The organism is Actinoplanes regularis, from assembly GCF_900188005.1.
Taxonomy (GTDB): Bacteria; Actinomycetota; Actinomycetes; order Mycobacteriales; family Micromonosporaceae; genus Actinoplanes; species Actinoplanes regularis.
Genome location: NZ_FZNR01000002.1, coordinates 230,687 through 461,372 on the forward strand (window position 1 = coordinate 230,687; position 230,686 = coordinate 461,372).

Sequence of the window (230,686 nt, forward strand, 5' to 3'; positions counted from 1 at the left end):
GACTACGAGCCGGAGTTCGGCACACCGTACGGGATCGCCCGCACCACCGAGCTGACGTTCTGGGCCCTGGCCGCCACCCCGCCGGCCGCCACGCTGGCCGCCCTGGCCCGGACCGTCGCCACTCCCCCGCAGCTCGTCGCCCCGCCCGAGCACCTGGCCTCCAGCGGCGCGTTCGGCGGCCTGTTCGCGCCGGTCGACCGCTCCACGCCGGCCCGCGCGAAGATCGAGGACCGTCTCGACTTCCTCTTCAAGTACTACCGGGACCAGCGCGAACAGCGGCACTGGTACGGCTTCTGGAACTACGGCGACGTCATGCACACCCCGGACGTCGACCGGCACGTCTGGCGCTACGACGTCGGCGGCTACGCCTGGGACAACTCGGAACTCTCCCCGGACCTGTGGCTGTGGCTCGCCTACCTGCGCTCCGGCCGCGCCGACATCTTCCGCTTCGCCGAAGCGATGACCCGGCACACCGGCGAGGTCGACGTCTACCACCTGGGCAAGTGGGCCGGGCTCGGCACCCGGCACGGCGTGCTGCACTGGGCGGACAGCGCCAAGCAGCAGCGGATCAGCACGGCCGCCTACCGCCGGATCTACTACTTCCTGACCGCCGACGAGCGGTGCGGCGACCTGATGCGTGAGCTGGTCGACTCGGACCGGACGTTCCTGGCGCTCGACCCGCTGCGGAAGATCCGGACCGAGCCGTACACGCCGGATCCGCACGCGCTCTCGATCGGGCTGGGCACCGACTGGAGCGGGCTGGCCGCGGCCTGGCTGACCGAGTGGGAGCGGCAGGGCCCCAAGGCCGGGCTCGCACAGCAGAAGCTGCTCGCGACGATGCGGACGATCGCCCGGATGCCGAACGGCTTCGTCACCGGCAGCGGGCTCTACGACATCGACACCGGGGAGTTCGCCGAGGCCGCCAAGACGGTCAGCGTGTCGCACCTGAGTGCGATGTTCGGCCAGGTGGAGATCTGTGCCGAGCTGATCGGGCTGGTCGACGTGCCCGGCTTCGAGCAGGCCTGGCTGCAGTACTGCCGGCTGTTCAACGCGACCAAGGCCGAGCAGGCGGCCGAGTGCGGGGCGAACTTCGGCAACCTGATCCTCAAGCAGGGGCACTCCCGGCTCACCGCGTACGCCGCGGTCCGGCTGGGCGACGCGGCACTGGCGGCCCGGGCGTGGCAGGAGTTCACCGGCACCGACGGCTACACCGACGCGTCGCCGTGGCAGACCACCCGCCGGGAGGGGCCCGAGGTGCTGAACCCGGTCGACGAGGCGTCCTGGGTGGACACCAACACCACCGCGCTGTACGGCCTGGCGGCGATCCAGAATTTGGCCCTGATCGGGGATCGACTGGGTTCTTGACATCGACAGACACCCATGTCGACACTGTTTCGATCACCGATGTTTACGTAAACACGAGGGGTCACGCATGAGGATCCTGCTCTCCGGGCTGGCCACGGCCCTGCTCACCGTCGTACCGATGGCAATTCCCTCATCCGCGGCCGCCGCGGCCGCAACCGACACCGCGACCGCGACCATCACCCCCGACCCCTCCTATCAGGGGGCCGAGTGGCAGGGCTGGGGCACCAGCCTGGCCTGGATGTCCGAGGCCACCGGCGGCTACCCCGACGAGATCCGCCGGAAGCTGGTCGACCTGGTCTTCGGGGCGGACGGACTGAACCTCAACATCGCCCGCTTCAACATCGGCGGCGGCAACGCGCCGTCGGTGCGCCCCTACCTGCGGCCGGGCGGCGCGGTGCCGGGCTTCTGGAAGGCCGATCAGCCCTACACCCCGGCCGACAAGGACTGGTGGAACCCGGACGACGAGGCGGACTGGGACTGGGACGCCGACCCGAACCAGCGCTGGTGGGTCGACCAGATCAGGGACAGGGTGACGCACTGGGAGGCGTTCAGCAACTCGCCGCCGTACTTCCAGACCGTCAGCGGCTACGTCAGCGGTGGGTTCAGCTCGACCACGGAGCAGATCCGCGCGGACCGGGTGGACGAGTTCGCGCGCTACCTCACCCGGGTCGCCGAGCGGCTGGAACAGGCGCACGGGATCACCTTCGACAGCATCGAACCCCTCAACGAACCCAACACCAACTACTGGAGTACGACGCTGGGCGCGGACGGGCAGCCGACCGGCGGCCGCCAGGAGGGCGCCCACGCCGGACCGGCGCTGCAGGCCCAGGTGATCTCGGCGCTGGCCCGCGTCTACGACGGCGACATCGCGGCGCCGGACGAGACCAACCCGGGAACCATGGTCACCGACTACAACGGATGGACGGCGGCGGCCCGGGACGCCGTGGACCGGCTCAACGTGCACACCTACGGGACCGGGCAGCGGACCAGTGTGCGGGACATCGCGAAGGCCGCGCAGAAGCCGCTCTGGATGAGCGAGGTCGAGGGCAGCTGGGGCACCGACTACACCGGCATGAGCTCGGGACTCGGGATCGCCCAGCGGATCGTCGACGACCTCCGTGAGCTGGAGCCGTCCGCGTGGGTCCTGTGGCAACCGATCGAGGACGCGAAGAACATGCAGGCCGAGGGGAATCTGCAGTGGGGTGAGATCCACGTGCCGTTCGACTGCACGGCCACGGACACCCTCGCGACCTGCCCGATCCGGACCAACACGAAGTACGACACGATCCGGAACTTCACCCACTACGTGCGGCCCGGCGACCACATCGTCAAGGTCGCCGACACGCGCAGCCTGGCCGCGGTGAACGGCACCGGGGTGACCGTCGTGCACGTCAACCCGGCGGCCACGGCCGAGACGGTCACCCTAAACCTGTCGAAGTTCCGCACCGTCAGCCGTGACGCCACGGTCACCCCCGTCGTGACCAGTGCGGACGGAAAGCTGGTCCAGGGCGCGCCGGTGAAGGTCAGCGGCGAACGGGCGGTGCTCTCCGTGCCCGCCCAGTCGGTGACGACGCTCCTGGTCAGCGGCGTCTCCGGGGTCGCGGAGCAACACATCGTCGCCGGGCATCCCTACCGGTTGCGGGGCGTGGCCAGCGGCAGATCCCTCGCCCCGGGGATCACCATCCGGACCGGCGACCCGGCGGCGGCGGATCAGCTCTGGACGTTCGAGCCGGTCGACGGCGGTTACCGGGTGACCAACGCGGGCACCGGGCAGCCGCTGGGGGTCCGGGACGGCAAGCCCGTCCTGGACGCCTCGGCGACGGCCACCCTGTGGCGGGTCTCGACCACCGGGGACGGGACGTACACGCTGATCAACGCGGAGACGCGACAGCTGCTGGACGTGAACGGCGGGTCGACCGCGGACGGCACGGCGGTCGGGCTCTACCAGCCGACCTCCGGCGGAAACCAGCGATGGGCGTTCGTCGACGAGAACGTGGACGCCCTCGAGAACGCCCGGACCTACACGGTGCCGGGGCGGACGCCGACGCTACCGGCGACGGTCACCGACGGCCGGCACTCGCTTCCGGTGGTCTGGAACGTGCCGCCGGAGCGGGCCTGGCGCAGGCCCGGGCTGGTCAAGGTGACCGGCACGGCCACCGACGTGCTCGGCCGGACCCACCGCGCGATCGCGGAGGTCACCGTCGACATCTTCACCTCGACCCGGCCCGCGCGGGCCAAGACCTACCTCGGTGGCCGGCCGGAGCTGCCCGCGACGGTGGTGGCGGTCGGGCGGCACGGCGGCCGCGCGGACGTGCCGGTGACCTGGGACTCCGCGGAATACCCGGACGCCGGGGTGCGCACTGTGGGCGGCTCCGCCCAGGTCGTCCCGGGTCTTTCCCTGCCCGCGACGGTACGGGTACAGGTCACCGCCCCGGTCGACGCCGCGCTGGCGGGCGGCGTCTCGGTCGCCGCGACCTACACCGAGCCGGGTTACTCCACGGCCGGGCTGACCAACGGCGACACCGGCGACAAGGCCTGGTCGAACTGGAAGTCCTCGGGTCGCGACGCGACGGAGACGCTCACCGCGACACTGCCGGCCGGCGCCCAGCCGAGCCGCCTGACCCTCCACTTCTACCGGGACAACTCGTCCGGTGGCGGGCTCGCGCAGAGCGTGCAAGCCGGGGTGCCGGACGCGAACGGCGCCTGCGTGGTGGCGGGGCCGGTCGTCCCGGTCGGTGCCGGCAGTCCCCTCGCGGTGGACGTGCCGGTGCCCGCCGGGGTGGGCGGGACGGTGTGCCTGGTGCTGACCGCCGTACCCAATGGGTATCTGACCGTGGCTGAGCTGCAAGTCTTCGCCAAGGCGCCGGGGGTCGGTAGCGACGCCTCGGTCACCGGGATCCGGGTCGGCGGCGTGCCGGTGCGGGGGTTCGACCCGGCGGTCACGTCGTACCGGGTGATCTCCGCCCATCCGGACCGGGCCGTGATCACCGCGACCACCGCGGATCCCTATGCGACCGTGACCGTCACCCGGGCCGGGAACACCCGGATCGTCACCGCCACCGCCGAGGACGGTGCCACCCGGACCACCTACCGCATCACCCTCGTCCGGCACTGAGCGAGCTGGGACGGGCCCGCGCCGCCGGGCCCGTCCCGGCCGTGTCAAGACCGCAGTCAGGCCATCGAATTAGGCCGATCTACGGCGACTGCTGAACGGGGCAACCATCCGCAGTGGACGTTCGATGAAACCCGAGAGACGAACGGTCAGTCACCGAGATGATCTAAATCCGTGACGGACTCAGCCTCGTGACAGCTGAAGGTGGGCAGGGGGCTCACCCGAAGACGCAGGGGGATTCATGTTCCGTACCAGACGTTCCCGGATCCGGGCGCTCGCTCTGACCGGAAGCCTGGCGGTCGCCGCCGGCACCGTCGGCACCGTCACGTACAACGCCTCGGCCGCCGAGACGACCGCCTCCGCCACGAACGCCGTGGCGCCGGCCGCCCCGGCCATCCCGAAGGAGATCCGGCCGCCTGCCGGATCTCGCCCGGTGGGCGCCTACGTGGTCGTCACCGGCACCCAGAACTACACGTGCGTGGTCCCGGCCGGCGCCACCCAGGGCGGATACACCGGCGCCTCGGTGCCCGAGGCGCAGCTGCTCGGCACCGGTGGCCGCCTCCACCACTTCGCCGGCCCGAGCTGGCAGTCACTGCGGGACGGCTCCCTGGTGACCGCGACGAAGGTGGCGGCCACACCCCGCACCGGGACGATCCCCGAGCTGCTGCTCAAGGTGGCCAGCCATACCGGCGAGGGCATCCTGGGCCGGGCCGACTACATCAACCGCCTCTACACCTCGGGCGGGGTCGCCCCGGCCACCGCCTGCACCACCGGCCAGACCGTCGATGTTCCCTACCAGGCCCTCTACGTCTTCTGGGACGCACCCGCCTGATCCGCTCGCGACCGGCTCGGCGGGACACCGCCGAGCCGGCATCTTGTGATCTGCGACACTCACGCACTAACATCCAGAATCGTCAATTAGAACCCTGCGGAGTTTGAAATTGCGCTCACCCACCCGTCCACCCGCTTCGGAGCAGTCGTCCCTGCTCAACCCCGGGGAGAAGCACCCATGCGCGCTACCACCACCGCCCGATTCCGGCGCCTACTGGGCGTCACCGCGACCGTCGTCCTGACCGCCACCACCGTCCCGGCCGCCGTAGCGAGCGCCGCGTCGGCCGCCGCCCTGCGCGAGGTCATGTTCGTCGGCAACAACTGGGAGGGCACCGCCGACGTCATCGAGTCGAGCGGCACCTTCACCAAGCTCGGCCGGATCAACGTCGTGCCCGACAAGTCCCAGCGACTGACCGAGATCTACCTCAACCCGATCAAGCTGGCCTACTTCCTCGGCATCCGGCAGGGCCCCGGCGAGGGCCACGACCAACTCGTCGACGATCTGTACTCGACCCCGGACGGCACCGCCCTGGTCGCCTCCCGGCCCAGCTTCGCCGACGTCGTCTCGATCGACCTGACCACCGGGCAGGTCAAGTGGCGGTTCGCGGTCTCCGGCTACCGCGCCGACCACATGGCCGTCTCCCCCGACGGCACCAGGGTCGCGATCTCGGCGTCCACCTCCAACACCGTCCACGTCCTGAACATCAACACCGGCGCTCAGCTCGGCTCGTTCAGCACCGGCGACAAGCCGCACGAGAACGTCTTCACCGACGGCGGCCGGTACCTGTGGAACATGTCGATCGGCAACGTGGAGACCGACCTCGACAGCCCGCTGCTGGACTGGACGAAAGGCGACCGGCACATCACCGTCGTCGACACCGCCACGTACCAGACCGTCAAAACGATCGACATGCGCTCGCGGCTCAACGCGTTCGGCCGCAACGACCTGTCCAACGCGGTCCGGCCCGCGGTCTTCACCCCCGACTCCGCGAAGCTGTACTTCCAGGTGTCGTTCTTCAACGGCTTCGCCGAGTACGACGTCGCCACCGACCGGATCACCCGGGTCAAGACCCTGCCGAAGAATCCGGCCACCAGCAATGACCGGACCACCTACGTCAACGACTCGCGGCACCACGGCCTGTCCATGAGCCCCGACGGCACGAAACTCTGCGTCGCCGGGACGATGGACGACTACGCCACCGTCGTCGACCGCGCCACGCTCCAGGAGGGCACCCTCGTCCCGGCGGCCAAGCCGTACTGGGCCACCGTCAGCGGCGACGGCCGCGCCTGCGTCATCTCCGAGAGCGGCGCCGACCAGGTCACCGCGATCGACTTCGCCACCGGGCAGAAGATCGTCTCGGTGCCGGTGGGCGACCACCCGCAGCGCGTCCGCCTCGCCCACGTGCCGGCCGGCTGGACCAGCCCGGCCCGCTGACTCCGCCGAGGGACGCGGGGTGACCTCCGGTGCCCCGCGTCCCCCTGGGTTCACCCCACTAACCCAAGGGAATGAATTGGATTATCCGAAGGATGAAGCCGGCGCCGGAGGCACCGCTTCTGATCTCTTTCCGCACACGCGAATCCCGGCGATTACCTGGGGCGATGCCGTAGCGGGCGGATAGCGGACCGGCGTGGAGATCGCTGACCGGTCAAGATACTGGTCGCCTATCGAAGGAGTTTCGAATGGCACCAGCTGACCAGGCTCCTGGGCGGCCTTCTCGCAGACGGGACCAGCCGGCCAAGTCAGCGCCCCCTGGGGGGATGACTTTCGGCGACCACGCGACCTTCATCGTCAGCGGCGCCGGGAACGGCATCGGCGGAATGGGCGGTCAAGGATCCCAGGGCGCGAGCCCGGTCACCGTGGGCGCGCCACCCACATCCGAAGGCCCGGCCACCGGGCCGGGTACGTCGTCTCGCCAGGGGCGGCGCATGAGCATGATCGTGGCAGTCTCCACTGTGCTCGGCACCGTCTTCACGGCCGGCGCGTTCGTCGTCGGCCTTCCCGGTTTCAAGGCCGACGACGACAAACCTGTTCAGCACGGGGCCGCCCCACTGAACGCGACGTCGACACCGCCTGCCGAAGCCGGCGCCGCGACACCCGGCACGGGATCGTCGCCGGCCGGCTCCGCGAACACCAGCGGCGCGAAGCCGGTCCCGATCTTCGACGACGTGGTCACGATCGACCAGAACGCCGGCGTGGACCTCGACACCGGACGCAGCAAGAAGCATTATCAACAGAACGCGGACACCGATCTCTACCTGGGCATTTACCACGACCTCTACACCAGTGCCCGCAATTGGACAGCCTACGACGACACCAACGCCGGAACGGAGGAGGGCGCCTACGCCCGCTGCCGTGACTACCGCCTGACCGGCCGGCCGACGGTGCGCGAGCGCTACGTCTCGGTCGGGGGTAACAGTCAGTACTGCTTCACCACCTCGGCAGGACATCCCGCCTGGGTGGCCTCGATCAATCAGGTCGGCGACCAGAGCCAACTGGTCAAGGTCGCGGTCTGGGACGAATAGCCCGCGGGCCCGATCCAGGGCCCGCGATGATCTTGCGCGCGATCGGCCGGGCTGCTTACCGTCGGCGGCATGAGCCGAGTGGTGGTGGTCGGAGCGGGCGTGCTCGGGTTGACCGTGGCGCACGAGTCGGCGGTGGCCGGCCACCGTGTGCACGTGGTCGCTGATCGGGCCGCACGGGACAGCGTCTCGGCGGTGGCCGCCGCGATCTGGTTCCCGCATGCCGTGGCACTGGAACCGGACGTGCTGGAGTCGGGCCGGGCGACCTACGAGCGGTTGACGAGGCTCGCGGACGATCCGGCGACCGGCGTGTTCCTGCGGGCCGGGCTGGTCCGGGTGCGGCGTGCGGAGACGGACCTGTCCTGGACCTCCGCGGTGCCGCGGCACGAGCGTGTCGCGGAGGGTGTGCGCTGCGTCGTGCCGGTCGTCGAGACGAGTCGCTATCTCGCCTGGCTCGGTGCCCGGGTGGCGGCTCTGGGCGTTACGACGACGTGGGGCACGGTGCAGGTGCCCGGCGGGCAGGGCGCGGAGGCGCTGACGGCCGAGGTGGCGTCGATCATCGGCGAGCAGCCGGATGCGGTGGTCGTGGCGGCCGGGCTCGGGTCCGGTGCGCTGCTCGGCGGGGACGCCGAGAGCTATCCGATTCGGGGACAGGTGGTACGGCTGGCGAACCCGGGCCTGACCGAGTGGGTCACCGACGAGGACAACCCCGGCGGGCTGACGTACGTGGTGCCGCGCACCGGCGATGTGGTCTGCGGCGGCACCGGACAGGTGGGCGACTGGGACGAGACGATCGACCCGGCGACCGAGGAGGCGATCCTGCGGCGGGTGCGGAAGCTCGTACCCGCCCTCGCCGATCAGCTGGTTCTCTCCCGCGCCGTCGGTCTGCGCCCGGCCCGCACCAACCGCCGCCTCGAGAGGATCGGCGATGTGATCGCCTGCTATGGGCACGGCGGCTCCGGCTTCACCCTCTCCTGGGGCGACGCCGCCCGCGTGACCCAACTACTGGGCTGACTGGAACAGAATGAGCCGACGAGGGACCGGTCAGCGGAAGATGGATCGGAACTCGGGCTCCTGCTCCCAGAAGACCGCAATCTCCGTGATGATCGCTTGCAGGTTGTCCGCGATCTCGGGCGGCAGCAACTCACCATCGTCATCCCACCGGGGCTCGGTGGGGATGAAGAAGCGCAACTGGCGATAACCCCGATCGACCGGCAGCGTCAGGACATGTTCACCCAGCCGCAAGGCCATCGCTTCACGGCCGGCTCCGCCGAGCGTCACCCCGGACTCCACATGGAGCGCCTGCTGCGGATGCAACTCACGGACCGTCATGCCGGACTCTCCTTCGGGCGGACGGAAACGATCACGAGAACGGATCAATGATATTGACCATCGCGACATCCGGATTCCTTTCGAGGGTGCCTTTCTCCACTCTGAGCCAGGCACTCCTGGACGAGGGGTCGTGGATCCACGCGGTCGCCACGCCCTTCGCCGATTGGGCATACCGCTCGGACAACCGATCCCAGATCCCGTTCGCCTGGTCGACATTGACCGGAGACGTGGCCTCGTCATAAAGCCGCATGGCGTCGAACCTTCGACCGCCCGGCGTTCCTTCGATTGTGACCGATGTAATGCCGTCCACCTGCTTCTCCGCGTACTGGCCCATCCGCTCGCCGTTCGGTTGCTTGCCGGAATAGAAGTTGGCGCCGTTGACCGGACTCCGCAGATCAGCGGTCTCGACATCGTGCATCAGACCTTTGAAGGCGGTGCGCTTGCTACGGGCCACGGTCGCCTCCGCCAGATTCTTGGCGCCTGCTTTCTCGAGCATTGCGGCGGCCTTGCGGAGCAGGACGGCGATCTCGCGCTCGATCAGCGCCATCGCCTCGTGGATCAGCTTCCGGACCGCGACCCGGGTCAGCGCGATCCAGACCGGGATCTCGGCGAGGGTCGCCCCCGCGGTGACCGTCGCCGTCGCGACCGCCTGACCGATCTCGATCGCCAGGGCGGTGAGCTGGGCGATGAACGCGGCCTTCAGGCCGATCGTCACCCCGGCCATCGCGATCAGCGCGCCGCCGATGATCTCCGCCGCGACGGCCGAGTCCCGCAGGTGGCGCCCGGGTCCGTCCTCGCCGTTCCACCAGGCCTCGAACGCCTCGACGCCGGCGCCCTCGTTGTCCAGCCAGACCTGGCGGGCGGTCGCGGTGGCCTGCTCCGCGTGCGCCCGCATCCGGGTGCCGTGGTCGATCCACGCGCGGCCGTCGGCCTGGAGTTGATCCTCGTCGGCCTCCGGCCACTCCAGGCCGATCCAGCTCAGCGGCTCGGTCAGTTCGGGCGGGAGGGTGATGGTCATGGCGGCTACACCCCGCCGCCCGCTGACGCGGAACCGGAGCCGGTCGCCGGCGCATAGCCGAAGCCTGCCGCTGTCGTAGTACCGGAGCTGGTCGCTGTCGTAGAGCCGGAGCCGGTCGCCGGCGCATAGCCGAAGCCTGCCGCTGTCGTAGAACCGGAGCTGGTCGCTGCCGTGGAGCCGGAGCCGGTCGCCGGCGCATAGCCGAAGCCTGCCGCTGTCGTGGAACCGGAGCTGGTCGCTGCCGTGGAGCCGGGTCCGGTCGCGATGCTGGGGGCGGTGCCGCTCGCGGCGTACAGGGAAACCGCGTTCTCGGCGTCCTCAGCCGCGACCGTCCGCGCCTGCAGGAGCAGCGTCGCCGCGGCGAAACCGACCTGCTCGGTGTACGACCCCAGCGCCTCCAGCGCGACGTCGACGACCGCCCGGTACGCGAGAGCGAACACGCTCCCGGCCTCGTCCCCGCCCCACGGGCCGGACGCGCCGCCGACCACGGTCTCCAGCTCGGCCACGTCGTCCGCCATCCGCTGCGCGACCCCGGCCAGGTCCCGCCCGGCGGCGGCGACGCTCTCCGGATCGATCCGCAGCAGCGGCCCGGTCACCACGGCCGCGCCGCCCTTCGGCTCAGGTCGTACAGCGCGATGGAGACCTCGGCGAACCGGCGCTCCGCGGTGTCCGAGGCCTCGGCCAGGGTGGCTTGCAGCCGCTCCGGGGCCACCCCGGCGCCGTACCGGGACGCCGCCGCCTCGACCCGCTCCGCCCGCCGGTCCTGCGCCGTGGAGAACGCCTCGATCAGCGCGTCCCGCAGCTCCTCCAGCGGCAGGTACGACACCCGCGGGTCGAGGTAGAGATCGGCCAGCCGGCCGTCGTCGTCGAGCTCGACCCGGACGCGGCCGTCCGCGGCCTCGCCGACCGCCGGCTGCCCGGCGGCGAATTCAGCAGCGTAGTCCCCCATAACGCCCTCCACATCGGCCGTTGACGGGAACGCCGTGTGAAGCGGCGCTCACCCCCTGTGCCGCCGAATACAGCGCCGAGATGGAGAGGGTTCAATGAAAAAGCCCCGCGGACCGGAAAAGGTCCGCGGGGCTTTTCGCGCCGGCTGGGGTCACTCGGTGGAATCGGGGCCGCTCGTCAGGTCCATGAGCTGCTGGGTCACGTGGTTCGTGAGGGCCTGCTGGTAGCCCGAGGCGAGCTGCCCGAGCTTGTCGATCTCGTCGATCAGCGTCGCGCGCTTCTCCACCAGGCTGTCCATCGCCTCGGCGTGGTTGCGGCGCGCGTCGCTCTCGATCGTGCTGGCCTTCATCTGGGCCTCGACGGTGAGCTGCTCGGCCTTGTTGCGGGCGGCGTCCATCAGCGTGTCCGACTCGCGCTGCGCGTCGCGCATGTGCTCGTCGGCGGTGCGCTGGGCCATCATCAGCACCCGGGCGTTGCGGTCGTCGTCGCCGACGGTCGGCATCGCGCCGGACGGTGCGGCGCTGCGCGCCCGCTCCAGCTGGGACTGCATGTTGCGAGCGTTCTGCTCGGCCCGGGCCCGGGCCTCCTGGAGACGCTCCAGCTGACCCTGGAGGTCGGCGAACTCATTGGTGATCACCATGGTCGCCGCAGGGTTGGAGCCCATGCCGCCACCGCCACCGCGCTGCGCCTGACCGCGGAGGGAGTTGTTCTCCTCGAGGAGGCGGATCAGCTCCTGCTCGACCTCGTCGAGGAACGCGTCGACCTCTTCCTCGTCGTACCCCCGCTTGCCGATCGGCGGCTTCTTGAAGGCCACGTTGTGGATATCAGCTGGGGTGAGCGGCATCGCATTCCTCGGTTCCCGTCGGTGGACGTGCTGCGGCCCGAAATCCTACGCAACGGCGGCACGTTACCGCCCGTGGGCATGATCACGCGGCCCAAAGCCGCTGACCAGGCTTGATGTGAGCAGGAGCACGTCCGGGTCACTACGTGCAGGTCACGGATAGTACCGGGCGCCGACCGACCGCGCACGGGTGGATCATGACAATCGGAAGACGGCGACGAATACGCAGTGGGTCACGAAGCCGAGCACGGTACCCAGACACATCGATCGGCCGACCGACACCCGCCGAGGCTCACTGGCCTGCCAGAACCCGATGCCGACGACGGCGGAGACGACCAGTACGCAGAGGGCGCCGGCGAGGCCGGTCGGCGTCGTATCGGCGACGCAGAGCAACTGCGGGATGAACCCGGCGTCGAAGCCGATCATGCGCGGCCATCGCTTCCGCCACCAGTCACCCACCCGCCCCACCCCCTACGCGCATTGTCGGCAGTAAATGTAAATGCTCGACACCCGCGACTTCGGGCATGCGGGTCACACCTTGGCGACCCGAACCTCCCCCGCCCGGTGCTGGGTCACGCCGGTGATCACTCCGCCCACCAGGATCATCGCGTACAGCGCGATCAGCGCGACCGGGGACAGGCCCGGCAGCAGGGTGGCCAGCAGCACCAGCGGTACGCCGAGACCGGGCCAGATCAGGGCGACCCGCCATCGCCGGGACAGCACCGCCTGGACGACCGCCGCGCTGAGCAGATATCCGGCCAGGCCGGTGCCGAGCACCGCTCGGGTGCCGGGCGACAGGTGTTCCTCCGCGCCGTGCAGGATCGCGTGTTCCAGCCCGACCGCGACGGCCGCGAGGCTCACGGCGATCGGCAGGTGGGCGTACACGTAGAAGTCGTGCACGCCGCGCTGGACGCGCTCGCCGCCCTCCTGGACCAGGCGGCGTTTCGCCGCCCCACCGGAGAGATCGAAGTAGGACCACCACAGCGCGGCCGTGGCCAGGAAGCCGAAGGCCGCGGTGATCAGCACCTCGGCCGCCCAGTGACCGTCGCGCAGGCCGACCACGGCGGCCGCCACCGATTCGCCGAGCACCAGGATGACCAGGAGCCCGAAGCGTTCCGGTAGGTGCTCCAGGTGCAGCGGCGGGCTCTCCCGAGCCCGGGCCGCGAGGGCAGGACCGAACAGGTCGAGCAGGACACCGATCGCCCAGAGGACATACCGGGCGGGGCCGGGGACGGCGAGCGATACCGCCCAGCAGGCGGCGCCGGCGGCATGACCCCAGAGATACGGCCGGATCCCCACCCGGGTCTCCGGCAGGTTCCACCACACCCGCAGGTAGCCGGCGACCAGCACCACGCGCAGCAGGACATAGCCGATGGCGAACCACGGCGCATGGGCTCCGATCGCCTGCTCCGCCGACGCGGCCATGATGATCACTCCGGCCATCCCGGAGAGGGTCAGCAGCCGGAAGATCGCGTCGTCGGTGTCGAACCGGTTGGCGTAGAGGGTGGCGCTCGCCCACGCCCACCAGCCGGCGACCAGGACGGCCACGAACCGGAACCCGCCACTCAGCGTCTCGTCCCCGGCCAGCACGTCCGCGCAGCGCCCGACGAACAGCACGAAGGCCAGATCGAAGAAGAGCTCCAGCCGGGTCGCCGAGCGGTTCGAGTCACGGTTGACGTCAGGCGGCCGGACCAGTTCACGCTCCTCCTCGTCCTCACGGTCCAGCCGGGCCTGTTCGGCCTCCGAGTCGGCCATCCCACCTCCCTTGTCGCGGCTCCCGATACCCCGTTCGGACATCGACCGAACCCAGGGAGTGACACCCGTGGATAGAGTCGGTCGCATGTCCACATCGGTCACCCGGCGTACCGTCCTAGCCACCGCGGCCGCTACCGGCGCCGCGATCCTCGCCCCGGCACCCGCCGAGGCCACGACCAGATCGGCCCTGGCCGATCTGGAAGCGAAGATCAAGGAAGGGATGGCCAGGTACGGCATCCCCGGTGTCGCGGTCGGCCTGCACCACCGCGGCCGCGACCACCTCCTCGGGTACGGCGTGACCGACCTCGCCGACCCCCATCCGGTGGACGGCGACACCGTCTTCCGGGTCGGCTCCACCTCCAAGACGTTCACCGGCACCGCGATCATGCGGCTGGTCGAACGCGGAAAACTCGACCTGAACCGCACCGTCCGTAGCTACCTGCCCGATTTCCGGACCACGGACGCCGCCGCCTCGGCCCGGGTGACCGTCCGGCAGGTGCTGCAGCACAGCGCGGGCTGGCTGGGCGATTTCTTCCTGGACACCGGCGCCGACGAGGGGGCCCTCGCCCGGTACGTGTCCGGGATGTCCCGGCTGCCGCAGCTGACCGCCCCGGGGACCACGTTCGCCTACAACAACGCGGCGCTGTCGCTGGCCGGGCGGCTGATCGAGGTGGCGACCGGCCGGCCGTACGAGCACGCGGTCCGCACCCTGCTGACCGATCCGCTGGGCCTGGACTCCAGCGCGTTCTTCCTGGCGGATCTGCCCGGGGCCCGGGTGGCCACCCCGCACACGCTGACCCCGGCGGGCGAGCTGATCGTCGACCCCGCGGCGTTCGCGATGCCGCGCAGCCTCCACCCGGCCGGGGGCCTGATCTCCAGCGCCCGGGATCAGCTGCGCTGGGCCCGGTTCCACCTCGGCACCGGCGGGCGCCTGCTCAGCTCCCGGTCGATGCGCCTGATGCAGTCGCATCCGGGGCCGGGTGGGACGCTCTTCGTGGAGCTCGACGGGGTCGGCGTCACGTGGATGCTGCGGCCGACGGCGGAGGGACCCCGGGTGGTGCAGCACGGCGGGGACTGGGCCGGGCAGCACTCCGGGTTCCTGATGGTGCCGGAGCGGGACTTCGCGATCACCGTGCTGACCAACTCGGACACCGGGCCGGTCCTGCTGGGCGAGCTGTTCGCCGACGACTGGGTGCTGAGCCGGTTCGCCGGGGTGCACAACCTGCCGGCCGAGCCCCGGCTGCTGCCCGGCGACGAGCTGGCCGGGTACGCCGGGCGCTACGTCATCGAGCAGATCGACTTCGACGGCCAGCCCGTCTCCGCGTCGTTCGAGCTGGTCCCGGACGCCGGGCGGCTGCTCATCCGGCTGGACGACGGCACCGCGGGCGGGTGGCTGGTCTTCTACCGCCGGGACTATGTGCTGGAGATGGCGCCGGACGGCTCGTACGGGCCCACTCGGGACAACTTTGTCCGTAATGCCGACGGGTCGGTCGGCTGGCTCCGGCTCAGCGGGCGGCTGCTCCGTCGTACCCCCCTCGGATCCACGCCTCCGGCAGCGGCCCGCAGCGCTCGGCCGATGAGGTTCCCAGTCTCCACCCTGCCCTACCCGCTCTAACCGCTCACCATAGGGAAAGCGCTTGCCTGCATCGAATCTCACTGATTTGATGCAGGCATGACGATCGATCGAAGGGGCGTCCTGCGCGCCGCCGCCGCCGGAATCCTGGGCATCCCCGCCGCCTCCCGGGCCACGGCCCATCGCAAGACCACCGTCTACGTCGCCGGCGACTCGACCGCCGCGACCTACGCCACCGCCGACGTCCCCCGGGCCGGCTGGGGCCAGGCCCTGCCCGTCTTCCTGCGCCGGGAGATCGCCGTGGTCAACGCCGCGCTCTCCGGCGCCAGCTCGAAGAGCTTCGTCGACCTGGGGCGGCTCGACCTGATCCTGGCCGCCATCCGCCCGGGCGACACGCTGCTGGTCTCGTTCGGCCACAACGACGAGAAGTCCGAGGACCCGGCGCGGTACACCGAACCGTGGAGCACCTTCCAGGACCACCTGAGGCTCCATCTGGACGGGGCGCGGGCGGCCGGGGCCCATCCGATCCTGGTCACCCCGGTGGAGCGGCGCCGGTTCACCGCCGCGGGCGTTCCCTACCTCTCGCACGGGGAGTACCCGGACGCCATGCGCGCCCTCGCCGAGGAGACCCGGACCCCGCTGATCGACCTGACCGCCCTCTCCTTCGCGCTGTGGGGCGAACTCGGCCCGGAGGCCACGAAGGGATACTTCCTCTGGCTCGACGCGGGAGTCTCACCGAACTATCCGACCGGCGTCGCCGACAACACGCACTTCCAGGCGCACGGCGCGATCGAGGTGGCGCGTCTGGTCGTGAGCGCGGGCTGCGCGATCCCCGGCCGTGACGTCCGCGCACTGCGCGACCCGGCCATCCCCGACACCGTGCTGAGCTGGCCCGCGACCAGGCCCGCCGAGAGCTGAAACAGCACGTCAGAGGGGGCCTTCCGCCCCGATGTCCGATCCCATCGGGCGAACTCGCACCGACCCGGGGCGCCCCCACCCTCCTCGTTACGGAAGAATTCCTTCTCGGATCTTGAAGTGGCACCCGGCCGCGCTACCGTGCAGCCCACACCCGGTGCCGCAACGACGCGAGCCGCCGGAACACGCGGCAGCACGACCGCCGCGCCGGCGACAGAGAGGAGGACCCGACGTGACGCTGACCCAGAACGCGACCGCGGTCCGCACACAGCCCGGGCCGACCGACAACCAGGCCGTCCTGATCGTGCACGGCCGGGACCGCACCGGGATCGTCGCCGCGATCAGCGCGGTGCTCGGCAAGCACGACGCCAACATCGTGTCGCTGGACCAGTACTCCGACAACCCGCACGGTGGCCTGTTCTTCCAGCGGACCGTCTTCGCGCTCGACCACCTCAAGGCCCGGCTGCCCGAGGTCGAACTGGACCTGCGGGACCGGCTCGCCGACGGGTTCGACCTGGAGTACACGCTGCGTGACCTCTCGGTGCCGAAGCGGGTGGCGATCTTCGCCTCGAAGGACGATCACTGCCTGCTCGACCTGCTCTGGCGCCACCGCCGCGGGGAACTCCCGATCAACGTCTCGATGGTGATCTCCAACCACGCGAACACCGCCGACGAGGTGCGCTTCTTCGGCGTCCCGTTCTTCCACGTGCCGTCCGCCGGGCCGGACAAGTCCGCCGCCGAGGCGCAGCACCTGCAGCTGCTCCAGGGCAACGTCGACTTCATCGTCCTCGCCCGCTACATGCAGATCCTCTCCGGGAACTTCATCGAGCGGGTCGGCGTCCCGATCATCAACATCCACCACAGCTTCCTGCCCGCCTTCATCGGTGCCGGCCCCTACGCGAAGGCCAAGGACCGCGGGGTGAAGCTGGTCGGCGCGACCGCCCACTACGTCACCGAGAACCTGGACGAGGGCCCGATCATCGAGCAGGACGTCGTCCGGGTCTCCCACGCGGACACCGTCGCCGACCTCCAGCGGCGTGGTGCGGACGTCGAGCGGGCGGTGCTCTCCCGGGCGGTCCGCTGGCACAGCGAGGACCGGGTAATCCGCCACGAGAACCACACCATCGTCTTCCCCTGACCCCGGGGACCCGGGGTGACGGGCTGCTCACCCCGCTCGCATCGAAGCCTCCGACACCCACCACCTGAACCAGCCGGGCTGGGCGGGTGGCGGGTTCGGCGGGTCAAGCCGGCTGAGCGGATCAGGCGGGCTGGGCGGATCAGGCGGGCTGGGCGGATCAGGCGGGCTGGGCGGTGGGGACGGAGATCCAGCTGGTGTATTTGCCGGTGCGGTTGTCGCCGGAGGACTGCCCCCGCAAGCGGCGCTGCACCCACGGCAGCACGTGCTCGCGGTAGTAACGCGCCTCAGCGAGCAGCCCGCCACGCGCCGCCGGGCCGGGATCGATCACGTGGGCCGGGGTCGGGTGGCCGAGGGCGGTCAGCACCAGGCTCGCCACCCGGCGGTGCCCGGCGGCGTTCAGGTGCAGCCGGTCCGCCGACCAGTAGCCGGCGCGCTGGATCTCACGGTCGCGGAAGACGTCCACGAAGGTCAGGTCGTACCGCTCGGCGAGCGGGGCGCACGCGGCGGTCAGCGCTTCGCCCTTGCGCCGGAACGAGCCGCCGAGGGGCAGGTGCCTGGACGGGTCCGCGCCGGAGAGCAGCAGCACCCGTACGCCGCTGTCCAGGCACCGCTGGATGGCCTGCTCGGTCAGGCCCACCAGGGTTTCCAGGTCGCCGCCGGGGCGCAGCATGTCGTTGCCGCCGCCGTTGAGCGAGAGCAGCGTGGGTTTCGGGTCGAGCGCGAGCGCGGCGTCGAGCTGCTCGGTGACGATCGGTCGCAGCAGGCGCCCGCGGATCGCCATGTTGGCGTACTGGATCGGCTCGCCGAGGCCGGTGGCCAGGCCCGCGGCGACGAGGTCGGCCCAACCTCGTTCGCTGCCGTCGGGCTGAGTGTCACCCATCCCCTCGGTGAAACTGTCCCCGATCGCGACGTACCGCATTCCCGAACTCCCGCCGGTCGCACCTGGTGTTGATCCGCCCAAGACTAATCAGCGGTCGTCCCCTCCGGCCGTCTCGCGCCGAGCCGGTGATCAACGACTCCCTTGACCAGCCGGCGGGAATTTTCCGGGCAGGACGTATCGGGCCGGCGCCCATCACCGCATCCGAGATCGGGACAGCGCCAAGGGCACCAGCCGGGGCGGCGGGGGCGGTCAGCTCATCGGGAGGACTCGGGCGATCTTGATAGCCGACGTGGTGCCGCCGGCGGCGGGATACGCGACGCTTCCGTCGGCGTACGCCTTGAACGCCGTGTAGTTGTGGTCCTTCGCGCTGATCGTGAACCTGGCACCGACCGTCCGGCCCGTGCCCGAGTCGTACGTTTGCGCGGCGATCGCCGCCCCCGACTGCCAGGTCAGCAGCATCCGCCCGGTGCCGTAGCCGACCAGGTGCGGATGGCTGGTCCCGGCCGAGGTGGTGATCGTGGTGTCGGACCTGGCGGTGGTGAAGTGCTCCAGGCGCGCCTTGCCACCCTGGCTCCACGCCGTCCAGTAGCCCTTGGACCTGGCCAGCACCAGATCACCGCCGAAGAGCGTGCCGTCACAGGTACCGGCGGCGACGGTCCGATACGGGCTGGGCCGGGCGATCCGGCAACTGTTGTCGGTCGCGCAGACCGTCACGTAGTGGCCGGTGCGCGGATCCCAGACGACCCGGGACGTCCAGGCATGGCTGCAACCCACCTCGAACGCGTCCCTGTGCCCGGTGACCAGCGATCCACTGGAGCTGACGACCTGCATCCGGTCGCCCTCGTGGATGTCCACGCAGCTGCCGTTCCTGACGGTGATGGCGACTCCGAAGTACGCCGCATACGTCTTGCCGTCCGACGCCAGCCGCCCGTGGTGCTGGTACCACCAGGTGAACCGGGCGCCGTCGTCGTATCCGGCGCGGCCGCCGGTCAGGTTGGTGACCTGGCGCTCCCAGACCAGCTTGCCGGCGGTGTTGAAGCGGATCATGTGCATGGTGTTGCACGGGCTGGCGGCGCCACCGCAGAGCGGGGTGTCGCCGCAGGCGCCTTTGCGGGTGAGCAGCAGCACGCCGCCGTTCCTGTCGGCCTGCACGTCCTGCAGGTCGATGCCGGTGAAGCTGGTGGGCGTGCCGGTCAGCTTGTCGTCGCAGCCGAGGCTGCCCAGGTAGATCTTGCCACCGGCGCCGAGCCAGGCGAGCCAGGAGCCACCGTCGGGGCGGGCCGCGATCGCCATCGGCAGCTTCTCGGTGTCGCCCTCGGAACCGTACCCGGTGACCTTGGCGGGCAGCTTGACCTCGGTGATCCGGGTGACGGGCCTGGCCGACCCGACCCGGCCGCAGGCACCGGTGGCCGCCGTCGTGCCGGCCGGCGCTTTGACCGACGGGGACGCGCTGGGCGCGGCCGGGCCGCTGGGTGCGGCGGGGGCCGGGGCGGAGTCGTCCGTGGCGACGGGGGTGGCCGTCTCCGACGACGAGGAGCACGCACCCGCGGCGAGGACGACGGTGACGGCGAGCACCACCGCGATCCATCGCCGTTTTTCCACTGCCCGCATGTCGGTTTCCCTCATTGTTTTAAGTTTTTCTCAAGGGGTGTTTAAATTGCGCTTACGTGATGACCTCGATTATCGCGGAGGCGAACTTTACCGGTTCACCAGCAGACAGAAAAAGGGGCCGCCGAAGCGGCCCCAATTCAACAAGCGGTGCCCGGTCAGAAGACCGTCGAACCTGCCGGCACGCTCACCGGACCCCGGCGTGCGGGACGGTCAGGAGCGCATCGCCAGCGAGCACGTTCACCGAGCCCTGGCGCACGGGACGGTTGGGACGGCTCGTCCGGGTCCGGTACCCGTACCGGTGCAGCAGCGGAAGCGCCAACGCCGTCGCCGTCAGGCGCGGCCCCGCGGTCTGCTCCTCGCGCCACCGGTCGTCCAGCCGCAGCGCGACCTCACCGGTGCGGAATCGCCCGGGGTTTCCGGCGATCGTGTGGTTCGCCTCGAGACACACCGTGCTCTCGTCGACGAACGGCCCGCCGGCGACCTGCATCCCGGCGAAGTCCAGCAAGCTCTCGACGGCCCGCCGCGGCGCGGCTACGAAGTCCTCGTAGCGCAGCAGCCGGTACCGGCCTCCGTACGCGCCGGCCAGCCGCTCGACGAGGGTGTTGCGGACCAGCCAGTGCATGGTGCTGGCGACCGGCGCCTCCTGGTGCATCATCGCCGTCATCTTCCGGTCCACCCGCGGGTTCGCGCGCATCCAGGAATGCGTGACGGCGCGCGGGTCGCGGATCATGTGCAGCAGGTACGGCTCGACCCCGGACATCCCGGGAAGCAGCGCGGCCGCCGAGGGCACCTTCGACGAGTCGACGATCAGGCGGGCGCCGGTGACCTCGGCGATCGCGTGGTAGAGCCGGTTGGTGAGCGCCCGGTACTCCTCCGCCTCCGGGGTGGCGACCGCGCCGGTGAGCGCGGGGGTGTGGCGGACCCGGATCGCGTCGCGCTGCAGGCGGGAGATCCGCTCCGGGTCGGGCCGGTCGGCACCGAACGCGGTGTCGAGAATGTCCGCCCACAGACGACACCTGGGAAAGACCAGGCCACATCCGCATTTACGACCTTCGATCAGGCCGCGACTCCACAGATAGAAGAGCTCTCCGGTGGAGAAGACATCGTCGTACGAATTCAGGATGTTGTCGACGATGGTGGTTCCGCTGCGACCCCACCCGGCGATATACACGACCTTTAACGACATGTTGCAGAATCGTTCATATTTGTGGTTAACAGGAGGTGAACAGCAGATGGCCGGACGGTTGTCACGGCCTCGTAGGTGTCTATGCCTTCCTGTGCTTCCTGAGAGCGGGCCGACGTCGGCGGGCAGCCGGCGCCGGGCGGGCGACGAGGCATCGATCTTCCTCCAGGTCTGGGCAACATCGCGGCAAGTATCACGTGTTGCAAAAGTTTAAACGGACATTTCCGTTTTGCCGGGAGTGTCACAGACCTGAAGCATCTTTCCGGTACACCACCGCCTTCGACCCTTGCCGCCGCCGGCATTTCTGGTACGAGGTGAGATCGTGACCGCCGATATGCCTCCTGCAACGTGCAACGACCCGACCACCCCTCCCGTCACCGAAGGTGATCGATTGTGCTGGCGGAACGTCTCGATCGCGGAGCTCCCCGACCGCCGGCCGCTGACTTTGGATCTGTTCCGCCCGGCCGGTCCCGCCCACCCCTGCCCGCTGATCATCTGGATCCACGGCGGCGAGCGGTCACCCGGCGACGAGGAGCCCTCGGCCGCCGGCCGGATCACCGAGCGCACCCTGGCCGCCGGTTTCGCGGTGGCCCGGGTGGCCTACCGGCTCAGCGGAGAGGCCCGCTTCCCCGCCCAGTTGCACGACGTCAAGACGGCGGTCCGCTGGCTCCGCGAGCACGCCGCCCGGCTGGGCCTGGACCCGTCCCGCTTCGGCGTCTGGGGCGAGCACACGGGCGGCCGCCTCGCCGCCCTCACCGCCCTGACCGGCGACGACCCCGACCCGGCCCTCTCCGGCCGCAACGGGATCCCGGAGATCTCGGACGCCGTGCAGGCGGCGGTGGTCTGGTCCGGCCCGGTGCGGGATCTGCCCGGCGAGGTGGTGCCGGCGAGCCCGGTCGGCTACGTCTCCCCCGAGGCGCCGCCGATGCTGCTGGTCCACGGCGCCGAGGACCGGGTGGTCGCGGCCGCGCAGAGCCAGGAACTGCACGACCACCTGGCCGTCCAGGGAGCCCCGGTGACCCTGCGGATCGTGCCCGGTGCGGACCACCGCCTCGTGGGCGTCGGCCTGGCTCCCCCGGTCACCGAATCCCTGGCGCACTTCACCAGCGCTCTGCGCAGGTGAGGGGGAACCGGCGGTACCGACCCCGAGAACACGGACAGCGACGACTACGGAACGCCGGACGGTGACGGCGCTACGACGAGAGGGGAAGTCAGCGACTGGCAGTGAAACGCACAACTCCCGCATCACTTCTCGTAACATTGCTGCCTCCCAATACGTCGTGGCCGGGTCTACCCTGACCCCGTGACCGCGAGCGACTACATCGCAACGCTCTCGCGAAAGCGGATGGGCGCCGGCGCTCTGCTCTCCGACCAGTTCGGGCGCGTCCTGCTGGTCGAGCCGACCAACCATCCACACTGGGCGATGCCCGGTGGCGCGGTGGAGACCGGCGAGTCGCCGCACGCGGCGACGATCCGCAAGCTCCGGGAAGAACTCGGAGTCCTGGTTCCGGTGGGCCGGCTCCTGGTCACCGACTGGGTTCCGCCCATGGGCGACTTCACCGAGAGCCTGATGATGATCTACGACGCTGGCGTGCCGACCCCCGAGCAGACATCGCGGATCCGGTTGCCCGCCACCGAGCTGCGCAGCTGGGCCTGGTGCACGCAGCAGGACGTGATCGCCCTGCTGCCGGAGACGCTGGCCCGCCGGGTCATCGCCGCGGTCCGCGCCCGGGCCGACGGCGCCGCCTACTACCTGGAGAACGGCTACTTCGTGGCGTGACCCGGTGGGATCACTGCTTTCCCGACCCCGCGGCGGTGGCCGAGGCGATCAGCTCGGGGACGGTGACCATCCGGAAACCGCGTTTGCGCAGGCCGTCGAACATCGCGGCCAGGCCCCGGATCGTCACCAGCCGCCGGTCGTCACCCTCGTCGTGGGCCAGGATGATCGAGCCGGGCCGGACCGACTCGACGATGTCGAGCGCCTGCCCGGCCGGGTCGTTGTGGTACATCTTCTCGCGCATCGCCTTTGACCAGAGCACCACGTCGTAGCCCATCCGATCGGCGGCCAGCAGGGTGGAGCCACCGATGTGCCCGAAGGGCGGCCGCAGCAGGCTGACCGGCCGCCCGAACTGCCGCTTGATCTCGTCCTCGGTGCGCTGCAACGACCGCAGGACGCCGTTGAGGTCGAGCGTGGCGAGGTCGTCGTGCGCCCAGGTGTGGTTGCCGATCGCGTGCCGGTCCATCCGCCCGCGGACCAGGTCGGCGTTGCGCTCCAACTGGCTGCCGACCATGAAGAAGGTGGCGGGAACACCGGCCGCGTCCAGCGCGTCGAGGACCATCGGCGTCCAGTGCGGTGCCGGCCCGTCGTCGAAGGTGAACGCCACCAGCGGCTCGGTGGTCTCCACGTAGTACCGGACCGCCACGCTCGCGTGGCGCACCGAGTCGAGCACGTCGGCCGCGGCGGCGTACCCACCGGCGACCGGGGGCCGGTCCAGCCCCAGCCGGTGCGGAATCTCCCGGGCGCCGACCGCTCCGGCCAGCACACCGACGGCGCCGGCCGCGGCGGTGCGCAGGACCGCCCGGCGGCTCAGCACGGGCCCGATTCCGACGGCCGGATACGGTTCGGTACGCCTGCCATGGTCAAACCCCCGTATGCATGGCATTGAAGTCCTCGGATTCTGTCGCGTGCTGTCAAGCCGACGCGCCCAGTCCCCGGCCACATAATCCCTGAAAAAGGGCAGAGCGGGCATCCGAAGTCATCAAGATCACGTAATCACCCGAGCGGTGGAGGTTTCGGGCGGGTTCGCACCGGTAGCCTTTCGGGCATGTATCCCTCGCCGCATGTCCGAGTCTCGGACGCCGACCGGGAGGCGATCGTCGCGCGGCTCAGCACGGCGACCGCCGAGGGCCGTCTGACGATCGAGGAATTCAGCGAACGGTCCCGGCAGGCCTACGAGTCGCGCACCTGGGGCGACCTCTCCGCCGTGGTGCACGACCTGCCGTCATCCGCGCTCACCCAGCCGGACTCCGCCGCCCCACCCGCGGCCGCTCCGGGCAGCCGGCTGCCGCTGTTCTCGATGATCGCCGGTCTCGCGTCCCTGCCGCTGCTCATCCTCTTGGGCATGCCGGCCCTGTTCAGCGCGATCGCCGCCGTGATACTCGGCGCCAAGTCCCTGCGCGCCCCGGCCCGTCACGGCCGCGCACAGGCGATCACGGGCCTGATCTGCGGTGCACTCAGCCTGATCTTGATGACCATGCTGGTGACCATCGAGTTCTAGCCAGGGTGGCGCCGGCTCAGGCCGGTCGGGCGGCGCGGGTGAGTCCGAGCCGGTCCAGCAGGGGCGTTTCCGAGCCGGCCCGCACCCGGGCCACGTTCCGTTCCATGCCGTCGAGGATCTCCCGGGCAGCCCGGTACGCCCCCTTCACGACGCCCGCCTCGTCGACGAGGAAAGCGGCGGTGACATGCACGTTCGTCCCGGCGCACTCGGCGCGCAGACCCTCGGCGAACTGTTCGACCGCGGCCTTGGCAGCCCCGTGGACGGCCTGCCGGTAGGCCGGCACGACGCCGACCAGGTGCGCCTGCGGCCGCAGCCGCAGCAGCGGCAGGAAGGTCCTGGCGAGGTGCAGCGTCCCGGGCCGGTGGTCGATGCCGGGGACGGCTCCGGCACAGTGGATCAGCCCGTCCAGCAACTGCCAGCGCTCGATCACCACGGGGGGCAGCCCCGCGGCCCCGGCCGGGTCGGCCACGTCGGCCACGTGGGTGGAGAGCAGCGGCGGCGCCACGACCTGACGGGCGGTCTCCCGCAGCGCGTCCGGGTCGGCGTCGACGGCGGCCACCCGGGCCCCGCGTCGCACCGCTTCCAGCGTGATCGCGCGGCCGATCTCGCCGCCCGCACCGGTCACCACCAGGGTCTTGCCCGCAACCCGCATGCCATGCCTCCTAGATCATGCCATGCCCCCTCGATGGTGACGGTGATCACGTTACTGTGGCCCGGCCGGGAAAGGCAACGACCGGGCCACCGGGTTACGGACCAATGTGCTCAGCGGCGGAGGTGCACCCGCGACGGACCCGCCGAGAGCGTCCCGGCCACGGAGGCCGTGGGCGCCTTGACCGTCCAGTCCGGGTGGCCGGGCATGGGCGGGGTGGCGGTGCCGTAGAGCCAGTCGTTCAGGAAGCCGCGCAGATCCTTGTGTGCGACCTTCGAGGCGAGCGCGATGAAGTCCTGCGTCGAGGCCGACTTACCGCGGTACTTGGCGACCCAGGTGCGCTCCAGGGTGTCGAACGCCTTCGCACCGATCTTCTGCCGCAGGGCGTAGAGGACGAGCGCGCCACCGTCGTACACATTGGGGTTGAAGACGTCCCAGATCGAGTCGGACTTCAGCGGCCGGGCGACCGGCCCGAACCGCGCCCGGTACACGTCGCCGGCGGAGTAGACGGCCTTGAAGTAGGTCTCCAGGTCCGGCTGCCCGGTGTAGTCCTCGAACTGGCCGTGCTCGGCGGCGTAGTTCAGCTCGTACCAGGTGGCGTGACCTTCGCTCTGCCAGACGTCGCTCCACTGCCAGGGCGCGACGCTGTCGCCGAACCACATGTGGGCCAGCTCGTGCGCCATGATCGGGTCGAGGACGAACTTCGGGTAGCCGAACAGGCCGGTGTCGTAGAGCGACAGGGTCTGCGTCTCCAGCGCGAAGCCGAGATCGGTGTCGATCACCAGCGAGCCGTACTGCTCGAACGGGTACCGCCCGACCTTGCCCACCATCCAGGCCAGCTGGGACCGCTCGACGTCGGCCTTGGGCAGCAGGTCCGCGGCGAGCCGGGTGGGCACCACGTCGCGGATCGGCACGCCGCCGACCGGCCGCCGCCGCTGCACGGTGAAGTCGCCGACCGCGAGCTGGATCAGCTCACCCGCCATCGGCTTCGACTCGCGGTAGACAGAGGTGACCCTGCCGCCACGGCTGCGCTCGCCGACGTGCACCCCGTTGGCGACCGCGGTCCAGCCGGCCGGGCGGGTCATCGAGATGGTGTACGTGGCCATGTCGCGCGGGTGGTCGTTGCTCGGGAACAGCGCGTGCGACTGGTCCGGCTGACCGGCCATGATCGTGCCGTCCGGAGTGGTGACGAAGCCGGCCGGCGAGTCGGCGTTGGCCGGGATCGGCGTGGTCGTGAAGCCGCTGACCGTGACCCAGAAGCGCTTGCCCTTGGACAGGTGACGGCTGGGCGTGATGACCAGTTCGTCGCCGGAGCGGCTGAACTTCGCCGGGCGGCCGTTGACGGACACCTTGCCGACCGAGTCACCGCCGAAGTCGAGGTCGAAGCGGGACAGGTTCTGCGTGGCGATCGCGGTGATCGTCACGTCGCCGCTGACCGTCTGCTTCGGATCCTTCTTGGGATAGCGGATCCGGAGGTCGTAGTACTGCACGTCATATCCGCCGTTGCCGAGCAGCGGGTACAGCCGGTCGCCGATTCCGGCCGCACCGGGACTCGCCGCACCGCCGCCCGCGTAGGCGGGAGCCGACAGGCCGGCCACCGCGAGCAGCGCGGTGGCACCGGCCGCGAGCAGCCCCGAGAGACGTCTTTCGATTAGGTCACTCATGGCCGCCGACGTTACGCCGACCACTGTGGACTCGCAGCCCCTGCCCGAGGGGCGTGAACCACAGTGGACTCACAGCCGCCGCACAGGATGCAAGCCACCCCTTGGCACATTGACGGGAAGCTCTTTCAAGAGATGAAAGAACTTGCTACCTTCCGTTCACACGTGAACGCTGGGTTTCCGGCTTGTCACGCCCCGCGCAGCGCCGTCCCCCATGGCTCTGGAGGATCCCCATGTCCGCATTCATTCGAAGAGCACTCGCCGTGCTCTGCGTGCTTCCCCTGCTGGTGCTGAACGCACCCGCGGCACGCGCGGCGAACTCGGTGACCGTCTACTACAAACCGTCGGCGTCCTGGACCACCGTGAACCTCCACTACGCGCCGACCGGCGGCTCGTGGACCACGGTTCCCGGCGTCGCGATGACCGCAAGTTCTTGCAGCGGCTGGTACCAGAAGGACGTCGACCTCGGCACCGCCGCCGGGATGCAGGTCGTCTTCAACAACGGCTCCGGCACCTGGGACAACAACTCCGGCGCCAACTACAGCGTCGGCACCGGCACGGTCACCATCACCGGCGGCGCGGTCAGCTCGACCGCCCCGTGCTCGACCTCGGCGACCAACACCGCGACCGTCTACTACAAGACCGGCTGGACCACGACGTACCTGCACTGGGCGCCGACCGGTGGTTCCTGGACCACGGTGCCGGGTGTGGTGATGGACGAGCAGGCGTGCACCGGCTGGGTCCGGGAGACGGTCAGCCTCGGCACCGCCACCACCTGGCAGGCCACGTTCAACAACGGGGCCGGCACCTGGGACAACAACTCCGGCAAGAACTACTCGCTGGCGACCGGGGTCTCCACAGTGAACGCCGGGGTGGTGACCGCGAACGCGGCCAGCCCGTGCGTCACCGCGCCGGCCGACACGACCGCGCCGAGCGCGCCGGCCGGGCTCACCGCGACGGCGGTGAACACCACGGTCACGCTCTCCTGGACCGCCTCGACCGACGACGTCGGGGTGGTCGGCTACCAGATCAGCCGGGGCTCGACCACGCTCTCCAGCTCGACGAACGGATACTCCGACCGCGGGCTCACGGCGAACACCTCGTACACGTACACGGTCAAGGCTCTCGACGCCGCGGGCAACGTCTCGGCGGCGAGCGCGGCGGCGACCGTGACCACCGGCGACGCCGCGCCGGTCACGCAGGGCGAGATGCTCGGCGGGGACCCGCGCAAGGACAGCATCTACTTCGTGCTGACCGCGCGCTTCTACGACGGCGACACCGGTAACGACCGCGGTGGCAGCCAGAACGTGGCCTCCGGGAACGCGGCGAACAGCGACCCGATGTTCCGCGGCGACTTCAAGGGGCTCGTCGACAAGCTGGACTACATCAAGGGGCTGGGCTTCTCCGCCATCTGGATCACGCCGGTGGTGCTGAACCGGTCCGACTACGACTACCACGGCTACCACGGCTGGGACTTCTACCGGGTCGACCCGCGGCTGGAGTCGACCGGTGCGTCGTACCAGGATCTGATCAACTCCGCGCACGCCAAGGGCCTGAAGATCTACCAGGACGTGGTCTACAACCACAGCTCCCGGTGGGGCGCGAACGGGCTGTTCACGCCGACCGTCTACGGCGTCCGGGACAGCCAGTGGAGCTGGTACTACAGCGAGAAGGTGGCCGGTAAGCAGTACAACCCGCTCGAGGAGAACAGCGCGGGTTACCCGTACAACGGCGACCTGTGGAGCAGCACCGCGCCGGCGGGCAACACCTGCCCGAACTACGGCACGCCCACCGGCGCGAAGAGCAAGGAGGGCTACACGCTCTACAACTGCCAGTGGCCGTCACCGACCGCGAAGATGTTCCCGTCGACGCTGTACCACCAGTGCTGGATCGGGAACTGGGAGGGTGAGGACGCCCGGTCCTGCTGGCTGCACGAGGACCTGGCGGACTTCAACACCGAGAACGCGACGGTGCAGAAGTACCTGATCGACGCGTACAACAAGTACATCGACATGGGCGTGGACGGGTTCCGGATCGACACCGCCGTGCACATCCCCCGGGTCACCTGGAACCGGCGCTTCCTGCCCGCGCTCCACGACCACCTGGTGCAGAAGTACGGCGCGACCAAGGCGAACGACTTCTACGTCTTCGGCGAGGTCGCGGCGTTCGTCAACGACAAGTGGAACCGCGGCTCGGTCAACCACTCCGCGCAGTTCTACACCTGGAAGGAGCGCACGACCTACTCCGACGACGACGTGGCCGCGGCGCTCGAGCAGTTCAACTACGAGAACAACCTCGGCACCGGGAACCAGCCGACCAGCACGAACGCGTTCCTGAACGGGAACGCCTACCACGCGCCGGACCACAGCCAGTTCTCCGGCATGAACATCATCGACATGCGCATGCACATGAACTTCAGTGACGCGCAGAACGCGTTCAGCAACGGCAAGGACTCCGACGACTCGGTCAACGACGCCACGTACAACACGGTCTACGTCGACTCGCACGACTACGGCCCGAACAAGTCCTCGACCCGCTACTCCGGCGGCACCGACGCCTGGGCCGAGAACCTGTCGCTGATGTGGACGTTCCGCGGGATCCCGACGCTCTACTACGGGTCGGAGATCGAGTTCCAGGCCGGCAAGCAGATCGACTGCGGCCCGACCTGCCCGCTGGCGACGACCGGCCGCGCCTACTACGGCGACAACGTCAGCGGCACGGTCACCGCGAGCGACTTCGGGGTGGTCTCGTCAGCGACCGGCAACGTGGCGACCACGCTGTCCAAGCCGCTGGTCAAGCACCTGCAGCGGCTCAACCAGATCCGCCGTGCGGTGCCGGCGCTGCAGATGGGGCAGTACTCGACCGAGGGCGTCTCGGGCAACATGGCCTACAAGCGCCGCTACACCTCGGGCAGCGTCGACAGCTTCGCGCTGATCACGGTCTCCGGGAGCGCGACGTTCAGCGGAATCCCGAACGGCACCTACGTCGACACGGTCACCGGCGACCGGAAGGTGGTCACCGGCGGCTCGCTGACCATCTCCCTGAGCGCCAAGGGCAACCTCCGCGTCTACGTCCTCGACCAGACGGGCAACCCCGCCCCCGGCAAGATCGGCACGGACACCACCTACCTCAAGTGACCCAATAGAAAGACCACAGAGCTCAACCCCATTCCCCGGTACGACCGGTGGAGTCCCGTCCGCGGGCCTCTCGGCCCGAGCGCTGTGCGAGCGTGGCGTCGAACCCGCTCGCACAGCGCTCGGCCGAGAGGCCTGACCACGGGAGTCCATGGTCGTACCGGGGAAAGGGTCTTGGGGTTTGCGGCGCGGGATCACCCGGCGGTGGCGTCTTTCAGGACCTCCTGGACCGCTTCCTCCTCCGCCGGATCGTCGACGACGGGCGGTGGGTCGCTGAGCTGCTCCCGCAGGTAGTTCCAGACGACCGCGACCAGAGCCGCGACCGGGACGGCGAGCAGGCTCCCGACGATCCCGGCCAGGTTGCCGCCGAGGGTCACCGAGAGCAGCACCACGCCGGCGTGCAGGCCGAGCCCGCGACTCTGGATCATCGGCTGGAAGATGTTGCCCTCCAACTGCTGCACCAGCAGGACGATGCCGAGCACGATCAGCGCCTTCACCCAGCCGTTGAAGACCAGCGCGATCAGCACCGCGACGAGGCCGGCGAAGACCGCGCCGACGATCGGGACGAACGCGGTGACGAACGTCAGCACGGCCAGCGGCAGCACCAGCGGAACCCCGGTGATCCACAGGCCGAGGCCGATGAAGACCGCGTCGAGCAGGCCGACGAACGCCTGCGAGCGGACGAACGAGCCGAGCGTGTTCCAGCCGCGGGTCGCGATCTCCGGCAGGTCGACGCTGAGCCGGCCCGGCAGCTGGCGGCTCAGCCAGGGCAGGAACCGCGGCCCGTCCTTGAGGAAGAAGAACATCAGGAACAGCGCGAGGATCGTCGTGACCAGGCCGTTCACCACGGTGCCCACCCCGGTCAGGGTGGCGTTCGCGATGCTGCCCACGCTGTGCTGCAGCTTGTCCGCCGCGGTGTTCAGGCCGCTGTTGACGTCGGCGTCGCTGATCTTCAGGGGCGGACCGGAAGCCCAGTCCCGGACCGTCTGAATGCCCTCCATCACGCCCTGGGCCAGCTTGCCGCCCTGCGCCGAGACCGGCACCGCGATCAACACGATGACGCCTCCGACCAGGATCAGGAAGAGCACCGTGACCGTGGAGGCGGCCAGCGCGGGCGACCATCCCCGGTTACGCAGCAAGCGCATCGGCGGCCAGGTGAGCGTGGTCAGCAGGAGCGCCACGACCACCGGCCAGAGCACCGACCAGACGAGCCCCAGCAGCCGGAGCAGCACGTAGGCCAGCAGCAGGATCAGCAGGGTCTGCAGGGAGATCCGGGCTGCGTTGCGCGTCGCTTCCCGGGTCTTCGCGGCGTTCAAGGTGGTCCCCACCCGGATCACCTTACGTAACCGGCGAGCACCGTGCTGGTGACGCGCGAGGTCGGTGGGTCAGGGGCGCCAGGGGCTGAGGCAGTGGTCGATCATGGCGAGCCGGCGGCCGGCGTCGACCATCGGGTCGGCCATCACCGCACTGACCTGTTGCCCGATGCAGATCATCAGGACCACCTCGACGACCTCGGGGATCGGGATGGTCGCGGTCAACACGCCGTCCTCGATCGCCTCGGCCAGGCGGCCCGCGATCTGGCCGCCCCAGTTGTCGCCCACGTCGGCCCGGGACTGGTCGATCTTGGAGTTGGCGGCGAGCCGGCCCCAGAAGGCGACCACCACGAACGCCTCGTCCCGGGTCTCCTTGGTCAGCGGCAGGATCTCGCGGATCATCGCGTAGAACGCGTCGAGACCGCGCAGGCCGGCGGTGGCGGCGGCGATCCGGTCGTTGGTCCGCTCGGTGATCCGCATGTACGCCCCGGCCGCCACCTCGTCGAACCCGTCGAAGTAGTGCCACAGCGCGCCGGTGCCGATCCCGAGCTCGGCGGCGATCGCGCGACTGGTCGCGGCGGACAGGCCATCGCGCGCGACAACCGCCAGAAACGCCTCCACGATCTCGGAACGCCGCTGGTCGTGATCGACGATCTTCGGCACGTTGTCCCCTTCCCGCACGTCAGGCTACCGGGCTCGCAATACCGTGCGAATCTCCGCGTTCCCTTGTGCCGCCTGTTACCACCTCGTAAATTCCGTAGCACGCCGGTTGTCACCGCCACCGTTGGTGACGACCGCACGATCCTGGACCACCACGGCGCGATCCGCCGAGGTGGTCCGCGGGAAACCTCGGAGGTCATACGCGTGACGTTCTACCGGCAGGTGGGCAGTATCCCGCCGAAGCGGCACACCCAGCACCGCCGCCCCGACGGCGGGCTGTACGCGGAGGAGTTGGTCGGTGAGGAGGGCTTCTCCTCCGATTCGTCGCTGCTGTACCACCGCGGCATCCCGTCGGCGATCGTCGACGCCCGGCCGTGGCAGCTGCCCGACCAGACCCTGACCCCGAACATCCCGCTCGTCCCTCGGCACCTGAAGCTGCACGACCTGGAGTACAAGGAGGCCGACCCGGTCACCGGGCGGCGCCTGGTCCTGGGGAACGCCGACGTCCGGATCTCGTACGCGGTCTCCACCGAGACGTCCCCGTACTACCGCAACGCCGTCGGCGACGAATGCGTCTTCGTGGAGCGGGGCAGCGCGACCGTCGAGACGGTGTTCGGCGCGCTCACCGTCGGCCGGGGCGACTACGTGATCATCCCGCGGACCACCACGCACCGGTGGATTCCGGACGGTCCTGAGCCGCTGCGGACCTACGCGATCGAGGCGAGCTCGCACATCGCCCCGCCGGCGCGCTACCTCAGCCGGTACGGGCAGTTCCTGGAGCACTCGCCGTACTGCGAGCGGGACCTGCGCGCGCCGTCGGAGCCGCTGCTGGCCGAGGGGACGGATGTCGAGATCTACGTGAAGCACCGTGGCGGCGGGACCGTCCACGTCGTGCCGGAGCATCCGTTCGACGTGGTCGGCTGGGACGGCTGCCTGTATCCGTACGTCTTCAACATCGCCGACTTCGAGCCGATCACCGGGCGGGTGCACCAGCCGCCGCCGGTGCACCAGGTCTTCGCCGGGCAGAACTTCGTGATCTGCAACTTCGTACCCCGCAAGGTCGACTACCACCCGCTCGCGGTGCCGGTGCCGTACTACCACTCGAACGTCGACTCGGACGAGGTGATGTTCTACGTCGACGGCGACTACGAGGCGCGCAAGGGGTCCGGGATCGGGAAGGGGTCGATCTCGCTGCACCCGGGCGGGCATTCGCACGGGCCGCAGCCCGGGGCGGTGGAGGGCTCACTCGGGGTGGACTTCTTCGACGAGACCGCGGTCATGGTGGACACGTTCCGGCCGCTCGATCTCGGCGAGGCCGGGCTGGTCGCGGATGACGGGCGCTATGCCTGGTCCTGGTCCGGCCGCGGCCCGTCCGCATGACCGGGACCGGCTTCGGCGACTTGTTCACGCGACTCTTCGACGACGCGGCGCTCTTCCCGCCCGGGAACGCGCCGATGGCCGTCGCGGTGCCGGCCTGGCTGCGGCGGCAGGGCGACCTGGTGGGGCCGTTCGTGCTGCCCGCGGCGCGGTTGGCCGAGGTGGGCGCACACCTCGGGACTGACGGTCCGCCGCTGGAGATCGCGCTGACCACCGCGCCGGCGGACCTGCCGGCCGCGGTCGACGCGATCCGGAGGAATCCGGCGCTGCGGCTGGTCGCGGTCGAGACGACGGTCGCGGTCGACGCCGCACAAGCGCGATCGGCGGTACGGACGATGGCGGACTCGTTGCCGCCGGAGCTGCCCACGGCGATCGAGGTGCCGCGTACGGACAGCCGGGACGAGGTGCTCGACGTGCTCGCGGGCACCGGATGCCGGGCCAAGCTCCGCACCGGTGGACTCCGTGTCGACCTGTTCCCGTCCCCCGCCGAGCTGGCCGGGACGATCCGCGCCTGCGCCGAGCGGGGCGTCGCGTTCAAATGCACTGCCGGGCTGCACCACGCGATCCGGCACACCGACCCGGCGACCGGTTTCGACCATCACGGGTTCCTCAACGTGCTGCTCGCCGCCGACGACCCCGACTCCGCCGAGGTTCAGCTGCGGCGTACCGACGCCGTCGCCGTCTCGGCCGAGCTGCGCGACTGGTCACCGTCGCGGGCCGCCCGGGCGCGGTCCGTCTTCACCTCCTTCGGTACGTGCGATGTCGCGGACCCTGTGCACGATCTCGTCCAACTCGGCCTGCTCCCGGAGAGAATCACCGTATGACCTGGCTCGACCTGCCCGCATCCACCGGATTCGGGATCACGAACCTGCCCTACGGGGTGTTCACCTCGCCGTCGTCGGAGCACGCGCGCACCGGCGTGGCGATCGGCGACCACGTGCTCGATCTGGCCGGGCTGACCGGAGACCCCGTGCACGCGACCGGATCACTCAACGCCTTCATGGCGCAGGGACCGGAGTCATGGGCCTCCCTGCGCTCGATGATCACCGCGTGGCTGACCGATCCGGTTCATCAGGACCGGATCACGCCGCACCTGCTGCCCCGCGCGTCGGTGACCCTGCGCCTGCCCTTCGAGGTCGCGGATTACGTGGACTTCTACAGCTCACGGGACCACGCGGAGAACCTCGGGCGAATGTTCCGGCCCGGCTCGCCGGCGCTCACCCCGAACTGGAAGCACCTGCCGATCGGTTACCACGGGCGGGCCGGGACGGTGCAGCTCTCCGGCACGCCGGTGGTGCGGCCGCAGGGCCAGGCCCAGTCCCCGGAAGGCCCGGTCTTCGTGGCGTCGCGGCGGCTGGACATCGAGGCGGAGATCGGGTTCGTCGTCGGGGCACCGTCGGCGCTCGGGACGCCGGTCCCGGTGCGGGACTTCGCGTCGCACGTCTTCGGGGTCTGCGTGGTCAACGACTGGTCCGCGCGGGACCTGCAGGCCTGGGAGTACGTGCCGCTCGGGCCGTTCCTGGGCAAGTCGTTCCTGACCTCGGTGTCGCCGTGGGTGGTGCCGTTGGCGGCACTGTCGGCGGCACGGGTGAAGCCGCCGGTGCGGGACGAGGCGCTGCTGCCCTACCTCGAGGACGGCGACGAGCCGTGGGGGCTGGATCTGACGCTGGAGGTCCGGTTGAACGGGGCCGTCGTGAGCCGGCCGCCGTTCCGGGGGATGTACTGGACCGCAGCTCAGCAGCTGGCGCACATGACGGTGAACGGGGCTTCACTGCGCACCGGGGATCTGTACGCGTCGGGGACGGTGAGCGGACCCACCCGCGAGGAGCGGGGCTCGCTGATCGAGCTGTCCTGGAACGGCACGGAGCCGCTGGCACTGCCGGACGGTTCGACGCGATCGTTCCTGGAGGACGGTGACGAGATCACGATCAGCGCGAGCGCTCCCGCCGCGGACGGCTCGCGGCTGTCGTTCGGTGAGGTCACCGGGCGGGTCCAGGCGGCCCACTGACCCTTCGGCGAGCGGTGACGACCGGCCACCCGCTGGTCGTCACCGTGGCATCCATCGGGTCCCGCTCGGCCACCTGCCAACCGAAAGCGACCCGTCCGGGCGTAATCCCACCCGCTCACCGCAAATATCCGGGCCACGAGAACACGGCCGGGAGAACACAATGTGCCCCTGGCGGACCGAGCGTCCGGGGTCGTACCGGACGAACGTTGTTTGGCATTTTCGGGCGACCTGCGAAAACAAGCCTGGCCCGGTTTCCGCCGCCGGGTGACGACGGAAACCGGGCTCCCCCCAGGAAGGTCAAAAGATAAGAATTTTTATTCTCGACCGCGGCCCGCCGAAAACCTCGCAGGAATTCAGCAAGGCGCGGAAAGGTCGGTCAACGGCCGACCCGGTCGAAACGGTGACCGAGATCGGCATCAGGGCGGAACGCGCTGCTTTCCACCCGCTCCGATTTCGGGATTCTTTCGGCCGTCGGCGGATCATCCGCACCGGATGACGACCGGGAGGTCAGCGGCTCATCGGGAGTCCACGGCTCGGCGACACCCGACCGCGGCCGGGGAGCCCACTGATCGTCGGCGCCCGGATGCGGCTGCGGACTCACCGGACCAGCAGGGTGTAGCTCGGGGCGATACCGCTGCGGCAGCGGTAGGAGACCCAGACGTGCTTGGCGACGCCGTCGGCGCCGACCCGCTCGCACTCCGCCTGCGGGTATGTGACCTCGTTGTACCGGGCGGTGTAGACCGTGCGCTCGGTGGCGGCGGGGCTGAAGGACGGGGTGTAGGTGATCACCAGATCCTCTCCACCGAAGCCGGTGTGGGTGGTCGGCGCGGACCAGACACCGGCCGCCTCGCCGGCCGCGCCGATGGTGGCGGCGCGACCGAACCCGTAGGTACCGAGGATGTCGGTCATGCTGAACGAGGCGACGCCGGCGACGGGCGCCGAAGCGATGCCGGAGACCGGCGCGGCCTGGGCGACGCCGACCGGAGGCACCGCCGCGGAAATGCCGGAAACCGGCTCGGCATGGGCGACGCCGGGAACGAACACAGCCGGGACGAGGGCGGCCAGCAGCACACTACGCATTTTCGAATCCTTTTCCACCAATCGCCGCGAGGATCTCCCGCAGGCGCAGGGATGGGCAACCGGACGGATCTTCATCCGGACGTGCCCGAATCAGCTCGGAATTGAACCTACACCGAATGCGGCGACGAATATCGCTTCTCACCGAGAACAATATGTTAAGTATTTACAACCGTTAATCATGGCTACTTCACACCGGCATCGTAGGTCGAGGTCATTTCGGTTCCGGAACACATCGCGACCGGCGCGATGCCACGTAATCCAAGTTGATCTCGGGCGAGGTCACGGCCCCTCGGGGGTTGCCTGCGGGTGTGCGGATGGCCGAGGTTGGTCGCCATGCGGTGTGCCGGTGGGTTGCGGCCGGTGGCGCGGCTCGTTGTCATGGTCGTATCGCTGCCGCTGTTGGGGCGCTGTGGCCCAGCCGGAGTGGCTCGGCTGAGCCTGGCGGTCGTATCCCGGGCCGGGACACGACCATCAGCACAGCTGAACCGCAAGTTTCCGCAATCCCGCCGTACCTCCGGCAAGCAAACGCCCCCACCCCGAACCGCAAGCGGCAGCCGGGAGAGTGACCAGAAGCGGGCGGTGGCCGGCGAGCATCAGCGCCCACCCGCAGACCGCAGGCGGCGGCCGGAGCGGTGACCAGAAGCGCGCGGTGGCCGGCGAGCACCCGGCAGCGCCGTTGTGGGTACCACGCACGAGATCGACTTACGCCTGGGCGGCATCGGGCCACAGCTGGTCGTCGCATGGTGAAGGCCGGTCACACTCGACGGCCCGGGAACGCGGAAGCCCCGCCGGCGCCAACACCGACGGGGCCTCTCAACACGCTTCAGCCGGCGCGGACCGCCGACCACTTACCAGGGATTACTTGACGACGACCGTGCTGACGATCTTGTCGGCGAGGGTCTGCTTCTTCTGGTCCCAGAGCGGGAACAGGAAGCCGATGTAGCAGATGATGGCGTCGACGATGTGGCAGATGTCGCGGCCGAATGCCTTGAAGCCACCGATGGCCTGGCCGGTGTTCGCGTCCACCAGGCGGATGCCGAGCGCCTTCTTGCCCCAGCTCTGGCCGGTGGTGCCGGCCAGGTACCACCGGTTGTAGCCGGAGACGACGAAGCCCAGCAGGAGGAAGACGTAGTACATCGCGTTCGGGGTCTTCAGACCGGTCACGTCGTCGGTGCTCATGCCGAAGATCGAGGCCAGGATGCCGAACGGCGCGGAGACCAGGCCGTCGATGAGGTACGCGCCGACCCGCTGGAGCCAGCTCGCATAACCGGTGACCGGGGCCGGGCCGTAGCCGGGCGCGCCGTACGGAGGCTGTCCGCCGTACGGCGGCTGCCCCTGGGCGTACGGGTCGTTGGGCGGGGGGTATGTCATTCGTCAAGTCCTTCTACTGGGCCCAGCCCACGCCGAGCCGGTGCAATTGAAAGAGCCAGCTCGCCATGGCCAGGAGACCGGCCAGCCATCCCATCCGTCGCCGCCCGGCGGGCGACCACGGTTTCGGCGGGGTCAGCACACCCGCGGCACGCAACGCCACGAGCGGGCCGGCGGCGACCACGAGAGCCGCCAGACCGAAGATCACGGGGTTGGCCAGGAACGCCGTCACGACCTGCCCGCGCACGAGCGCGACGGCGGCGGTGGTGAGACCACAGCCGGGGCAGGGCACACCGGTCATCGTCCGTAACGGACAGGGCAGGCCCAGTCCGGCGCGGGCGACCCCGGTGGGCCACGCTAGGGCGGCCCCGGCCACGAGCACGCCGAAGCCACCGATCCGCTCAGGGACGGAGAAACTTCGCACGGCGCACCTCGTGATCACGGGAAAGGCGCACAGATAATAAGGGCCCGGATCGACGCGGGGCGACCCCGTTTACCAGCGCATCTCCAGATCAGTCGGACATCACTCGGTTGCGGCCCGCCTGCTTTGCCCGGTACAGAGCGTGATCGGCTCGAGCGAGAAGATCGTCGAGCGTGGTATCGCCTTCACCCAATCGAGTCAGGCCGATGCTTATCGTGATCGGGAGGGGACCGGCCTGGGTGGGGATCGGCTCGCCGCCGACCGCCATCCGCACCCGTTCGGCGAGTTCGAACGCCTCGCCCTCGTGATCGGGGAGCACGATCGCGAACTCCTCGCCGCCGTACCGGCCGAGCACGTCGGAGTGCCGCAGCACGGCCCGGATCCGGCCGGCCACGGTGCGGATCACCTCGTCGCCCACGCCATGCCCGTACGTGTCGTTCACGCTCTTGAACTTGTCGATGTCGAGCATCCCCGCCGCGAGCGGCCGGCCGTTGCGGGCCGCGGCCTGCACCAGCGCGCCCGCCACCGCGTAGAAGTGCCGCCGGTTGTGCTGCCCGGTCAGCTCGTCGGTGGTGGCCAGCTCCTGCACCCGGGTGAACAGCCGCGCGTTGTCGTACGCGGTCATCCCCTGGGTGGCCAGCGCCGCCGCCACCTGCCGGCTGGTGTCGTCCAGCCCACCACCGAGCAGGACCACCCCGGCCGGCCCGTCCCGGCCGGCCAGCGGCACGGCCAGGGCCACCGGGTCGCCGGCCAGCAGCCGCTCGCGCAGCCCACCGGTTCCGGCCGGGTCCAGCAGGGCCGGCTCGGTCAAGCCGTCGAGCAGGGCGTTCTCCTCCGGGGTCAGCCGCAGTCCGGCCACCTCGGCGGGTTCCAGGACCTCGCCGCCGGGGGCGACCAGGCAGCTCGAGGCGGCTCCGAGCGTGCTCTGCAGGGTGCCGCTGAGCCGGCGCAGCAGCCGGTCCGGCTCCAGGATCGCGGTCAGCTCGGCCAGGCTGGCGCGCAGCATCTCGGCGAGCGCCTGCTGCTGTTGCGCGGCCCGTACGGCCAGGTGCAGCTGGGCGGCCCGGGCGGTCTCCAGGGAGACCGCGATGTGGCTGCTCATCGCGGTGAGCACGTCGACGTCGTCGTCGGTGAAGATGCCCCGGGCGAGGCGGCTGTCCAGGTAGACGACACCGATCAGGCGGGCCTTGAACTGCACCGGGACGACCAGGATGCTGCGCAGGCCGTGCACGACGGCGCTGCGCGAGCCGAGCGCGGCACCCTGCTCGGTTCCGGTGACCACGACCGCCTCACCGGACTCGGCGACCCGGCCGACCAGGGTCGCGCCGTACTCGATGGTGTCGGTGAGATCCCCCTGCACGTCCCGGCCGGCGAACCGGACCGGCTGGCCGGCCTCGTCGAGCAGGAAGAACAGCGCCCGTTCGGCGCCCAGGATGCGCAGCATCTCGTCGAGCGCGACCTGGGCCAGTTGCCGCGGGTCGAGGACGGTGGCGGCAGCCGCGCTGATCTGCTGCAACGCCTCCAGGTGACGGTTGTGCGCGGGAACGACGCCACGGCGGTCGGCGACCGTACGCCGGTGGGTGTTCGCCCCCTCCTCCACGCCGAACTCGGTGCGGACCTGCCGCCGTCGCGGCTCCCAGCCGTAGTAGGTGGCCAGGGCCATGGCGGAACGGGCCTGCCGTTCGGCCTCGTGGATCTGGCCGAGCGCCCGCAGCGCGCGGGCCCGGACCCGGGCCAGCTCGAACTGCGCCAGCGGCGCGTCCACGGCGCGGGACCGCTTCTCGGTCTCGTCGGCGAGCTTGATGCTGCGCTCGTGCTCGCCGACGAGCTGGCAGTACGACGCCTGGATCGCCGCGTGGGCGAACTTGATCAGCGGCGAGCCACCGGCCCGGCGGAGTTCGCGGATCGCCGCTTCGGCTTCGGCGCGCCGGGCCGGGCGGTCCTCCTCGGCGGCGGACCGCAGCCGGAACAGCCGGGCGTGCGCCTGGAAGACGAAGATCCACTTGTGCTGGACCATCAGGTCCTTGCGGCGTAGCCCGAGCCCGCGGAACTCGGCCAGCGCCGCCTCGAACGGCTCGCCGACCTCGCCCTGTTCGAGCAGCACGCACACGGTCGCGGTGAGATTGTTGGCGCGCTGCACGCGGGTGCCGGTGCCGGGCGGGAACGCCTCGCGCAGCCGCTGCAGGGCGCTGGCCGCCTCGCCGAACCGGCCCTGATAGGCGGGGATCATCGCGCTCAGCATGCCGAGCGAGGTGCCGTAGGTCAGCGCCGGATCGGCCACGCCCCGCAGGCCCCGCTCGTACTCGCGCCCGGCGTCCCCGGGGTAGCCGCGCAGCAGCAGGCGCAGGCCCTGGGAGGCGTGACCGACCAGCAGCTGGGCGGGCTCGTACCAGCGGGCGTTCTGGGTGACCGCCTTCTCCCAGGCGGTGCCGTCGTCGTAACCGCCGAGCAGCATCGAGGACCCGTGCACCCATTCGACGTAGGCGATCAGCGCGGGATCGCCGAGCTCGGCGGCGACCGCGGCGGCGCGGCGCAGGCAGCGTTCGCCGACACCGCGCAACTTGATCACCATCAGGACATAGCCGGCCAGGGCGTACACCCGGGCGTACTCGCGGCTGGGGCCGAGCCGGTTCACCGCGTACATCGCCCGGAGCGCGAGGATGCCCGCCTCACGCAGCCGGAGCCCGATCGCGGCCGCGTAGCCGCCCGCGTCCAGCACTGCGGTCAACACGGCGAGCGCTTCGCGCCGCCGGCCTTCGGCCTTTCCAAATCCGATTCCGGTACGACGTACGACCCCGCCCGCGAACGCGTAGGCCAGCGTCGACAGGATCAGCAGCAGCTTGTTCCCGGGCAACGGCCGGCCCAGCTCGGTGAGCGCGTCCTGGACCGTCTCCAGGGCCCGGGTGTCGTCCCAGGCCGTATGGCTCAGCTCGATCCGGGTGATGTACAGCCGGGCCCGCCGCAACCGGTCCGGCTCGGCGGCCAGCGCCCGGTCCAGGGTCTTGTCGGCCTCGGCGAACCGGCCCGCCCGCTGATAGGCCTGGGCCAGCGGGTGCAGCAGCTCGGTTCCCGGCGCCGGGTCCCCGTCGATCGCCTCGATGAGGTACCCGATGGCGTCGGCGGGCGCCTGGTCGGCGAGGGCCCGCAGGCCGGCCACGGCCATGCTGCGCCGCCGCCCCTGCTCCGGAGCGGCCTCGCCGGCGCCCTGGTAGTGGCGGGCGACGGTGTACGCGTGCGCCTCGTCGCGCAGCTCCACGGGCAGGTCTTCCAACGCCGCGGCCAGATCCGCGTGGCGGCGGCGCAGACCTCCGGCGTCGAGCCGGGCGAGCAGGTTGTCGCGTAACTGCGGGTGGACGAACGCGTACCAGCCGCCGGGACGCGCCTCGAGCACGTGCCGTTCGAGGCCGGCCTCGATCGCTTGCAGAAGCTCTGTGTCGCCGGCACCGCGCAGACCTTCCGGCCGGAACCGGACGCCGGCCACGGCGGCGGTGGTGAGCACGTCGAGGACCGGCTCGGACAGGCCGCCCAGGCGGGCGGCGAGCAGGGCTCGGACCCCGGCCCCGGACGGCAGCGCGTCGGCGCCCGCGGTGTCCAGCCGCCAGATGCCCCAGAGCGGGCCGAGCAGGCCCGCGTCGAGCAGCCGCATCAGGTAGCTGACCACGGCGAGCGGGGTGCCGTCGGTGCGGACCGTGACGTGTCGCGCCAGTTCGGCCGGTACCGTGGCGCCGGGCAGCCGGGAGGCGACCACCTCGGCCACCACTGGCGGGGGCAGGGGCGTACAGGTCAGCTCCAGCGTGCCGGGGACGCCGAGGTCCAGGGCGCTCTCGTCGTCACCGGTTCCGGTCAGCACCACCAGCAGGGGGAGTTCCGGCAGGTCCGGGGCGAGCGCGGCGACCAGCTTGCGGGTCGCCGCGTCCAGCAGGTACGCGTCGTCGACGACCAGGATCATGCCGCCGACGCGGCGGGCCACCTCGCCGAGGAAGGTCGCGCCGGCCGCGAAGACGTGCTCGTCGCCGGCGACGGCCGGCCCGGTCGCCTCGAGCAGGCCGAGGTCACCGAAGAGCTTGATCACCTGAGCGACGCCGGCGGCCGCCGCGGCTTCGACGATGTTGCGCTCGAGGTACGCGCGGGCCTTCTCGGGCAGCCGGCGGATCCGGGCCATCGACGCGTGGACCGCCTCGCGAACGGCGGCGAGCGGGGCCGGCTCGTCCGGCCGGCCGGTGACCCAGATGACCGGGCACCCGTCCGCGACGGCCAGCCCCGTGGCGTGCTCGGCGAGCCGGGTCCGGCCCGAGCCGGGACCACCGTTGATCATCACGACGCCGCCGACGCCGGCGCGGGCCCGCTCCCAGCGGCGGGCCAGGCGGTCCGCCTCGGCGTCCCGCCCGCACAGCGGCCATTTGCTGACCGCGGGCACCTCGGCGGCCGCACCGCCGGGGCACTCCCGCAGGGCGACGAGCAGTCCGGCGGCGTCCGGGTAGCGGTCGTCGGGGTCCTTCGCGAGCAGGCGATTGATCACGGCGGCGAGCGCGGGGTCGACCTCCGGGCGCCGCTCGCGTACGTCCGGAACCGGAGCCGCCAGGTGCAGCCGCAGCAGCTCACCGACGTCGTCGGCCTCGAACGGCAGCCGACCGGTCAGGCATTCGTAGAGCACGACGCCGAGCGAGTACAGGTCGGAGCGGCCGTCGACCGGACGGCGCAGCATGCCGGACTGCTCCGGCGAGGTGTAGAGGAAAGTGCCGACCGCCTGGTCGGAATCCGCGCCGTCGTCCCGGCCGAGCTGCGCCAGACCGAAGTCGATCAGCTTGGCCCGGCCGTCCTTGCTGATCATCACGTTTTCCGGCTTGATGTCCCGGTGCACCAGGCCGACCCGGTGCGCGGCGGCCAGCCCGCGGGTCAGCTCGGCGGCCAGCGCGACCGTCCGCTCCTCGCTCAGCCCGCCGGAGAGCAGCAGGTCGGAGAGGGAGCCGCCGGACAGGTGCTCGAGCACCAGGGCGGGCACACCGTCCACCTCGCCGACCGCGTGCACGCCGACCACGCCCGGGTCGTCGATGCAGGCCAGCATGGCGGCCTCGCGCTGGAAGACGGTCCGCAGCTCGGAGTGTCCGCCGGAGCCCGTCAGCGGGCGCTTCAGCGCGTAGTCACGGCCGTCACGCCGGACCCGGTGCACCATGGTGAACGCGCCGCGGCCGAGCTCGTCGACCACCTCGAGGCCGACCAGCTCAGCGGTGTGCGGCGCGCCAGGGCGCACCTGGGGGGATTCCATCACCGAACGCACTCACTCCGTATCTGTCTGTACGTCTGCTCTTCGACCGGAGTTCCGAGAACCTGAATGTTCTTGATTCGCCGCACGGCCTCCCCCAGGCCCGCCGAGGACGGAGACCACCCGGGCACGGGCCGCCTCGCCGGGATGCCGGCGGCGACTCCTTCCGGGTTCACCTGCCGGCGTTCGCCTGCGCCGCCGGGCCCGGGGCCGGACCCTTTGTCTCGTGCTGAAACGCCTGCTCGCCGCCCTGCTGCTGTGCATGCCCGTGGTTCCCGCCCACGCCGCGACACCGGCCGCGCACATCATCGAGCCCGGAGACACGCTGTGGGCGATCGCCCGCCGCTATCACCTCGAGGTCGACGAGTTGCAGCAGTGGAACGGGTTCACATCGGACACGGTGCTGCGGCCGGACGGCGCGGTGCGCCTCTCCCCCGCCGAGCAGACCTGGCCGGACTGGAGCACCTGGTCGGAGACGATCACCGCGGCCGAGGCGAACGGCGACCCCACCAAGGCGTGCCCGGTCCCGGTCTTGTCACTGCGCCGGGTCTGGGTGAAATACCTGGACTTCAACGGCGTCGTCCACGACGGCAGCCTGATCGTGAACCGCTCGATCGTGCCGGCCACGAAGAGGGCCTTCGCCCTGCTCTACCAGTGGCGTTTCCCGATCATGGTGATGGAGCCGGTATCGAGGAACATGCCCGAACTGACCGACCGCACGGTCCTGACCAGCGGCTACGAGTGCCGCACCGTCGCCGGGACGACGAAGTGGTCCCAGCACGCCTACGGCCTGGCCATCGACGTCAACCCGCGGCAGAACCCGATGATCAAGGGCGACTACCTGGATCCCCCGCACAGCGAGCCCTGGATCCCCCGCGCCCCCTACCGCACCGGCATGATCCACGGCTCCGGCGCCGAGCTGGCCTTCACCACGAACGGCTTCTCCTGGGGTGGCCGCTGGCAGTCCCTCAAGGACTACATGCACTTCAGCCCTAACAACCTCTGACGACGTTTCCGCGAAGGCGACCGGCGGCCTGTCCGGCGGAGCACGCCGCGGTCGGCATGCTCCGCGGGACAGGCCCGGTGGGCACGGTCCATCTATTCCTTGGACTTGATCTTCTGTACGGCGGCTTCCGCGATCGCCACGAGTTCCTTCTGGTCCGGGTCCTCCAGGTTGGCGAGCAGCACCGTGACGGCCACTCCCCCGACGGAGACCGCGACCATCTTGCCGTGCACCGTGGCTCGCGGGTTGGTGAGTTCGACCTCGAAGCGCACGCCCGCGGACTTGTCGCCGAACTTCGGCACGTCGAGCGGGAGCGTGGCCATGTGCAGCGCGCCGGACGATCCGGGTTTGCCCTCTTCGTAGATGGGGCAGCGGCGCGGAGCCTCGGCCACCGCGTCGACGATGGCGGCGGACCGGTCCCCGGCCGGGTTGATCACTTCGAGCAGGATCGGCCCGGGGTCGCCTTTCATGAAGGCGGCTCGCACCGAGCCGCTGCCACCCTTGTCCTCGCCGGGCCCGCTGCGATCAGCGATGGCCATCCGGGGGTTCGGGTGCACCGGGAGGCCGGGGCCGGTCGGCTCGCCGGGCGCGACCGGCCGCTCCGGGACCGCGGCGCCGGTCGCCGTCTTGCAGACGCCGGCCCTGGTGCCGGCGGTGACGTCCACGTCGGAGAAGGCTTTCAACGCGTCCGGCATCGACGCATAGCCCTTGGGCAGGTCACCGACGGCGAGCAGGGCGTCCTTCAGGTGCTCGGGGGCGATCGCCGCGGCGGCGACCCCCGGAGTCAGAGCGAGGTCGACGGTCAGCGCCGCTACGCCCGTCCCCGCGGAGACCGCCAAGGCGAGCGAGCAGCTGAACGCGGCCTTGCCTAATTTGTGGTTGATTGTCTGCATTTCTTCACTTTAGCCACGCCAGCCACTCGCGACGCGGCCTTCGCGGTAATCCGCCGGAACCGTCTGGCGGCCCGCCGTGCCGGACGCGGAGCTGAACGACTGTCGATGGCCGGCGCGGGACGCCCGGCGCGGGTCCGCCGCTGCCACGCCTGCGCGTGATTGACTCGTGTCAAACGGCGCTGGTAGGCACGGAAGTGTGACCTTCCTGTGGTCCTACACCGAGGCGCTGGCCGCCGGGGACGAGGGCTGGTGGCGGGCGGCGACCCGGCACGCCGCCGCGCTGCTCGAGGCGGACCACTGGTGGCTGGAACCGCCCGGGCCGGTCCCGGTGCAGCATCTGCTGGTGGAGACGACCGCGTTGCTGTCGTACGCCCTGGCCCGCAGCGAGGGCGCCGACCCGGGCACGGTGAGCGGGACGCGGCTGGCGGCGTGGGTGGCGGCACGCCCCCTGCCGCTGCTGGACGAGACGGTGCCGGACACCGTCGAGGGGTCGATCTCGCTGCTCCAGTGGAGCCGGATCTTCGAGGAACAGCGGCTGCGCCAGGAGAACGACCTGGCCCTGCTGCTGCGGGCGGCCGGTCACAAGCTGCCGGCCGGCCACGATCCGGTCGACGACGATCCGGTCGCGCGGCTCTGGCAGGACCTGGTCGACCGGGAGAGTCCGGGACGCCGGTACGGGCTGGGCTCCCGGCTGCCCGGGCCGGCACTCACCCTCGGGCTGGGGGCCGTCGCGCAGCACTTCGACCGCGCCTGAGCAGCCGCGGCCTGAGCAGCCGCGGCCTGAGCCGCTGGTCGCGCCATCACGACCAGCGGTCACGCTCCGGTCAGCCCAGCGCCTCGTCGTAGAGGAGTTCCAGTCGCCGGGTCTGCTCGACGAGGTCGAAGTTCGCCATGACGTGCTTGCGGGCCTGCGCGCCGAGCCGCCGCTGGAGGTCCTCGTCGCCGAGCAGGCGCTCGATCGAGACGGCCAGCGCGGCCGGGTCCGCCTCCGGGCTCAGCAGGCCGGTCTCGCCGTCGACGACCGCTTCCGGGATGCCGCTGTGCCGGGTGGCGACGACCGGCAGGCCCAGCGCGGCCGCCTCCAGGATCGTGGTCGGCAGGCCCTCGGTGTCACCGTCCGGCGCGGTCTTCGACGGACAGGCCAGGATCCGGGACTCGAGCAGGTGGCGGCGTACCTCGTCGGGGGACTGACTGCCCGTGAACGTGACCTCCAGGCCCAGTTCCTCGGCGCGGGCCCGCATCGCCGGCATCAGCTCGCCGTCGCCGACGATCAGCGCGCGGGGCCGTGGCTCGATCGCGGCGAGCGCGGTGAGCAGGTCGTCGATGCCCTTCTTGGCCACGAACCGGCCGATGAACAGCACGTCCCACTTCTTCGGGAGCTCCGCCACCGCCTCCGGCACCTCGATGCCGATGTGGTGCACCTTGACCTTCGACGGGTCGGCACCCCAGCGGATCGCCTGCTTGCGGATCTCGCCGGAGACCGCGATGACCAGCGACGCCCGCCGGAACACGGTCTGCAGGTTGCGCCGGTAGCGCACCCCCTTGGCGCCGGAGCTGGCCGGCTGACGGGTCACGTCGTGCCCGTGCAAGGTGACCACCAGGGGCACGCCGAGCTGCCCGGCGGAGTGACTGACGAGCCAGCCGTCGCCGCCGAAGTGGGCGTGCACGAGCGCCGGTCGTACGGCGGAAAGGGTCTTCTGCAGTAGCGGCGAGGTGCCGGTGAGGCGCAGCCGCAGGAAGCCCTTGCCCTCCGGGAAGGCGATCACGTCGTCGGGGCGGGAGAGCACCGAGTCGATCCGGGTGGCGCCGACATACGTCGGGGTCCAGCGGGTCAGCGCGTCGCCCTGATTGCGGATGAACGTCTCGGATCCGGGCAGCATGGCGCTGCGCCAGATCGCGACCCGGCGCTCAGTCGGCATCGGGCCGCGGCTGCTGGTTCTTGCTCCCGCGACCGATCACGACATCGCGCAGGCGGTGGCGGACGCTCGGCGGCAGGGCCCAGATCTGCATGTGCGTAAGGTAGTCGACGGTGCCCGGGCGGCCGTGCTCGCGGGCCTCCGCGAGCAGCTCACGGAAGAGCTTGCCGTCGCGGGTCGACGCGGCCATCGAGCTGAGCACGCTGAGCGTGAAGGCCGCGTAGGCGCGGGGCGTGAACAGGTCACGGCTGCTCCGCAGCCACGCCAGCTGCTCCTCCCACGGGTTCTCCAGGCTGATCCGCTCACGGTTCTCGTCCTGGTGCCAGAGGACCAGCGGCTCGTCCGCGTAGATCAGCTGGGTGCCCGGCTCGCGCAGCGCCCGCAGCGTCCAGTCCAGCTCCTGCTGGCGGCGCAGGCCGACGGTGAACGGCACCTTCAGCCACAGCGCGGTGGGCGCCATGATGCAGGAGGTCTGCACGAATCCGTCGCCATAGAAGAGGCCGCGCCGGACCACGAGATACTCACTGATCGGCTCACCCGGCTCGGGCAGCCGGCGCGGCATGATGTTGTCGGCGCGCGGCGTCCGGCTGATCATGCGGCAGGCCACCACCGGCGACTCCACCTCCGCGGCCTCGGCCAGCTCCAGCTGCCGGGCCACCTTGGTGGGCAGCCACTCGTCGTCGTCGTCGAGCATCGCGGTCCAGCGGCCGCGGGCGTTGCGGGCACCGGTGTTACGGGCGTTCGGGGCCTTGCCGCGCTCAGGCAACACGATTACGTTGAGCCGCGGATCACCGACCTCGTCGAGCGCCGCCGTGGTGGCCTCGTCGGGACCGTCGACGACGACGATGACCTCAAGGTTCTGATGCGTCTGCCCGAGGGCGCTACGGACGGCCCGGACGGCCAGGTCCGGCCGGTTACACGTCGGGATAACGACACTGACATCCGGCTTTGCGGACATGGCGACTCACTTACGGCGGGAAAGGATTTGTCGGATACCGCGGGTCCTCGGCTGCCTGGACGGTAGGTCGCCTCGGCGGCGCGAAGGTTAACGGAAGGTGTCTAGTTGGGGGGCAACAGGCAAGCGGCGTTCGGCGACGAAGGCTACCAAAACGCGGACGTTCACCTTCCCGTAACCTGTCGCTCAGAAAAAATCCACCTGCCGCAGGCAATCTTTCCGCCTGCCGCACCCGTCTTCATGGGTGGAAGGACCGTCCTAGATTTCAAGGGACGCAAAGCCCGCCCCCCAGATGAGGAGACCCCCTTGCGTACGACCAGCAAGCGCCGACGCCGCACCCCCCGCTGGGCCCTCTGGACCGTGGTCTTCGGGTCGGTGCTGCTGGTGGCCGGCGGCGGCGGAGCGATCGGCCTGAAGGCCACGCTGGCCGCGGCCACCGACGAGGTCGGCAAGGGAGACCTGCTCGGCTCCGCGAAACCGGTCGAGGAGAAGAAGAACGCCAGTCTCGACGGCGCAAAGAACCTCCTCCTTGTCGGTATCGATCAGCGGCCCGACGAGCTCAACGGCGAACCGCTCCGCTCCGACTCGATCATCCTGCTGCACATCAACAAGGACCACACCAGCGGCTACATGATCTCCCTCCCCCGGGACAGCTACGTCAGCATCCCGGCGTTCGACAACGGCGCCCAGTCGTACGGCGGCGGCAAGTCGAAGATCAACGCCGCGTTCGCCTTCGGCTCCCGCGGCCTGAAGGGGGACAAAGCGCTCGAGGGCGGCTTCAAGCTGCTCACCATGACCGTGAAGGAGCTGACCGGCATCACGCCGGACGCCGGCGCGATCATCGACTTCCAGGGCTTCCGCAAGGTCGTGACCGACCTGGGCCGGGTCTGCATGTACGTGGACACCACGACCACGTCGATCCACCTCGGTAAGGACAAGGACGGCAATACGGCCAAGCCGTTCAAAATCAACCCGGACGGTACGCTCCGCGGCAAGATCTCGGGCGTGACGCCGAACATCTACAAAAAGGGCAACCGCTGCTTCAACCCGTCCCAGGCCCTCGACTTCGTCCGCCAGCGTGACCTGCTCGAGGACAACTCCCTGGACTACGGCCGCCAGCGGCACCAGCAGCAGTTCTTCAAGGCGATCATCAACCAGGCCCTGAAGGACGTGAAGGCCGATCCGGGCAAGCTGCCGAAGCTGCTCAGCGCGTTCGGCAAGGCGATGACGGTCGACGCCGGTGGCATCAACCTGGCCGACTGGGCGCTGGCGATGCGCGGCATGAACCCGGACACCCTGGTCACCATCAAGACCAACGAGGGCAAGCTGAACTCGCAGAGCGTGCCCGGCGTCGGCAGCGTCGAGCTACTGAGCGACGACAGCATGGACATGCTCAAGGCGATCAAGAAGGACACCGTCAAGACCTTCCTGCTGACCCACCCCGGATTCATCGCCACCGCCTGACCCACCAGCCGTTTCGCCGGTGCCCCCAACGGATCACGGTCCGTTGGGGGCACCGGCATTTCGGCGAGAGCACGCCCCCTGAACAAGGAGACCCTTTGCCCACGACGAGCAAGCGCCGACGCCGCACCCCACGCTGGGCCCTCTGGACCGCAATCTTCGGGTCGGTGCTGCTGGTCGCCGGCGGCGGCGGGGTGATCGGCCTGAAGGCGACGCTGGCCGCGGCCACTTCCAAGATCGATCAGGAGAGCCTGATCCCCACGACCGGGCCCAACGAGCCGGAGAAGACGAACCTCAGCCTGGAGGGTGCCAAGAACATTCTCCTGGTCGGCATCGACCAGCGGCCCGACGAACTCAACGGCGAGCCGGTCCGGTCCGACTCGATCATCCTGCTGCACATCAACAAGGACCACCGCAGCGGCTACATGATCTCCCTCCCGCGCGACAGCTACGTCAGCATCCCGGCGTACGACAACGGGGTCCAGTCGTACGCCGGCGGCCACGACAAGATCAACGCCGCGTTCGCCTTCGGTTCCCGCGGGCTCAAGAAGAAGGAAGCTCTCGCGGGCGGCTTCGAGCTGCTCACCAAGACCGTGAAGGAACTCACCGGGATCACCCCGGACGCCGGCGCGATCATCGACTTCAAGGGCTTCCGCGAGGTCGTGAACATCCTGGGCCGGATCTGCATGTACGTGGACACCACGACCACGTCGATCCACCTCGGCAAGGACGGCAACGGCAACACGGCCAAGCCGTTCCGCATCAATTCGGACGGCACGATCAACAGCAGGATCTCGGGCGTGACGCCGAACATCTACAAGAAGGGCAACCGCTGCTTCAACCCGTCCCAGGCCCTCGACTTCGTCCGCCAGCGTGACCTGCTCGAGGACAAGTCCCTGGACTACGGCCGCCAGCGGCACCAGCAGCAGTTCTTCAAGGCGATCATCAACCAGGCGCTGAAGGACGGCATGAACTCGCCGACCAAGCTGCCGAAGATCCTCGGCGCGTTCGGCAAGGCGATGACGGTCGACACCCGCAAGATCCCCCTGGTCGACTGGGCGATGGCGATGCGCGGCATGAACCCGGACACCCTGATCACCATCAAGACCAACGCCGGCAAGCTGAACTCGGACACCATCAACGGCAGAAGTGTCGAGTTGCTGAGCGAGGACAGCATGGACATGCTCAAGGCGGTCAAGAAGGACACCATCAAGAGCTTCCTGATCACCCACCCCGGATTCATCGCCACCTCCTGACCCCGTTTAGCCGTTCCCTGGATGCCCCGCGGACCGTGATCCGTGGGGCATCCGTGTTTCCGCAGTTTGCCGACCTGTTCGGAGGGACACGGGCAGCGACCGCGCTTGCCGGGGCGGAGGCTTCTCCAAAGGCAGATGCGCCTTCAGAGGCGGAGGCGCTTCTCCGCCCACAAAGGCTTCCCCCAACAGCGGAGGCTGCTCCAAGCGCGGAGGCTGCTCCAAGCGCGGAGGCTGCTCCAAGCGCGGAGGCTGCTCCAAGCGCGGAGGCTGCTCCAAGCGCGGAGGCTGCTCCAAGCGCGGAGGCTGCTCCAAGCGCGGAGGCTGCTCCAAGCGCGGAGGCTGCTCCAAGCGCGGAGGCTTTATCAACGCGGGCGGCGGCGAGTCGTCTGCGCGGGAGGGCCCGGCGGATAGGGTCGGCGGGTGCGGAGCAAGCAGCAGCTCACCGAGGACATCCGGCGGGAACGCCGGGCGGCACTCGTCGTCAACACCCGGTCGCGGCGTGGGCGGGAGTTCTATGAGGACGCCCGCCGGCGGCTGCTCACGGCCGGTTTCCAGCTGCTCGCGGACCATGCCCTGGAGCAGTCCGGGGAGCTGGAGCCGCTGCTCGCCGACGCACTGGACAAGGGGCCGGACCTGCTGATCGCGGGCGGCGGTGACGGGACGATCAGCACCGCCGGCCGGATGCTCGCGCACCGGGACGTGGCGCTGGGCCTGCTGCCGCTCGGGACCACGAACAACTTCGCCCGCACCGTACGCGTCGAACCGGATCTGGACGCCGCGCTCACCACCCTGATCGACGGCAAGGTGATCGATGTGGACCTGGGGCTGGCCGGTGACACACCGTTCACCAACCACGTCGGCGTCGGCCTCTCCGCCGCGGTGATGACCAGCGCCCCGCCCCGGCTGAAACGGCTGGCCGGACGGCTGGCCTATCCGATCACCGCGCTCGGTCTGCTCGCCCGGCACCGCCCCCTCCGTGCCATGATCCGGGCCGAGGGCCACGAACTGGAATTCCACACCCATCAGCTGTACGTCGCGAACGGCGGTTTCCACGCCGGCCGCCCGATCACCGCGGACGCGCACGCCGACGACCGGCTGCTGGTGGCGCGTACCCCGTGGGTGGCCCGGCCCGGCGTGAGCTGCTGCGCGAGACAGCCCGCAACGCCACCACGGGTCACCGCCGCACGCTGCGTGAACGCCCGTTCCTCGCGGTCCGCGAACTCTGGCTGGAGACCGACCGGCCGGCCCCGGTCGAGGTCGACGGCGAACCCCGCGGCACCACCCCGATGCGGATCGCCGTCGACGCCAACGCCCTGCGCGTGATGGCTCCGGCGGACAGCCCCGACCTCTGAACAGCGGGAGCCGCCGCATCCCCTCCGTCCAGGCAGCCGGGGACCGGGCGCCAAAGCAGGCCGCGGGCCGAAACCCCGGCCGGAAGGAACGGGAGGACCGTCCGATCCGGATCACCGAGACCGGAGTCGATCGGCGGCGGTCGGGGAGTCCCCACCGCCGGAATGACCGCAGTCAGCCGGCGACGAGCGGAGAGTCCCCACAGCCGAAGCGACCACAGTCAGCCGGCGACAAGCGGAGAGTCCCCGCAGCCGAAGCAACCACAGTCAGTCAGTGACGGGCGGAGAGTCCTTGCGGTCGGAGTGACCGAGGTCGCGGTCGGGGGCCACCCGGTCCCGGACCATGCGCTTGAGCTGCGGAAGGTCCGGAAAGCCGTCAGGTTTGCGGTTCCACAGGACCTCGTCGTCCAGGCGGACCTCGAAGACGCCGCCGATGCCCGGCACCAACGCCACCTCGCCGAGATCCCGTGGGAACGTGGTGAGCAGTTCCTGCGCCAGCCACGCGGCCCGCAGCAGCCAGCGGCACTGTGTGCAGTATTCGATCTCGAGGCGAGGCGTCCGGTTCGTCACAACGACCGAGTATGCCCGGCGCCCGGCAGCTCAGGCGCGGGCCGGACGAAACAGCCAGGACAGGACGGCGAACGCGGCCACACCGGCCACCAGCAACGACGTGAAGCCGGACCAGTCCGCCAGCCCGTAGGCCGCGCCGAGCGGGACAGCGAAGCCGACCGCCAGGACCGGGACGAAACGCCAGTCCCGCTCACGGCCCCTGCCGCCCTGATCGCCGATCCGGAGGAACACCACGCCCGATACCGCCCAGACGCCAAGAACGAACACCAGCGCACCCACGGTCCGATCATCCTCGAATCCGCCGGCTTTCGGGATCCGACTTGCGCGCCACCACCCGCCGGAGGACAACCCGGCACGAACCGCGTTTGCGTCTTCAGTTGTCGCGACAAACCTGGTGTGCAGGAAACGACTCGTTTCCGACCCAGCCTTGGGCCCCGCCGCGAGCGGGGCCGTCGTGTGTTCAGGGCCCGGCCATGGAATGCGCTTGGCCGCCTTGACCACGACGGCGTCCAGCGCGGAGGCGATGGCCTTGACTCCCGGGCCGTCGCGGAGCATCGCCGCCACGCAGTACCAGTCGAGGCTGTACGACTCGTCGAGGTAGGCCAGCAACGGGGACTTCGTTTGCTGTCCGATAGGGATTCCTCAACGACTCGAGGCCCCACCCCCGGTGGGGGTGGGGCCTCGAAAAGACCAGTCGGTCAGTTCATCGCGGGAGCGGTGGTCGCCGTGACGCCCTTCCAGGCGATGGTCTCGTACGGGGCGAGGACCAGCACGCAGGTCGGCTCGCCGTCGCAGACGGCACCGTGGACCACGAAGTCCGGGCCGTCGAACTCGTCCTCGTGACCCTTGACCAGTTCCCGGAGGCTGGCCTTGATCTGCTCGGTGACGAACGCCTCGCTGGTGCCCTCGTGCTCGACGAACAGGCCACCCTGCCCGTCACGCCGCTGCACCCAGCCGATCCCGGCCCACGCCTCTTCGCCGATCTGGGTGGCGTGCTGCTCGGCGTAGACGCAGAACAGCCGGTCGCCCCACGCGCCGGTCGGAACGGGCGCCTTGCCGCTCGCGTCGACGCTGGTGCCGGGCGGGATGACGCTGGAGAGGCGGACCAGGTTGTAGAAACCGCATTCCATCGCCACCAACGCGTCATGGAACGCGGCCAGCGAGGTCGTGCCCTTGCCGATGGCGCGAACGACGGGAATCTGGTCGTAGACGACGGAGTCAGTCATGGGTCTCCTAGGAGGCGGCGGGAGGAAGGAACTCACCAAGTGTGCGGAGTTCTCCACCCAGCGCCGATCCTCCGGAGAGGCCGGAGAAAATGACCGACAGTTACCTAAAGTAACGGCTCCCGCTGGTTCGAGACCCGGGTCACGTGCTCCAGCCAGCGTTGGATCACCGCCACCTCGGCGTCGTCGAAGCCGGCGGTGAGCTGCACGTTCAGGTCGTCGACCAGGTCCCGGGCACGACCGACGGCGGCGTGCCCGCGCGGGGTCAGGGCGAGCCGCGCGGCCCGGGCGTCGGCCGGGTCCGGGGAGCGGGTCACGCAGCCGCCCCGTTCCAGGCGGGCGACCAGGCCGCTCATCCCGGAGGGCGACGCGCCGAGGGCGGCGGTCACGTCTCCGATCAGCGCGTTCTCGTGACCGGCGAGGTAGAAGAGCACGCCGGCACCGGCCGCGCCGATCCCGGTGTCCCCGGAACGGGCGTCGATCCAGCGCCGGACCGCGCGGTCGGCGTTGAAGAGCAGAAAGATCAGGCGAGGCAGGCGCACGCGGTCATCTTGTCGCCTTCGCCGCGTGGGCGTGCAACCAGGCCAGCAGTTCCGGCCAGACGGCGTCCCGCATCGAGCGGCGCAGCAGGCCGTGGTGCCCGATCGCCGGCACGCCCGCGCCGGCCGGTGTGTACGTCCGTCGCTCCACTTCGGCCCCGGTCAGGTGCCGGGTGAGCGCGTCCATCTGCGGCGGGGTGGACCACGGATCGTCGGAGGTGCCGACGGCCAGGACCGGTCCCGTCACGGCGGCGCTCCGCTCCCGGGCCCGCATCGACGGGTCGTCGAAGAAGTAGTTCTCGAGCCGGGCCCAGGCACCCCACTGCTTCATCGCGGCGGCCGGCAGGTCCTCACCGAGCCCCATCTTGCTGGCCGGGACGTATCCGAGGAGGCGGCCGAAGGCCGGGCCGAGCACGTGCAGCAGCAGCCGCACGCGGGCCCGCTCCAGGCGGCTGGGGATGGTGCGCAGGTTCGCCAGGTGGGAGGCGACGATCACCGACGCGGCCAGGCCGGTGCCGGCGGCGCCGAGGGCGATGACGTGCCCGCCCAGGCTGTGCCCGAGGGCGAGCCGCGGCAGGCCGGGGAACCGCTCGGCGGTCCACGCCGCGACGGCCGGCGCGTCGGCGCTGATCCAGTCACGCATGCCCAGGTCACGGTGGTCGCGTGGGGCACCGGACAGGCCGGTGCCTCGATAGTCGTAGGTGACCGTGGCGATCCCGTTCCCGGCGAGGTATTCCGCGAACGAGGCGTAGAAGCCCTGCGGGGTCGCGGTCGCCGAGTGCACGACCAGGACGGCTTCGGGGGACGCGGGCGAGAAGATGGTGGCCGTGATCGCACCCCCGGTCGCGACCGGGATCCGTACCGTCTCGTTAGTTCGCATGCGAACTAAGATAACATCTCCCGATGCCGGTCCTGATCGTCGCTTTCCTGGCCGCCGCCGTCCTGGTCCTCCACCGGCTGATCCCGAACGCGATCGGCAACCTGGGCAGCCTCGTCGAGGCGTTCCTGCCGTGGCTGGGTCTGGCCGTCCCGGCGCTGCTCGCCCTCGCGGCGCTGCGGCGCTCGCTGATCGGCGTCGCGGCCGTCCTGCTGCCGCTCACCGCCTGGCTGGCGCTCTTCGGCGGTCACCTGCTCCCCCGTGACACCCCGGCGCCGGACCTGATCGCGGTGCAGCACAACGTCAGCGACGAGAACCCGGATCCGGCCGCGACCGCCCGCGCGCTGCTCGAGGCGCACCCGGACCTGGTCGCGCTGGAGGAGGTGCTACCCGCGGCGGAGCCGGCCTACGCCGCCGTGCTCGACGCGGAGTTGCCCTTCCACACCATGTGGGGCACCGTCGCGCTCTGGTCCCGATTCCCGCTCGCCGAGGCCGCGCCGGTCGACATCCGGCCGCACGACCTGGGCACGGACTGGAATCGCGGGCTGCGGGCCGTCGCCCGCACCCCGTCCGGGGACCTCGCGGTCTACGTCGCCCACCTACCGTCCGTACGGGTCGGCGCCGCCGGACTCACGTCCGACCGGCGTGACGAGAGCGCCCGCAGACTCGGCGCGCTGGTGGCGGCGGACCCGGTCGCACGGCTGCTCGTCCTCGGCGACCTGAACACCACTGTGGACGATCGGGGCCTGCTCCCGATCAGCCGCGGCCTGACCGCCCCACCGGCCGACTTCGCCCTCACCTGGCCCGCGTCGGCGCCCGTGGCCCGCATCGATCAGGTGCTGGCCCGCTCGATGACGGTGACCCGGCTGCGGGCCCTGCCCCGGACGGCGAGCGACCATCGGCCGCTCGCCGCCGAGGTACGGTTCGCTACGCCCAGCCGGTGACCACATTCCAGCTGGAGTCGGCGGAGAGCTGCTGCGGCCGGTTCCGATCGGCGCCGGTGCCGGCCGAGATCCACGCCTGCGCGTCGAAGTGCCGCAGGTAGCTGCCCGGGAAGTTGATCGACTCGAAGGTCACGCCGGGGCCACCGAGCCCGGGGCGGGCGCAGAAGGTGGCGTCCGAGGCGAACAGTGCCGAGCCGTCGTTGCCCGCCAGCCGGATCCGGCTGTCGGCGTGCCGCAGGTACTGACCCGGGTAGTTGACCGATTCGAACGAGTAGCAGGACGAGTCGGCCAGACCGTGCCGCAGGGTGAAGCTGGCGTCCTGTTTGAGCAGGGCGCTGCTGCCCGCGTCGACGTGCTCGGTCCAGCCCAGGCTGCTCGCGTGCCGCAGGTAGCGGTCGGTGTAACCCCAGGTGGTGACCTGCAGGGAGCGCCGCACGTCGAACGGCAGCAGCACCGAGCTACGCCACTGCGCCGGGTTGGCGACGTTCCACGTGGCGTCGGCGGCGAACAGCGCCGAGCCGTCGTTCGCGGCGAGGTACACCAGCTCCGACTGGTGCCGCAGGAACGAGCCGGGATAGTTGTACGACTCGAACGAGATTCCCCCGGCTGCCAGCCCGGTACGCGAGCACCAGGTGGCGTCGGCCCGGAACGTACCGCCGGTGTCCGCGTCGATCCGCACCCGCCCGGAGGCGTGGCGCAGGAACTTCCCGGGGTTGTTCACCGACTCGAACGAGTAGCAGCGCGGGTCGGCGAGGCCGGCCACGGTACGGAACGACGCGTCCTGCCGCGCGGTGTCCCCGGAGATCACGTCGGTGCGCGCGAGCGAGTCCGAGTGCCGCAGGTACCGGTTGGTGTAGCCGGTCGTGGTCACCTGGAACGACCGGGTGTGCCCGAGGGTGAGCGGGACCGCCGCGTTCTGGTTCTTCGACGCGTTGATCAGGTTGGTCAGCGCGGTCCGCACCTGGTTGGTGTCCACCTTCTGGACCTGCCGGTCGTACGTGTAGAGGCCGTTGTACTCGCCCTCCACGTCGGTGATCTCGGTGTAGACGGACCCGGAGAGGCCCTTCGAGGTCATCAGCCGCTCGGAGTCCCGGATCATCCCGGTGAACCGGTCGTTGAGGTGCGCGTTCGAGGCCATCTGCTCGTACGCGAAGTACTGCCCGTTGGGGCTGTACTCGTGACCCGGCGTGCGCAGCCCGAGCCCGCCGAACTCGCCCAGGATCGACACCCGGGTCGACGACGGCACGGGCGCGTCCGGCCCGGTGTACATGTGCCAGTCGATGATGTCGCCGGTGCCCGGGTCACCCTTGGAGTTGCAGCAGTTGAAGCCGCTGTGCGGGTTCATCAGCCTGGTCGGGTCGTACGCCTCGAGGTCCCGGGTGACCCGCTGGGTGTCGGCCAGGTTCCACTCGCCCCAGCCCTCGTTGAACGGCACGTACGTGATCACCGCCGGGCTGAACCGGTGCTCGTCGATGATCTCGCGAGCCTCCTTCTCGAACTCGGCGATCTGCGCGGCCGTCTTGGTGGCGTCCCCGCCGGACGGGATGTCCTGCCAGACCAGCAGCCCGAGCCGGTCCGCCCAGTAGTACCAGCGGGCGGGCTCCACCTTGATGTGCTTGCGGACCATGTTGAAGCCCAGGTCCTTGTGCTTCTGGATGTCCGAGGCGAGCGCCGCGTCGGTGGGCGCCGTGTACAGGCCGTCCGGCCAGAAGCCCTGGTCGAGGGTGCCGGCCTGGAAGACGAACTCGCCGTTCAGGGTGGGCCGCAGCACGCCGTTGACCAGCTTCGTGCCGACCTCGCGCATGCCGAAGTAGTTGACCACCTGGTCGACGGTCGCCCCGCTCGCGTCCCGCAGCGAGACCCGCAGGTTGTAGAGGTAGGGGTCGTCGGGTGACCAGAGCCGGGCGTTCGGCACCGGGACGGTGAACTCGGTGGCGGCGCCGGTGGTGCTGCCGACCACCGTGCTTCCGGAGAGCGCCTCCGCGACGATGCTCGAGGCGGTTCCCCGGGTGAAGACCTTCACCCGGACCGTCCTGGCCGCGATGTTCGGATAGATGTCGACCGAGTAGATCGACGTCGTGGCGGTCGGCTCCAGCCACACCGTCTGCCAGATGCCCGAGGTGGGCGTGTAGAAGATGCCGCTGGGGTTGTTCGTCTGCTTGCCGACCGGCTGCTCCTCGCCACGCCCGTCGGTCGGGTCGTACACCCGCACGACGATCTCGTTGTTCCCGCTGATCAGCTGCGGGGTGATGTCGACTTCGAAGCGGTCGTAGCCGCCCTTGTGCGTGGTCACCTGGGTGCCGTTGACCCAGACCGTGGCCTCGTAGTCGACCGCGCCGAAGTGCAACTGCACCCGGCGGCCGCTCCACGCCGCGGGGACGGTGAACGTGCGGCGGTAGAACATCAGGTCACGGCTGTCGTTGCGCATGATCCCGGAGAGCGCGGACTCGACCGGGTACGGCACCAGGATCCGTTCCGGCAGCGTCTGCCCGATCGGCGGGGCGGCGTTGCGGTCGACCGTGTCCGGGTTCAGGAACTGCCATTCGCCGTTGAGCGACTGCCAGTCCGGCCGGGTCATCTGCGGGCGGGGGTACTCGGGAAGCGGGTTGGTGGTGGAGACCTGGCTGGTCCAGGGAGTGGTGAGCGGCGGGGTCTTGGGGGTGACGGCCGCGGCCGGTGAGCTGGTGGCGACGATGCCACCGGCTGCCAGCGCTAGTGCGGCCACCGCTCGGAGGACGAGGGCGCGCATGCTGCTTGCTCCTTAAGGAGAATGGGTTCGGCGGGCCCGTACCAGATAGGTCTGGGCCACAACCACGACGGCGAGGAAACCGCCGCTGATCACCTGTTGCCAGTTGCTGTTGACGTTCCCGACCTGGTTGATCAGGTTCTGGATGACGCCGAGCAGCAGCACACCCGCGACCGTTCCGGCGATGGAACCGGAGCCGCCGGTGAGCAGGGTGCCGCCGATCACCACGGCGGCGATGGCGTCGAGCTCCATGCCGCTGCCGAGCACGGTGACGCCGGAGCCGAGCTTGGCAGCGTTGATCGCCCCGGCCAGCCCGGCGAGGAGGCCGGAGAGCAGGTACACCCAGACCTTGACGCGGCGCACCGGCAGGCCCATCAGGGCGGCGGCGTCCTCGCTGCCGCCGATGGCGTGCACGGCGTGCCCGAACCGGGTTCGGTTCAGCGTCAGGATGCCCAGTCCGACCAGGACGGCGGCGAGCCAGACCGGGTACCCGACGCCGAACAGCGAGCCGGTGCCCAGCTCGTGGAACGCGTCGCTGCGGACCAGGTAGGTGGTCGATCCCTGATCGCTGATGCTGCGCATCAGCCCGCGGGCACCGAGCAGGGCGGCGAGGGTGACGATGAAGGGCGCCATCGCGGTACGGGCGATCAGCACCCCGTTGAGCACGCCGATCGCCCCGCACAGCAGCAGCGGCGCGGCCAGGGCGGCGAGCATCCCGTACTGCGACGCCCAAGCGGCGACCACCCCGCCGAGCACGTAGAGCGAGCCGACCGAGAGGTCGATCCCGCCCGTGATGATCACGAAGGTCATGCCGAGCGCGATCAGCATCGGCGGGGCCGCGGCGACCAGGATCGTCCCGGCGTTGTCCGCGCTGCGGAAGCCCGGGAACGTGGCCAGACTGATCACCACCACGGTGACCAGCACCGCGAGCGCGCCCTGACGCTGCACCACCCCGGCGAGACGGCCGGGGCCGGCGGGGAGTGTGACGGACATCGTCACCGGGTCCTCCTCTCCCGGGCCACGTAGACCGCGAGCAGAATGATCACGGCCTGCACCATCTCGGTGGTGGACGGCGGGAGGTCGTGTTTGATCATGGTTGCCACCACCAGTTGCATGAGCAGGGCGCCGGCCACCGTGCCGAGCACCCGGACCCGGCCGCCGGTGAGCGGGGTCCCGCCGACCACCACGGCGGTGATCGCGGAGAGCTCGATCAGCAGGCCGACCGCCGACGCGTCGCTGGACTGGATCCGGGCCACCGAGAGCAGGCCGGCGATCGAGGCGAGCACGGCGCAGAACACGTAGACGCCGATCAGCACCCGCTTGACCGGGAGGCCGGCCAGTTCGGCGGCGGGCCGGTTGCCGCCGACGGCCAGCAGGCGGCGGCCGAAGACGGTACGCCGGATCACGAACGCGACCACCAGCACCACCAGCGCGGCGATCCAGACCAGCACCGGCACGCCCAGCAGGTCACCGGAGCCGAGGTAGAGCAGGTCCTCGTTGCGGATGTCCCGCAGGCGGCCGCCGGAGATCACCACGGCCAGGCCGCGACCGCCGACGAAGAGCGCCAGGGTCGCCACGATCGGTTGCAGGCCGACCCGCGCCACCAGGAGACCGTTGATCAGCCCGACCGCCACGCCGGCGAGCAACGAGACGACGATCGCGGCGATCACCCCGTACCCCAGGTAAAGGGGTATGAAGGCGGCGGCGAGCGCCATCACCGAACCGACCGAGAGGTCGATGCCCTCGGTGCCGATCACCAGCGCCATGCCGAGCGCGACGATCACCACCGGGGCCGCCTGGATCAGCTGGATCCGCAGGTTGCTCAGGGTCAGGAAGTACGGCGTGAACGCGATGTTGAATACGATCAGCAACAGGATGGCGGCGTAGACGCCGTAGCGCGGCAGCCAGCTCGCGCTGAACGCCCGCGGGCGGGTGAGGGCTTCAGTGGTCATCCGCGGCCTCCGCGATCGTGGCCATCAGGGCCTCGGTGGTCACCCGGTCGCCGGTGAGGGTGCCGATCACCGCACCGTCGCGCAGCACCACCACCCGGTCCGCGCCCTCGACCAACTCCTCGGCGTCGGAGGAGACCAGCACGACGCCGAGCCCCTCGGCGGCCAGCTCGTCGATCAGCGCCTGCACCTCGGCCTTGGCGCCGACGTCGATGCCCCGGGTCGGCTCGTCCAGCAGCAGCACCTTGGGGTCCGTCGCGAGCAGCCGGGCCAGCAGCACCTTCTGCTGATTACCGCCGGAGAGGTCACCGACCGCCTGGTCCGGGCCGGCCGCCTTGATCCGCAGCCGGCTCATGTAGGTGGCCACCACCTCGTCGATCTTCTTGTCGCTGACCAGGCCCATCCTGGTCAGCCGGGGCAGGATCGCGAGGGCGATGTTGTCCCGGATGGAGAGCCCGGGGACGATGCCCTCGGCCTTGCGGTCCTCCGGCTGGGTGGCCACGCCGGCCCGGACCGCGCGGACCGTGCCGGACCGGCCAAGTTTGACGCCGTCGACCTCGATCTCGCCCGAGTCGATCGGGTACGCCCCGCCGATCGCCTTGATCGTCTCGCTGCGGCCGGCGCCGAGCAGGCCACCGAGCCCGACCACCTCGCCCGGGCGTACCTCGAAGCTGATGTCGTGCAGCCGGGGCCGGCTGGTCAGGCCGGTCACCCGGAGCACCGGCCGTTCGCCTGCGGGGGCCGGGCCGTCGTCGGCGGACTTGAAGCCGGTGAACTCCGCGCCGAACTCGCGGCCGAGCATCAGGGAGACCAGCTTGCGGCGGTCCAGGTCGGCCATCCGGCCGGTGTGCACGAGCCTGCCGTCGCGCAGGATCGTGACCGCGTCGCACACCTGGTAGAGCTCGTCCAGCCGGTGCGAGACGTAGATGATGCCGATCCCCCGGGCGTGCAGGTCGCGGATCACCCCGAAGAGCGTCTCCACCTCGCGCGGCTCCAGTGACGAGGTGGGCTCGTCCATCACCACGACCTTGGCGTCGATCATCACGGCCCGGGCCAGCGCGACCATCTGCTGCGCGCCCAGGGCCAGGGTGCCGAGCCGGCGGCGCACGTCGGCGCGCACCCCGTAGCCGGCCAGGATCTCGGTGGCCTCGCGGACCATCCGGGTCTCGTCCAGCAGCCCGAACCGGTTGCGCGGTTCGCGGCCGAGGAACAGGTTGTGCGCGACGCTCATCAGCGGGACGAGGTTGACCTCCTGGTAGATGGTCGAGATCCCGGCACGCTGGGCGTCCAGCGGGGTGCCGAACCGGGCCGGTTCGCCCTGGTAGCGCAGCTCGCCCCCGTCCGGCTGATAGACGCCGGTGAGCACTTTGATCAACGTCGACTTGCCGGCGCCGTTCTCCCCCACCAGCGCGTGCACCTCGCCCGGGCGCAGGGTGAAGGACACCCCGTCCAGAGCACGTACACCAGGGAAGATCTTGGAAACGCCGGCGACTTCCAGCAGCGTCATACGCCGCCCTCCTCGGTGCCGGGCGGGCACCCGGCCGGACGGCCCGGGTGCCCGCAGGAAAGCGCTCTCTAGTACGCGCTGCCGATGTCGCTCTTGGCGTTGGACTCGTCGTAGGCGCGGTCCTGGATGACGATGTCCTGGCCGACCGGCGTACCACCGAAGAACTTCGTCGCGGTCTCGAAGGCGAGCGGGCCGAAGCGCGGGTTGGACTCGATGACGGCGGAGATCCAGCCGTCCACGATCCCCTGCACCGCGCCCTTGGTGCCGTCGATCGAGACGATCTTGACGTCGCCGGGCTTCTTGCCGGCGCCCTTCAGCGCGGTGATCGCGCCCAGGGCCATCTCGTCGTTCTCGCCGTAGATGCCGTTGATGTTCGGCTTCGACTGCAGCAACTGCTCGGCGACCTTCTGGCCGTCCTCGCGGGAGAAGTTGCCGGTCTGCTCGAACGTGACCTTGATGTCCGGCGCGACCTTGGCGATCTCGTCCTTGAAGCCGCTGGTCCGCAGCGTGGTCACGTTGTTGCCGGGCGCGCCCAGCAGGATCGCCACCTCACCCTTGTTGCCGAGCGCCTTGGCCATCGCGTCGGCCGCCCGCTTGCCCTGCTCGGCGAAGTCGGAGCCGATGAAGGTCAGGTAGTCCTTGCAGGCGGACGCGTTGATCTTCCGGTCGATCGTGACGATCGGGATGTGCTTCGCGGACGCCTTGGCGAAGACCGAGTCCCAGCCGTCCGAGTTGAGCGGCGCGATGACCAGCAGCTGCACTCCGGAGTCGATCATCTGCTCGACGTCGGCGATCTGCTTGTTGAACTGTGAGTTCGCGTTCGAGGTCTTGAGGTTGGTGATGCCCAGCTTGGCGGCCTCGTCCTTGATCGACTGGGTCTCGGCGATCCGGAACGGGTTCGCCTCCTTCTCCGACTGGGAGAAGCCGACGGAGGCGGTCTTCAGGTCGATCTTGCTGGCGCCGTACTGGTCCGCGGTGCAGGTGGCGGCGCCCGGCGCGGCGGACTGCACCACCTGCGACGCGACCGGCGCGGCACCGGTGCCGGTCGTGGCGCCGGAGTCCTCGCTCTTGGCACAGGCGCCCGCGCCGAGCAGGAGGGCGGCCGCGGCGAGGCTGGCGGCGATCTTAGGGCGCGCGAAACTTACGTTATTGAACATGGAGCCCCCTCAAAGCCAAACGGCTTCACACGCAAACGTTAGTTGATCATTCACTTGTCCGATCAGGAACCAACACATTCACCCATCGACGTTCGTTATCTGTCAAGACCCCGAACTGTAACGGAGGTGAAATGGGAGGTTCGCGCAGCGTGACGGGTGGCGCGGCGGACGTACGCCCTCCAGGGGTTGATCTTGGTCTTAACAACCGAACCGCAACCGTCGGCGCTACCCGGTTGCACCCGACCACTTGCACCTTGGCTTCCACGCACCGGTCGCCCAGGAGACATCCAGGCCGGCGGGTCACCGGTTGAAAGGACCTTCGATGTCAGTGACGGCCTTCGAGACATGCTCTCTGGACGTGCTCGTGGACACGCGGACCGCCGCTGTGACCGACCTGTTCACGGCCGGGCTGCTGGTCCGGAACCGGTTGCGGATGATCCTCGACGACGTCGCCGAGCGGCTCCGCACGCCGTTCGCCGGGGTCAACCTGGTCCGGGAGGACGCCGTACTGTTCGTGGCCGCCACCGGGGCGCCGGCCGGGCTCGACGAGCCCGGCGGCATGCCGGCCGAGTGGTCGCCCTGCCGGCGGGTCACCAGCCGGGACAGCCCGCTGGTGATCGGCGACCTGCACGCCGACAGCTGGGGACACTTCCCGCCTTCGGTGCTGTTCGGGCGGATCCGGTCCTATGTCGGGGTGCCGCTGCGCACCGACGGCCTGGTGGTCGGGGCGCTCTGCGCGCTGTCGGAGACCCCGGACGCCTTCGACGGGACGACAGTGGCCTGGCTCGAGGGCCGCGCCGACGAGGTGCTCCGCATCTTCGACCTGGGTCGCTGCCAGGCCGCGACCCCCGGCCTGCTTCCGACCTCCGGCTGATTCGACCTGAATCACTGCCAGGCCGCGACCCCGGAACGCAGCCGGCAACGACCGGCAACAAGTTCAAGATCCATTTCGCGGTACGACCGATGGGGCACCGTGGCCAGGCTCGAGCCGAGTCCCGTGCCGCACGGGTCGGGCCCCGCCGCACGTACCCGGACATCCTGATCTTGCCGGCACACACGAGCGGGCGCCCGGTCCGGCCGGATGGCGGACCGGACGCCCGGCACCTCGTGCGGACCGTCAGGCGCGAGCCTGACGCCGCCGCGTCGCCACCACCGCGATCGCGGCCAGGACGACACCGGCGACCAGGGACGGCAGGCCCACGGACGGGTAGAACGACAGCAGCGACTGGGGATCGGTCATGCCCCGGTAGAGCGTCTCCAGGGCGAAGGTCGGCGCCGCCGCGAGCAGCATCCGCTGGTCCGCCGAGGCGACCCACAGGAAGGCGCCCATTGCCAGGACGACCACGCCCGCGGCGAGGACCTGCCGCACCGGGTCGACGAGCATCAGCCGGTCGACCGGTAGCAGGTGGAGCACCAGCACACCGAGCGTGACCAGGACGGCGTTGCCGCGCTCGGCCGGTGGCACATCGGCGGGACGACGCAGGCCGGCGATCACCAGCGGAGCCGCCACGACCGGCGCCCACCACTGCGGCATGCTGTTGGCGAACAGGTACTGCGAGATCGCGGTCGGCACGACGATCGCGGCGACCACCAGGCCGGCGGCGAGCCGCCGACGGTCGAGGAGCACGGCCAGGAAGGCCGCCGAGGTGAGCACCAGCAGCGGGCCATGCGCGCGCAGCGGGGTGCCGAGGCCGCCGAACTGGACGGCCTCGGCGAGGTCGTCCAGTCCGATCAGGGCGCCGAGGGCGAGCACCGCCAGCGCCGCCAGCTGCATGCCCTGCCAGAGCAGGACAGCGGTCGGGCGCGCCGCCGCGCCGCCGGCCCGCACGCGCAGGCCGCCGCGGATCAGGGCGACCGCCTGCCGCCACTCCGGCCAGCGCCGGGCGGGCGAGACGTCGCTGACCAGGATCTCCAGCAGCTCGTCGCGGCGGTCGTGGCGGTAGTCGGCCGGATAGGACCGCAGCAGCGTGCGATAGCGGCGCTCAAGGATGTCGTTGCTCATGCCGGCAGGGCCCTCCAGGTGGGTAGCAGACCGGTTTCCGGCCCGGGGGAAGTCGGGTTCGACAGCCGCTCGTGCACGACCCGGGCCGCCTTGGCCAGCCGGTCCGCCTCCTCGGCGAGCACCGCCTGACCGTTCTCGGTGAGGCGGTAGTAGCGCCGGGCCCGGCCGTTGACGATCTCCTCGCCGTCCGCGATGACGAAGCCCTCGCCGAGCAGGCGGTCGAGCACCGAGTACAGCGAGCCGGCGGCGAGCTTCACCCGCCCGCCGGAAAGCTCCTCCACGCGCTTGACCACGGCATATCCATGCAGTCGTCCATCGAGAAGCGCGGCAAGAACGAAGTACGAGGGCTCCCGCAGGGAGGCGCGCGAACTTGATCTCATAGTCGCCGAATATACAAGTAACTTGTATATGTAGCAACACCGTTGATCCGGTCCGTCGATCCGTGCCCGCTCGGCGACTCGCGGACCCCGATCGACCTGCGGCAATAGAACCGCGGCGGAACCCGGCCCCCGAGCGACCGGCCCGGGCCCGACGCTGGTCGCTCTAGAGCTGGTTGATCCGGATCAGGTTGCCGGCCGGGTCGCGGAAGGCGCAGTCCCGGATGCCGTACGGCTGGTCGGCCGGCTCCTGGACCACGTCCGCGCCGCCGGCCACCAGCCGCTCGAAGACGCCCTCGAGGTCTTCGGTCGCCAGGGTCACCGCCGCGTAGCTGCCCTTCGCCATCATCTCGGCGATGACCCGGCGCTCGTCCTCGGTGATGCTGGGGTCGGCGGCCGGCGGGTGCAGCACGATCGAGACCGGCTGCCCCTTCGGGCCGACCGTGATCCAGCGCATGTCCTTGAAGCCGACGTCGTTGCGCACCTCGAAGCCGAGGACATCGCGGTAGAAGGCGAGCGCCGCCTCGGCGTCGTCGTGCGGGAGGAAGCTCGCGTGAATTCTGATATCCATACGACCAGGCTAGGAACGCGGCGCGCGCCGGGCTTCTCGATTCCTGATCGGTCTGGTCACCTGTTTCGCGACGCAGGACGGGATGCCCTCGGTCGCGTCGGCGGCGCTCTTGCGGTAGGCGCTCGGCGAGATCCCGACCAGCTCGGTGAACCGGGTGCTGAACGTGCCCAGCGAGGAACAGCCGACCGCGAAACAGACCTCGGTCACGCTCAGATCGCCGCGGCGCAGCAACGACATGGCACGCTCGATGCGGCGGGTCATCAGGTAGCCGTACGGCGACTCGCCGAAGGCGATCTTGAACTCCCGGCTGAGGTGGCCGGCGGACATGTGCGCTCCGGCGGCCAACGCCTCGACGTCCAAGGGCTGGGCGTAGTCACGGTCGATCCGGTCCCGCACCTGTCGCAACCGCTTGAGGTCACGCAAGCGCTGTTCGTGACTGGTCACCCGGCCATCGTGCCACGCCGCCGGAGGAATCAGCCATGTCGGGTGCGGGTCGCCGCGGATCGTCGAGTGAGGATGAGAACGGCCGCTGCCGCGGCCCCGACCAGGGCCGTCAGCAGCACGGTGGGATGTGTGCCGACGCTGTCCGCGACGGACGCCACCGGGTTCGGCCGGCCCAGCCGCGCGATCAGCCAACCGGCCGCCGCGACACCGGTCAGGGCGGCGGCGGTCAGGCGGAACCGGTGGCCGAAGCGGGTGCGGGCGACCGCCACCAGCACCGGCAGGGCCAGCGCGACCAGCGCCAGCTGAACCAGCTCGATGCCCAGGTTGAAGCCGAACAGGCTGAGCGCCAGGCGGCCGGTGGAGAGTCGCAGCTCGGCGAGCGTGAACGAGAAGGCCAGCCCGTGGCCGAGACCGAAGAACGCGGCGACGGCCGCCTCTCGGCCGGGGAAGATCGGGCGTACGGCGTGCGCCGCCCCGACCAGGATGCTGGCCGCGATGAACGACTCCACCGGCCACGCCGGGAGGTCCAGGTGCGTCGACGCGCTGACCGCCAGGGCCGCGGAGTGGCCGATCGTGAAGGCCAGCGTCGTACGCGCGATCCTGGCGACCGTCGAGCGCGGGCCGCCGGATCCGGACCAACGCCCGCCGGCCGCCAGCAGCGGCGCCGGAAGGAGCAGGATCAGCAGGAAGAGCAGGTGGTCCGCGCCTTGCAGGATGTGCTCGGCGCCCAGTTCGACCATCGCCAGGAGACCGGACCACCGGCTGCCGTCACCCAGGTCCACTCGGAGCGCCGGCACGGTCATGGTCCGGTTGTCGATCTGGATCGTGCCGACCTGCGTCGAGGACGACGACAGCCGGCCACCGGCCCAGTCCCGCCGGACCGAGACGAGCACGGTGTGGGTGACGACCCGGTGGACGATCACGTCGTACCCGAGGGTGAAGTGCCGGAGGTCGCCACCGGCCGGCGGTGTCAGCGTCGCCGTCGCGGTGATCTCCTGGTAGGGGCCGGTCGACGTCTGTTCCGCCGAGCCGACCGCGACCTCGCCGACGGTGACCGTCCAGGCCCGGCCGTCGGTCGAGAGTGGCCGGATGTGGGCGGCCAGGTACGTCCGCACCGGCTCGCCCCCGCGGGCGAGGTCCAGGTCCGCGGACGGCAGCTCCAGACGCGCGGTCACCGACGTCTCGTGCACGTCGAGCAGGACCACCGAGTGCGGCATCGGGTGGGCGGCGGCGGGCGGCGCCCCGAGCAGGAGCGCCGCCGTCACCACCAGTGCGGTGATGAGTGCCCGTCGCATCAGAACGAGAACTCTCCGCCGTAGTCGCGAGTGTGGTCACGGTAGACGGTGTGGTAGTGGATCTGGTCCCGGTAGACCACGCCGTTCTGGCAGACGAACTCGATCCACACGCTCGGCCCGTCGATCCGCAGGTAGTCGCCCTGGGTCTCGTAGCCGGTGCCGCCAGAGATCCCGACGACGGTCCGGTCCAGCTCCGACTCGTAGATCTTCAGGAGCTGCCGCGCCGAGGCGTCGTCGCTGTTCGAGACCCACGCCTTGATCGCGTCGAGGACGAGCCGCTTCTGCCCGGGCGAGAACGTCTTGACCGGGACGCCCTCCTTGGTCGCCGGGAACTGGCCGTCCTTCTGCGGGCCGACCAGCACGTCCCCGAAGGACTCGGCCATCGTGGCCGCGGTCATCTGCTTGGTGGTGAGGCTCGCGGCGAGGGCGGCGACAGAGTTCTTCTGGGCCGCCATCGCCTCGACGGTGGCGCCGCTCGAGTCGGTGTAGCTGATCGGTTCGACGCCGAGGAAGAACGGGCTGGCGCCGGTCACCCGGCCCTTCTCGTAGGTGAGATGGACGGCGAGGTGGTGACCGCCGAAGTTGAGCTGCCAGGTGCCGGTGACCGAGGGGGTGCCGAGGAACGCCAGGTAGTAGAAGCCGCTGCCGTACGAGAAGGCGCCGCCACCGCCGCCGGCGGGCGGCCCGCCCGAGCCGGAGGGCGCGGGGGCCGGCTCTCCGGAGGCGGACGGGGCCGAGCCGTCACCCGGGCCGGCCGAGCCGCCGCTGTCCGCGGCCAGCAGGTCGTCCGCCGCCATGATCTTCCTGATCTGGTCGAAGCCGGTGCCCTGCCCGGTCCCGGCCGCCACCCGCAGCACCGTCTCGGCCGCGGTGAGCTGCTCGGCGGTGAGGGTGCCGAGCTCGATCCCGGGCCGGCAGGTGCCGGCGCACGGCAGGTTGGACCAGGCGGTCGCGTTCTCCTCGGTGAGATCGAGCAGCACCTCGGACTTCTGGCCGTCGCTGAGCGTGCCGAGGAACGCGTCGGCGGCGTTCACCAGCCCGGCGACGCCCTTGGCGCCCCGGGTCGGGTCCTGGGGCGCGGCCAAGGGGCGGGGGTCGGGGGCGGTGGCGGCGTTCGCGGTGGCGATGCCGGCGCCGAGGACCGCGAGTGCGGTCGCGGCCAGGGCGACACCACGCCAGCGCCGGGGGCCCGGCTGGGCGTGACGGGCCGTTTCGTCCTTCACGGGATACTCCTCACAGAGGACTGGAGAATGGGTCACAAGATTGTTGACAACCGCATCCCCGGCGCACAACCCAGCAATCTGGAATTGCGCCTGTGAGTTCTCCGTCAAGAACCTGTCAAACTGGCCCACCTGCGGAAACGTTGAAACAAATGTTCACAGGCAATAGATAGGCGTTTCTTATCCCATTCCTAGGAAAGGGTGAGGATGTGGAAACCCCAAGGCGGCAGATCGACAAAGAGTCCGTCGGTCGCCAATTCACTGCCGGACCGTTCGAAGACCCGGCCGTCCAGCCGGTCGACCAGCCGCCAGGCCCGCCCGGCCAGTGCCGGCCCGGGCAGCTCGACCCGCCCCTGCGCCGGATGCGCCGCGTAGTTGACCACCACGACAGTGGCGTCCCAGGACCAGGCCAGCAGGTCCTGATGCGACGGGTTGTCCGGCCAGCCGGAAGTCCCGAGCAGCCGCCACTCCCCCCGCCGGACGTCGCCGGCGACCTCGATGAGTCGCCGGTAGAAGTCGCGCAGCCCGAGGTCGGCCGGCTCGTCCGGGTAACGGGCCAGGAAGACCGGCAGCCGGGTACGCCGCCCCTCGAACTGCCCGTCGTGCCAGAGCGTCGCCCCCGGCAGGGTCGCCACCGCCACCGCGGCCGCCCGGCCCCGCCCGTCCGGCATGGCCGCCGCGGCCCGCGGCTCGTCATGGTTCTCCAGGAAGCGGACCAGTCTGTCCTGATAGTCCCGGCCGGCCGCGAGGTGCGCGCGGACCGAAGCGGCATCCTCGTGCGCGAGCCGGTCGTAGAGCCGCTTGTCGTAACAGAAGTCGAAGCCCTGCTGCTGCAACAGCCACTCGGTGTCCCAGTACACCTCGGCGATCAACGCGACGTCCGGATGCCGCTCCCGCAGCTCGCCGATCAGGCCGGGCCAGAACTCGGTGGCCGGGACCGGGCCGGCGTGCCGCCCCCAGGTACCCGCGAAGATCTCGTTGGTCAGCAGCATCGCCATGTCGCAGCGCATCCCGTCGCACTGCTCGGCGATCCGCGACATCACGTCCAGGGTCGCCGCCCGCAGCCCGGCGGAGAACGCGTTCAGCTGGACCACATCGGGCCACGGCGGAAAGAACGGGTCCCGCCCGTTCGCGATCGAACCGTCCTCCAGGCGCACGAACCAGTCCGGATGCCCGAGCACCGCCGGATGGTCCGGGGCGACGTGGTTGGGGACATAGTCGAGGATCAGCTTCAACCCACGTTCGCGCAGCTCAGCACGGGCTTTCGCGAGCCCGGACGGTCCGCCCAGCCGGTCGTCGACCCGGTAGCGGCGCACGCAGTACGGCGAGCCGACCACGTCGTCCGGCGCCAGGTCGGGCAGCGCGCGCCGGAACGCCCGCTGCAACCCGTCGTCGGCGCGGGCCACCGCCAGACCGGCCGGACTGCGCTCCCAGACACCCATCAGCCAGACCGCGTCCAGGCCGGGCGTGGCCACCTCGTCCCAGACCCCGGCGGGCACGTCCGCCAGGGTCACCGGGCGGCCGAGCCGGCGGGACAGGCCGGTCAGCCACGGCCAGGTATCGATCTCGTAGATCGCCGGGGAGGCCGGCCAGCCGGTCTGCACGGTCTCACGTTAGCGCCTCAGCAACCGGGATCAGGAACGTCCAGGCTGATCGGTTTTCCGTGCGGCGTCGCATAGACGACGTCCAGGATCAACGGCCCGCTCCCCTCGTTCCGGCCGACATGGGACCGCGGCTCGTCCGGGTCCTCCATCAGGCTCTCCCCGGCGGTGTACCGGTGCCGGGTCGTGCAGTCGGACAGCTGGTGGGTGAGGGTCCCCTCGCGGACGTTGCCGAACACCAGGCCCGGGTGCCGGTGCCAACCCGTGCTGCCGCCGGGCGCGATGGTGATCTCCCGCAGCAGGTAATCGGTGTCGTCCACCGTCCACCGCCAGACGGTCCGGGCTGTCACGGCGGTGCCGGGCGTGGCCTGCGCCTCGTCGGCGACGCTCACCGAGCCCAGCACCACGCAGCCGATCAATGCCATCCGAAGGATTCCCCGCATGTTGTTCCTTTCCTCCGCCTTAAGCCTCCAAGGGGATCAACGAAGTTGTGAACGATCTGGCTGCGACCTCCGTACTCGTCGGCGGCATCGTCACCGAGGACCAGCGGGAGGACACCGTGGCACGGACCGGAATCGACACTTCGATCCTGCACAAGGGAGCGCACAGCGCCTCCTACTTCGACCTCGCCCGGGCGGCCGGTGAAGGTGCGGAGATCGTCGACTTCTGCATCCCGTGCAACCCGTACTTCCCCACCCCGGAGATGTTCGACGAGCTCACCAGGGAGCTGAAGAGCATCCTGAAGTACTACCCCAGCGACTCCGCCACCATCACCAAGAAGCTGGCCAGCGTGCTCGGCCTGCACCCGCAGACGGTGGCGATGGCGAACGGCTCCACCGAGCTGATCACCTGGATCGACCACCTGCTGGTCAAGGAGAGCCTGGCCGTCCCGATCCCGACCTTCGGCCGCTGGACCGACCAGCCCCTGGAGACCGGCAAGCGGGTGGACATGTTCCCGCTGCAGGAGCGCGACGGCTTCCGGCTCGACCTGGAGGAGTACGTCGAGTTCATCCGCGAGCGCCGGTCCCGCGTCGCGGTCGTCTGCAACGTGAACAACCCGGACGGCAACTACCTGCCGCGCCGCGACATCATCCGGTTCATGGACCAGCTCAGCGACCTGGACCTGGTGATCATCGACGAGTCGTTCATCGACTTCTCGGACGCCGAGCGCTACCCGTCGGTCGGCCCGGACGCGGTGATCCGCCCGAACGCGGTGGTGCTCAAGTCCCTGGGCAAGAACTTCGGCCTGCACGGCATCCGGTTCGGGTACATGCTGAGCAACCCGGCGATCGCCGGCAAGATCGCGAAGATGCTGCCGAAGTGGAACCTGAACTCCCTCGCGGAGAAGGTGGTCCACATGATCCAGGACCACGAGATGGAGTACGAGGAGAGCCTGCGCCTGCTCAGCCGCGACCGCCGGTCGATGGGCCGGGAGCTGCAGCGCATCCCGGGCCTCACGGTCTTCCCCTCGCAGGGCAACTTCTACCTGGTCAAGCTGCCGACCGAGTGGTCCGGCGTGGCGCTGCGCGACTTCCTGGTCGCCAACCACGGCATCATGACCCGCGAGTGCGGCAACAAGCTGGGCATGACCAGCCAGTTCATGCGCCTGGTGGTCCGCCCGGCCGGCGACGTGGACCGGCTCGTCGACGGCATGCTCGACTACTCGCAGCGCTTCCACGGCCGCTCGGTCTACGAGTCCGACACGCTCGAGAGCACCAGCCGCCGCTGGGCCGAGTCGTACGACGAGAAGCCGGACAACCTGGTCCCGTACCCGCAGCGCGGTGGCGGCGAGTACACCGCCCGCCGAGCCGCCGTCAGCTGACCGCCGGGTCCGGCTCGGAGAGAGCCCGCATCAGGGCGCCCACGGCGGCCACGTCGCGGGCGCGGGTCGCGTCGCCGCCCCCGTCCCGGTGACGCGGCCCCCGCGGGCGCAGTGCGAGCACCTCGTCGACGGCGCGCGGCCCGACCTTGAACGTGTCGTAGCCGGCCGGGCCGGTCAGGAACGCCAGTGCGGCGGCCGACAGCACCGCGCGCACGTCGGTCAGCCCGCTGCCCAGCCCGCGCAGCAGCCCCGCCGCGCCCGACGGGGCCCTCGCGACATCCGGGTGGGTGAGCACGTCGCGGAGGCTGCGGCCGCCCAGTCCGGCGTACGCGAAGGTCGCCAGGGCCCGGCCCACCCGCGCCGCCTCGCCGTCGCCCTGATCCTCCGTCGCACCGTGGCAGAGCTCGATCCGCGCCGCCGGCGGCGGATAGTCCGCCGCGCCCGCGCCGTCCCCCGCGCCGATCGCGCCGGCCAGCACCTGCCTGTAGGCGGCTCCGCACGCCACGCTCGCCACCACGTCCGCGAACGCCTCCCCCAGCCACGGCTCCCACCGTGCCACCGCGGCCGGGTCCAGCCCGGCGAGCGCCCCCGGCAGCTCCGCGGTGAGCCCGCAGTCGTCCTCCACATGGTGTCCCGCCTCGTGCGCCACCAGCAGCACCCCGGGCAGGTGACCGGTCAGGAACCAGGGCATGCCGATCACCGGGACCGGCAGTCCCCGCACCGCCTCCACGCCCGACCTCGTCCGCACCCCGCGCGGCAGCAGGTCCCGGTAGCTCACCCCACGGGCGGCCGCGAACGGCACCGCACCCCGATCCAGGAAGACCAGCGGCGGCTCCTTCAACCGCCCGTCGACGGCCCGGTGGTAGACGGCCCAGGCCAGCTCGTCGGCGACGTCGAGGATCCGGCGCAGCGGTTCCACCTGCCGCAACAGCAGCTTGGCCCGGAAGAAATCCCAGACGTGGTGCAGGTCGAGCACCCGCTCGAACGGGTCGGCCAGCTCCGGCACCTCGGCCAGGGCGGCGCCGAGCAGGCTCGTGATCGCCTCGATCTGACTGGTGTGCTTCTCCATCGCCTCGGCGGTGGCCAGCTCCCGCCAGTACGCCCACTCGTCGCACAACCCACGCACCGCGTGCGCCAACTCCAAGTCCCGCAGCTCGCTCATGCCGCCACCCGAGCTAGCTGATTCGCTTGCCAGCTCGCTCATGCCGCCACCTCCGCTACGCTCCGGCGTCGCCATGAGCCACCGACTGAGCTGGCTGATTCGCTCGCCAGCTCACTCATTCGAGGCTCAGCAAAGCGGTCTCGGCGGCGAACACCGTGGTCGACTGTGCGGCCAGCAGCGCGTCGTCCAGCTTCCAGTCCAGCGTCCGGCCCGCCGGAAGCCCCGCCGGCCGGATCGCCCGGACCGCGTCGAGCGGGGAGGCGCCCCGCGCGATCCCGGCCGCGATGGTCTCGACGTAGCCGCCGCCGGTGCGGATCAGCCCGGTGGCGAAGACCGCCGGCACGCAGGCCTCGGCGAAGACGTGCGCGGCGAACAGGTTGCGCAGCATGATCTGCCAGGGCATGTCGTACGACGAACCGGGGTACGGCGGGTCGAGCACCAGCACCGGCTCCCGGCCCGGCCGGCCCGCCCGCAGCCACCGCACCACGTCCGACGGCTCCAGGGTGTCGTCCGCACCGCCGCCGAAGGCGAAGTACGGGCCCGAGTCCCGATAGTCCAGCCGGGCGCAGACGTGCAGGACCGTCGGCGAGTCGGCGAGCGCGGCCGGCGCCTGCCGCAGGTCGTAGGAGTGCCGCACCTGATAGCCGCTCCGGTGGTAGAGGTCCGCCACGTGATATCCGTAGTCCTCGTGTGAGCTGGGCGCGATCGGCCCGGTGGACTCCGCCCGCAGCACCACCGCGACCGGGCGCCGGGCGGCCCGGTCCGCGGCCAGCCGCCCGCGCAGCTCGGCGAGTTGCTTCCCGCGCAGCGGGAGGCCGAGCGCCTCGATCCGGAGCGCGTGGCCCGTCTCCGGCCCCATGATCCCGTCCACCTCGATGCCGGCCTCGTCGAGGTTCAGCGCGTACTGCAACCAGCGCACGTCGACCGGACGGGACCGGCCCGGCATCCCCCGGTACAGGGCGGCGGCCGCCCCGGGCGACGGGGCCAGCTCCCACGGCAGCCCGTGGACGAGCACGTCGTCGGAGTCCAGCCGCACCGCCTCCGAGCCGGTCAGGGCCCGGCCGAGGTCGCCGGCCAGATCCGCCCAGTCCCGCACGAGCCGGACCTGGATCTCGTAGAAGCTGCGGGGCAGGTCCGGCGGCCAGGAGAGCGGGCTCGTCACGGGTTCCGGGCCGTCGGCGACCAGCCGCTCCGGCTCGGGGCCGCCGAACATCCGGCCGAGCCGCCAGTCCAGGTCGATCGCGGCCGCACGCAGCCGGGGATCGCCGAGCTGCACCGCGGCCCAGCGATAGATGTCGGCGGACCACCGGGACGGCCAGCTGACCCCACGGCACAGGCTGACCGCCTCCTCGGCCAGCTCCGGAGCGGCCTCCGTGGCCAGGCCGACCGCTCGGAGCAGCGGATAGCGGGAGTCCGCGAGCAGGACCGCGCGGTTCGGCAACGCCCCGCCGCCGACGGCGAGCAGCGGCCGGCCCAGCAGCGGATCGGGGTGCGCGGCCGGGAGGCCGGCCAGCACGCGCGCGGCCCGCTCCCGGTTCCCGGCCAGCCGTTCCAGGATGGCCAGCCACGGCAGCTGGGCGGGCGCGTCGTCCGGCCGGTCCGGCGGCCAGGTCAGCAGCGGGCGCAGCCGCTCGACGTCGGAGGCCGGCACCGGGTCGGCGCACCGGGCCAGCTCGGCCAGGACACCGAGCCGCGCCGACGGCGGACTGATCCGCTCCATCGCTTCGAGCAGCGGGTCGATCAGGTGCCGGTGCGCGGCCCAGGACCGGGCCAGCCGGGCCGCGATCACCGCCGCGACGAACCGGGGCGGCCCCTCGACCGGTTGCGGCCGGTCCGCATCGAGCCGCTCCGCGGTCAGCTCGTCCCAGAGCATCCCGATCCGGTCGCCCTCGGCAACCGCCGGCCTCAGCAGCGCGGCCGCGGCCCGCAGGTCGCCCACCTGCCGGACCAGGAACCGGTGGTGCAGGTACGCGCACTCCGGATGGCCCTCGGTGAACCCGGCCGCGGTCCACGAGGCGGCGGCCTTCTTCAGCTCGTACTCCGCCTCGTCCAGTTGGAGCAGGTCGCCGAGGAGCACGCCGCGGTCCTGGCGTACCTCCGCGACCAGCGCCGCGCCGCCGCCACCCGGCACCTCGTCCGCGGCCTTGCGGGCGGCGGCCAGGGCGTCCAGCGCGGCCGTGCTGTCGCCGAGCCGGGCGTGCGCCCGGGCCTGGACGCGGCACGCCGCGGACCGTTCGGCCGGCCCGGCCGGCTGGATCCCGGTCAGCACCTCCAGCGCGACGCCCGGCTGGTACGCCGCGATCAGCAGCTCGGCCTCCCGCAGCCGGGCGCGGAAGCTGCCCCGCGCACCGGCCCGGCGGCACCAGCCGAGCGCCCGGTCGAACCGGCCGGCCGCCTCGGCGTCCCGGGCCAGCGCGAGCGCCAGCGGCTCCACCTGGTCCGGTCGGCGCCGCTCGGCCAGGGCGAGCGCCTCGGCGAAGATCGCGCCGGAGGCGGAGCCGACCGCGTCGGCGCGGACCCGCAGCAGGTCGATCCGGTCGTCCTCGGACGCGTCCGGCAGCGCGTTCTCGACCAGGGCCGCGGCCTCGGCGGAGCGGCCCCGGATGTGCAGCGTGGCGGCGTGCATCGCCGTCGCCAGCCCGCCGGTCGCCGCGGCCGCCCCGCCCCGGACCGCGGCGGCCCTGGACAGGAAGCCCTCGGCCGCCGCCCAGAGCGGGTCGGCGCGGGTCGCACCGGCCTGCCGGGCCTGCTCCACCGTGGCGTACGCGAGCCAGACGAACGCCCGCTCCACCGTCTCGTGCGAGACCAGCGGGCTCCCGTCAGCACGCCGCAGCGGCACGCCGTCGGCGTCCACGTAGTCGTCGGAGAGCACGTCGCGGGCCAGCTCCGCCAGCCCGTCCAGGTCCCCGGCCGCCCGCCGATTCCGGATCCGCGCGTCCCAGTACCCCGCCGCGTCCGCCTCGCCGAGCTGAACCCGGTGGTAGAACGACTCGCGCTGGAACGGCGCCGGTGCCTGCGGATGCTCCCCGGCCAGCCGGTCGAACCGGTCCCGGAACGCCAGGTGCAGCCGGCGGGCGACCGGCTGCCGGGCGATCAGCTCGCGCATCGGCGCCCGTACCTTCTGGTGGAAGGTGACCAGCCGGCCGTCCCGGGCCGGCTCGGAGACCCAGGACCGCTGCGCCGCGTAGTCGAGCAGCCGGCGCCAGGCCCGTTCCAGGCGGGCCGGGTCCACCTCGGACGAGCGGAACGGGAAGATGTCGTCCCGGCCGCTCAGGTGGTGCTCGTCCTGGCGTGGATCGTCCAGGTCGTTCGGGCCCTGCCGATTGCGCTCCAGGAACGGCCGCATCACCTCGATCAGGTCGTTGCGGTGCAGGCGGCGCGGGACCACGCCGTAGCGGACCAGCCAGCGCACGTCGTGGTCCGGGATCCGGCGGATCACCCGGTCGATCAGCAGCCGCAGCGCCGGGTCGCGGTAGTTGCGCAGATCCTCCGGGGAGGTGCCGGGCTCCTCCTCGATCAGGTCGGCGAACATGGCAACCAGGAACGGGTGGCCGCCGGTCCGCTCGACCACCGCGGTGCACAGCCGCTCGTCCGTGATGTGCCGGAGCTCCCGCAGGTAGCGCCCGGTCTGCTCGGGGCTGAAGTCGCCGAGGGCGATCGACTGGACCGGGCCGAACCCGGCCAGCCCGGCGGCGGCGCGTTCGCGCAGGTCGTACCGGCCGGCCAGGACCAGCCGCAGCGACGGGCAGCGCGCGACGATCCGGGCCAGCATCCGCAGCAGCTCGTCCGGGTCGGCGCCGAGCAGCACCTCCTCCAGGGTGTCGACCACCAGCAGCACCGGGCGGGCGCCGGCCGCGTCGTTGAACCGCCGTACGAAGATCTCCGACACCGTCCGGTCGATGGCGTGCTGCTCCTGGGCGGCGAGTCCCCGCATGGCGGCCCGGCCCGGCTCGGCGTCCTGCCGGTCGAGCATCCCCCGGTACGACGAGAACCGGTCCAGCCGCTCGAACACCCGCCGCGCCCACCGGCGCTCCAGCTGCTCGGCGATCTCCAGGAGCAGCAGCCACGGGTAGCGGGCCGCCACCACCGGATCGACCAGGTCGAAGTCGACGCGGGCGCAGGGGATGTCGTACCGGGCCGGCACACATCTACGGGCGACCAGCCACTGCAACTGGACGGTCTTGCCGGTGCCGGTCGGGGCGAAGATCTGCCAGACCCGCTCCGCGGCCCCGCCCAGCAGGGCGTCCGCCCGCTCGGCGAGCCCGTCCGGCTCCAGGAACTGCGCCGATCGGCTCCACGCCCCCGACCAGAAGAGCCGCGCCCGCAGGTAGCCGGCCCGCTCCAGGCGCAGCTCCGCCACCTCCGGCCCGGCATACGTGATCCGCTGCGGATCGCCCAGCACATCGATCAGGTCCTGGCATCGGGCGAAGTCCCGGTCCCGGTCCGCGACGCGGAACTCGGCGTCGAACAGCTCCATCGCCGCGGCCGGGTCGGCCACCAGCAGGTGTCGCAGCCGTTCGGCGGGCGAGACGTGCCAGGCGGCGATCTCCGCCTCCACCTCGGCGAGCACCCGCGGTTCGGCCTGCCACTCGGCCATCCAGGAGGCGGCGTCGGCCCGGGCGACCTGCCACGTCGGGGGGTCACCGCCGACCGCCTCGATCAGGTTCCGACCGGCCAGGTCGTCCAGCGCGGGAGCATCCGGCGCGATGTGCCGGGTCCGCAACCGCTCGTACAGGTCCCGGTCGAAGGTTCCGGCGGCCGCGCACACCCGCAGCGCCAGCCGCCACGACTCCGGCAGCCCGGCCCGCTGGATCTCCTCCAGGCTCTGCCCGGAGCGCAGCAGCCGGACGACCTCGTCCAGCCGCCGCGCCTCGGCGCTCACGACTCCACCGCCCGGATCAGCCCGAGCGCGACCAGCACCTCGTTGAACCGGGTCACCCAGGTCTGCGGCTCCACCTCGGACATCACCTGGAACACCCGCTCCAGCTGGTGGAAGTCGAACCCGCGGCGGCGGCAGTAGTCCCGGGCCAGCCGCATCATCTGCGCCGCCTGGAAGTCACCGATCGTCACCAGCGGGCCCCAGTACGCCTCGTCCCGCACCGGCAGCCGCTCGGCGAGCCAGTCCGCCTTGCCGACCAGCATCACCCGCACCCCGCCCCGACCGGCCCCGACCGGGCGCAGCAGACCCGGGTAGATCGCCCCGTCGAACGACTCGGGCAGGATCTGCTCCGCGTTGTCCAGGGCGATCACGTGCGGCCGCTCGGCCGCCGCCGCGGCGAGCGCGGTCCGGAACGCGTCCAGGATCCGGTCACGGTGCTCGGCGGCGCGCGGCCGGTTCTCGTCGAACCGCCACCACTGGCCGGCCGCCCCGTCCGGAGTACCGGCCAGCCGGTCGAAGACCTCCTCGAAGCCGGCGAACGCGCTCGCCGGCAGCGGCTCGGCCTGCTCCGGCGCGGTGCACGCCTCGCGGATCATGCGCAGCACGTGCAGCCAGGTCTTGGTCCGGGCCGGCTCGCCGTCCGGCCGGGCCAGCGGCACCCCCACGTCCACATAGGTGACCCGATAACCGCGCAGGAAGTAGGTGAGCAGGCAGCAGCGGGTGAACCAGGTCTTCCCGGTGGGCTTGTGCGGGTTGCTGGACCGGCCGCCGACCACCAGCAGCGACCGGGGCTCCCCCTCCGGCGGGTCGAGCGCCCACCACGCGTCGCGCCGCCCGGACGCGTGGTCCAGGAAGTTGCGCATCATCGCGTACTCGGGCCGGCCGACCAGCCCGGCGATCTCGTCCGGCAGCCGCCGGAAACTGGTCCGCAGCACATCGGCCGGGTCGAGGCGGCAGGTGAGCACCGGCATCGCCCACTCACCGGTGTCCCCGGACGTCCTGGCCATCTCGGTGCGGGCCGCGGCGACCGCCCGGTCCAGGCCGGCACCGGCGAAGACGCCCCGGTAGAAGTGGGCGGCGAAGTCGGCGGCGGCGGGCGACTCGACGTCCGCCTGCATGGCCACCACCGCGCCGGCACCGGCCCGCAGGAACGCCTCGCCGACGCCACCGACCTGGTCCAGCGGGTCGGCGGCGGTCCGGCACGCGTTGAGCACCACGAGCCGGGGCACCCACTGCTCCGAGACGAGCAGGCCGATCTCGGTGCTGGGCAGCTCCCAGACCGTGCCACGCGACTCGCCGGCGGTCACCCAGTTGAACGCCAGGGCGGCGGCCCGGCCCGGCACCCGTGGCATGCCGTGCCCGATGAAGTGCAGCACGTGCGGGCGCAGCCGGTCGATCTCCTTGGTCAACCGGTCCCGGTCGGGGCCGTCCACGATCTCCACGTGCGCGTACGCCGGGTGCTCGGCGGCGGCACCGGTCAGGCCGGCCAGTTCCTCGTCGCCGAGCACCTGCCGGTCGGTCGGGTTGCAGACCACGACCAGCACCCGCAGCGGGCCGTCGATCGGGTCGCCGGGCCGCGGCGGCACACCCCGCCACAGCGTGGAGGCCCGGCGCAGCGCCAGCCGGTCCGTCCCCGAGGCGAGCAACTCCCACGGCAGGGCGCGCAGCGGCGGCGGGAGGTGCAGGCGCAGCCGCAGCGGCGAGCCGTCCTCCTCCAGCTCCGCCCAGAGCCGCGCGGTCTCGTCCCGGATCACCGCGTCGAACAGGGTCCGCCCGAGCCCCGCCCGGGTGTCGGCGGGCATGCGGCGGTCCAGCGCCCCGGCGAAGTGCGCCACGTCCAGGTCGCCGGCGACCTTCGCGGTGGCGGCCGGGCGGCCGGTCACGGTCAGCGTGACGGTCGTCCCGTCGGCGGAGACGGCCAGCTCGGCGTCGAGAGCGGTCACAGCGCTTCCAGCACCGAGTCCGGGTCGTCGCGCGCCTCCTCGACCAGCAGTGGTGGCACCACGCCCGGCGCGGCGCCCCGCCCCGGCTGCTTCGGGCCGTAATCCGTCTCGACCCGGTTCAGCCAGTCCCGCCGCAGCCGGAACACCCGGTAGAACGGGGTGACCTCGGTGCCGGTCCACTGCAGACCGACGGCGCTGGAGCGGGCCACCGCCACCTTCCCGGACAGGTCGGCGAGCTTGATCGGTCCCACGCCGGCATGCGCGTCGACCCGCAGCTCGGCGGAGGCGTCCCGCTCGGCGGCGGCGAGCACGGTGCCGCCCGCGGCCGCGATCACGTCGGTGACCCCGGCCAGCTCCTTCGCCCAGTCGCCGCTCCAGTAGCGGCGGACCAGGCCGGCGGCGACCGCCCGGGTGTCCGCGAACCGGTCCTGGGTGAGGCCGGTGAACAGGGCCAGCACACTGGACGATCCGTCGAACGAGACCAGCGCGCCGGCATCGGCCGCGGCGAGCGCCGAGAAGCCCTGCGGGGTGGCGCCGGCCAGCTTGAACGTGACCTTGACGGAGCCGTTCGCGTCGTACAGGAAGTCGGCCGGCGGCGCGGCCGCCCCGGTCTCGAAGGTGATGCCGTATTTGGCCAGGTCACCGGCGGGGCGAATGGTGTCGCCCGTGGTGTCGAGCACATCGCCGACCCGGATCCGTTGAGACAGCGGCCAGTTGATCCACCAGCCGCGCCAGGCGTCCCGCATCGCCGACCGGTAGCTCCCGAGAGAATCGCCCATGATCGCCCCCTTTGGACACTCCGGCATTCATAGTCCTCCATGTATCACGGAGCGGGAATTGCCGATTCACCCGAGATGGAGCCGCCGATCATGCGACGTGATACACCCACCCACTACGACCTCCAGGCCCACCGCCGCCGCAAGACCGACATTCACCCCAAACCCACGACGCCGTACGACCGAAGGCGGCGGCCGGGACAGGAAACCGCCGCCGGGACGGCGCCCCGGCGGCGGTTCGGTGGTCGAGCGGGTCAGACGCGGTCGGCGGCGATCAGGAGGTAGTGGAAACTGCCCTCCTTGTACGCCGTCAGGAACGCCTCCTCGATCCCGGTGGCCACCTCCGACCTGGCCCGCATCTCCCAGTACGGGATGGTCGCCGCGGTCAGGTCGACCACGTTGATCGGGACGAGGCCGTGGGCGGCGAGCGCCTTGAAGTATTCGCTGCGTGGGTGGATGTCGCAGGTGTAGTGCTCGTTGATCCTGCTGACCGGCTTGGAGCGGCGGCCGGTCACGTCGTTCGCGCAGCCGGTGACGCAGACGTAGCGGCCACCGAAGCGCAGCATCCGGGCGAACTCGGCGTACAGGTCGTACAGGTCGACGTACATCGTCGTCTCGTTCGTCCAGATCGCCTGCCGGGAGCCGTCGCCGAACCCGGAGTGCAGCATGTTCCGGAAGTGGAACCGCACCTTGTCGCCGACCCCGCGGAGCGCGGCCTGCTCGTTCGCGAAGCCGACCTGGTAATCCGAGATCGACACGCCGTCGATCTGGCAGCCGAACCGGGCGTTGGCCATGATGCTGGTGCCGCCGCGGCCGGAGCCCGCGTCCAGCAGGACGTCGGTGGACTTGATCGGGCCGAGGTGGTCGAGCAGCAGGTCGGCCTGCGCGTTCTCGAGGCGGTGCAGCTCGGTGATGATCCGCTGTTCACGGGTCTCCGCCGGACCGTCGAGAACGCTCCAGTCGGGCTCGCCGACGCCGTAGTGATGGTGGTAGAGGCCGTCCACCTCACCCAGACGCAGGTTCACCGGGTCGATCCGATGGGTGTTCCAGTAGTCCGCCACGGATCGCTCGAAGTCGGTGCGCAAAGGGGAAGCAGCGGTGGTGATCATGATTTCTCCTCCTTGGTGTCGTGATAGCGGCCGCTGGTCGCATGCCACTCGCGGCTTCCGCCCAACCACGCCCACGTGTCGACGAGGAAGCGGCGCAGGGTGGGCGAGCCGGTCGCGCTCAGCGACGCGGCCAGGGTCACGAAGGTCTCCATCAGCTCGTTGTGGATCTCGACGGTGCGCAACACCGCTTCGCGCTGCGTGAGCCGTTCGTTGGCCACCAGAACACTGGGCAGGTTGTGATCGTTCTCGGACTCGTTCGGGCCGGAGTACAGGTCGTTGACCAGCACGGCGGCGTCGCCCGCGGCGGTGAACGCCTCGCGTACCCGTGGGTGGTAGAACTCCTCCGGTGGCAGTTCGTAGCCGCCCAGCACGTCGATCAGGATCATCGGCGGCAGGTAGTCGTTGAGGTGCCGCTGCACCAGGTACTCCCAGACCGGCGGGGTACGCCGGTTGGCGTGCCAGTCCGCCTCCTGGGCCCAGGCGACGAAGAGGATCGCCATCTGGTGCTGGAAGCGGGCCATCTGCGTCACGGTCGTGTACCTGGCCAGGTGCTCCAGGGCGCTGCGGAACGCCACGGAGATCGGCTGGAGCCGGTGGTACCCCTCGAGATCAGCCAGGTAGCGGCCCGGCAGTGCCGCCGGGTCGATCACCGCGTGCAGGTTCGCGAGCCGGGAGCCGACCACCATCGGATCGGCGCCCAGGGACACCTCATCCACGTAGTAATCATCCGCCGCCCACTCCGCGACCAGGCACTTCGTCGCGGCGAGCAGCCGGTCCGGATCACTGGTGGCGGGGTGGGCGAGCATCATGAACCGGCCGAAGTTCGCCGCCCGCAGCTTGTCGAGGCGGCCCGGGTAGATCCCGACCTGCTCGGCCCAGCTCACCACGGCCTCGTTGACCTGCTCCCCGAGCGCCCGGTCGTCGCGCAGCGGCCCGGGGCAGAAGAGCCGCGGCTCGGCCGGCTTCTCCGGCCGGGGCGAGAAGGCGCGGGCCGCCGAGGTGCCGAGCCCACTTGGGGCAAGATCGATCTTCGGTACGAACAGTGCGCTCAGATGGCCGGACGGCGCACTGGTGAAATCGGTCAGGATCTCGCGGCCGAGATCGACTGTCCGCAACATCAGTGCGAGAGCTCGACGTGGTCCAGGATGCCCAGGGCATCCGGCACCAGCACCGCCGCCGAGTAGTACGCGCTGACCAGGTACGACATGATCGCCTGCTCGTTGATCCCCATGAACCGCACCGACAGGCTGGGCTGGTACTCGTCCGGGATGCCGGTCTGGTGCAGCCCGACCACGCCCTGCTCCGCCTCCCCGGTCCGCATCGCCAGGATGGAGGTGGTGTGCGTCTCGGTGACCGGGATCTTGCCGCAGGGCAGGATCGGCACGCCGCGCCACGCCATCACGGTGTGCCCGTCCATCTCGACCATCGGCGGGTAGATGCCGCGCTTGGTGCACTCCCGGCCGAACGCGGCGATGGCCTGCGGGTGGGCCAGGAACATCCGGGTGCTGCGCCGCATGCTGAGCAGCTCGTCCAGGTCGTCCGGGGTGGGCGGGCCGCTGCGGGTGTGGATGCGCTGCCGCAGGTCGGCGTTGTGCAGCAGGCCGAACTCGCGGTTGTTGATCATTTCGTACTCCTGGCGCTCGCGCAGCGCCTCCACGGTCAGCCGAAGCTGCTGCTCCACCTGGTTCATCGGGTCGTTGTAGAGGTCGGCGACCCGGGTGTGCACGCGCAGGACGGTCTGGGCGACGCTCAGCTCGTACTCGCGCGGGCACTGCTCGTAGTCGACGTACGTCCCGTCCAGGACCGGTTCGCCCTTGTGGCCGGCGGTGACCACGATCGCCGCCTCGCCGTGCTTGTTCTGCGGTCGCCGGTTCTTGGCACGGAACCGCTCGACGTGCGCGCGCAACTGGTCGTTCTGGCGCATCAGGTCGACGAACGCGGAGCGCGGCATGCTCAACAGGGTCACCGCGGTCATCGCCTTCGCGGTGTAGTCCCAGATCCGCTGGTCCTCGGTGAGCGCCTGCATGCCGAACGCCTCACCGTCGGCGAGGACGCCCAGGTTGACCGGGTCGCCGTAGTTGCCGACGCCGACCTTGTCCACCTTGCCGTGCGCGATCAGGTAGACCCGGTCGGCGACCGAGCCGAACTCCACGATCACCTGGCCCGGCTCGAACTCCTGCTGGGTGAACTTGTCCGCCATGGTCGCCAGCACGTCGGCGTCGTCGAACTCGCTGAGCACCGGCAGCTCGCGCAGTTCGCCGGGGATGACCCGGATCTGCGAGCCCACGTTGGTGAAGCTGAGCCGGCCGTCGCCGATCCGATAGGTCATCCGCCGATTCACCCGATAGGCGCCTCCCGAGACCTGCACCCAGGGCAGCTTGCGCAGCAGCCACCGGGAGGTGATCTCCTGCATCTGCGGAACCGTCTTGGTGGTGGTCGTCAGGTTCCGGGCGGCGGCCGTGCTGAGGCTCTGCCGCCGCTGCTCTTGCTCTTCCTTACGGATCTCGGACTGCATTGGAGTAGCCACCGCTCGTACCCCGTTCGTCGGTTTTCCATCGGGCTGACTAACGGTCGTTCTATCGCATATCGGACCCTTCTGTCGGGTTTCACCGAACATATACAGCGGTTCTGACCTGCACTTACATCGACGCTGAACGGGAGGCCCCCGCGCCGCCACGACACGGCCCGAGCCTCGATACGGTAGGTGGATGGAGCGGCCGATGACCCTCGACGACATCGTCGCGGCGATCATGCGACGGCTCGACGAGCAGCACCGGGTGGTGCCGGGTTACGTGATCCGGGACGCCGTCGAGGACGTGCTGCACCGGCGGTTCCCCGACATCCCCCTCGCCGAGCTGCGCGTCCCACCCGAGGTCGCGACCGAGCTGGTGACCGGGCTCGGCGACGGCACGGGGGCCACCGAGGACGACTCGGCCACCATGCCGGCCGTGCTCAGCGGCGACGAGACCGGGCGCCTGCTGGCCGGGCTGGGCCTGGCGGTCCACGTGGCCGCCTTCAACCTGGACCACGACCGCCCGCACATCGCGCAGATCCTGAACGGGTCGGCGGCCGCGCTGGTCGCGCTCGGCGCCGCGTCCCGGGCGGCCCACGCCGACGGCACCTCGGCGGTGCTGCTCTCGCCCGCCACCCTGCGGACCGTGCGGACCACCATGATCGCCGTGCTGCAGGGCCTCCGGTCCCGCGGCTGGCAGGCCCGGCACCTCGACCCGGTCGCCACCACCGCCATGTTCACCGACGTCCTGACCCTGCTCGACGCCGTACCGTGAGGCGTTCGTCGCTGACGTCGTGACACCGCCCGACGCGGTGCCGCGAGGCGTTCGTCGCTGTCGTCCTGACACTGCCCGACCCGGGGCCGTGAAGCGTTTGTCGCTGACGTCCTGACGCTGCCCGACGCGGTGCCGTGAGGCGTTCGTCGCTGCCCTCCTGACGCTGCCCGACCCGGGGCCGTGAGGCGTTTGTCGCTGACGTCCTGACACTGCCCGACGCGGCGCCGCGAGGCGTTTGTCGCTGACGCTGCCCGACTCGGGGCCGTGAAGCGTTTGTCGCTGACGAACATGTTCGCTACGATCGCGTTATGAGTCCTCGACGCGTCCCCGTCAGCCGCCGCGACCGACCGGCGAAGCCACCGCTGAGCCGCGACGGCGCGGTCGCCGTGGCGCTGCGGATCATGCACGAGGAGGGCCTGGAGCGGGTGACCATGCGCCGGCTCGCGACCGAGCTCGACACCGGCCCCGCCTCCCTCTACGTCTATGTGCAGAACATGGCCGAGCTGCACGGCGCGATCCTCGACGAGCTGCTCGCCCGGCTGCACCTCCCTCCGGCCGACGCCGATCGGTGGCACGACGAGCTGGTCGGGCTCCTGTGCGCCTACACGCACCTGCTGCTCGACCACCCGAGCCTGGCCCGGTCGGTGCTGACCCTGCGCCCGTCCGGGCGGCACTACCTGCGGCTGGTCGACACGATCCTCGGGCTGCTGCGCGCGGGTGGCGTGCCGATCGGGCAGGCCGCCTGGGGCGTGGACGTGCTGCTGCAACTCGGCACCGCGACGGCGGCCGAGCACGGCACCCGGGGCGAGCTGGCCGGGGCCGACGACGAGCGGCAGCTGTTCGTGATGGCGTTGCGGGAGGCTCCGGAGCAGGAGCACCCGAACATCGCCGAGGCTCGGGACGATCTCTTCTCCGGGGCCGGGATGCAGCGCCTCACCTGGGCTTTCACCGCACTGGTCGCGGGGGTCCGGAGCACGGCCACCCCCGTACCGGAAATCGCCGAAGGCTAGGAGACGACAACCTCGCGCCCGCCCGCGGTCCTGCCCCGGGCGGGAAAGCACGGCCTTGAAGAACATGTTCGTCAGGAACCTGTTCGTCCACTGAAGGAGAAGACGATGACCACACCGATCACGATCGTGGGCGCCGGACTCGGCGGCCTGACCCTCGCCCGGGTGCTCCACGTGCACGGCATCCCCGCGACCGTCTACGAGCTCGACGCCTCACCCACCGCCCGCGCCCAGGGCGGCATGCTCGACATCCACGACTACAACGGTCAGGTGGCGATCCGGGCGGCCGGCCTGTTCGACGAGTTCCAGAAGATCATCCACCCCGGCGGCGAGGCGACCCGGATCCTCGACCGGCACGGCATGGTGCGCCACGAGGAGGAGGACGACGGCACCCGCGGCCGCCCCGAGGTCGACCGCGACCAGCTGCGGCGGATGCTGCTGGACTCGCTGCCCGGTGACACCGTCCGCTGGGGCGCCAAGCTCACCGGAGTCGGCAGCCTGGGCGACGGCCGGCACGAGCTCGCCTTCGCCGACGGGACCACCGTCACCACCGGACTGCTGGTCGGCGCGGACGGGGCCTGGTCCCGGGTGCGGCCGCTGCTCTCCGACGCCAGGCCCACCTACACCGGGATGTCCTTCGTCGAAGTGGACCTCTTCGACGCGGACACCCGCCACCCCGGCCCGGCCCGCACCGTCGGTGCCGGCATGCTCTTCGCCCTCGGACCCGGCCGGGGATTCCTCGCCCACCGGGAGACCGACGGCAGCCTGCACGTCTACATCGCCGTCGGCAAGCCGGCCGGCTGGACCGCGAGCATCGACTGGACCGACACCGAACGGGCGAAGGCACTGATGGTGACCGAGTTCCGCGACTGGGCGCCGGAGTTCCACGCGCTGATCACCGAGGCGGACGGCGCGCTGGTGCCGCGGACCATCAACGCGCTGCCGATCGAGCATCGGTGGGCGCGCGTGCCCGGGGTGACCCTGGTCGGGGACGCCGCGCACGTGATGTCGCCGTTCGCCGGCGAGGGGGCGAACCTCGCGATGCTCGACGGATCCGCGCTGGGCGAGGCCATCGCCGCGCATCCGGGAGACGTCGAGAAGGCGCTTGCCGCGTACGAGGCGGAGCTCTTCCCGCGCAGCGCCGAGGCCGCCGCGGAGGCCGCTCGGAATCTGATGCTCTGCTTCGACGAGACCGCACCGCAGAGTCTGCTCGACCAGTTCGCCGCGTACTCCTGACCCGGCTCCCGCCCGATGCCACTCACCTAAGTTGATCTTGGATGCGGCGACGGGCGGGGCACGCCCTCTCCGGGGGTTGGTCGCGAGAAGGTCGCATCAGGCTCCCGCGGGCTGGGGATAGCGGGCGCCGTTGACCGTGACCCGCAGCGAATACACGCTAATCCCGGCGGTGATGAAGAGGTGATTGCGCTTCGGACCCCCGAAGGTGAGGTTGGCGACCGACTCCGGCAGCAGCAGCTTGCCGATCAGGGTGCCGTCGGTGTCGAAGCAGTGCACACCGTCCCAGGCCGCGGCCCAGACCCGGCCGGCGCCGTCCAGCCGCAGGCCGTCGAAGCGCCCGTTGTCGCACTCGGCGAAGATCTTCCCGCCCGCCAGCTCGCCGTCGGCGGTGACGTCGAAGACCCGGATGTGGCTGGGCTCCTGCCGGGTGTCCGCGATGTACAGCTGCCGCTCGTCCGGGGAGAAGGCCAGGCCGTTGGGGCGGCAGAAGTCGTCGGCGACCACTCGCAGCTCACCGGTGGCCGGGTCGAGCCGGAAGACGTAGCAGTCGTCGCCGAACTCGCTGTCGGCCTGGTTGCCCTCGTAGTCGCTGAAAATCCCGTAGATCGGGTCGGTGAACCAGATCGTGCCGTCGGCGCGCACGACCACATCGTTCGGGCTGTTGAGCCGCCTGCCCTCGTACCGATCGGCGAGCACGGTGACGAAGCCGTCGTGTTCGGTGCGGGTGACGCGCCGGTTGCCCTGCTCGCAGGTGATGAGCCGGCCCTGCCGGTCGACGGTGTTGCCGTTGGCGTATCCGGAGAAATGGCGGAAGACGCCGACAGCGCCGGTGGTCTCGTCCCAGCGCAGGAGCCGGTCGTTGGGGATGTCGCTCCACACCAGGTAGCGCCCGGCCGGGAAGTAGGCCGGGCCCTCGGTCTTGCGCGAGCCGGCGTGCAGCCGCTCGAGGACGAAGTCTCCGTTGATGTACTTGAAGCGTTCGTCGAGGACCTGGAACTGGGCGGGGATGGTCTCGGTCATCGCGGGCTCCTCATCGCAAGCTGATCCTCATTCGGATCGAAGCTATCATCTCCGAACACAGTATGGTCATTGACGGATTCACCTGATTCAGGTTCTACGAAATGAGGAAACGGTGGACGGCACGGATCGTGCGCTGCTGGCGGCGTTGCAGGCCGACGCCACGCAGGCGTATGCGGATCTCGGCAAGGCGGTGGGGCTGTCGGCGGGGTCGGCCCACGAGCGGGTACGCAAGCTGCGCGAGCGGAAGGTCATCCGGCGTACCACCGTCGACGTCGACCCGGCCGCGGTCCAGCGTGGCGTGCTCGCGTTCGTGCTGCTCCAGGCCAATTCGTGGATGGGAGACCCGCCGACCCGGGACGCGCTGGCGGCCATCCCGGAGATTCAGGAGGCCCACATCGTCGCCGGGTCGGCGTCGCTGCTGGTGAAGGTCCGCACCGCGACCACGGAGCAGCTACAGGCCGTGCTGCGGCGGGCCTTCGACATCGACGGCGTCACCGGGACCGAGACGATCGTCGTGCTGGAGACGTTCTTCGAGCGGCCGCTGAACGTCCTCGACCAGGACCCACCCGGGTAAACCGCTCAACGCCCCCGACCAGGACCCGCCCGGGCAAACCGCTCAACGCCCCCGACCAGAACCCGGCCGGCAAACCGCTCAACGTCCCCGGCCAGAACCCGGCCGGGTAAACCGCTCAGCGTGCCGGCGAGCCCGCGACCCGGGACGTGAACGCGGACAGCTTGAGCAGCGCGCGGTCGATCTTCTCCGTCGCCGTCAGCGTCTCCTCGAAGCGGACCAGGCGCATCTTCGGCTGCCGCTTTCCCCGCAGGTAGAGCGAGCAGGCCAGGTCCGAGCAGAGATAGTCCCCGACCGAGTTCCCGTTGCGCCCCGCCGCCCCGGCGAGCGGTGCCGTGAACAGGCTGACCCCGCCGGCGTTGTGGTCGGTCAGGCAGACCTGGCACATGCTGGACCGGGCGGCGCTCACCTTGCCGCCGCCCTCCGCCTTGCGCAGCAGGATCCCGACCCGGGGACGCGCGCCGGCCGGGGTGGGCACCACGATCGCCGCCCGCTGCGGCGCTGCCGGGTCGATCCAGCCGAAGAAGTCCAGATCGTCCCAGGGGGTCTCGCGGAAGTCGGTAGGCAGCTTGATCCGCGCCGCCTCGCCCTTGCTGCAGTTGACGAACGAGGCCCGGATCTCCGCCTCGCTGATCGGTTCCATGAGGTCGGACCCTTGCACAGCCCGAACCGCCCGTCACCCGATTTAGCGGCGATCACATTCAAAATCCATTTTTCCGGTACGACCGACGGAGCCCCGTGGGCAGGCATTTCGGCCACGTTGCCGTGCCGGTCTCGCGCGAGGCCCGCACCGCCCCGCCCGGCCGCGGCCGCGCGTCCCGGTCTACCAGGTCAGGCCACCAGGCAAGGCGGCGGTTGCCCACGGCCGCGCGTCGCGATCTACCGACTCAGCCCACCAAGCAAGGCAGCGGTTACCCACAGCCGCACCTCGCGATCTACCGACTCAGCCCACCAAGCAAGGCAGCGGCTGGCCACGGCCGCGCGTCGCGATCTACCGACTCAGCCCACCAGGCAAGGCAGCGGTTGCCCACGGCCGCGCCTCGCGATCTACCGACTCAGCCCGCCAAGCAAGGCGGCGGCTGGCCACGGCGGTTGGCGCCGGTCGTGGTTGATCGGTGGGCGCGGGCTGTTGCCGGGTCGCCCTTGGACCGGAGGTCAGCGGGGTAACCGGTCGAAGCCGTCGAGCAGGAGGTTCAGGGCGAACTCGAACTCGAACTGGTCGTCGCAACCGGAGCCGACCACCGAGGACTCGTCGTGGGCGGCCGCCGCCGCCATGGTGGCCAGGCTCGGATAGCGGTCGGCCATCGCGCGAGCCATCGCCAACTGGACCTCCGGCGGGGCCGGCTGCGAGTCGTTGAAGAGGTCCTGGGTGTAGCCGAGCATCCGGGTGCCCAGGGCGTGGACGATGTGGTGGGTCTGGTCCGGGGAGAAACCGCCGGCCAGGAAGAGGCCGATCACCGAGTCGAGGTAGGCGAGCATCGCCGGGCTCGGGTCGGTGCGGGAGTGGATCACGCGCCAGGCCCATGGGTGGCGCAGCAGAGCCTGGCGAGCGCCGAGAATCCGCTGCCGGACCGCGCCTTTCCAGCCCTCACCCGCTGCCGGCTCCCCCTTCGCGAGCACCGGATCCACCGAGGACGCAACGATCGTTGCCGGCGCTGGGCTGACCGAGACCTGCGCCGAGGTGACCGGGACCGGCGCCGAGCCGACCGAGACCGGCGCCGGGGTGATCGGGACCGGCACTGAGGTGATCGAGACCGGCGCCGAGGTGATCGAGACCGGCGCCGAGGTGATCGAGGCGATCACCGTGTCGACCATGCCGTCCAGCAGCTCGTCCTTGTTGGCGACGTGCTTGTACAGCGCCATCGGCACCACGCCCAGCTCCTGAGCGAGGTTGCGCATGCTCAGCGTGTCGAGGCCGGTCCGGTCGGCCAGTTCGACCGCGGCACGCAACACCCGCTCCCGGTTGAGCGGAACTCGCCGCTCGGCAACATCCACGTGCCAACCCTAATCCCCCCGATTGACAGGTGTACGACGTACACCTAGTCTCGAAATCAGGTGTACGGCGTACACCTTCTACTGAGGAGGCAGGGATGAAGGCGATCACCCAGGACAGGTACGGCGGACCGGAGCGGCTGCGCTGGACCGAGGTGGAAACCCCGGTGCCGGGCGACGGCGAGGTGCTGGTGCGCGTGCGAGCGGCGTCGCTCAACGCCTACGACTGGCACTTCATGCGCGGCGATCCGTACCTGATGAGGTCTCAGATGGGTCTCACCCGGCCGGCCCGGAGCATCCGCGGCCGCGATGTCGCCGGCGAGGTCGCGGCCACCTTCACGAACGGCACGACCACCTTCGACGCCGGGGACGCCGTCTTCGCCGACCTGGGCCACCTCCAGGGCACCTTCGCGGAGTACGTCTGCGTCCCGCACCACCTGCTCGCCCCGATGCCGGCCGGCCTGAGCTTCGCCGAGGCGGCCGCGCTCCCACTGGCCGGTAACGCGGCCCTGTCCTGCCTGCGCGACGGCGGGCTGAAGGCCGGCCAGACGATCCTGATCAACGGCGCGTCCGGCGGGGTCGGCACGTTCGCGGTGCAGATCGCCAAGGCCCGGGAGGCGCGGGTGACCGCCGTCTGCAGCACCCGCAACGTCGAGTTGGTCACCAAGCTCGGCGCGGACCGGGTGATCGACTACACCGTGACGGACTTCGCGACGGCCCCGGAACGGTACGACGTGGTCCTCGACCTGGTCGGCAACCGCTCCCTGCGTGACCTGCGCCGGGTGCTGACCCCGGACGGCACGCTGGTCCTCTCCGGCGGCGGCGTCTCCACCGGAGGAAGCCTGATCGGCCCGATGCCGCTCTTCGTCCGCGGCCAGTTGCTCGCCCGCCTCCAGCGCCGGCAGCGGGTGGTCGTCCCGGGCTCGGACCCGAGCCGGGCCACCCTCGACGAGCTGTGCACCCTGATCGAATCCGGTCGGGTGACCCCGGCGATCGACCGCACCTTCCCGCTGGCCGAGGCCGCCGCGGCGATCCGCTACCTGGAGACCGAACACGCCCGCGCCAAAGTGGTGCTGACCGTCGGCCCACGGGAATAGACCCCCGGACCGCGGGATCAGACGTGCCAGGATGCCGGGCATGACGACAGAGACGCGGGACCGATTCCGGGAGCTGCACCAGACCGGCACGTTCATCATGCCGAACCCGTGGGACGCCGGCTCGGCCCGGCTGCTGGCGGCCATGGGCTTCGCCGCCCTGGCCACCACCTCGTCCGGCTTCGCGGCCACGCTCGGCCGGCAGGACCAGCACGTCACCCGGGACGAACTGGTGGCGCACGTCGCCGCGCTGACCGCCGCGATCGAGATCCCGCTCAACGTCGACGCCGAGCGCTGCTTCGCGGACACCCCGGCCGGCCTCCGCGAGACGGTCGACCTGCTGGCCGCGGCCGGCGCGGCGGGCATCTCGATCGAGGACTTCGACCCGGCCACCGGCCGGATCGAGACCGTGACGGCGGGCGCCGAGCGGGTGGCCGTGGTCGCCGGGGCCTGCGCCCGGCACGGGATCGTCCTCACCGCCCGCGCCGAGAACCACCTCTACGGCCACGACGATCTCGATGACACCGTCGCGCGGCTGAGGGCCTACCGGGCGGCGGGCGCCGACGTGGTCTACGCGCCCGGGTTGCGGACCTCGGAGGCGATCGCGCGCGTGGTCGCCGAGGTGCCCGCGCCGGTGAACGTGCTGGCCGTCGGCGGCGCCCCGGCCGTTCCGGAGCTGGCCGCGCTCGGCGTGCGCCGCGTCTCCATCGGCGGGGCGCTCGCCTGGGCCGCCTACGGCGCGATGCGTGACGCGGCCCGGGAGCTGCTGACCACGGGGACCACGACGTTCCGCGAGGGTGCCCTGCGCGGCGAGGAGATCGAGGCGGCGTTCAAGGACTGAACCAAGATATCGACTGATTTGGATAGAATCAGCCCTTGTCTGTTCACGTGCACATGTCCTAGATCACCTTGTTGATCTATAGGATATCTGCCAATATCTCGGCCATGCTCGTGCTCGCCTATCAAGGAGTCCTCGCATGACGATGAGCCGCCGCAACCTCCTCGGACTCGCCGCCGGCACCGGTGCGGCCTCGCTGCTGGCCGCCTGCGCCGGCCCCGGCGGTGAGTCCACAAAGCCCGGTGAGACGGGCGGGGAGATCTCCTTCGCCCACTGGCGGGCCGAGGACAAGGACGTCTTCGAACAGATCATCAAGGACTCCAAGCTCGCCGTACGCCAGGACATCTCCCCGTCGAACGACTACCAGAGCACGGCGCTGCAGAAGCTCCGGGGCGGCACGGTCGGCGACGCGTTCACCGCGTTCCGGGGCGCGCAGTTCCTGGACATCGCCAAGGCCGGCGTCTGGACCGACCTGACCGGCAAGCCGCTCACGCAGAGGTACGAGCCCGCCCTGATCACCGCGGGCGCGCAGGACGGCAAGCAGCTCGGAGTGCCGTACCAGCTGGTCTTCAACACCCCGCTCGCCAACCGGGACCTGGTGACCGAGACCCCGAAGGACTGGGACGGCTTCCTCGCGCTGCTCGACACGCTCAAGGGCAAGGGCGTCACGCCGATCGCCTGGCCGGGCGGCGACGCGGCCAATGCCGGCCAGCTGCTCAACGTCATGGTGGTCAACAACGCCCCCACCGACGACGCGCTCGGCCGGATCGAGACCGGTGAGGCCAAGGTGACCGACGACTGGTTCCTCACCGTGTTGAAGCAGTATCAGCAGCTCACGCCGTACTTCCAGAAGGGTGCGACCGGGACGGGCAGCGACGCGGCGCTGGCCCTCTTCGCGCAGGGCAAGGCGGGCCTGCTCGCCACCGGGTCGTTCCAGGTCTCCGGTGTCCGCAAGCTCGGCGCGAAGTTCCCGATCGACCTGCTCGCGCCGATCACCACCACCGCCGACAAGGCGAGGTACGAAGGCGTGTTCAACGCGACGTTCATCCTCGGCGTGAACGCCAAGTCGGCCAAGCAGGACGCCGCGCTGGCCTGGCTCGACCGCCTCTCCGACCCCGTGGTGGCCGGCGTCTACGCCAACGGCACGGCGCAGCACGTCACGGTCAAGGGCGTCGAGTACACCAACGCCGACCTCAAGGCGCTCGCGCCGTGGCTGTCCAGGAAGACCGCGCTGGCGCCGCGCTTCCAGTTCAGCAACCTGGACGTCCGCGGTGCGGTGGAGAACGCGGCGGTGCAGGTCGTCGGCGGCAAGAGCCCGGAGCAGGCCGCCGAGGCCGCCCAGAGGGTCGTCGACCAGAAGCGATGAGCCGTCGCGCCCTCTACCTCTTCGCGGCGCCGGCCCTGGCCCTGTACGGCGGGTTCTTCCTGCTCCCCGCCGTACAGGGCCTGCGGTACGCGACCACCGACTGGGACGGCTACAGCCCGGCCTTCCACGACGTCGGTGCGGCGAACCTGACCGCCGTGGTCTCGAACGACGACCTGTTCCGCAACGCGCTCACCAACAACCTGAAGTTCCTGCTGGTCGTGGTGCTCGGGCAGACCGCGCTGGCGCTGCTGCTCGCGGTGCTCCTGGCCGCCCGCGGTCGCGGCTCGACCTGGTTGCGGGCGCTGTTCTTCCTGCCGACCGTGCTCTCCTCGGTGTCGGTCGCCTTCATCTGGAAGTTCGTCTACGACCCGAACTTCGGGCTGGCCAACGCCGTGCTGGACGCGGCCGGGCTGGACCGGTTCGAGTCGTCCTACCTCGGTGACGAGAGCACCGCGATCCTCTGGGTGGCGGTGGCGCAGATCTGGTTCCACGCGGGGCAGATGATGATCGTCTACATCGCCGGCATCAACCAGATCCCGGAGGAGCTCTACGACGCGGCGCGGACCGACGGCGCCGGGCGCTGGCAGCAGTTCCGGCACGTGACCTGGCCGATGGTCGCGCCGGCCACGGCGCTCGTGGTGGCGTACACGACGTTGCAGTCGTTCAAGGCGTTCGACCTGATCCTGGGCCTGGCCGGGAATCCGCCGCGGTCCGGTCTGGACGTGCTGGCGACCCGGATCTACTCGACGTTCGCCAACTCGCAACTGGGGTACGCGGCCGCCGAGTCGATCGTCTTCATGGCCGCGATCGCCGTGGTCACTTTCCTGCAGAACCGAGCCGCGAGGATGGCACACGGATGAGGCGCCTGCTGCTGGCCGGATACGCGCTGCTGATCGTGGTGCCGCTGGTGGTGATCGTCGGTGGCAGCTTCAAGACCACCCCCGATCTGTTCGCCTCGCCGTTCGGCCCGCCCACCCGGCCCACGCTGGACAACTACGTCACCGTGCTGGAGAAGCAGGACCTGCTGCGCGTGCTCGGCAACAGCGTCCTGGTGGTCGCGGTCTCGGTGCCGGTGACCCTGCTGCTGGGCAGCCTGGTCGCGTTCGCGGTGGCGCGCCTGCCCCGGCTGCCGTCCCGGGTCCTCTTCGGGATCTTCGCGCTCGGCCTGGCGGTGCCCGCGCAGGCCGTGATGATCCCGCAGTACGTCCAGTTCGACCGGCTCGGGCTGCGCAACAGCCTGACCGGACTGATGCTGGTCGACGTGGTGGTCACGCTGCCGGTGGCGGTCTTCATCCTGGCCGGGTTCATGCGTACCCTGCCGGCGGAGCTCTTCGAGGCGGCGGAGATCGACGGGGCCGGGCCGTGGGCGGCGTACCGCCGGATCGCCGTGCCGGTCTCGGCGCCGTCGCTGGCCGCGACCGCGATCTTCCTGGTCGTCATGCACTGGAACGACCTGCTCCATCCGCTGCTGTTCATCGACGACCCGGCGAAGCGCACGCTGCCGCTGGCCCTCCTCGACTTCCAGGGCGAGTACCTGACCGAGTACCCGCTGCTGTTCACCGGGGTGGTGGTCGCCTCGCTGCCGATGGTGCTGGCCTACGCGTTCCTGCAACGCCACTTCGTCGCCGGGATCACCGCCGGCGCGGTCAAGGGGTGACCGCCGATCTCAACCGTTCTCGATGATCAGATCGGCGTTCGCGGAGACGTTCTCGGCCGCGTAGAACACCTCCTCGTGCGCTGCCCAGCGTTCCCAGTGCGGGGCATAGGTCTGCCCATCCCGGGCGAGGGCGCGCCGCTTGCGCAGCGCGGTGGGGCTGTTCAACCAGACAACCCCGCAGGTGTACGGCCTGAGCACGCCCGCACCGGTCCCGACCCCCTCGACGACCAGCCAGTCCGCCTCCGGCACCCGGTGCTCCTCGGCGTACTCGTGCGCCACCCAGTCCCAGCGTCGCCAGACGGCGGGCCGCTCCCGCGCCAGCGGTTCCAGCACCCACTCCCGCAGCGCGGTCACCGCCTGCTCGAGGCCGTCCCACCCGGCGTACAGGTCGTCCATGTGGACCAGCGGCGCGCCGAGCCGTTCCGCGACCTCGGCCGCGAGCGTGGTCTTTCCCGAGCCGGAGCGGCCCTCGACGGCGAGCACCCGCCGCTTACCCGCCGACGGCTCGCGGTCGCGCGCCCACGCCACCACCCGGTCCACCGCATTCTCCAGCCACTCCCCCCGGCTGGGCTCCACGTTCGTATCGGGCGCGCTGACACCACCACCAGACCCGGCCGCGGCGGCTCGGCCGGCGGTCATCGTGGGGCCGCCGGGGTGCCGGTCAGCAGGTCGGTGAGGTGACGGCGCAATTTGATGAACTCCGGGTCGTCGGTCACCTCGGCACGGCGGGGCCGCCCGAACGGCACGGAGATTCTCTCGAGGACCGTGGCCGGGCGGTGGGAGAAGGCGTAGACGGTGTCGGAGAGCAGCAGCGCCTCCTCGATGTTGTGGGTGACGAAGAGGACGGCGCGCCGGTTCGCCTCCCAGAGGTCCAGAAGCCAGCGGTGCATGTCGGCGCGGGTCATCGCGTCCAGGGCGCTGAACGGCTCGTCCAGGCAGAGCAGTTCCTGGTCGGAGATGAGCGCGCGGAGGAAGGCGACACGCTGCCGCATACCGCCGGAGAGCTGATGGGGGTACGAGCGGGCGAACCCCTCCAGCCCGACGCGGGCCAGCCACTCTCGGGCTCTCGCCAGGGAGTCGCGCTTCGAGCCCCCGGCGATCTCGCGGGCCAGGACGACGTTGGCCTCGACGGTCCGCCAGGGCATCAGGGCCGGCTGCTGGGGCATGTAACCGATCAGGCCCCGGCGGCCGATCGCGTCCGCACCGTTGATCTCGATGCCGCCCGCCGTGGGCTCGAGCAGGCCGCCGATGAGCTGGAGCAGAGTGCTCTTCCCGCTGCCCGACGGGCCGACGATGGAGACGAACTCGCCCCGCCCGACCGAGATCTCCAGCTCCTTCAGGACCTGGAGGTCGCCGAAGTGATGGTCCAGGCCGGTGACCCGCAGTGTCTCAGGCATTCCTGCGCCCCCGCACGGTGAGCTTCTCCAACAACGCGACCAACCCGAAGATGCCCAGTGCGAGCACGACCACGACGGCGATCGCCACGAACATCCGATCGGCCCGGAACGCCGACTTCTGGAGGATCATGTAGCGGCCGATCCCCTTCTCGCTGCCGAGCCACTCCGAGATGATCGCCCCGAAGACACTGTAGGTAGCCGCGATCCTCAGGCCGGAGAACATCGCCGGCAGCGCGTTCGGCCACTGCAGTTTGGTGAAGAGCTGCCACCGGCTCGCGCCGCTCATCAGCAGGTAGTCGGCGATCGACGGGTCGCTGCGGCCCAGCCCGTCCAGGGTGGCGACGGCCACTGGGAAGAAGCAGACCAGCACGATCACCACGATCTTCGGAGCGAGCCCGAAGCCGAGCCAGATCACCAGCAGCGGGGCGAGCGCGATGATCGGCACGTTCTGGCTGATCACCAGCAGCGGGTATAGCGCCGCCCGCAGGACCGGGACCAGGTGGAGCACGACCGCGATCAGCACCCCGGCCGCCACCCCGGCGGCCAGGCCGTAGAGGGTCAGCTCGAGGGTGGCCAGGGTGTGGGTGCCGAGCACGTCGCGCTGCTCGACGGCGGCGTCCCAGATGCCCTTCGGGCTGGGCAGCAGCCAGGCGTCGATCCCGGACACCCCGGTGTACACCTGCCAGCCGGCGATCAGCAGGAACAGCGTGATCGCCGGCGGCAGGACCTTCCGGAACGTCATGCCGGGGGCAGGAAGTCGTTCGTGTACGCCTTGGTCGCGTCGACCTGGGTGCCGAGCACCTTCTGGTCGTAGAGCCACGCGGTGAAGCCGGTCCACACCGCCGCCTTCTGCTCGCCCCAGCGGGCCGCGTCGTCCTGGTACTTCGGGCTGAGCCACTCCTGGCTCTTGCGCACCAGCTCGGCGTCCAGGTCCGGGGCGGCCTTGAGCAGGAGGTCCGCGCTCTCCGACGGGTTCTTCGCGGCGAAGGTGTACCCCTCGGAGACGGCCGCCGTGAACTCCTTGACCAGCGCCGGGTCGCCGGCGATCCGCTTCTCGTTGGTGATCAGGATCGGGGTGTAGAAGTCGAGCGCCTTGTCATAGTCCTTGACGTACTGGATGTTCAGCGGCGCGCCCTTGAGCTCGGCGTTGACGCCGTCCCAGCCGTAGAAGATCCACTGGAAGTCGATCCCCTTCTTGGTGGCGGTGAGGAAGTCGGCCTCACCCACGTTCACCACCTTGACCTTGGTGGCGTCCCCGCCGTCCGCCTTGACCAGGGTCTTGAGCAGCGGCTCCTCGATCGCGCCGCCCCAACCGCCGTAGGTCCGGCCGGCGTACTGGGCGGGCCGGGTCAGGTTGCGGTCCTTCGGCGAGGCGAAGCCGGACGTGTTGTGCTGCAGGATCGCGGCGATCGAGACGAGCGGTGCCTTCTCGGCGCGGGCCTGGGTGAGCGCCTCCTGGGCGCTGATCGCGAACGGGATCCGGTCGGCGGCGACCAGGGCGGCCGGGTCCGCGTCGCCGGGCTGGACGATCTCCACGTCCAGCCCGTGCGCCTTGAAGAAGCCCTTCGCCTGGGCGACGTACAGGCCGGTGTGGTTGGTGTTCGGGGTCCAGTCGAGAGCGACCTGGACCTTGCGGAGCGCCTCGCCGCCGCCGGCGGCGGACTTGTCGTCGCTGCCGCCGCAGGCGGCGAGTGCGAGAGTGAGGGACGTGCCCGCGAGAGCGGCGAGAAGGCGACGACGCATGATCATGCTGGCAAGGTACGTACCCGATTGCCGGTTCACCAGCCGGAAGTGGCCCGCGTTACGGGCCCTTGCGGGAGTCGAACGGATTTACCGGGACATCGCGGGCTCCAGTCGCACGATCACCCATTTCGAGGTGGGCGTGCCGCTCTCCTCGGCCTGCGAGTCGAGCGGAACCAGCGGGTTCGTCTCCGGGTAGTAGGCGGCCACGCAGCCCTTGGGGGTGTCGTACTCGACCAGCCGGAAGCGGTCGGCACGCCGCTCCTCGCCCTCCCACTCGGAGACCAGGTCCACCAGGTCGCCGTCGGCGAAGCCGAGGTCGGCCAGGTCGGCCGCGCTGATGAAGACCACCCGGCGCCCCGAACGGATCCCCCGATAACGGTCGTCGAGGCCGTAGATCGTGGTGTTGAACTGGTCATGGCTGCGCAGCGTCTGCAGCACCAGCCGGCCCTCCGGCACGGTCATCACCTCGAGCGGGCTGACCGTGAAGACGGCCCGGCCCTCACGCGTCGGGAAGGTGCGCGAGTCCCGGGGTGGGTGCGGCATGGTGAACCCGCCGTTGTCGACCCGGTGGGCGTAGTCGTCGCAGCCCGGCACGACCCGGCCGATCCGCTCCCGGATCGTCCCGTAGTCCTCGGCGAAGTCGGCCCACGGGAGGTCGTGCCGGTCGCCGAGGGTCGCCGCGGCGATCCGGCAGATGATGTCGACCTCGGAGCGCAGCAGCGGCCCGGCCGGCTCGGAGCGGCCGCGGGAGGCGTGCACCGCGGACATCGAGTCCTCCACGGTGATCCGCTGCACCCGGCCACCGGTCCGGTCCTGCTCGGAGCGGCCCAGCGTGGGCAGGATCAGCGCGGTCCGGCCGGCGTCGAGATGACTGCGGTTGAGTTTGGTGGAGATCTGCACGGTCAACTCGGCGCCGCGCATCGCGGCCGCGGTCACCTCGGTGTCCGACATCGCGGCCACGAAGTTGCCGCCCAGCGCGATGAAGACCCGGGCCCGGCCGTCGCGGAAGACCCGGACCGCGTCGGCGGCGTCCACCCCGTGCTCCCGGGGCGGCTCGAAGCCGAACTCGTCGCGCAGCCGGTCCAGGAAGAGCGCGGGCGGCTTCTCCCAGATGCCCATGCTCCGGTCGCCCTGCACGTTGCTGTGCCCGCGCACCGGACAGAGCCCGGCGCCCGGCTTTCCGATCATGCCCTGGAGCAGGGCGACGTTGACGAACTCCTTGATCGTGGCGACGGCGTTGCGGTGCTGGGTGATGCCCATCGCCCAGCAGTGCACGATCCGTTTCGAGGTGGCCAGCATGTCGACCGCCGCCTCGATCTCGGCCCAGGTGAGGCCGGTGGCGGCCAGCACCGCCTCCCGGTCGACGTCGGCGACGTGCTTCGCCCAGGCGTCGAAACCGACCGTGGACGACTCGATGAACTCCCGGTCGGCGACGCCGCGCTCCAGCAGCAGGGCGCCGATCGCCTGCCAGAGCGCCAGGTCGCCGTTGGACCGGATGCGCAGCAGCCGATCGGCCAGGCCGGTGCCGGCGCCGACCAGGCCGCGCGCCTTCTGCGGGTTGTCGAAGCGCAGCAGGCCGGCCTCGGGCAGCGGGTTGATCGCCAGGATCTTCGCGCCGTCGCGCTTGGCGACCTCCAGCGCGGTCAGCATCCGCGGGTGGTTGGTGCCCGGGTTCTGCCCCGAGACGACGATCAGGTCGGCCTGGTGCAGGTCCTCCAGGGTGACCGAGCCCTTGCCGATGCCGATGGTGCGCGTCAGGGCGGTGCCGGTGGACTCGTGGCACATGTTGGAGCAGTCCGGCAGGTTGTTGGTGCCGAGGGCGCGGGCGAAGAGCTGATAGACGAACGCGGCCTCGTTGCTGGCCCGGCCGGAGGTGTAGAAGACCGCCTGGTCCGGGCTGTCCAGCGCGTTCAGATGGGTGCCGACCAGGGCGAACGCGTCACCCCAGGAGATCGGCTCGTAGTGCGTGGCGCCGTCGCGGCGGACCATCGGGTGGGTGAGCCGGCCCTGCTTCTCCAGCCAGTGGTCGGTCTGCCCGGCCAGCTCGGCGATCGAATGCGCGGCGAAGAACTCCGGGCCGACGGTGTCCCGGGTGCCCTCCCAGGAGACCGCCTTCGCCCCGTTCTCACAGAACTCGGCGGCGTGCCGGTGGCCCTGCGGGTCGGGCCAGGCACAGCTCATGCAGTCGAAACCGTCGTGCTGGTTGAGGGTGCGCAGGTTGCGGACCGTCTTGCGGACGCCCATCTGCCGCACGGCGTTCGCCACGCTCAGCCGGACGGCCTCGAGCCCGGCCGCGTGATCGGCCGGCGGGCCCACCCGCAGTCGGGCCTCTTCCTCATCGATCGGCACCATGCGGCAAGTCTGCCCCCTGCCCCAGGGGCGGTGTCCAGTGGGACCGGCGACCTAAGCATTCACCCGATCGCCTGGCGCAGCTCCGCGAGCACCGCCGGGGACGGCCAGTCGTCGACCCGGTAACGGGCCGGGGCGAGCAGCGGCTCGGCCCGCAGCCCCACCCGCTCGGCGACCGCGTCCCAGGGCGCGCTGAACTGTGGCCCGGTGTCCGGGTGCACGAAGGCGATGGTGTCCGCCTTCGGCAGCAGTGTGCTGACCCCCGCGGTCCACACCGCGATGGTCTCCGGGGCGCTGCCCGCCGGCTCGGCCGCGAGCAGGCCGCCGACGTGCACGTCGACGCCGGCCTGGGCGTACTGCTCGGCGAGCCAGTTGGTCTGGCCGTGGTACTCGGTGAGGGCCAGGAGGGTCTCGGCGCGGCGGGCGGAGAGGTGGTGCGGGTGGCCGGGCGGTGGTGTGTAGGCGACCGCCCGGCCCTGCGGCCCGGCCACGTAACCGACCGGTGACAGGCTCCGCGGCGCCTCCTTGAAGTGCTGGTCGACCAGCGCGTAGAACGGCTCGGCGGTGGTCTCCGGGAGGGGGCAGAGCAGCAGCGTGTTGTTGTCCGGCGCGAACGCCAGGACCGGGCCGCCGAGTCGCTCGCCGACCTCCTCCAGCCAGCCCGGGGCGAGCAGCAGCGAGGTGAAGTACGCGTCGCCGTCGTCGAGCATGCTGATCAGCGGCTGCCCGCTGGGCCACGGGTGCTCCAGCGAGCCCCGGGCCATCTCGGCCAGGTTGGCCCGAGCGGTGGCGAACACCTCGTCGGCGGAGACGCCCCACTCGTCGACCCGGTCCGGCACGACGTAGGCCATCGCGTCCGGCTGGTCGACCACGACCAGTTCCTTCAGGTACGGCAGTGCCGCCCGGGAGATCGGCGGCCGCATCCCGGGCGGACCGGCCGACCCGAAGGTGACCGGGCGCACCACCGGGCGCAGCTTGGGTCGTACCGTCTCCCAATCGTCCTGGGGCGGCGGAGCCGCCATGATCCGCACCAGCTTCGCCAGCCGCTCCCGGCGCTCGGCCGGGGAGATCCCGGCCGTCTCCCGGAAGATGTTGGCGAGGTAGAGGTGCGCCGGCCCGGGCGCCCCGGTGCGGTAGATCGCGATGGCGAACTCCCCCGGCCGGTTCACCGCGCGCTCCACGCCCGGGGTCCGCCGGGCGACGCGGAGGGCCAGCGCCGCGAATCGGCGCCGCGGAGAGAAGAACCGCTCCAGCAATCCCACGGCGGAACCCTAGCCGACCCGGGGCGCCGGAATCAGGCTCGGTCGTGGAAACCAGCCAGGGTGGGTTCGTCGACCAGCGTCGTGGCGATGTCGGTGAGCGTCCGGTCGAGCAGGGCGAGGTCGCCGGGACCGGTCATCGCGAAATCCTCCAGCCGGACGTCGAGCCACTCCCGCCAGGCGTGCCGGACCCGGTCGAACTGCTCCTCGCCGGCCGCGGTGAGCTGCACCGTGTCACCGTCGAGGCGGGCGTATCCGGCCTGGCAGAGGTCGGTGAACACCGGTTGCAGGACCTCCGCCGGCAGCCGGTGGTTACGCGCGATCGCGGCCAGGTCGGCGCTCCCCCGCGCCCGGGCATACCGGTGCGCCTGGCCCATCGCCCAGGCCCGCGAGGGGTTCAACCGGCCACCCGCGCTGGCCAGGATCTCGTTCAGCACGGTCCGGGCATGTCCGGCTTTGCGGATGGCGTCACCGATCACCCGCTCGAGCTGGGCGGCCCGGTCGCACGGGGCCGGCGCGGAGAATCCCTCGCCCACGTCGGTGGCGTGCGAGCGGGCGCCGTCACGCAGCGGCAGCTCCTTGAGGAATCCCGCGACCAGGAACCCGAGCAGGGCGACCGGGGCGACCCAGCCGAAGACGTACGCGATGGTCTCCGCGTACGCCTCGATGATCGGGGTGGCCTCGGCCGCGGGCAGTCCGTGCACCTGCGCGGGGGTGACCGCGGCCGAGTTCTGCACCACGTCGTAGGAGAAGAGCTTGTCCCGGTACAGCGTGCCGAAGACCGCGGCGCCGAACGAGCCGCCCAGCGCGCGGAAGAAGGTCACGCCCGAGGTCGCGGTGCCCAGGTCGGCGTAGGCCACGGTGTTCTGCACGACGATCGTCAGCACCTGCATGCTCAGGCCGATCCCCAGGCCGAGCACGAACAGGTACGCCGACATCTGCCCGGCGCCGACGCGCGGGCTCAGGCTGGACATCAGCCACAGCCCCAGGGTCATCACCGCGGTGCCGGCGATCGGGAACACCCGGTACCGGCCGGTGCGGCTGACCAGGTTGCCGGCGAGGATCGAGCCGCTGAAGGTGCCGGCCACCATGGGCAGCAGCCGCACGCCGGAACCGGTGGCCGACATGCCGTCCACATACTGCAGGTAGGTGGGGATGACGGTCATCGCGCCGAGCATGGCGAAGCCGACGATGAAGCTGAGCGTGGAGCAGATCGCCACGACCGAGTTGCGGGCCAGTCGCATCGGCAGCATCGGCTCCTCGGCCTTGCGCTCGACCAGCACGAACACGGCGAGCAAAACGATCGAGGCGGCGGACAGGCCGATGACGGTGGCGGAGTCCCAGTCGTACTCGTCGCCGGCCCAGGAGATCGCCAGGGTCAGGCCTGCGCAACCGAGAGCGGCCAGGGCGATACCGGCGTAGTCGACGATCGGGCGGGTCTCGATCCGCGCCGACGGGATCACCCGGACCGCGATCACCAGCACCACGACCGCCACCGGCAGGTTGATGTAGAACGCCCAGCGCCAGCTCAACTGGTCGGTGAGCAGCCCGCCCAGGGTCGGCCCGACCATCGTGGTGACGCCGAAGACCGCGCCGAGCACGCCCTGGTACCGGCCCCGCTCGCGGAGCGGGACGACATCGGCGATCAGGGCCGTCGCGGTGACGATCAGCCCGCCGCCGCCGATCCCCTGGATCCCTCGCGCCCAGACCAGCGTGGTCATGTCCTGGGCGAAGCCGCAGAGCATCGAGCCACCGGCGAAGACCAGCATGCTGACCACGAAGATCACCTTGCGGCCGGCCAGGTCGCCGAACTTACCGGCCAGCACCGTGGACACCGCCTCGGCCAGCAGATAGGCCGTCACGACCCAGGACATGTATCCGGCGCCGCCGAGATCGGAGACGATCGTCGCCAGCGCGGTGGAGACGATCGTCTGGTCCAGCGCGGCGACCAGCGTGCCGAGCACGATTGCCACGAAGATGACGTTCGCCTGACGCCGGCTCACCCTCGTCGCGGCGCTCCCGGTGGCCATGTCGCCAGTCTTACGGCTCGCGCCGGGCCGGGAGGCCGCTATCCGCAAACTGCCGCCGCCGCTCACGGCCCCTCGCCGATCTTCCCGGTACGACCGTCGTCTATCCCTTCGACCCGAAGTAAACTAAGTTGACTTCCGCGTTGTCGCACAGTGAAGGGACACGAGATGGCGAACACGGTGACCGCGTCCAGCACGATCGGTGACTGGCTGGCCCACCCGGAGGGCGGCCCGGCGCTGCGCGAGCTGCTCGGCCGGGGTGGCGCCTTCGACGAGTCCCAGCTCGCCCCGGTGCGTGGCCTCCCGCTGCGGCAGCTCGTCGAGCTGAGTCAGGGACAGCTGCCCCAGGCCGCGGTCGACGCGCTGGTGCTGCGGGTCAACGGCGGCGTCGTCCCGGACGAGGAGCCGGACTCCGGCGCCTGGCGGGAGCGGATCACGCCGGGCCGGTTCGACGGCAAGACCGTGATCGTCACCGGCGCGGCCTCCGGCATCGGCCGGGCCACCGCCTCCCGGATCGTCCGGGAGGGTGGCCGGGTGATCGCCGTCGACATCACCGCCGACAAGCTCGCCGAGGCCTTCGGCGCGGAGGAGTCGGTGGTCACGGTGACCGCCGACATCAGCAGCGACGCGGGCATCGCCGCGATCATGGCCGCGGCCGGCGACCGGATCGACGGCCTCGCCAACATCGCCGGCGTGGTGGACGACTTCACCCCGGTCCACGAGACCTCCGACAAGGTGTGGGAGCGGGTCTTCGCGGTCAACGTGGACGGCGTCTTCAAGCTGACCCGGGCCGTCGTCCCGGCGATGCTCAGCGCGCGGCGCGGGTCGATCGTCAACGTCGCGTCCGAGGCGGCGCTGCGCGGCAACGCCGCCGGGGTGGCCTACACGGCGTCCAAGCACGCCGTCGTCGGCATCACCAAGAACACCGCCTTCATGTACGGCGGTGAGGGCCTCCGGGTGAACGCGGTCGCCCCCGGTGGCGTCGCGACCGGCATGCGCCCCACCAACCAGTCCGAGTTCGGCCTGGGCCGGACCGGCCCGTTCCTGCGGCTGATCCCGGCGGTCGCGGCGGCCGAGCACCTGGCCGCCTCGATCACGTTCCTGCTCAGCGACGACGGCGTCAACCTGAACGGCGTGATCCTCCCGTCCGACGGCGGCTGGTCCATCCAGTAGAACGGCGGCGTGGCCCGCTCAGGCCGGGGTGATGAGCTGCTGGAGCACGGCTCCGTAGCGGACGACCAGCTCGGCGGGGTCGGCGGCGACCAACTGGTCGTCGCCGACCACCCACAGGGCGTAGAGCAGACCGCCGACCACGGCGGCGGCCAGGCGGGCGCGCAGGTCCGCGTCCGGGCCGGCCAGCCGGGCGCGCAGCGGGCCGACGAACGTGCGCTCGTGGATCGCTTGCAGCCGCTCCTTGATCTGCGGCTCGTCGGACCCCCGGACCAGCGCGAGGTAGACGCCGCGGATGTCGTCGTCGGCGAGCAGCCGTTCGACGAAGCGTTCACCGAATTCGGCCGGTGGCACGTCCAGCAGCGGCTCGTCGTCGATGGTCAGCCGCATCGTGTCCAGGAAGAGCAGCTCCTTGCTGCCGAAGTGCCGGATCACCAGGGCCGGGTTGATCTCGGCCGCGGCGGCGATGTCCCGCACCGACGTGCGGGAGTAGCCACGCTCGCGAAACAGCCGGGCCGCCGCCGAGTGGATCTCCTCGCGGGTCGCCGCGCCCGTACGCCTCACCATGCCCCGATGGTATGCCGCCGCCGTTCCGGCAGACTCTTCGCATATATCAACAGACTTCCCATTTACGGAAATAGACCGCAGATTCCCTCGATCGATAGAAATAGCCGCTGCGCTCATGGTCAGCTTTTCGGGGGCCGACGCATCACCAAAAGGACAAAACAAACAAACCGAACCGACGAGGTGTACTGCCAGGGAGGGATCACATGAGAACAGCGACGAAGCTCGCGGTCGTGGGCGGGGGCATCCTCACCGCGCTCGCCATGACCGCGGGACCGGCGCAGGCTCGTTCCACGACGGTCAATCCGGATGTCCAGGCCGCCTGTAACGACTACAACCGCATCGGCGCGGCGACCGGCCTCTGGGGCCCCGCCGACTGCGCCAACTGGCGCTCGACCAACGTCACCTCGGTGCGGGTCACCAACCAGATCGGGACCCGCGCCGCGATCTGGAACGGCACCGCCCTGCCGCCGCGGCTGCCCAGTGTGGCCAGCCTACCCGCGGCGACCGCCCTGCCGCCGCGGCTGCCCAGCGTGACCAACCTATCCGCGGCGACCGCGCTGCCGCCGGTGGCGAGCCTCGACCCGGATCTGATCCCCGGTGACCTCCTGAACGACATCGACTCGCCGTTGAACCTCACCGGCCTGACCAAGCTGCCCAGCGTGGTGAACGTCAACGGCCCGTCCGGCGCCCTCACGGTGCCGGTCACACCACCCAGACTCACTGTCCCGATCACACCGCCCCGGGTGACAGTGCCGCTCTCACCGCCCCGGGTGACGGTGCCGCTCACACCGCCGAGGGTCCGGCCGCCGGTCCCGGCCGAGCACTGAGCCACGGGGCGAGCGGCCGGGGCGTGCCCGGCCGCTCGCGGGTCGGCGGGAGGATCAGCCGCCGGCCATGGCGCCGACGATCATGAAGGGCTCCTCGCCCTTCGCGACCCGGTCCGGCAGCAGAGCGTCCGGTGACTCGTTGGACAGGTCCTCCTCGCAGGCGAAGAACCGCACCAGCGGCCGCCGCTGCCCGGTCCGCCGGTCCCGGACGGTGCCCGCGAGCATCGGATAGTCCCGCTCCACCGCGTCGAGGACCCCGCGCTGGGTGACCGCCCCGGCCACCTCGACCCGGATCTCCTTGCCGGTCCGGGCCAGCGTGCGCAGGTGCACCGGAAGCACCACCCGGATCACGGCAGGACCTGGACTTCCACCGACAGCACCGGTGGCAGGTCCCGGACGATCGCGGTCCAATTGTCGCCGCTGTCCGCCGAGGCGTACACCTGTCCGCCGCTGGTGCCGAAGTAGACGCCGCACTCGTCGAGGGTGTCCACCGCCATCGCGTCCCGCAGGACGTTCACATAGCAGTGCGACTGCGGCAGGCCCGCGGTCAGCGGCTCCCACTCCTCGCCGCCGCTGCGGCTGCGGTAGACCCGCAGCTTGCCGTCCATCACGTAGTGCAGGGAGTCACTGGTGATCGGCACGACGTAGATCGTCTCCGGCTGGTGCGCGTGCACCGCGATCGGGAAGCCGAAGTCGGTCGGCAGGTTTCCGCTGACCTCCCGCCACCGCCCGCCCGCGTCGTCGGTGCGCATCACGTCCCAGTGCTTCTGCATGAAGAGCGTGTCCGGCCGGGAGGGGTGCAGGGCCAGCCGGTGCACGCAGTGCCCGACCTCGGCGTCCTCGTCCGGGATGCCGTCGGAGCGCAGGCCCGCGTTGATCGGCTGCCAGGTGGCCCCGCCGTCGTCGGTGCGGAACGCGCCGGCCGCGGAGATCGCCACGTACATCCGGTCGGGATCGGACGGATGCAGCAGGATGGTGTGCAGGCACATGCCGCCGGCACCGGGCTGCCACTTCGGGCCGGTCGGGTGCTGCCGCAGGCCGGTCAGCTCCTCCCACTTCTGCCCGCCGTCGGTCGACTTGTAGAGGGCGGCGTCCTCCCCGCCGGCCCACACGGTGTCCACGTCGGTGGGTGACGGCTCGAGGTGCCAGATGCGTTTGAACTCCCATGGGCGGGGCGTTCCGTCGTACCAGAGATGTTCTCCGACCTCGCCCTGGTAGGCGAAGTCGTTGCCGACGGCCTGCCAGTTCTTCCCGCCGTCGTCGGAGCGTTGCATGATCTGGCCGAACCAGCCGGAGCTCTGTGACGCGTAGAGCCGGTCGGGTTCGGCCGGGGAGCCGTTGACGTGGTAGATCTCCCAGCCCGCGAAGTGCGGCCCGTCGACCGTCCAATCTTTGCGCGCCCCGTCCGAGGTCAGGATGAACGCGCCCTTGCGTGTGCCAACCAATAACCGAACGCCAGTCATTCGACCACTGTGCCCCATCGGGCCGGATCACGCCTGCAATGCGCGGGCCAGATCAGCCTGTTCAGCGAGGACCTCGTTCATCCGGATCTGGACCGCGTCCATCTTTCCGATCGTCTCGCTGGTCGTGTGGATGCCGGTCGCCACGGTCTCCGTGTTGGCCTGGATGCCGGCGATCTGCTGGGCCACCCGCTGGGTCGCCTCGGCGGTCTCCCGGGCCAGGTCCTTGACCTCGCCGGCGACCACCGCGAAGCCCTTGCCCGCCTCACCGGCCCGGGCGGCCTCGATGGTGGCATTGAGCGCGAGCAGGTTGGTCTGCTCGGCGATCGACTCGATGATCTTGATGACGTCACCGATCGCCGTCGACGCCTGGCCCAGCGCGGCCACCTCGGCGGTCATCGCCGAGGCCCGGCTGACCGCCTGCTCGGCCACCTCGGTGGCGTCGCCGCTGGAGCTGCGCAGCCGCTCGACGGTGTCGAGCAGGGCGCGCGCGTTGACGGCCGAGCGCTCGGTGGCGAGCAGCACGTCGAGCCGCTGGTTGACGAGCTGCTGGACGTTGCGCAGGGCCGCGTCCCGGGAGTCGGAGAGGTCGAAGAACTCGTTGGCGAAGAAGTCCATGGTCCCGACGACCTGGTCACCGCTCATGATCGGGAAGCAGACGCCGGAGCGCAGGCCGGCGCGGACCGCGGCGTCCGTCCGCGCGCAGCCGGTCAGCTGACTCAGGTCCCGCATGAAGACCAGGTCCTTGGCCCGCCAGGCACGTCCGCAGAGCCCGACGCCCTCGGCGGTCGGGGTGGCGAGCGCGGCCTTGTGCAGCTCCTCACCGGTCGAGCCGGACTCGACCCGGAATCTGAGCACCTTCTCGACCGGGTCGACCTCCCAGTACGAGCCGTACGTCCACCCGAACGCCGAGCGCACCTCGTCCAGCGCCGCACGCAGCGCGCTCTGCCGGTCCCGTGCCGCGCCCATCTGGTTGACCACGGCGGTGACCGCACCCCGGTCGGCGGAGGCCTGGCGCAGCTCCGCGGCGGCGACCGCGCTGCGGCGCGCCTGCTCGGCGATCCGGGCGATCGAGGCGAACTTCTCCCGGCGCGCGGCGTCCAGATACAGCGGCGTGGCAGAGTAGTACTCGAGCACGGCGACCACCGCGGTGCCGTGGGTGACCGGCAGCGCGACGCCGTCGACCATGCCGGCCCGCATCGCCGCCTCCCAGCGGCGGCAGTCGGGGACCTGCTCGACGATCGCGGTCTGCCGGGTCTGGAACGCCCGCCCGATCAGACCGGTGTCGGGCCGCACCATCGGGCCGGTGGTGGCCGCCCGCACCTGCTGCGTGATCGGCCCGACCTCGTGCAACAAGCGCAGCTGGCCCCCGTCGGCGAGCCAGACGGCGCCGTACCCGAAGTCGTACGACTCCACGTTGCTGGCCACCGTTATCCGCCAGGAGGTGGTCTCGTCGATCGCCGATTCCAGGGCCAGAACCAGCTCCTCCAGCGCCTCGACGTCACGAGGGACCGGCCGGTCGACCTGCGGGCTGTCCTGCCGGGCACCGAACAACCGCACGCTGATCCTCCTCCGCCGCACAGGGTTTCCATCTGCCCAATCGGCCTGTTCGCGGAGAGATGTAGCGAAAGTTCGAAAGGCGGTTCTAGGCGACCGTGGCGGGGCTCTCGCTCGTCACCGGCCGCAGCCGCAACCGGGTGATCGCCCGGCCGGTGATCTCGACCACCTCGGCGGTGTGACCGTCGATCGGCACCGTCTCGCCCGGCACCGTCGGGATGTGCCCGAGACGGGCCAGCACCAGCCCCGCCACCGTGGTGTAGTCGCCCTCGTCCGCCTCCTCGATCTCGACGCCGATGTCCGGCAGGTCGTGGATCGGGAACGTGCCGGCCAGCAGCATCGCGCCGTCGTCCTCGTGGATCACCGCCTGCACGTCGCGGTCGGTCTCGTCGTAGATCTCGCCGACCACCTCCTCGACCAGGTCCTCCATCGTGACGATCCCGTCGATCGCCCCGCGCTCGTCCACCACCAGGGCGAACTGCTGGCGCTGGGTGCGCAGCTGGCGCATCGCGTCGGCGATCTTCAGCGTCTCGGGCAGGAAGAGCGGGGTGAACATCCGGTCGCTGACCGGGCCCTCGGCGCCGATCAGGTCCCGCAGGTGCACCACGCCGAGCACGTCGTCCAGGCCCAGCGGCCCGGTCACCGGGGCGCGCGAGTGACCGCCCTCGACCAGCAGCCGCAGACCCTCGGCGGCCGGCAGGCCGGCGGGAAGGATCAGCACGTCGCGGCGGGGCACCAGGATCTCCCGCAGGATGCGGTCGGCGATGTCGAACGCGCCGCTGATGATGGTGCGCTGCTCCGGGGTGAACTCCTGCTGCTGGGCGACCATGTCCCGGATCTCCTCGGGGCTGACCTCCTCACGGCCCGCCCGCGGGTCGCCGCCGGCCAGCCGCACCACCAGGTCGGTGGCCTTGCCGAGCAGCCAGACCACCGGCCGGGAGAGCGTGGCGAGCAGGTCCAGCGGGCGGGCCACCAGCAGCGCCCAGCCCTCGGCCCGCTGCATCGCGATGCGCTTGGGGGCGAGCTCGCCGACGACCAGCGTGAAGAAGGTCAGCACGACGGTGACGAGCACGATCGAGACCGGCTCGGCGGCGTTGCCCAGGAACCCGAGCGGCCCGATCAGCGGCTTGGCGAGGGAGACGGCCGCGGCCGCCGACGCCAGGAAACCGGCGAGCGTGATGCCGATCTGAATGGTGGCCAGGAATCGGTTCGGGTCCCGGGCGAGCCGGGCCAGGGTGGCGCCGGTGCGGGTGTGCCGCTCCAGACGCTGGAGCTGGCTCTCGCGCAGTGAGATCAGGGCCATCTCACTGCCGGAGAAGGCCGCGTTGAGCAACACCAGCACTACGACCAGGACGACTTGCCATCCATATCCGCCCACGGCGGACATCAACTCCTTCTTCGAGAGCACCGCTCGGTGCCGGAGCCCGGTACCGAGTCCGGTCAACGTACCCAGCGAAGCTGAAGGCCACTCTCAGGAAACTCGTCTTTCGGGGGCGGGGGCTCAGCGGTCGGCGTCCTGCAGCACCTTCTGCCAGGTGATCGTCTTGCCGAAGACGTACGCCGTGGTGGCGATGATCGTCGTGCCGACGAGCAGGAGGACCGGGCCCCACGCCCGCGCGTCGTACGAGCAGTAGTCCTGCAGCGGCGTGGTCGGCAGGGACAGCGCCCAGACCAGGAACGCCGCCACGGCGGCGACCGGCTCGACGATCGGCGGCTTGAAGCGGGCCTCCGGGGCCACCTGCTTCTGGCTGCGGTACGCCAGCCCGAGGGTGAGCAGCAGGGTCGCCGCCGCGAGCACGACCAGCCAGATCCACCGGGTCGCGAAGCTCGCCTCGCACTCGGCGTGACCGGGCGGGACCCGGACCGTGCCGAGCGCGGCCTGCACGGCCAGGTAGACCGAGATGGTCTCGGTCGGCACGTACTTGACCAGCTGGGTCAGCACCGAGCCCGCGACGCTCGTGCCGGCGGAGGAGCGGGCCGCGTTCTCCCCGGCGGTCCGCGCGTCGGCGACCGGGGCGCCTTTGACCATCTCCTCGGCGGTCACCGCGGCCGCGGTGGCGGCGGCGGCGTTCGGAGAGACGCCGGGGGTCCCCCGCAGGCGCAGGGCGCTGTCCTCGGCCATCGATGACAGGCTCATGCCGCCACCTCCGCTTCGCTCCGGCGTCGGCATGAGCTGACCACTGAGCCAACCGATTCACTCGCAAGCTCGCTCATGCCACCTCCCGCGGATACGCGATATCGAAAGACCTCACAAATACGGAGATCCCCAATTAGTACCAGAGATCCCGACCACATTAGAATCGGTCACCCACACCTATGAATGAATTCGACGTGTCCGGGCGGCAAAGGATGATCCACCGATCCGAAATGGAAGATCGGGTGATTGACCGGCTCCGGGAGCGGCTGTTTACTGCCGGTCATGCCGATTAAGCGATACGGCGTTCTGCGAGCCGCTGTCATCGATCGCCGGATCGAGACCACCGACACTCCGCACTACCAGATCCAATTGCGCGCGTCCGGGACGGATTACCGGGCCGCGATCAACGTGCGCTCCCAGCAGTCCCCGCCGGAACTGCTCTACCTGGCGGTGGACGGCTTCACGCACCCGCTGCTGGACGGGCTGCGCGCCCTGCCGGACGGGTTCACCGAGTTGGAGAGCCGGCCCGGCGGCCTGGCGCTGGACTACATCCGCGGCAACCTGTTCCGGCGGCAGGACCTGCGCCCGGTGCCGACCGCGGAGCCGGGCCCGGAGAACGACCTCGGCGACTTCATCGATCATTACGTGCGCCGCGCCCTCGGCGACGCCGACGCCCGGGCGTACATCTTCGGTCAGGCCTGGGGCCCGGAGCCGAAGGCCGACAAGATCTTCCACTTCTCGCCCGGCAACGGTGTGCACGACGTGCACATGAACCAGGGCAACGACGGCCGGTTCGCCGGCGACGACGGGGTCTATCAGGACGGCGGGCTGCTGCTGCGGTTCGGCGACGAGTGGGTGGCGATCTTCCTGGCCTTCCAATCGCAGGCCTGGCACACCGACGACATCACCGGCCACCGGCTGCCCGACGTGCCCGGGCCGGGTCCCACGCCCGGCACCGGCGAGCCCGATCACCTGGTACGGATCGTGGCGGCGCTGGCCGACCCGGTCGGTCCGGCCCCGGAGGCGGAGACGGTCACACTGGTGAACGCGTCACCGGCCGAGATCGACCTGACCGGCTGGTCGGTCGTGGACCGGGCCACCAACCGGCAGACGCTGCGGGGCCGCCTGGCGGCGGGTGCCGTGCTCCAGGTGCCGCTGGCCGCCCCGGTCTCGCTCGGCAACCGCGGCGGCACGATCACCCTGCTCAACGCCGCCGGCCTGAAGGTCGACGGCGTCGCCTACACCGCCGATCAGGCCCGCGAGGGCTGGACGATCGTCTTCTGAGGACATCTCAACCGGGGCCGGCGCGGCAGATCCCGTCCAGCAGCAGGTCGACCGAGCGATCGGCGGCGGCGCGGGCGGCTGCCGCGTCGGTGGTGGCCTCGGCGACGCCCTGGACCATGATGAAGAGCAGCACGAGGTCGTCCGGGACCAGGTCGGCGCGGACGTAGCCATGCTCGCGGGCGCCGCGCAGCGGGCCGGCGAGCGCGGTCAGGACCCGGCGCCGGAAACGGTTCTGGGTGGGCACGTCCAGGCGCCGGATCAGCACGACGAGGCCGCGCATGGCGATCTGGATGTGCAGCACCGCGCGCAGCAGGCTGCGGAAGTGCTCCGGGTGCTCGGCCAGGCTCGCGGCGGCCTCCTCCAGGCGGTCGAGCTGGTGCTCGATCACCGCGGCGGTGAGCGCGTGCCGGTCCGGGAAGTGCCGATAGAGCGTCGCCTGGCCGACGCCGGCACGGCGGGCGATCTCCGGCATCAGGGAGACCGGATCGCCCTCGGTCAGCACCTCGCTTGCGGCGAGGACGATGGCCGCGCGGTTGCGCTGTGCGTCTCGGCGTCGCGTAGCCGGGGTTCCATAGAGCAAGGTCCCCACCCCCTTACCGACGAGTTACGTTACCGGCCAGTAACGAGAATGTCATCACCTTCACTCCCTCGGTACGCCTGCTCGTACCGCGCCACGGCTCGGCACCAGGGCGACCCTGGCTCGAAGTTCCTGAGTGGACACTGTCGCGACGGCCGCCGGCTCTCCATGTGGGCTCGCCGGAAACAGCGCCGAGTCATCGAGCCATCGCTTTTTCAGACAGGCTCGCACACCGGGAACACGGGCATTTCCGGGGATTCCGCGCGGGCACAACTGATCATTCCGGCAAGCATTTCGGCCGGGTCCTCACGGCCGGACGCCATCACCCTTTCGAGGGATCCGGCACCGCCACACGAACCAGCCGGAAACACGCGGCTGGACGCCATTGTCGTGTCGCGGCAACTGATGCCACCGAGAGGAGCAGCCGCGATGTTGTTATTTGTCCAATTTAGACCGCAGGAAGGTCCGACGAAGAGGCTGATACACCCAACGGCGCTCCTCGCATCGCCCGATATCCGACAGGCACCGTATGCCTACGCAAGGTAGCGTCTTGATTACTGTTTGCCGACATCAGGGGTGCGGCTTTGGTCACGCTGCAAGCGGTCATCGCCGGGCGGTACCGGATCATCCGGCCCCTCGGCTCGGGGGGCATGAGCCACGTGTGGCTGGCGCACGACGATGTCCGGCACATCGACGTCGCGATCAAACAGTGCCGGGTGCCCAGCGGGCTCCACCTCGACCAGCAGGAGGTGGTGCGCACCTGGGCGGTCAGCGAGGCACAGGCCGCGGGCCGGGTCCGGCACCCGCACGTGATCCGCACACTGGACGTACTGCCCGATCCGGACGGCCCCTGGCTGATCATGGAGCACGTGCCGGGCCGCTCGTTGCAGCAGGTCATCCAGGAACAGGGCCCGCTACCACCGGCCCAGGTCGCACGGATCGGCCTGGCCGTGCTCGACGGGCTGACCGCCGCCGGCCGGGCCGGGCTGCTGCACCTCGACGTGAAACCGGGCAACGTGCTGATCGCCGACGACGGCCGGATCGTACTGATCGATTTCGGCCCGGCGGTGACGGCGGCCGGCATCGCCGCACTCACCACGGCCCGGGTGGTGCTCGGCTCCCCCAAGTACATCGCGCCGGAACGGCTCTTCAATCGCAGCTCCACGGCCCGCTCCGACCTGTGGTCGCTGGGCGCGACGCTGTACCACGCGGTCGAGGGCCGCCCGCCGTACGCACGCGGCAGCACCGCCGCCACCCTGCGCGCCCTGGCCGCCGGGCCCCCGGACGCGCCGCGCCGGGCCGGCCCGCTCACCCCGGTCCTGGCCGGACTGCTGCGACACGACCCGGCCCGGCGCATCGAACCGTCCGCGGCGGCGGCGCTGCTGGAGCAGGTCGCCCACCCGCCCCAGTCCCGGATCCGGCGGCGGATGCCGGCCCTGGCCGCCGCGCTCACCCTGATCGCCACCCTGATCGTCGGCGGCAGCGCGCAGGGCGGCGAGACCCCGCGGATCGCGGCGCCACCGGGCTACACCTGGTGGCACGACCCGACCGGCTTCCAGGTGCCCGTGCCCGCCGGCTGGACCTCGAGCCAGGAGCTCGGCGTGGTCACCTTCAGCGACCCCCGCGACCGGGTCACACTGCGGATCAACCGGTGGCTGCGGCCACCCGAGGACGTGATCGCCGCGCTGCTCACCGCGGAACACTCGATCCACCTGGTGGGGTATCGACGGGTTCGGATCGAGGCGCTGCCGGAGTCCCCGGACGCGGTGTGGGAGTACACGTACACGGATCCGGAGACCGGGCCGATGCGCGGGACCCGGCGGGTGATCGGTGGCGACGACGGAACCTACGTCGTCGAGTGGCGAACCCCCCGCCAGGAGTGGGCCGCCGAACTGCGAAATCTCACCGTGATCCTGGAGAATTTCGGCTAGGGCAGAATACGCGGTCATGTATGTCGGGATCACCGGGGCGGGCGCGTACCTTCCGGAACGCGAGATCACCACGGAAGAGCTCCAGGGCGGCGTCGCCGGGGCGGGTGGGGTCCATCTGCCGCGCGGCCTGTTCGCCCGGCTCACCGGCATCGAACGGCGCCGCGTCGCCGGCCCCGAGGAGTACGCCTCCACCCTCGCCCTGCACGCCGCCCGGGCCGCGCTGACCCGCGCCGACCTCGACCCGCTCGACATCGACCTGCTGCTGTTCGCCTCCGCCTCCCGCGACATGGTCGAACCGGCCACCGCCCACATCGTGCAGGCCGAGCTGGGCAGCCGGGCACACGCGCTGGACGTCACGAACGCCTGCAACAGCTTCGTCAACGGCATCGACGTGGCCCGCTCGATGATCCTGGCCGGCCGGGCCCGCCGCGCCCTGGTGGTCACCGGCGAGACCCCGACCCGGGCGATGCGCAGCCGGATCGGCAGCCTGCAGCAGGCCCGTCGCTCGTTCGCCGGGTTCACCTTCGGCGACGCCGGGGCCGCCGTCGTGGTCGAGCCGGTCGAGCGGGGCGGCATCCTGGACATCGACACCGAGACGCACTCGCAGCACTGGACGGTCGGCGGCATCCCGGGCGGCGGCTCCCGGCACCCGCGCGGCGACGAGCACACCTACTTCGTCGGCGACGGGCACCGGCTGCGCGGCGTCTTCGAGAAGGTCGGCGCGAGCATCCTGGACCGGGTCCGGGCCCGCACCGGGCTGGAGCACACCGATTACGCCAAGATCCTGGTGCACCAGGTGACGCTGCCCTACCTGGACCGTTTCGCCGAGGTCACCGGGGTGCCCCGGGACCGGCTCGAGGTGACCGTCACCGGGCTCGGCAACGTCGCCAGCGCCACCCTCGGCGTACAGCTGGCCCGGGTCGCCCCGGGTCTGCGGCCGGGCGACCGGGTGCTGCTGATGGGCCTCGGCGGCGGGGTCAGCATCATGACCATGGTCTGGGAGTGCTCGTGACCACCGACCTGTGGGTGGTGGTGCCGGCGTACAACGAGGCGGCCCGGATCAGCGCCACCATGTACGCCCTCGCCGCCCAGACCGACCGCGACTTCACCCTGCTCGTGGTCGACAACGGCTCCACCGACACCACCTCCGACGCGGTCCGGGCGTTCACCGGCTGCGCCCCGTTCCCGGTCCACGTCCTCACCGAGCCGGAGAAAGGTGTCGGCTGCGCGGTCGACACCGGCTTCCGCCACGCCATCGCGGCCGGCGCGCGCCTGCTCGTCCGTACCGACGCGGACTGCCTGCCCCGGCCCGGCTGGGTCGCGGCGGCCCGCGCCGCCCTCGACGGCGGGGCCGGGATGGCCTGCGGGCGGATCACCGCGCGGCGCGACGAGCACGGGCCGGTCGGCCGCGCGTTCTTCGCCGGCCTGGTCACGGTCGCGGCCGCGTTCGGCCGGATCCGCCCGGCCCATCGCGGGGCGGGATACCTCGCGCCGTACCGGATGCACGCCGGCAACAACATGGCGATCACCGCCGACCTCTACCAGGCTTGCGGCGGCATGCCGCGCCGGCCGTCCCCGACCGACCGGACGTTCCTCAACCGGGTGCGCAGCACGACGGCGGCGATCACTTACAGCCGCGACATGGTCGTGGAGAACTCGACCCGGCGGATCCGGGCCTACGGCGTGGTCGGGACCGCGAAGTGGTACCTGGACCGTGGCAGCGGCCCGCTCTCCCCTGACCCGAGGTGACCTGACGTGCTCGATGAGCTGACCGCCGGCCTGCGGCCCGGCGACGACACCGCGGCGTTGCTGGGCCGGCGCCGGATCACCCGGGGCGACCTCGCCGAGCTTCGCGACCGGTACGCCGGCGCGCTGCACGCCCGGGGCCTGCGCCCCGGCGACACGCTGGGCGTCGCCGTCCGCCCCGGGCCGCGCGCCCTGGCGGTGCTGCTCGCCGCGTACCGGATGGGATTGCGGATCGCCGTCCTGGACCCCTCCGCCGGCCCGGACGTCCTGGTGGCCCGGCTCGGGCTGGCGAAGCCGGCGCTGATCGTCGCGGACGCGGCCGCGCAGGCGGCCGCGGGCTGGGCGGCGCCCCTCGCCCGCCGCGCCGGCCTCGCCCTGCCGCGGTTCTCCCGGCTCGCGCCGACCGTGACCGTGGGCCGCCGCCTGCCCGGCTCCGCGCCCGCGCTCGCGCCGGGCGGCCCACCCCCACCGGTCTTCGACGGCGACGGCGACGCGGTCGTCATCTTCACCTCCGGGACGACAGCGAGCCCGCGCGCCGTGGTCCACACCCGCGCCGGCCTCGCCGCCGGCATGCGGGCCGTCGCCGGACTGGTCCGCCCACGGACCGGCCTGCCGATCCTCGGTGGCATGTTCTTCGTGCTGGTCCCGGCGCTGGCCTCAGGCGCACCGGTGGCCGTGCCGGCCCGCCGGCCGCGAGCCCTGGCCCGGCAGGTGACCGCGCTGCGACCGCAGGCCACCTACCTGACGCCGCCGCAGCTGCGGACCGCGCTGGACGCCGGTGTCCCGTTCACCGGCCGGGTCTACAGCGGCTCCGCGCCGGTCTCGGCCACCCTGCTCGAGCGGGTCCGGGCGGCCGGCGCCGACGAGGCCTGGTGCGTCTACGCCCTGACCGAGGTCTTCCCGGCCGCCGCCGTCGAGGCCACCGGGAAATCCGCCCACACCACCGGCGGCGACCTGGTCGGCGACCTGCTGCCCGGCGTCCGCGCCGAACTGTCCACGACCGGGGAGCTGCTGCTGGCCGGGGCCGCCGTCTGCGACCGGTACCTGGGCTCCGACCCGCACGAGTGGGTGTCCACCGGCGACATCGCGCGCCTCGACGGCCGCCGCGTCGTCCTGGCCGGCCGGGCCAAGGACATGATCCTGCGCCGTGCCGAGAACATCTATCCCGGCCTGTACGAACCCTCCCTGCACGTGCCCGGCGTCTCCCTCGCCGTGCTGGTCGGCGTCCCCGCCGGCGACGGCGACGAGGAGGTGGTCGCGATCGTGGAGACCACGCCGGGCGCGGACCGGGCGACCGTCGAGGCGGCACTGCGCGACCCGCTGCGGCGGATGGGCGCCGCCCGGCCGGACCGGGTGCTCTTCGCGCCCGTCCCCCTCGCCGGGCGGTCCCGCAAACCGGACCGCGCGGCCGCCGCCGCGCTCGCCGTCGCCGGGCCACGCCGATGAGGACGTTCGCGGTGATCGTGCCCGCCTACAACGAGGCCACCTCGATCGGGGCCACCCTGGCGGCCCTGGCCGCGCAGACGGACACCGACTTCACGCTGGTCGTCGTCGACAACGCGTCCACCGACGACACCGCGGAGGTGGTCCGCCGCTTCGCCGCCCCGTTCCCGGTCGAGCTGGTGCGGGAGGAGGAGCGCGGCGCGGGGACCGCCGCGGACACCGGCTTCCGGCACGCCATCGCGCACGGTGCGGTGCTGCTGGCGCGGACCGACGCCGACTGCCGCCCCGCGCCGGACTGGGTGGCGAAGGCCCGCGCTCACCTCGCCGCCGGGGCCGAACTCGTCTGCGGCCGCAGCGTCCCGCGCCGCGACGAGCACCCGTCGCCGGTCGAGCGCTACGTCTTCCCGGCCGTCGTCCGGCTCGCCGCGCTCTACGGCCGGTACCGCGGCGCGCACCGGCGGCCCGAGTTCCGCACCCCGTACGTCCTGATCCACGGCCACAACCTGGCCCTCACCGCCGACCTGTACCAGCGCTGCGGCGGCACCGCCCGCGAGCGCCTCGAGGACGGTTCCGAAGACGTCACCCTGCTCAACCGCGCCCGCCGGCACACCGACCGGATCGTCCGCGCCGAGGACCTGACGGTGGAGAACAGCCTGCGCCGCCTGCGGGCGTGGGGCGCCCGCCGCACCCTGCTCTGGTACTGGGACCGTAGGTGGCGCCCGGCCACCTCGACCGAGGTCCACGTCCGATGACCGCCCACGCCACGAGTCGGATGCGGCGCGCCAGGCGACGCGACCGGCGGGTCTACCTGTTCAGCCATCCGGTGCTGTTCGCGCTGCTCGCGTCCACCCGGCGGCGGACGGTCCGACGGCTGGGCGGCACGGTCCTGGCCCACTCCCGGGCGGCATTCCGCGACGGGTTGACCCGGGTCCCGCTGGATCGCACCGCGGCCGGGACCACCGGCGGCGCCGCGGGCGACCTGACCGGCGGTGACCTGCTGTTCAATCAGGACGGTGACGATCACCGGGGGACCCGCCGGACGCTCGCCGAGAGCATGAGCGCCGACGGTGTGGAACGCCTGCGCCCGGTCTGGACCACCGTCCTCGATCGGCGCCTGGCCCCGCTCGCCGCCGGCGGCCGGATCGACCTGGTCGACGTGGCCGCCGAACTGGCCGGCGCGACCGCCGCCGCCCTGCTCGGCCTGGACGTCGACGCCCGGGCGCTGGCCGCGGCCGCCCGCGCCGCGGCGGCCGCCGGCGCCCGCGAACATCTCCCCGGCCTCCCCCGCCCCGGCGGCCGCCGCACCGCCGAGGCCGCGACCGCCCGCCTGACCGCCCTGCTCACACCACCCGAACCGGGCCGGGACCCGGCGATGGCCGCGATGCTGGCCGTCGCCGCGATCAACACGACCGTCGCCGCCCTGCCCCGGGCCGCCGCCTGGTGCGCCGACGCGGACCTGTGGGCCTACGCCGAAACCGCCCCGGACGCCCTGACCTCCGAACTCCTGCGGGTCACCGCGCCGACCCCGCTGCTTCCCCGGGTGGCCGCCGCTCCCGGCACGGTCGACGGTCACCCGGTCCACGCCGGTGACCGCCTGATCCTGGTCGCCCGGCACGCCGTCGACGCCCACCGCACCGACCCCCGGCCCGCCGACCCGGCCCCACCCCAGGTCGCCCAGTTGGTCTTCGGTGCCGGGCCGCACGCCTGCCCGGGCGCCCGCCTGGCCCGCCGCCAACTCACCGACGCGCTGCGCGCCCTGGCCGCCTTCCGCCCCCGGGTCGTCACGGCCCGCGTCGACCGCCGCAGCGCCCTGCCAGGCTGGTCGCGCCTGATCCTGGCGCCGGCCCGGTGACCACGCTGCGCGGCATGCGGGTCGCGGTCACCGGGGCGAGCGGCTTCTGCGGCTCCGCCGTCGCCCGCGCCGCCGCGGCGGTCGGTGCCGAGGTCGTCTGCCTCGGCCGGCGCCCCGGGCCGCTGGGCGAACACCGTTTCTGGGACGCCACCCGGACCGTCCCCGATCTCGCCGGTGCCGACCTCGTGCTGCACCTGGCTGCCGCCGTGGGCGATCCGCCGCCCGGCCGGGCGGCCGCGGCCGCCTTCCACGCGGTCAACGTGGACGGCACCGCGCGACTGCTGGAAGCGACCGGCGGGCGGCCGCTCGTCTGGGTCAGCAGCGCCAGCGTCTACCGGCCCGCCCCCGGGCCGATCGACGAGGACCGGCCACTCGGCGGGCGCACAGCGTACGGGAAGACCAAGGCCGCCGGGGAACGCCGGGCCCTCGCCGCCGGGGCGGTGATCCTGCGCCCCCGGGCTGTCTACGGAGCGGGCGATCCGCACCTGCTGCCCCGTCTGCGGCGGGCCGTGCGCGGCGGTCGGGTTCTGCTGCCCGGGCCCGACCTCCGGCTGAGCCTGACCGCGGTCGAGAACCTCGCCGACGCCTGCCTCGCCGCCTCCGGCTGGCCGCCCGGCGCCTACAACATCGCGGACGCCGAGCCGTACAGCCGGGACGCCGTCGTGGCCGCGGCCTGCGGCGTGCCGGTCCGGCACGTCCCGATCCCGCTGGCCGGCGCGGTCGCCGCGGTCGGCACGGCGGTCTCGCGGCTGACCCGTCGCGAGCCGGCGCTCTCGCGGTATGCCCTGGAGCAGCTCACCGCCCCGGTCGTGCTCGACATCTCCCGGGCCAGGGCTCGAGGCTGGCTGCCCACCCGGACCTTCGCCGACTATCTGGCCGCCCGCCCCGCCGCATGACCCAAGACCTCGGAGGTACGGCCGATGGAGCCCTGTCCGTAGGCCTCGCGGCCCAAGTCCCGTCCTCACCCGCGCGACGCCGTCGCCTCCGACGACCGCCGCGCGCCGCACGGTGCCCGCGCGACGCCGTCACCTCCGACGGCCCATCCCGCGCCTTACGGCTCCTGCGCGTTGCCGTCGCCCCCTGGCGGCCATGGCGCGCCTTACGGACCGCTAAGCGTCCTAGGAAGATAGGACCATTCTCTTGCATCGCGCGGCTTTCTCCGAAGTCGCACATATGCTCCGGAACGCCGGGAGATGGCGTCGCCGATCGGGAACGAGCCGGTAACGGCGAGGTTGCAGTCTTCGGCATCACCCGCGTGGCGCACCCGGCAAACTGGCCCGACAAACCGGCATCTTCTACCCTGAATCGGTCCGCAAAACCGGACAGAATCCGCATCACACCGCCACTACGCGATGGCACAGGGTAACCCGCATCACCCCGTCAACGCCGTTGACACAGCCAGTCAACGATGTTGACACTACGGCGGTAACCATCGCTGTCCGAAAGCGTTCAGTCATGTCCAGTGTCTCGGGACGGCTCGCCCGCCCACCCGCGTGGAACGCCACCGTGCCCCGCCAGATTCTCTGGTTCATGCTGGTCGGCGCCCTGAGCACGGTCCTGCAGACGCTCGTCTACGTCTCGGCCCGCGAGATCGTCGCCGCCACCTGGGCCAGCTGGATCGCCCTGCTCGTGGTGACCCCGGCCAACACCGAGGCGCACCGTCGCATCACCTTCAACGTGACCACCAACGCGATCGGCCGCCTGCACTGGGAGGCCGGTCTCACCTCGGTCGTCGTCTACGTGGCCAACCTGTTCGTCTCCCCCTGGTTCGCCTCGATGGCCGGCCCGCACCCGTCGGCGCTGACCGAGTCCATGATCCTGGCCCTGACCGGCAGCCTGATCGGCGGCGTCCGCTACCTGATCCTGCGCGGCTGGGTCTTCTCCGCCCGTCGCCACGCCCGCGCCGACACCGCCGCGCTCGAGCCCGCCGGCACCGCCACCCGCACCGGGTCGGTCGCCGCCCGGCCGGTCCCGGCCGCCGGCAACACCGTCATCGCACGGCTCGCCCCGGGCCGCCCGGCTGACACCCAGCGCTACAGCCCGAGGCGCCAGCCGGTCCGTTTCCGCGCCAACGCCGTCCCGGCCACCGCCGGCCCCGTTCACAGCGTGACGAGCCCGGCCTGCGCCGGCCCCGCGAGCAGCCCGGCCTCCGACGGCTTCCCCCTCGCCGTGCTGGCCTGTCTCGGCACCATGGCCCCCATCCCTACCGGGCGTCTCTGCCTGGGCCAGTCCAACGCCGGCGCCCTGAACCGGCGCCCTCGCGGCCGGATCCGCGCCTGGCACCGGAACCGCCGCCAGCACCTCACCGCCCGCAGCTGACCCACACCGCGCCCCCGGCGCCCGCACGGGCCGGGCACCCTCGGCGGCCTGGGCACGCAGGCGCCTCCCCGGCTTCCGCGCGCACTGCCCGTACGAGCCAGGCGCTCCCCAGCCATCGCACGCACCGCCCCTACGGGCCAGGCGCCTCGTCAGCCTTCGCACGCACCGCCTCTACGGGCCGGGCGCCTTGCCGGCCCTCGCACACACCGCCTCTACGGGCCGGGCGCCTTGCCGGCCCTCGCACACACCGCCTCTACGGGCCGGGCGCCTTGCCGGCCTTCGCATGCACCTCGGCCAGGGTGCCGCTGACCGCCGCGAGCAACTGGTCGGCGGAGAACGGCTTCGGGAGCAGATGGGCTCCCGGCTCGAGCAGGCGCTCGAACCCGACGCTGTAACCGGAGATGTAGAGCACCGGAAGGCGTGGATCGGCACGGTGCAGGACCGCGGCGAGACTCGGTCCCGACATCTCGGGCATCACGACATCGGTGACCAGGAGATCGCAGCCGTCTCGGGCGTGCGCGTCGATGGCCTCCGATCCGCAGGAGACCGAACGCACCTGATAACCGCCGGTCGCCAGAATACGAGCGATGCTGGCCGCGAGAACAGGTTCGTCTTCGACGATCAGGATGCTCTCACCGCGCCCACGGGGCGATTCCAGACCCGGGGGAACGGCACATCCCTGATCGAAGAACTCCTCCGCGACCGGGAAATAGATCCGGAAGGTCGTTCCGGATCCGAGCTTGGAACTGACATTGATGCTGCCGCCGGTGGCGGCGATTATGCCGTACACGGTCGCGAGTCCGAGTCCCGTGCCGTGGCCTTTCGCCTTGGTGGTGAAGAACGGTTCGAATATGCGACTGACGGTTTCCGGAGACATTCCCGTCCCGGTGTCGCTGACCCGCAGCTCCACGTACCGCCCCGGTTTGATCGCCGGACGCAGGTCCTTCCGTTTCCCCTGGATGTCGACGGCGGCGGCGGCGATGACCAGGGTGCCGCCACCGGGCATCGCGTCACGGGCGTTGACGGCGAGGTTGACGAGGATCTGCTGCACCTGCCCGGCGTCGACACAGATCTTCAGCGGGACCGGCGACGGATCCATGACGAGGTCGATGTTCTCACCGATGGTCCGGGCGAGGATCGCATGCGCTTCGGCGATGGCCGCGTTGATGTCGAGAACCTCGGGGTGGACGGCGTCCTGCCGGATGAAGATGAGCAGCTGGGCGGTGAGTCCGGCCGCCCGCTCGGCGGCCGTGCGGATCCGGGCCAGGTCCTCGCGAGCGTCCTCCGGGACCCGCTCGGTCACGAAGTCGGTGTAGTTCAGAATGATGCTCAGCACGTTGTTGAAGTCATGGGCGATGCCACCGGCGAGCTGCCCGAGGCTGGCCAGCCGCTGGGCGTGGTCCGCCCGCTCGGCGACCGCTCGCTGACGCGCCTCGGCCAGGGTCACGCCGACGACGGCCAGCACGACGGCGAACAGGCACAGCACCACGATGTATCGCCGGGTGGCCACACCCACCGCCTCGAGACGGGCGAAGTCGGCGTCCGCGGTCGCGGCCGACAGATCGGAGGCGACTTCGCAGCCGTCGGCGATCTGTACATAAATCTCGACCTCGCGGTTGACAACGAGGTCGGAAGCCACCCTTGTGTTCGCGGCCCCGCCGGCGCGGTACAGCTGCAACGCTTCCTGGTCCACGGCCATGAACTCGGCGAAAGCGCCCTCGATGGCGTCGACCGTGCGCTTGATCTCGGGCGGTGCGGCCAGGGCGTCCAATGTGGCCAGTTCGTTCTCGAATTTCGCCGCCGCGTCGAGAAACGCCGCACGGCTCGGTGAGCTGTCGTCCGTGGCCCCCGGCACGGCTCGGACGATGTCGAGGGCATATGCGGTCTGCCAGCCGTTGAAATCCGCCGCCCGATACTTCACCTGCTGTGCGGCCTGAGTGAGCTGCTGCGCCTCCCGCGCCTCGCCCGCCATCGTCTCCTGCCGGCGCGAAACGAAATAGCCCAGAAGTGCCACGGCGACGAGCGCGGCTATCAAGGCCACATTGACGATCATCCGGGTAGCACGTCGACGGGCCGACAGCCAATTCACCTGCTTCCCACCCCGCCCCCCGCATCGCTGCTCGGCATGCTCTCGTGCAAGCCGCTGTCACACTCCTCCGCGCATCGGCCGAGAACGACCCGCGACCCAGCGTGGGCCTATACCAGAATTCTGCCAGCAATCATGAACACACGTCGCGTTTTGCTTGGTCGGACACCGCCCCGGAGCACGGCGCCGTGAACGCCTGTGGTCGCCGACTCGGCCCGGCTTTCTAAGGTCCGGCCGGACCCATCCGATGACTGGAACGTGTCGCTGCCGGGTCTGTACGCCACTCTGACCAGCCTCCTGGTGGTGACCTACCCTGCCTGGCCTCTGGAGCAGCGAGGATGGCCGGTCCTGGTGGTCGGCCTCAGCCCGCTGCCCGCCCTGCTGCTGGGCCTGCGCCGCGCCCGGGCCGGGACCCGGCTGGCGTGGTGGCTGCTGCTGGGCGGGACAGTCGTCTACGACGTCGGCAACGTGGTCTGGGCGTGGTTGCTCGCGGAGTCCGGGCAGGCCGTCGCCGACGCCGACGCGATCGTCCGTTTCACGATGGTCGGTGGCGGCGCTCTGATTCTCGCGGCGTCGCTGGTCGTGGTGCTGCGACGGGGTCGCAAGGACATCGGCGGGATCATCGACTCGGTGATCGCCGCCATCGGGTTGAGCGGCGTTCTGTGGAACATCGTCCTGTACCCCGCGATGACCACCCACGGCATGTCGACCAACCAGCAGATCAGCCGACTACTGAACGTCTTCCTGTTGGCCGGCACCCTGGGTGCCCTGGTGCGGGTCTCGCTCGTCGCCGACCGGCGGGTGACCTCGGTGCGCCTGCTCGGCGCATCCGTCGCGTTCGCACTGCTGGACAACGTGTCCGCCGCGATCGGCACCGAGTGGGTGAACATCCCGTACATGGCGGCCTTCGTGGCGGTCGGCTGCGCCGCGCTGCACCCGTCGATGGCCGAGATGAGCACACCGGGCCCGGCGCCCGTCGACGGACTGGGTACCGGCCGGCTGGTCTTCCTCGGCGCCATGCTGGCGGTCGCCCCGGTCATCGGCGGCTGCCGCGTAATGCTGGGCCTGCCGATCGACGGCGTGCTGCTGGCGATCTCCTCGATCGGGATGATCCCGCTGGTCATGGTGCGGATCGCCCGGCTGTCCAACGCCTGGCGGGAGGCCGAACACGCCCTGCAGCGGCTGGCCACCTCGGACCCGTTGACCGGGCTACCCAACCGGGCCGCCTGTGTCGGACGGATCGAGGCCGAGCTGGCGGCCGGGCCGGACGACCTGACGGTGCTCTTCTGCGACCTTGACGGCTTCAAGCCGGTCAACGACCGGCTCGGCCACGCCGCCGGTGACGCGCTGCTCGTCGGCGTGGCCGACCACCTGCGCCGCGGCCTGCGCGACAACGATCTGGTCAGCCGCTTCGGCGGCGACGAGTTCGTGATCGTCTGCCGCGGCCCCGGAGCAGCCGACGCGATGGTCGACCGGATCCGCACGCTGGTCACCCGGGCGCTCGTCGCCGGCGGCGAACAGGTACGCATCGGCATCAGCGTGGGCATCACGTCGGCACAGCCGAGTGACACGGCCGACGCCGTCCTCACCCGCGCCGACCTGGCGATGTACCAGGCCAAGCGGCGCAAGCGGATCGGCGCCCTCAGCCTCGCCTCGGCGTAGGGTCCTCGCCGCTGAGCAGGCTCTGGATGGCCTCACCGTAGAGCTCGACGACGGTGTCGTGCTCGGCACCGCCCAGGACCGGGTCACCGACCAGCCAGTACGCGTTGATCAGGCCGGCGAACTGGGCGGCGGCAAGCCGCGCCCGCAGCTCGGGACAGGCGCCGCCGACGCGCTCGGCGAGAGGGCTGACGAAGACGTCGTGCATGGAGGCACGCAGGCGCTCCTTGATCTCCGGACGGTCGGAGGCGCTGAGCAGCGCACGGTAGACCCCGGAGACCGGACTGTCGGCGCCGTCGAGCACATAGCGGACCAGTTCCCGGCCGATCGACTCGAGCGGGCCGGCGAGGATCCTGGTCAGGTCGCCGGAGACCGAGACCGTGGCGAGGAACAGCCCTTCCTTGGACCCGAAGTGCCGGATCACCAGTGCCGGGTCACACCCGGCCGCCGCCGCGATGGCCCGCACCGTGGTGGCGCCGTAGCCGTCGCGGACGAACAGCTCCCCGGCCGCGAGGCGGATCGCGTCGCGGGGTGGGAGGTTCTGCGGCGGCACCCGAACATCTTATGGCCGTTTCCCGGTCCGCCCACCGGCTCCATCGGCGCGGCCGCCCGGCCGGCATCGGCGGAACGGCTCGAGAACGGCCGGTCCCGCCCGCGCGTGGGCGCGGGCGGGACCGGCCGTTCTCCAGTGCCGCGACGGTCAGTTCTCGGCGGGGTGCCGGCGCCGGGTCAGGAAGAGGGCGACCAGGCCACCCACGATCAGCGCCACGCCGCCGAGCCCCACCGCCGCCACGTTCGCGCCGGTCTTGGCCAAGCTGGTGACTCCGGACGTACCGGAGGCGGCCGCCGGCGCCTTCGTGGTCTGCTTCGGCTCCGGACGGCTCACCGGCTTGTCCACCGCGGGGGCCGACGGCACCCGGGCGATCGGCACCTGCGCACTCACCAGGCACGGCCCGGTCGCCGCCACCGACAGGTACCCGAAGGCCACGTCGAGCACCGACTCCGACTCGTGCCGGACCTCGACGCGGAGCGCGGACGCCTCGGCGCTCACCGCGGACGCGGTGATCTTCTGGTCCGCCCGGCCGAGCGAGAGCCGCACCGTCATCTGCGACGCCTGCCCGTCCTGGGCCGTCGTCCCGCTGGGCAGGTCGAGCGAGAGGCTGGTGTTGTTGCTGTCCAGACCGGCGACCGGCTTGCCCGCGGAGGTCACCGAGAGGACCGCGGGCCGGTAGTTCACCGTGGAGTTCTTCCGGTCGCCGCCGGCGAGCACCTCGAGCGTCGGCTGCGTGATCACCTTGACGGCGATCTCCTGCGGGGTGCCGGCGAAGAGGGTCAGCTCGCCGAGGGTGATCCGGGCGCCGGAGCGGACGCCGACCCGCCCGTCCCGGAGCTTGACGAGATCCGTGGCGGTCTGGGTCGCGCCGGTCGGGCCGACCTTGAGCAGGCTCGTCCGGCCGCCCGGGCCGCTGTGGCCGCCGCCGTGACTGGTGAGGCTGGTCAGGTTGGTGAGGCCGGTGAGGGCGCCGAGTCCCTGCGCGGCCGGGCCGGTGTCGGTCGCGCCGAGCACGTTGAGCCCCTCGATCATGGTGCTCGCGCGGGTCAGCGGGCCGGTTTTCCCGCAGCGGTACTTGTCGTTCCAGGTGGCCTGGGCGGTCGCCTTACCGAGCCGGGCGTTGACCAGGCCGCCGGCGTTCAGGGCGGCGAGCGTGACGTCGACCGGACCCGCCTGGTGGCCGGGCGCCCGGCTGGTGGCGACCGTGCCCTGCAGCGGGAGGCCGGGCAGGTTCATGCCGAGCAGCTTGGCATCGGCGTAGCTCGCGGTGGCCGTGGTCCGGCCGACGGCGACCTCACTCTTCGTGGGGGCGAGCCGGACGTCGGCGAGGGAGGGCAGGCCCGAGGCGAGCGGGCCCAGGTCGAGCAGGTTGATCCTGGCCAGATCGGCGTGCGTCGTGGCGGTGAAGCCCCCGACGGTGCAGGCTGCGCTGCCGGCTGACGCGGGTGCCGCCGGCACGGTCAGCGCCATGACGGCGGCTGCTGCGACGACGGCGGGCACGGCGCCGTGGGGGCGGCGCGGCCGGGGAACATGGCGGTGGGCGCTCGGCATGAAGCGTCCTTCCAGATATAAGAGGATGTGTCCGATGTTTCATCGGACAGCCCCTAAATCCGGCTACGGCGACCTCCGCAGTCACTCATCATTCGGGCATACCGGCAAATACTGCTATTTCCTGATTTCGTCCGAATTTTCCGGGTCGAGTTTGCTGCCCTCCTCCGGCATCCCCCCGACCGCCGGAACCGCCAGGTGCGGGAACTTCGCGTCGAAGGCCGGCCGCTCCGACCTGATCCGCGGCATCCGGTCGAAGTTCCGCAGCGGCGGTGGGCACGACGTCGCCCACTCCAGCGAGTTCCCGTGCCCCCACGGGTCGTCGACGGTCACCACTTCCCCCACCCGGTAGGACTTCCACACGTTGTAGACGAACGGCAGCGTCGCCGCTCCGAGGATGAACGAGCCGACCGTCGAGACGGTGTTCAGCGTGGTGAAACCGTCGCCGGGCAGGTAGTCCGGGTACCGCCGGGCCATCCCCTCGGCGCCCAGCCAGTGCTGGACCAGGAACGTCGCGTGGAAGCCGATCATGGTGAGCCAGAAGTGCAGCTTGCCGAGGCGTTCGTCGAGCATCCGGCCGAACATCTTCGGGAACCAGAAGTAGATGCCGGCGAAGACCGCGAACACGATCGTCCCGAACAGCACGTAGTGGAAGTGCGCCACCACGAAGTACGTGTCGGTCACGTGGAAGTCGAGCGGCGGGGCCGCCAGCAGCACCCCGGTCAGCCCGCCGAGCAGGAACGTCACCAGGAACCCGACCGCGAACAGCATCGGCGACTCGAAGGTCAGCTGCCCGCGCCACATGGTGCCGATCCAGACGAAGAACTTGATCCCGGTGGGCACCGCGATCAGGTAGCTGAGCAGGCTGAAGAAGGGCAGCAGCACCTGGCCGGTGGCGAACATGTGGTGCGCCCAGACGCTCATCGAGAGCCCGGAGATCAACAGGGTCGCCGCGACCAGCGGCTTGTACCCGAACACGGGCTTGCGGCTGAACACCGGGATGATCTCGGTGATGATCCCGAAGAACGGCAGCGCCACGATGTAGACCTCGGGATGCCCGAAGAACCAGAACAGGTGCTGCCAGAGGAGCGGCCCGCCGGTGTTCACGTTGAACACCTCGGCGTTCAGGATCCGGTCGGCCGCGAGGGCGAAGAGCGCCGCGGCCAGGAACGGGAAGACCAGGATCACCAGGAGGCCGGTGAGCAGGATGTTCCACGTCATGATCGGCATTCGGAACATGGTCATCCCGGGCGCGCGCAGGCACAGGATCGTGGTGATCATGTTGACCGCGCCGAGGATGGTGCCGACCCCGGAGAGCGCCAGCCCGACCACCCACATGTTGCCGCCGACCCCGGGCGAGTGCACCGCGTCGCTCAGCGGCAGGTACGCGGTCCAGCCGAAATCGGCCGCGCCGCCGGGCACGACGAAACCGCCGAGCGCGATCAGACCGCCGAACAGGTACAGCCAGTAGGCGAACGCGTTGAGCCGGGGGAACGCGACATCGGGCGCGCCGATCTGGATCGGGACGACGAAGTTCGCGAAGGCGAAGACGATCGGCGTCGCGAAGAACAGCAGCATGATCGTGCCGTGCATGGTGAACAGCTGGTTGTACTGCTCCGGGGAGAGCAGTTGCATGCCCGGCCGGGCCAGCTCGGCCCGGATCAGCATGGCCATCAGGCCGCCGATCAGGAACCAGGCGAACGCGGTGACCAGGTACATGACACCGATCTGCTTGGCGTCGGTGGTGCGGATGGTGCGAGCCAGCCACGACCCGCGCACCTGTCGCCGGAGCGACCGGGGAACGGTCGCCTGCACAGGCCGCGGCGCGACGGTGGTCATGGAGGCCTCCTGCGGGTACGCACTCGATCTGTTCGTACTCCCCCTAAATCGCCTTGCCAACCCACGCCACACCGGTCGGTCTCGGTCAACCCCGGCGAGATGCGCCATCCGCGCATCCCGGCGCCGACCGTCACTTCAAGAGCAAAACCGCTGTTCCCGTACGAGGTGAGCCCACCCACGGCTGACCGGTCAGGGAACGGTCCAGTCGGGCGGGTCGGCGGGGCGCAGCCCCGGATCGTCGACGGCGAACGTGCGCACCGGCCCGGACGGCCTCCGTGGCCCCTCGAACCGGACCGTCACCCGACCCAGCCCACTCCCCTGCACCCACCCCGCCCCGAGCTCCTCATGCCGGACGTCCTGCCCCGGCCGCCAAACCACCGGCCCCGCCACCACCGCCGGCCCCGCCACCACCGCCGGCCCCGTCACCTCCGCCGGCCCCGGCGGCGACTCGACGACCGGCGCGGGCGAGTCGGCGCCTGTCTCCGGCGGCTCCGTGACGAGCTCAGCGTCCGGCGCGAAACCCTCGACGTCCGCGGCGCGGGCCGCCGTGAACAGGTCGCCCTGCTGCTCGGCGCGGGCCGCCGTGAACAGGTCGTCCTGGGCGAAGTCGGCCAGGGTCGACACCCCCACCCCGAGCAGCCGGATCCCGCCCGAGGTGTCGACCTCGGCCAGCAACCGCCGCGCCAACTGGGCCACCAGCCGCCCGTCATCGGTCGGGTGATCCCGGGTCACCGCCCTGGTCACCGTCGTGAAGTCGCCGTGCCGGACCTTGATGTTCACGGTCCGCCCGGCCAGCCCGCCGGACCGCAGCCGCCCCACCACCCGCGCCGCCAGCAGGTCCAGCTCCCGCTTGAGCCGCACCGGATCGGTCACGTCGACCTCGAACGTCTCCTCCGCGGAGACCGACTTCGCCTCCCGGTCGCTCACCACCGGCCGGTCGTCCTGCGCCCGGGCCAGCCGGAACAGCCCGGTCCCGTGCGCCGTGCCGAACCAGTCGACGAGCAGGTCCAGCGAGACCCCGGCCAGGTCGCCCACCGAGCGCACCCCGGACCGGTGCAGCCGCTGCTCGGTGGCGGGGCCGACCCCGCCGAGCCGGCTCACCGGCAGCGGATGCAGGAACGCGAGCTCCTCGCCGGGCGGGATCACGGTCAGGCCGTCCGGCTTGTTCAGGTCCGATCCGATCTTGGCGAGGAGCTTCGAGGAGGCGGCGCCGATCGAGCCGGTCACACCGCCGGTGACGACGGCGATCTCCGCCTTCAGCCGGCGGGCCAGCTCGATGACGCCGGGCACGCTCAGGTCGTTGCCGGTGACGGCGAGATCCACGTACGCCTCGTCGATGCTTACCTGCTCGACCAGCGGCGACACCTCGGACAGCAGCCGCATCACCACCTCGCTGGTCCGCTTGTACGCCGCGAACCGGGGCGACAGGAAGGCCGTGTTGAGGGGGGCGAGCCGCCGCGCCCGGGCCATCGGCATCGCCGAGTGCACCCCGAAGGCGCGCGCCTCGTAGGAAGCGGTGGCGACCACGCCCCGCCCGGCCACCCCGCCGACGACCACCGGCTTCCCGCGCAGGGAGACCTTGTCGCGCTGCTCGACCGCGGCGAACATCGCATCGAGATCAACGTGCAGAATGCTCGGATCCCTCCGCACGACTACCCCTTCGGCACAGCGAACCCCTGCAACAGCGAAGAACCCCCGCAACAGCGAAAATTCACGCTAGGCCGCAGCCTACGCACCGGGTACGACAACTTGAGGAGCGAAGATGCCGGACGCCGGACTGGCCCGTCAGTCGACCGTCTACCGCGCGGGCACCCTGGGCCGCCGCCCCGCGGTGCCGACCGACTTCGCCGAACTGGAACGCCGGGCGAAGCGCGCCAGCAGCGCCGAGGCCTGGGCGTACGTGGCCGGCGGGGCGGGCGAGGGCCGGACCATGCGGCACAACCGGGAGGCCTTCGACCGCTGGGCGATCGTGCCGCGGATGGCGACCGGCGCCGCCGGCCGGGACCTCTCGATCGAGCTGCTCGGCACCCGGCTGCCCAGCCCGCTGCTGCTCGCCCCGGTCGGCGCCGGCGCGCTGATGGGCAGGGACAGCGACCTCGCGATCGCCGCCGGCGCCGCCGCGACCGGCACCCCGTACATCTTCTCGAATCAGGGCTGCAATCCGATGGAGGAGAGCGCGGCCGCGATGGGCGACACCCCGCGCTGGTTCCAGCTCTACTGGAGCAAGGACGAGCGGCTGGTGGACAGCCTGATCGCCCGGGCCGAACGGATCGGCGCCGGCGCCCTGGTGGTGACCCTGGACACGACGGTGCTTGGCTGGCGGCCGCAGGATCTGAACCTGGGCTCGCTGCCGTTCGCGAAGGGCCTGGGCATCGCCCAGTACACCTCGGACCCGGTGTTCCGGGAGATCGTCGCCGAGCGGGCCGGTCTGCCGCGGGAGCGGCCGAAGGTGACGCTCGGCGCGATCCGGGCGTTGCTGGCGATGTCCCGCAACCACCCCGGCTCGTTCTGGGACAACCTGCGCTCGCCGATCCCCCGGGCCAGCGTCGAGACGTTCCTCGACATCTACTCCAACCCCAGCCTGACCTGGGAACAGCTGGCCGGTCTGAAGCAGCGGACCAATCTTCCGATCGTCCTGAAGGGAATCCTGACCTCGGACGACGCCCGCCGGGCGCTGGAGATCGGGGTCGACGCGATCGTGGTGTCGAACCACGGCGGGCGCCAGGTCGACAACGCGATCGCCTCGCTCGACGCCCTCGCCGAGATCCGCGCGGCGCTCGGCCCCGCGCCGACACTGCTGTTCGACAGCGGGATCCGCAGCGGCGCGGACGTCTTCACCGCCCTCGCCGTCGGCGCGGACGCGGTCCTGCTCGGCCGCCCGCACCTCTACGGCTTCGTCCTCGCCGGAGCGCACGGCGTGGCCGAGGTGATCAGCAACGTGATCGCCGAACTGGACCTGACGATGGCCCTGACCGGGGCCCGCACCATCGCGGAGATCACCCGCGACCTGGTCCGGGAACGGCGGTAGCGGGGGGCGCGGCGGCCGATGATCGGCTGTCCTCGATCGCGGTGCGCGCCTCCCGTTCACGCCGCGCGGCGAGGTCTTCGACCTCCGCTGGAGACGCGAGACGGCTCAGCCGGTCAGATGGCCTCGGACCTCGTCGAGCCGCTCGGCGAGGAAGGCCCGCTCCACCTCGTTCCCGGTCAGCGCCAGGGCCTCCTCGTACGCCGTGACGGCCGCCGCCCAGCGCCCGAGCCGGCGCAGGAAATCCGCCCGGGTCGCGCTCAGATACGCGTACGTGGCCAGCGCGGGCTCCCGCAGCAGGGGCTCCAACGCGTCCAGCCCGGCCTGCGGCCCGTCCCGCATCCCGATCGCCGCGGCCCGGTTGAGCGTGACGACGGGCGACCCCGGCCACATCCGCCGCAATACCGTGTACAGCGCGACGATCTCGCCCCAATCCGTCTCCGCCCAGCTCGGCGCTTCGGCATGGACGGCGGCGATGGCCGCCTCGATCGCATACCGGCTCGGCGGCCGGCGGCGCAGCGCGCCGGCGAGCAGCGCGGTGCCCTCGGCGATCAGGGCGGCGTCCCAGCGCGACCGGTCCTGTTCGGAGAGCAGGCGCAGCCGCCCGTCCGGCCCCAACCGGCTCTCCGCCCGCGCCTCGTTCAGCAACAGCAGCGCCAGCAGGGCACTGACCTCGGTGTCGTTCGGCATCAGCAGGTGCAGCAGACGGGCCAGCCGGACGGCGCATCCGGACAGGTCCCGGCGCAGCAACTCGGGACCGGCGGGCGCGGTGTGCCCGGTCGTGAAGATCAGATGCACCACCTGCAGCACCGCGCCGACCCGCTCGCCGAGCTGGTCGGCGGAGGGCACCCGGTACGGGATCCGCGCCGTCGCGATCTTCCGCTTCGCGCGGGTGATCCGCGCCGCCATGGTGCTCTCCGGCACCAGGAACGCCCGCGCGACCTCGGCCGTCGACAGCCCGCACACCAGGCGCAGGGTCAGCGCGACCCGCGCCTCCCGCCCGAGCCCGGGATGGCAGCAGGTGAAGATCAGCCGCAGCCGATCGTCGGCGATCAGGTCCTCCGGGCCCGGCACGGTCTCGTCGGAGACCAGCAGCGGCAGCGTCCGGCGGAAGGCGGCCTCACGGCGCAGCACGTCGCGGGCCCGGTTACGGGCGACCTGGGTCAACCAGGCGCCGGGCCGGTCCGGCACCCCGGAGTCCGCCCAGACCAGCAGGGCCTGGGCGAACGCGTCCTGCGTGCACTCCTCGGCGAGGTCCAGGTCGCGGGTGAGCTGCGCGGTCGTGGCCAGGACCTGAGCCCAGTCGCGGCGGTGCGCCGAAGCGACCGCCGCGACGACCGCGTCGTTCACCCGTGGAACACCACGGGCCGGATCTCCACGGCGCTGTGCTCGGCGCGGACCTCGGGGAGCAGGGCGGCCAGCCTCGTCACCTCGTCGAGGTCGGCGGCCTCGATCAGGTAGAAGCCGCCGAGCGCCTCCTTGGTGTCCAGGAACGGACCGTCCGTTGTAATCAACTCACCGGCCCCGTCGCCGCGCACGGTGGTCGCGGTCGGCGCGGACTCCAGCTCCTCGCCACCCAGCACACGCGCTCCGGCGGCCTCGCTGAACGCCTGGTGCGCCGCGTCGTGGGCGTTGCGCTCCGCCGGCGTCATCGCGTCCCACCGCGCGGCGTCGCCGTAGATCAGGAGCATGTACTTCGCCATGGTGTCGTTCCCCTCGAGCCGTGACCCGCGATGGGTCTCCTACCCTACGACGAACCGGGAACGCTCCGGATCGACAGCGGGGCGTGCGGACCTAGGCGGGGATGCGGTACTCCGGGTGCGGTTCCGAGTCGGGCTCCCTGGTGGGACCGCCGGCGGCCGTGGCACGCAGCAGCAACGCCGTACCGTCGCCGCAGGTGATCCGCAAGCCGAGCGGAACCTTGCCGCGCTCCTCGGCCGGGCCCAGGCCCTTCAGCGCGACGAGTTCCCAGGCGCGGAACGCGCTGGGCCGCGCGGCGTCCAGCAGTTGGGCGGCGAAGGCGGCGGCCCGCGAGGCGCGCCGGGACGGCGGGGGCAGGTTCTCCGGTACGGGTATCGGCGTCTCCCCCGGCCAGACCGCGCCCCAGAGGTACGCCTCGGACCCGGTCGTGTACCGCAGCCGGAGGCCGGCCGGCGACGGACCGCCGGGGGCGGTGTCCGTGCCGAAGCGCTCCACCGCGGCGATCTCCGGATGGCCGCCGGCGAGGTGCAGTTCCTGCAGGATGTCGAGTACCTGGGCGAGTCGCACGGCAGAACCCGACACCGGAGGACGGCGACCGCGTCGTTCGTCTTGTGCGACACGGTCGGGGCGTACCCCTAAGGGTGGCCACCCGGGTTCATGCTGTGCCTGTGCGCCTCATCCTCAACGTCCTGTGGTTCATCTTCGGCAGTGGCTTCCTGCTCGCGCTCGGCTACGGTCTCGCGGCCCTGATCTGCTTCGCCCTGATCGTCACCATCCCGTTCGGCGTCGCGGCCGCGCGCCTGGCGGTCTACTCGCTCGCCCCGTTCGGCCGCACGGTGGTGTCCCGCCCCGGCGCCGGGGTCGGCTCCGGCCTGGCGAACATCCTCTGGATGGTCCTCTTCGGCTGGTGGCTGGCGCTGCACCACCTGGTGGTGGGCATCGCGCAGTGCGTGACGATCATCGGCATCCCGTTCGGAATCGCGAACTTCAAGCTGGTGCCGGTGGCCTTCTGGCCGCTGGGCCGGGAGATTGTGAACGTGGACTAGAGGCACCCATCCGAGCTCGGACAGGAGCTGACATGGAGATCAACGGCATCTTCACCGGAATCGTCTTCGGCCTGATCATCGGCGCGCTGGGGCGCCTGGTCGTGCCCGGCAAGCAGAACCTGCCGATCTGGATGACGCTGCTGGTCGGCGTCGTCGCCGGCGTGATCGGCACCTTCATCGCGGCCATCCTCGGGGTGGACGACACCGCGGGCATCGACTGGATCGAGCTGGCTCTGCAGGTCGGCCTGGCGGCGGTCGGCGTCACGCTGGTCACCGGCGCCGGTCGGCGGCGCCGGCTGTAGAGAAGCGCTTGACGGACGGACACGTCGCGGGCACGGTAGGTTTTCGGTCATGGCCCGCGTACGCGCCGCACTCTATCTGGACTTCGACAACGTGTTCAGCGGACTGATCAAGCAGGATCCGGAAGTGGCGATCCAGTTCGCCAAGGACCCGGCCGCGTGGTTGGTCCGGCTGACCACGGCTCTGACCGTCGACGGCCCGCGCCGCTGGCTGATCCTGCGCTGCTACATGAACCCGGGCGGCTGGGTGCCCAACCCGGACACCGACGCGACCCAGCAGCGGCTGTACTACTCGCAGTTCCGGCCGTTCTTCGTGAACGCCGGTTTCGAGGTGATCGACTGCCCGCGGCTGACCCACACGAAGAACGCCGCGGACATCCGGATGGTGGTGGACGCGGTGGACGCGCTCGCCGACCCGGTGTCGTTCGAGGAGTTCGTCATCGCCTCCGGCGACTCTGACATGACACCGCTGCTGGTCCGGCTGCGCCGGGCCGACCGCCGGACCACGATCGTCTCGCCGTCGGACGCGGCCGAGGCGTTCACCGCGGTCGCCGACCGGCTGATCACCAGTCAGGAGCTGCTCGAGCTGGTGCAGGGCGAGCCGGTGGAGAGCGACGAGGCGCCGGTCGTGGCCGGCGACCCGGAGACCCCGGTCTCCTACGACCAGTTCCGTGACCTGGTGACCTGGCGTTACTCCTCGGCTTCCGGGCCGCTCAACCTGGCGTCGCTCGCCCACGATCTGCGCCGTCAGCTCGGCCCGAGCGTGGACGAGACGAGCTGGTTCGGCAACGGCGGGTTCGTCCGCGCCCTGGAGAGCCTGAGCCTGCCGAACGTGAAGTTCTCCAACCACTTCCTCTGGGACTCCGCGCGGCACGACCCGCCCGAGTCCGGGGTCAGCACCGGCCCCGCCCCGGAGCCGGTGGGCCGGCTCTCCGCCCTGCTCAGCCTCCCCCGGCTGTCCCTGGAGATGTGGCCGCCGATCTATCAGGCGCTCGCCGACTACGCGGCCGCGCACCACTTCAACCTGACCGAGGCCACCCGCTGGGCCCGCGACCAGCTGGCCGCGCAGGGCGTCGACGTGAGCCGCAGCGCGATCGCGTTCGTCACCCGGGGCACCGCGTTCGGCGGGGCGCCGCTCTACCGCCAGCCGCCGCCGAACGCGGTGGAGATCGCCTCGGCGTTCGCCGACAACGTGCTGAACCGGGCGGAGGCCGCCACGATCGCGCTGAGCGAGGACGAGATCGCCGAGGTCCGCGCCTGGCTCGGCGCGGCCTGAGCGATCCGCCGCCGGCTTTTTTCAAAACCCTTCGCCGATACGACCAATGGGGTCCCGTCCGCAGGCCACAGGCCAAGCGCTGTGGCACTCGCGCGCGACGTCCGCTTCGGTCAGGGCCGCGACGCGGGGGTCGCGCATCCATCGAATCTGGTGATAAATAGCTGGGTAGGCGCTCAGGTAGCGACGGCATCCGGCAAGGGAGAGTCCGCCCCCATGACTTCCGAGCTCAGCACCGCCGACCAGGCCGCGCTCACCAGCGGCAGCGACTTCTGGCACACGACCCCGGTCGAGGCGGCGGACCTCCCGGCGCTCACCGTGACCGACGGCCCGCACGGCGTGCGTCTGCAGGCCACCGACGGCGACATCCTGGCCGGCGCCCGGGCCACCTGCTTCCCACCCGCCGTCGCGAGCGCCTCCACCTGGGACCCGGGGCTGCTGCGCCGGATGGGCGAGGCCCTCGGCGACGAGTGCCGGGCGATGGACGTGGCCGTGCTGCTCGGCCCCGGCGTCAACCTCAAGCGCAGCCCGCTCGGCGGCCGCAACTTCGAATACTTCTCCGAGGACCCGATCCTGACCGGGATCCTGGCCACCGCATGGGTGCGCGGGCTGCAGAGCAGGGGGGTCGGCGCGTCGCTCAAGCACTTCGCGGTCAACAATCAGGAGACCGACCGGATGCGGGTCAGCGCCGATGTGGACGAGCGCACGCTGCGGGAGCTGTACCTGCGGGCGTTCCAGCGGGTCGTCACCCAGGCACAGCCGTGGACCGTGATGTGCGCCTACAACAAGATCAACGGGGTGTACGCGAGCGAGCACCACTGGCTGCTCACCGAGGTGCTGCGCGACGAATGGGGCTTCGAGGGCCTGGTCGTGTCGGACTGGGGCGCCGTGGTCGACCGGGTCGCCGCGGTCCGCGCGGGGCTGGACCTGGCGATGCCCGGGCCGGACACGACCGGCGACCGGGCGCTGGTGGACGCGGTCGAGGCGGGGACGCTGGACGCCGGCACGCTGCGGCGCTCGGCTGACCTCGTACGGGAGATGATCGCGAAGGCCGGGAAGCGCGAACGCGGAAGCTATGACGCGGCCGCGCACCACGACCTGGCCCGGGAGATCGCCGGAAGGGCGATCGTGCTGCTGAAGAACGACGGCGGTCTCCTCCCGCTGCGCGCCGAGGGGCAGACCATCGCGGTGCTCGGCGAGTTCGCGCGGACCCCTCGCTACCAGGGCGGCGGCAGCTCGCAGATCACGCCCACCCGCCTGGACGACGCGCTGACCCAGATCACGGCGTCCACCAGCGCCTCCGTCAGCTTCGCCGCGGGCTACGGCGACCCGGGCAAGGGCCTGCTCGAGGAGGCGGTCGAGCTGGCCCGGTCCAGCGACGTGGCGCTGGTCTTCGTGGGCAGCGTGCACGAGACCGAGGGCGCCGACCGGGACTCGCTGGACCTGCCGGCCGACCAGCTGGCGCTGATCGAGCGGGTCGCCGCGGTGAACCCGAACACCGTCGTGCTGCTCTCCAACGGCGCGGTCCTGCTGACCAGCCCATGGGAGGCCCGGGTGCCGGCGATCGTGGAGGGCTGGCTGCTCGGGCAGGCCGGCGGCAGCGCGATCGCGGACGTGCTGTTCGGGCGGGTCAACCCGTCCGGGCGGCTGGCCGAGACGATCCCGGTTCGGCTCGCCGACCACCCGTCCTACCTGGACTTTCCCGGCGAGCACGGGCACGTCCGGTACGGCGAGGGCCTGCACGTGGGCTACCGGGGCTTCGACGCGCGGGAGCAGGCGGTGTCGTACCCGTTCGGGTTCGGGCTCTCGTACACCACGTTCACCTACGGCGAGGCGGTCGCGGACGGCCTGCAGATCCGGGTCCCGGTGACCAACACCGGCGACCGCGACGGGCGTGAGGTCGTCCAGGTCTACGTCAGCCTGCCGGGGTCCCGGGTCCGGCGGGCGCCCCGGGAGCTGAAGGCGTTCGCGAACGTGGCGATCCCGGCCGGCGAGACCGTCGAGGTGGTGCTGAACGTCGAGCGGGCGGACCTGGCCTACTGGGACACCCGGCTGAACCGGTGGCTCGTCGAGGACGGCTCGTACGTGTTCGAGGTCGGCACGTCCTCCCGCGACCTCCGGGCCACGGTCACCTCGCACGTCACCGGGGACGCGGCCCGGGTGCCGCTGACCGCGGACTCCAGCGTCGGCGAGTGGTTCGCCGACCCGCGCGGCGGTGCCCTGCTGGGCGAGCTGTTCGCCGCCGCGGCGGCCGGCGCCGGGGACGCCACGACGGCGGCGCTGACCGCGGACCCGGCCGTGCTGATGATGCTCGGGAGCCTGCCGCTGGGCCGGATGGCGATGTTCCCGGGCAGCCCGTTCACCACGGACGCCCTGGCCGACCTGATCAAGGCCGCCAACGAGTAGCCCGGTGCGGATTTCGCACTGTCTGACGGTGGGCTGACCGGCGGGGGTCGCGGCGCTAGGTTACCGGGTATGACAGTCGGTCCATATGAGACGGTGATGGGGTTCCTCGTCGGCCCGTGGCTGGCCCAGGCCGTACGCGCGGCTGTTGATCTGTCGCTGGCCGAGCACCTGGCGGACGGGCCGCGGACCGCCGCCGAGATCGCCGAGGCCGAGGGCGCCGATCCGGGGGCGACCGCGCGCTTCCTGCGCGCCTGCGCCTCGATGGGCCTGGTCACGTACGCGGAGGGCGGCTTCGCCGGCACCGAACTGCTGACCGTCCTGCACCGCGACGCGCCGATGTCGCTGCGGGACCTGGCCGCGTCCCAGTCCAGCGCGTGCATGTGGCAGACCTGGGCACGGATCCCGGAGGCGATCCGCAGCGGCGAGGCGCAGACCACGCAGGCGCTCGGCATGTCGTTCTTCGACTACCTGGCCGCACACCCCGACGAGGGCGCGCTCTTCGGCGCCGCGATGGCCAGCATGTCCGCGCCGGTCATCCGGGAGGCCGTCGAGGTGATCGACACCGCCGGCGCGACCACGGTGGTCGACGTCGGCGGCGCGCACGGCTCCTTCGCCCTGGCGATGCTGGCGAAACATCCCGGCCTCGAAGCGATCGTCCTCGACCTGCCGCACTCGGTGCCCGGCGCACAGGCGGCGGCCGCCGAGAGCGGCCTGGCGGACCGCTTCACGGCGGTGGCCGGCGACTTCTTCAAGGAGGTTCCGCCGGGCGACATCCTGCTGCTCAAATTCATCCTGCACGACTGGTCCGACGACGATTGCGTACTTCTCCTGTCGAACTGCCGCGACGCCCTGCGCCCCGGCGGCCGCATCGTGATCACCGAGATCGTCATCGACGACCACTCGCCCGGCATCGCACCGCTGATGGACATCGCCATGCTCGCCTCCGCAGGCAGCCGGGAACGCACCCTGGCCGAGTTCGACGACCTGCTGAGCCGAGCGGGCCTGCGGCGGAGCACCGCCACTCCGGTAGAGCCCCCGTATGTCGTCATCGAGGCAACCACGGCCGTCTGACCCGCCCCCGTCAGCGCCGCTGGGCCGCAACCACGCAACACCATCTCCCGCGCCGGGTCCGTCCTCCCGCCCCGCACCCTCCTCCCGACCTTCGCCCCTCCCACACCACGACCCCCTCCCGCACCGCGACCCCCTCCCGGCACCACGACCTCGTTTCGCACCACGACCTCGTTCGCACCACGACCGCCTTTCGCACCGCAACCGCCTTTCACACCACGACCCTCTCCCGCACCACGACCCCCTCCCCTCCCCGCACCACGACCTCGTTTCGCGCCGCGACCGCCTTTCGCACCGCGACCTCGTTTCGCACCGCGACCGTCTTTCACACCACGGCCTCCTCCCGCACCGCGACCGCCTCCCGCACCACGACCTCGTTTCGCACCGCGACCGCCTTTCACACCACGGCCTCCTCCCGCACCACGACCTCCTCCCGCACCACGACCTCGTTTCGCACCGCGACCGCCTCCCGCGCCACGACCTCCTCCCGCACTGCGACCTCGACCAGCAACCCGGACCGGACCGCGTCCCAGAACCTCCGCTAGCAAGGGCTGGTTTGCTCCCGGGCGAGTAAGTGGCTGGGGTTGGTCGCCATGCGGTGCGGCCGGTGGGTCGCGGCCGGCGACGCCGCTCGCGGTCGACTGGCGGGCATGGCCGACCGGCGGGCGCGGCCGACCAGCGGGCGCGGCCGACCAGCGGGCGCGGCCGACCAGCGGGCACGGCCGACCAGCGGGCGCGGCCGACCAGCGGGCACGGCCGACCAGCGGGCACGGCCGACCAGCGGGCACGGCCGACCAGCGGGCACGGCCGACCAGCGGGCACGGCCGACCAGCGGGCACGGCCGACCAGCGGGCACGGCCGACCAGCGGGCACGGCCGACCAGCGGGCACGGCCGACCAGCGGGCACGGCCGTCCCGAGATGCGGGCGGATGGTCCTGGCAGGCAGGCCGATGCGGTGCCGTCGGGGCTTTCGGGGTGCGCGGCCCGGCGGTGCATGCGCAAAGTTTCCGCGTTCGCGGTGGCGGCGGCTCGTGTCGGAAGCTCGGCTGGACGCCATGGTCGTATCGAGGCTGTTGTCACGATGCCGTGGCCCAACTGAGATGGCGCGGTTGGGTCTGATGGCTGTATCCCGGCCGGCCGCGAGATCAACTTTCCATGAGCGGCATCGGGCCCCATCCCGATGGAGAAGGCCGCCGACCAGCCACAATCCGCCGAACGCGTGACGCGCAACTATATGGTTGCTCGTCACTTTGCTGTGCGCTGTTGCCATAGTGTGCGACACACACTATCGTGAGAGGCATGACAATGGATGCGACGCTAGCCGGACACCTGCAGGAGCTGCGGCGCGGCACCGTCGTCGTCGCCAGCCTCACCGTCCTGCGCACCCCCGGCTACGGCTACTCACTGCTCGAGACCCTGAGCCGGGCCGGCTTCGAGGTCGAGGCCAACACGCTCTATCCGCTGCTGCGCCGCCTGGAGGCGCAGGGGCTGCTGACCAGCGAGTGGAACACCGACGAGGCCCGGCCACGGAAGTTCTACCGGACCACCGAGCAGGGCGAGACCATCGCCGAGACCCTGCGCGGGGAGTGGAAGCGGCTCGACACCGCGATCGGCGACCTATCGACCGGATCCGACCCGATCAGCTCAGACCCGGTCAATTCAGACCCGGTCAGCTCAGACTCGATCAGCTCAGACCCGATCAACTCAGACCTGGGGAGCGACCAATGACCAGCCTCGTCGACCGCTACGTGTTCACCGCGCTGCGCCGCATCCCGGAGCAGCAGCGCGCCGACATCGACCGGGAGCTGCGCGCCTCCATCGAGGACGCGGTCGACGCCCGGGTCGACTCCGGGGAGACCCGGGAGGCCGCCGTCGAGTCCGCGCTCACCGAGCTCGGCGACCCGGAGCGGCTCGCCGACCGCTATGCGGGCCGCCCCGCCTTCCTGATCGGCCCGGATCTGTTCCCGCTCTGGCGCCGGCTGCTCACAACGCTGCTCTGGACCGTGCTGCCGATCGTCGTGACGGTCGGCGTGGTGGCGCAGATCCTCGACGACCCGGAGATCGGCAAGATCATCGGCGGTGCGGTCACCGGCCTGATCACGGTCGGCGCGCACCTCTGCTTCTGGGTCACCCTGGTCTTCGCGATCATCGAGCGCACCGGCGCCGGCAAGGCCGACATCAGCGCCCGCTGGTCACTGAAGGACCTGCCGAAGTACGAGGCGCACCGGGCCACCCTGGGCCAGCTGATCAGCGGCGTGGTGTGGGCGACGCTGCTGATCGCGGGGCTGGTGCTGCAGCAGTTCACCTTCACCGACGTGCCGGTGCTCGACCCGGCCAACTGGGCCTTCTGGTGGCCGGTGCTGATCGCGCTGCTCGTGCTGCGCATCTTCTACCACGTGTGGGTGCACCGGGTCGGCGGGTGGACACGGGCGGTCGCGGTGGTCAACGCGGTGCTGACCGTGGCGTACACGGTGCCTCTGGTCTGGCTCCTGGCCACCGACCGGTTCTTCAACCCGGAGTTCCACGGCTTCCTCGATGTCGAGGGCGCGGACGTGCGGAGCTGGCTGAGCGGCATCCTCGTCGCGGTGCTGGTCGTCGGCGGGCTGTGGGACATCGTCACCACGGCGTGGCGGGCCGAACGGGCCCGGCGGGGGCTGCCCACCAAGATTCCCGGCACCGGCGGCTACCACTACTGACCTCCCGAACGAGCTGACCAGGACCTCCGGCCGGCGGCGCTGAGCGCCGCCGGCCGCGTCCGGTTCGCACCGGGCGACGCATCGCGACAGGCCGGCCAGCCCGGAAAGACTCGCAGCAAGACCGCGACCCGGTGACGGATCGCCGCGCCCGACCGGCGCGGAACAAGTCGCAACCAGACCGCGACCCGGCGACGGATCGCCGCGCTCCACCGGCGCGGAACAAGTCACAACCAGACCGCGACCCGGCGACGGATCGCCACACCCGACCGGCGCGGAACAAGTCGCAACCAGGCCGCAACCTGGGTGCGCCGGCGCTGCATCCCGGCGACGGTGTGCTGATCACCCATCAACCACCGCACCAATGACGGCCCGGGGAGGAACCGATGACCGCAGTGATCCACGAGCTCCGTACCGAAGCGCTCTTCGTCTCGGACCTGCAGATTTCCCAGCTGCCCACCCCGGAACTGATCCGGGAGGCGGTCACCGCGACGGTCGAGCGGCTCGGCGAGAGCGGATGCGCGGCGCTGGTGGCGCAGGAGTTCGGGGAGCACCCCGATTGCGCGATCGGCCGCATGCGCTGGGCACGAGACGCGATTCGCGACGCTTTCCCCGCATAAAAACCCAGAAAACCCTTTCCAGGTACGACCGATGGAGTTCAGCCCGCAGGCTTCTCAGCCGAGCCCCGTGCCGATGCTCTCGGCGGTGCTCCCCGACCAGGCGAGCCCCGCCCGAGCATCGGCCAGCCCGGCCTCGTTCTCCTCGGCACCGGCGATGCCGGTCAGGTCTCCCAGCACGATCCGCCGGGCGAAGTAGTCGGCCTGCACCGCCCATCGGAACCGCAGCATCACCGCCAGTCCCCGCTCCACCTCCGCCCGCGGCACCACCCCCTGATCGAGATACGCCTCGATCAGGGGGCGGGCGTGCCCCGGACCTCCGGCGTACATCACCGCCGACGCCAGGTCGTACAGCAACGGCCCGGTCATCCCGGTGCTCCAGTCGATCAGGCCGCACACCCCGGTCGCACGATCCAGGCGGAACGCCTCGGGAGCCGGATCGGTGTGCAGCAACCCCCAGGTCAGCGTTCCCGGATCGAGCCCGTCGTAGGCCGACACGGCCGCGGCGACCGCACCCCGGACCCACGGCCGGATCCCCAGGTGCTCACCCCGCGGATCGACCCAGTGAAACCGTTCCCCGCCGGGAACCGGCACGTCGAGCAGCGCCCGGTGCACCCGCGCGAGTGTCCCGCCGATCATCCGCTGGTCACCCGGTCCCACGCCGGACAGTTCCGCCCCGGGAACCCAGGTCAGCAATGCCAGCGGCACTCCCCCGGCCTCGACGACGTACTCCCCGCGGCCGGTCGCGACCGGGGCTCCCGCCGGCACCCCGGCCACCTCGAGGGCGGCCGCGACCGCCAGCCCTGCGGCGAACGAACGGGCCGAATCCGGGGCCACCGCCTTGACCACCCAACGCTCGTCACCGTCATCGACGAACCAGGTAGCGGAGTTCATCCCACCGTTGTGCACCTCGATCGAGGCCGCCGTCAGCCCCCACGACTCGGTGAGGCATCGACGAAGCCGCACGTCACTGATCACCGCCGAAGTCAAACAGCCGCCGTCCGGGCCGGCCACCGAATTGCACGGACCGCGAGCCGGGGTGGCGCGGGCCGGGCGGCCGCCGTTAAGCTCCCTGGCATGAACGCGCGCTTGAGCATGTGGTGGCCCGCCTGACGGCGGCCACACTTCGCGCGTAACCAACCCGCGGCCGCCTCGTCGAGGCGGCCGTTCTCGTATGGTCCGGACTCGACGGGCGGTCGCCCCGGCCCGGAACGAGGACACCATGCCCGACAAGACAGCCGCGCCCGGCTCCGACCACGAGATCGATCTCGACGGTGGCGCGTTCGCCCTGCTGCACCGCGACGGTGCGGAACACGTCGAGGTGCTGCGCGGGGAGGTGATCACCGTCGACACCCTGGCCGCGATTCCGCTCGAACCCGGGCGGCAGGTGCTCGCCCTGATCCCGTTCCGGCAGATCGCGGAGCGGGGCTTCGACTGCGTGGACGACGGGGCACCGCTGGAGTGCCTGCTCGTCTCGTCGGTGTCGACCCAGCCGCTCACCGCGTTCCCGGCCGGTGAGCTGAGCGTCTCCGGCGGGCGGTTCGATCTGGACGACGACGAGTACGGGGCGATCGTCGAGGACGTGCTCCGGGACGAGATCGGGCACGGCGCGGGCGCGAACTTCGTGATCCACCGGGTGTTCGAGGCGTCCGTCGAGGGGGATCCGGTCGCGGCGGCACGAGCGGCGTTCGGGCGGCTGCTCGCGAACGAGCGCGGGACGTACTGGACGTTCCTGGTGCACACCGGGGCGCGGACGCTGGTCGGGGCCACCCCGGAACGGCACGTCAGCGTCAACGAGGGGATCGTGATGATGAATCCGATCAGCGGGACGTTCCGCAACGGTTCGGGGTCGCTGCTCGACTTCCTGCGGGATCCGAAGGAGCTCGAGGAGCTGTACATGGTCCTCGACGAGGAACTCAAGATGATGGCGACCGTGGCGGAGCACGGCGGGCAGGTGGCCGGGCCGTACCTGAAGCAGATGGCGCACCTGACCCACACCGAGTACCTGTTGGCCGGGCGGGGTTCGCTGGACGTCCGCGAGGTGCTGCGGGAGACCATGTTCGCGCCGACGGTGACCGGGAGCCCGATCGAGAACGCGTGCCGGGTGATCGCGCGGCACGAGCGGCGGGGCCGGGGCTACTACGCGGGTGTACTGGCGCTGCTCTCGGTCGCCGACGACGGCACGCAGACGCTGGACGCGCCGATCCTGATCAGGACGGCGGAGATCACGCCCGGCGGCACGCTGCGGGTGCCGGTCGGGGCGACCCTGGTGCGGCATTCGACGGCGGCGGGCGAGGTGGCCGAGACCCACACGAAGGCGGCGGGGGTGCTGGCCGCGCTGGGGGCGGCGACCATTCCGGTACGGACCTCGGCACCGCCCGCGGCCGGCGAGGAGGAGTTGCGGGTGCTCGCCGCACGCAACGCCGGGCTCGCCCGCTTCTGGCTGGACTCGCGGGAGCCGGGAGCGCTGGCGCTGCCGTCGCTCGCCGGCCGGACCGCGGTGATCGTGGACGGGGAGGACACCTTCACCGCGATGCTGGCCCACCAGTTGAAGGCGCTCGGCCTGGCCGTCTCGGTCGTACCGTGGTCGGCTCCGCTACCGGCCGCGGACCTGCTGGTGGCCGGGCCCGGTCCGGGCGATCCGGAGGACGCGGACGACCCGAAGATGGCCGTCGTGCGGGGAGTCGTGGCGGCGCGCCTGGCGGCCGGTCTGCCGCTCTTCGCGGTCTGCCTGGGGCAGGAGATGCTCGCCCTGGAACTCGGGTTGCCGCTGATCCGGCGGGATGCGCCGTATCAGGGGCTGGCGCGGGACGTCGACCTGTTCGGCACGGTACGGCGGGTCGGGTTCTACTCCAGCTTCGCCGCCGTCTCCCCAGGCGCGTCGTTCGAGTCCGCGCACGGCCGGGTGGAGCTCGCCCGGGACCCGGTGGACGGGGCCGTGCACGCGCTGCGTGGGCCGTCCTTCGCCGGTGTTCAGTTCCACCCCGAGTCGGTCCTCAGCCGGGACGGGATCGACGTGCTCCGGGAACTTCTTCCGCCGCTGCTGAGCGAGGTGGTTAGCCCGCTCACGAACGGGTAGCGACTAGTTGTGCCGGTGGTTCGAGGTGACCGAGAGCCTCACCTTGAACCACCGGCACCCCCGTCGGGTGAAAACCGGCGTGAGTGGACCTTGGCGGGGTTTACCGGAGAGCAGACGACGGGTATGCGGACGGCGTCGTTGACCTTCGGAGGACACCTTGACCGAGCCGCACGTGACCCTCGACCCGCGATCGCTCAACCCGGTGGAAGAGAAACTACGCGGCCCGCTGGAGGATCAGCTCAGTTCGGCCCTCCAGGCCGCGACGGTCAGAGTCGGCGATCGGTACACCGGGGAGAGCGTCGAGCAGGTCACCGCGATGCTCCTGGAGGAGGCGAAGGCCGGGCTGCACCCGGACATCGCCGCCGGCTTCCACCCCGACCACGACCAGCTACGCCAGGTGGCCGAGGTGATCGTCAGCCGGACCCGCTGACGCCGGACCGCTCGTTCACCGGCCGGCGCGCAGGGTGAGGATCAGGTCGACGACCAGGGCGCTCCAGCCGGTCTGGTGCCAGGCGCCCAGGCCCGCGCCGTTGTCCCCGTGGAAGTACTCCGGGAAGACGACCAGGTCCTTCCAGTCCGGGTGGGTCTGGAACAGGTCCGTCGCGCCGTAGATCGGGCGGCGCCCGTCCGCGTCCGGAACGAACAGGGCGATCAGCCGCCGCGCCAGGTCGTCGGCGACCTCGGTGAGCGAGACCTTGACCTGCGAGCCGGTCGGATACTCCACCCGCAGGTCCTCGCCGTAGAACTCGGCGAACTCCCGGAGCGCCTCCACGAGCAGGTAGTTGACCGGCATCCAGATCGGGCCGCGCCAGTTCGAGTTGCCGCCGAACAGGCCGCTGGTGCTCTCGGCGGGTTCGTAACCCACGGTGAAGTCGGATCCGCCCAGGGACACGGTGAACGGCTTCTCCAGGTGCGCCCGGGAGAGCGTGCGCAGGCCGTACGGCGAAAGGAACTCCTCGGGGTCCAGCAACCGTGCCAGGATCCGCAGCAGTTGGTCCTGGCCGACCATGCTCAGCAGTTGCTGGCGGCGCCGGTCGGCGCCCAGGCGCCGGGAGCTGATCACGTTGCCGTAGTCGGTCTGGTTGTGCAGCATCCAGCGGACCCGGGCGGTCACCTCGGGTAACCGGTTCAGGGTGTCCGAGGTGAGCCGGGTGGTCGCGGCGAGCGGTAGCAGGCCGACGATCGAGCGGGCCTTGAGCGGCACCCGGTGGCCGTCGGGCAGGCGCAGCACGTCGTAGAAGAAGCTGTCCTCCTCGTCCCAGAGCCCCTGCCGGTACGCCGCCTCGGCGATGTACGTGAAGTGCTCGAAGAACTTGGTGGCCATGTCCTCGTACGCCCGGTCGTGCAGGGCCAGGACGATCGACATGTCGAGCAGGTTGAGGGCGTACATCGCCATCCAGCCCGTGCCGTCGGACTGCTCGAGGACGCCGGCGACCGGCAGCGCGGCCGAGCGGTCGAACGGGCCGACGTTGTCCAGGCCGAGGAAGCCGCCCTCGAAGACGTTGTTGCCGCCGACGTCCTTGCGGTTGACCCACCAGGTGAAGTTGAGCAGCAGCTTGTGCATCACCTTGGCGAGGAAGTCGAAGTCGTGGCCGCCGTCGATCTCGAAGACCCGCAGCGCCGCCCAGGCGTGCACGGGCGGGTTCACGTCGGAGAACGACCACTCGTACGCCGGGATCTGCCCGTTCGGATGCATGTACCACTCACGCAGCAGCAGGAGCAGCTGCGACTTGGCGAAGCCGGGGTCGACCCGGCTGATGCTGACACAGTGGAACGCCAGGTCCCAGGCGGCGTACCAGGGGTACTCCCACGGGTCCGGCATGCTGATCACGTCGAAGCTGTTCATGTGCCACCAGCCGTGGTTGCGCCCGAAGCGCCGGCCCGGCGGTGGCGGCGAGTTGGCGGGGTCGCCGACCAGCCACTGCTTGACGTCGAAGTGGTAGAACTGCTTGCCCCACATGAGACCGGCGACGCCCTGCCGGGCCACCGCGGTCTCGGCCTCGGTGGCGGCGGCCGGGATCACCTCGGCGAAGAAGTCGTCGGCCTCGGCGAGCCGGCCACGCATCACCGCGGCCCACTCGTCGGCGAGGTCGAGCGGCGGGGCCGGGGCCTCGCTCTGGGTCAGGCGCAGCCGGATCGTCCGGGTCTCCCCGGCCTTCAGGGTGATCTCGTAGTGCAGCGATCCCTTGGTCCCGACGCCGTCGGGGTTGACCGTCGGCATGCCGGAGATCAGGAAGTCGTTGATCCCGTCCTTCGGGTACGGGCTGCGGCCCGGCAGTCCCCACAGGCGCTGGGAGTTGGTCTCGTTGTCGCAGACCAGCGCGGGCGGGCCGGCCTCGGCGTCGAGGGTGATGTGCCCGATCGACGGGTGCTGCCCGGTGAGCCGTCCGGGGCTGCCGGTCAGCGACGGCATCGGCCGGTTCGGCAGCCCCCAGGACCAGGTGTTGCGGAACCACAGGGTCGGCAGCACGTGCAGGGTGGCCGGCTCGGGGCCGCGGTTGGCGACGGTGATCGCGAGGCACATGTCGTGCGGGCCGGCCTTGGCGTAGTCGACGGTGACCGCCCAGAACCGGTCCTGGTCGAAGACGCCGGTGTCGACCAGCTCGTACTCGCTCTCCGTCCGGGAGCGCCGGCCGTTGACCCGGACCAGTTGGTCGTACGGGAACTCGGCCTGCGGGTAGTGGTAACGCCACCGCATCCACGAGTGGGTCGGCGTCGAGTCCTGGTACCACCAGTAGTCCTTGGCGTCCTCGCCGTGGTTGCCACCGTCGCCGCCGAGGCCGAACATCCGCTCCTTGAGGATCGGGTCCTTACCGTTCCAGAGCGCGAGCGCGAAGCAGAACGTCTGCCGGTCGTCGCAGACCCCGGCCATGCCGTCCTCGTTCCAGCGGTACGCCCGGGACCGCGCGTGATCGTGCGGGAAGTAGTCCCACGCCGTCCCGTGCTCGCTGTAGTCCTCCCGGACCGTCCCCCACGCACGCTCCGCGAGGAAGGGACCCCACGCACGCCACGGCTGCTCGCCGGAGTCGGCCTGAGCCAGCCGCTCCCGCTCCGACACGTCCGTCCTCACCATCCCCACCATTTACGACCCCGGAGTCGATCACACTGAGACTGTCATGGTCTGGTGTCAAGAGTGTCTGCTCCGCCGATTCTCCCCCACTGCCGGAGGTCTCCTCCCTTGTCCGTCCCGTTCCCGATCACCTTCGGACCACAGGTCTGTACCGATCTGACCAGCGGCTCGGCCCGGGAATGGCTGGTACCCGACGGGACCGGCGGCTATGCCATGGGCACCGTCACGGGGCTGCGTACCCGCCGTTATCACGGCCTGCTGGTGGTGGCGGGAATGACACCGGCGTCCCGCATGCTGGGCCTCGCGTCCCTCGACGCGGTACTGACGCTGCCGTCCGGGGCGCGGGTGCGGCTGGGCTGCCACGAGTGGTCCGGCGGGGCGGTCGAGCCGCGCGGGCACCTGCTGCTCACCTCGTTCGCGCTGATCGACGGGGTGCCGCGGTGGCGGTGGCGGATCGGTGACGTCGTGATCGAGCGGGAGATCGCCATGGTCCACGGCCGCCCCTCGGTCGCGGTGGTGCACCGGTTGATCGCCGGCGGCCCGGTGCGGCTCGCGCTGGAGGCGCTCTGCGCCTGGCGGGACGCCCACGGTGCGCAATCCACCACACTGGACGTCGCGGCCGCCGCGGACGGCTGCGTGGTCGAGGGCGCCTACCGGATCTCCGGGCCGGGCTTCACCCCGGCCGGCGAATGGTTCCGAGGCGCCCGCTACCGCGAGGAGGCCGCACGCGGCCTTCAAGATCAAGAGGATTTGTGGTACGCGGGGAGCTTCCACGCGGCGCTGGACCGCCCCGGAGCGACCGCCTCCTGCGCGGCCTGGGCGGGCACTCTCGACGAGCCGCCCCCGCCCGCCACCGACGTGGTCGACGCCGCGCGGACGCGCAACCGGGCGGTGGTCGCCGCCGCCCGCCCCGCCGACCCGGTACAGGCCACCCTGGCCCTGGCCGCGGACGCGTTCGTGGTCCGGACCCGGAACGGCCCGGACGTGGTGGCCGGCTACCCGTGGTTCGGCGCGTGGTCGCGAGACACGATGATCAGCTACGAGGGCCTGTTCCTGGCGACCGGCCGCGCCTCGCTCGGCCGTGACCTGCTCCGCGCCTACGCCGCCACGCTCTCCGAGGGCATGCTGGCGAACACCGCGGACACCGGTGGCGTCGAGTACAACACCGTCGACGGCACACTCTGGTTCCTGCACGCGGTCGACCGGCACGTGACGGTCACCGGCGACACAGATCTCGCCGCCGAGCTGCGACCGGCCCTCGCCGGCGTGATCGAGCACCACCTGGCCGGGACCCGGTACGGCATCCGCGCCGACCCGGCCGACGGCCTGCTCGTCCAGGGCGCCCCCGGCACGGCATTGACCTGGATGGACGCCCGGGTCGACGGGGTGCCGGTGACCGCCCGGTCGGGCAAGGCGGTCGACGTGAACGCCGTCTGGATCAACGGCCTGGCCACCCTCGGCTCCACCTTCGCGCCGGTGCATGCCCGGGCCCGGGAGAGCTTCGCCCGCGCCTTCCCCACCCCGTCCGGGCTGCTGCGGGACGTGCTCGGCGACCACCCGCTCCGGCCCAACCAGCTGCTCGCCTGGTCGCTGCCGCACGCCCCGCTGCGCCCGGACCCGGCCGTGCTCGCCCGGATCGGGGCCGCCCTGCTCACCCCGGCGGGGCTGCGCAGCCAGGCGCCCGGAACCCCCGGCTACCACGGGCGGCACCGGGGCGGGCCGGCCGAGCGGGACACCGCGTACCACACCGGCACCGTCTGGCCCTGGCTCACCGGCCCGTACGTGAGCGCCTGGCGCCGGCTCGGCGTCGAGGTCCCGGACGTACTCGCCGACGCCGAGCGGCACCTGACCGAGTTCGGCCTCGGCTCGATCTCGGAGACCGCCGAGGGTGATGCTCCGCACGATGCCACCGGCTGCCCGTTCCAGGCGTGGTCGGTCGCCGAGCACCTGCGGGTGCGAAAACTCTGAGGCAACCGACGGCGTACCCGGACGGCAACAGCCGCTCCCGATGGTGGGGACATGGATCGCATCCGGGCCGGCAGGGCCAGCATCGTGTGGCGGCTCTGGCTCGCCGTCGTGGCCGCCTGCGCGCTGTTCCAAATCCTGGCGCAGCTGTTCGGCCTGCCGTTCCTGGTCTCCGAGATCACGTATTCGACGGTCTCCTGCGCCGTCCCGATCATGATCCTGGTCGGCGTCCGGCTGCACCGGCCGGCCCGGCGCGCCGCGTGGATCATGCTGGCTCTCGGCCAGACGGTGTACGCGGCCGCCGACGCGGTCTACAGCTACGACGTCTGGAGCACCGGGGACATGGCTGAGCCGACCCCGAGCGACGTGCTCTACCTGAGCAGTTACCTGCTGACCGGCGTCGCGGTGCTGATCTTCGTTCGGCGGCGCACTCCCGGCTGGGACTTCGCCACCGCGATCGACGCGCTCGTGATCGCGCTCAGCTCCGGGATGCTGACCTGGGTGTTCCTGATCGAACCGGTGGCCAGCGACCCGGCCCTCGCGCTGCCCGCGAAGCTGACCGAGGCGGCGTACCCGGTCCTCGATCTGATGCTGCTGATCCTCGCGGTCCGGCTGGTGCTCGGCGCGGGCAACCGTGGCAGCGTGCACCGGATGCTCTTCGGCTACCTCGGGTTGATGTTCGCCGCGGACACCGCCTACGCCGTGATGGGCATCATGGGCTTTGACAACACGACCGAGCCGTACACCGCCGGCCTCTGGATGGTCTCGCTCGGCCTGCTCGCCGCCTGCGCGCTGCACCCGGTGATGCGTGACTTCGACTCCCGCAGCCAAGTGGCCGCCCCCGATGCCACCCCGGCCCGGTTGATCATGCTCGCCTGCGCCGTGCTGATGGTGCCGGGCCTGCAGTTCACCGAGTACCTGGCTGGGCAGGAGCTGAACGTGCCGCTGTCCAGCGCCGCCTGCGCGGTGATGTTCCTGCTGGTCCTGGCCCGGATGGCGGGTCTGGTCGCGGCCCAGCGGCGGGCCGCCGACACCGACGGGCTGACCGGGGTGAGCAACCGCCGGCACCTCGAGGAGACGCTCGCGACCGAGTGCCGGCGGGCCGCCCGGTCCGGTTACCGCCTCGGCCTACTCATGATCGACATCGACCACTTCAAAAAGATCAACGATACGTACGGCCACCCGGGCGGCGACCGCGTGCTGTGCGAGCTGGCGCGGCGGCTGTCCAGCGGCGGCCGGGCCGGCAGCCTGCTCGCCCGGTACGGCGGCGAGGAGTTCGTCGCCCTGGTCCCGCACGTCGGCGACGACGAGTTGCCGCTGATCGCCGAACGGATCCGGCTCGCCGTCGCCGGCCTCCCGATCCAGGTCGACGACCAGACCCTGATCACGGTCACCGCGTCCGTCGGGGCTACTGCCGCGCTCGGCCCGGACCTCCACCCGCAGGACCTCCTGCGGGCCGCCGACGAGGCGCTCTACACGGCGAAATCCGCCGGCCGGAACCGCGTGGTGATCGCACCCGACGCCCGGACAGCCATCCCCCGATAGTCCCGGCACCCACCTCCCGGCACCACGCCGCACCCAACGCCCAGACAGCCATCCCCCGATAGTCCCGACACCACCTCCCGGCACCACGCCGCACCCAACGCCCATCCCCGGATACACCCGGCACCCGCTTCCCAGCACCACGCCGCACCTGACGCCCGGACAGCCATCCCCGGATAGTCCCGGCGCCCGCTTCCCGGCACCACGCCGGACCTGTCCGGCGTTCACACCCCGGCAACCGCCCGCGGATAGGGTCCGGGTCATGCCTGTCTCCGATTACGTCCAGAACCTGCGGGCCCACGTCGGTCACGACCTGCTCATGTTCCCGACGGTCGCCGCGATCGTCCTGAACGACCGCGGCGAGGTCCTGCTGCACCAGCGCAGCGACAACGGGCAGTGGAACCTGATCGCCGGCCTGATGGACCCGGGCGAGCAGCCGGCCGGCGCCGTGGCCCGCGAGGTCGAGGAGGAGACCGCGGTCCAGATCAAGATCGAACGGCTGGCCGGGGTGGTGTCGCACGAGGTCACCTACGTGAACGGCGACCACTGCCAGATGGTCAACATGTTCTTCCGGTGCCGGGCGGTCGGCGGCGAGGCCCGGGTCAACGACAGCGAATCCCTGGCGGTGGGCTGGTTCCCCGTGGACGCCCTGCCCGAACTCACCCCGTTCACCCGGCGGATGCTCGCGATCGCCCTCGAGGACGACGCCCCTGCCTACTTCGCCGCGCCCGGCGAGGCCGGCTTCTAAAAGGACCCGGCCTACTTCGTCGCGCCCGGCCACTGAGAGGACGCCCCGGCCCACTCCGCCGCGCCCGACCTCTGAAAGGACGACCGGAAAGCCTGGTGGACCGCGAGATCAGAACCGGGAGCAGAACGGAATGTTTAGTGAGCCGAACCACTGAAGACAGGTTCGCCCGCGCCGATCAGGTGGCAACCTCGCCGAGCCCGGCAGGTCCACCGCTCGAAGGGCAAAGCCATGTCCGCACGCCCCCGCCGGAACCTGCGGCAGTCCACGATCAACATGGCCGCCATCGGCACCCTTGTTCTGATCACCGGCCTGCTGGTGCTCTCCGTGACGACGGTCCGGACGGCGGTCGGCGCGCAGAAGCGTGCCTATGAGCGTCAGGCCCAGTTCAAGGCGCTCGGCATGCGGCTGCAGGCCGCCTCCGACTACCTCACCGCCGAGGGCCGGCTGTACGCGGCGACCGGCGACGCCCAGCACCTGACGAACTACTGGACCGAAATCACCGCCACCAAGACCCGTGACACGGTGCTCGCCGAGCTCAAGGACCTCGGCGCCACCGCCGACGAACTCGCCCTCGTCGATGAGGCCAAGGCCAAGTCCGACAAGCTGGTCGGGACCGAGTCGCGGTCGCAGCGCCTGATGCTGGAGGCCGCCGGCACGCCCGAGGCCGACATGCCGGCCGCGATCGCCCAGACCGCGCTCGACGCCGCCGACGAGGCGCTGAGCCCGGCCGGCAAGCGTGAGGTCGCCCGCACGATCATGTTCGACGACGCGTACGCCGCGGACAAGGCGGTCATCACCGCGCCGATCGACGAGTTCCAGAAGCAGCTCAACGACCGCTCGGCGTCGGCCGTCGCGGACGCCACCGACCAGACGAACACCTCGATCGCCCTGCTGATCGCGCTCGCCGTCGCGTTGCCGCTCGCCATCGGCTCGGTGCTCTACCTGCTTCAGGCGAAGGTCGGCCGGGTCGTCGTCCGGTTCACCGACGCGCTGCACGCCCGCGACCCCCACGACCTGTCGTTCCGGCTCACCCCGTCCGGCACCCGGGAGCTGTCGGCGCTGGCCGAGACGTTCAACGAGGAGTTGGAGAGCAAGCTCGGTCTGGTGCGCGCGGTCGCCGGCAGCGTCGACGCGCTGGCCTCCGCCTCCCAGGAGCTGTCGGTCACCGGCGAACTGGTCGCCGACAACGCCGACCAGGCCAGCGCGCAGGTGGGCGTCGTGAACACGGCGGCCGAGGAGGTCGCCGGTCACGTGCAGAGCGTGGCCGCCGCGTCCGAGCAGATGGGCATGTCGATCCGCGAGATCGCCGAGAACGCCAACGTGGCCGCCCAGGTCGGCACCAACGCCGTCCAGCTGGCCGAGTCCACCAACCAGACCGTCACCAAGCTCGGCGAGTCCTCCCAGGAGATCGGCAACGTCATCAAGATGATCACCGCGATCGCGGAGCAGACCAACCTGCTGGCCCTCAACGCCACCATCGAGGCGGCCCGCGCGGGCGACGCCGGTAAGGGCTTCGCCGTGGTCGCCAGCGAGGTCAAGGACCTCGCCCAGGAGACCTCCAAGGCCACCGACGACATCTCCCGCCGGATCAACGCGATCCAGAACGACAGCCAGGGCGCGGTCGCCGCGATCGCGGAGATCACCCACGTGATCGACAAGATCAACGAGTACCAGACGATCATCGCGAGCGCCGTCGAGGAGCAGACCGCGACCACCCACGAGATCAACCGCAGCGTGTCGCAGGCCGCGACCGGCTCGGAGCGGATCGCCAGCAACCTCTCCGGGGTGTCTGAGGCCGCCCAGGGTGTCGCGGCGGGCATCGGCGAGGCCAAGCAGGCCACGGCAAACCTGGCCCGGATGGGCTCCGACCTGCAGTCCCTCATCGGCCACTACCACTACTGACCACACCCGCACCTCTGACGACAGCAGCACCTCCGGCGACAGCGGCACCTCCGGCGACAGCGGCACCTCTGGCGGCAGCGGCACCTCTGACAACACCCGGCCCGGGTCGGCACCACACCGACCCCGGGCCGTAGCCAGCCCCGCGAACGACCCAGGATCGGCACCGCCGCCGAAGGCCAGATAATCCGCACCACGCCACCCCGTCCCGGAGCCGGTGCCGCGAACGACCCAGCGTCGGCCCGCACGCCGAAGGCCCAGGATCGGCATCGCACGGCAACAGCCCGAGGCCAGCGCCGCCCGCCAACACTCGAGGTCTGTCCACACCACGCGCCAACAACCCGAGGTCAGGGCCGCACGGCAACAGCCCAAGACCAGCACCACGCGCCAACAACCCAAGGCCAGCACCACGCGGCAACAGCCCAAGGCCAGCACCACGCGGCAACAGCCCGAGATAGGCATCGCACGGCAACAACCCGAGGCCAGCACCACCCGCCAACACCCGAGATCCCCACCACGCGCCGACAGCCCGAGGTCGGGGCCCGCGGCAACGGCCCGAGGTAGGCATCGCACGGCGACGGCCCGAGGGCGGGGCCGCGCGGCGCGGCCCGAGGGGTCAGCCGGGAGTCATGCGAGCCAGCCGGGGCGGATGAGACCCGCTTCGTATGCGTGGACGACCAACTGGGCGCGGTCCCGGGCACCAAGCTTGATCATGGTGCGGCTGACGTGGGTCTTCGCCGTAGCGGGGCTGATCACCAGGCGAGTCGCGATCTCGTCGTTGGAGAGTCCCTCGGCGACCAGCGCCATCACCTCGCGCTCGCGGTCGGTGAGCTGGTCCAGCCCCCGCGGCGGCTCTGGTCGCCGGGCAGCACCCGACCCGACGAACTCCCCGATCACCCGGCGGGTCACGCTCGGCGAGAGCAGCGCGTCGCCGGCGGCCACCGCGCGCACACCGCGCAGCAACTCGACCGGTTCGGTGTCCTTGACCAGGAAGCCGGAGGCACCGATGCGCAGCGCCTCGAAGACGTACTCGTCCAGCTCGAAGGTGGTCAGGATGACCACCCGGGTACCCTCGCAGACCGGATCGGCCGCGATCCGCTTGGTCGCCTCGAGCCCGTCGACGCCGGGCATCCGAATGTCCATCAGCACCACATCCGGCTGGGTCGCGCGAACCATGGTGACCGCCTGCACGCCGTCCGCAGCCTCGCCGACCACCCTTATGTCCGGTTCAGCGTCGAGCAGGGCCCGGAAGCCCGCCCGCACCAGCGCCTGGTCGTCGGCCAGCACCACCGAGATCATCGTTCCCCCTCAGACGTCACACGATCCTCCGCGCTCTCCTCGGCACCGTCCCGCTCCGGCTCCCGCCGCACACAACCGTGCTGCTCCGGCTCCCGCCCCACGCCGCAGTCCTCCCCTGGCTCCCACCGCACGGCACCGTCGTTCCCCGACTCCCGCCGCGCGGCGCCGCTCTCCTCCGGCTCCCGCAACACGGCACCGTTATTCCCCGGCTCTCCCCGTGCGGCACCGTCGTTCTCCGACTCCCGCCGCGCAGCACCGCTCTCCCCCGGCCCCCGCCGCGCAGCACCGTCGTTCTCCGGCTCCCGCCGCGCAGCGCCGTCGTTCTCCGGCTCCCGCCGCGCAGCACCGTCGTTCCCCGGCTCTCCCCGTGCAGCGCCATCGTTCTCCGACTCCCGCCGCACGGCACCGCTCTCCCCCGGCCCCCGCCGCGCAGCGCCGTCGTTGTCCGGCTCCTGCCGTGCGGCGCAGTTCTCCCTTGGCTCTCGCCGCGCGGCGCCGTTCTCGCCGGGGGAAGGTGGCGGAGCGCCGGAAGCCTGGGACGTCGTGCCGTTGGCCGGCTGCCGCGTCGGGAGGATCACGGTGACCAGGAAGCCGCCGGTCGGCGGGCGCCCCGCCTCCAGCCGGCCGCCGAGACTCTCCGCGCGGGCGCGCATCCCGGTGATCCCACTGCCTCGCTCACCGTCGGGGAGCGGAGACGGCGGCTCCGCCGTCACCGGCCCACCGTTACGGATCGACAGGTACAGGGCGGTCGGCAGATAGCCCACCGCGACGTCCGCCTCGGGCTGCGGTCCGGCATGCCGGCGTACGTTGGTCAGCGCCTCCTGCACGATCCGATACGCCGCCCGGTCCACCTCGGCCGGCAGCTCGCGCGGCTCCCCGGTGACCGTGGTGCGCACCGGGATCCCCGCAGCCTCGGTCAACTCCTGCAACCGGTTCAGGCCGAGCGTCGGCTGCCGGGGCGCGGCCTCCCCTTCGGTCCGCAGCACCCCCAGAACGGACCGGACCTCGCGCAACGCCTCCGCGCTCGCGCTCTTGATCGCGGCCAGCGCCTCGCGCGCCTGCTCCGGCCGCTGGTCCATCAGGTGCAGACCCACGCCGGCCTGCACGTTGATCAGCGACAGGTGATGGCCGAGCACGTCGTGCAGCTCTCTCGCGATCCGCAACCGCTCCTCGGAGGCCTGCCGGCGCTCCTGCTCGGCGCGTGTCCGGGCCTGCTCGGTGCGGGTCCGCGCCTGCTCGGCGTAGTTCTCGGCGCGCATCCGGGCGGCGGCGCCCAGCAGGATCATCAGGCCGAGCCCGGCGGCGGCGAAACAGGCCTGGCCGGTTTTCGGCTGCACCCCGGGGTCGAGGCCGAGCGGCCCGGCCAGGCCCAGGGTGACGCCGAGCCAGGCGGCCCAGGCGGTGGCGGCGCCGATCAGCGAGGCCTGGCGGCGGCCCTCGCGTGCGAGCGAGTAGAGCGCGACGGCGGGCGCCGCGGCGTAGGCCACATAGGGCGCGGCCTGGGTGGCGAGCACGATCGAGGCGACCGAGGCGACCGCGAAGACGGAGAGCGGCGCACGCCGCCGCCAGAGCAGCGCGACCGGCCCGATCAGCAGCAGGAGCGTGGTGAAGTTGTCCCACGGCCGGTACAGCCTGCCGTGCGCGGACAGGTTGTTCATGCCGACCATCTGGATGAACGTGGTCGCGATCACGACGCCGGACGGCCAGCCACCGTGCGCCTGCCGTATCCGGCGCCGCCAGTGCGGCCAGTCCCGCTCCGGCCCGTCCCGCCACGGCTCGTCGCGCCAATCGTCGGCCGCTTCGCCGGTCGGCGACCCCGGCGCCGCGGAGCCGGGCTCCGAGGTCCAGCCGGCCGATCCGTCCGGGCGGGCGGGATCCCCGGGGAACGGGCACCAGCCGTCACGGCCGCCGTCCGGCCGCCGCCCTCGATCCCGGCCACGCTCCCTCATGCTGCCGAAACTACGTCACGACGGCCCGGGCGGGCATCGGTCCACGGACCGGATCTCGGCATACGCCCATGGACGTACCTCCGGGGTCCCGGCTACTCCCACGGTCGTACCCGAAGAGATCCCACGGCCCCGGCCCACCTCGCCCGGATGCTTCCCCGGGCCGACGCGCCGCCGCCGGCCGGCGGCGACCCTGGATTGCAGGAACCCGCCGAGGAGGACATCGTGCATCCCGAACAAGTCACCAGGCCCGAGCCGGCCCGGCTGCGGACCTCCGACACCGAACGCGAGGAGATCGCCGAGATCGTGCGCGCCGCGATGGCCGAGGGCCGTCTCAGCCTGGACGAGGGTGAGGAACGCCTGGCCGGCGCATACGCCGCGAAGTACCGCGACGAGTTGGATCAGCTGACCCGGGACCTGCCGCACGGCGGCCGGCAGGCGCTGGCCCGCATGCCACACCGGCGCGCCGCGACACGCCGGTCGTTGCAGCGGCACGGCAGCTTCGTCATGATCGCCGCCGGGGTGCTGACCGCGCTCTGGCTGCTCTCCGGCGCGCACTGGTTCTGGCCGGCCATCCCGCTGTTCTTCCTGGTGATGGGCCTGATCCGGCACGCCCGCTGGGGCCACTACGAGCTTCGCTACACGCACACGGCGCACCTGCGCCACTGATGGACGACTGTCGGGTGGCCGACTCCACTCCGCTGTGGACGTGCCGGTCGTTGATCTTCGCTCCCCGCTCTGCGAGAGTGTCGCAGTTTGTTCGGGGAGGGACGACGCACATGATGGGTCCGTCGCACGCACTGTCGGGGGCGGCCGCCTGGCTGGCCGGCAGCTGGGCGCTCGACCAGTTCGCTGACTATCACCAGACGCCGCTGATGATCGGCGTGGGCACCGCGATGGCCGCCGGCGGCGCGCTGCTGCCCGACTTCGACCTGTCCGGCAAGGTGACCACCAACCAGGGTGGCGCCACGGTCGCCCGTACCTTCGGGGTCATCTCGCTCTTCGTGGCCGAGGTGATCGAGAAGATCTCGCTGGGGATCTACACGGCGACCCGGCAGAGCAAGGACCCGAAGCGGGACCACGGGCACCGGACCTTCACGCACACCCTGCCGTTCGCGGCACTGATCGGCTGGGGCACCACCGAGCTCGCCGCGCACTACGGCAAGTGGGCGGTGGTCGGCATCATCTTCTTCATGGCCGGCCTGGCGCTGCGCGGCCTGTTCGAGAAGTGGGCGGAGAAGGCCGGCTGGCTGATCGTCACGCTCGCCGCGGCCGCCATCGCCTGGTTCACCGCGGTCAACCTGCCCGGCGACCGGGGCTATCCGCTGCTCGGTTTCGCGGTCGGCGCCGGCTGTGTGGTGCACCTGCTCGGCGACATGATCACCAAGAACGGCGTGCCGATCTTCTGGCCGATCCCGACCGGGCGTGGCCGGATGTGGCGGATGATCGGCATCCCGAACCGGTTCGCGGTGAAGGTCGGCGGCAAGACCGAGACGGTCATCCTGAGCACCGCCTTCACGGTGATCTCCCTGGTGTCGCTCGTCGGCCTGTTCGCGCCGGTCCTCCTGGAGCGCCTGAACCTGGACATCTGGGCGTCCAAGTAGCCCACGCACGTCCGGGCGTCCAGCGCCCGGACGTGCCTGCAGGGCGGCTCAGAGGCGGCTCAGCACCTTCTCGACGATCCTGTCGAGGGGCAGCGTCGCGTCCACGCCGATCCCGTTCTCGTCCACGCCCAGCGGCTCCAGGACGGCGAACTGCGACGCGACCAGGGTGCTCGGCATGAAGTGGCCGGACCGCCCGTTCACCCGGGCGGTCGCGACCTCCGGGGTCAGCACCAGGTGGACGAAGAACGCACCCGGGTCGCCGCCGCGCAGCACGTCGCGGTAGACCCGCTTGAGCGCGGAGCAGGACACCACCAGCCCCCGCCCCGCCGCCGTCCCGATCCGGCCGGCGATCGCCGCCAGCCACGGCTCGCGGTCGGCGTCGGTGAGCGCCTCACCGCCGTGCATCTTGGACACGTTGGACGGTGGGTGGAAGTCGTCGGCCTCCGCGTACGGCACCTCGAGCCGGTCGGCCAGCGCCTTGCCGACCGTGCTCTTGCCGCAGCCGGCGACCCCCATCACCACGATCGGGACCATCCCCGGGCTCTCCCGTCAGTCGATCGAGTAGGCCAGGTTCGGCCGCAGCCAGCGTTCCACCTCGGACACCGGCACGCCACGCCGGGCGGCGTAGTCCTCGACCTGATCCTTACCCAGCCGGCCGACGGTGAAGTACTTCGACTCGGGGTGGGCGAAGATCAGGCCGCTGACCGCGGCGGCCGGCATCATGGCGAAGGACTCGGTCAGGGCGACGCCGATCCGGCCGGTGTCGAGCAGCTGGAACAGGTCCCTCTTCTCGCTGTGGTCGGGGCAGGCGGGGTAGCCCAGCGCGGGGCGGATGCCACGGAACCGCTCGGCGTGCAGATCCGCCAGCTTCGGCTTCGCGTCCGGCTCGAACCACTCGCGACGGGCCTTGAGGTGCAAATACTCGGCGAACGCCTCGGCCAGCCGGTCGGCCAGCGCCTTGACCATGATGGCGCGGTAGTCGTCGTGCTCCGCCTCGTACTTCGCGGCCAGCTTCTCGGCTCCGTGGATCGCTACTGCGAATCCGCCCAGGTGATCGCTCCCCCGTTGGTTTTCGTCCGGGTTTTCCCCGCGGGAAGGCAAGGGCGCGATGTAGTCGGCGAGGCAGCGGTTGGCGCGTCCGGCCGGCTTCTCGGTCTGCTGACGCAGCATCGGGAAGCTCCGGCCGTTCTCCAGGACGATGTCGTCGCCCTCCGCGTGGGCCGGCCAGAAGCCGTACAGGCCGCGGGCCTGGAACGAGCCGTCCGCGATGATCTTGTCGAGCATGGTGTTGGCGTCGTCGAAGAGCTCCTTGGCGACCGGCTCCTTCAGGATCGCCGGGTACTTGCCCTTCAGCTCCCAGGCCAGGAAGAGGAACTGCCAGTCGATCAGCTCACGCAGCTCGGCGATGGTCGGCTGCACCTCGCGTACGCCGGTGAAGGTCGGGACGGGCAGGTCGGCGAAGTCGACCGGCTCCCGGTTGGCGCGCGCCTGGGCGAGGGTGAGCAGCGGCTGGGCGTGCCGCTTCTCGTGCTGCTCGCGCAGCCGCTCCTGCTCGGCGCGGTTGGCCTCGTCCAGCTTTACCGAACGGTCGGCGTCGAGCAGATCGGAGACGACGCCGACGACCCGGGACGCGTCGAGGACGTGGACGGTGGGGCCGTCGTACGCCGGCGCGATCCGTACCGCGGTGTGCTGCTTGGAGGTGGTCGCCCCGCCGATCAGCAGCGGCAGCTTGATGCCGCGCCGCTGCATCTCGGCGCCGACCGCGACCATCTCGTCCAGCGACGGGGTGATCAGCCCGGACAGGCCGATCACGTCGGCGCCCTCGGCGATCGCGGTGTCCAGGATCTTCGCGGTCGGCACCATCACGCCGAGGTCGATCACCTCGTAGTTGTTGCAGCCGAGCACGACGCCGACGATGTTCTTGCCGATGTCGTGGACGTCGCCCTTGACCGTGGCGAGCACGACCTTGCCCTGGCCGCGGGCACCCTCGGCCTTGTCCTTCTCCATGTACGGCAGCAGGTAGGCGACCGAGCGCTTCATCACCCGGGCGCTCTTGACCACCTGGGGCAGGAACATCTTGCCGGAGCCGAACAGGTCGCCGACGATGCCCATGCCGTCCATCAGCGGGCCCTCGATGACGTCGAGCGGCCGGGGCAGCTTCTGCCGGGCCTCCTCGGTGTCCGCCTCGATGAAGTCGACGATGCCGTGCACCAGCGCGTGGCTGAGCCGCTCCTCGACGGTCGTCTCGCGCCAGGAGAGGTCGATCTCGCGCTTGGCACCGCTGCCGGTGACCGTGGAGGCGAAGGTGACCAGGCGGTCGGTAGCGTCCTCGCGCCGGTCGAAGATCACGTCCTCGACCAGTTCCAGCAGGTCGGCCGGGATGTCCTGGTAGACCGCGAGCTGGCCGGCGTTGACGATGCCCATGTCCAGACCGGCCTTGACGGCGTGGAACAGGAACGCCGAGTGCATCGCCTCACGGACGATGTCGTTGCCGCGGAACGCGAAGGAGAGGTTGGAGATGCCACCGCTGGTGCGGGCGCCCGGGCAACGCTCCTTGATCAGCGGCAGCGCCTCGATGAAGTTCTTCGCGTACCCGTTGTGCTCGGCGATACCGGTGGCGACGGCGAGCACGTTCGGGTCGAAGATGATGTCGGTGGGGTCGAACCCGTCCCCGACGAGCAGGTCGTAGGCGCGGGCACAGATCTCGACCTTGCGCTCGGTGGTGTCGGCCTGGCCCTGCTCGTCGAAGGCCATCACCACGGCGCCGGCACCGAAGGCACGGATCCGGCGGGCCTGCTCCAGGAAGAGCTCCGGGCCCTCCTTCAGGCTGATCGAGTTGACCACGCCCTTGCCCTGCACGCACTTGAGGCCGGCCTCGAGCACGTTCCACTTCGAACTGTCGATCATGATCGGGATCCGGGCCACCTCGGGCTCGGTCGCGATCAGGTTCAGGAACGTGACCATGGCCTGCTCGCTGTCGAGCAGGTCGGCGTCCATGTTCACGTCGAGCAGGTTGGCGCCGCCGCGGACCTGGTCGAGGGCCACGTCGACGGCGGCCTGGTGGTCGTCGGCCTCGATCAGCCGGCGGAACTTGGCCGAGCCGGTCACGTTCGTGCGCTCGCCGATCATGACGAAGCCGGTGTCCGGGCCGATCTCGAACGGCTCCAGCCCGCTGAACCGGGTGGTCGGCGCGGGCGGGTCGATCCGGCGGGGCGCGACCCCCTGGACCGCCTGGGCGATCGCCGCGATGTGCGGGGGCGTGGTGCCGCAGCAGCCGCCGACGATGTTGACCAGGCCGGATTCGGCGAACTCGCGGATCAGGCCGGCGGTCTCCGCCGGGGTCTGGTCGTAGCCGCCGAACGCGTTGGGCAGACCGGCGTTCGGGTGGGAGGCGACGAAGGTGTTCGACAGGCGGGCCAGCTCGGCCACGTGCGGGCGGGCCTCGGCCGCACCGAGCGCGCAGTTCACACCGACGACCAGCGGCTCGGCCCGCTCGATGGAGCGCCAGAAGGCTTCGACGGTCTGGCCGGAGAGGGTCCGGCCGGAGAGGTCGACGATGGTGACCGAGATCCACAGCGGCAGGTGCGGCGCGACCTCCCGGGCCGCCGCGATCGCCGCCTTGGCGTTCAGCGTGTCGAAGATCGTCTCGATCATCAGCAGGTCGACGCCGCCCTCGTCGAGGGCCTGGATCTGCTCCGCGTACGCCGCCTTGACCTGGTCGTACGTCACCGCGCGGTACGCCGGGTCGTCGACCTTGGGCGAGAGCGAGAGGGTCACGTTGAGCGGGCCGATCGAGCCGGCGACGAACCGGCCGCCGGCCTCGTCGGCGGCCTGCCGGGCGAGCCGCGCCCCCTGGATGTTCATCTCGCGCACCAGGTGCTCCAGACCGTAGTCGGCCTGGGCGATGCTGGTCGCGGTGAAGGTGTTGGTGGTGGTGATGTCGGCGCCGGCCGCCAGGTACTGCCGGTGGACGTCGAGGATGACGTCCGGCCGGGTCAGGATCAGCAGGTCGGGGTCGCCGGTGACGTCCTTCGGGTGATCCGCGGGGATCAGGTCGCCGCGGTAGTCGGCCGGGGTCAGCCGGGCGCCCTGCAGCATGGTGCCCCAGGCGCCGTCGAGGACCAGAACCCGCTCGGCGAGCAGTTCGCGCAGCTTGGTGACGGTTTGCGTCACGGGATACACCTCCGAGAGAGTCGGAGGCGCCCTTGTTCGCGGGTGGATCACCGGTCGAGCGTGACGGGTGGCCCCGCTGCAGCGCCTCTCGGCCGGACCCCCAACTTTACCCACTCCCTCACTTGGCATCCGCGTAGGAACCAACCACTGAGACGTCCAGCGGGAACCGCACCTCGGTGGCGCCGAAAAGCATCCGTCCGGCCCTGGTGGCGCACTCGCGAACCGCTTCGGAAACCTGTTCTGCCTGGTCAGCTGGGCAGTGCACGACCACCTCGTCGTGCACGAACGCGACCAGCTCGGCCCGCGTGCCGGCCAGCGCGGTCCGGAGGGTGGCGAGCAGGATCAGCGCCCACTCGGCGGCGGTGGCCTGGATCACGAAGTTCCGGGTGAATCGCCCCCTCGCCCGTCCGGGTGGTGGAGCCACCTCATCGGGTGGATCCAGCCCGGCGTCGCGGGCCGGGCCGGCGGCCGGTGGACAGGTGCGGCCGAGCCAGGAGCGGACGAGCCCGCCGTTCTCCCCCGTCCGGGCGGCCTGCTCCACGTAGTCGAAGGCGGTCGGGTAGTGCCGGCGGAGCACGGCCAGGGCCGGGAGCGCGTCACCCCCGGTCTGCCCGTACATCGCGCCGATCAGGGCGATCTTGGCCTTGGCCCGGTCGCCGGCGAACGAGTCCCGGGCCAGCGCGGCGTAGAGGTCACCCGCGGCGGCGGCCCGGGCCAGCCGGTCGTCGCCGGAGACCGCGGCCAGGATCCGGGGCTCGAGCTGCCCGGCGTCGGCGACCACGAACGTCCAGCCGGGGTCGGCGATCACCGCCCGGCGGATCACCTTGGGAACCTGCAGCGCGCCGCCGCCCCGGGCGCCCCAGCGGCCGGAGACGACGCCGCCCGGCACGTACTCCGGGTGGAAGCGCCCGTCGCGGACCCAGGAGTCGAGCCAGGTCCAGCCGTTCGCCGTCCAGAGCCGGTAGAGCTCCTTGAACTCGAGCAGCGGGGCGACCGCCGGGTGGTCGATCTCGCGCAGCACCCAGCGCCGCGTGTTCGGGATCTGGATGCCGGCCCGGGCGAAGGCGCGGACCACCTCGGCCGGCAGGTCGGGGTGCAGGTTGTGGGTGCCGAACGCCGCGTTGATCTCCGCGGTCAGCTCGGCGAGGCGGCGCGGCGGGCCGACCGGCTGGGGCGGGCCGAGCAGCTCGCGCAGCAGCCGGTCGTGCACGTCGGCGCGCCAGGGCAGGCCGGTGTGGCCCATCTCGGCGGCGACCAGGGCGCCGGCCGACTCGGCGGCGACGAGCGTCCGGAAGCGGCCGGGGTGTTCGGTCCCGGCGAGGCGGCGCTGCTGATCCGCGTACACCTCGATGATCGCCTGTTCGGCGTCGAAGCCGGCGGCGGGCGGCGGGCCGGCGGTTTCGAAGAGCGCACCCTGGGCGAAGCCCGGGGGCGCGGGCTCCGAGCGTGGCGGGTCGGGATGGACCGGGAGGCCGTGCAGCCGGGCCCGGGCCGCGGCGAGCCCCCGTGGCTCGCCCCAGCGCCCGGCGTGCCCGGAGAGCAGCGCCTCGGTCAGCTCCAGGTCATGGCAGCGCGCGACCCGGACGCCGGCGCGCAGCAGCGCGGGATAGATGTCGGTGGTGGCCGGCCAGATCCAGCGTGGCTGATCCGCCGCCTCCCGCTCGGCGATCGCGGTGGCGAGGTCGGCGACGGGACGCGACGGGACGCCGGCGGGCATCTCCACGAGGCGTCCGCCCCGGCCCTCCGCATCCTGAACCGCCGCCACCAGCATGATCAGCATTGTCACCCGGGGGTGTGACAGTTTTCCCCGGGACCACGCCGCCGGTGAGAACGGGTACGGGCCGGGCCGCCACCCCGGTGAGGTGGTGCGCCCGGCCCGTCATCGGTCCGTAGGTCGTACGGCCGAGGGTCCTACTTGACCGCGCCCGCGGTCAGACCCGCCTGGATCTGCCGCTGGAAGATGCCGTAGACCACGATCATCGGCAGGATGGAGAGGGTCAGCGCGGCGAACAGCGTGGACCACTCGGCGTGGTAGCCGGCCGAGACGCTGATGTTCGCGATGCCCTGGGTGAGTACCCAGTTCGCGTCGGAACCGGCACCCTGCATGATCACGACCGGCAGCAGGTACTGGTTCCACTGGCCGACGATGTTGAAGATCGTGATGCTGATCAGGCCGGACTTGGCCATCGGCATCATGATCTGGAAGAACCGCCGCAGGTGGCCGGCCCCGTCCACGAGCGCCGCCTCGTCGATCTCGGCGGGCAGCGTCCGGAAGAACGCCACCAGGAAGAACACGGTGAACGACAGCGAGTAGGCGATGTAGACCAGGATCAGGCCGGTGAACGTGTTCAGCAGGCCCATGCTCTTCACGATGCCGAAGATCGGGGCGAGCGCCATGAACGTGGGAAACGCCAGGCCGGAGACGAACAGGTAGTAGATCGCCCGGTTGCCGGGGAACTTGTAGCGGGCCAGGACGTACGCGGCCATCGAACCCAGCAGCATGGTGCCGGCCGTGCTGATCGCGACCACGAAGACGCTGTTCAGGAAGTACTGCCCGATGTGCGCCTCGCTCCAGGCGTCGGTGTACGTCTTGAACGAGAAGTGCTCGGGCAGCGCGAACGGCTTGCCCAGGAAGATCTCGGAGTTGCTCTTGAACGAGGCGAGCAGCACCCAGATCAGCGGGCCGGCGGTCGCCAGCGCCCAGAGCAGCAGGGCGATGTGCGCCATGCCGTTGAGCGGGTTGACCCGGCGCTCCCGGGTGGCGACGGGGGCGGGCTTGGTGGCGACCGCGGGCGGGTCGGTAACCAGGTTCGTCATCTCGATCTCCGCGGGTCAGGCGTTGACGGCGTCGCGACGGGTGACCCGCAGGGTCAGCGCGGCGAACGTCAGGGTCAGGAAGAACAGCACCACGCCGATCGCGGAGGCGTAACCGGCCTGCGAGTTCTGGAAGGCGTTCAGGTAGATCTGGTAGCTCAGCACCTGGGTCGCGTTGTCCGGGCCGCCCTTGTTCACCGACATGATGTTGACCAGGGCGAAGCAGTCGAACGCGGCGATGCCGAGGTAGACCCAGGCGACCTGGAGCGTGTCCCAGAGCAGCGGCAGCGTGATCCGGAAGAACAGCGTCACCTTGGTGGCGCCGTCCAGCGCCGCCGCCTCGTAGATCTCCTGCCCGATCGAGCCCATGCCGGCCGAGAAGAGCACCACGTAGAAGCCGATCTGCTGCCAGACCAGCACGATCCCGATGCAGGCCAGCGCCCAGCGCTCGTCGGCCAGGAAGAGCCACGGCGACCACGAGTCGGGGAAGAGACCGTTGAGCATGCCGCTGCGGTCCGAACCGAACACCCGGCCGAAGATGACCGCGACGATGGCGAGCGCCAGCAGTTGCGGGAAGAAGAAGATGACCCGGTAGACCTTGGAGCCCCACACACCCTGGGTGACACCACCGCGGCTCTTGCCGCCGACGTTCAGCAGGAACGCGAAGAACAGGGCGAACGCGATGGTGACGATCGGCATCGCGATCAGGATGTAGATGTTGTGCCGCAGGGCGACCCAGAAGACCGGGTCGTCCCACAGCTTCACGAAGTTGTCGACGCCGATGTAGTTGAACCCGCCGAAGCCCGACCAGTCCGTCAAGGACAGCTGGAACATCTGCAGGTAGGCGCCGACCACGAAGACCAGATAGAGCGCCAGCGGCACGACAAGGAAACCGATGATGAAGGGGTACTTGCCGTGCCGCATGACGCCTACCTAGGGGTTGAAGACCGGATCAGGAACGGGTGAACTTGGTGATCGAGGAGTCCTTGGCGACGGCCTGCGAGGCGGCCTCCATGGTGTCGCAGAACTTCTTCGCGTCGCCGCCCTTGAACATCAGCTGGTTCGCGGCCTCACGGGAGGCGTCGTCCAGCTTCTTGTACCAGGTGTCGAAGAGGTAGCCCATGAAGACTTCCTGGCCGGCCTTGCCCAGAGCGTCGTTGGCGCTGGTGAGTCCGGGCGAGATCACGACGCCGTCAGCGGCGCCGGCGACCACGGTCAGCGACTTGGTGAGCTTGGTGAACTCCAGCGCCGCCTGCTTCGAGAGCATGGTGCGCAGGTACTCCTTGCCACCCTGCGGGTTCTTGCTCTTGGCCGCCGCGAAGTAGATCTCGCCGGCCGCGGCGTTGATCGCGGTCGCCTTCAGCTTGTCCGCGGTGGTGACGCTCGGGAACGCCATCATGGCGTACTCGAAGGTCGCCGGGGTGCTGGCGGCCTGCTCGTTCTCCAGCCAGGAGCCACACGGGTAGAAGGCGACCTTGTCCTGGTTCTGCTGCAGCTGGACCTCGGTGTGCTTGAGGCCCAGGAAGGACTTGTCGATGTACTTGTTGCCGACCTCACCCCAGGCCTTGGCGGCCTGCAGCACGGCGTCGTTGGTCCAGGCGCCCGGCTTCAGGTTGTCGATGTCCTTCAGCACCTGCTCGGTGCCGATCTTCGCGGCGCTGGTCATGATCGCGCGGACCATGTAGTACGGCGCGTTGGCACCCGCGTAGCCGAACGGCGTGATGCCGGCCGCCTTGATCTTGTCGAGCAGGGCGGTGAAGTCGGCCCAGGTGGTCGGGAGCGTCCAGCTGTTCTTGTCGAACAGCTTCTTGTTGTACCAGAGGCCGAAGACGGTGAAGGAGTAGTTCACCGCGAACGGCTTGCCGTCGTAGGTGCCCTGCTGGACGGCGCCCGGGACCAGGGTCTCGGCGACCGTCTTGCCGGCGATGTCCAGCGACGGGGCGGCGAACAGGTCGCTCAGGTCGGCCGCCTGGCCGGCCTTGACGATGGCGCCGAAGTCCATGATGTCCGAGCCGGAGTTGTTGATCATGTCGGGCGCGGAGCCCGCGTTCAGCCGCGGCTTGATCGTGGTGGCGACCTGCTGGGTGGCCGAGTACGTGATCTTCGCGTCCGGCCACTTCTTGTTGAAGAGCGGGGTGTCGACGTCGGTGGCGTACTTGGTGCCGAGACCACCGTCGAAGATCACGATCTCGACGCCGGCCTTCGGGTCGATACCCAGCGGGTTGTCGGCCGACTTGGTGCCGGTCGCCTGCTTGGTGTCACCGCTGTCGTCGGAGCCGGCACAGGCGCTAAGGAAGCTCACGCCGGGAGCCGCGACCAGGCCCACCGCGGCGGCGCGGCGGAGCAGGGTACGACGGTCCAGCGAAGAGTTAGTCATCTCAGACATCGATGTCCTTTCAGGTGTAACAGGGTTTGGATCAGCCCTTGACTGCGCCGGCGGTCAGCCCGGTGGCGATGTTCCGCTGGATCAACAGGAAGAAGATCACCACAGGTAGGGAAGTGATGATCGCACCGGCCATGAGGGGCCCCCAGGCGGTACCGCGTTCGGTTTGGTTCTGCAACAGCCAGGCCATCAGGTTCTGCTTGGCCGGACTGTTGAGCGTATTGATGATGATGAATTCATTCCAGGCCTGGATGAATCCGTAGACCGCGGTGGCGACCAGGCCGGGGCCGGTGAGCGGCAGGATGATCCGCCAGAACACCTGCGGCCGGGTGCAGCCGTCGATCATGGCGGCCTCGTCCAGCTCCTTCGGAATGCCGGCGATGAAGCCACGCAGCGTCCAGACCGTGTACGGCAGCAGCAGCACCAGGTAGACCAGCGCGACGCCGATCAGGCTGTTGGTGAGCTCCCAGCCCTGCAGCATCAGGAAGAGCGGGATGAGCAGGGCGAGCAGCGGCACCAGCTGGACACAGAGGATGATCATGATGATCGCCCGGCGACCATAGAAGTTGAAGCGCGCGATCGCAAGAGCCGCGAGGAAGCCGACGACCAGTGCCGCGGCCACCGCCAAACCGGTGATGATCAGGCCGTTGACCAGTCCGGAAAGGAAGTTCTCCGCCTTGATCGCGGACACGAAGTTGTCCAGCGTCGGGTGGGCCGGAAGGAAGTACGGCTCGAAGCTCATCACCTCGTCGCGCGGCTTGAACGCGGTGTTGAGCACCCAGTACACCGGGAAGATCATGACGAGCGCGAAGAGCACGCCGCCGGTGTTCGCGAAGATCGTGCCGATGCGGCTGCGTCCGACGGTCAGCACGCCGTCGTCCTGACGAGCGGCCATCAGTCCACCTCTCCGATCTTGAACATCTGGCGGATGTAGAACACCATCACGCCGAGCATCAGCAGCACCGTGATCACCGCGATCGCCGACCCGTAGCTGTACCGGGACTGACCGAACGCCTGGGTGTACGAGTACGTCGCCAGCGTCTGGAAGTACGGCTCCGGATGCCCGGAACGGAACACCCAGACCTGCGTGAAGAGCCCGAAGTTCCAGATCACCGACAGCGTGGTGACGATGGTCAGCAGCGGCTTCAGGATCGGCAGGGTGATGTTGCGCAGCGCCTGCCAGGCGGTCGCGCCGTCCACCGTGGCGGCTTCGAGCAGCTCCTTGGGCACCTGGGTGAGGCCGGCGCTGAGCGAGATCGCCAGGAACGGGATGCCGGCCCAGACCACCAGCACGGTGATCAGCGTCCAGCCCTGCCACGGGTTCACGAACCAGCTGTGGTTCGCGTAGTCGACCCCGGGGATCTTGTCGATCAGGTAGTTCAGCACCCCGAAGTCGGAGTCGGTCAGCCAGACGAAGGCCTGCGCGGCGACCAGCTGCGGCAGCGCCCAGACGAACATCATCGCGATCATCATGGCCAGTCGGACCCGGCGGTGCACCCGGCGCATCAGCAGCGCCACGGCCAGCCCGGCCAGCACCGAGACGGTCACCGAGACCACAGTGAACGCGGCGGTCCGCCCGACCACGCCCCAGAACGTCGAGTCGGTCAGCGCCTTCTGGTACTGCTCGAAGCCGACCCACGGCGGGGCGACTCCGGTGAGCAGCTCCCGCAGCCGCATGTTCTGGAAGGAGAGCACGATCATGCGGTACAGCGGGCGGCCCAGCAGCAGCGCCAGCACCAGCAGGGTGGGCAGCGTGAGCAGCCAGGGCACCAGAGCATCGTGGCGACGGCGCCGCGACGGCCGCTGGGCGGCCGGTTTCTGCACGGTGACCCCACCGGCCGCCTGCGGCCGGGTCGTCGGGGAGTCGACGGCGGTCATCAGCTAGTCCTCTTCCACGAGGGGGTGCACCGCCCGCCCGGGCAGGGCGGGCGGCACCTGGTCGTCAGGACTCGTTGAGGGTGGTGTTGATCTGGTCGTCGGCCCACTTGGTGGCGTCGGCGACGCTCTTCTTACCGGTCAGCACGTCCGTCAGCATGGTCTGCAGGACGTTGCCCTTCTCGACGTCCGCCCACTTCTCGGCGTTCGGCGGGAACCAGCTCTGCTTGGCGGCGAGGGCGGCCGGAGCGATCGTCGGGTTGTCCGCGGCGGCCTTGTCCATCAGCGAGGACGCGTTCGGCAGGGCGTTCGCCTTGACCAGACCGGCCATCGAGGTGCTGTCGGTGAAGGCCTTGATCCACTGAGCGGCCAGCTCCTTGTTGGCGCTCTTCTGGGTCACGCCCAGGTTCGAGCCACCGAGGAAGGAGGGGATCTCCGGCAGCGGCGCGGCGGCCAGCTTGCCCTTCACCTTGGTCGGGACCAGCGGCGAGTTGGGGTCGTTCGGGTCCTTGCGGACCTCCTCGGCCACACCCTGCTCCCAGGCGTTGCCGTAGAACATGCCCGCCTGGCCCTGCGAGAAGATGCCGGCCTGGTCGTTCTCGTTCTTGGTGACGTCGGCCTTCGAGTACTTCTTGACCGCGTCGACCCAGCGCTGCAGACCCTGCTGGGAGGCCGGCTGCGAGAGCTGGCCGACCCACTTGTCGCCGTCCTTCTTGGCGATGTCGCCACCGGTCGACTTGACGAACGACATCGCGGCGTACCAGTACTGGCCCGGCATGTAGAAGGAGCCGAACTTGCTGTTGCCCTTCGCCCCGGTCTGGAGCTTCTCGGCGTCCGCGAGGAACTCGTCGTAGGTCTTCGGGGCGGCGGTGATGCCGGCGGCCTTGAAGAGGTCGGTGCGGTAGATCAGCACCCGGGCACCCGCGTAGTAGGGCACGCAGTAGGTCTTGCCGTCCAGCTCACAGGCGCCGGAGAGGCCGGAGAGCCAGGTGTCGGAGTTCTCGAAGTCGGACTTGTTCACCTCGGCGAAGCCACCGTTGAAGACGTACTTCGAGAACTCGGTGTTGCCGAGCTCGACCACGTCCGGAACGTCCGAGCCGGCCAGCGTCGCGTCCAGCTTCGTGAGGTGGTTGGCCCACTGCTGGTACTCGACGTTCACCTGGGCGCCGGTCGCCGCGGTGAACCGCTTGGTCGCGTCGTCGACGACGTTCTTCCAGGATGTCTGGGCGTCCACCATCAGCCAGACCTTGATGGTCTTGCCGGTGCCGTCGACCTTGGTGTCGGTCGAAGCGGTGCCCTTGTCGTCACTGTTGGAACCACACGCGGCGGTGCCGAGCAGCGTCGCAGCGAGCGCCGCGGCGACCGCGATCTTGCGCTTCACTTTTCCTCCCGAAGGGATTTCATTCAAAAAGGGTGGTGGTGGTGCGATTCAGGCGTCTTTCGCCGCCTTGTGGCCGTGCACCGCCTGAGCGGTGCGCTGGAAGGCGGCGTGCGAGCGTTCGTGGGTTCGCTGCGCGACGGCGACGTACAGAAGATCGAGGACCACCAGCTGCGGATGCCGCGCGGAGAGCGCGTCCGGCCGGAAGGTGGTCGCCTGGGTGGCGGTGAGCAGGACGATGTCGGCGAGCTCGGCCAGCGGGGAACGGGGGAAGCTGGTCAGCGCGATGGTGGTGGCGCCCCGGCTGCTCGCCTCGGCGAGCAGCTCGATCGTCTCGCCGGTCTCGCCACTGTGCGAGATCCCGAGCGCGACGTCGCCGGGCCGGGACAGCGCGGCGCTGGCCAGACCGTTGTGCACGTCGGTCCAGGCCCACACCGGGATGCCGATGCGGTGCAAACTGAACTGCATCTCCTCGCCGACCAGCGCACTTCCGCTGGCGCCGAAGATGTTCACCCGTGCCGCGCCGGCGATCGCCACCGCGGCCCGCTCCACCTCGCCCAGGTCCAGCAGCGAGGCGGTGTCGTGCATGGCCCTGGTGTCGGCGGCCATGATCTGGCCGAGCACCCGCTCCAGGGGGTCATTGGGCTGAATCTCGCGGCCGATGTCCACCGTCCAGCCGGCCAGCCGGGCGCGCCCGGTCTCGGCGGCGATGCCCAGCCGCAGATCCGCGTAGCCGTCGAACCCCAGCGCCCGGCAGAACCGGGTCACGGTCGCCGGTGAGGTGCCGCTGCGCTCGGCGAGCTCCACGATGGTGGCCCGGGAGGCGGCGGCGGGGTCGGCGAGGACCTGCTCGGCGACGCGCTGCAGGGCTCCGGTGAACTCGGGCAGCAGCGTCCGGACCCGGACCAGAACCCCGTCGGAACCCGGGCGGTCCATGGAGTCGCTCCCGTTCCGGTCACTTTTTTCAGTTTTCTCGGTACGGCCGTTGTCCGTGCCGCCGCGGACCCAGCGGCCCTGCTCAAGCCGGTCCCGCATCGTCGGGTCGCTCCCGTTGGGGGCAGCCTGGTCGCGGGCCGGTGAGTCGGCGACCGCGGTCGACGCGGTGCCGTCCATCTCCGGCTCAGCCATCGGACACCCTTTCAGGAAGGACTGTTTACTGTCGCGGTAAAAGTTCTTACTAACCGCCCCCCTGTGTCAAGACTGTGGACGAAGTTTTCAAACCGTTACCTGACCTGGGCCGATGAACGCGTGTTTCGCGGACTCCGAATGGCAGCCATCGATCCGCAAATAACCCTTACAGCGTGGCCCGCATCACATGTCCAAGTTGGGCACGTTTTGCCATCAACTGTTCGGACTGTCGACACAGGGCCGATCAGGCAGGGTCCCATCGACCGAGGGGGCGATTCTCACTACTCCGCGAAACCTCGTCGTCACGCAGGAAACAAGATCAAAATTTTTCTCTTACTGCGGTCGCGCGCCGAGCGGACAACACGAACCGCGAGCGAGCGGCGCGCACCCGGACCGCCGCCGGGACGCGCCGACGACAAGGGGGCGGTCACCGAGGCGCGTCGCGGCCGAGGCCGATCGCGCCCGGGCCGCCCCCGAACGATCGCGGACTACTTGGCGGTCTCCCGGATGGCCTCGGCGAACGCCTCGGACCGGTGCTCGAAGTTCCGGAACCGCCCATAACTCGGCGCCGCCGGCGACAGCAGAACGACACCACCGGCCGGGGTCACCTCCCGAGCCAGCCGAACAGCGTCAGCGAGATCCTCCGACGAAACCGTCGTGATCTTCGACAGCCCAGACAATTCGGACAGAATGCGCGGCCCGCTGTCCGGCATCCCGATCACTGTGAGTTCACGCGAGGCGAGAAAATCTCGCAACGGAGCGTAGTCAAGGCCGCGATCAGTGCCCCCGACCAACACGGTGAGCGGGCGCCCCTCGTAGGCCTCGATGGCATGCATCGCGGAGTACGGCGACGTCGACAGGGTGTCGTCGACGAACGTCACACCCGACGGGTCCTCGATCTCGGTGAGCCGGTGCGGCAGGCCCTGGAACGACCGGACGGCCGCCTCCAACTCGGCCCGCGAGCCGACCACGTCGACGCCCATGCCGTCCAGCACGGCGAGGGCGACACACAGGTTCCGCTCGTTGTGCCTGCCCTTGAGCCGCAGCGCGTCACGCTCGAACAGCGGTTCGTCGCTGCAGAACACCGTGCCGTCCTCGACCCGGAACCGGGAGTCGTCCGCGGCCGCGGGCACCGGGGGGAAGCCGTTGCGGTCGATCACGCCACGGATCTCGTCGCGCAGGCGCTCGTCGGCGCCGTTCACCACGATCAGATCCGGACCGTGGCCGAGGATGTTGAGCTTGTCACGGTAGTACTCGCGCTCACCGCCGTGGGCGTCCAGGTGTTCCGGGAAGAGCGAGGTGACCACGGCCACCCGGGGCGAGTCGGACAGGTCCGCGCACTGGTAGCTGGAGAGCTCCAGGACGTACAGCTCGGCGGGTGGGAGGTCGAGCAGCGGGACGCCGATGTTCCCGCCGTACGCGTTGGGCCGGCCGATCGCGGCCAGCAGGTGGCTGATCAGGCTGGAGGTGGTGCTCTTGCCCTTGCTGCCGGTGACGCCGACGGTCTTCGCGGCGTGGTCGGCCATCCAGAGCGCGCTGCCGCCGGTGACGGTGATCCCGCGGGCGCGCAACTCGGTCATGAACGGGTGGGTGGACGGCACGCCCGGCGAGCGGACCACCACGTCGGCGCTGACCAGGGCGGCGAAGGCGTGCTCGCCGCCGGCCAGCGGCGCGCGCGGGTCGTCCCAGGGGTCGTCGAGGTATCCGGCGCCGTCGTTCACCGCGATCAGCCGGGCCGGCTCGTGCGGGGCGATCGCGTTCACCGCGGCGCGGCCCTCCCTGCCGGTTCCCCAGACCGCCACCGATCGGCCACGCAGGTCTGTCAGGCGCACGTCGTCTCCCCAGGTCAGTTGTTCGCGGGACCGCACTAATATTGCCCGTCGGCCGTCAGACAGGAGTTCCCGGGTGCAGTTCGACGTCATGCGCTTCCCCTCGTACGCGTTCGACCCGACGACGGGGGTCGCCACGTTCGACTACCTTCTCGACGGCCCGGAACCGCTCGAGTTCACCGAGACGATCACGCTCCCGGTGCCGGCCACGCCACAGCACCCCGAGACGCTCCACCGGGTGCTGGAGCTGCTGCACGTGGTCGCCGGCGTGAGCTACTACAAGGTCGGCGCCCCGCGCCGGGTGCTCGCGCCGCGGCCGGTCGCGGCCGAGGTGGCCGCCTGGTTCACCCGCGTCTACACGGACGGGCTGGCGGAGTACGCGTACCGCAACCAGCTCCCGCACGTCCTGGAGCTGACCGTGGAGACCCCGGGCGTGCTGCCCGCCGCGACCCCGGCCGAGGTCACCGGGGCGCCGCTCTCCGCGGTCGGCGGCGGCAAGGACTCGATCGTCACGCTGGAGCTGCTACGCGCGGCCGGGCTCGGCCCGGTGCCGTTCTCGGTGAACCCGAACCCGGTGATCGAGAACGTGAACGCCGCTTCCGGCCTGTCCGCGCTGGCCGCCCGCCGCCGCCTCGACCCGCGCCTGTTCGAGCTGAACAAGGCCGGCGCGCTGAACGGGCACATCCCGGTCACCGCGATCAACTCGCTGATCGCGATCGCCACCGCGGTCTGGCACGGTCTGGGTCCGGTGGTGATGTCGAACGAGCGCTCGGCCTCCGACCCGAACCTGATCTGGAACGGGCACGAGGTGAACCACCAGTGGTCCAAGGGGGTGCTCGCGGAGGGGCTGCTGCGGGACGCGGTGGCGGCGCACACCGGGCTGGTCGACCCGTACTTCTCGCTGCTGCGGACGCTCTCCGAGCTGCACATCGCGCAGCTGTTCGCCGATCACACAGCGTACGATGATGTTGTTACAAGCTGTAACAAGGCTTTCAAGCTGCACGACCCGACGGCGCGCTGGTGCGGTGACTGCCCGAAGTGCCGCTTCGTCTTCCTGGCGATGGCACCGCACATGCCCCGGGAGCGGCTCGCGCACATCTTCGGGCACGACCTGTTCGCGGACCCGGCCCAGGTGCCGGGCTTCCTGGAGCTGCTCGGGGTCGACGCGCACAAGCCGTTCGAGTGCGTCGGGGAGGCCGAGGAGTGCCTGGTGGCGCTCTCGATGCTGACCGACGACGCGCCGGTGCTGGTCGCACTGCGTGCGGCGGTCCCGGCGTCGGCCTGGGCGGACGCGTCACACAGCAACGTGTTCACGCCGGGCGGGCAGCACCACATCCCGCCGGCGTACCTGAAGATCCTCGACGACGCCCTCTGACGGCCGGGGCGGTCACGAGCACTGGAGCACGAGCCAGGACCGGTCGAAGTCACCGACGGCCAGGTCCTGGCGCCGGATCCAGTAGTAGAGCCGACCGGAGTCCGCCCAGACCCAGTCCATGGTGTCGTCCGTGTCGACCTGCCACAGCAGCAGCCAGTCCTCGGCACCCGGCCTGAGCTGCTCGACCCGGGCGCCTTCGAGGCCGGCCGGGTTGCCGTGGTGCACGCCGTTCGCGGCGAGCTGGCATTCCAGCCGCATCGGGCCCTGCAGCAGGTCGGGCCAGCCGAAGACGCGATGCAGCGGGACGTCGTCGTGCTCGAACGCCCGGTAGAAGTCCTCGACCGGGTCGCGGCGCTGCCACCAGTGCTTCCCCCGCCCGGCTTCGACCTCCGGCTCCTCGATCCCCGGCACCGTCCGCACCACGGCGACATCGACGGCGTGCCCGGTGAACGACTCCGAGGGGCCGGAGACGGGGCTGGAAGCGGACCCGACCGCCGAGTCCAGCGGCGTCACCACCACCCGCCAGTGCCCGGCGTCCGCGGGATCGAAGCCCCACCGCTGCTCCGCCCAGTCGTAGAAGAACCCCAGCACCGTCTCCGGCGGCAGGTACGCGGCCCCGAGCCCCGCATTGACGTCGTCGCTGTTCAACTGGCCGAGGAAGTACTGCGCGTTCCCGGAGGGCGAGTACGGCCAGGCGACACCCGGCGCCAGCAGCGGCAGCCCACCGAGGCGGGTCCCCGTCGTGTCCGGGGCGCACTCGGCGGCGACGGTCAGCCGCAGCGAGGGAAGGGCCGTCTCCGCCAGCACCGCCCGCAACTTGGGAAGGGCCGCTCCCAGCAGGTGATCGTCGATCTCCACGCCCGGATCCCCCTCTCCCGCCCGCCGCGGTGAGCAGCACGGCCCGAGACCCGAGTCTGCCCTGACAAGGCGCCTTGAGCAGGACGAATCCCTACCGGAGGCGGGTAGCGCCGGCGGTCACCGTGTGCTGGGCGGTGATCACTCCGGTGCGTCGTGGTGGATGCGCCCCGGGTCCACACCCAGTTCCCGCAACGCGACACCGGTCGCGGCCAGCATGAGCGGCGGCCCGGCCAGGTACACCTCGTACCGCGACCACTCGCCGTAGGCCGCCACCGCGTCGGTGACCAGCCCGAACGGGTACGGTCCCGGATCGCCCTCGGCGACAACCGGGACGATCGTGATCCGTGGCGCCTGGCGGGAGAGCTCCATCAGCTCGTCGATATCGTAAAGCTCGCCGAGGTTGCGCACGCCCCAGAACAGCACCGCCTGCCGTGGGTCCTGGCTCGCGGCCAGGTGGGCGAGCATCGCCTTCATCGGCGCGACCCCGGTGTCCCCGGCGATCATCAGGATGCCCCGGCGCGGTTCGGCGGGCAGGCCCATGTCGCCCTCGGCGCGACCGACCCGGATCCGGTCACCGACCCGGGTCTCGTACACCAGGGTTCCGCTGACCCCGTTCTCCGTCTTGGCGCGGACGTGCAGTTCGATCTCGTCGTTCAGGAGCGGGCTGCCGGCCACCGAGTACGGCCGCTGGGCCCCCGGTACGCCGTCGACCTCGACCCGGACGTACTGCCCGGGCCGGTAGGGCAGCGGCAGGAACGGCCGCAGCCGGACCACGGCCAGGTCGGGCCGGCGCAGCTCGTGGCTGATCACCTCGGTGTCCCAGACGGTCGGCTGGTAGGCGACCAGCGTCCCGCCGTGCACCAGCCACTTGTAGATGTGCTGCCAGGCCCAGCGCCACGTCTGGTCGAACTCCTGCCGCCACTCGCCCGGTTCCATCCCGGCCCGCAGCGCTTCGGCGAGCGCCGCGCCGACCAGCCGCAGCTGGGTCCACTGCACGCCACACTCGGCGAGGGCGGCGCCCAGCCGCGCGCAGCCGGCCACCACGGCCGGCGGGTCGTCGATCCGCTGGACCAGCCAGGTGAGCGCCCGGCCGAGCTGTTCGCGCTGGGAATCCGTGGCGCCGGGCAGGCCGGCGAGCAGGTCCGGCTGGGCCTGGAGCAGCGCGTACCAGAGCCGCCCGGCCACCTCGTCGCTGCCGCCGGCGAGCGCCAGGCTGGTGCTGAGCAGCCGCTGGGTGTCGAGCAGCGCCGTGGTGTCGCCCGGCTCCATGCCGTCGGCGGACACGTTCTGCCGGGCGGTTCGGTACGCGAGGGGCGTACCGGCCTGATCGGTGTTCGCCGAGGGGAACTCGGTTCCGGGCGCGCCGATCGGGCGTACCTTCGGCACGCCCGGGACGTTGGGCACCGGGGGCGTCGGACCGGCGGGGTTGATCCCGCCGATGGGATTGACCCGATTGACCGGTACGCCGTAGGCGGCGCTCGCTCCGGCCCAGTCCGGCGCCCGTCCCCCGAGCCCGGAACGGCCCAGAACGGCGCCCTGGCCGCCCCGCCAGAGCAGCTCCGAGCCGGGACGCGGACCACCGCCCGCCCCAGCGCCGGTCGCCGCGCTCCCGGGCTGTCCGGCCGTCTCGCCGGCCGGACCGGTCCCGCCGCGCTGGGCGGCCCGTCCGATCCCTCCGGCGCCCGCCCCGCGCCGGCCCTCGTCGCCGACCGCGGACTCCTGGCCGGCAGCGGCGCCTCGCGCCGAGGGAGTGGTGACCGGATATCCGGTCGCGGACTCCGCCGGGTCCGGCTCGGGCTCGACCCTCTCGGTGGACATGTCGGTCAGCGCGGCAGCGGTGTCAGCGACGCCGGCGGCCGCCGCGTCGGGCGCGCTCTGGCGAAGCCGGATGGCCCGCAACAGGGCGAGCAGGTGTGGGTCTGATCCCTGACCAGACGTCAACTGACACCCCCCGAGTAGCGGAACGCAAGGACAGTACAACCGTACTTCCGCAGATGGAACGGCACTCGGTCAAGCCGCTGCCGGGACCGGCCCGCACCGGTCACCCGGTCCGGTCGGCACAATGCTGGTGTGCCAGCCATCGCCATCACCAGCCCCGACGACCCCCGCATCGGCGACTTCCGCGCGCTGACCGACCTCGAACTGCGTACCCGCTGGGAGCCGCCCAACGGCCTGTTCATCGCCGAGGGGGAGCTCGTCATCCACCGCGCCCTGCGCGCCGGCTATCAGATGCGCTCCGCACTCGTCGACGAGAAGCGCGCCGGCCAGCTCACCGGGCTGCCCGAGAGCGTTCCCCTCTACACGGCCGCCCCGCCGGTGCTGGAGTCGATCACCGGCTTCCACGTCCACCGCGGGATCCTCGCCTCCTTCCACCGCCGCCCGCTGCCGACCCTGGATCGGCTGCTGGCCGGCGCCCGGAATCTCGCCGTTCTCGAGGGCCTGAACACGCACACGAATCTCGGCGCGCTGTTCCGGAGCGCCGCCGCGCTCGGCATCGACGCCATCGTGCTCTCCCCCAACTGCGCGGACCCGCTCTACCGGCGTGCCGTGCGGGTCAGCATGGGCGAGGTCTTCGCCATCCCCTACACCAAGACCGACACGTGGCCGGAGCCGCTCGACGCCATCCGCGACGCCGGTTTCACCCTCCTGGCGATGACTCCCGCCCCGGACTCTGTCGCACTGCACCGACTCACCCCGGAGCAGCGGCGGCGTCCCGCGCTGCTGCTCGGCGCGGAGGGGCCCGGGCTGACCCCGGAGGCGTTGAAGGCCAGCGACGTGCGGGTCGCGATCCCGATGCACAACAACGTCGACTCCCTGAACGTCGCCACCGCCGCCGCCATCACCTTCTACGAGCTGACCCGGGATCCGGCCTCCTGATCAGTGCACGAGGTAGGTCAGGTGGGTGGCGTTGCCGGACGGCCGCACGTGCACCTGCCGCAGTCGCCGGAGCCGGCCGTCCCCGAAGAGCGGGGTGCCGGCGCCGAGCAGCACCGGCGCCAGGTGCAGCCGCAACTCGTCGACGAGGCCGGCGTCGAGCGCGCCACGGATGACCGCCGCGCCGCCCATGATCACCACGTCCCGGTCGCCGGCGATCGCCAGGCCCTTCGAGACGGCGCCGGCGACCCCGTCGACGACGAACGTCATCCGGTCGGCGAGACGCACCCGCGCCGGCGGCTGGCGGGTCACGACGAGCACCGGTGGCTCGGCGGCGCGGTCCGCCCCGTACCCCATCTCGTCGGTCCAGCCGTGCGGGCCGTCGACGATGTCGAACAGCCGCCGGCCCATGATCACCGCCCCGGTGGCGGCGACCGTGCTGTCCAGCACGTCGTGGTCGACCGGGTCGGGGTGCAGGGCCCAGGTGTGCAGCGCCTCCCCGCCGTCACCGAGGCCGTTCTCCAGCCCCGGGTTCGGACCGGTCACGAACCCGTCCAAGGAGATCGAGATGTCGGCGATCACGCGTGCCATGGCTGCCCCCTTGGAAAAGAATCCGTCGGGACAAGTCTTAGGCGCGCGGCACCAACCTGCCACCCGTCCAGGCCAGCCCCATCCCCGCCGCGAGCAGCAGCAACGCTCCGACCGTCGGCAACGGCTTGACCGCGTACGATCCCGCACCCAGCGCCACCGAGGCGAGCATCAGCAGCACCCCGTCGGCGGGGTTGACCAGCTTCGAGCGGAACACCGCCCAGCCGAGCAGCAGCATCCCGGCCCCGCAGATCGCGCAGGCCACTTCGACCAGAATCGGCACCTGCCCGGGCGCGATCGGGACCGCGTCGACGGCGGTCTCCTCGGGCAGTGCGGCCAGCGGCAGCAGCAGGGTGGCGCCGGCCAGGGTGACCAGCAGGCCGGACATCGCGACCCGCCGGGTCGGTGACCCGGCGAGCAGCCCGGCCAGGGCGATCAGGGCGATGGCGGCCAGCCAGCCGGCGAGCAGCCCGACCGGGAGCGGCCCGGGCGGGATGTTCACGCCCAGGGTGAGCCAGCCGTAGAGAACCGCGGCCGCGGGCAGGGCCCAGAGGGCCAGCCGGGCGAATCTCCGCACCGACCAGATCCAGACGGCATCCCGTACCGGAAGCAGGTAGTGGTCCGCGGACGAGCCGGCTGGGGCGGCGCCGACCCAGGCCGGGGCGACCCGCAGGGGCCGCCCGCTCGCGGTTTGACGCTGGCTGATGCTCATGGCTCCGCCTCGCTCGCAGGGGCAACACGCTCCAGCGGCGGGGGCGACCGTCGGAATCCGAGTCGAAGCATGCCAAACTTGCAGGAAGCCGTGAGCCTTATCTCACAAAATATTCGGAAAACGCAGACGGCTCGTCGCCGGAGCGACGAGCCGTCCCAAAAAGGTCAGACCTTGTCCGGCAGGCTGTCGGCGTCGGTCTCACCGATCGCCGCGGACGGCGGCACCGGCTGCCCGGCCGTCAGCGCGGCGGTGGTGTCCGGGTCGCCGGAGACCTGTGCCTCGGCCGCACGCACCTCGGCGTCCACCCGCTGCGCCTCGGCGGCCGCGGCCGCGGCCGCCTCCGCCGCCTCGCGCTCGACCTCGCCCGAGTCGACCCGCGGCGACGGGGTGTCGCCGACCATGTTCGCCAGGCCGCCGAGCGCGCCGCCCAGGCCCTCCAGGGCCTTGGTCAGCTCGGTCGGCACGATCCAGACCTTGTTGGCCGAGCCGTTCGCGATCTGCGGCAGCGACTGCAGGTACTGGTAGGCCAGCACCTTCTGCGACGGGTTCGCCTGGTGGATCGCGTCGAACACCGTGCGGATGGCCTTGGCCTGACCCTCGGCCTGCAGGATCCGGGACTGCCGGTCACCGTCGGCGCGCAGCACCGCGGCCTGCTTCTCACCCTCGGCGGTGAGGATCTGGGCCTGCTTGTGACCCTCGGCGTTGAGGATGGTGGCGCGGCGTTCCCGCTCGGCGCGCATCTGCTTCTCCATCGAGTCGCGGATGCTGGGCGGCGGCTCGATCGCCTTGATCTCCACCCGGGTGACCTTGATGCCCCAGCGGCCGGTGGTCTCGTCCAGCACCGTGGAGAGGTGCCGGTTGATCTCCTCGCGGCTGGTCAGCGCCCGCTCCAGGTCGAGCGAACCGATGACGTTACGCAGCGTGGTGACCGTGAGCTGCTCGATCGCCTGGAGGAAGTTGGCGATCTCGTAGGTGGCGCGAACCGGGTCGACCGCCTTGAAGTAGAGCACCGTGTCGATCGAGACGACCAGGTTGTCCGAGGTGATCACCGGCTGCGGCGGGAACGAGACCACCTGCTCCCGCATGTCCACCTTGCTGCGTACCGCGTCGACGAACGGGACCAGGATGTTCAACCCGGGGCTGAGGGTCCGCTTGAACTTGCCCAGCCGCTCGACGACGTCCATGCGCTGCTGCGGGACGATCCGGATGGACCGGGTGATGGTGATCACCGCGAAGAGCGCGATGACTATGACCAGGACAGCGATGACTGCTCCCATGGCGCCTCTCTATATGTACGTGATGGTGATGATTCTCAGACGTCGGGCAGATCGTCGTGCCAGACCAGAGCGGTAGCGCCGCGAACCTTGACGACCCGGACCCGCTGGCCGACCGTGAAGGTCTCCCGGCCGTCGAACGACCGGGCCTGCCAGATCTCGCCCTCGATCCGGATCTGGCCGTGGTCGGCGTTCACGTCCTCCAGCACGGTGCCGTGCTGACCCTCCATCGCCTCGATACCGAAGGGGGTGTCTCCGGTCTCCAGCGCGGGCCGGGCGTGCCGCATGATCACCGGCCGGACGGCGGTCACCGAAAGCCCGGAGACCAGGGCGAACACGATCACCTGCAGAAGCAGCGGTGCGCCGAGGGCAGCGGCCAGCGCCGCCGCCGCCGCGCCGGCCGCGAAGAAGATGATCAGAATGGTCGCGGTGAAGGCCTCGCCGATCGCCAGTGCGACAGCGAGGACGATCCAGAGTACGGCTTCCACATCAACGATCGTGTCACGTCCACGCACCCCCGGCGATCCCCAGGTCCGGCGTACCCGAATGCTGCTCGGACAGTTGACCCCATCAGTCGCACCGCAGGAGGAATGCCACCGTGACACTGCTTCCGGAGACCACCCGAAGGGTCGACGAGATCGCCGCCCGGGCACAGGCCCTCGGCCGGGTGCCGTCGCTCGCCCTGGCCGTGGTGCGCGACCGGGCGGTGCTGCACCTCGCCGGTGCCGGGGAGACCCCGAGACCGGACCCGAAGACCCAGTACCGGATCGGCTCGATCACCAAGACGATCACCGCGACGCTCCTGATGCAGCTGCGCGACGAGGGCTTCTTCGCCCTCGACGACCTGCTGTACCGGCACCTGCCGGGCACCCCGATCGGCGGGGTGACGCTGCGCCAGCTGCTCGGGCACGTCTCCGGCCTGCAGCGCGAGCCGGACGGCCCGTGGTGGGAGCGCAATCCCGGCGGCGACGTGGAGCAGCTGCTGGCCGGGCTGACGTACGAGAAGCTGACCGGCGCCCCGTTCCGCCGCTACCGTTACTCGAACCTCGCCTACGGCCTGCTCGGCGCCGTTGCCGGCCGGGTCACCGGGCAGAGCTGGGCGGAGCTGGTGACCAAGCGGATCCTGGACCCGCTGGGCATGAAGCGGACCAGCTACCTCCCGCTCGAGCCGTACGCCCGCGGTTACGTCGTGCACCAGCTCGGCGGCGCCCTGCACGAGGAGCCCCGCCCGGACACCGGCGCGATGGCGCCCGCCGGCCAGCTCTGGTCCACGGTCACCGACATGGCCAAGTGGGCCGGCTTCCTGGCCGATCCGGCGCCGGCCGTCGTCGCCCGGGACACGGTCGACGAGATGTGCAGCCCGGTGACGATCAGCGACCTCGAGTCCTGGACCGCCGCCCAGGGCCTCGGCCCGCAGCTGTTCCGCGTCGGCGAACGCGTCTACGTCGGCCACGGCGGATCGATGCCGGGCTACGTCGCCCACCTCGCGGTGCACCGCCGCAGCCGGATCGGTGTCGTCGTCTTCGCCAACGCCTACGGCCTGGCCGGCGACGACACCATCACGGATATCAGCCTGCGGACCCTGACCACGGTCCTGGACAGCGAGCCGTCCACCCCGCCGCCGGCCTGGCAGCCGCCCGCGCCGCCGCTAGGCGAGGCCGCCGAGCTCTGCGGCCGCTGGTGGTGGATGGGCCGCGAGTACCACCTCGCCCCGGACGGCGACACCCTGCTGATGACCGGCCCGCACCGCCGCCGCACGGTCTTCCGTCAGGAGACCCCGGGCCGCTGGCGCGGCACCGCCGGCACCGACGAGGGCGAGTTCCTGACGATCCTGCGATCCGCCGACGGCGAGATCTCCAAAATCGACATCGCGACGTTCGTCTACAGCCGGGACCCGGCCGACCTCGCTTGACCCAGAATCAAATTCCCTCGCCGGTACGACCTACGCCTCCCGCACCCAGGCCTCTCGGCCGAGCCCCGGCCCGATCGCGCCACCCCGCCCGCCCCACCACCCGCCCCCGCTCCGGGCTCCGACTCGGACTCCACCGTGAGGTCCTGCTCGGATCGGGCGGCGCGGTCGGGGCCGGGCGGGGTTCGGCGGTGTGTGGTCAGGCCGAGGGCGAGGCCGGCGGCGACCGTGGCGATGCCGAGCCAGACCAGCGGGCGCGGGGCGGGACCTCCGAGAGCCATCCCGGTGAGGGCCGCCGAGACCGGGGCGACACCGGTCAGCAGGCCCGCGCGGCCGGGCCCCAGCCGGGCGACGCAGGTGTACCAGAGCAGGAAGGCGACCGCCGTGACCGCCACCGCGAGGTAGGCCCCGGCCAGCACGTCGTCGAGGTGCAGCCGCAGGACCGCGGCCGGACCCTCGATGAGCACGCCGAACACCCCGAAGAGGACGGTGGCCAGCCACGTCGCGTGCACGGAGACCCCGAGCGGACCGTGCCGGCCCAGCACCGGGATCGCCAGCAGCGTGAACAGGGCCTCGCAGGCGAAGGTGACCACGGCCCAGAGCACGCCGGCGCCGTCGGCCCGGCCGAGGCCCTCGACGAGGATCGCACCGAGGGTGACCACGCCCGCCGCGAACAGGACCCGGGCGGCCGGGGCGTGGCCGGTGAGCCACGGGCCGCCGACCGCGAGCAGGATCGGGACGCAGGCCACGGCGACGCCGAGGACGGCCGGTTCGGCATGCCGGGCGCCGTGGACCAGGGCGATGTTGAAGACCAGCAGGCCGGCTCCGGTGACGCCGAGCAGCCAGAGCCACTCCCGGCCGCGCGGGCGGTGCAACGCGGTCCGGGTCCGGCGCGCCCAGGCGAGCAGGAGCAGGCAGGCGACCCCGTACCGGAGGGCCTGGACGGTGAGGTCGGGCGCGTCGGCGAGGTGGCCGGAGACGGCGACGCTGCCGCCGACCAGGACCATGCCGGTCCCGCCGGCGAGGATCGGAAACGCCTTCATGCGTCCCATGCTCGTAGCGGGTATGGTCCGGTTCGAGGACCAATCCCGGCGTGATGAGGTGAACCAATTCCCGGCACCGAACCCTCCCGGCCACCGGCGGGTGGGTCGGACTTCCTGCAGCTGCGGGCGGCGGAGGCGCCGGCCAAGGGGCTGACCGGCTGGCTGACCGACGGCTTGCGGAGCGCGATCATGGCGGGACGGCTCGCGCCGGGTGCGCGGCTGCCGGCGACCCGGCTGCTCGCCGCCGAGCTGGGCGTCTCCCGGGGCGTCGTGGTCCAGGCCTATCAGCGGCTTACCGACGAGGGGCTGGCGGATGCCCGGACCGGCTCCGGAACGGTCGTGGTCCAGGACGCGGCGGTCCCGCCGAGACCGGCCGCCGACCGGCGACGGACACTGCACGAGCTGCGGCTACCCCTCTCCACCCCGGACGGCATCGACCTGAACCTCTCCCCCGGCGTGCCGGACCTCGCCGCGTTCCCCCGGGCCGCCTGGCTGCGGGCGGAACGCGCGGTGCTGGACCGGGTGACCTCGGCCGACCTCGGGTACGGCGACCCGGGCGGCGCCCCGCGACTTCGCGCCGGGCTGGTCGCCTGGCTCGCCCGTACCCGCGGGGTCCGGGCCGACGCGGACGACGTCCTGGTCTGCGGCGGCGTCGCGCAAGGTCAGACGCTGCTCGCGCAGGTTCTCCGGGCCCGCGGCGAAGCCGCGGTGGCGGTCGAGGATCCAGGTTCGCGCGGCACCCGCGACCAGCTGGCCCATTGGGGCGTACGCACCGAGCCGGTCCCGGTCGACGAGAGCGGCCTGCTGGTCGGCCCGCTGCACGCGACGGGGCTGAACACCGTGCTGCTCACCCCCGCGCACCAGTTCCCGACCGGGGTGGTGCTGGCCCCGGATCGTCGCCGTGACCTGCTGGCCTGGGCGGCGGGCGAGCACCGGCTGGTGCTCGAGGACGACTACGACGCCGAGCACCGCTACGACCGGGCGCCGGTGGCCGCGATGCAGGGCTCCGCGCCGGAACGGGTCGCCTACCTGGGCAGTGTCTCCAAGTCACTGGCGCCCGGGATGCGGCTGGGCTGGCTGATCGCGCCCCGCGGGATGCAGGCCGAGCTGCTGGCCGCCAAGCACGCCAGCGACCTGGGCAGCTCCGCGCTGCCCCAGCTGGTGCTGGCGGAGTTGCTGGCGAGCGGCGACTACGAGCGGCACCTGCGGACGGTACGCACCCGGCAGCGGGCGCGACGGGACGCGCTGCTCGCGGGGTTGCGGGCCCACCTGCCGCAGGCCCGCGTCCGCGGCGTGGCGGCCGGCCTGCACCTGCTGGTCGAGCTGCCGGCCGGCACCGACGACGTGGCGTTCGCGGACCGGGTCCGCGAGACCGGCGTACTGGCCCATCCGCTCAGCTGGCACCGCCTGCTCCCCGGCCCTCCCGGCCTGATCCTGGGCTACGCCGCCCACTCCCCGGACCGCCTGACCGAAGCCGCCCACCGCATCGGTCGCGCCCTACAAACCTGAACCCCCACCACCACGCATCGCTCTAACCCACCACCACGCATCGCTCGAACCCCTGCCACGCATTGCTCTAACCCACGCCACGCATCGCTCGAACCCCCGCCACGCATTGCTCTAACCCACGCCACGCATTGCTCGAACCCCTGCCACCACGCATTGCGCCCGCCGATGTCGAGGGGGCCGAAAACGGCTAGCGAAGCGTGGTCGTTTTCGGCCCCCTCGACATCGGCCGCCAAGGGCGCAATGCCCGCGAGCCGAAGGCGAGCCAAACTAAACAGTTACGTGGTCGATGAGGCGCTCCACGGAATTGATGAGTGGGGTTTCGACGTCTTTGTAGGAGTTGACGGAGGCGAGGACGCGGCGCCACATGTCCGCGGTGTCGCGGACGCCGACGGCCGCGCACACCCCCTCCTTCCAGGGGCGTCCCGGCGGAATGACCGGCCACTTCCGCAGGCCCACCCGCTCCGGCCGGACCGCCTGCCAGATGTCGACGTACGGATGCCCGGTGATCAGCACGTCCGGGTGGTCGACCGACGCCACGATCCGGCTCTCCTTGGAGCCCGGCACCAGGTGGTCGACGAGCACGCCGAGGCGGCGCCGCGGGCCCGGCCGGAAGTCCCGGACCGTGGCCGCGAGGTCGTCGATGCCGTCGAGGGGCTCCACCACCACGCCCTCGATCCGCAGGTCGTCGCCCCAGATCCGCTCGACCAGGGCGGCGTCGTGGATGCCCTCCACCCAGATCCGCCCGGCCCGGGCCACCCGCGCGGTCACCCCGTCGACCGCGATCGACCCGGAGGCGGTGATCTTCCGCTGCGCCGGCGCCGCCACCGGAGCCGGTCGCCGCAGTGTGACCGGCCGCCCGTCGAGCAGGAACGCGGCCGGCGCGAGCGGGAAGTTGCGGCGTTTGCCGTGCCGGTCCTCCAGCACCACCGCGCCGAGCTCGAAACCGGTCACCGAGCCGCAGAAACCGGAGTCGGCGTCCTCGACGACCAGGCCCGGCTCGGCGTCCACCTCCGGAGTCACTTTTCGCCGGCGCCAGTTGCCGGAAAGCACGTCCTCCCCATACATGACCCGCACGGTAGTCCGTCCTTTCGGACACGCCGGGGTGACGCTCCGAGTCGAGACAAGGTTCCGCAACGGCACGTACCCTTGCTCGCATGTCACCCGCAGCAGATGCGGCCACCCGCACCGCATACCGGTCCACCCGATTCGTGGCCTGGGTGCGGGCCTGGCGCGCCGGGCTGGTCCCGTTCGACGACCTGGCCGACGAGATCGCCGAGGACGAGGAGCACCTCGTCGCCGACGCCCCGGGCACCTGGACCGACGTGCCGCTCGGGCAGGGCCTGCCGATCTTCGCGAAGCTGCGCCCGGACGACATCCACCTCGTGCTGCCGGTCCCCGGCGACCCCCGCGGCCTGCCGGGCCCGGGCCCGCTGACCGGCGCGGCGCTGCTGGCCGGTGAGGCGGTGATCACACCGGAGTTCGGTCTGGTGCCGGAGGTGCGCCGGCACACGTCCGGCTCCGGGGTGGAGTTCGAGACCGTGGTGTGGCAGGCGCTGCCCGCGCCGGAGCACCGGCCGGGCTTCCAGATCGACGCGGCCGAGGCCGAGTCGCAGCTGACCGCGGCGCTCGCCGAGGCCACCACCCGGCTCACCAAACTGGACGTTGCACAGTGGAAGCCGGAGCTGGCCGGCGCGTTGCAGGCGCTGCGCCGCCCGGAGAGCACGGCCACCCTGCCGCCCGGTTTCGACCCGCGGTCGCGGCGGCTGTTCGCCCGGGCCATCGTGCTCGACCAGGTCCTCGCCCTGGCCGGGTCGAACGCGCCGGGCGGCGCCGTCAACGGCTTCGAGGCGCGGCAACGTGACGAGGCGCTGCGCCCGTTGACCGCGGCGTGCCGGCAGGCGCTGGTCGCCGCCTGCAACGCGCCGCTGCACGCGTGACGGCGTTCCCCGTGGCCCAGGACCGGCACGCGCACTGCACGTACTGCGGGGCCCGGTTCGTCCCGGGGCAGCCGTGGCCGCGCCGGTGCGGCGCCTGCGGCGAGACGATGTACCGCAATCCCACCCCGGTCGCGGTGGCCATCCAGCCGATCGGTTCCGGCCTGCTGGTGGTGCGGCGTGGCATCCCGCCGGCGCAGGGCCGGCTCGCCCTGCCCGGCGGCTTCATCGAGTTCGGCGAGACGTGGCAGGCCGGCGCGGTGCGGGAACTGGGCGAGGAGACCGGTCTGAAGGCCGACGCCGCCGAGGTGCGCCATTTCGACACGATCAGCGCCCCGGACGGGACCCTGCTCATCTTCGGGCTGCTGCCCCGGCTCGCCGACGCCGCGGGACTGCCCACCACGCCGCCGCCGGCCGAGGCGCTCGGGCTGGAAGTGATCTACGGGCCGGTCGAGCTGGGCTTCAGCCTGCACACCCGGGTCGCGAACCGCTGGTTCGAGCTCAGTCGATCAGGTCGGCACTGACCAGTTCGTCCAGGAGCAGGCGGATGGCCGGGGCGCAGTGCGGGGCGTCGGCGGAGGTGAACCAGGCCAGCTCGGCGATCTCGTTGGCCGCGGCCGGAGTGGCGTCCGACTTGCCGGTGAAGCAGACCAGGCGGACCCGGGTGCCCGGCGGGCGGTTGTGCGCGGGGGCTTCGATCGTACGGAATAATCGCAGGTCAGAAGCCCGAAGCGCGATGCCAACCTCCTCCTCGGACTCCCGCGCGGCGGCCTCGGCGTGCGTCTCCCCGGCCTCGGGCTTGCCGCCGGGCAGGTAGAAAGCGTCCGAGTTGTGCGCGCGGACGACCAGCACCCGCCGATCCCGCACGCACACCCAAGCGGCGGCGACGACCTCCGGGACCACGCCCGGCGTCCCGCCGTTGAAGGCGGTCATGCGAGCACGAACGGGGCGCCGGACTCGAAGCGCGCCAGGTCCTCAAGGGTGCGCCGGGTGTTCGGCCCGGTCGTCTCGGGCAGCGCGTCGACCGGGTAGAACCCGGCGTCGATGGTCTCGTCCGTCTCCCGTAACAGCTCGCCGGACCACGAGTCGGCCCGGCAGGCGAGCGTGATGTGCTGGTACGGCTGCCCATACGCGCTGGTACTCAACTGCTCCCCCGAGTAGATCGCGAACGGGGTGACCCCGTGCACGGTCAGCCCGGTCTCCTCAAACACCTCACGGATCGCGCACTCACGCAGCGTCTGCCGCAGCTCCATGGTGCCGGCGGGCAGCGCCCACCGGCCGTTGTCACTGCGCCGGATCAGCAACACCCGGCCAACGGAGTCGCGCAGCACGGCGCGTGCCCCGACGGTCATCAGCACCCGGCCGGGGCCGACCGAGCCGCGCAACTGACCGAGGTAGGACTCCTCCCACGCCGGCACGCGGTCAGATCTCGTCGATCAGGTCGGCGACCGAGTTGACGATGCGGGACGGGCGGTACGGGTACGTCTCGCTCTCCATCCGGCTGCTGATGCCGGTCAGCACCAGGATCGTCTCCAGCCCCGCCTCGAGACCGCACAGCACGTCGGTGTCCATCCGGTCGCCGATCATCGCGGTGCTCTCGCTGTGCGCGCCGATCGCGTTCAGGGCGGAGCGCATCATCATCGGGTTCGGCTTGCCGACGAAGTACGGCTTCACCCCGGTCGCCTGGGAGATCATCGCGGCCACCGAACCGGCCGCCGGGAGCAGGCCCTCGTTCGACGGGCCGGTGGCGTCCGGGTTGGTGCAGATGAACCGGGAGCCGGCGTTGATCAGCCGGATCGCCTTGGTGATCGCCTCGAAGCTGTAGGTGCGGGTCTCGCCGAGCACCACGTAGTCCGGATCGAATTCGGTCAGCACGTAGCCGGACGCGTGCATCGCCGTGGTCAGGCCGGCCTCCCCGATCACGTACGCCGTACCGCCCGGCCGCTGGTCGGCCAGGAACTGCGCGGTGGCCAGCGCGGCCGTCCAGATCGAGCGCTCGTCCACCTCGAAGCCCATCCGGGTGAGGCGGGCCTGCAGGTCACGCGGGGTGTAGATGGAGTTGTTGGTGAGGATCAGGAACGGCTTGCCGGACGCCTTCATCCGGTTCACGAACTCGGGTGCGCCCGGGACCGGCTCGCCCTCGTGGACGAGCACGCCGTCCATGTCGGTGAGCCAGCTCTCGATCGGCTTGCGGTCCTTCATTGGGTGGCTCCAGGTCGCTTCGCAGGGGGGCAGCAGTCCGTCGGGCAGACGTCCCAGGTCGGGAGCGTACCGAGCCCGGTGTGCGGTTGATCACCCAGCCGTTCGGCCACGAGCTCGCGCACCATGGCGACGAACCGCGGGTGGGTGCCGGGGGTGGCCGCCCGGGCGTAACCGAGCCCGAGCCGCGCGGCGGTGTCCTTCGCCTCGTTGTCCAGGTCCCAGATCACCTCGAGGTGGTCGGAGACGAAACCGATCGGGCTGACCACTACGTCGGTGACGCCCTTCTCGGCGAGCGCCGCCAGGTGGTCGTTGACGTCCGGCTCCAGCCACGGGACCTGCGGCGGGCCGGAGCGGCTCTGCCAGACCAGGTCGTGGTCGAGGTCGTCGGCGGCCCGGGCCCGCACCAGCCGGGCGGTCTCCTCGAGCTGGGCGGTGTAGCGGCCGCCGGCCGGCCCCGCGGTGCGGGCCATGCTGACCGGGACGGAGTGCGCGGTGAAGACGATCCGGGTGGTGGCGCGGCGGGCCGGGTCGAGGGTGGCCAGCGCGGCGCGGACCGCCTCGGCGTGCGGCTCGACGAAGCCGGGATGGTCGTGGAACTGCCGCAGTTTGCTGATCTGCGGCGCTTTCGGGCCGACGTGCCGGCGGGCCGCGGCGATGTCCTCCCAGTACTGCCGGCAGGACGAGTAGCCGCCGTACGCGCTGGTCGCGAAGCCGAGCGCGTGCTCGACACCGTCGTCGCGCATCCGGGCGACGGTGTCGGCGAGCATCGGGTGCCAGTTGCGGTTGCCCCAGTACGTGGGCAGGCCGATGCCGTGCGCGGCGAACTCGGCGTCCACGGCGGCGAGCAGGTCGCGGCACTGCTGGTTGATCGGGGAGACCCCGCCGAAGTGCATGTAGTGCTCACGCACCTCGGCGAGGCGCTCGTCCGGTACGCCACGCCCGCGCACCACGTTGCGCAGGAACGGCATCACGTCATCGGGTTTCTCAGGCCCGCCGAAGGAGAGCAGGACGAACGCGTCGTAAACCACCCGCCCATCCTGCCACCGGACGGGCTAGCGGCAGCGTCGCAACCCGTCCGGTGTCAGCGCCGTCACGCGGCGATCGCGTGGTAGCCCCCGTCGACGTGCACCATCTCACCCGTGGTCGCCGGGAACCAGTCGGACAGCAGGGCGCAGACCGCCCGCGCGGTCGGCTCCGGGTCGGTCAGGTTCCAGCCGAGCGGCGCCCGCTGCGTCCAGGCGTCCTCGAAGTCGCTGAAGCCCGGGATCGACTTCGCCGCCATGGTGCGCAGCGGCCCGGCCGACACGATGTTGCTGCGGATCCCGTGCTTGCCGAGATACATGGCGAGGTAGCGGGACGCCGACTCGAGCCCGGCCTTGGCGACACCCATCCAGTCGTACAGCGGGTACGCCTTGGTCGCGTCGAAGGTCATCCCGACGATCGAACCGCCGTGGTCCATCATCGGGAGGCAGGCCGTGGCCAGCGACTTGTACGAGTAGGTCGACACGTGCAGCGCCTGGGCGACGTCCTCCCACGGCGTCTCCAGGAAGGTGCCGCCGAGGGCGCTCTGCGGAGCGAAGCCGATGGAGTGGACAACGCCGTCCAACCCGTCGACGTGCTCACGGACCCGGGAGGTCAGCGAATCCAGGTGCTCCTGGTTGGTCACGTCCAATTCGATGACCGGCGCGGGCTCGGGGAGCCGCTTGGCGATCCGCTCCACCAGCGAGAGCCGGCCGAAACCGGTCAGCACGACGGTGGCGCCGTTCTCCTGCGCGAGCTTCGCCACCGAGAAGGCGATCGAGGCGTCGGTGATGACGCCGGTGACGAGCAGCCGTTTGCCGGCCAGCAGTCCAGACAACATTCTCTCCTGAAAAAGTTCTCGGAAAATCAGTGCCCCATGCCGAGGCCCCCGTCGACGGGGAGCACGGCGCCCGAGATGTACGCCGCACTGTCGCTCGCCAGGAAGGTCACCGCCGCGGCGACCTCGTCGGGAGTGGCGAGACGACCGGCCGGGACGGCCTTGATGATCTCGGCCTTGCGCGACTCGGGCAAGACGTCGGTCATCTCGGTCTCGATGAAGCCGGGCGCCACCACGTTCGCCGTGATGTTCCGGGTGCCCAGCTCCCGCGTGATGCTACGGGCCATGCCGACCAGGCCCGCCTTCGACGCGGCGTAGTTCACCTGGCCGGGTCCGCCGTACAGGCCGACGACCGACGAGATGAAAATCAACCGGCCCCACTTGGCGCGCAGCATCTTGCCGCTGGCGCGCTTGGCGACCCGGAACGCCCCGGTCAGGTTCGTGTCCAGGACCCGCTCGAACTGCTCCTCGGACATCCGCAGCAGCAGCGTGTCGTCGGTGATGCCGGCGTTGGCGACGAGGACCTCGACCGGGCCGAGCTCCTTCTCCACCTGGCTGAAAGCCGCGTCGACCGCGTCGCTGTCCGTGATGTCGCACTGCACGCCGAACAGACCTTCGGGCGCGCCCGAGCCGCGGTGGGTGATCGCCACCCGGTCGCCCTGCTTTTCGAACGCCCGGGCGATGGCCAGGCCGATCCCGCGGTTTCCGCCGGTCACCAACACGGTGCGAGGCACAGCGCACTCCTTCGAGAGGTACGGGTCATACCCTGGTAGGGGGTACCGCAGGGTCACGACAGCGCCCTCTCGGCGCCTTACCCTGCTGGGGATGGAGACTACTGGCCCCGGGCGGCAAAACGGCGTAATGGGGCCGTTGCTTCAGTTGGCGTACGGTCGGGAGAAGATCCGCCCGGCCGCCCGCGGCAGATTCCGGTACGTGCTGCCTCCGATCGTGCTTGCGCTGGTCGGCCTCGGCTTTGTCGCGTTCGAGGTCATCACCGACCTGCGGGACGTGAGGCCCCTGCTGGCCGGGGTCATCGCCGCCGGGTCGGTGCTGCCGGTCGCGGTGGCGTACCGGTGGCCGGTGGCGGCCTGGCGGCTCATGTTCCCGATGCTCTTCCTCGGCGTGGCCGGCGCTGTGCCCGACGAGAGCTGGCCGTGGAACACCGTGCAGATAGTCGGCGCGCTCCTGGTGCTCGGCCGGCTGGCCGCAGTCAGTGAGTCGATGGTCACGATCTGGGCAACGATCCTGACCCTCGTTCCGGTGTTCCTGTTCGCACCGGACGCCAACGCGTGGGGCGCGGGGATGCTGGTCGTGGCGATCGCGGCGCTCGGCGACATCGTCTCCCGCCGCCGCCGCACCCGGGAGCTGCTCGCCGAGCAGTCCGAGATCAACGAGCTGGAGCGGGCCAAGCGGGCCGTGCTGGAGGAACGCACCCGGATCGCCCGGGAGATGCACGACGTGGTGGCGCACCACATGTCGATGATCGCGGTGCAGGCGGAGACCGCGCCGTACCGGCTGGCCGGGCTGCCGGACGGGGCGAGGAACGAGCTGGCCGAGATCGCCGGGGCGGCCCGGGCGGCACTGACCGACATGCGCCGGCTGCTCGGGGTGCTGCGTGCGGAGGGCCAGGACGCGGAACGCGTGCCACAGCCCGGGTACGGGCAGATCGCCGAGTTGGTGGCCGCTACCCGGCGGGCCGGCCTGCCGGTCGTCGACGAGCTGTCGGAGCTGGACGAGATCGGCGAGGCGGCCGGGCTCGCGGCGTACCGGATAGTGCAGGAGGCCCTGGCCAACGCGGCCCAGCACGCGCCGGGCGGCCCGGTGCGGTTGCGCGCTCGCGCCACCGGCGATCGCTTGGAGCTGTGCGTTCGCAACAAGCTGACGACCACGCCGGATCCGGGCCGCAGACCCGGCCACGGATTGATCGGGATGCATGAGAGGGTGGCGCTGCTCGGCGGTGAGCTGACGGCCGGGCCGGACGGCGCCGGCCACTACGAGGTGCTGGCCCGGATTCCCCTGCAGCCGGAGGCTCGATGATCAGGGTGTTGATCGCGGACGATCAGGCGATGGTCCGGCAGGGCTTCGCCGCGCTGCTCGCCGCGCAGCCCGACCTGCTGGTGGTCGGCGACGCGGCGGACGGCGCGGCCGCGATCACGGCGGCCCGCGCCCTGCAGCCGGACGTCGTGCTGATGGATGTGCGGATGCCGGTGATGGACGGCCTGGAGGCCACCCGCCGGCTGGCCGGCGACGCTCAGTCCGGCGGCCCCAGAATCCTCATCCTGACGACCTTCGACCTCGACGACTACGTGTACGAGGCGCTCCGCGCCGGTGCCAGCGGCTTCCTGCTCAAGGACGCCCCGGCCGCCGACCTGGTGCGCGCGGTCCGCGTGGTGGCGGCCGGTGAGGCGCTGCTCGCCCCGTCGGTGACGCGCCGGCTGATCGCCGAGTTCGCCGCCCGCCCACGCCGGGGCCAGCCCCGGCCGGCGGCGCTGAGCACGCTCACGCCGCGGGAGACCGAGGTGCTGCGGCTGATCGCGCGCGGCCGGTCGAACCAGGAGATCGCCGCCGACCTGGTGGTGGCCGAGCAGACGGTGAAGACGCACGTCGGGCGGATCCTGACGAAGCTCGCGCTGCGCGATCGGGCGCAGGCGGTCGTATTCTCGTATGAGAGCGGCCTGGTCGCGGCGGGCGAGTGATCCACCCGGGTGACGCGCCGGGGTGTTCCGCGCCACCTGGGGGGAACCTGAGTTTCTTAAGTGGCGCTTAAGTAGTACAGTCCTGCACGGTTCCCGAGCCCGACGACTTTGCGGAGGTGATCGCTGTGCGAGATAGCGATCCTCCTAGTCGTGGCCGGGACGCTCGTCAGCGTTTCTGACCGCTGACCAGATCTCCCACCCGTTCCCACCGGTTCCCTGCCGCTCGCGGCGGAGCCGGTCGTGTCGTGTGCGCCGCGACACCCGGGGGCGGGCATGGCCGCGACGTGACCTGCGCACCGCAGATTTCGCTCAGTCACGACGCGGAAGGTGGCTCCACCATGAAGAACCTCATCGCACCCCTCGGCTTCACCGTCCTGTCCGCCTGGGTCGTGCTCCTCTTCGTTCTGACCTCGCACAACAGCTAGAGCACAGCCGGCGGTCAGGGCAACCGCGAGGTCCACAGCAGACTGGCGGCGGCACCGAGCAGGCCCAGCAGCAGCGCGGTCGCCGCGTACCACTGCGTCACCTCGCGCGGCTCCGTCCGGTGCCCGATCGAGCTGCCCATGTCCTCGTAGACGTTCTTCAGCTCGCTGACCGAGGCCGCCTCATAGAAGTGGCCTGTCGTCCGGTCCGCCAGCTCCTGCAGCGAGAGCCGGTCCACCGGCACCCGCTGGAGCTGGCCACGGATGTCGACGACGCCCGTGTCGGTGCCGAACGCGATCGTGCTGACCGGCACGTTCGCTCCGGACGCCGCGGCCGCCGCGTCCTCGATCGACCGGCCGGACGTCCGGTAGCCGTCGGAGAGCAGCACGATCCGGGCCGGCGGCGCGCCGTCCGCGCCGTCCGACGGCACCGAGCGGATCGCGTCCAGCGAGGTGAACACGGCCTCACCGGTCGCGGTCGCCTCGGCCAGGGTCAGCGCGTCGATCCCGGCCAGCACCTCGGCCCGGTCCTTGGTCGGCGCGACCAGCACGTTCGCCGCCTTCGCGAACGACACCAGGCCCAGGTTGTAGGTGGGCGGCAGCTCGTTGACGAACGCCTTCGCCGCCTCCTGCGCGGCCTCGATCCGGCTCGGCGCCACGTCGTCGGCCTGCATCGACAGCGACACGTCGATCGCCAGCATCACGGTGGCCCGTTCGAGCGGCTGCTCGGTGTCGACCGAGGGCCGCGCGGTGGAGAACGCCAGCGCCGCCATCATCAGCAGGAACGCGGCCGCCGACACGTGCTTGCGCCAGCCCAGGCCCCGCGGGGCGAGGGTACGCAACAGGTCGACGTTGGTGAAGCGCATCGCGTACGACCGCTTGTGGAACTGCCGCCACACGTAGGCGCCGGCGACGGCGAGGACCGGCAGCAGCGTGAGCAGCCACCACGGAGCCAGGAAGCGGATCATCGAGTGGTCCCCCGGGTGCGTGCGTGTCGTTGGGCGGCCACGAAACGGACGATGTCCAGCAGCCAGTCGGTGTCGGTGCGCAGCCGCAGGTGGGAGGCGCCGGCCGCGCGCAGCGCGCGAGCGATCGTGGCCCGCTGCTCACCGGCGGCGGCCGCGTAGCGCTCGCGTAGCGCCGGGTCGGCGGTCTGCACCTCGTGCAGCTCACCGGACTCCGGGTCGGTCAGCGTCAGCACGCCGACGTCGGGCAGCTCCAGCTCGCGCGGGTCGACCACCTCGATGGCCAGCACGTCGTGCCGGACGCCGAGCTTGCGCACCGGCCGCGACCAGTTCTCCGCCGGAGCCAGGAAGTCGGAGATGATCACGGCGACCCCGCGCCGCCGGGGCGGCCGGTTCAGCAGGTCGATCAGGGCGCCCAGGTCGGTGCGCCCGGGCCGGATCCTGGTCCGGGCGATCGCCCGGAGCAGACCCTGCGCCTCCTTCCGGCCCGGCCGGGCCGGCATCCGGACCACCGACGGGCCGGGCGCGTCCGTCCCGGCCGCCGTCGCCGCCCGGCGCTTGAAGAGACCACGCAGGGAATTGCTCTCCGGTACGGCGGAGCCGGTGCCCACCACCGCCCCGATCCGGTTGCCGCCCCGCGCCGTCAGGTGGGTGACCGCGGTCGCCGCGGCGATCACCAGATCGCGCTTGAGCCACTTCGCGGTCCCGAAGTCGAGACTGGCCGACAGGTCGATCGCCATCCACGTCTCCAGCTCCCGGTCGGCGACCGTGCGCCGCACGTGCGGGAGCGTGGTGCGGGCGGTGACCGGCCAGTCCATCCGGCGCACGTCGTCGCCGGGACGGTACTCCCGGGACTCGCCGGCCTCGGTGCCCGGACCGGGCAGCAGGCCCACGTAGTCGCCCTGGAGCAGGCCGTCCAGTTTCCGGGTGACCAGCAACTGCAGGCGGGCGAGCACGGCCTCGGCCCGCGCCGCCTCCTCCGGCGGCGCCTGCGCCGTGCCGAGCGGTCGACTCATGCGATCACCTCCGCCGCACCGAGGTGACCGATTCGCTCGCAGGCGGGCTCATGCCGGTCCGCACCGAGCCAACCGATTCGCTCGCAAGCTCGCTCATGCCTGGCCGGGCCAGCCGGGGCCGTTCGGCGGGAACTGCGAGCCGGCGACGTTCGCCGGGTACGGCATCCCGGCGGGCACCCCGCTGGTCGGGTGGGCGCCGTTCGGCGCGGGCGGGTGCTGGCTCCCGTTCGGCGAGGTGCCCTGCCGGGCGGCGACCGACGGCATCGGCACAGCCTGCATGATCCGGGCGACGATGTGGTCGGCCGGGATGTCGTCGGCGAGCGCGTCGTAGCTGAGGACGAGGCGGTGCCGCAGGATGTCCGGCGCGACGTCCTGCAGATCCTGCGGGAGCGCGTAGTCACGGCCGCGGAGCAGGGCCAGGGCCCGGGTGGCGCGGACGATGCCGAGCGAGGCGCGGGGGCTGGCGCCGTACTGGATCAGCTGGGCGACGTCGGGCATGCCGTGCTGCGCCGGCGCGCGGGTGGCCAGCACCAGCCGGACGGTGTAGTCGACCAGCGCGTTGTGCACGAAGACCTGGTCGGCGCGGCGCTGCAGGGCGAGCAGGTCGGCCGGGGTGAAGATCTGCTTGGGCTCGGGCGGGCTGACCCCCATCCGGTACACGATCTCGCGTTCCTCGGCGTCCGTCGGGTACCCCACGACGATCTTCATGAGGAAGCGGTCACGCTGCGCCTCGGGCAGCGGGTAGACACCCTCCTGCTCGATCGGGTTCTGCGTGGCCATCACCAGGAACGGGTCGGGCACCTCGTAGCTCTTGCCGCCGATCGACACCTGGTGCTCGGCCATCACCTCGAGCAGCGCCGACTGCACCTTGGCCGGCGCCCGGTTGATCTCGTCGGCGAGCAGGAAGTTGACGAAGACCGGGCCGAGCTCGACGTCGAACTGCTCGCTGGACTGCCGGTAGATCCGGGTGCCGACGATGTCGGCCGGGACCAGGTCGGGCGTGAACTGCACCCGGGAGAAGGTGCCCCCGACCACTTTGGCCATGGTCTCCACCGCGAGGGTCTTGGCCACGCCGGGCACGCCCTCCAGCAGGCAGTGACCGCGGGCCAGCAGCGCCACGAACATCCGCTCGACCATCCGGTCCTGGCCGACGATGACCCGCTTGACCTCGAACATGGCTCGTTCGAGCTGCGACGCGTCGTGCGCCGGCGGGACCGCCGTCACCGGGCCGGCCTCGGTCTCGGGCGTGCTGGGCTGCGCCACCAGTCCTCCACAACGGTCGTGATGCGCCGGCTCGGATGCCGACGCTCAAGACTTACATGACAGACAACTACATACGGCTGAGAGGTTCCTAGGAGCATAGAGACCCCCGGTGTCACCTGACCGTCACCATCATCCGCACCACGGATGATCGCCGCAGCCCAGGGCGCCATCGGCCGAAGATGTTGATCTTTCTGCGCGATACGCCGGAACGGGCACGCTCACCGGGTGGATACGTAAGTCTTTGAACCGTGTAGCATTTACCTCGTCGCCGGGCGGCTTCCCCCGTGGCCGCCCGGCGCTAAACCTCTTTTATTTCTCCCAAGTCGTTTCCTTTATGTTGGTCGGCATGGTTGAGGAACTCCACCCGCAGTGCTCCGCCAAGGGCTGTCGCGCGTCCGCTGCCTGGCAATTGCTCTGGAACAATCCAAAGCTGCACACGCCGGAATACCGCAAGACCTGGCTGGCCTGCGACGAACATCGGCTGTCCCTGGGCGCGTTCCTGGAAGCGCGCTCGTTCCTGAAGGAAGTGACGCCTTTCGTGTCGTCGGAAGACGCCGGAGTCTCCTAGGCTCTCTAGATGTGAGCGATCCTTCCGTGCCCACCGCCGTCGATGCCCTGCAACCTTGGCCGGACACGGTTCAATGGCATCCGGTCTCCCGCAAGTTGATCACTGTGGAGCTGATCGGGCTCGCCATCTGGCAGGGGATCCTGGTGATCGGCCTCGGCGTCGGCTGGCTGATCGGCCGCCAGTGGGGCTGGCTCGCCGGGATCGCCGCGGTGCTGCTGCTCGGGCTGTGGCGCGCGACGGTCGCGGTCCGCGCCGTGCGCGCCTGGGGCTATGCCGAACGCGACAACGACCTGCTGGTCCGGCACGGCCTGGTGATCCGCCGGCTCTCCATCGTCCCGTACGCCCGGATGCAGTTCGTGGACGTCACCGCCGGCCCGATCGAGCGGGCGTTCGGGCTGGCCACCGTGCAACTGCACACCGCCGCCGCGGCCAGCGACGCCCAGGTGCCCGGCCTGCCGCCGGAGGAGGCGGCCCGGCTGCGCGACCGGCTCACCGCCCTCGGCGAGGACCGGGCCGAGGGCCTGTGACCGCCACCGAGACGCCTGGACAGCCCGGACAGCCCGGCCGGCACGAGAGCGCCGAAGGGACCGGGCGGCAACGGCTGCACCCGCTCAGCCCGCTGTTGCACGGCGCCAAGAGCCTCTTCGTCATCGTCGCGGCACTCTCCTGGCAGACCCTGAACCAGCTCGGCCCGGTCCACTTCGGGATCGTGGTGCTGGTCCTCGCGGTCGGCGCGCTGATCTTCTCGTTGATCAGCTGGTGGAACACCGGCTATCAGGTGGTGGCCCGCGAGCTGCGGATCAATGAGGGGCTGGTGTGGCGCCGCCACCGCGCCATCCCGCTCGACCGGCTGCAGTCGGTGGAGCTGCGCCGGCCGCTGCTCGCCCAGCTGACCGGTCTGGCCGAGCTGCGGCTCGAGGTGGTCGGCGGGAGCAAGACCGAGGCGCCGCTCGCCTACCTGAGCGTGCGGGAGGCCGCGGCGCTGCGGGAGCGTCTGCTGGACCTCTCCGGTCGTACCCCCGAATCGGCGGTCGCGCCCAGCGCGGACCCGGCGGCCGGGACGCCCGGCGCCGCACCGCTCTTCTCGGTCCGCAACCGCGAGCTGCTGATCAGCCAGCTGCTCACCCCGCAGGCGTTCCTGCTGCCGATCGGCGTGGCCTGGGTGATCACCCAGTTCGTGATGGAGGGCTCGTGGACCTTCATCGGGATCGCCAGCACGGTCACCGCGATGGCCGGGGTGCTGCTCCAGCCGATCCGCCGGGTGCTGCGGGACTGGAGCTTCCGGCTGGCCCGCGACCCGGGCGGACGGCTGCTGCTGCGCTACGGCCTGACCGAGACGCGCAGCCAGGTGGTGCCGCTGCACCGGGTGCAGGCGGTCCGGATCACCTGGCCGTTCCTCTGGCGCCTCAACGGCTGGCTCTACCTCCAGCTCGACGTCGCCGGGTACGACGCGCCGGAGCACGGCAACGACACCGGCTCGGACCGGCTGCTGCCGGTCGGCGACCAGCACGCGGCCCGATTCCTGATCGGCACGGTGCTGCCCGGCGTCGACCTGACGACCCTGGCCACGTCACCGCCGCCGGAGCGGGTGCGCTGGCTGCATCCGATCGGGCTGCGGTTCCTGGGCGCCGGGCTTTACCCGGACGTGCTGGTCACCCGGGAGGGCCGGGTGTCACGGGAGATGACCCTGGTGCCGTACGCGCGGCTGCAGAGCGTCCGGGTGACGCAGGGTCCACTTCAGCGGCTGCTCCGCCTCGCCACCGTCTACGCGGACGCGGCCGGCGGGCGATCCGCGGTGGCCCGGGACCGGGACGTGGCGGAGGCCTGGGCGCTCGCGGACGAGCTGGTTCGCCGGGCCCGGCGGGCCCGGCGGGTGCCGCCGTCGTCCGCACCGGCCGCCGATCCGCCGCCCGCGGCACCGGCCGAGCCCGGTCAACCCGACGACGACCCATTCTGGCAGCGGCCCGCGCGGGCCTAAGGTGTGAGAATGGAGCTCCCGGAGTTCGCTCCCGGCCTCAACGCCCGGGTCGAGTTGACGGTCACCGATTCCGACACCGCCCAGTCCGTCGGTTCCGGGGACGTGCCGGTGCTGGCCACACCCCGGGTGCTCGCGCTCGCCGAGGCCGCCACGGTGGCCGCCACCGCGCGGCACATCCCCGGCGGGATCACCACGGTGGGCACCCTGGCCGAGGTGCGGCACCGGATGCCGACGCCGGTCGGCCGGCGGGTGGTCGCGCACGCCACACTGGCCAAGATGGACGGGCGCAAGCTGCTCTTCGACGTCGTCGTCCGGGACGGGGAAACCGTGGTGGCCGAGGTCCGCGTCGAGCGTGCCCTGGTCGACCGGCGCGACTTCATCGCCCGCGCGCTCGGGGCCTAGAGCTCGCCCCACCGGGCGGCGAGCTCGGCCGGGGTGGGCATCGCCGTCGCGCCACCCTGGCGTTCACAGACCAGGCCGGCGACCGCGAGGGCGTAACGGACGTACTCCCGCCAGCCGGTCAGGCCGGCCGGACGGCCGTCGGCCAGCAGGCGACGGACCAGCGCGCTCATCACCGAGTCGCCGGCACCGGTCGCGTCGATCGCGTCGACCACCGGCGCCGGCAGGGTGGCCTCGCCGTCCGCCGCGGCCACGTGCGCGCCCCGCGCGCCGCGGGTCACCACGACCGTGCCGGCACCGAGCGCGCGGATCCGCCCGGCCGCGGCGGCCGGATCGCTGTCGCCGTAGAGCAGCTCGGCGTCGACCGAGCTCAGCTTGACCAGGTCGGCCGTGGCGAAGAACTCCTCGACCAGGGTCCGCAGGGCGGCCAGCGCGGCGTCGTCGGGCAGCAGCCGGGGCCGGACGTTCGGATCGAAGACGCGGAAGCCGCCGAAGCCGGCCCAGGCCGCGCGGGCGGCCGCCCGGAACGGCTCGCGGAGCAGGCAGATCGAGCCGGTGTAGAGCACCTCGGCGCCGGCCAGGACGCCGTGGTCCAGGTCGGCGGGGCGCAGCAGGGCGTACGAGGGTGGCTCGCCGTAGAACGTGAACGCCGGCTCGGCGCCCTCGAACGTGGTGACCGCCAGCGTGGTGGGGGCGTCGACCCGGCGTACGCCCTTGTCACCGACGCCGGCCTCGCTCAGGAAGGCGGCGATCCGGTCGCCGAGCACGTCGGTGCCGAGCGAGCCGGCGTACTCCACCCGGCCGCCCAGCCGCGCCACGCCGACGGCGACGTTGAGCGGCGCGCCGCCGATCGCCTGGCGGTAGATCAGCTCACCGCCCAGGTCGGCCTCGAGGAGGTCGATCAGCGCCTCGCCCAGCACCACCGCGTAGCTCATACCGCTCCCTCTCGAATCCCACCCGACACCCGGAACGCCCGTATTCCACACCAGGTTTCAGCCTCGCGCGCCGAACCGGCGAAATCCACCCCCGGGTTCCATCACCGGACAAATCCGGTTTTGTCAGAATTAGGGCATGTCAGTCAACCAGGCATTTCTCGCCGTGACCGCTGCCTTGACCGCCGCCGTGACCGGCGTCTATCTCACACCGTCCGCCTCCGCCGCGCCGCCGCCCGGCTCCACGGTCCCGTCGGCCGGTTCCTCCGTTCCACCGACCGGCCCCACGGTTCCACCGACCGGCTCCACGACCCCGTCGACCACCGCCGGAATCGCCCCGGCCACCTCGGCGGCCGCCCCTGCCACTCCCATGGCCACACCGGCCACCGCCGCGGCCGCTCCGGCCGCCTCCACAGCTCCGCCGACCACCAAACCCGCCAACCGGTTGTACTCCTACGACAAGACGCTGGTGCCGCTCGGGGCCTCGGTGAAGGTCGAACTCAAGTCCACCGGCGACAGCCTCTGGACCCGGCTCGACGTGAGCGGGCTGGCCCCCGGGCACGCCTACGGCGCACACGTGCACATCGCCGAGTGCGGCGCGGACCCGAAGGCCGCCGGGCCACACTTCCAGCACCACCCTGACCCGGCCGCGACCCCCACCACGCCGTCGGCCGATCCGGCCTACGCCAACCCGACCAACGAGATCTGGCTGGACTTCACCACGGACGCGAAGGGTGCGGCGTCGGTGAACAACACGCACGCCTGGAGCTTCGCCACCAATCACTGGCCGAGGTCGCTGGTCCTGCACGCCGAGACGACCAAGACCGGGCCCGGCGTGGCCGGGACGGCCGGCGCCCGGGTCGGCTGCCTCACCCTGAACGACGGGCACTGATCCTCGCCACCGGAAGCGACAGCGACCGACCGTGTGGGAGTCGCTGCTCACATGACCACGGACGTCCGGCAGCAAGCTCGACCTTTACGGTCGAAAGGGCTGCCGGACGGGCCACCGCGCGCTGCCTTCCGCCGGAGCCAGGCGGTAACGTCGGGTCACAGCTGAGAACGGAGGCACCACACGATGGCGCAGAAGGACGGCGGCACGCAGTCCGCACCCCGGACGGAGTCCCACGACCCCGCCTTCCCGGAGGCGTTCCTGCAGTTCATGCGAACCGGCTGGCGGGAGGACCCGATCTCGGTCACGCCGCTGCCCGAGACGCCGAACTATGCCAAGCGCCGGGCCGCGCTCTCCGAGGCCTTCCCCGGGGAGACGCTGATCATCCCGAGCGGCAACGAGAAGGTGCGCGCCAACGACACCGACTACCACTTCCGCCCCGGCAGCGACTTCTTCTACCTGACCGGCGACCGCGACCCGGACAGCGTGCTGGTGCTGCACCCGACCGAGTCCGGGCACGAGGCGGTGCTCTTCACCCGGGAGCGCAACTCCAAGGAGACCGACCGGTTCTTCCGCGACCGCAACGGTGAGCTCTGGGTCGGCCGGACCCACACCCTCGCGGAGAAGTCCACCGAGCTGGGTCTGGAGACAGCGTCCCTGGGCCACCTGGGCTCGGCCCTGGCCCAGTCGGCGCCGGGTCGCACCCGGGTGCTGCGCGGGCTCGACGCCAACGTGGACCGGGCGATCCTGGCCTACGAGCCCGACCGGCAGAAGCCCCGCGACCGCGAGCTGGCCTGGGTGATCTCCGAGCTCAAGCTGGTCAAGGACGAGTGGGAGATCGCTCAGCTGCAGGCCGCCGTCGACGCCACCGTGCTCGGCTTCGAGGACGTGGCCCGGGTCCTGCCGGCCGACCGCGGGGTCAAGGAGCGCCTGCTGGAGGGCGTCTTCGGGCTGCGCGCCCGGCACGACGGCAACGACGTCGGCTACAGCTCGATCCTCGGTGCCGGTCCGCACGCGACGATCCTGCACTGGGTGCGCAACACCGGCGTGACGAAGCCCGGCGAGCTGCTGCTGATGGACATGGGCGTGGAGGGGCACAACCTCTACACCGCCGACATCACCCGCACCGTCCCGGTCTCGGGCACGTTCACGCCGCTGCAGCGCCAGGTCTACGACATCGTCTACGCGTCGCAGCAGGCCGGCATGGACGCGATCCGTCCCGGCGTGCGCTTCAAGGACGTGCACCAGGCGTGCATGCGGGTGCTCGCCGAGGGGCTGCACGACCTGGGTCTGCTCCCGGTCGGCGTCGACGAGGCGATGGCCGAGGACAGCACCGTCTACCGGCGCTGGACCCTGCACGGCTTCGGGCACATGCTCGGCATCGACGTCCACGACTGCTCGCACGCGCGGAACGAGACGTACCGGGAGGGCGCGCTCGCCGAGGGCTACGTGCTGACGGTCGAGCCGGGTCTCTACTTCCAGCCGGAGGACGACCTGGTCCCCGAGGAGCTGCGCGGCGTCGGCATCCGGATCGAGGACGACGTCGTGGTCACCGCCGACGGCTGCCGCAACCTGTCGGACGGCCTGCCCCGCACCTCGTCCGAGGTCGAGTCCTGGCTCGCCGCCCAGCGGGAGGCGGGTCCCCGGCTCCCGAGCTGACGCCCCGAAACACGGCAACGGGCCGGCGGCGTGGCTGATCAGCCACGCCGCCGGCCCGTTTCGTCGATCGTCAGCCGACCTTGTAGTCGGAGATCCCCCAGCACTCGGCGCCGTCCGCCTCGCCGCTCACGTTGACGGTGACCTTGACCGGGTGCCCGTCGGCGGTGTCGTACTCGGTGCTGACCTGGCCGCCGTCGTCGGCGCTGGTCTGCGCCATGGCGACCAGTTCGCCGAGGGTCGGGACCTCGATCTCCTCGCCCTCGTCGCCGGTGACCGGCCCGAGGTCGACGGCCGCCGACGGATCCGGAGCGGCGGTCGCGCCACCCACCCGGGTCGAGCCGGTGACCTTGCCGCCCTGCACGGTCGCCTGGTAAATGCCGAGCGGCTTGGCCGCGTCGCAGCCACGGGTCAGCTTGTACGAATAGGAGCCCGGTTCGGTCCAGGCCGGCGCCGAGCCGGCGACGGCCGGCGCGGCCGAAGTCGTCGACTCGACGATTTTCGGATCAGACGACGAAGTGCACCCGGCGACCACACCGACGAGGGCAAACGCGCACAGGGCACGCTCGAACCGCACCAGGACCTCCCCTTCAGGCGGCCACCGACCACCGGCGGGCCACGCGGCGCAATCTAGCGCAGCGCGTCGAGCGCGGCGATCACCAGGGCTTGGCGATCACCCCGGCGAGATCCCGGACGGCCACCCGGTCCTCCTCGGCCAGGACGGCGAGCATGCTCTCCGCCTCGGCCACGGTGGCGTACTTGCCGAACGAGGCGGCGGCTTCGACGTCCGGCGTCTCCAGCCAGAGCCGTCCCTCCTCCCACACCATCTGCACGCAGCCGCCGGAGCGGCCGACCGCTGACAGCCAGGAGCGGGTGCAGGGCAGCCCGCGCAACGCGGCGAACGTCTCCGGCAGGGTCATCGGCCGGCACCCGAGCCCCGTCGTCGAGACCAGCACGCTCAGAAGTCCGTCCTCCGGGATCACGTCGCCCTCGCCCTCGCCCTCGCCGAGCAGGCTCAGGCCGGCGAACCTCCCGGTCTGCCGCCCATCGGCATCGACCAGCCGGTCGAACTCCCGGTGCACCTCGATCGCCCGCCCGTCCGGCGTGGTGAGACGCACGGTGACCTCGTCCGGCAGCCACGGCAGCACCAGCCGCTCCAACTGGAGCGCCGGCGTGACCCCACCGACCCCGGGGCCGGCTTTCCCGCTGATCACCTCGACCTCGATCGCCGGGGACCCGGCCGGGTCCTCCGCCAGGTACGCCGCCAGCCGCCCGTGCCGCCGCCGGGCCCAGGTCATCCGCACGTTGATCCGCTGGCCCGCCGACCCGTCCCAGACGACCTCGAGCCCCTCGGCCCGCAGCGCCGCCGCCACCTCCTGCCCGATCCGCACCGCCGACGCGCCCTCGGCCGCGGGTTTGATCAGCCCGTACGCGAGGTAGAGCGTGCCGCCGTCGGCCGCCCGCTCCGCGTCCTGCCAGTGGTAGAACACGTAGCCCCGGCCCGACTCCGACTCCCCGCCGATCTCCGCGACCCCGCAGTTCTGGCAGCAGGAGAACTCCTCACGGGCGACGATTCCGGCGCGGTCGAGGGCCTGGAACGCGTCGGTGAGCCGGTCGTTGTCCGTCCGCTCCGGCCACCCGGCCTGGGCGGCCAGGTGCGCCTCGAACGCCGGCCCGACCAGCCCCCAGGCCAGCGCCCGGATCTGCGCCGGCTCCGCCTCCCCGTGCAGGTACTCCACCGTGTCCTCGACGATCGTCGCGCAGTCACGCCGGCCCCGGGCCACATGGTTGACGATGTGCTGGCGAGCCTCCGTGATCATGCCCGGACGCTAACAGTCACCCATGACAGAACGGCCGGCCGAATCGACGAACGCGAACACCGGCCCGGCGGACCCCGGCCGACTGGGAGGATCGGCACGTGGACCCCGCCTTGCGGGGGCTAGCAAGACGGACGTACGGTTTACCGAAGACGCACAACCGAGAGTTAGGCAAACCTAACCCGAAGGTCGCCCTTTCGGTGCGAAAGACTTGACTTCCAGTCGCTGGGTGTGAAGGAGATGACGGTGGCCAGCCTCGACACCTTTGGTGCGAAGAGCGAGCTGCGCGTCGGTGACGCGAGCTACGAGATTTTCACGATCGACAAGGTGAAGGGGCACGAGCGCCTGCCCTACTCCTTGAAGATCCTCCTGGAGAACCTGCTGCGTACTGAGGACGGCGCGAACATCACCGCCGACCACATCAACGCGCTCGGCAACTGGGACAAGGACGCCCAGCCCAACGTCGAGATCCAGTTCACCCCGGCACGGGTGCTGATGCAGGACTTCACCGGCGTCCCCTGCGTGGTCGACCTGGCCACCATGCGTGAGGCCGTGAAGGACCTGGGCGGCGACCCCACCAAGGTCAACCCGCTCTCGCCGGCCGAGATGGTCATCGACCACTCGGTCATCGCCGACCTGTTCGGCCGCGCGGACGCCTTCCAGCGCAACGTCGAGCTGGAGTACCAGCGCAACCGTGAGCGCTACCAGTTCCTGCGCTGGGGCCAGACCGCGTTCAACGAGTTCAAGGTCGTCCCGCCGGGCACCGGCATCGTGCACCAGGTCAACATCGAGTACCTGGCCCGCACGATCATGGAGCGCAACGGCCAGGCCTACCCGGACACCGTGGTCGGCACCGACTCGCACACCACCATGGTCAACGGCCTGGGTGTGCTGGGCTGGGGCGTCGGCGGCATCGAGGCCGAGGCCGCCATGCTCGGCCAGCCGGTCAGCATGCTGATCCCGCGGGTCGTCGGCTTCAAGCTCTCCGGCGAGGCGCCGGCCGGCACCACCGCCACCGACCTGGTCCTGACCATCACCGAGATGCTGCGCAAGCACGGCGTGGTCAGCAAGTTCGTCGAGTTCTACGGCCCCGGCGTGAGCGCCGTGCCGCTGGCGAACCGGGCCACCATCGGCAACATGTCGCCGGAGTACGGCTCCACCGTCGCGATCTTCCCGATCGACGAGCAGACCATCGAGTACCTGAAGCTGACCGGCCGCACCGAGCAGCAGGTCGCGCTCGTCGAGGCGTACGCGAAGCGCCAGGGTCTCTGGCTCGACCCGAACGCCGAGCCGGACTACTCCGAGAAGCTCGAGCTCGACCTGTCGACGATCGTCCCGTCGCTGGCCGGCCCGAAGCGCCCGCAGGACCGGGTGCTGCTCAGCGAGGCCAAGGAGGCGTTCCGCGACGCCCTTCCGGCCTACACTTCGCCGCACGGCCACGCCGACGAGGCCAGCGAGGAGTCCTTCCCGGCCTCCGACTCGCCGGCCAACAACGTCGAGGACGAGGCGGACAAGCCGCACCTGTTCAGCGCCGCGCTGGGCTCCACCGGCCGGACCTCCAAGCCCACCCGGGTCAAGGGCGACGACGGCGTCGAGTACGAGCTCGACCACGGCGCGGTCGTGATCGCCGCGATCACCTCCTGCACCAACACCTCGAACCCGCAGGTCATGATCGGTGCCGCCCTGCTCGCCAAGAAGGCGGTGGAGAAGGGCCTGACCCGCAAGCCGTGGGTCAAGACCACCCTCGCTCCCGGCTCCAAGGTCGTCTCCGACTACTACGACCGGTCCGGCCTCACGCCGTACCTGGACAAGATCGGTTTCAACCTGGTCGGCTACGGCTGCACCACCTGCATCGGCAACTCGGGCCCGCTGCCCGAGGAGGTCTCGGCCGCGATCAACGAGGCCGACCTGACCGCGGTCAGCGTCCTCTCCGGCAACCGGAACTTCGAGGGCCGGATCAACCCGGACGTCAAGATGAACTACCTGGCGTCCCCGCCGCTGGTCGTGGCGTACGCGCTGGCCGGCTCGATGGACCTCGACATCACCACCGAGCCGCTCGGCACCGGGTCGGACGGCAAGCCGGTCTACCTGGCCGACATCTGGCCGTCCCCGCAGGAGATCGACGAGGTCATCGCGCAGGCGATCGGCGCCGAGGGCTTCAGCACCGCCTACCAGGACGTCTTCGCCGGCGACGAGCAGTGGCAGTCGCTGCCGACGCCGACCGGCAAGACCTTCGAGTGGTCCGAGGACTCCACCTACGTCCGGAAGCCCCCGTACTTCGAGGGCATGGCCGCGGACCCGAGCCCGGTCAACGACATCACCGGCGCGCGGGTCCTGGCCAAGCTGGGCGACTCGGTCACCACCGACCACATCTCCCCGGCCAGCTCGATCAAGCCGGACTCCCCCGCCGGCAAGTACCTCGCGGAGCACGGCGTCCCGCGCGCCGAGTTCAACAGCTACGGCTCCCGCCGCGGCAACCACGAGGTCATGATCCGTGGCACCTTCGCCAACATCCGCCTGCGCAACCAGCTGGTGGAGGGCGTCGAGGGTGGCTTCACGGTCAACCACCTGACCGGCGAGCAGACCACGATCTACGACGCCTCGGTCGCGTACCAGGAGGCCGGCATCCCGCTGGTCATCCTGGCCGGCAAGGAGTACGGCTCGGGCTCGTCCCGGGACTGGGCCGCCAAGGGCACCATGCTCCTCGGCGTCCGCGCCGTCATCGCCGAGAGCTACGAGCGGATCCACCGCTCCAACCTGATCGGCATGGGCGTCCTGCCCCTGCAGTTCCCGCAGGGCGAGAACGCCGCGTCGCTCGGCCTCACCGGCACCGAGACGTTCTCGTTCGCCGGCGTCACCGAGCTCAACAACGGCACCACGCCGCGCACGGTCAAGGTCACCACGGACACCGGTGTCGAGTTCGACGCCGTCGTCCGGATCGACACGCCCGGCGAGGCGGACTACTACCGCAACGGCGGCATCCTGCAGTACGTGCTGCGCAAGATGCTCCGCGGCTGATCTTCCGCAACGACGGAGGCCCCGCCTGGTTCAGGCGGGGCCTCTGTCTATTCCAGCCTGGCCTGCAACTCCAGCGCCAGGTCGAGCCCCCGCGACCCGGCCGGTTCCCGGCCCTCGGCGGCCTCCCGGGACACCTCGACCGTCTCCGCCACCAGAGCGCGGGCCTCGTCCAGCCGGCCCGCGTTCTCCAGCCGGGCCACATGGTCGCGCAGAATGAAGGAGAACTTCACCACCGTCCCGGCCCGGTTCGCCGCCGCCGCCTCGCGGATCAGCACCAGCGCCTCGGCCGTGGCGTCGATCGCCTCGTCGAACCGGTCCAGCTCATCCAGCCTCCAGGCGAGCACGGCCAACGATTGCGCCAGCCCCGGCAGCGCGACGGCCCGGTTCACCCGCAGCAGTTCCCGCCGCAGCGCCACCGCCTCGAGCAGATGCGGCAGCGCCTCCGCCGGATCCTCGATCTGCCCGCCCAGGTCGCTCACCGCCTCGGCGAAAACCGCGCGGAACGCGTCGCGGTCCTGCTCCAGCATCTGCCGGTACCACCCGACGGCATCGGTGGTCGCCGTCACCGCTTCGGTCATGCGCCCCAGGATGGCAAGCCGACCGCCGTAGGCCCGCAGCGCCGCCGCCCGCCCCGCCGGCGACAGCCCGTCCAGGCTTGCAGCCTCGGCCGCGGCCGCCAGCGCCTCCTCCTCACGGCCCATCCGGCTCAGAACGATCGCGTAGTTGGTCAGTGCGGTCCCCAGTTTGTCCGGCAGCTTCTCGGCCAGGCGCCGGAAGAGCGCCACCGACTCGGCGCTGAACTCGATCGCGTCCGCCCACCGGCCGGCCGCGTACAGCCGATTGGCGTGGTTGTTCAGAGCCTGCCCGAACTGGAAGAGGCTCTTCCGATCAGCCCCGGCGGCCAGCACCCGCCACATCCCGACCGCGCGCTCGCTCTGCGCCAGCGCCTCCTCGGGCTCGCCGACCTGGGCCAGCGCGTTGGCCAGCGTGACCAACACCCACGCGAGCACCGCGTCCGGCTGCACGATGTCGTCCGCCAGCGCCTCCCGGGCCGCCGCCAGCCCCTCCCTCACATGGCCCGCCACCAGCAACTGGTTGGCCAGCGAGGAGAGGGCGAGCACCAGCGACCCGGTGCGCGCCGGATCGGCCCGGGCCACGGTCACCGCCTCTTCGGCGGCTGCCACCGCCTCAGCGTGCCGGGACATTTCCCGCAGGTACTCCGCCTGGGTGAGCAGCGCTCGTACCAGCCCCGGCTCGGCCCCCCGCACACCCGACGCGACCAGCGACCGCAACTCGGCCACCGCCGCCTCGCCGATCCGCTGCGCCGTCGCCCGATCGCCCCTGTCATGCGCGCGTTTCGCGTCGTCGACCGCTGCCAGCGCGCGCTGGGTCAGGCCGGCGCCGTCTCCGGTCGCCAGCCGCAGCCGTCGTATCCATCCCGTAGCCACACCGGGAAAATCTACGGTCACCGATCAAGTCCGGCACGGCCCGGAGGCGGCGGTTGTCGCGGGGGACACCGGCAGCAGCGGAGTACGGCGACGTCAGACATGTAAGTGGTTGCCGGGCGAGGGGCGGCGTGGTGAATAAGCTTCGGGGATGGATGACAACAGTGTGCTGACCCGAATTCGCGGCCTGGTCGAGGAGGAACACGAGCTGCGCCAGCAGCTGGGCCAGGGCGAGATCTCGTCCGCCGACGAGCACGCCCGCCTCAAGAGCCTCGAGGAGGCGCTTGACCAGTGCTGGGACCTGCTGCGCCGGCGCCGGGCCGCCCGCGACGTCGGCAACGACCCGGACGCCGAGCGGGCCCACAGCGTCAGCGAGGTGGAGAACTACATCCAGTGACCCGGTTCGCGGCCGCCATCTCGACGACGGCCGCGATCCGCATCGACCCGTTCCGGTCCCGCCTCAGCGGCCGGCCGGGCGGTTGTCGCGCGGGCGGCGGCAACCGCCCATCCGCGACGCCCGCGTGGGGATCGGGCGCGGCGGGCCGGGCCGGGGACGCCCGGTCACCGCAGCCCCGCCTCGAAGAGCAGGCGTTCGATCAGGCCCTCCGCGTCGATCGTGAGGCCGCGGGCCCGGAACCAGGTCGCCACGTTGGTGACGTCCCGCGCGATGAACTCGGCACCCCGCGGATTCGCGACCACGTCGACGATCTGCGGCAGGTCGATCAGGACCAGGCGCCCGTCCCGCACCAACGTGTTGTACGGCGACAGGTCACCGTGCGCCACCTGGGCCCGGGCCAGCACCGACAGCGCGTCGGTCATCTGCTCCCACAGGCTCTCCAGGTCGGCGTTGTCGGAGCGCACCTGGGCCAGCCGTGGCGCGGCTTCCCCGGTCTCCCAGTCACCGATGAACTCGAGCATCACCTCGGTGCCGCTCAGCTGCACCGGGTAGGGCACACAGACCAGCCCACTCTCCTGGCCGATCTCCCACAGCCGCCCGAGCGCGTCGAACTCGGCGGCCGCCCACTGCCCGGCGATCAGCTCCTTGCCGAACGAGGTGCGGTTCGTCATCGCCCGCATCTCCCGGGACCGGCGCACCCGGCGGCCCTCGAGATAGCCGGCGTCACGGTGGAACATCCGGTGGTCGCCGTCCCGGTAACGCTTGGCGGCGATCATGCTGCTCTGCCCGGTCGCCGGAAGCCAGCGCCGGACCAGGAAGACGTCCGCTTCCTTGCCGGTCTTGAGGACACCCAGCTCGGTGTCGACCGCGCCGTGCTCCGTACGTACCCAATCGGGTCTCGGCTCCGGACCGTGCAGCGCACCGTCCCAGCTGGACCACTGGTCTCCGACCTCGGGCAGGTCGGGATCCTCACGCAGGGCCGGCTCCAGCCGGCCACGCTTCAGAAAATCGGGCTCGTCGTCGTCGAACTTGCGACGGCCGCGGCGCATGGTCGCCGGACCGTTGGAGTCGTGCTCTCGCACTGGAGGTTCTCCTCGGAGAAAGAAGTTTTCAGGGAAGCCGGAACAGCAGGCATCGCAAAGACAGCCATTTCTTGGCCACCCCCTTCTCTCTCCACCGGCGCGAAGCAGCCGGAACAGCACAGCAGCGCGGAACCCGCGTTGCGCGGACGACTCTTTCCTACCCCCACCCCAGCCGCAACCGATTTATCAGGACCACACCGACGCGGGCAGCGGCCCCGCACAGCAACACGCCAACCAGCTACCGCGGCCGCCGCCTGCGGTTCGCGGGTGTGCATGTGACCCTGGAAGCTCAGCCTGCTGGCGCTGGTGGCGATCAGGCCGGCCCGCACACGAACATGTGGACCAGCCGGCCGGCACGTCAGCGATAGGGACGACGACGGTCAGCGGGTGGCCATGATCGCCGAGATGCCCTGGATGACATTCCCGGCGACCCGGGTCGGCGCGAACCGGGTGTCCACCCACTCCCGCCCCCGATGCAGCCACACACTCGGCAGACCCAGCGCCGCCGCGCCACCGATGTCGGCCTCCGGGCTGTCGCCGAGGACCCAGGCCCCGGCCAGACGCATACGAACCCGCTGAGCGGCGAGCGCGAAGATCCGCGGGTTGGGCTTACTGACCCCCGCCTGCTCCGAAATCACCCAATCGGCGACATAGCGGTCAAGGCCGGTGCGCCGGATGCGCCCCTCGGACTGCTCCGCGGCACCGTTCGTGACGACCACCGGAATGAGGCCGGCGTCGGCGGCGATCTCCAGCGCACAGCCGATCATCGGGTCGAGCCGCTCATGGGCGAGCGGGCCCTCGTAGAGCTCGTCGACGAGATCGATGGCAGGCACTCTTAGCTGGTAGCGGTCCCGGAGTTGGTCGGCGAGGTCCCACCGGGAGGTCAGGCCGTCAGCGTCCACGGCGACCAACCAGTCGAGATCGTCCTGAGGTGCGGCGATCTCGTCGAGGAAACCCTTAGCCCAAAGCCGGAACGCACCGCTGCGGTCGAGCAGGGTGTCGTCCAGAGCGAGGAAGACTAGAGGCACGCGCGCACTTTACGTGAGCACCGGCCAAAGCGAACAGTCCAGGACTGTAAACAAAGCGCAGTTCCCTTGACGAAATTCGCATCATCCGATCGAGGGACGCGAGACGCTAAAAAGCCGTACGTACGGATTGCAAGACTGCGGGGCCACATGAAACGATCAGCGGCGTGCCCAGGGTTAGCCAGGACCAGCTCGACGCTCGCCGCCACGAGATCCTCAACGCGGCGCGAGGCTGTTTCGCGCGGTTCGGCTACGAGGGCGCCACGGTCCGCCGCCTGGAAGAGGCGACGGGCATGTCCCGCGGCGCGATTTTCCACCATTTTCGCGACAAGGAGTCGCTGTTCCTGGCGGTCGCCGAGGACGACGCGGTCAACATGGTCGAGACCGTCGCCCGCAACGGCCTCGTCCAGGTGATGCGCGACCTGCTGGAGCTCGCCGGCACCAGCGACGGTGACACGGCCGGTTGGCTCGGCACCCAGCTCGAGGTCTCGCACCGCCTGCGCACCGACCCGGCCTTCGCCAAGCGGTGGGCGCAACGCTCGGCCGCGATCGCCGACGCCACCCGGGAGCGCCTGCAGCGCCAGGGAGAGGCCGGCGTCCTGCGCCAGGACGTGCCCGTCGACGTGCTGACGCAGTTCCTGGAGCTGGCCTACGACGGCCTGGTCCTGCACCTGGCCACCGGCCGTCCCCCCGGCGACCTGGCCCGGGTCCTGGATCTGGTCGAGGACGCCGTTCGCCGGCACTGAGCCGCCGCCGGCCGCCGGCTGATGAAATGATGTCCCACATGGATCTGGGGCTGGCTGATCGCGTCTTCATCCTCACCGGCGCCTCGCGCGGGCTGGGTTTCGCCACCGCGCAGGCGCTCGTCGCGGACGGCGCCCGGGTGGTGATCTCCTCGCGGGACGAGGAGAAGGTCGCCGACGCGGTGGCCGAGCTGGGTGCCGGGCACGCGGTCGGGCTGACCGCCGACCTGGCCGACCCGGGCACGCCACGTGAGCTGGTGGACCTGGCGACAGAGCGGTTCGGCCGGCTCGACGGCGCCCTGATCTCGGTGGGCGGTCCGGCCCCGGGGACCGCCGGCGGCATGAGCGACGACCAGTGGCGCGGTGCGTTCGAGACGGTCTTCCTCGGTTCGGTCCGGGCCGCGCGCACCTTCGCGGCGGCATTGCCCGAGGGCGGCGCGATCGGCCTGGTGCTCTCCACCTCGGTGAAGACGCCGCTCGCCGGGCTCGGTCTGTCGAACGGGCTCCGGCCCGGCCTGGCCATGGTCGCCAAGGACATGGCCGACGAGTACGGGCCGCGCGGCATCCGGGTGCTGGGCATCCTGCCCGGCCGGTTCATGACCGACCGCAACCGGGAGCTGTTCCAGAACACCGGCGATCCGGCGACCGCGGCGGCCGAGGCGGCGGCGGCGATCCCGGTGCGCCGGATCGGGGAGGCGCCGGAGTTCGGCCGGGTGGCGGCGTTCCTGCTCTCCCCGGCGGCCGGCTATGTGACCGGTTGTGTGGTCCCGGTCGACGGCGGTGCGATGCGCACGCTGTGATCGCGTCCCCTCAGCGCCCCGGGCGAGCAGTCCAGTCAGGAGTCTCGTCACCGGGACGGGGTGGCAGCACCCGCTGCTCTTGGATCACCGACTCCCGCCGGAACCGCTCGGCCGACGGATGCCACGCCTCGTCGATCGGCCCCATGATCCCTCCGCCGATACCCTTGCGCCGCACCCAGCCGCCGAACCGCGCGAACGTCCAGAGCACCGCCGCGAACACCACCGCGAAGACCAGGAGACCCGTCACGGCTCCACGGTAGTCGCCGGCACAGTGATGATCTCAACCGCTTCCTCGGGGTACGGCGTGGCGGCCGCGGCGAACTGGGTGCGGTAGAGGTCCGCGTAGAGCCCACCGGCGGCGACCAGGACGTCGTGGGTGCCGCGCTCGACGACCTTCCCCCGGTCCAGCACCACGATCAGGTCGGCGCTCCGGATCGTGGAGAGCCGGTGGGCGATGACCAGCGCGGTCCTGTTCCGCAACGCCTCGGTCAGGGCCCGCTGCACGGCCGCCTCGGACTCGCTGTCCAGATGGGCGGTGGCCTCGTCGAGAATCACGATCGACGGCTGTTTGAGCAGCAGCCGGGCGATCGCGATGCGCTGCTTCTCGCCGCCGGAGAAACGGTAGCCGCGCTCCCCCACCACGGTCTCCAGCCCGTCCGGCAGCGACCGGACCAGGTCGCCGACCTGGGCGCCGTCCAGGGCGGCCCACATCTCGTCCTCGGTCGCGCCCGGCCGGGCGTACCGCAGGTTCTCCGCGATCGTCTCGTGGAAGAGGTGCGAGTCCTGGGTGACCACACCGACCGTGTCACGCAGCGAGTCGAGGGTCGCGTCGCGCACGTCGACGCCGCCGACCAGGACCGCGCCGCCGGTCACGTCGTAGACCCGGGAGACCAGCATCGAGGTGGTCGACTTGCCGGCGCCGGACGGGCCGACCAGCGCGACCAGCTGCCCCGGCTCGACGGTGAAGTCGATGCCGTGCAGGACCGGCGTGTTCTCCGTCCGGTCCAGCGTCGCGACGTCCTCCAGGGTGGCGAGGGAGACCTCGGCGGCGCTCGGGTAGCGGAACCGGACGTCACGGAACTCGATCCGGCCGGAACCCGCCGGGATCGGTGCCGCGTCCGGCTTCTCGGCGATCCCCGGCTCGAGGTCGAGCACCTCGAAGACCCGGTCGAACGAGACCAGCGCGCTCATCACGTCCACCCGGACGTTGCTGAGTGCGGTGAGCGGGCCGTAAAGCCGGGTGAGCAGCAGGGCCAGGGTGACCACGGTGCCGGCCGAGACCTGGCCGTGAACGGCGAGCCAGCCGCCCAGGCCGTACGTAAGCGCCTGCGCCAGCGAGGCCACCAGCAACATGGCGACGAAGAAGGTGCGGGAGTACATCGCCTGCTGGACCCCGATGTCGCGGACCCGCTCGGCGCGCTCGCCGAACCGGGCGGCCTCGCTGTCGGGGCGCCCGAAGAGCTTGACCAGCAGCGCGCCGGAGACGTTGAACCGCTCGGTCATGGTCGCGTTCATCTTGGCGTCGAGGTTGTACGACTCCCGGGTGATCTCGGCGAGCCGCCGGCCGACCCGTCGCGCCGGGATGATGAAGACCGGGAGGAGCGCCAGCGACAGCACGGTGATCGGCCAGGACAGGCTGAACATCACCGCCGCGGTGAGCACCAGCTGGATGACGTTGCTGAGCACGCCGGAGAGGGTCGAGGTGAACGCCCGCTGGGCCCCGATCACGTCGTTGTTGAGCCGGCTGACCAGGGCGCCGGTCTGGGTGCGGGTGAAGAACTGCAGCGGCATGCGCTGGACGTGGTCGTACACCCGGGTCCGCAGGCTGAGGATGATGCCCTCACCGATACGCGCCGAGTACCACCGCTGAGCCAGCGAGAGCAGTGCGTCGACGACGGCCAGGCCGGCGATCAGCAGGGCGATCCGGACCACGGTGGTGGCCGCGCCGGGCCCGCCACCGGTGATCGCGTTGATCACGTGACCGGCCAGCAGCGGGGTGGCCACGCCGATTCCGGCGTCGACCACCACGGCGAGCAGGAACACCGCGATGTCCCGGCGGTAGGGCTCGGCGAACCGCAGGATCCGCCGCATGGTGCCGGGCGTCACCTGGTGTGCCGCGACCCGCTCCGCGCTCTGGATCGAGCGCAGCATGTTCCAGCTGGTCATGCTCATTCGTCACCTCCCGGGCGTCGAGCGACTACGACAACCCGGGAGGTGCGGCCGCTATTCCTCGGCGCGGACCGTTTCGCTGCCCGAAACGGTCCCTACTCCCCGGACCCGAGCAGTTCCGCGAGCCGGCGGGTCTGTGCTTCCCGTTCGGCCCGGTCCTGCTCCGCGTACGACCGGCCGGGTGCCCCGGCCAGCAGGCCCTTGATCTCGGCGACGGCCCCCGCGTCCCCGGCCAGTACGGCGGCGACCAGGTCGGCGACCGCCGCGTCCAGTTCGTCCCGCGGCACCACAGCGGTGGCGAGGCCGATCCGGTCCGCCTCGTCGGCCGGGATCCGTCGCCCGGTCACGCAGATCTCCAGTGCCCGGGACGGGCCGATCAGCTCGGTGAGCCGTTTCGTCCCGCCCAGATCGGGCACCAGGCCGAGCGTCACCTCGGCCATCGAGAACCGCGCGTCATCGGCGAGCACTCGCATGTCACAGTTCAGCGCCAACTGGAAGCCGGCGCCTATGGCATGTCCCTGCACCGCCGCGATGGACACGATGGACGGGCTGCGCAACCACGTGAACGCGGTCTGGAAGCCCGCAATCCGATCGGCGCAGTCGGCAGATGACAACTGCGCCAGTCGAGCCAGTGCGGAATCGCCGTCACCGCGGGCAACGGACAGATCCAGGCCGGCGGAAAACGCGCGGCCTTCGGCTCGCACAATGACGACGCGGACGTCGCCCGGCAATTTTCGGGAAATGTTGCTCAGCTCCGCCCACATGGCCGGAGTCTGTGCATTGAGAACGTCGGGCCGGCACAACGTGACCGTCGCGACCGGCCCAGCCTGTTCGTAGCGAACGCCTACATCATCGGCTGTTACCGCGGTTACCGGCTCGGCGTTGTCCGCCGTCACGCCTTCTTGCGGCGGCGGGCGCCGCCGCGCTGGCGCAACTGCACGCCCGATTCGGTTAGCACGCGGTGGACGAATCCATAGGACCGGCCAGTCGAAGCGGCAAGCGCCCGGATGCTCTCACCGGAGGTGTAACGCTTCACCAGGTCCTTGGCGAGCGACTGCCGCTCGCTACCGACGATTCGACGACCCTTCTCAGTACTGGTAGCTGTGCCAGTGGCTGCCATCTTGAATCCTCACGTCGCAGACAGTGCGGTCAGATACGGTCCCACCTATTACACCGCCTCCAACGATCATGCGCTAGGCATCTACCGCCGAGGAACGTGCCCATTTATTACTGTCAGGAACTTGACGGTTACCACGCGCATCAATGTCAGACCGTTTGCCCGCAGGGCGCGGGGCGACATTTTCGGCGCGCGACCCACGACTCGGCAGGCTCACCAAGACCATCGATCACCTGCAGAAACACTCGATCGAGGACGACACGCCGAGGGTTACGCGCCGAAGCTGTGCGGGGGCTGTGAGTCACCCCTGTGGGATGAGGTGCGCGTACGGGCGCAAGTCCGACCTGCCCTCAAACGCCCGAACATCGCACTGTCTGTGTGGGCACCAGTTGACAACTGACGATGCCAATGATCCAGGACCCCTCACAACCTGCTATGGGGTCACGCCAGCTCGACGAGTTCCAGCAGGTCGTCGCTCCACGCGTCCTCGTCGCCGTCCGGCAGCAGGATCGCCCGGTCCGGCTTCAACGCCTGCACACAGCCGGCGTCGTGGGTCACCAGCACGATCGCGCCCGGGTAGTTGGCGATCGCGTCCAGCACCTGCTCCCGGCTGACCGGGTCGAGGTTGTTGGTCGGCTCGTCCAGCAGCAGCACGTTCGCGCCGGAGCAGACCAGGGTGGCCAGGGCCAGCCGGGTCTTCTCACCGCCGGAGAGCACCCCGGCCGGCTTGTCCACGTCGTCGCCGGAGAAGAGGAACGCGCCCAGGATCTTCCGCAGCTCGGTGTCCGTCTGCTCGGAGCCGGCGCTGCGCATGTGGTCCAGGATCGTCCGGTCCACGTCCAGGGTCTCGTGCTCCTGGGCGTAGTAGCCGAGCCGCAGGCCGTGTCCGGCGCGCACCTCACCGGTGTCCGACTTCAGCAGGCCGCCGAGGATCCGCAGCAGGGTGGTCTTCCCCGCGCCGTTCAGGCCCAGGATGGCGACCCGGGAGCCGCGGTCCACGGCCACGTCGACGTCCGCGAAGATCTCCAGCGACCCGTACGACTTCGACAGGCCGTGCCCGGTCAGCGGCGTCTTGCCGCACGGGGCCGGGCTCGGGAACCGGACCTTCGCCACCTTGTCCGAGACCCGGGTCTCCTCCAGGCCACCGAGCAGCTTCTCGGCCCGGCGCGCCATGTTCTGCGCCGCCACCGTCTTGGTCGCCTTGGCCCGCATCTTGTCGGCCTGCGCCAGCAGGGCACCGGCCTTCTTCTCCGCGTTGGCCCGCTCCCGGCGGCGCCGCCGCTCGTCGGTCTCCCGCGCTTCCAGGTACGTCTTCCAGCCCATGTTGTACATGTCGACGACCGAGCGGTTCGCGTCCAGGTACCAGACCTTGTTCACCGCGGCGTCGAGCAGCTCGACGTCGTGACTGATCACGATCAGGCCGCCTTTGTGCTGCGCCATGTAACCGCGCAGCCAGGCGATCGAGTCCTGGTCGAGGTGGTTGGTGGGCTCGTCGAGCAGCAGGATGCCCTTGCCGTTCTGCCCGGAGTTGGCGAACAGGATGCGGGCCAGCTCGATCCGGCGGCGCTGACCGCCGGAGAGGGTGCCGATGGTCTGCGCCAGGGCGCGGTCGGGCAGGCCCAGGTTGGCACAGATCCGGGCGGCCTCGGCCTCGGCTCCGTACCCGCCCAGGGCGGCGAACTGGTCCTCCAGCTGGCCGTAGCGCCGGATCAGCTTCTCGTCGGCGCTCTCCTCGAGCTGCACCTCGAGCTTCTGCATCTCGGCGAGGATGGTGTCCAGGCCGCGGGCGGAGAGCACCCGGTCGCGCCCGGTCACGTTCAGGTCGCCGGTCCGCGGGTCCTGCGGCAGGTAACCGATCTCACTGGTCCGCTCGACCGAGCCGGCGTACGGGATGCCCTCGCCGGCCAGCACCTTCAGCGTGGTCGTCTTGCCCGCGCCGTTGCGGCCGACCAGGCCGATCCGGTCGCCCGGCTGCACCCGCAGGGTGGTCGGGGAGATCAGAATGCGCGCGCCGGCGCGGAGTTCCAGTCCGGTGGCGGTGATCATGGAAATTCTCGCTCTCGGTGATTGGGCTGACTCAGGGCGCAAAAAGACGCCGGCCGTCCCCTGGACGGTCGGCGCTGGGCAGGTCAGCCTTCGCAGAGCAGCACGCGGCCATACTACCCGGCGGCCGCTGTCAACTCCCACTCGATTAGGCCGCAAGATCATCGGGTACACGCCGTGCAACCGTGGCGAAGTGAGGACGGCATGGAACTCAACGAGAACGCCGAGATCGACACCAGTCAGGTCGAGGACCTTCGTGGCTCGGGCGGCGGCGGGGGTGGCTTCGGTGGGCTGCCCATCGGTGGCGGCGGCCTGACCGGCATCGTCATCACGGTGCTGCTCGCCCTGGTCGGCGGCTACTTCGGGATCAACACCCTGGGCGGCGACGGTGGCTCCCCGAACGCCGACAACACCAGCCTCGACCAGGAGTGCCACCAGCAGACCGCCCGCGAGCAACTGGACTGCCGCAACGTCCTCTACATCAACTCGATCCAGGCGTACTGGGCCACCGAACTGCCCGAGGCGTTCGGGAAGCCATACGAGAAGGCCACCACCAGGATCTTCTCGAACCGGGTGAGCACCGGCTGCGGCACCGCGGACTCCGGGGTCGGCCCGTTCTACTGCCCGGCCGACAACAAGGTCTACATCGACCTGACCTTCTACCAGGAGATGGCCCGGCAGCTCGGCGCGCCCGGCGAGTTCGCCCAGCCCTACGTGCTCGCCCACGAGTACGGTCACCACGTGCAGGACCTACTCGGCACCGAGGCGGAGATGCGGCGGGCGCAGCGGTCCAACCCGGACCAGGCGAACCTGGAGTCGGTGCGGCTTGAGCTGCAGGCCGACTGCTACGCCGGGGCCTGGGCCCGGGGCGCGACCGGCACCACCGACGCCAAGGGCAACAAGATCTTCAAGAGTCTCACCGCGGCGGACATCCAGGAGGGCATCCAGACCGCCGGCCAGATCGGTGACGACACACTCCAGCAACGTAACGGTGGCACCATCGACCCACGCGAGTTCACCCACGGCACATCGGCGGACCGGCAGAAGTGGTTCCGCACCGGGTACGACTCGGGTGATCCGAAGAAGTGCGACACGTTCGCGCCGGGCGCGGTCAAGGCGGGCGACTGACCGTTTCCGATCCCTGGCCTCCGGCCGCCGACCCGCACCTGGCGCGGGACGGCGGCCGGATCCTTTCCGCCGGGCGGGGTCCGCCGGGACGTCCCGGGTCAGGGTTCGCGGATCAGCACCCGCACGGCGCGGGCCAGGGCGATCGCCTCGACCAGTACGGCGTGCCGCGGCTCCGGCACGTCCAGCAGCCGCCCGGCCCGCAGCGCGGCGACCGGCGCGAGCGTCCGGTCGGCCAGGATCGCGTCCACGGCGGCGCGGTCACCACCGGTCACGAGCGCGGTCAGGGTCCGTACCTCCGGAAGGAGAACGCGCGCGGCGATCCCGGCGCTGTCCGCGGTCGCCGCCTTGGCCTGGTTGGCCCGGCGGCGGGCGAAGCGCTGCTGCGACCAGCCACCCGCCGCTGTCCGCCCCTGCACGTAGTGGGTGTCCACCTTGGAGGAGGTCAGCTCGGTCCCGTCGGCGATCCCGGCCGCGACCGCGCCCTTCCGGGCGAGCAGCAGCCCCAGCCGCCGCGGCTCCAGCGCCGCGCGGATCAGCTCGGCCACGCTCCCCGGCTCCCCGGCGCCCGGCGGCGCGTGCAGCGTCGCCTCCGCCCCGTCCGCGGCGACCAGGGTCAGGCCCTCCTCCCGGTACGCACCGTGGCGGGTCGCGAAGTTCTCCAGCCAGCGCCCCACCCGCTCGGGCGCCACATCCACCCATTTGCCGCCGCCGGCGGCCGGCCGTTCACCCATTCTCGTCAGCCTACGGCCGTGGGACGCCGGCCCCGGCCACCCGGGCGTCAAGCCCGGTGAGATCGCTGGTGCCACCCTCCACCGGTGGAGCGCTCAGGACGTGATCACCGTACGAACTTGGCAGACATTGATCGACATACCTCCCCGTGGCACAAAGGGGCGAGCATGCAAGAGCCCGGGGCCGGCGGTCAGGAGCCGGCGAGAAGGCGGATGGCGAGGACGGCGATCACCAGGCTGGAGGTCAGCGCCGTGAGCAGGCGACCCCGCCGGCCGGTCAGCAGGCGACCCACCAGCGAGCCACCCCCGGCGATCAGGAGTTGCCAGCTCGCCGAGGCCAGGAAGGCACCCACGACGAACCAGATCCCGCCGCCGGCGCCGCCGTTGGCGAGGACCAGCGCGGCGAAGTAGATCACGGTGGCCGGGTTGAGCAGGGTGAGCCCGAGAATTCCGGCGTACGCGCGCAGCGCCGTTGCCGGGCGCTCGTCCCGCTCACCGGTTCCGGTGCTCCGGAGCGCGCCCCACGCCGTCCAGGCCGCCAGCGCCAGCAGGACCACGGCCCCGGCCCAGCGCAACGGCTCCGCGACCGGAGCGATCACGCCGGCGACGGCCGCACCCCCGGCGACCGCGACACAGGCGTAGATCCCGTCCGCCGTGGCCGCGCCCAGCCCCGCCGCGGCACCGACCCGCAGGGACGTGCGGGCGCTGAGCCCCGCGATCAGTGCGCCGATCGCCCCGACCGGAACCGCGATCCCGTAGCCGGCGACGACGCCGGCCAGGAACGGTGCGCTCATGGCAGCTGCTTCGGCGCCGTGATCTCGCGGTCGGTCCGCTGCTGTCGCCCGGCCCGTTCGGCCACGGCGACAGGGACGGTGCGGAAGGACATCGGCTCGATCACGCCGCCATCATGCTGGCCGCCCGGCCGCCCGGCCAGCGATTTTCCTCATACAAGGCCCTGGTCGGACCGGCCGGCAGGCCGAGACATCACCCGATGCGCCTTTCCGGCGACGGACTGTGACAGATAAAGTCCGATTCATGGGCGTTGTCGCGGAACTGATCCTGATCCGGCACGGGCAGAGCCTGGCCAACGTCGCCTTCCCGGAGGCCAACCGGAACGGACTGCTGGAGACGGCACTGAGCGGCCGGGACGCCGACGTCCCGCTGACCGGGCTGGGCATGGAGCAGGCCCGGGCGGTCGGCACCTGGCTGGCCGCCCTGCCGGAGGACCGCCGGCCCCAGGTCGCCGTGACCTCCCCTTACCTGCGGGCCCGGGAGACCTGGCGGATCGCGGGTGAGGCCGCCGGGACGACGACCGTCCCGCGCACCGACGACCGGCTCGTCGACCGGCTCCTCGGCGAGCTGGAGATGCTGACCCGGGCCGCCGTGGCGGCCCGGTTCCCCGGTGAGGCGGCACGCCTGGCCGAGGCCGGGATGTGGGAGTACCGGCCACCCGGCGGCGAGTCGTTCGCCGACATCCGGGTCCGGCTCACGTCCTTTCTGGAGGACCTGCACACCGAGCACGCCGGCCGCCGGGTGATCGTGGTCGCCCACGACGCGGTGGTGCTGATGACCCGCGCCGTGCTCGAGGACCTGGACTGGGCGGAGCTGGCCGCCGTGGAGAAGTCCGCGGGCGCCGTGCGGAACGCGTCGGTCAGTCGCTTCGTGAGCGACGGGAACGGTGGCCTCAAACTCGACCGCTACAACGCGATCGACCACCTGCCACCGGCCTGAACCCACCAGAATCCATTGATCGGCATCTTCCAAAGAATTCTTTGCATGGATAGGTTGGTTCGATGCCCGCACTCTTGCGGAGGAACCAGCGGTGAGGCGTGGACTGGTCGGCCTGCTCGCGGCCGAGGCGATCTCCCTGCTCGGCAGCCGGATCACCTTCGTGGCGCTGCCCTGGCTGGTGCTGACCAGCACCGGCTCGGCGCTGCTGGCCGGGGTGGCCGGCTTCGCCGAGATGCTGCCGTACGTCCTGGCCGGCCTGCTCGGCGGTCCGATCGTCGACCGGGTCGGCCCGCGCTCGACGGCGGTCGCCGCGGACGTGGCGAGCCTGCTCGCGGTGAGCGGCATCCCGATCCTCGCCGCCACCGGCACCATCCCGTTCCACACCCTGCTGTGCCTGATCGCCCTGGCCGGGGCGTTACGCGGGTTCGGTGACACGGCCAAACGCGCCCTGCTGCCCCGGATGATCGCCGAGGCCGGGCTGACCACCGAGCGCGGCACCACCCTCTACGACGGAATCAGCCGGATCGCCACGCTGCTCGGCCTGCCACTGGCCGGGGTGCTGGTGGCCACGATCGGGCCGACCCGGGTCCTGCTGGTCGACGCGGCCACGTTCGGCGTGTGCGCGCTGCTGATCCTCTGCCACGTGCGGCCCTCCTCCACCGGAGCGGGACCGGCGGAGGAGGAGAAGGACGGTTACGCCGCGGCCCTGCGGTGCGGGTTCCGGTACGTACGGCACGACCGCCTGATCATCGGCATCATGTCGCTGCTGTTCGTGACGAACCTCTTCGACCAGGCGTACCTGACCGTGTTCGTACCGGTCTGGGTGCGGGAGGGACCGCACGGACCGGCCGCTCTCGGCGTGCTCGGTACCGCCTTCGGGGTGGGTGCGGTGGCCGGGAACATCCTCTGGACGATCCTGGGACCACGTCTGCCCCGCCGCGCCACGTTCGCGGTGTGCTTCCTGATCGGCGGCCCGGCGCAACTGTTCGCGCTGGCCCTGTCCGACCGGTTGTGGCTGATCCTGACGACCGCCGCGATCGCCGGCACGCTGATGGCGACGGTCAACCCGATCCTGCTGGCCGCCGTCTACGAGCGCATCCCGTTCCGCGTCCACGGCCGGGTGATGAGCGTGCTGATCGCGTTCGCCTGGGCCGGCATCCCGCTCGGCGGCGTCCTGGGCGGCTGGGCCGCCGACGCGCTCGGCCTGCACGCCGGCGCCCTGCTGGTCGGCATCGGCTACCTGATGGTCACCCTCTCCCCGTTCCTCTTCTCCGCCTGGCACGCCCTCGACGAGCATCGCGTCCTGCCCGCCAAGGCCCTGGTCGGTGCAAAGTAGTCTCGGCCGGATGAAGATCGCTCATGACGTGACCGGGGACGGCCCGGACGTGCTGCTGCTGCATTCCACTGTGTGCGACCGCCGGATGTGGGATCCCCAGGTTCCGGCGCTGACCGCGGCCGGCTTCCGGGTCACCCGCTGCGACCTGC

Annotated in this window: 201 protein-coding genes and 1 pseudogene (2 of these 202 cut by a window edge); 85 read left to right on the forward strand and 117 right to left on the reverse strand. The window is 71.1% G+C overall.

Translation table 11 applies throughout. From position 1 onward, the window contains the following. The 6 genes from CHC09_RS06220 to CHC09_RS06245 form a co-directional block, all read left to right on the forward strand. A protein-coding gene (locus tag CHC09_RS06220; RefSeq protein ID WP_089292023.1) for an exo-rhamnogalacturonan lyase family protein crosses the window boundary here: on the forward strand, nucleotides 1-1,365 show its 3' portion. 1,359 nt of this gene lie to the left of the window's left edge; the window shows 1,365 of its 2,724 coding nt (coding positions 1,360-2,724); its start codon lies beyond the left edge, outside the window; the stop codon is at nucleotides 1,363-1,365. A gap of 67 nt (nucleotides 1,366-1,432) precedes the next feature. Further along, a complete protein-coding gene (locus CHC09_RS06225; protein ID WP_089292024.1) occupies nucleotides 1,433-4,480 on the forward strand; it encodes an RICIN domain-containing protein in 3,048 nt (1,015 codons plus the stop codon). Between the two features lie 238 nt (nucleotides 4,481-4,718). Next, nucleotides 4,719-5,309 carry a DUF3455 domain-containing protein gene (locus CHC09_RS06230; protein WP_089292025.1) on the forward strand — a complete coding sequence of 197 codons (591 nt, stop codon included), beginning with the start codon at nucleotides 4,719-4,721 and terminating at the stop codon, nucleotides 5,307-5,309. Between the two features lie 177 nt (nucleotides 5,310-5,486). After that, nucleotides 5,487-6,743 carry a YncE family protein gene (locus CHC09_RS06235; protein ID WP_089292026.1) on the forward strand — a complete coding sequence of 419 codons (1,257 nt, stop codon included), beginning with the start codon at nucleotides 5,487-5,489 and terminating at the stop codon, nucleotides 6,741-6,743. Between the two features lie 491 nt (nucleotides 6,744-7,234). Further along, nucleotides 7,235-7,831, forward strand: coding sequence for a hypothetical protein (locus tag CHC09_RS06240; protein ID WP_143232223.1), 597 nt, complete (start codon nucleotides 7,235-7,237; stop codon nucleotides 7,829-7,831). 69 nt (nucleotides 7,832-7,900) lie between these two features. Next, nucleotides 7,901-8,842 (forward strand): FAD-dependent oxidoreductase, encoded by a 942-nt coding sequence (locus CHC09_RS06245; protein WP_089292028.1) that lies wholly within the window; start codon nucleotides 7,901-7,903, stop codon nucleotides 8,840-8,842. Nucleotides 8,843-8,872: 30 nt separating this feature from the next. Here CHC09_RS06245 and CHC09_RS06250 read toward each other — a convergent pair whose 3' ends face one another. From CHC09_RS06250 to CHC09_RS06280, 7 genes are all read right to left on the reverse strand, one after another. Beyond that, nucleotides 8,873-9,160, reverse strand: coding sequence for a hypothetical protein (locus tag CHC09_RS06250; protein WP_089292029.1), 288 nt, complete (start codon nucleotides 9,158-9,160; stop codon nucleotides 8,873-8,875). A gap of 31 nt (nucleotides 9,161-9,191) precedes the next feature. Continuing rightward, nucleotides 9,192-10,178, reverse strand: coding sequence for a WXG100-like domain-containing protein (locus CHC09_RS06255; protein WP_089292030.1), 987 nt, complete (start codon nucleotides 10,176-10,178; stop codon nucleotides 9,192-9,194). A 5-nt stretch (nucleotides 10,179-10,183) separates the two neighbouring features. Then, nucleotides 10,184-10,777, reverse strand: coding sequence for a hypothetical protein (locus CHC09_RS06260; protein WP_089292031.1), 594 nt, complete (start codon nucleotides 10,775-10,777; stop codon nucleotides 10,184-10,186). After that, entirely contained in the window at nucleotides 10,771-11,127 is a 357-nt protein-coding gene (locus CHC09_RS06265; protein WP_089292032.1) for a YbaB/EbfC family nucleoid-associated protein, read from the reverse strand. The genes CHC09_RS06260 and CHC09_RS06265 overlap by 7 nt, the downstream gene beginning before the upstream one ends. A 150-nt stretch (nucleotides 11,128-11,277) precedes the next feature. Beyond that, entirely contained in the window at nucleotides 11,278-11,970 is a 693-nt protein-coding gene (locus tag CHC09_RS06270) for a DivIVA domain-containing protein (protein ID WP_089292033.1), read from the reverse strand. A 192-nt stretch (nucleotides 11,971-12,162) separates the two neighbouring features. Then, on the reverse strand, nucleotides 12,163-12,393 hold the full coding sequence (locus CHC09_RS06275; protein WP_089292034.1) for a hypothetical protein: 231 nt from the start codon (nucleotides 12,391-12,393) through the stop codon (nucleotides 12,163-12,165). A 105-nt stretch (nucleotides 12,394-12,498) separates the two neighbouring features. Further along, complete coding sequence (locus CHC09_RS06280) at nucleotides 12,499-13,722, reverse strand: low temperature requirement protein A (RefSeq protein WP_089292035.1); 1,224 nt, start codon at nucleotides 13,720-13,722, stop codon at nucleotides 12,499-12,501. Nucleotides 13,723-13,807: 85 nt separating this feature from the next. Between CHC09_RS06280 and CHC09_RS06285 the strand changes: the two genes are divergently transcribed. From CHC09_RS06285 to purU, 3 genes are all read left to right on the forward strand, one after another. Beyond that, entirely contained in the window at nucleotides 13,808-15,337 is a 1,530-nt protein-coding gene (locus tag CHC09_RS06285; protein ID WP_089292036.1) for a serine hydrolase domain-containing protein, read from the forward strand. A 57-nt stretch (nucleotides 15,338-15,394) separates the two neighbouring features. Beyond that, nucleotides 15,395-16,213, forward strand: coding sequence for a rhamnogalacturonan acetylesterase (locus CHC09_RS06290; protein WP_089292037.1), 819 nt, complete (start codon nucleotides 15,395-15,397; stop codon nucleotides 16,211-16,213). Between the two features lie 229 nt (nucleotides 16,214-16,442). Beyond that, on the forward strand, nucleotides 16,443-17,348 hold the full coding sequence (purU, locus tag CHC09_RS06295) for a formyltetrahydrofolate deformylase (RefSeq protein WP_089292038.1): 906 nt from the start codon (nucleotides 16,443-16,445) through the stop codon (nucleotides 17,346-17,348). 157 nt (nucleotides 17,349-17,505) lie between these two features. Here the strand turns inward: purU and CHC09_RS06300 are convergent, their stop codons facing one another. From CHC09_RS06300 to CHC09_RS06310, 3 genes are all read right to left on the reverse strand, one after another. Then, the gene (locus CHC09_RS06300; protein WP_089292039.1) at nucleotides 17,506-18,267 is read right to left on the reverse strand and encodes an SGNH/GDSL hydrolase family protein; all 762 of its coding nucleotides are present in this window, start codon (nucleotides 18,265-18,267) and stop codon (nucleotides 17,506-17,508) included. A gap of 210 nt (nucleotides 18,268-18,477) precedes the next feature. Beyond that, the gene (locus CHC09_RS06305) at nucleotides 18,478-19,839 is read right to left on the reverse strand and encodes a hypothetical protein (protein ID WP_089292040.1); all 1,362 of its coding nucleotides are present in this window, start codon (nucleotides 19,837-19,839) and stop codon (nucleotides 18,478-18,480) included. A gap of 184 nt (nucleotides 19,840-20,023) precedes the next feature. Continuing rightward, complete coding sequence (locus tag CHC09_RS06310; protein ID WP_089292041.1) at nucleotides 20,024-21,025, reverse strand: sulfotransferase; 1,002 nt, start codon at nucleotides 21,023-21,025, stop codon at nucleotides 20,024-20,026. Between the two features lie 388 nt (nucleotides 21,026-21,413). Here CHC09_RS06310 and CHC09_RS06315 point away from each other — a divergent pair, with 388 nt between their 5' ends. Both CHC09_RS06315 and CHC09_RS06320 read left to right on the forward strand, forming a co-directional pair. Then, nucleotides 21,414-22,145 carry an alpha/beta hydrolase gene (locus CHC09_RS06315; RefSeq protein WP_179276966.1) on the forward strand — a complete coding sequence of 244 codons (732 nt, stop codon included), beginning with the start codon at nucleotides 21,414-21,416 and terminating at the stop codon, nucleotides 22,143-22,145. 180 nt (nucleotides 22,146-22,325) lie between these two features. Then, on the forward strand, nucleotides 22,326-22,802 hold the full coding sequence (locus CHC09_RS06320; protein ID WP_239138200.1) for an NUDIX domain-containing protein: 477 nt from the start codon (nucleotides 22,326-22,328) through the stop codon (nucleotides 22,800-22,802). A gap of 10 nt (nucleotides 22,803-22,812) precedes the next feature. Here CHC09_RS06320 and CHC09_RS06325 read toward each other — a convergent pair whose 3' ends face one another. Next, entirely contained in the window at nucleotides 22,813-23,616 is an 804-nt protein-coding gene (locus tag CHC09_RS06325; RefSeq protein ID WP_089292044.1) for a polysaccharide deacetylase family protein, read from the reverse strand. A gap of 231 nt (nucleotides 23,617-23,847) precedes the next feature. On the opposite strand from CHC09_RS06325, the gene CHC09_RS06330 reads away from it, so the two are divergent. Then, complete coding sequence (locus CHC09_RS06330; RefSeq protein ID WP_089292045.1) at nucleotides 23,848-24,300, forward strand: DUF1707 and DUF4190 domain-containing protein; 453 nt, start codon at nucleotides 23,848-23,850, stop codon at nucleotides 24,298-24,300. 16 nt (nucleotides 24,301-24,316) lie between these two features. Here CHC09_RS06330 and CHC09_RS06335 read toward each other — a convergent pair whose 3' ends face one another. Both CHC09_RS06335 and CHC09_RS06340 read right to left on the reverse strand, forming a co-directional pair. Further along, on the reverse strand, nucleotides 24,317-24,952 hold the full coding sequence (locus CHC09_RS06335) for an SDR family NAD(P)-dependent oxidoreductase (protein ID WP_089292046.1): 636 nt from the start codon (nucleotides 24,950-24,952) through the stop codon (nucleotides 24,317-24,319). Nucleotides 24,953-25,062: 110 nt separating this feature from the next. Beyond that, nucleotides 25,063-26,613, reverse strand: coding sequence for a M1 family metallopeptidase (locus CHC09_RS06340; protein WP_089292047.1), 1,551 nt, complete (start codon nucleotides 26,611-26,613; stop codon nucleotides 25,063-25,065). A 230-nt stretch (nucleotides 26,614-26,843) separates the two neighbouring features. Here CHC09_RS06340 and CHC09_RS06345 point away from each other — a divergent pair, with 230 nt between their 5' ends. Next, nucleotides 26,844-29,747 carry a carbohydrate binding domain-containing protein gene (locus CHC09_RS06345; protein WP_089292048.1) on the forward strand — a complete coding sequence of 968 codons (2,904 nt, stop codon included), beginning with the start codon at nucleotides 26,844-26,846 and terminating at the stop codon, nucleotides 29,745-29,747. Nucleotides 29,748-29,938: 191 nt separating this feature from the next. On the opposite strand, the gene CHC09_RS06350 is transcribed toward CHC09_RS06345, so the two are convergent. Next, a complete protein-coding gene (locus CHC09_RS06350) occupies nucleotides 29,939-31,072 on the reverse strand; it encodes an AI-2E family transporter (protein WP_089292601.1) in 1,134 nt (377 codons plus the stop codon). Nucleotides 31,073-31,129: 57 nt separating this feature from the next. Continuing rightward, the gene (locus tag CHC09_RS06355) at nucleotides 31,130-31,720 is read right to left on the reverse strand and encodes a TetR/AcrR family transcriptional regulator (protein WP_089292602.1); all 591 of its coding nucleotides are present in this window, start codon (nucleotides 31,718-31,720) and stop codon (nucleotides 31,130-31,132) included. A 201-nt stretch (nucleotides 31,721-31,921) separates the two neighbouring features. On the opposite strand from CHC09_RS06355, the gene CHC09_RS06360 reads away from it, so the two are divergent. From CHC09_RS06360 to fahA, 3 genes are read left to right on the forward strand one after another with little or no spacing between them, the layout of a single operon-like run. Next, nucleotides 31,922-33,097 carry a homogentisate 1,2-dioxygenase gene (locus tag CHC09_RS06360; RefSeq protein ID WP_089292049.1) on the forward strand — a complete coding sequence of 392 codons (1,176 nt, stop codon included), beginning with the start codon at nucleotides 31,922-31,924 and terminating at the stop codon, nucleotides 33,095-33,097. Nucleotides 33,098-33,117: 20 nt separating this feature from the next. Next, nucleotides 33,118-33,918: a hypothetical protein gene (locus CHC09_RS06365; protein WP_203833061.1), complete on the forward strand. Its 801-nt coding sequence runs from the start codon at nucleotides 33,118-33,120 to the stop codon at nucleotides 33,916-33,918. Then, entirely contained in the window at nucleotides 33,915-35,102 is a 1,188-nt protein-coding gene (gene fahA / locus CHC09_RS06370; RefSeq protein ID WP_089292051.1) for a fumarylacetoacetase, read from the forward strand. Before CHC09_RS06365 ends, fahA begins: the two co-directional genes overlap by 4 nt. A gap of 597 nt (nucleotides 35,103-35,699) precedes the next feature. On the opposite strand, the gene CHC09_RS06375 is transcribed toward fahA, so the two are convergent. The 4 genes from CHC09_RS06375 to CHC09_RS06390 all read right to left on the reverse strand — a co-directional run bounded on the left by CHC09_RS06375 (nucleotide 35,700) and on the right by CHC09_RS06390 (nucleotide 43,237). Further along, nucleotides 35,700-36,182: a hypothetical protein gene (locus CHC09_RS06375; protein WP_143232225.1), complete on the reverse strand. Its 483-nt coding sequence runs from the start codon at nucleotides 36,180-36,182 to the stop codon at nucleotides 35,700-35,702. Nucleotides 36,183-37,040: 858 nt separating this feature from the next. Then, nucleotides 37,041-37,553: an RDD family protein gene (locus CHC09_RS06380; protein ID WP_089292053.1), complete on the reverse strand. Its 513-nt coding sequence runs from the start codon at nucleotides 37,551-37,553 to the stop codon at nucleotides 37,041-37,043. A 13-nt stretch (nucleotides 37,554-37,566) separates the two neighbouring features. Further along, nucleotides 37,567-37,974, reverse strand: a complete 408-nt coding sequence (locus tag CHC09_RS06385) for a DUF2752 domain-containing protein (RefSeq protein ID WP_089292054.1) — start codon at nucleotides 37,972-37,974, stop codon at nucleotides 37,567-37,569. Nucleotides 37,975-38,062: 88 nt separating this feature from the next. Next, a complete protein-coding gene (locus CHC09_RS06390; protein ID WP_239138203.1) occupies nucleotides 38,063-43,237 on the reverse strand; it encodes a diguanylate cyclase in 5,175 nt (1,724 codons plus the stop codon). A gap of 223 nt (nucleotides 43,238-43,460) precedes the next feature. Here CHC09_RS06390 and CHC09_RS06395 point away from each other — a divergent pair, with 223 nt between their 5' ends. Continuing rightward, the gene (locus CHC09_RS06395; protein ID WP_239138199.1) at nucleotides 43,461-44,240 is read left to right on the forward strand and encodes a M15 family metallopeptidase; all 780 of its coding nucleotides are present in this window, start codon (nucleotides 43,461-43,463) and stop codon (nucleotides 44,238-44,240) included. A gap of 92 nt (nucleotides 44,241-44,332) precedes the next feature. On the opposite strand, the gene CHC09_RS06400 is transcribed toward CHC09_RS06395, so the two are convergent. Beyond that, on the reverse strand, nucleotides 44,333-45,130 hold the full coding sequence (locus tag CHC09_RS06400) for a hypothetical protein (RefSeq protein WP_089292055.1): 798 nt from the start codon (nucleotides 45,128-45,130) through the stop codon (nucleotides 44,333-44,335). Between the two features lie 196 nt (nucleotides 45,131-45,326). Here CHC09_RS06400 and CHC09_RS06405 point away from each other — a divergent pair, with 196 nt between their 5' ends. After that, entirely contained in the window at nucleotides 45,327-45,884 is a 558-nt protein-coding gene (locus CHC09_RS06405; protein ID WP_089292056.1) for a hypothetical protein, read from the forward strand. A 70-nt stretch (nucleotides 45,885-45,954) separates the two neighbouring features. On the opposite strand, the gene CHC09_RS06410 is transcribed toward CHC09_RS06405, so the two are convergent. Beyond that, entirely contained in the window at nucleotides 45,955-47,049 is a 1,095-nt protein-coding gene (locus CHC09_RS06410) for a glycosyltransferase (protein ID WP_089292057.1), read from the reverse strand. Further along, complete coding sequence (locus CHC09_RS06415) at nucleotides 47,039-48,004, reverse strand: glycosyltransferase family 2 protein (protein WP_089292058.1); 966 nt, start codon at nucleotides 48,002-48,004, stop codon at nucleotides 47,039-47,041. The genes CHC09_RS06410 and CHC09_RS06415 overlap by 11 nt, the downstream gene beginning before the upstream one ends. Before the next feature lie 303 nt (nucleotides 48,005-48,307). On the opposite strand from CHC09_RS06415, the gene CHC09_RS06420 reads away from it, so the two are divergent. From CHC09_RS06420 to CHC09_RS06435, 3 genes are all read left to right on the forward strand, one after another. Next, entirely contained in the window at nucleotides 48,308-49,465 is a 1,158-nt protein-coding gene (locus CHC09_RS06420; protein WP_089292059.1) for an LCP family protein, read from the forward strand. Between the two features lie 95 nt (nucleotides 49,466-49,560). Next, nucleotides 49,561-50,718: an LCP family protein gene (locus tag CHC09_RS06425; protein WP_089292060.1), complete on the forward strand. Its 1,158-nt coding sequence runs from the start codon at nucleotides 49,561-49,563 to the stop codon at nucleotides 50,716-50,718. A gap of 420 nt (nucleotides 50,719-51,138) precedes the next feature. Then, nucleotides 51,139-52,041 (forward strand): diacylglycerol/lipid kinase family protein, encoded by a 903-nt coding sequence (locus CHC09_RS06435; RefSeq protein ID WP_239138198.1) that lies wholly within the window; start codon nucleotides 51,139-51,141, stop codon nucleotides 52,039-52,041. Between the two features lie 293 nt (nucleotides 52,042-52,334). Here the strand turns inward: CHC09_RS06435 and CHC09_RS06440 are convergent, their stop codons facing one another. From CHC09_RS06440 to CHC09_RS06460, 5 genes are all read right to left on the reverse strand, one after another. Continuing rightward, entirely contained in the window at nucleotides 52,335-52,637 is a 303-nt protein-coding gene (locus CHC09_RS06440) for an Rdx family protein (protein WP_089292061.1), read from the reverse strand. Nucleotides 52,638-52,667: 30 nt separating this feature from the next. Next, on the reverse strand, nucleotides 52,668-53,246 hold the full coding sequence (locus CHC09_RS44950) for a hypothetical protein (protein WP_143232226.1): 579 nt from the start codon (nucleotides 53,244-53,246) through the stop codon (nucleotides 52,668-52,670). An 89-nt stretch (nucleotides 53,247-53,335) separates the two neighbouring features. Continuing rightward, entirely contained in the window at nucleotides 53,336-53,863 is a 528-nt protein-coding gene (locus tag CHC09_RS06450; protein WP_089292063.1) for a pyruvoyl-dependent arginine decarboxylase, read from the reverse strand. 104 nt (nucleotides 53,864-53,967) lie between these two features. Beyond that, nucleotides 53,968-54,402, reverse strand: a complete 435-nt coding sequence (locus CHC09_RS06455; protein ID WP_089292064.1) for a MarR family winged helix-turn-helix transcriptional regulator — start codon at nucleotides 54,400-54,402, stop codon at nucleotides 53,968-53,970. A gap of 4 nt (nucleotides 54,403-54,406) precedes the next feature. After that, entirely contained in the window at nucleotides 54,407-55,279 is an 873-nt protein-coding gene (locus CHC09_RS06460) for an alpha/beta hydrolase family protein (RefSeq protein WP_089292065.1), read from the reverse strand. 23 nt (nucleotides 55,280-55,302) lie between these two features. On the opposite strand from CHC09_RS06460, the gene CHC09_RS06465 reads away from it, so the two are divergent. Further along, the gene (locus tag CHC09_RS06465) at nucleotides 55,303-56,220 is read left to right on the forward strand and encodes an endonuclease/exonuclease/phosphatase family protein (RefSeq protein WP_089292066.1); all 918 of its coding nucleotides are present in this window, start codon (nucleotides 55,303-55,305) and stop codon (nucleotides 56,218-56,220) included. Here CHC09_RS06465 and CHC09_RS06470 read toward each other — a convergent pair. The 5 genes from CHC09_RS06470 to CHC09_RS06490 form a co-directional block, all read right to left on the reverse strand. Then, entirely contained in the window at nucleotides 56,204-58,969 is a 2,766-nt protein-coding gene (locus CHC09_RS06470) for an AbfB domain-containing protein (RefSeq protein ID WP_089292067.1), read from the reverse strand. The genes CHC09_RS06465 and CHC09_RS06470 overlap by 17 nt on opposite strands. 12 nt (nucleotides 58,970-58,981) lie before the next feature. Next, complete coding sequence (locus CHC09_RS06475; protein WP_089292068.1) at nucleotides 58,982-59,959, reverse strand: ABC transporter permease; 978 nt, start codon at nucleotides 59,957-59,959, stop codon at nucleotides 58,982-58,984. A gap of 2 nt (nucleotides 59,960-59,961) precedes the next feature. Next, nucleotides 59,962-60,918: an ABC transporter permease gene (locus CHC09_RS06480; protein WP_089292069.1), complete on the reverse strand. Its 957-nt coding sequence runs from the start codon at nucleotides 60,916-60,918 to the stop codon at nucleotides 59,962-59,964. Further along, the gene (locus CHC09_RS06485; protein ID WP_089292070.1) at nucleotides 60,908-62,422 is read right to left on the reverse strand and encodes a sugar ABC transporter ATP-binding protein; all 1,515 of its coding nucleotides are present in this window, start codon (nucleotides 62,420-62,422) and stop codon (nucleotides 60,908-60,910) included. The genes CHC09_RS06480 and CHC09_RS06485 overlap by 11 nt, the downstream gene beginning before the upstream one ends. A gap of 68 nt (nucleotides 62,423-62,490) precedes the next feature. Further along, complete coding sequence (locus CHC09_RS06490) at nucleotides 62,491-63,579, reverse strand: ABC transporter substrate-binding protein (protein WP_089292071.1); 1,089 nt, start codon at nucleotides 63,577-63,579, stop codon at nucleotides 62,491-62,493. 322 nt (nucleotides 63,580-63,901) lie between these two features. Here CHC09_RS06490 and CHC09_RS06495 point away from each other — a divergent pair, with 322 nt between their 5' ends. After that, nucleotides 63,902-64,453 carry a GAF domain-containing protein gene (locus tag CHC09_RS06495; protein WP_089292072.1) on the forward strand — a complete coding sequence of 184 codons (552 nt, stop codon included), beginning with the start codon at nucleotides 63,902-63,904 and terminating at the stop codon, nucleotides 64,451-64,453. Between the two features lie 243 nt (nucleotides 64,454-64,696). On the opposite strand, the gene CHC09_RS06500 is transcribed toward CHC09_RS06495, so the two are convergent. From CHC09_RS06500 to CHC09_RS06535, 8 genes are all read right to left on the reverse strand, one after another. After that, on the reverse strand, nucleotides 64,697-65,581 hold the full coding sequence (locus tag CHC09_RS06500; protein ID WP_089292073.1) for a hypothetical protein: 885 nt from the start codon (nucleotides 65,579-65,581) through the stop codon (nucleotides 64,697-64,699). Continuing rightward, on the reverse strand, nucleotides 65,578-65,961 hold the full coding sequence (locus CHC09_RS06505) for a PadR family transcriptional regulator (RefSeq protein ID WP_089292074.1): 384 nt from the start codon (nucleotides 65,959-65,961) through the stop codon (nucleotides 65,578-65,580). The genes CHC09_RS06500 and CHC09_RS06505 overlap by 4 nt, the downstream gene beginning before the upstream one ends. Before the next feature lie 163 nt (nucleotides 65,962-66,124). Further along, the gene (locus CHC09_RS06510) at nucleotides 66,125-66,529 is read right to left on the reverse strand and encodes a VOC family protein (RefSeq protein WP_089292075.1); all 405 of its coding nucleotides are present in this window, start codon (nucleotides 66,527-66,529) and stop codon (nucleotides 66,125-66,127) included. A 9-nt stretch (nucleotides 66,530-66,538) separates the two neighbouring features. After that, on the reverse strand, nucleotides 66,539-66,973 hold the full coding sequence (locus CHC09_RS06515) for a helix-turn-helix transcriptional regulator (protein ID WP_089292076.1): 435 nt from the start codon (nucleotides 66,971-66,973) through the stop codon (nucleotides 66,539-66,541). A gap of 29 nt (nucleotides 66,974-67,002) precedes the next feature. Further along, nucleotides 67,003-68,268, reverse strand: coding sequence for a HupE/UreJ family protein (locus tag CHC09_RS06520; RefSeq protein WP_089292077.1), 1,266 nt, complete (start codon nucleotides 68,266-68,268; stop codon nucleotides 67,003-67,005). Next, nucleotides 68,268-69,491, reverse strand: a complete 1,224-nt coding sequence (locus tag CHC09_RS06525; protein ID WP_203833060.1) for a DUF3500 domain-containing protein — start codon at nucleotides 69,489-69,491, stop codon at nucleotides 68,268-68,270. The genes CHC09_RS06520 and CHC09_RS06525 overlap by 1 nt, the downstream gene beginning before the upstream one ends. A 188-nt stretch (nucleotides 69,492-69,679) precedes the next feature. Beyond that, nucleotides 69,680-71,092: an alpha-amylase family glycosyl hydrolase gene (locus tag CHC09_RS06530; protein WP_089292078.1), complete on the reverse strand. Its 1,413-nt coding sequence runs from the start codon at nucleotides 71,090-71,092 to the stop codon at nucleotides 69,680-69,682. Nucleotides 71,093-71,109: 17 nt separating this feature from the next. Next, nucleotides 71,110-71,532, reverse strand: a complete 423-nt coding sequence (locus CHC09_RS06535; protein WP_089292079.1) for a cupin domain-containing protein — start codon at nucleotides 71,530-71,532, stop codon at nucleotides 71,110-71,112. 47 nt (nucleotides 71,533-71,579) lie between these two features. Here CHC09_RS06535 and CHC09_RS06540 point away from each other — a divergent pair, with 47 nt between their 5' ends. Continuing rightward, on the forward strand, nucleotides 71,580-72,911 hold the full coding sequence (locus tag CHC09_RS06540) for a pyridoxal phosphate-dependent aminotransferase (protein ID WP_239138196.1): 1,332 nt from the start codon (nucleotides 71,580-71,582) through the stop codon (nucleotides 72,909-72,911). Here CHC09_RS06540 and CHC09_RS06545 read toward each other — a convergent pair. From CHC09_RS06545 to CHC09_RS06575, 7 genes are all read right to left on the reverse strand, one after another. Next, on the reverse strand, nucleotides 72,904-74,115 hold the full coding sequence (locus CHC09_RS06545; RefSeq protein WP_143232227.1) for a hypothetical protein: 1,212 nt from the start codon (nucleotides 74,113-74,115) through the stop codon (nucleotides 72,904-72,906). The two genes, CHC09_RS06540 and CHC09_RS06545, sit on opposite strands and share 8 nt — an antisense overlap. Before the next feature lie 73 nt (nucleotides 74,116-74,188). Further along, nucleotides 74,189-78,955 (reverse strand): hypothetical protein, encoded by a 4,767-nt coding sequence (locus tag CHC09_RS06550; protein WP_089292081.1) that lies wholly within the window; start codon nucleotides 78,953-78,955, stop codon nucleotides 74,189-74,191. After that, nucleotides 78,952-80,895, reverse strand: coding sequence for a CHAT domain-containing protein (locus tag CHC09_RS06555; RefSeq protein ID WP_089292082.1), 1,944 nt, complete (start codon nucleotides 80,893-80,895; stop codon nucleotides 78,952-78,954). The genes CHC09_RS06550 and CHC09_RS06555 overlap by 4 nt, the downstream gene beginning before the upstream one ends. After that, nucleotides 80,892-81,674, reverse strand: coding sequence for a hypothetical protein (locus CHC09_RS06560; RefSeq protein ID WP_089292083.1), 783 nt, complete (start codon nucleotides 81,672-81,674; stop codon nucleotides 80,892-80,894). The genes CHC09_RS06555 and CHC09_RS06560 overlap by 4 nt, the downstream gene beginning before the upstream one ends. A gap of 251 nt (nucleotides 81,675-81,925) precedes the next feature. After that, nucleotides 81,926-82,780, reverse strand: a complete 855-nt coding sequence (locus CHC09_RS06565) for a geranyl diphosphate 2-C-methyltransferase (protein WP_089292084.1) — start codon at nucleotides 82,778-82,780, stop codon at nucleotides 81,926-81,928. Next, nucleotides 82,777-83,898, reverse strand: coding sequence for a family 2 encapsulin nanocompartment cargo protein terpene cyclase (locus CHC09_RS06570; protein ID WP_239138195.1), 1,122 nt, complete (start codon nucleotides 83,896-83,898; stop codon nucleotides 82,777-82,779). Before CHC09_RS06570 ends, CHC09_RS06565 begins: the two co-directional genes overlap by 4 nt. After that, a complete protein-coding gene (locus tag CHC09_RS06575; protein ID WP_239138194.1) occupies nucleotides 83,898-85,307 on the reverse strand; it encodes a family 2B encapsulin nanocompartment shell protein in 1,410 nt (469 codons plus the stop codon). Before CHC09_RS06575 ends, CHC09_RS06570 begins: the two co-directional genes overlap by 1 nt. A gap of 181 nt (nucleotides 85,308-85,488) precedes the next feature. Here CHC09_RS06575 and CHC09_RS06580 point away from each other — a divergent pair, with 181 nt between their 5' ends. The 3 genes from CHC09_RS06580 to CHC09_RS06590 all read left to right on the forward strand — a co-directional run bounded on the left by CHC09_RS06580 (nucleotide 85,489) and on the right by CHC09_RS06590 (nucleotide 88,310). Further along, entirely contained in the window at nucleotides 85,489-86,067 is a 579-nt protein-coding gene (locus CHC09_RS06580) for a hypothetical protein (protein WP_239138193.1), read from the forward strand. A gap of 308 nt (nucleotides 86,068-86,375) precedes the next feature. Beyond that, nucleotides 86,376-87,077 (forward strand): TetR/AcrR family transcriptional regulator, encoded by a 702-nt coding sequence (locus CHC09_RS06585; protein ID WP_089292086.1) that lies wholly within the window; start codon nucleotides 86,376-86,378, stop codon nucleotides 87,075-87,077. A gap of 105 nt (nucleotides 87,078-87,182) precedes the next feature. Then, nucleotides 87,183-88,310, forward strand: coding sequence for an FAD-dependent oxidoreductase (locus CHC09_RS06590; RefSeq protein WP_089292087.1), 1,128 nt, complete (start codon nucleotides 87,183-87,185; stop codon nucleotides 88,308-88,310). A 96-nt stretch (nucleotides 88,311-88,406) separates the two neighbouring features. Here CHC09_RS06590 and CHC09_RS06595 read toward each other — a convergent pair whose 3' ends face one another. After that, nucleotides 88,407-89,330, reverse strand: a complete 924-nt coding sequence (locus CHC09_RS06595) for an SMP-30/gluconolactonase/LRE family protein (protein WP_089292088.1) — start codon at nucleotides 89,328-89,330, stop codon at nucleotides 88,407-88,409. Between the two features lie 112 nt (nucleotides 89,331-89,442). On the opposite strand from CHC09_RS06595, the gene CHC09_RS06600 reads away from it, so the two are divergent. After that, complete coding sequence (locus CHC09_RS06600; protein WP_089292089.1) at nucleotides 89,443-89,904, forward strand: Lrp/AsnC family transcriptional regulator; 462 nt, start codon at nucleotides 89,443-89,445, stop codon at nucleotides 89,902-89,904. Nucleotides 89,905-90,019: 115 nt separating this feature from the next. On the opposite strand, the gene CHC09_RS06605 is transcribed toward CHC09_RS06600, so the two are convergent. Continuing rightward, on the reverse strand, nucleotides 90,020-90,544 hold the full coding sequence (locus tag CHC09_RS06605) for an FBP domain-containing protein (RefSeq protein ID WP_089292090.1): 525 nt from the start codon (nucleotides 90,542-90,544) through the stop codon (nucleotides 90,020-90,022). Nucleotides 90,545-91,056: 512 nt separating this feature from the next. Continuing rightward, entirely contained in the window at nucleotides 91,057-91,896 is an 840-nt protein-coding gene (locus tag CHC09_RS06610; protein WP_239138192.1) for a TetR/AcrR family transcriptional regulator C-terminal domain-containing protein, read from the reverse strand. 95 nt (nucleotides 91,897-91,991) lie between these two features. Here CHC09_RS06610 and CHC09_RS06615 point away from each other — a divergent pair, with 95 nt between their 5' ends. The 5 genes from CHC09_RS06615 (at nucleotide 91,992) to CHC09_RS06635 (ending at nucleotide 96,848) form a co-directional block, all read left to right on the forward strand. Further along, a complete protein-coding gene (locus CHC09_RS06615; RefSeq protein ID WP_089292091.1) occupies nucleotides 91,992-92,990 on the forward strand; it encodes an NAD(P)-dependent alcohol dehydrogenase in 999 nt (332 codons plus the stop codon). 40 nt (nucleotides 92,991-93,030) lie between these two features. Then, nucleotides 93,031-93,828 (forward strand): isocitrate lyase/PEP mutase family protein, encoded by a 798-nt coding sequence (locus CHC09_RS06620; RefSeq protein ID WP_089292092.1) that lies wholly within the window; start codon nucleotides 93,031-93,033, stop codon nucleotides 93,826-93,828. A gap of 136 nt (nucleotides 93,829-93,964) precedes the next feature. Then, the gene (locus tag CHC09_RS06625; protein WP_239138191.1) at nucleotides 93,965-95,191 is read left to right on the forward strand and encodes an ABC transporter substrate-binding protein; all 1,227 of its coding nucleotides are present in this window, start codon (nucleotides 93,965-93,967) and stop codon (nucleotides 95,189-95,191) included. After that, on the forward strand, nucleotides 95,188-96,051 hold the full coding sequence (locus tag CHC09_RS06630) for a carbohydrate ABC transporter permease (protein WP_089292093.1): 864 nt from the start codon (nucleotides 95,188-95,190) through the stop codon (nucleotides 96,049-96,051). Before CHC09_RS06625 ends, CHC09_RS06630 begins: the two co-directional genes overlap by 4 nt. Continuing rightward, complete coding sequence (locus CHC09_RS06635; protein ID WP_089292094.1) at nucleotides 96,048-96,848, forward strand: carbohydrate ABC transporter permease; 801 nt, start codon at nucleotides 96,048-96,050, stop codon at nucleotides 96,846-96,848. Before CHC09_RS06630 ends, CHC09_RS06635 begins: the two co-directional genes overlap by 4 nt. 9 nt (nucleotides 96,849-96,857) lie before the next feature. On the opposite strand, the gene CHC09_RS06640 is transcribed toward CHC09_RS06635, so the two are convergent. From CHC09_RS06640 to CHC09_RS06670, 7 genes are all read right to left on the reverse strand, one after another. Then, nucleotides 96,858-97,424 (reverse strand): nucleoside/nucleotide kinase family protein, encoded by a 567-nt coding sequence (locus CHC09_RS06640; RefSeq protein WP_203833059.1) that lies wholly within the window; start codon nucleotides 97,422-97,424, stop codon nucleotides 96,858-96,860. Between the two features lie 59 nt (nucleotides 97,425-97,483). Then, nucleotides 97,484-98,245, reverse strand: a complete 762-nt coding sequence (locus CHC09_RS06645) for an ABC transporter ATP-binding protein (RefSeq protein WP_089292095.1) — start codon at nucleotides 98,243-98,245, stop codon at nucleotides 97,484-97,486. Beyond that, complete coding sequence (locus tag CHC09_RS06650; RefSeq protein WP_089292096.1) at nucleotides 98,238-98,987, reverse strand: ABC transporter permease; 750 nt, start codon at nucleotides 98,985-98,987, stop codon at nucleotides 98,238-98,240. The genes CHC09_RS06645 and CHC09_RS06650 overlap by 8 nt, the downstream gene beginning before the upstream one ends. Then, nucleotides 98,984-99,994, reverse strand: coding sequence for an ABC transporter substrate-binding protein (locus CHC09_RS06655; protein ID WP_203833058.1), 1,011 nt, complete (start codon nucleotides 99,992-99,994; stop codon nucleotides 98,984-98,986). Before CHC09_RS06655 ends, CHC09_RS06650 begins: the two co-directional genes overlap by 4 nt. An 81-nt stretch (nucleotides 99,995-100,075) precedes the next feature. Beyond that, entirely contained in the window at nucleotides 100,076-102,340 is a 2,265-nt protein-coding gene (locus CHC09_RS06660; protein WP_089292097.1) for an FdhF/YdeP family oxidoreductase, read from the reverse strand. Nucleotides 102,341-102,399: 59 nt separating this feature from the next. Continuing rightward, complete coding sequence (locus tag CHC09_RS06665; RefSeq protein ID WP_089292098.1) at nucleotides 102,400-103,599, reverse strand: DUF1444 domain-containing protein; 1,200 nt, start codon at nucleotides 103,597-103,599, stop codon at nucleotides 102,400-102,402. Between the two features lie 32 nt (nucleotides 103,600-103,631). Further along, on the reverse strand, nucleotides 103,632-105,626 hold the full coding sequence (locus tag CHC09_RS06670; protein ID WP_089292099.1) for an MDR family MFS transporter: 1,995 nt from the start codon (nucleotides 105,624-105,626) through the stop codon (nucleotides 103,632-103,634). 165 nt (nucleotides 105,627-105,791) lie between these two features. On the opposite strand from CHC09_RS06670, the gene CHC09_RS06675 reads away from it, so the two are divergent. Next, nucleotides 105,792-106,796: an SDR family NAD(P)-dependent oxidoreductase gene (locus tag CHC09_RS06675; protein WP_089292100.1), complete on the forward strand. Its 1,005-nt coding sequence runs from the start codon at nucleotides 105,792-105,794 to the stop codon at nucleotides 106,794-106,796. Nucleotides 106,797-106,814: 18 nt separating this feature from the next. Here the strand turns inward: CHC09_RS06675 and CHC09_RS06680 are convergent, their stop codons facing one another. Next, nucleotides 106,815-107,360, reverse strand: coding sequence for a TetR/AcrR family transcriptional regulator (locus CHC09_RS06680; RefSeq protein ID WP_089292101.1), 546 nt, complete (start codon nucleotides 107,358-107,360; stop codon nucleotides 106,815-106,817). Between the two features lie 203 nt (nucleotides 107,361-107,563). Between CHC09_RS06680 and CHC09_RS46145 the strand changes: the two genes are divergently transcribed. Beyond that, nucleotides 107,564-108,187, forward strand: a complete 624-nt coding sequence (locus CHC09_RS46145; protein ID WP_179276968.1) for a hypothetical protein — start codon at nucleotides 107,564-107,566, stop codon at nucleotides 108,185-108,187. A 54-nt stretch (nucleotides 108,188-108,241) separates the two neighbouring features. Here CHC09_RS46145 and CHC09_RS06690 read toward each other — a convergent pair whose 3' ends face one another. The 5 genes from CHC09_RS06690 to CHC09_RS06710 form a co-directional block, all read right to left on the reverse strand. Continuing rightward, nucleotides 108,242-108,538, reverse strand: coding sequence for a MoaD/ThiS family protein (locus CHC09_RS06690; RefSeq protein ID WP_089292103.1), 297 nt, complete (start codon nucleotides 108,536-108,538; stop codon nucleotides 108,242-108,244). After that, complete coding sequence (locus CHC09_RS06695; RefSeq protein WP_239138190.1) at nucleotides 108,535-109,632, reverse strand: WD40/YVTN/BNR-like repeat-containing protein; 1,098 nt, start codon at nucleotides 109,630-109,632, stop codon at nucleotides 108,535-108,537. Before CHC09_RS06695 ends, CHC09_RS06690 begins: the two co-directional genes overlap by 4 nt. Nucleotides 109,633-109,677: 45 nt before the next feature. Continuing rightward, nucleotides 109,678-111,207, reverse strand: coding sequence for a methyl-accepting chemotaxis protein (locus CHC09_RS06700; RefSeq protein ID WP_089292105.1), 1,530 nt, complete (start codon nucleotides 111,205-111,207; stop codon nucleotides 109,678-109,680). 85 nt (nucleotides 111,208-111,292) lie between these two features. After that, complete coding sequence (locus CHC09_RS06705; RefSeq protein WP_089292613.1) at nucleotides 111,293-112,591, reverse strand: hemolysin family protein; 1,299 nt, start codon at nucleotides 112,589-112,591, stop codon at nucleotides 111,293-111,295. 114 nt (nucleotides 112,592-112,705) lie between these two features. Continuing rightward, entirely contained in the window at nucleotides 112,706-113,341 is a 636-nt protein-coding gene (locus CHC09_RS06710; protein WP_143232230.1) for a hypothetical protein, read from the reverse strand. Nucleotides 113,342-113,623: 282 nt separating this feature from the next. Between CHC09_RS06710 and CHC09_RS06715 the strand changes: the two genes are divergently transcribed. After that, complete coding sequence (locus CHC09_RS06715) at nucleotides 113,624-114,625, forward strand: DUF2278 family protein (protein WP_089292107.1); 1,002 nt, start codon at nucleotides 113,624-113,626, stop codon at nucleotides 114,623-114,625. Between the two features lie 7 nt (nucleotides 114,626-114,632). On the opposite strand, the gene CHC09_RS06720 is transcribed toward CHC09_RS06715, so the two are convergent. Next, on the reverse strand, nucleotides 114,633-115,205 hold the full coding sequence (locus tag CHC09_RS06720) for a TetR/AcrR family transcriptional regulator (protein WP_089292614.1): 573 nt from the start codon (nucleotides 115,203-115,205) through the stop codon (nucleotides 114,633-114,635). A 581-nt stretch (nucleotides 115,206-115,786) separates the two neighbouring features. Between CHC09_RS06720 and CHC09_RS06725 the strand changes: the two genes are divergently transcribed. The 8 genes from CHC09_RS06725 to CHC09_RS06760 all read left to right on the forward strand — a co-directional run bounded on the left by CHC09_RS06725 (nucleotide 115,787) and on the right by CHC09_RS06760 (nucleotide 124,493). Continuing rightward, complete coding sequence (locus CHC09_RS06725; RefSeq protein WP_089292108.1) at nucleotides 115,787-117,133, forward strand: serine/threonine-protein kinase; 1,347 nt, start codon at nucleotides 115,787-115,789, stop codon at nucleotides 117,131-117,133. Nucleotides 117,134-117,149: 16 nt separating this feature from the next. Beyond that, nucleotides 117,150-118,145, forward strand: a complete 996-nt coding sequence (locus CHC09_RS06730; RefSeq protein WP_089292109.1) for a 3-oxoacyl-ACP synthase III family protein — start codon at nucleotides 117,150-117,152, stop codon at nucleotides 118,143-118,145. Beyond that, nucleotides 118,142-118,882, forward strand: coding sequence for a glycosyltransferase family 2 protein (locus CHC09_RS06735; RefSeq protein ID WP_203833057.1), 741 nt, complete (start codon nucleotides 118,142-118,144; stop codon nucleotides 118,880-118,882). The genes CHC09_RS06730 and CHC09_RS06735 overlap by 4 nt, the downstream gene beginning before the upstream one ends. Before the next feature lie 6 nt (nucleotides 118,883-118,888). Continuing rightward, entirely contained in the window at nucleotides 118,889-120,325 is a 1,437-nt protein-coding gene (locus CHC09_RS06740) for a class I adenylate-forming enzyme family protein (RefSeq protein ID WP_089292110.1), read from the forward strand. Beyond that, nucleotides 120,322-121,074: a glycosyltransferase family 2 protein gene (locus tag CHC09_RS06745; RefSeq protein WP_089292111.1), complete on the forward strand. Its 753-nt coding sequence runs from the start codon at nucleotides 120,322-120,324 to the stop codon at nucleotides 121,072-121,074. Before CHC09_RS06740 ends, CHC09_RS06745 begins: the two co-directional genes overlap by 4 nt. Beyond that, nucleotides 121,071-122,174 carry a cytochrome P450 gene (locus CHC09_RS06750; protein ID WP_239138189.1) on the forward strand — a complete coding sequence of 368 codons (1,104 nt, stop codon included), beginning with the start codon at nucleotides 121,071-121,073 and terminating at the stop codon, nucleotides 122,172-122,174. The genes CHC09_RS06745 and CHC09_RS06750 overlap by 4 nt, the downstream gene beginning before the upstream one ends. Next, nucleotides 122,171-123,070 (forward strand): NAD-dependent epimerase/dehydratase family protein, encoded by a 900-nt coding sequence (locus CHC09_RS06755; protein ID WP_239138188.1) that lies wholly within the window; start codon nucleotides 122,171-122,173, stop codon nucleotides 123,068-123,070. Before CHC09_RS06750 ends, CHC09_RS06755 begins: the two co-directional genes overlap by 4 nt. A gap of 559 nt (nucleotides 123,071-123,629) precedes the next feature. Continuing rightward, on the forward strand, nucleotides 123,630-124,493 hold the full coding sequence (locus CHC09_RS06760; protein WP_089292113.1) for a GtrA family protein: 864 nt from the start codon (nucleotides 123,630-123,632) through the stop codon (nucleotides 124,491-124,493). 253 nt (nucleotides 124,494-124,746) lie between these two features. On the opposite strand, the gene CHC09_RS06765 is transcribed toward CHC09_RS06760, so the two are convergent. Further along, the gene (locus tag CHC09_RS06765) at nucleotides 124,747-126,546 is read right to left on the reverse strand and encodes an ATP-binding protein (RefSeq protein ID WP_089292114.1); all 1,800 of its coding nucleotides are present in this window, start codon (nucleotides 126,544-126,546) and stop codon (nucleotides 124,747-124,749) included. A 291-nt stretch (nucleotides 126,547-126,837) separates the two neighbouring features. Here CHC09_RS06765 and CHC09_RS06770 point away from each other — a divergent pair, with 291 nt between their 5' ends. After that, nucleotides 126,838-128,241 (forward strand): GGDEF domain-containing protein, encoded by a 1,404-nt coding sequence (locus CHC09_RS06770; RefSeq protein ID WP_203833055.1) that lies wholly within the window; start codon nucleotides 126,838-126,840, stop codon nucleotides 128,239-128,241. Here CHC09_RS06770 and CHC09_RS06775 read toward each other — a convergent pair. The 4 genes from CHC09_RS06775 to CHC09_RS06790 all read right to left on the reverse strand — a co-directional run bounded on the left by CHC09_RS06775 (nucleotide 128,222) and on the right by CHC09_RS06790 (nucleotide 133,828). Continuing rightward, nucleotides 128,222-128,791: a TetR/AcrR family transcriptional regulator gene (locus tag CHC09_RS06775; protein WP_089292116.1), complete on the reverse strand. Its 570-nt coding sequence runs from the start codon at nucleotides 128,789-128,791 to the stop codon at nucleotides 128,222-128,224. The two genes, CHC09_RS06770 and CHC09_RS06775, sit on opposite strands and share 20 nt — an antisense overlap. A 147-nt stretch (nucleotides 128,792-128,938) precedes the next feature. Beyond that, nucleotides 128,939-130,342 (reverse strand): hypothetical protein, encoded by a 1,404-nt coding sequence (locus tag CHC09_RS06780; RefSeq protein ID WP_143232232.1) that lies wholly within the window; start codon nucleotides 130,340-130,342, stop codon nucleotides 128,939-128,941. Nucleotides 130,343-130,456: 114 nt separating this feature from the next. Continuing rightward, on the reverse strand, nucleotides 130,457-132,178 hold the full coding sequence (gene ctaD / locus CHC09_RS06785; protein ID WP_089292118.1) for an aa3-type cytochrome oxidase subunit I: 1,722 nt from the start codon (nucleotides 132,176-132,178) through the stop codon (nucleotides 130,457-130,459). A 189-nt stretch (nucleotides 132,179-132,367) separates the two neighbouring features. Continuing rightward, nucleotides 132,368-133,828 (reverse strand): DNA polymerase IV, encoded by a 1,461-nt coding sequence (locus CHC09_RS06790; RefSeq protein ID WP_089292119.1) that lies wholly within the window; start codon nucleotides 133,826-133,828, stop codon nucleotides 132,368-132,370. A gap of 112 nt (nucleotides 133,829-133,940) precedes the next feature. Here CHC09_RS06790 and CHC09_RS06795 point away from each other — a divergent pair, with 112 nt between their 5' ends. Beyond that, nucleotides 133,941-135,206, forward strand: coding sequence for an alpha-hydroxy-acid oxidizing protein (locus CHC09_RS06795; protein ID WP_089292120.1), 1,266 nt, complete (start codon nucleotides 133,941-133,943; stop codon nucleotides 135,204-135,206). 105 nt (nucleotides 135,207-135,311) lie between these two features. On the opposite strand, the gene CHC09_RS06800 is transcribed toward CHC09_RS06795, so the two are convergent. The 3 genes from CHC09_RS06800 to CHC09_RS06810 form a co-directional block, all read right to left on the reverse strand. Further along, the gene (locus tag CHC09_RS06800; RefSeq protein WP_089292121.1) at nucleotides 135,312-136,553 is read right to left on the reverse strand and encodes an RNA polymerase sigma factor; all 1,242 of its coding nucleotides are present in this window, start codon (nucleotides 136,551-136,553) and stop codon (nucleotides 135,312-135,314) included. Then, nucleotides 136,550-136,906 carry a YciI family protein gene (locus CHC09_RS06805; RefSeq protein ID WP_089292122.1) on the reverse strand — a complete coding sequence of 119 codons (357 nt, stop codon included), beginning with the start codon at nucleotides 136,904-136,906 and terminating at the stop codon, nucleotides 136,550-136,552. The genes CHC09_RS06800 and CHC09_RS06805 overlap by 4 nt, the downstream gene beginning before the upstream one ends. A gap of 91 nt (nucleotides 136,907-136,997) precedes the next feature. Then, a complete protein-coding gene (locus tag CHC09_RS06810; RefSeq protein WP_089292123.1) occupies nucleotides 136,998-137,471 on the reverse strand; it encodes a hypothetical protein in 474 nt (157 codons plus the stop codon). 95 nt (nucleotides 137,472-137,566) lie between these two features. On the opposite strand from CHC09_RS06810, the gene CHC09_RS06815 reads away from it, so the two are divergent. From CHC09_RS06815 to CHC09_RS06850, 8 genes and pseudogenes are all read left to right on the forward strand, one after another. Beyond that, nucleotides 137,567-137,950: a YccF domain-containing protein gene (locus CHC09_RS06815; protein ID WP_089292124.1), complete on the forward strand. Its 384-nt coding sequence runs from the start codon at nucleotides 137,567-137,569 to the stop codon at nucleotides 137,948-137,950. A gap of 32 nt (nucleotides 137,951-137,982) precedes the next feature. Further along, a complete protein-coding gene (locus tag CHC09_RS06820; protein WP_089292125.1) occupies nucleotides 137,983-138,252 on the forward strand; it encodes a GlsB/YeaQ/YmgE family stress response membrane protein in 270 nt (89 codons plus the stop codon). Nucleotides 138,253-138,301: 49 nt separating this feature from the next. After that, nucleotides 138,302-139,525: an NYN domain-containing protein gene (locus CHC09_RS06825; protein WP_089292126.1), complete on the forward strand. Its 1,224-nt coding sequence runs from the start codon at nucleotides 138,302-138,304 to the stop codon at nucleotides 139,523-139,525. A gap of 213 nt (nucleotides 139,526-139,738) precedes the next feature. After that, nucleotides 139,739-141,928, forward strand: a complete 2,190-nt coding sequence (locus CHC09_RS06830) for a glycoside hydrolase family 3 C-terminal domain-containing protein (RefSeq protein ID WP_089292127.1) — start codon at nucleotides 139,739-139,741, stop codon at nucleotides 141,926-141,928. 69 nt (nucleotides 141,929-141,997) lie between these two features. Continuing rightward, complete coding sequence (locus CHC09_RS06835; RefSeq protein ID WP_089292128.1) at nucleotides 141,998-142,999, forward strand: methyltransferase; 1,002 nt, start codon at nucleotides 141,998-142,000, stop codon at nucleotides 142,997-142,999. Nucleotides 143,000-144,295: 1,296 nt separating this feature from the next. After that, nucleotides 144,296-144,628: pseudogene (locus CHC09_RS06840) on the forward strand (PadR family transcriptional regulator); the annotation flags it as partial. A gap of 92 nt (nucleotides 144,629-144,720) precedes the next feature. Further along, the gene (locus CHC09_RS06845) at nucleotides 144,721-145,692 is read left to right on the forward strand and encodes a permease prefix domain 1-containing protein (RefSeq protein ID WP_089292129.1); all 972 of its coding nucleotides are present in this window, start codon (nucleotides 144,721-144,723) and stop codon (nucleotides 145,690-145,692) included. Between the two features lie 383 nt (nucleotides 145,693-146,075). After that, the gene (locus tag CHC09_RS06850; RefSeq protein ID WP_089292130.1) at nucleotides 146,076-146,309 is read left to right on the forward strand and encodes a hypothetical protein; all 234 of its coding nucleotides are present in this window, start codon (nucleotides 146,076-146,078) and stop codon (nucleotides 146,307-146,309) included. A 54-nt stretch (nucleotides 146,310-146,363) separates the two neighbouring features. Here the strand turns inward: CHC09_RS06850 and CHC09_RS06855 are convergent, their stop codons facing one another. Further along, nucleotides 146,364-147,284 (reverse strand): phosphotransferase enzyme family protein, encoded by a 921-nt coding sequence (locus CHC09_RS06855; protein WP_179276969.1) that lies wholly within the window; start codon nucleotides 147,282-147,284, stop codon nucleotides 146,364-146,366. A gap of 244 nt (nucleotides 147,285-147,528) precedes the next feature. Here CHC09_RS06855 and CHC09_RS06860 point away from each other — a divergent pair, with 244 nt between their 5' ends. Together CHC09_RS06860 and CHC09_RS06865 are read left to right on the forward strand one after the other, a co-directional pair. Beyond that, nucleotides 147,529-149,385: an anthranilate synthase family protein gene (locus CHC09_RS06860; protein ID WP_089292617.1), complete on the forward strand. Its 1,857-nt coding sequence runs from the start codon at nucleotides 147,529-147,531 to the stop codon at nucleotides 149,383-149,385. 157 nt (nucleotides 149,386-149,542) lie between these two features. Further along, nucleotides 149,543-149,815 (forward strand): hypothetical protein, encoded by a 273-nt coding sequence (locus CHC09_RS06865; RefSeq protein ID WP_089292132.1) that lies wholly within the window; start codon nucleotides 149,543-149,545, stop codon nucleotides 149,813-149,815. 15 nt (nucleotides 149,816-149,830) lie between these two features. Here the strand turns inward: CHC09_RS06865 and CHC09_RS06870 are convergent, their stop codons facing one another. After that, nucleotides 149,831-152,458 (reverse strand): MGH1-like glycoside hydrolase domain-containing protein, encoded by a 2,628-nt coding sequence (locus CHC09_RS06870; RefSeq protein WP_089292618.1) that lies wholly within the window; start codon nucleotides 152,456-152,458, stop codon nucleotides 149,831-149,833. A 105-nt stretch (nucleotides 152,459-152,563) separates the two neighbouring features. On the opposite strand from CHC09_RS06870, the gene CHC09_RS06875 reads away from it, so the two are divergent. The 4 genes from CHC09_RS06875 to CHC09_RS06890 all read left to right on the forward strand — a co-directional run bounded on the left by CHC09_RS06875 (nucleotide 152,564) and on the right by CHC09_RS06890 (nucleotide 158,612). Then, entirely contained in the window at nucleotides 152,564-154,423 is a 1,860-nt protein-coding gene (locus CHC09_RS06875; protein WP_089292133.1) for an amylo-alpha-1,6-glucosidase, read from the forward strand. Between the two features lie 51 nt (nucleotides 154,424-154,474). Beyond that, nucleotides 154,475-155,965: a GGDEF domain-containing protein gene (locus CHC09_RS06880; RefSeq protein WP_089292134.1), complete on the forward strand. Its 1,491-nt coding sequence runs from the start codon at nucleotides 154,475-154,477 to the stop codon at nucleotides 155,963-155,965. Nucleotides 155,966-156,224: 259 nt separating this feature from the next. Further along, complete coding sequence (locus CHC09_RS06885; RefSeq protein WP_089292135.1) at nucleotides 156,225-156,710, forward strand: NUDIX hydrolase; 486 nt, start codon at nucleotides 156,225-156,227, stop codon at nucleotides 156,708-156,710. A gap of 228 nt (nucleotides 156,711-156,938) precedes the next feature. Beyond that, on the forward strand, nucleotides 156,939-158,612 hold the full coding sequence (locus tag CHC09_RS06890) for a methyl-accepting chemotaxis protein (protein ID WP_239138184.1): 1,674 nt from the start codon (nucleotides 156,939-156,941) through the stop codon (nucleotides 158,610-158,612). 624 nt (nucleotides 158,613-159,236) lie between these two features. On the opposite strand, the gene CHC09_RS06895 is transcribed toward CHC09_RS06890, so the two are convergent. Further along, nucleotides 159,237-159,908 carry a response regulator gene (locus CHC09_RS06895; RefSeq protein WP_089292136.1) on the reverse strand — a complete coding sequence of 224 codons (672 nt, stop codon included), beginning with the start codon at nucleotides 159,906-159,908 and terminating at the stop codon, nucleotides 159,237-159,239. Continuing rightward, complete coding sequence (locus CHC09_RS06900; RefSeq protein ID WP_239138183.1) at nucleotides 159,905-161,857, reverse strand: histidine kinase; 1,953 nt, start codon at nucleotides 161,855-161,857, stop codon at nucleotides 159,905-159,907. The genes CHC09_RS06895 and CHC09_RS06900 overlap by 4 nt, the downstream gene beginning before the upstream one ends. A 222-nt stretch (nucleotides 161,858-162,079) precedes the next feature. Here CHC09_RS06900 and CHC09_RS06905 point away from each other — a divergent pair, with 222 nt between their 5' ends. Both CHC09_RS06905 and CHC09_RS06910 read left to right on the forward strand, forming a co-directional pair. Then, nucleotides 162,080-162,523, forward strand: coding sequence for a DUF1707 SHOCT-like domain-containing protein (locus CHC09_RS06905; protein WP_239138182.1), 444 nt, complete (start codon nucleotides 162,080-162,082; stop codon nucleotides 162,521-162,523). Nucleotides 162,524-162,633: 110 nt separating this feature from the next. Beyond that, nucleotides 162,634-163,458 carry a metal-dependent hydrolase gene (locus CHC09_RS06910; RefSeq protein ID WP_089292138.1) on the forward strand — a complete coding sequence of 275 codons (825 nt, stop codon included), beginning with the start codon at nucleotides 162,634-162,636 and terminating at the stop codon, nucleotides 163,456-163,458. A 48-nt stretch (nucleotides 163,459-163,506) separates the two neighbouring features. Here CHC09_RS06910 and CHC09_RS06915 read toward each other — a convergent pair whose 3' ends face one another. The 11 genes from CHC09_RS06915 to murD form a co-directional block, all read right to left on the reverse strand. After that, nucleotides 163,507-163,992, reverse strand: coding sequence for a gluconokinase (locus CHC09_RS06915; protein WP_089292139.1), 486 nt, complete (start codon nucleotides 163,990-163,992; stop codon nucleotides 163,507-163,509). 15 nt (nucleotides 163,993-164,007) lie between these two features. Next, on the reverse strand, nucleotides 164,008-167,631 hold the full coding sequence (gene metH / locus CHC09_RS06920; protein ID WP_089292621.1) for a methionine synthase: 3,624 nt from the start codon (nucleotides 167,629-167,631) through the stop codon (nucleotides 164,008-164,010). A gap of 118 nt (nucleotides 167,632-167,749) precedes the next feature. Continuing rightward, nucleotides 167,750-169,432, reverse strand: a complete 1,683-nt coding sequence (locus tag CHC09_RS06925; protein WP_179277001.1) for a bifunctional 3'-5' exonuclease/DNA polymerase — start codon at nucleotides 169,430-169,432, stop codon at nucleotides 167,750-167,752. A 110-nt stretch (nucleotides 169,433-169,542) separates the two neighbouring features. Beyond that, complete coding sequence (locus tag CHC09_RS06930; RefSeq protein WP_089292140.1) at nucleotides 169,543-170,448, reverse strand: carbohydrate ABC transporter permease; 906 nt, start codon at nucleotides 170,446-170,448, stop codon at nucleotides 169,543-169,545. Between the two features lie 15 nt (nucleotides 170,449-170,463). Further along, the gene (locus CHC09_RS06935) at nucleotides 170,464-171,369 is read right to left on the reverse strand and encodes a carbohydrate ABC transporter permease (protein WP_089292141.1); all 906 of its coding nucleotides are present in this window, start codon (nucleotides 171,367-171,369) and stop codon (nucleotides 170,464-170,466) included. A gap of 28 nt (nucleotides 171,370-171,397) precedes the next feature. Continuing rightward, on the reverse strand, nucleotides 171,398-172,831 hold the full coding sequence (gene ngcE, locus CHC09_RS06940) for an N-acetylglucosamine/diacetylchitobiose ABC transporter substrate-binding protein (RefSeq protein ID WP_089292142.1): 1,434 nt from the start codon (nucleotides 172,829-172,831) through the stop codon (nucleotides 171,398-171,400). Nucleotides 172,832-172,862: 31 nt separating this feature from the next. Then, complete coding sequence (locus tag CHC09_RS06945) at nucleotides 172,863-173,723, reverse strand: carbohydrate ABC transporter permease (protein ID WP_089292143.1); 861 nt, start codon at nucleotides 173,721-173,723, stop codon at nucleotides 172,863-172,865. Then, complete coding sequence (locus CHC09_RS06950; protein WP_089292144.1) at nucleotides 173,723-174,706, reverse strand: carbohydrate ABC transporter permease; 984 nt, start codon at nucleotides 174,704-174,706, stop codon at nucleotides 173,723-173,725. Before CHC09_RS06950 ends, CHC09_RS06945 begins: the two co-directional genes overlap by 1 nt. Nucleotides 174,707-174,770: 64 nt before the next feature. Further along, on the reverse strand, nucleotides 174,771-176,084 hold the full coding sequence (locus tag CHC09_RS06955) for an extracellular solute-binding protein (RefSeq protein ID WP_089292145.1): 1,314 nt from the start codon (nucleotides 176,082-176,084) through the stop codon (nucleotides 174,771-174,773). Between the two features lie 48 nt (nucleotides 176,085-176,132). Continuing rightward, nucleotides 176,133-177,209, reverse strand: a complete 1,077-nt coding sequence (locus CHC09_RS06960) for a MurR/RpiR family transcriptional regulator (RefSeq protein ID WP_373871892.1) — start codon at nucleotides 177,207-177,209, stop codon at nucleotides 176,133-176,135. A gap of 488 nt (nucleotides 177,210-177,697) precedes the next feature. Next, a complete protein-coding gene (gene murD / locus CHC09_RS06965) occupies nucleotides 177,698-179,041 on the reverse strand; it encodes a UDP-N-acetylmuramoyl-L-alanine--D-glutamate ligase (RefSeq protein WP_089292624.1) in 1,344 nt (447 codons plus the stop codon). Between the two features lie 73 nt (nucleotides 179,042-179,114). Between murD and CHC09_RS06970 the strand changes: the two genes are divergently transcribed. Next, on the forward strand, nucleotides 179,115-180,413 hold the full coding sequence (locus CHC09_RS06970; protein ID WP_483398205.1) for a MurL-like N-terminal domain-containing: 1,299 nt from the start codon (nucleotides 179,115-179,117) through the stop codon (nucleotides 180,411-180,413). Between the two features lie 12 nt (nucleotides 180,414-180,425). Here the strand turns inward: CHC09_RS06970 and CHC09_RS06975 are convergent, their stop codons facing one another. Further along, nucleotides 180,426-181,271: a YwqG family protein gene (locus CHC09_RS06975; protein WP_089292146.1), complete on the reverse strand. Its 846-nt coding sequence runs from the start codon at nucleotides 181,269-181,271 to the stop codon at nucleotides 180,426-180,428. A gap of 138 nt (nucleotides 181,272-181,409) precedes the next feature. Continuing rightward, entirely contained in the window at nucleotides 181,410-183,212 is a 1,803-nt protein-coding gene (locus CHC09_RS06980) for an FAD-binding oxidoreductase (RefSeq protein WP_239138181.1), read from the reverse strand. A 129-nt stretch (nucleotides 183,213-183,341) separates the two neighbouring features. Here CHC09_RS06980 and CHC09_RS06985 point away from each other — a divergent pair, with 129 nt between their 5' ends. Continuing rightward, on the forward strand, nucleotides 183,342-184,148 hold the full coding sequence (locus CHC09_RS06985) for a TrmH family RNA methyltransferase (RefSeq protein WP_089292147.1): 807 nt from the start codon (nucleotides 183,342-183,344) through the stop codon (nucleotides 184,146-184,148). Here CHC09_RS06985 and CHC09_RS06990 read toward each other — a convergent pair whose 3' ends face one another. The 4 genes from CHC09_RS06990 to CHC09_RS07005 all read right to left on the reverse strand — a co-directional run bounded on the left by CHC09_RS06990 (nucleotide 184,149) and on the right by CHC09_RS07005 (nucleotide 187,207). Continuing rightward, entirely contained in the window at nucleotides 184,149-184,736 is a 588-nt protein-coding gene (locus tag CHC09_RS06990; protein ID WP_089292148.1) for a dihydrofolate reductase family protein, read from the reverse strand. 37 nt (nucleotides 184,737-184,773) lie between these two features. Further along, complete coding sequence (locus tag CHC09_RS06995; protein ID WP_089292149.1) at nucleotides 184,774-185,445, reverse strand: hypothetical protein; 672 nt, start codon at nucleotides 185,443-185,445, stop codon at nucleotides 184,774-184,776. 164 nt (nucleotides 185,446-185,609) lie between these two features. Beyond that, nucleotides 185,610-186,722, reverse strand: coding sequence for an SPFH domain-containing protein (locus CHC09_RS07000; RefSeq protein ID WP_089292150.1), 1,113 nt, complete (start codon nucleotides 186,720-186,722; stop codon nucleotides 185,610-185,612). A gap of 35 nt (nucleotides 186,723-186,757) precedes the next feature. Further along, nucleotides 186,758-187,207 carry an NfeD family protein gene (locus CHC09_RS07005; protein ID WP_089292151.1) on the reverse strand — a complete coding sequence of 150 codons (450 nt, stop codon included), beginning with the start codon at nucleotides 187,205-187,207 and terminating at the stop codon, nucleotides 186,758-186,760. A gap of 110 nt (nucleotides 187,208-187,317) precedes the next feature. Here CHC09_RS07005 and CHC09_RS07010 point away from each other — a divergent pair, with 110 nt between their 5' ends. Then, nucleotides 187,318-188,631: a serine hydrolase domain-containing protein gene (locus CHC09_RS07010; protein ID WP_089292152.1), complete on the forward strand. Its 1,314-nt coding sequence runs from the start codon at nucleotides 187,318-187,320 to the stop codon at nucleotides 188,629-188,631. Here the strand turns inward: CHC09_RS07010 and CHC09_RS07015 are convergent. Beyond that, nucleotides 188,601-189,671: a DMT family transporter gene (locus tag CHC09_RS07015; protein WP_239138180.1), complete on the reverse strand. Its 1,071-nt coding sequence runs from the start codon at nucleotides 189,669-189,671 to the stop codon at nucleotides 188,601-188,603. The two genes, CHC09_RS07010 and CHC09_RS07015, sit on opposite strands and share 31 nt — an antisense overlap. A 162-nt stretch (nucleotides 189,672-189,833) precedes the next feature. On the opposite strand from CHC09_RS07015, the gene pdxR reads away from it, so the two are divergent. Further along, complete coding sequence (pdxR, locus tag CHC09_RS07020; RefSeq protein WP_280523921.1) at nucleotides 189,834-191,180, forward strand: MocR-like pyridoxine biosynthesis transcription factor PdxR; 1,347 nt, start codon at nucleotides 189,834-189,836, stop codon at nucleotides 191,178-191,180. 267 nt (nucleotides 191,181-191,447) lie between these two features. On the opposite strand, the gene CHC09_RS07025 is transcribed toward pdxR, so the two are convergent. Then, complete coding sequence (locus tag CHC09_RS07025) at nucleotides 191,448-192,245, reverse strand: DUF3097 domain-containing protein (RefSeq protein WP_089292627.1); 798 nt, start codon at nucleotides 192,243-192,245, stop codon at nucleotides 191,448-191,450. An 89-nt stretch (nucleotides 192,246-192,334) separates the two neighbouring features. Here CHC09_RS07025 and CHC09_RS07030 point away from each other — a divergent pair, with 89 nt between their 5' ends. Both CHC09_RS07030 and CHC09_RS07035 read left to right on the forward strand, forming a co-directional pair. After that, the gene (locus CHC09_RS07030; RefSeq protein WP_089292154.1) at nucleotides 192,335-193,117 is read left to right on the forward strand and encodes a hypothetical protein; all 783 of its coding nucleotides are present in this window, start codon (nucleotides 192,335-192,337) and stop codon (nucleotides 193,115-193,117) included. Beyond that, nucleotides 193,114-193,638: an NUDIX domain-containing protein gene (locus CHC09_RS07035; protein ID WP_239138178.1), complete on the forward strand. Its 525-nt coding sequence runs from the start codon at nucleotides 193,114-193,116 to the stop codon at nucleotides 193,636-193,638. The genes CHC09_RS07030 and CHC09_RS07035 overlap by 4 nt, the downstream gene beginning before the upstream one ends. Here the strand turns inward: CHC09_RS07035 and CHC09_RS07040 are convergent. From CHC09_RS07040 to CHC09_RS07065, 6 genes are all read right to left on the reverse strand, one after another. After that, nucleotides 193,616-194,047: an NUDIX hydrolase gene (locus tag CHC09_RS07040; RefSeq protein ID WP_089292156.1), complete on the reverse strand. Its 432-nt coding sequence runs from the start codon at nucleotides 194,045-194,047 to the stop codon at nucleotides 193,616-193,618. The two genes, CHC09_RS07035 and CHC09_RS07040, sit on opposite strands and share 23 nt — an antisense overlap. Continuing rightward, a complete protein-coding gene (locus tag CHC09_RS07045) occupies nucleotides 194,044-194,532 on the reverse strand; it encodes an NUDIX domain-containing protein (protein ID WP_089292157.1) in 489 nt (162 codons plus the stop codon). Before CHC09_RS07045 ends, CHC09_RS07040 begins: the two co-directional genes overlap by 4 nt. A gap of 4 nt (nucleotides 194,533-194,536) precedes the next feature. Next, nucleotides 194,537-195,373, reverse strand: coding sequence for an HAD-IIA family hydrolase (locus CHC09_RS07050; protein ID WP_373871894.1), 837 nt, complete (start codon nucleotides 195,371-195,373; stop codon nucleotides 194,537-194,539). After that, a complete protein-coding gene (locus tag CHC09_RS07055) occupies nucleotides 195,313-196,344 on the reverse strand; it encodes a ferrochelatase (protein WP_089292159.1) in 1,032 nt (343 codons plus the stop codon). Before CHC09_RS07055 ends, CHC09_RS07050 begins: the two co-directional genes overlap by 61 nt. 62 nt (nucleotides 196,345-196,406) lie before the next feature. Next, nucleotides 196,407-197,174, reverse strand: a complete 768-nt coding sequence (gene fabI, locus CHC09_RS07060; protein WP_089292628.1) for an enoyl-ACP reductase FabI — start codon at nucleotides 197,172-197,174, stop codon at nucleotides 196,407-196,409. Between the two features lie 29 nt (nucleotides 197,175-197,203). After that, on the reverse strand, nucleotides 197,204-197,908 hold the full coding sequence (locus tag CHC09_RS07065) for a beta-ketoacyl-ACP reductase (RefSeq protein ID WP_089292160.1): 705 nt from the start codon (nucleotides 197,906-197,908) through the stop codon (nucleotides 197,204-197,206). A 127-nt stretch (nucleotides 197,909-198,035) separates the two neighbouring features. Here CHC09_RS07065 and CHC09_RS07070 point away from each other — a divergent pair, with 127 nt between their 5' ends. The 3 genes from CHC09_RS07070 (at nucleotide 198,036) to CHC09_RS46150 (ending at nucleotide 200,295) form a co-directional block, all read left to right on the forward strand. After that, on the forward strand, nucleotides 198,036-199,211 hold the full coding sequence (locus tag CHC09_RS07070) for a sensor histidine kinase (protein WP_089292161.1): 1,176 nt from the start codon (nucleotides 198,036-198,038) through the stop codon (nucleotides 199,209-199,211). After that, on the forward strand, nucleotides 199,208-199,870 hold the full coding sequence (locus CHC09_RS07075) for a response regulator (protein ID WP_089292162.1): 663 nt from the start codon (nucleotides 199,208-199,210) through the stop codon (nucleotides 199,868-199,870). Before CHC09_RS07070 ends, CHC09_RS07075 begins: the two co-directional genes overlap by 4 nt. Before the next feature lie 284 nt (nucleotides 199,871-200,154). Further along, the gene (locus CHC09_RS46150) at nucleotides 200,155-200,295 is read left to right on the forward strand and encodes a hypothetical protein (protein ID WP_179276970.1); all 141 of its coding nucleotides are present in this window, start codon (nucleotides 200,155-200,157) and stop codon (nucleotides 200,293-200,295) included. A 14-nt stretch (nucleotides 200,296-200,309) separates the two neighbouring features. On the opposite strand, the gene CHC09_RS07080 is transcribed toward CHC09_RS46150, so the two are convergent. From CHC09_RS07080 to CHC09_RS07090, 3 genes are all read right to left on the reverse strand, one after another. Continuing rightward, the gene (locus CHC09_RS07080) at nucleotides 200,310-201,260 is read right to left on the reverse strand and encodes a VWA domain-containing protein (RefSeq protein WP_089292163.1); all 951 of its coding nucleotides are present in this window, start codon (nucleotides 201,258-201,260) and stop codon (nucleotides 200,310-200,312) included. After that, nucleotides 201,257-202,273 carry a DUF58 domain-containing protein gene (locus tag CHC09_RS07085; RefSeq protein WP_089292164.1) on the reverse strand — a complete coding sequence of 339 codons (1,017 nt, stop codon included), beginning with the start codon at nucleotides 202,271-202,273 and terminating at the stop codon, nucleotides 201,257-201,259. Before CHC09_RS07085 ends, CHC09_RS07080 begins: the two co-directional genes overlap by 4 nt. Nucleotides 202,274-202,366: 93 nt before the next feature. Then, complete coding sequence (locus CHC09_RS07090) at nucleotides 202,367-203,536, reverse strand: AAA family ATPase (RefSeq protein ID WP_089292165.1); 1,170 nt, start codon at nucleotides 203,534-203,536, stop codon at nucleotides 202,367-202,369. Nucleotides 203,537-203,882: 346 nt separating this feature from the next. Here CHC09_RS07090 and CHC09_RS07095 point away from each other — a divergent pair, with 346 nt between their 5' ends. The 4 genes from CHC09_RS07095 to CHC09_RS07110 are packed head-to-tail and all read left to right on the forward strand — an operon-like array spanning nucleotide 203,883 to nucleotide 206,484. Continuing rightward, on the forward strand, nucleotides 203,883-204,104 hold the full coding sequence (locus CHC09_RS07095) for a hypothetical protein (protein WP_239138177.1): 222 nt from the start codon (nucleotides 203,883-203,885) through the stop codon (nucleotides 204,102-204,104). Between the two features lie 11 nt (nucleotides 204,105-204,115). After that, on the forward strand, nucleotides 204,116-204,631 hold the full coding sequence (locus tag CHC09_RS07100) for a PH domain-containing protein (protein WP_089292167.1): 516 nt from the start codon (nucleotides 204,116-204,118) through the stop codon (nucleotides 204,629-204,631). Then, nucleotides 204,628-206,082, forward strand: a complete 1,455-nt coding sequence (locus CHC09_RS07105) for a PH domain-containing protein (RefSeq protein ID WP_089292168.1) — start codon at nucleotides 204,628-204,630, stop codon at nucleotides 206,080-206,082. The genes CHC09_RS07100 and CHC09_RS07105 overlap by 4 nt, the downstream gene beginning before the upstream one ends. Nucleotides 206,083-206,091: 9 nt before the next feature. Then, entirely contained in the window at nucleotides 206,092-206,484 is a 393-nt protein-coding gene (locus tag CHC09_RS07110; RefSeq protein WP_089292169.1) for a thioesterase family protein, read from the forward strand. Here CHC09_RS07110 and CHC09_RS07115 read toward each other — a convergent pair. Then, the gene (locus CHC09_RS07115; RefSeq protein ID WP_089292170.1) at nucleotides 206,481-207,416 is read right to left on the reverse strand and encodes a carbohydrate kinase family protein; all 936 of its coding nucleotides are present in this window, start codon (nucleotides 207,414-207,416) and stop codon (nucleotides 206,481-206,483) included. The genes CHC09_RS07110 and CHC09_RS07115 overlap by 4 nt on opposite strands. A gap of 136 nt (nucleotides 207,417-207,552) precedes the next feature. On the opposite strand from CHC09_RS07115, the gene CHC09_RS07120 reads away from it, so the two are divergent. Next, on the forward strand, nucleotides 207,553-208,305 hold the full coding sequence (locus tag CHC09_RS07120) for a superoxide dismutase family protein (protein WP_239138176.1): 753 nt from the start codon (nucleotides 207,553-207,555) through the stop codon (nucleotides 208,303-208,305). Nucleotides 208,306-208,488: 183 nt separating this feature from the next. Then, a complete protein-coding gene (locus CHC09_RS07125) occupies nucleotides 208,489-209,961 on the forward strand; it encodes an aminopeptidase P family protein (RefSeq protein ID WP_089292171.1) in 1,473 nt (490 codons plus the stop codon). A gap of 70 nt (nucleotides 209,962-210,031) precedes the next feature. Here CHC09_RS07125 and CHC09_RS07130 read toward each other — a convergent pair whose 3' ends face one another. Beyond that, nucleotides 210,032-210,535, reverse strand: a complete 504-nt coding sequence (locus CHC09_RS07130) for a hypothetical protein (protein WP_089292172.1) — start codon at nucleotides 210,533-210,535, stop codon at nucleotides 210,032-210,034. Nucleotides 210,536-210,614: 79 nt separating this feature from the next. Next, nucleotides 210,615-211,778, reverse strand: coding sequence for a DUF6891 domain-containing protein (locus CHC09_RS07135; protein WP_089292173.1), 1,164 nt, complete (start codon nucleotides 211,776-211,778; stop codon nucleotides 210,615-210,617). A 228-nt stretch (nucleotides 211,779-212,006) separates the two neighbouring features. On the opposite strand from CHC09_RS07135, the gene acnA reads away from it, so the two are divergent. Next, nucleotides 212,007-214,793 carry an aconitate hydratase AcnA gene (gene acnA, locus CHC09_RS07140; protein WP_275407858.1) on the forward strand — a complete coding sequence of 929 codons (2,787 nt, stop codon included), beginning with the start codon at nucleotides 212,007-212,009 and terminating at the stop codon, nucleotides 214,791-214,793. A 47-nt stretch (nucleotides 214,794-214,840) separates the two neighbouring features. Here the strand turns inward: acnA and CHC09_RS07145 are convergent, their stop codons facing one another. Next, the gene (locus CHC09_RS07145) at nucleotides 214,841-216,241 is read right to left on the reverse strand and encodes a tetratricopeptide repeat protein (protein ID WP_089292174.1); all 1,401 of its coding nucleotides are present in this window, start codon (nucleotides 216,239-216,241) and stop codon (nucleotides 214,841-214,843) included. Nucleotides 216,242-216,389: 148 nt separating this feature from the next. Here CHC09_RS07145 and CHC09_RS07150 point away from each other — a divergent pair, with 148 nt between their 5' ends. Continuing rightward, nucleotides 216,390-216,635 carry a DUF2630 family protein gene (locus CHC09_RS07150; RefSeq protein ID WP_089292175.1) on the forward strand — a complete coding sequence of 82 codons (246 nt, stop codon included), beginning with the start codon at nucleotides 216,390-216,392 and terminating at the stop codon, nucleotides 216,633-216,635. Between the two features lie 164 nt (nucleotides 216,636-216,799). Here CHC09_RS07150 and CHC09_RS07155 read toward each other — a convergent pair whose 3' ends face one another. Continuing rightward, nucleotides 216,800-217,717: a serine protein kinase RIO gene (locus CHC09_RS07155; protein WP_373871891.1), complete on the reverse strand. Its 918-nt coding sequence runs from the start codon at nucleotides 217,715-217,717 to the stop codon at nucleotides 216,800-216,802. A 380-nt stretch (nucleotides 217,718-218,097) separates the two neighbouring features. Continuing rightward, complete coding sequence (locus CHC09_RS07160) at nucleotides 218,098-218,745, reverse strand: HAD family hydrolase (protein WP_089292176.1); 648 nt, start codon at nucleotides 218,743-218,745, stop codon at nucleotides 218,098-218,100. Nucleotides 218,746-218,909: 164 nt separating this feature from the next. Between CHC09_RS07160 and CHC09_RS07165 the strand changes: the two genes are divergently transcribed. Both CHC09_RS07165 and CHC09_RS07170 read left to right on the forward strand, forming a co-directional pair. After that, entirely contained in the window at nucleotides 218,910-219,488 is a 579-nt protein-coding gene (locus CHC09_RS07165; protein WP_089292177.1) for a TetR/AcrR family transcriptional regulator, read from the forward strand. 38 nt (nucleotides 219,489-219,526) lie between these two features. Next, complete coding sequence (locus tag CHC09_RS07170) at nucleotides 219,527-220,285, forward strand: SDR family oxidoreductase (protein WP_089292178.1); 759 nt, start codon at nucleotides 219,527-219,529, stop codon at nucleotides 220,283-220,285. Between the two features lie 10 nt (nucleotides 220,286-220,295). Here the strand turns inward: CHC09_RS07170 and CHC09_RS07175 are convergent, their stop codons facing one another. The 5 genes from CHC09_RS07175 to CHC09_RS07195 form a co-directional block, all read right to left on the reverse strand. Next, complete coding sequence (locus CHC09_RS07175; protein ID WP_089292179.1) at nucleotides 220,296-220,532, reverse strand: hypothetical protein; 237 nt, start codon at nucleotides 220,530-220,532, stop codon at nucleotides 220,296-220,298. Continuing rightward, a complete protein-coding gene (locus tag CHC09_RS07180) occupies nucleotides 220,529-222,457 on the reverse strand; it encodes an ABC transporter ATP-binding protein (protein ID WP_089292180.1) in 1,929 nt (642 codons plus the stop codon). Before CHC09_RS07180 ends, CHC09_RS07175 begins: the two co-directional genes overlap by 4 nt. A 92-nt stretch (nucleotides 222,458-222,549) precedes the next feature. Beyond that, nucleotides 222,550-223,350 carry an enoyl-CoA hydratase/isomerase family protein gene (locus CHC09_RS07185; RefSeq protein ID WP_089292181.1) on the reverse strand — a complete coding sequence of 267 codons (801 nt, stop codon included), beginning with the start codon at nucleotides 223,348-223,350 and terminating at the stop codon, nucleotides 222,550-222,552. Then, nucleotides 223,347-223,574 carry a helix-turn-helix domain-containing protein gene (locus tag CHC09_RS07190; protein ID WP_014441759.1) on the reverse strand — a complete coding sequence of 76 codons (228 nt, stop codon included), beginning with the start codon at nucleotides 223,572-223,574 and terminating at the stop codon, nucleotides 223,347-223,349. The genes CHC09_RS07185 and CHC09_RS07190 overlap by 4 nt, the downstream gene beginning before the upstream one ends. 438 nt (nucleotides 223,575-224,012) lie before the next feature. Beyond that, on the reverse strand, nucleotides 224,013-225,617 hold the full coding sequence (locus CHC09_RS07195; RefSeq protein WP_089292182.1) for an ABC-F family ATP-binding cassette domain-containing protein: 1,605 nt from the start codon (nucleotides 225,615-225,617) through the stop codon (nucleotides 224,013-224,015). Between the two features lie 201 nt (nucleotides 225,618-225,818). Between CHC09_RS07195 and ypfJ the strand changes: the two genes are divergently transcribed. Then, nucleotides 225,819-226,742, forward strand: a complete 924-nt coding sequence (gene ypfJ, locus CHC09_RS07200) for a KPN_02809 family neutral zinc metallopeptidase (RefSeq protein WP_089292183.1) — start codon at nucleotides 225,819-225,821, stop codon at nucleotides 226,740-226,742. Between the two features lie 98 nt (nucleotides 226,743-226,840). Here ypfJ and CHC09_RS07205 read toward each other — a convergent pair whose 3' ends face one another. Beyond that, nucleotides 226,841-227,473 carry an acVLRF1 family peptidyl-tRNA hydrolase gene (locus CHC09_RS07205; protein ID WP_089292184.1) on the reverse strand — a complete coding sequence of 211 codons (633 nt, stop codon included), beginning with the start codon at nucleotides 227,471-227,473 and terminating at the stop codon, nucleotides 226,841-226,843. Nucleotides 227,474-227,661: 188 nt separating this feature from the next. Further along, nucleotides 227,662-228,264, reverse strand: a complete 603-nt coding sequence (locus CHC09_RS07210; protein ID WP_089292185.1) for a LysE family transporter — start codon at nucleotides 228,262-228,264, stop codon at nucleotides 227,662-227,664. Nucleotides 228,265-228,505: 241 nt separating this feature from the next. On the opposite strand from CHC09_RS07210, the gene CHC09_RS07215 reads away from it, so the two are divergent. From CHC09_RS07215 to CHC09_RS07225, 3 genes are all read left to right on the forward strand, one after another. Then, the gene (locus CHC09_RS07215) at nucleotides 228,506-229,201 is read left to right on the forward strand and encodes a histidine phosphatase family protein (RefSeq protein ID WP_089292186.1); all 696 of its coding nucleotides are present in this window, start codon (nucleotides 228,506-228,508) and stop codon (nucleotides 229,199-229,201) included. Between the two features lie 91 nt (nucleotides 229,202-229,292). Continuing rightward, entirely contained in the window at nucleotides 229,293-230,537 is a 1,245-nt protein-coding gene (locus tag CHC09_RS07220) for an MFS transporter (protein ID WP_239138175.1), read from the forward strand. Nucleotides 230,538-230,547: 10 nt separating this feature from the next. Beyond that, on the forward strand, nucleotides 230,548-230,686 hold the 5' portion of the coding sequence (locus CHC09_RS07225; protein WP_089292188.1) for an alpha/beta fold hydrolase. Its footprint extends 605 nt past the window's final position; only the first 139 of its 744 coding nucleotides appear in the window; it begins with the start codon at nucleotides 230,548-230,550; its stop codon lies beyond the right edge, outside the window.

Coding starts and splice junctions, on each gene's coding strand:
- CHC09_RS06225 (WP_089292024.1), top strand. CDS start 1,433: ATGAGGATCCTGCTCTCCGGGCTGGCCACGGCCCTGCTCACCGTCGTA.
- CHC09_RS06230 (WP_089292025.1), top strand. CDS start 4,719: ATGTTCCGTACCAGACGTTCCCGGATCCGGGCGCTCGCTCTGACCGGA.
- CHC09_RS06235 (WP_089292026.1), top strand. CDS start 5,487: ATGCGCGCTACCACCACCGCCCGATTCCGGCGCCTACTGGGCGTCACC.
- CHC09_RS06240 (WP_143232223.1), top strand. CDS start 7,235: ATGAGCATGATCGTGGCAGTCTCCACTGTGCTCGGCACCGTCTTCACG.
- CHC09_RS06245 (WP_089292028.1), top strand. CDS start 7,901: ATGAGCCGAGTGGTGGTGGTCGGAGCGGGCGTGCTCGGGTTGACCGTG.
- CHC09_RS06250 (WP_089292029.1), bottom strand. CDS start 9,160: ATGACGGTCCGTGAGTTGCATCCGCAGCAGGCGCTCCATGTGGAGTCC.
- CHC09_RS06255 (WP_089292030.1), bottom strand. CDS start 10,178: ATGACCATCACCCTCCCGCCCGAACTGACCGAGCCGCTGAGCTGGATC.
- CHC09_RS06265 (WP_089292032.1), bottom strand. CDS start 11,127: ATGGGGGACTACGCTGCTGAATTCGCCGCCGGGCAGCCGGCGGTCGGC.
- CHC09_RS06270 (WP_089292033.1), bottom strand. CDS start 11,970: ATGCCGCTCACCCCAGCTGATATCCACAACGTGGCCTTCAAGAAGCCG.
- CHC09_RS06275 (WP_089292034.1), bottom strand. CDS start 12,393: ATGATCGGCTTCGACGCCGGGTTCATCCCGCAGTTGCTCTGCGTCGCC.
- CHC09_RS06280 (WP_089292035.1), bottom strand. CDS start 13,722: ATGGCCGACTCGGAGGCCGAACAGGCCCGGCTGGACCGTGAGGACGAG.
- CHC09_RS06285 (WP_089292036.1), top strand. CDS start 13,808: ATGTCCACATCGGTCACCCGGCGTACCGTCCTAGCCACCGCGGCCGCT.
- CHC09_RS06290 (WP_089292037.1), top strand. CDS start 15,395: ATGACGATCGATCGAAGGGGCGTCCTGCGCGCCGCCGCCGCCGGAATC.
- CHC09_RS06300 (WP_089292039.1), bottom strand. CDS start 18,267: ATGCGGTACGTCGCGATCGGGGACAGTTTCACCGAGGGGATGGGTGAC.
- CHC09_RS06305 (WP_089292040.1), bottom strand. CDS start 19,839: ATGCGGGCAGTGGAAAAACGGCGATGGATCGCGGTGGTGCTCGCCGTC.
- CHC09_RS06310 (WP_089292041.1), bottom strand. CDS start 21,025: ATGTCGTTAAAGGTCGTGTATATCGCCGGGTGGGGTCGCAGCGGAACC.
- CHC09_RS06330 (WP_089292045.1), top strand. CDS start 23,848: ATGTATCCCTCGCCGCATGTCCGAGTCTCGGACGCCGACCGGGAGGCG.
- CHC09_RS06335 (WP_089292046.1), bottom strand. CDS start 24,952: ATGCGGGTTGCGGGCAAGACCCTGGTGGTGACCGGTGCGGGCGGCGAG.
- CHC09_RS06340 (WP_089292047.1), bottom strand. CDS start 26,613: ATGAGTGACCTAATCGAAAGACGTCTCTCGGGGCTGCTCGCGGCCGGT.
- CHC09_RS06345 (WP_089292048.1), top strand. CDS start 26,844: ATGTCCGCATTCATTCGAAGAGCACTCGCCGTGCTCTGCGTGCTTCCC.
- fahA (WP_089292051.1), top strand. CDS start 33,915: ATGACCTGGCTCGACCTGCCCGCATCCACCGGATTCGGGATCACGAAC.
- CHC09_RS06375 (WP_143232225.1), bottom strand. CDS start 36,182: ATGCGTAGTGTGCTGCTGGCCGCCCTCGTCCCGGCTGTGTTCGTTCCC.
- CHC09_RS06380 (WP_089292053.1), bottom strand. CDS start 37,553: ATGACATACCCCCCGCCCAACGACCCGTACGCCCAGGGGCAGCCGCCG.
- CHC09_RS06390 (WP_239138203.1), bottom strand. CDS start 43,237: ATGGAATCCCCCCAGGTGCGCCCTGGCGCGCCGCACACCGCTGAGCTG.
- CHC09_RS06400 (WP_089292055.1), bottom strand. CDS start 45,130: ATGCAGACAATCAACCACAAATTAGGCAAGGCCGCGTTCAGCTGCTCG.
- CHC09_RS06410 (WP_089292057.1), bottom strand. CDS start 47,049: ATGCCGACTGAGCGCCGGGTCGCGATCTGGCGCAGCGCCATGCTGCCC.
- CHC09_RS06415 (WP_089292058.1), bottom strand. CDS start 48,004: ATGTCCGCAAAGCCGGATGTCAGTGTCGTTATCCCGACGTGTAACCGG.
- CHC09_RS06450 (WP_089292063.1), bottom strand. CDS start 53,863: ATGACTGACTCCGTCGTCTACGACCAGATTCCCGTCGTTCGCGCCATC.
- CHC09_RS06460 (WP_089292065.1), bottom strand. CDS start 55,279: ATGCGAACTAACGAGACGGTACGGATCCCGGTCGCGACCGGGGGTGCG.
- CHC09_RS06465 (WP_089292066.1), top strand. CDS start 55,303: ATGCCGGTCCTGATCGTCGCTTTCCTGGCCGCCGCCGTCCTGGTCCTC.
- CHC09_RS06470 (WP_089292067.1), bottom strand. CDS start 58,969: ATGCGCGCCCTCGTCCTCCGAGCGGTGGCCGCACTAGCGCTGGCAGCC.
- CHC09_RS06475 (WP_089292068.1), bottom strand. CDS start 59,959: ATGTCCGTCACACTCCCCGCCGGCCCCGGCCGTCTCGCCGGGGTGGTG.
- CHC09_RS06480 (WP_089292069.1), bottom strand. CDS start 60,918: ATGACCACTGAAGCCCTCACCCGCCCGCGGGCGTTCAGCGCGAGCTGG.
- CHC09_RS06485 (WP_089292070.1), bottom strand. CDS start 62,422: ATGACGCTGCTGGAAGTCGCCGGCGTTTCCAAGATCTTCCCTGGTGTA.
- CHC09_RS06490 (WP_089292071.1), bottom strand. CDS start 63,579: ATGTTCAATAACGTAAGTTTCGCGCGCCCTAAGATCGCCGCCAGCCTC.
- CHC09_RS06495 (WP_089292072.1), top strand. CDS start 63,902: ATGTCAGTGACGGCCTTCGAGACATGCTCTCTGGACGTGCTCGTGGAC.
- CHC09_RS06500 (WP_089292073.1), bottom strand. CDS start 65,581: ATGAGCAACGACATCCTTGAGCGCCGCTATCGCACGCTGCTGCGGTCC.
- CHC09_RS06505 (WP_089292074.1), bottom strand. CDS start 65,961: ATGAGATCAAGTTCGCGCGCCTCCCTGCGGGAGCCCTCGTACTTCGTT.
- CHC09_RS06510 (WP_089292075.1), bottom strand. CDS start 66,529: ATGGATATCAGAATTCACGCGAGCTTCCTCCCGCACGACGACGCCGAG.
- CHC09_RS06520 (WP_089292077.1), bottom strand. CDS start 68,268: ATGCGACGGGCACTCATCACCGCACTGGTGGTGACGGCGGCGCTCCTG.
- CHC09_RS06535 (WP_089292079.1), bottom strand. CDS start 71,532: ATGCGGGGAATCCTTCGGATGGCATTGATCGGCTGCGTGGTGCTGGGC.
- CHC09_RS06545 (WP_143232227.1), bottom strand. CDS start 74,115: ATGAGCGAGCTGGCAAGCGAATCAGCTAGCTCGGGTGGCGGCATGAGC.
- CHC09_RS06560 (WP_089292083.1), bottom strand. CDS start 81,674: ATGGGCGATTCTCTCGGGAGCTACCGGTCGGCGATGCGGGACGCCTGG.
- CHC09_RS06565 (WP_089292084.1), bottom strand. CDS start 82,780: ATGATCACCACCGCTGCTTCCCCTTTGCGCACCGACTTCGAGCGATCC.
- CHC09_RS06570 (WP_239138195.1), bottom strand. CDS start 83,898: ATGTTGCGGACAGTCGATCTCGGCCGCGAGATCCTGACCGATTTCACC.
- CHC09_RS06580 (WP_239138193.1), top strand. CDS start 85,489: ATGGAGCGGCCGATGACCCTCGACGACATCGTCGCGGCGATCATGCGA.
- CHC09_RS06585 (WP_089292086.1), top strand. CDS start 86,376: ATGAGTCCTCGACGCGTCCCCGTCAGCCGCCGCGACCGACCGGCGAAG.
- CHC09_RS06590 (WP_089292087.1), top strand. CDS start 87,183: ATGACCACACCGATCACGATCGTGGGCGCCGGACTCGGCGGCCTGACC.
- CHC09_RS06595 (WP_089292088.1), bottom strand. CDS start 89,330: ATGACCGAGACCATCCCCGCCCAGTTCCAGGTCCTCGACGAACGCTTC.
- CHC09_RS06605 (WP_089292090.1), bottom strand. CDS start 90,544: ATGGAACCGATCAGCGAGGCGGAGATCCGGGCCTCGTTCGTCAACTGC.
- CHC09_RS06615 (WP_089292091.1), top strand. CDS start 91,992: ATGAAGGCGATCACCCAGGACAGGTACGGCGGACCGGAGCGGCTGCGC.
- CHC09_RS06620 (WP_089292092.1), top strand. CDS start 93,031: ATGACGACAGAGACGCGGGACCGATTCCGGGAGCTGCACCAGACCGGC.
- CHC09_RS06625 (WP_239138191.1), top strand. CDS start 93,965: ATGACGATGAGCCGCCGCAACCTCCTCGGACTCGCCGCCGGCACCGGT.
- CHC09_RS06630 (WP_089292093.1), top strand. CDS start 95,188: ATGAGCCGTCGCGCCCTCTACCTCTTCGCGGCGCCGGCCCTGGCCCTG.
- CHC09_RS06635 (WP_089292094.1), top strand. CDS start 96,048: ATGAGGCGCCTGCTGCTGGCCGGATACGCGCTGCTGATCGTGGTGCCG.
- CHC09_RS06645 (WP_089292095.1), bottom strand. CDS start 98,245: ATGCCTGAGACACTGCGGGTCACCGGCCTGGACCATCACTTCGGCGAC.
- CHC09_RS06650 (WP_089292096.1), bottom strand. CDS start 98,987: ATGACGTTCCGGAAGGTCCTGCCGCCGGCGATCACGCTGTTCCTGCTG.
- CHC09_RS06655 (WP_203833058.1), bottom strand. CDS start 99,994: ATGATCATGCGTCGTCGCCTTCTCGCCGCTCTCGCGGGCACGTCCCTC.
- CHC09_RS06660 (WP_089292097.1), bottom strand. CDS start 102,340: ATGGTGCCGATCGATGAGGAAGAGGCCCGACTGCGGGTGGGCCCGCCG.
- CHC09_RS06670 (WP_089292099.1), bottom strand. CDS start 105,626: ATGGCCACCGGGAGCGCCGCGACGAGGGTGAGCCGGCGTCAGGCGAAC.
- CHC09_RS06675 (WP_089292100.1), top strand. CDS start 105,792: ATGGCGAACACGGTGACCGCGTCCAGCACGATCGGTGACTGGCTGGCC.
- CHC09_RS06680 (WP_089292101.1), bottom strand. CDS start 107,360: ATGGTGAGGCGTACGGGCGCGGCGACCCGCGAGGAGATCCACTCGGCG.
- CHC09_RS46145 (WP_179276968.1), top strand. CDS start 107,564: ATGAGAACAGCGACGAAGCTCGCGGTCGTGGGCGGGGGCATCCTCACC.
- CHC09_RS06705 (WP_089292613.1), bottom strand. CDS start 112,591: ATGTCCGCCGTGGGCGGATATGGATGGCAAGTCGTCCTGGTCGTAGTG.
- CHC09_RS06710 (WP_143232230.1), bottom strand. CDS start 113,341: ATGAGCCTGTCATCGATGGCCGAGGACAGCGCCCTGCGCCTGCGGGGG.
- CHC09_RS06715 (WP_089292107.1), top strand. CDS start 113,624: ATGCCGATTAAGCGATACGGCGTTCTGCGAGCCGCTGTCATCGATCGC.
- CHC09_RS06730 (WP_089292109.1), top strand. CDS start 117,150: ATGTATGTCGGGATCACCGGGGCGGGCGCGTACCTTCCGGAACGCGAG.
- CHC09_RS06745 (WP_089292111.1), top strand. CDS start 120,322: ATGAGGACGTTCGCGGTGATCGTGCCCGCCTACAACGAGGCCACCTCG.
- CHC09_RS06750 (WP_239138189.1), top strand. CDS start 121,071: ATGACCGCCCACGCCACGAGTCGGATGCGGCGCGCCAGGCGACGCGAC.
- CHC09_RS06760 (WP_089292113.1), top strand. CDS start 123,630: ATGTCCAGTGTCTCGGGACGGCTCGCCCGCCCACCCGCGTGGAACGCC.
- CHC09_RS06765 (WP_089292114.1), bottom strand. CDS start 126,546: ATGATCGTCAATGTGGCCTTGATAGCCGCGCTCGTCGCCGTGGCACTT.
- CHC09_RS06780 (WP_143232232.1), bottom strand. CDS start 130,342: ATGCCGAGCGCCCACCGCCATGTTCCCCGGCCGCGCCGCCCCCACGGC.
- ctaD (WP_089292118.1), bottom strand. CDS start 132,178: ATGACCACCGTCGCGCCGCGGCCTGTGCAGGCGACCGTTCCCCGGTCG.
- CHC09_RS06795 (WP_089292120.1), top strand. CDS start 133,941: ATGCCGGACGCCGGACTGGCCCGTCAGTCGACCGTCTACCGCGCGGGC.
- CHC09_RS06805 (WP_089292122.1), bottom strand. CDS start 136,906: ATGGCGAAGTACATGCTCCTGATCTACGGCGACGCCGCGCGGTGGGAC.
- CHC09_RS06820 (WP_089292125.1), top strand. CDS start 137,983: ATGGAGATCAACGGCATCTTCACCGGAATCGTCTTCGGCCTGATCATC.
- CHC09_RS06825 (WP_089292126.1), top strand. CDS start 138,302: ATGGCCCGCGTACGCGCCGCACTCTATCTGGACTTCGACAACGTGTTC.
- CHC09_RS06830 (WP_089292127.1), top strand. CDS start 139,739: ATGACTTCCGAGCTCAGCACCGCCGACCAGGCCGCGCTCACCAGCGGC.
- CHC09_RS06835 (WP_089292128.1), top strand. CDS start 141,998: ATGACAGTCGGTCCATATGAGACGGTGATGGGGTTCCTCGTCGGCCCG.
- CHC09_RS06845 (WP_089292129.1), top strand. CDS start 144,721: ATGACCAGCCTCGTCGACCGCTACGTGTTCACCGCGCTGCGCCGCATC.
- CHC09_RS06850 (WP_089292130.1), top strand. CDS start 146,076: ATGACCGCAGTGATCCACGAGCTCCGTACCGAAGCGCTCTTCGTCTCG.
- CHC09_RS06860 (WP_089292617.1), top strand. CDS start 147,529: ATGCCCGACAAGACAGCCGCGCCCGGCTCCGACCACGAGATCGATCTC.
- CHC09_RS06870 (WP_089292618.1), bottom strand. CDS start 152,458: ATGGTGAGGACGGACGTGTCGGAGCGGGAGCGGCTGGCTCAGGCCGAC.
- CHC09_RS06880 (WP_089292134.1), top strand. CDS start 154,475: ATGGATCGCATCCGGGCCGGCAGGGCCAGCATCGTGTGGCGGCTCTGG.
- CHC09_RS06885 (WP_089292135.1), top strand. CDS start 156,225: ATGCCTGTCTCCGATTACGTCCAGAACCTGCGGGCCCACGTCGGTCAC.
- CHC09_RS06890 (WP_239138184.1), top strand. CDS start 156,939: ATGTCCGCACGCCCCCGCCGGAACCTGCGGCAGTCCACGATCAACATG.
- CHC09_RS06895 (WP_089292136.1), bottom strand. CDS start 159,908: ATGATCTCGGTGGTGCTGGCCGACGACCAGGCGCTGGTGCGGGCGGGC.
- CHC09_RS06900 (WP_239138183.1), bottom strand. CDS start 161,857: ATGAGGGAGCGTGGCCGGGATCGAGGGCGGCGGCCGGACGGCGGCCGT.
- CHC09_RS06910 (WP_089292138.1), top strand. CDS start 162,634: ATGATGGGTCCGTCGCACGCACTGTCGGGGGCGGCCGCCTGGCTGGCC.
- CHC09_RS06915 (WP_089292139.1), bottom strand. CDS start 163,992: ATGGTCCCGATCGTGGTGATGGGGGTCGCCGGCTGCGGCAAGAGCACG.
- CHC09_RS06930 (WP_089292140.1), bottom strand. CDS start 170,448: ATGACGAACCTGGTTACCGACCCGCCCGCGGTCGCCACCAAGCCCGCC.
- CHC09_RS06935 (WP_089292141.1), bottom strand. CDS start 171,369: ATGCGGCACGGCAAGTACCCCTTCATCATCGGTTTCCTTGTCGTGCCG.
- ngcE (WP_089292142.1), bottom strand. CDS start 172,831: ATGTCTGAGATGACTAACTCTTCGCTGGACCGTCGTACCCTGCTCCGC.
- CHC09_RS06945 (WP_089292143.1), bottom strand. CDS start 173,723: ATGGCCGCTCGTCAGGACGACGGCGTGCTGACCGTCGGACGCAGCCGC.
- CHC09_RS06950 (WP_089292144.1), bottom strand. CDS start 174,706: ATGACCGCCGTCGACTCCCCGACGACCCGGCCGCAGGCGGCCGGTGGG.
- CHC09_RS06960 (WP_373871892.1), bottom strand. CDS start 177,209: ATGGCTGAGCCGGAGATGGACGGCACCGCGTCGACCGCGGTCGCCGAC.
- CHC09_RS06990 (WP_089292148.1), bottom strand. CDS start 184,736: ATGGCACGCGTGATCGCCGACATCTCGATCTCCTTGGACGGGTTCGTG.
- CHC09_RS06995 (WP_089292149.1), bottom strand. CDS start 185,445: ATGAGCATCAGCCAGCGTCAAACCGCGAGCGGGCGGCCCCTGCGGGTC.
- CHC09_RS07000 (WP_089292150.1), bottom strand. CDS start 186,722: ATGGGAGCAGTCATCGCTGTCCTGGTCATAGTCATCGCGCTCTTCGCG.
- CHC09_RS07015 (WP_239138180.1), bottom strand. CDS start 189,671: ATGAAGGCGTTTCCGATCCTCGCCGGCGGGACCGGCATGGTCCTGGTC.
- CHC09_RS07025 (WP_089292627.1), bottom strand. CDS start 192,245: ATGTATGGGGAGGACGTGCTTTCCGGCAACTGGCGCCGGCGAAAAGTG.
- CHC09_RS07030 (WP_089292154.1), top strand. CDS start 192,335: ATGTCACCCGCAGCAGATGCGGCCACCCGCACCGCATACCGGTCCACC.
- CHC09_RS07040 (WP_089292156.1), bottom strand. CDS start 194,047: ATGACCGCCTTCAACGGCGGGACGCCGGGCGTGGTCCCGGAGGTCGTC.
- CHC09_RS07070 (WP_089292161.1), top strand. CDS start 198,036: ATGGGGCCGTTGCTTCAGTTGGCGTACGGTCGGGAGAAGATCCGCCCG.
- CHC09_RS07075 (WP_089292162.1), top strand. CDS start 199,208: ATGATCAGGGTGTTGATCGCGGACGATCAGGCGATGGTCCGGCAGGGC.
- CHC09_RS07080 (WP_089292163.1), bottom strand. CDS start 201,260: ATGATCCGCTTCCTGGCTCCGTGGTGGCTGCTCACGCTGCTGCCGGTC.
- CHC09_RS07085 (WP_089292164.1), bottom strand. CDS start 202,273: ATGAGTCGACCGCTCGGCACGGCGCAGGCGCCGCCGGAGGAGGCGGCG.
- CHC09_RS07095 (WP_239138177.1), top strand. CDS start 203,883: ATGGTTGAGGAACTCCACCCGCAGTGCTCCGCCAAGGGCTGTCGCGCG.
- CHC09_RS07110 (WP_089292169.1), top strand. CDS start 206,092: ATGGAGCTCCCGGAGTTCGCTCCCGGCCTCAACGCCCGGGTCGAGTTG.
- CHC09_RS07115 (WP_089292170.1), bottom strand. CDS start 207,416: ATGAGCTACGCGGTGGTGCTGGGCGAGGCGCTGATCGACCTCCTCGAG.
- CHC09_RS07120 (WP_239138176.1), top strand. CDS start 207,553: ATGTCAGTCAACCAGGCATTTCTCGCCGTGACCGCTGCCTTGACCGCC.
- CHC09_RS07125 (WP_089292171.1), top strand. CDS start 208,489: ATGGCGCAGAAGGACGGCGGCACGCAGTCCGCACCCCGGACGGAGTCC.
- CHC09_RS07135 (WP_089292173.1), bottom strand. CDS start 211,778: ATGATCACGGAGGCTCGCCAGCACATCGTCAACCATGTGGCCCGGGGC.
- CHC09_RS07150 (WP_089292175.1), top strand. CDS start 216,390: ATGGATGACAACAGTGTGCTGACCCGAATTCGCGGCCTGGTCGAGGAG.
- CHC09_RS07170 (WP_089292178.1), top strand. CDS start 219,527: ATGGATCTGGGGCTGGCTGATCGCGTCTTCATCCTCACCGGCGCCTCG.
- CHC09_RS07180 (WP_089292180.1), bottom strand. CDS start 222,457: ATGAGCATGACCAGCTGGAACATGCTGCGCTCGATCCAGAGCGCGGAG.
- CHC09_RS07190 (WP_014441759.1), bottom strand. CDS start 223,574: ATGGCAGCCACTGGCACAGCTACCAGTACTGAGAAGGGTCGTCGAATC.
- CHC09_RS07195 (WP_089292182.1), bottom strand. CDS start 225,617: ATGATCACCGCCACCGGACTGGAACTCCGCGCCGGCGCGCGCATTCTG.
- ypfJ (WP_089292183.1), top strand. CDS start 225,819: ATGGAACTCAACGAGAACGCCGAGATCGACACCAGTCAGGTCGAGGAC.
- CHC09_RS07205 (WP_089292184.1), bottom strand. CDS start 227,473: ATGGGTGAACGGCCGGCCGCCGGCGGCGGCAAATGGGTGGATGTGGCG.
- CHC09_RS07210 (WP_089292185.1), bottom strand. CDS start 228,264: ATGAGCGCACCGTTCCTGGCCGGCGTCGTCGCCGGCTACGGGATCGCG.
- CHC09_RS07215 (WP_089292186.1), top strand. CDS start 228,506: ATGGGCGTTGTCGCGGAACTGATCCTGATCCGGCACGGGCAGAGCCTG.